We start from the raw sequence: 228421 nt of genomic DNA, 5'->3' as shown, positions 1-228421 counted from the left end.
TTCGAGGCGCAGCGTCACGCCGCGCGGGACGAAGGCGCCGAAGGACTGGCCCGCGGAGCCGGTGAAGGTGATGTCGATGGTGTCGTCGGGCAGGCCCGCGCCACCGAACTTCTTCGTCACCTCGTGGCCGAGCATGGTGCCGACCGTGCGGTTGATGTTGCGGATGGCGACCTGGGCGCGGACCGGCTGGGCGTCCGTCTGGTCGCCCGCCGCGAGGGCGTCGGCGGCGAGCTTGATCAGCTCGTTGTCGAGCGCCTTCTCCAGGCCGTGGTCCTGGTCGATGAGGCGGTGCCGGACGGCGCCCTCGGGCAGTTCCGGAACGTGGAACAGCGGCTCCAGGTCGAGGCCCTGCGCCTTCCAGTGGTTCACGGCCCGCTCGGTGTCGAGGAGTTCGGCGTGGCCGACGGCCTCCTCGATGGAGCGGAAGCCCAGCTCGGCGAGGAGTTCGCGGACCTCTTCGGCGATGAACTGGAAGAAGTTGACGATGTACTCGGCCTTGCCGGAGAACCGCTCGCGCAGCGTCGGGTTCTGCGTGGCGATGCCGACCGGGCAGGTGTCCAGGTGGCAGACGCGCATCATGACGCAGCCGGAGACGACGAGCGGCGCGGTCGCGAAACCGAACTCCTCGGCGCCGAGCAGCGCGGCGATCAGCACGTCGCGGCCGGTCTTCAGCTGGCCGTCGGTCTGGACGACGATGCGGTCACGAAGACCATTCAGCAGAAGCGTCTGCTGGGTCTCCGCGAGGCCCAACTCCCAGGGACCACCGGCGTGCTTCAGCGACGTGAGCGGCGAGGCGCCCGTGCCGCCGTCGTGGCCGGAGATCAGGACGACGTCCGCGTGCGCCTTGGAGACGCCGGCCGCGACCGTGCCGACACCGACCTCCGACACCAGCTTTACGTGGATACGCGCGGCCGGGTTGGCGTTCTTGAGGTCGTGGATCAGCTGAGCCAGGTCCTCGATGGAGTAGATGTCGTGGTGCGGCGGCGGGGAGATGAGGCCCACGCCCGGCGTCGAGTGACGCGTCTTGGCGACCCACGGGTAGACCTTGTGTCCTGGCAGCTGGCCGCCCTCGCCGGGCTTGGCGCCCTGGGCCATCTTGATCTGGATGTCGTCGGAGTTGACCAGGTATTCGCTGGTCACGCCGAAGCGGCCGGACGCGACCTGCTTGATCGACGAGCGGCGCGCCGGGTCGTACAGGCGCTCCGGGTCCTCGCCGCCCTCACCGGTGTTGGACTTGCCGCCCAGCTGGTTCATGGCGATGGCGAGGGTCTCGTGGGCCTCGCGCGAGATGGAGCCGTACGACATGGCGCCGGTCGAGAAGCGCTTGACGATCTCGGAGGCCGGCTCGACCTCGTCGATGGAGATCGGCTCGCGGCCCTCGGACTTGAAGTTGAACAGGCCGCGCAGCGTCATCAGGCGCTCGGACTGCTCGTTCACGCGGTCCGTGTACTTCTTGAAGATGTCGTAGCTGCCCGAGCGCGTGGCGTGCTGCAGGCGGAAGACCGTCTCCGGGTCGAACAGGTGCGGCTCGCCCTCGCGGCGCCACTGGTACTCGCCGCCGATGTCGAGCGCGCGGTGCGCGGGCGCGATGCCGGATGCGGGGTACGCCTTGGCGTGCCGGGCGGCGACCTCCTCGGCGATGACACCGAGGTCGGCGCCGCCGATCTTGGTGGTGGTGCCGTTGAAGTACTTCTCGACGAAGTCCTCGTCGAGGCCGACGGCCTCGAAGACCTGGGCGCCGCGGTAGGAGGCGACGGTCGAGATACCCATCTTGGACATGACCTTGAGGACGCCCTTGCCGAGCGCGTAGATCAGGTTCCGGATGGCGTCCTCGGCCTCTATGCCGTTGAGGAACGTACCGGCGCGGACCAGGTCCTCGACCGACTCCATGGCGAGGTACGGGTTGACCGCCGCGGCGCCGAAGCCGATGAGGAGGGCCACGTGGTGGACCTCGCGCACGTCACCGGCCTCGACGAGCAGGCCCACCTTGGTGCGCTGCTTCGTACGGATGAGGTGGTGGTGCACGGCCGCGGTGAGCAGCAGCGAGGGGATCGGCGCGTGCTCGGCGTCGGAGTGCCGGTCGGAGAGCACGATGAGGCGGGCGCCGGCCTCGATGGCGGCGTCGGCCTCGGCGCAGATCTCGTCGATGCGGGCGGCGAGCGCGTCGCCGCCGCCGTTCACCCGGTACAGGCCGGACAGGGTCACGGCCTTCATGCCGGGCATGTCGCCGTCGGCGTTGATGTGGATGAGCTTGGCGAGCTCGTCGTTGTCGATCACCGGGAACGGCAGGGTGACCGCGCGGCAGGTGGCGGCCGTGGGCTCCAGGAGGTTGCTGCCGGGGCCCAGCGGGGAGCGCAGCGAGGTGACGAGCTCTTCACGGATGGCGTCCAGCGGCGGGTTGGTGACCTGCGCGAACAGCTGGGTGAAGTAGTCGAAGAGCAGCCGCGGGCGGGCGGACAGGGCCGCGATCGGGGTGTCCGTGCCCATCGAGCCGATCGGCTCGGCGCCGGCCTTGGCCATCGGCGCGACGAGGATGCGCAGCTCTTCCTCGGTGTAGCCGAAGGTCTGCTGGCGGCGCGTGACGGAGGCGTGCGTGTGCACGATGTGCTCGCGCTCGGGGAGGTCGGAGAGCTCGATCTCGCCGGCCTCCAGCCACTCCTCGTAGGGGTGCTCGGCGGCGAGGGCGGACTTGATCTCGTCGTCCTCGATGATGCGGTGCTCGGCGGTGTCCACGAGGAACATCCGGCCGGGCTGCAGGCGGCCCTTCTTGACGACCTTGGCCGGGTCGATGTCGAGGACGCCGACCTCGGAGCCGAGGACGACGAGTCCTTCGTCGGTCACCCAGTAGCGGCCAGGACGCAGGCCGTTGCGGTCGAGAACGGCGCCGACCTGGGTGCCGTCGGTGAAGGTGACACAGGCCGGGCCGTCCCAGGGCTCCATGAGGTTGGAATGGTACTGGTAGAAGGCGCGCCTGGCCGGGTCCATGGAGGCGTGGTTCTCCCAGGCCTCCGGGATCATCATCAGGACGCTGTGCGGCAGCGAACGGCCGCCCAGGTGCAGGAGTTCGAGCACCTCGTCGAAGGAGGCCGAGTCGGAGGCGTCCGGCGTACACACCGGGAAGATCCGCTCCAGGTTGTCCGCGCCACCGAAGAGGTCGGAGGCGAGCTGCGACTCACGCGCGCGCATCCAGTTGCGGTTGCCCTTGACGGTGTTGATCTCACCGTTGTGCGCGACGAAGCGGTACGGGTGCGCGAGCGGCCACGACGGGAACGTGTTCGTGGAGAACCGGGAGTGCACGAGCGCGATCGCGGAGGCGAAACGGCGGTCGGACAGGTCCGGGAAGAAGGGCTCCAGCTGGCCGGTGGTCAGCATGCCCTTGTAGACGATCGTGCGGGCGGAGAGCGACGGGAAGTACACGTCGGCCTCGCGCTCGGCGCGCTTGCGCAGCACGAACGCCTTGCGGTCGAGCGCGATGTCCTTCGACGTGCCGTCCGCGACGAAGAGCTGGCGGAAGGCCGGCATCGTCGAGCGGGCGGTGGCGCCGAGCAGCTGCGGGGCGACCGGGACCTCACGCCAGCCGAGGACGTTCAGGCCCTCTTCGGCGGCGATCGTCTCAAGCTGCGAGACGTACTCCTGGGTGCCCTCTTCGGGCAGGAAGGCGATACCGACGGCGTACGAACCGGCCTCGGGGAGGTCGAAGTCGACCACCTCGCGCAGGAAGGCGTCCGGAACCTGGGACAGGATGCCGGCGCCGTCGCCCGAGTCGGGCTCGGAGCCGGTGGCACCGCGGTGTTCCAGGTTTCGCAGAACGGTCAGCGCCTGCTCGACCAGCGTGTGGCTCGCCTCGCCGGTGAGGGTGGCCACGAAACCGACGCCACAGGCGTCGTGTTCGTTACGCGGGTCGTACATGCCCTGGGCAGCAGGGCGAGCATCCATGTGCGACCAGGTCTGGCCGCTGTTGGAATGCTGGGACGGCTGGCGCGAGGTACGCATCGGCTCTCCCGTCGTCGTCGTGGCAAGGTACGTGCCGAGGGACGACGTTGGCCCTCTGCGGAGAAGTGCTGCTCAAAAGCTGCTACTCAAAAAAGGTGCTGCTCAAAAAATTTCGTGCAGGTTACATGATGGGGCGGTTCTCGGGAACCGGATACTGCGTTCCAACATGCGGACACCGCGGGTGGCGGCGGGAGAGGCCTTGCCGGGCAGATCGATGACCGAGGGCCTGGGTGAAGCCGAGTGGTGAAGCCGAGTGGTGAAGCCGAGTGGTGCCGGTGTGCGCCGCGGGCCTCATTGCCCCCAGCGCTTACGGCTCATGCCCCGTGGTCAAACAATCGAAACCGCGCGGTAACGACTACTTATGCAAGGCGCTGTATAGGCATCTTCGGGCCACGGCCGCGACCCGTCAACCAGCAAAAGTCCCGAAGACGGTCCCCAGGAGATACGTCACACCCGCCGCGGCGCCACCGAGGGCCAGCTGCCGCAGTCCGCTGAACCACCAGGAACGCGCGGTCACCTTCGCCACGATCGCCCCGCACGCGAAGAGTCCGACGAGCGCGAGCAGCACGGCGGGCCACAGGGCGCTCGCCCCGAGCAGATAGGGCAGCACCGGGATCAGCGCGCCGAGCGCGAACGCGCCGAAGGAGGAGACGGCGGCGACCATCGGCGAGGGCAGGTCGCCGGGGTCGATGCCCAGCTCCTCGCGCGCGTGTATCTCCAGGGCCTGCTCGGGGTCGTGCGAGAGCTGCTTGGCGACCTCGTGCGCGAGCTCCGGCTCGACGCCGCGCGAGACGTACAGCTCGGCGAGCTCCTTCTGCTCGTCGGCCGGGTGCTTCCTCAACTCGCGCCGCTCGACGTCGAGTTCGGCCTCGACCAGCTCGCGCTGGGAGGCGACGGAGGTGTACTCGCCGGCGGCCATGGAGAAGGCTCCGGCGGCGAGGCCCGAGAGGCCGGTGATGATGATCGTCTGCTGCGAGACGGCGCCGCCCGCGACGCCCGCCATGAGCGCGAAGTTGGAGACGAGCCCGTCCATCGCGCCGAAGACCGCGGGGCGCAGCCAGCCGCCGTTGACATCACGGTGGGTGTGGTTGTCCCGGTGGGCGTCGTGCAGGGTCGCTGCGGTCTCGATGATGGCCATGGCCCCGAAAGTACGCGCGAAAAAACGGCCCTGCCAGCAAGGAAGGCCGTACTTACCTGCGGTTTTGCGCCCTGCGCAACGTACTGACCTTGACCTTCCCGAAGGGGTCGGTGATCTGGATCACAGGAAACAGGCGTTGACGGGCGGGAAACGGGGGAGCAACATCCGTAAACGTTTTCAACGACGGGAAACGTTTACAGAAGAGGGGCGGAACGCGGTGCCACAGCCGACGATCATCTCCATCGCCGAGCGCGCCGGTGTCTCCATCGCGTCCGTGTCCCGGGTGCTCAACGGCCTCGGCGCCCGCCCCGACACCACCGAGAAGGTCGAGCGCGCCGCCGCCGAACTCGGCTACGTACCCAACGCGGTGGCCCGCTCCCTCAAGGGCGGCCGCACCCGCCAGCTCACCTTCGCGATGCCCGACATCGGCAACCCGGTGTACGTGGCGATGGTCCGCGCCATCCAGTCCGTCGCGAAGGCGGCCGGATACCGCCTGCTCCTGCACTCCACGGACGCCGTCGTCGAGGACGAACTCGCGGTCCTGCGCAGCCTCGGCGACCGCACAAGCGACGGCCTGATCCTGTGCCCCATCCGCATCACGGACGCCCACGTCGAGGCGCTGCGCGGCGCGGCGGGCCCGGTCGTCGTCATCGGTTCGCTGCCCAGCGGCGTCCCGGTCGACAGCGTGCGCGCCGACTCGGTCGCGGGCGTCGCGCTCGCCGTGCGCCATCTGTACGAGACGGGCCGCCGCCGCATCGCCTTCGTCAACGGCCCCGCCGACACGGTCCCGGGGCGCAAGCGCGGCGAGGGCTACCGCAAGGCGCTCGCCGACTGCGGCCTCGCCTACGAGCCGGACCTCGTCGCGCGTACGGACTTCGACATCGAGGCCGGAGCCGCCGCGACCGAGGCGCTCCTCGACCAGAAGCCGGACGCGGTGTTCGGCGCCAACGACCAGCTGGCGCTCGGCGCCGCCCGCGCCCTGCACGCGCGCGGCCTGCGGATACCGCAGGACGTCGCCGTGGCCGGGATGGACGACAGCGTGCTCGCGCAGGCCGGCTGGCCGCCGCTGACCAGCGTCGACCTGGGCTCCACCGAGCGCGGCAAGCGCGCCGCCGAACTGCTCCTGCGGCGCTTGGACAGCGCGCGGGCCGCCGCCGACGACACCCCCGAGACCCCCACCCCCCGCACCACCACCGCCCCTCCCCGCCTCGTCGTCCGCGCCTCCACGGGCCGGGCGGCGACCGACAGTTGAGACATCGAGGATTGCCATGAGTCTCACCGCGCCCCGGGACAGCGCCGTCCCCGGCAGCCGCGGCACACCACCACCCCGTACGCCGGGTCAGCGCAAGCGAGCGCTGGGCCTGGACCGGGGCGCGTGGTTCCTGCTGATGCCCGCGCTGATCCCGATTCTGATACTCAGCGTGGTCCCGCTCCTGTACGGCCTCTCGCTCGCGTTCACGGACGCGCAGGCCGGGCGGACGGCCCCCACCCGGTTCATCGGCCTGGACAACTTCCTCGACCTGCGCCACGACTCGCTGTTCTGGGAGTCGTTCCGCATCGGTCTGGTCTGGGCCGTGGCCGTGACGGCCCTGCAGTTCGTCCTCGCGCTCGGCCTGGCCCTGCTGCTCAACCAGAATCTGCGTTTCCGCTGGCTGGCCCGGACGCTCGCGCTGGTCCCGTGGGCGATGCCTGAAGTCGTCGTCGGCATCATGTGGCGCCTCGTCTACCACTCGGACGCGGGCATCCTGAACAAGACGCTGACCCAACTCGGCCTGATCCACGAGAACGTCGACTGGCTCGCCGACCTCTCCTACGCGCTGCCCGCCGTCATCGTGGTCGGCGTGTGGGCGGGCATGCCGCAGACGACGGTCGTCCTCCTCGCCGGGCTGCAGAACGTGCCGCTCGAACTGCGGGAGGCCGCGCAGTTGGACGGCGCGGGCCTGTGGCGCCGCTTCACTGCCGTGACCTGGCCGGCCATCAAGCCGGTGGTCGTCGCCATCACGGCGCTCAACTTCATCTGGAACTTCAACTCCTTCGGCCTGGTCTACGTGCTGACGCAAGGAGGCCCCGGCGGCAAGACCCGGCTGCCGATGCTGTTCGCGTACGAAGAGGCCTTCAAATACGGCCAGTTCGGCTACGCGGCGGCGATGGGCCTCGCGATGGTGGCGGTGATCGCGGTGCTGCTGACGCTGTTCCTGCGCAAGAAGCTCAAGGAAGACGTGGAGGCGGCGGCATGAGCGCGAGCACGACACTCTCCCGGGCACTCCCCCGGGCACTCCCCCGGTTCGCGGGCCGCACGGGCCAGTACGCGGCCCTGCTCTGCTACATGGTCTTCCTGGCCTTCCCCTTCCTCTGGCTGCTGTCCACGTCCTTCAAGTCCCCGCGGGAGCTGGGCGCGATCGACCCGAGCTGGATTCCGCAGCACCCGAGCCTGGACAACTACCGCGCCGCGTTCGACGCGCAGCCGCTGCTGCACTCGGCGCTCAACAGCCTGATCGTCGCGGTCAGCGCCTCCGTGATCTCGGTGGCGATCGCGGTCCCGGCGTCGTACGTCATGGTCCGCTACCGGACGCGGGTCAGCCAGGCGGGCACGGCGTGGATCCTGGTCAGCCAGATGTTCCCGTTCGTGCTTGTGATCATCCCGCTGTTCCTGGTCCTGAAGAACCTCCAGATGATCGACAGCCTCTTCGGCCTGATCATCGTCTACGTCGTCTGGAACCTGCCCTTCTCGCTCTGGATGCTCCAGGGCTACGTGAAGTCGGTGCCGCGCTCCCTTGAGGAGGCCGCGGCGGTGGACGGCGCGGGCCGTCTGCGCACGCTGACCAGCGTGGTTCTCCCCCTCCTCGCCCCCGGCCTCGTAGCGACGCTGATGTTCAGCTTCGTGACCGCCTGGAACGAGTTCTTCTTCGCCCTCGTCCTCCTCAAGTCCCCGGAGAACCAGACGATGTCGGTCATCCTCACCCGCTTCCTCGGCGCCGAGGGCGTCGCCGACCTGGGCCCGCTCGCCGCGGCCTCGGTCCTCGCCACCATCCCCAGCCTCGTCTTCTTCGCGCTGCTCCAGCGGCGGCTCGTGGGCGGCATGCTCAGCGGGGCGGTGAAGGGCTGATGCGCGTACGGAAGAACGTAAGGAAGGTCACCGCGGCGGCAGCGGCCGCGCTCTCGCTCTCCCTCGTGGCGGGCTGCTCGGGCGGAGACGCGGACTCCACGTCCGCGAACGGCACGGTCACCCTCGAATTCCTCAGCCTGGCCTGGCAGAAGGAGTCGATCGAGGCCAACAAGGCGCTCGTGGAGCAGTGGAACGACACCCACTCCAAGGTCAAGGTCAAGTACGTCCAGGGCGTCTGGGACAGCATCCACGACCAGATGCTCACCTCGTTCGAGGGCGGCAAGGCGCCGGACATCTTCCACGACGACGCCTCCGACCTCACCGACTTCGGCCACGGCGGCTACCTCGCCGACCTCTCCCCCTACCTGCCGAAGTCGCTGCGCGCCGACATCCCGAAGGCGTCGTGGGCGACGACGACGTACGGGAAGAAGATCTACGGCATCCCGTTCCTCCAGGAGCCGCGCGTACTCGTGGTGAACAAGAAGCTCCTGAAGGAGTCGGGAGTACGGGTGCCGACGGTCGAACACCCCTGGTCCTGGGCCGAGTTCGAACGCGCGAGCAAAAGACTCACGCGGGACGCGAACGGGGACGGCAAGCCGGAACGCTACGGCGTCGCCTGGTCGATGAAGGAGCCGGTCACCCAGTCCGTGAACCTCGCCCAGTCCACCGGCGGCAAGATCTTCTACAAGGGCGCCGACGGCAAGAACGAGATCCGCTACGACGCCGCCGACTCGGCCACCGCACGGCTGATCAACCGCCAGGTCGACAAGGAGCACACCGCGCCCAAGTCGGCGCTCGGCATGGCCGGTTCGGACACGCTGCCCGGATTCTTCGCGGGCAAGTACGCGATGCTCCCGCTGAACTTCTCGTTCCGGCAGCAGGTCCAGCAGCAGGCCCCCAAGGGCTTCGACTGGACCGTCCTGCCGATGCCCGCGGGCTCCGGCGGCCTGGCCCAGGGCGTCGCCCCGCAGACCCTGTCCGTCTCCGAGGACAGCAAGCACAAGAAGGCGGCCGCCGAGTTCATCGCCTACCTCACCCAGGCCGACCACCAGGTCCAACTGGCGCGCGGCGACTGGCTGTTGCCCACCAGCAGGCAGGCCCTGAAGGACCCGTCGCTCACCACCGAGAAGTACGGCTGGAAGACCGGCTCCGAGATGGCCGCCGCGCTGCGCCCGTCCCCGGTGCTCGGGGTGCGGGGCTACGCCGAGTGGAAGGACAAGATCGCCACTCCGGCCTTCCAGGAGTACTACAACGGCGCGTTCGGCGTAACAGAGCTGCGCAAGCGCCTCGCCGACGACGGCAACCTGATCCTGAACCGCTACCAACGCTGAGTACCACCCCGGCACCACCCCCTGCACCACCAGCACAACCCCAGAGATGAGCACGAACACATCATGAGCGTCAGCGTCGAACCGGACCCTCCTTCGCCACGCAGACTCCGTACCGTCCCGCACCCGCCCCCCGCGGCCGCGATCTCCCTGCGGGACCGCGCCCGCGGGGCGCTCCTCGGACTCGCCGTCGGTGACGCGATCGGCGCGCCCGCGGAGAACATGAAGCCGTCCCAGATCCGCGAACGCTGGGGCCGCATCGAGGGCTTCGTCTCCGCCGACCCGGCCGGTACGGACGACACCGAGTACGCGATCTTCTCCGGCCTGCTGCTCGCCGAGCACGGCGCGGGCCTGACCATCGGGCACGTCGAGAAGGCGTGGCACACGTGGATCGCGGACCGCGACGAGGGCCCTTTCAAGGGCGCCGGCTTCAGCGAACGCGGCACCCTCGAAAACCTCCGCCGCGGCCTCGCCGCCCCCATCTCCGCCCAGCACCGGCACGCCTGGAGCGACGGCCTCGCGATGCGCGCGGCGCCCTTCGGGGTGTACGCGGCGAGCCGCCCGGCGGAGGCGGCACGCCTGGTGGCGATCGACGGCACGGTGTCCCACGACGGTGAGGGCATCCACGGCGGCCGGGCGGTGGCGGCGGGTGTCGCGGCGGCGATGGTCAGCCACAGCCCCGACGCGGTCGTCCAGGCCGCGCTCTCGGTCGTCCCCGACGACTCCTGGACGGCCCGCTCCCTGCACCGCGCGGTCTCTGCGGCGCGGCGGGCCCGCCGGGACCCGGACGGCACGCAGCTGTCGATGGAGCGCGCCGTCCGCAAAGCGGTCGTCATCGGCGGCTACCCCTGGACCGACCTCGCCCCCGAGGCGGTCGGCCTCGCGTTCGGCGCGTTCGCGGTGGCCCGCGGCGACTTCCGCGAATCCGTTCTTACGGCGGTCAACATGGGCCGCGACGCGGATACGACGGCGGCGGTCGCGGGGGCGCTGGCGGGCGCGCTGTGCGGCGAGTCCTCGATCCCGCCGGACTGGGCGCGAGCGATCGGCCCGGTCCGCGGCAGTTGCCTCCCGTCGATGGCGGGCCGCCACGTCCTGGACGTGGCCGACACGTTGACGCCGCCTCCGCCGGACCGCGAGGGGGCGGTGGCATGACTTCGGATCACGCCACGGGGCTCCGCCCCGGACCCCGCTCCTCAAACGCCGGAGGGGCTGATATTGCCGAACCGTCGCCCGCATCACCGATTGATCAGGAAGCCCCGAAACAAAGCCTCCACCATCAAGCCCCTGCGGCGATTGAGGCGCGGGACCCGGAGCAGAACCCCGAAACACCAACCACGGCGCCGCACCATCAAGCCCCGCCGGCGATTGAGGCGCGGGGGCCGGGGCGGAGCCCCGAGGCCGTAACCACATCCGGTGTCACGGAGGGCGACCGGATCGAAGGCCTGCTCCTAGGGATCGCCTCCGGTGACGCCGCCGGCTGGCCGTCGGGACGCCACCGCGCCGCAAGACTCCCGGACTGGACCCGCCGCCTCACCCGCGAACTCGACACCTTCGCCGAACAGAACGCCACCACTACCCTCCCCGTCCCCATCGCCCTGAACCAACCCCCCGAACCCCTCCGCCTCGGCCCCTCCGACGACGCCGAATGGGCCGCGTTCACCGCGTACGCCATCCTCTCCGCGCACGCCGACGGCCTCGGCGACCTCGACCCCGACCACCGCGTCCGCTCCTCCCTCTCCCTCGCCTGGAACACCCTCGCCGACGAGATCGCCGCCGCCGCGGCCAACGCCGACGAGATCGAATCCGCCGACATCCCGCTCCGTGCCCGCATCTCCGTCCGCGCCGGACTCGGCAACCTGGCGGCGGGCCTGCGCCCACCCGCCACCGGCCACGACAACCCGCACTACTTCGACGACGCCGCCTGCGTCCGCGCCGCCGTCCTCGCGGTCGTCCACCCCGGCGAACCCGAACGCGCCGCGGACCTCGCCGAGTTCGACGCCCGCTACACCCAGGACGGCGACGGCGTGCACGGCGCCCGCGCGATGGCCGCCGCGGTGTCCACCGCACTCGGCGGCGCGGACACCGACGCCTGCGTGGACGCCGCCCTCGCCCAACTCCCGCCCGGCACCGAGATCCACCGCAACGCCCACCGCGCCGTGGAACTCGGCCGCGCCACGGCAGCCGCCCGCCCCGGCCAACCCGGCAACGCGTTCGCCCTGGTCCCCGTCCTGGAACACGAAATCGTCGACCACGTCTACAGCTACGGCATCGCGGCGGCCGAAACCGTACCCGTAGCCCTCGCCGTGGCGACGGCCGCCGCGGGCGCGGTCGCCGAGGCCGTACCGACCGCGGCCTGCCTGTCCCGCGTCGCGGACTCGGCCCCCGCCCTGACCGGCGCCCTCACCGGAGCGATCGGCGGCGCGGACGCGCTCCCGCACACCTGGCGGGACGCCTGCGACACCCTCGCGGGCTGCGCCCTGCCGCAACTCGCGGGCACCGAACTGTCGACGCTCGCCACCCACCTCACCCGCGTCACCGCCACCGCCACCGCCACCGCCACCAACTCCCGTACCACGGAAGGAACTTCAACATGACCAGCACGAGCGTCGCCTCACTGGAAGACCGCACCACCGGCGCCCTCGTCGGCGCGGCCGTCGGCGACGCGCTCGGCGGCCCGGTCGAGGGCTGGACCCCGGAGGCCATCGCGGAGCGCCACGGCGGCCGCGTCCGCGGCATCGTAGAACCCTTCTACAAGGACGACTGGCGAACGGCCCGCCCCATCGCGCCGTACCACAAGGGCGACGGCCACGTCACCGACGACACCTTGATGACCCACGCCCTGATCCGCGTCTACGAGAAGGTCCGCGACCACCTGGACGCGTACGCCGTCGCCGACCACCTCGTCCCCGACCTGATCACAACTCCCCGCTGGATCCCGGAACTCGAGGCCGAGGCCCTTCCCCTCCAGCGCATCTTCCTCGCCGAGAAGTGGATCGTCGCCCGCCTCCACTACGGCCACGTGGACCCGCGCGAGGCGGGCGTCGGCAACATCGTGAACTGCGGCGCGGCGATGTACATGGCCCCGGTGGGAGCAGTGAACGCGGGCAACCCCCTCAAGGCGTACGAGGAGGCCCTCGACGTCTCCGGCGCCCACCAGTCCTCGTACGGCCGGGAGGCGGCGGGCGTCTTCGCGGCGGCGGTGGCATCGGCGTACAAGCCGAACGCAACCCCCGACTCAATCATCGAGGACACCCTCACCCTCGCCAAGGACGGCACCCGCTCCGCGATCGAGGCAGTCTGCGAAGTGGCGTCCCGCTACGACGACTTCGAGGACGCGCTGGCCCCGCTCCGGGACGCGGTCACCCCCTTCGACACGGTCGGCCCCGAGTACCGCAAGCCCTCCCTCGGCGCCCGCCGCCCCTCCCGCCTGCACGCCATCGAGGAACTCCCCATCGCCCTCGGCATGCTCCTCGTCGGCCGCGGCGACTTCCGCCACACCGTGCTCGGCTCGGTCAACTACGGCCGCGACTGCGACTCGATCGCCACGATGAGCGGGGCGATCGTCGGGGCGCTGTACGGGGAGGGGGCCGTGCCCAAGGAGTGGAGCGCGGAGATCGCCCGCGCGAGCAAACTCGACCTGCACGCCCCCGCGGCGTCCCTCGCCCAGGTCACCCGCGAGGTGCACGCGCGTGACCTGGACCGGCGCCGCGCCCACGAGTCGGCGTTCGCCGCGATCGCGGGCCTGTGATGCTGCGCCTCACGTGGGTGCAGCCGGAGGACCTCATCGGCCACGAGCTGCGCCAGGCGGCGCAGGACGGCCGCGACGCGTCGGCAATCGAGTCCCGCTGGCTGGCAGCGGGCGGCCACCTGGCCCCGGACCGGGCCGGGGCGTCACCGGAACCGTCGCCCCTGCGGGGCTTGGCGGAGGAGCTGCTGACCGAACTGGCCTCCCTGCCTTCTCCGTTGGCGTCGACAGAGCCGACAGCCCTGCCCGCCATCGAGTCCCTCACCAACCAAGGTCCCCCACCCCGCCCCTTCCCGAAAGTCCTGCCGGACGGGCCTCCTCAATCGCCGGAGGGGCTGACAAGCCAGCCCCTCCGGCAAACGAGGAACGGGGCGACCTCGGAGCCCCGCTCTGGGACGAGAGGCAGCGGGGGTCTGGGGGCGGAGCCCCCGGGGGCGCAACCGAGGCGGGGTCCAGGGGCGGAGCCCCCGGTTTCGGGAAGGGGCGGGGTGGGGGAAGAGAACGCCCTGCACGCCGCCTGGCTGGGCCGAGCCGTCGGATGCCTGCTCGGCAAACCCGTCGAAAAGCTCCCACTGGACGGCATCCGCGCCATCGCCCGCTCCACCGCCAACTGGCCCCTCCACACCTGGTTCACCGAGCGCGACCTCGACCCCGCCATCGCAGCCGCCCACCCCTGGAACCGCCGCAGCGCCCCCACCTCCCTCGCCGAGAACATCGACGGCATGCCGGAGGACGACGACCTCAACTACCCCCTCCTCGCCCTCCTCCTCGTCCAACGCCACGGCCCCACCTTCACCACCACCGACGTCGCCAAACTCTGGCTCGACGAACTCCCCGCCGGCCGCACCTTCACCGCCGAACGCATCGCCTACCGCAACCTCCTCACCGGCCTCGAACCCCCGCACACCGCCACCCACCACAACCCCTTCCGCGAATGGATCGGCGCCCAGATCCGCGCCGACGTCTTCGGCTGGATCAGCCCCGGCGACCCCGTCCGCGCCGCCCGTCTCGCCCACCGGGACGCCGTTCTCACGCACACCGCGAACGGCGTGTACGGCGCGATGTTCACGGCCGCCACCATCGCCGCGGCGGCCTCGGGCACCGCGGACGTCCACACGGCACTCCACACCGGCCTCACCGTGGTCCCCCCGCACTCCCGCTACGCCCAGGCCGTCCGGCACGGCATCGGACTCGCCACGAAACACGCCGGCTCCGACTTCGAAACCGTCGTCGACGAACTGCACGCCACCTACGCCGCCACCCACCACTGGGTCCACGTCCTCCCGAACGCCGCCCTGCTCGCCGCCGCCCTCACCCACGCGGACGGCGACTTCGAGGGCTCCATCTGCCGCGCCGTGAGCGGCGGTTGGGACACCGATTCCAACGGCGCGACGGCCGGGTCGATCGCGGGCCTGCTCGCCGGCCGCCCCGACGCCCTCGGCGCCCACTGGACGGCCCCGCTCAAGAACCACCTGTCGACGACGGTCGCCGGCTTCGACGGCATCGGCTTCGACGAACTGGCCCGGCTCACCCTGGAGCTCCGCACATGACGCACCATCAAGAAGCGACGCCCCACGGCCCCCTCGCGGGCCTCCGCGTCCTCGACCTCGCCACCCTCTTCGCCGGCCCGATCTGCGCCACGATGCTCGGCGACTACGGCGCGGAGGTCATCAAGATCGAGCATCCCCGCAAGCCGGACCCCTCCCGCGGCCACGGCCCGTCCAAGGACGGCATCGGCCTCTGGTGGAAGACCCTCGGCCGCAACAAGAAGAACCTGACCCTCGACCTCTCCTCCCCCGACGGCCGCGAGATCCTCCTCAAGCTCGCCGCCGAGTCCGACGTCGTCATCGAGAACTTCCGCCCCGGCACCCTGGAGAAGTGGCACCTCGGCTGGGACGAGCTGAGCGCCGCCAACCCGCGCCTCGTCCTCGCCCGCGTCACCGGCTTCGGCCAGTTCGGCCCGTACGCCCGCCGCCCCGGATTCGGCACCCTCGCCGAGGCGATGTCCGGCTTCGCCGCGATCACCGGCCAGCCGGACGGGCCCCCGACCCTCCCCCCGTTCGGCCTCGCCGACTCCATCGCCGCGCTCGCCACCTCGTACGCGATCATGACGGCGCTCCACGCACGGGGCACGACAGGACGGGGCCAGGTCGTCGACATGGCGATCATCGAGCCGATGCTGTCGATCCTCGGCCCGCAGGCCACCTGGTACGACCAGCTCGGCTACGTCCAGCCCCGCACCGGCAACCGCTCGACGAACAACGCGCCCCGCAACACCTACCGCACCAGCGACGACAAGTGGGTCGCCGTCTCGACCTCCGCGCAGTCGATCGCGGAACGGGTGATGCACCTCGTCGGCCACCCGGGGTTCATCGAGGAGGACTGGTTCGCCACCGGCTCCGGCCGCGCCGCCCACGCCGATCAGCTCGACGCGGCGGTCGGCGGCTGGATCGCGCGGCACACCCGCGACGAAGTCGTGGCGGCCTTCGAGAAGGCCGAAGCGGCCATCGCCCCCATCTACGACGTCCGCGACGTCCTCGCCGACGAGCAGTACCAGGCCCTGGGCTCCATCACCGAACTCCCCGACCCGGACCTCGGCACGGTCAAGATGCAGAACGTCCTCTTCCGCCTCTCCGAGACCCCCGGCGCCATCCAGTGGACGGGCCGCCCGCACGGCTCGGACACCGACGAGATCCTCGACGGCCTCGGCCTCTCGGAGGCGGACATCGCGGCGCTGCGGGAGGCTGGTGCGGTATGACCCGCGAAACCCGCGAGAACACCTTCCTCACCTGGCTCTACGTCCCCGGGGACCGCCCCGACGTCGTCGCCAAGGCGCTCGGCTCGGGCGCCGACGTGGTCCTCGTCGACCTGGAGGACGCGGTCGCCCCCGACCGCAAGGCGTACGCCCTCGACGCCACCGCCGAGCTCCTCGCCGACAAGCACAAGGTGCCGGTGCACGTCCGCGTCAACGCGCTGGACGGTCCGCTCGCCGAGCACGAGGTACGCCGCCTCACCCCACTCCCCGGCCTGGACGCGCTCCGCCTGCCGAAGGTGCACGGCCCGGCCGACCTGACCCGCGTACAGGAATGGGCGGTGGAAGTCCCACCCCTCTACGCCCTGTTGGAGTCCGCCGTCGGCGTCGAGCACGCCTACGACATCGCCGCGCACCACTCCGTGCACGGCATCGCGCTCGGCGAGGCCGACCTGCGCGCCGACCTCGGCGTCACGGACGCGGCGGGCCTCGCGTGGGTGCGCGGCCGTGCGGTGGTCGCGGCGCGCGCGGCCCACCTGCCGCCGCCCCCGCAGTCCGTCTACCCGGACGTCCGCGACCTGGCGGGCCTGGCCGAGTCCTGCGCCGAAGGCCGCGCCCTCGGCTTCCTCGGCCGCACCGCGATCCACCCCCGCCAACTCCCGGTCATCGAGGCCGCCTTCCGCCCCACGGAGGCGGAGGTGGCGGCGGCGCGGGAGATCGTGTGCGCGGCGGCCACCGACGCGGGCGCCCTGGCCCTCCCGGACGGCCGCTTCGTCGACGCGGCGGTGGTGGCTGCCGCGCACAGAACGCTGCGGCTGGCCGCCACTTGAGGACAACCTCAGCAAATCAAGCCCGCCCACAATCAAGGACAACCTCAGCAAATCAAGCCCGTCCACGATCAAGGACGACCTCAGCGAATCAAGCCCGTCCGGCGATTGAGGACACCGCAACACACAACGGCGCCGAACCCAACCGGTCCGGCGCCCTCATCAACGTACAACCAAAACTCAGGTCTTCTTGGCCTCGGCCTCGACCTCGGCCTCATCCTTCGAGAGGTCGACCTCGTCCTCGGCCTCACCGTCACCGTCGCCCGCCGAACCGTCGGAGACCCCCGGTTCAACAACCTCCTCGCGGCCCGGCCGCGTCCTCGCCGACACCACCATGTAGATGACCGCGAGCAGGAAGACGCCCAGCGCCGTCCAGCAGTTGAGGCGCAGGCCGAGGATGTGGTGCGCGTCGTCGACGCGCATGTACTCGATCCAGAAGCGGCCTACGCAGTACGACGCGACGTACAGCGCGAACGCCCGCCCGTGCCCGAGCTTCCACTTCCGGTCCGCCCAGATCACCAGCAGGGCCACACCGATGCACCACAGCGACTCGTACAGGAACGTCGGGTGGTACGTGCCCGGCACCCGGCCGTCCGTGTCCTGGGTGATCTTCAGGGCCCAGGGCACGTCGGTCGCCTTGCCGTACAGCTCCTGGTTGAACCAGTTGCCCCAGCGGCCGATGGCCTGGGCGATGGCGATGCCGGGCGCGATGGCGTCGGCGTAGGCGGGCAGCGGGATGCCGCGGCGGCGGGCCCCGATCCAGGCGCCGACCGCGCCGAGCGCGATGGCGCCCCAGATGCCGAGGCCGCCCTCCCAGACCTTGAAGGCGTCCACCCAGTCACGGCCCTCGCTGAAGTACAGCTCGTAGTCCGTGATCACGTGGTAGAGGCGGCCGCCGACCAGGCCGAAGGGCACCGCCCACACGGCGATGTCGGCGACCGTGCCGGACTGCCCGCCGCGGGCGATCCAGCGCTTGTTGCCGAGCCAGACGGCCACGAAGACGCCGATGATGATGCAGAACGCGTAGCCGCGCAGCGGGATCGGGCCGAGATAGACGACGCCGCTGGACGGGCTGGGGATGAAGGCAAGTTCCATGGCAGGTCCGACGCTACCGTGCCGGGCCGCGCGCACGACGGGCAGCCCGGCAACGGCTGCGTAACAGCTCCGCCTCCTCGTTCTACTTGTTCGCGTCCTCGACCATCTTCTTGAACTTGGCCGGGGTCAGGCTCTGGTCGCTGAGGATGTCCTTGCCGTTGAGCCGGACCGTCGGGGTGCCCTGGTACTTGGCGTCCTGGAACGCCTTGTACGACTTGTTCACCCAGCTGTCGTGCCTGCCGTCGTTCACACACGACTTGAACGCGTCCGTGTCGAGTCCGTCGACCTTTCCGGCGAGCTCGATCAGCTTGTCGTTCTTCGCGTACGCGTCGTCGGTTTCCTCGGGCTGGTTCTCGTACAGCACGTCGTGGTAGTCGCGGAACTTGTCGTTCCCGACGTCCTGCGCGCAGCCCGCCGCGTTGGCCGCGCGGAGCGAGCCGCTGCCCTGCATGTTCGCGTCGATCAGCGTGACGAGGTGGTACTGGACCTTCAGCTCACCGGCGTCCGCGAGCTGGTGGATCGTCGAGCGGTAGGTGTCCTCGAAGGTCTTGCAGGCGGGGCAGCGGAAGTCCTCCCAGATCTCCAGCGTCGACTTCGCGCTGTCCTTGCCGACGGGGATCGCCAGCTTGTCCTTGCCGTCGGCGCCCTTCGGCGCGACCACCGGGCCCGCGTCGCTGGAACTGTCGTCTCCCGAATTCGCGGCAACCACCCCGATCACCGCGGCCAGGCCGAGCACGCACACGACGGCGGCGCCCACGATCAACGTCCTGCGCCGCTTCTCCGCGGCCTTCTGCTTCTCGCGCTCTGCGGCCAGGCGTTCGCGGGCCGCGCGCTTTCCCTCTCGGTTCTTCTCGCTCACACCAGCGCAAACGAACCGGGAAGGCACGAGCGTGCCTCCCCGGTCCGGTTTCCACCCGTATGGGTGACGTAACTCCGAGTTACTACTTGTTGTCCCTTAGGCCTTGTTGTCCCTTACGCCCGCGGCGAGTTCGGCGGCGAGGGCGCGGACCGCTTCGAGCCCGGCCTTCTCGTCGGGGGCGTCCAGCATCCGCTTCACGAACGCCGAGCCGACGATGACGCCGTCGGCGAATCCGGCGACCTCCTTGGCCTGGGTGGCGTTGGAGACGCCGAGGCCGACGCAGACCGGGAGTTCGGTGGTGGCCTTGGTGCGCTCGACGAGGTTCTTGGCCTGGTTGCCGACGGACTCGCGGGTGCCGGTGACGCCCATCAGGGACGCGGCGTAGACGAAGCCGGAGCCGGCCGCCGTGATGGTGGCGAGGCGCTCGTCCTTGCTGCTGGGCGCGACGACGAAGACGGTGGCGAGGCCGTGCTTGTCCGCGTGCTCGCGCCACACCGCGGACTCCTGCACCGGCAGGTCCGGCAGGATGCAGCCCGCGCCGCCCGCCTCGGCGAGTTCGGCGGTGAACCGCTCGATGCCGTAGCGGTCGATGGGGTTCCAGTACGTCATGACGAGGACGGGCTTTCCGGTGGCCTCGTGGGCCTCGCGGACCGTCCGCATGACGTCCTTGATCTTCAGGCCGCCGCGCAGCGCGATGTCGTCGGCGGTCTGGATGACCGGGCCGTCGAGGACCGGGTCGGAGTGCGGCAGGCCGACCTCGACGACGTCCGCGCCGCCGTCGAAGGCGGCCTTGACCGCCTCGATGCCGCCGTCGACGGTCGGGAAACCGGCGGGCAGGTAGGCGATGAGGGCGGAGCGGCCCTCGGCCTTCGCGGCGGCGAGGGTGTCGTTCAGCAGCTGAATGTTCCCGCTCACTTGGCGGCCTCCTCGTCACCAGAACCGTCGTACAGGCCGAAGTAGCGGGCCGCGGTGTCCATGTCCTTGTCGCCGCGCCCGGACAGGTTGACGATGATCAGCCCGTCCTTGCCCAGCTCCTTGCCGATGTCGAGGGCGCCCGCGAGGGCGTGCGCCGACTCGATGGCCGGGATGATGCCCTCGGTCTGCGACAGCAGGCGCAGCGCCTGCATGGCGCCGTCGTCGGTGACCGCGCGGTACTCGCCGCGGCCCGAGTCCTTGAGGTACGCGTGCTCGGGGCCGATGCCCGGGTAGTCGAGGCCCGCCGAGATCGAGTACGGCTCCGTGATCTGGCCCTCCTCGTCCTGGAGGACGTACGAGCGGGAGCCGTGCAGGATGCCGGGCTCGCCCGCGCTGAGCGTCGCCGCGTGCTCGCCGGACTCGATGCCGTGGCCCGCCGGCTCGCAGCCGATGAGGCGGACGTCGGCGTCCGGGATGAAGGCGTGGAACAGGCCGATGGCGTTGGAGCCGCCGCCGACGCAGGCGACCGCGGCGTCCGGGAGGCGGCCGACGCGCTCCAGGGTCTGCCGCCTGGCCTCGACGCCGATGACCCGGTGGAAGTCGCGGACCATCGCCGGGAACGGGTGCGGGCCCGCGACCGTGCCGAACAGGTAGTGCGTGTTGTCGACGTTGGCGACCCAGTCGCGGAACGCCTCGTTGATGGCGTCCTTGAGCGTGCGCGAGCCGGACTTCACGGCCTCGACCTCGGCGCCCAGCATGCGCATGCGGGCCACGTTGAGGGCCTGGCGCTCGGTGTCGATCTCGCCCATGTAGATCTTGCACTCAAGGCCGAGCAGCGCGCAGGCGGTGGCCGTCGCGACGCCGTGCTGGCCCGCGCCGGTCTCCGCGATGACGCGGGTCTTGCCCATTCGCTTGGTGAGCAGGGCCTGGCCGAGCACGTTGTTGATCTTGTGCGAGCCGGTGTGGTTCAGGTCCTCGCGCTTGAGGAAGACGCGGGCGCCTCCGGCGTGTTCGGCGAACCGGGGGACCTCGGTGAGGGCGCTCGGGCGGCCGGTGTAGTTGACGAGGAGGTCGTCGAGCTCGGCGGCGAACGCCGGGTCGTTCTTGGCCTTGGCGTACTCGACGGCGACCTCGTCCACGGCGGCGACGAGGGCCTCCGGGATGAACTTGCCGCCGAACGCGCCGAAGTAGCCCTCGGCGCTGGGGACTTGACCCTCCGGGTCAGGGATGAAGTAGTCGCTGGACATGCGGGAAACCTCACGGTTAGTTGGGTGATCACTAACTGCCGTGGGGCGTGCGGGATTACGCAGTTACGCAGGTGACGGTTGTCCGTGGTGACGTGCGCAGTTCCCCGCGCCCCTTATAGGGGCGCTTTGCCATCGCATGCCGTTGATCTGGCCCGGTTCCGCGCCGATGTGGTACCGGACCCGGCGGCCGCGCACACGCCTCGCCGGCGCGCGGCAGCCGCGGGGGCGGCAGCCGGGGGCGAGGCGGGAGGCGATGGGCATGGGGTGAGCTTACCGTCCGTGGCGCAGGGCCGGGTGGGCGCCCGCCGCGACGAGGTCGGCGACGGCGGCCTTCGGGTCGCGGCCGGTCACCAGGGACTCGCCGACGAGGACGGCGTCCGCGCCCGCGTTGGCGTACGCGATCAGGTCGTGCGGGCCGCGCACGCCGGACTCGGCGACCTTGACGATGTGGTCGGGGATGTCCGGGGCGACGCGCTCGAAGGTGCCGCGGTCGACCGAAAGGTCCTTGAGGTTGCGGGTGTTGATGCCGATGATCTTCGCTCCGGCGTCCACCGCGCGCTCCACCTCGTCCTCGTCGTGCGCCTCGACGAGCGGCGTGAGGCCGATGGACTCGGCGCGCTCGATGAGGGACTCCAGGGCGGGCTGCTCCAGGGCCGCGACGATCAGCAGCGCGAGGTCGGCGCCGTACGCGCGGGCCTCCCACAGCTGGTACGAGGTGACGATGAAGTCCTTGCGCAGGACCGGGATGTCGACCTTGGCCCGGACGGCCTCCAGGTCGGCGAGCGAGCCGCCGAAGCGGCGCTGCTCGGTGAGGACGGAGATGACGGCGGCGCCGCCCGCCTCGTAGTCCGCGGCGAGGGCGGCCGGGTCGGCGATCGCGGCGAGCGCGCCCTTGGAGGGGCTGGACCGCTTGACCTCGCAGATCACCTTGACGCCGTCGCCCTTGAGCGCGGCCACACCGTCCTTCGCCGGGCGAGCCTTCGCCGCGCGCTCCTTGAGCTCGTCGAGGCTGACGCGCGCCTGCCGCTCCGCAAGGTCGGCACGGACTCCGTCGATGATCTCGTCGAGCACACTCACGCGAGCGGACTCCTTTCCGGGCATCCCCTGGGTGTTCATCTGGTCCTTGTGAATGGTATCCGCAGAAGGACGAAGGTCCCGCATCCGGTTGACGCCGGTCCCACTACCTGGACAAACGCGGTTGATCAAGGGCTTAGGAAGCCACCGAACGGCAGGTTCCGGACAACCGTGAAGGCGAGCACGACCGCGCCCAGGGTCCACAGCTGTACGCGGCCCAGCGCGAGCCCGAACGGCCTGCCGCGCGCGGACCGGACCGCCCACACCGTCCAGAACACGGCGAACAGGGCGTAGCCGACGACGGCGAGGGCGTTGGCGCCGAGCGCGCCCGTGACGTCGCCGTGCACGATGGCGTGGGCGCTGCGCAGGCCGCCGCAGCCGGGGCAGTAGGCGCCGGTGAGCTGGAGGAAGGGGCAGGCCGGGTAGTGGCCGGGCTCGTTCGGGTCGACGGTGCCGACGTAGGCGAAGGCGAGGGCGACGCCGCCGAGGACGCCGAGCGGGACTCCGAGTCGGCGCAGGGCGCTGGAGCGGGTGGCGGCGGTGTTGTCGGTGTCGGTGTCGCTCGTCTCCACGGTCACGCGTGAATTCTGCCTCCGTGACTCATCCAGCGCATGCGAAAGGGGCGCGGCATGTCGCCGCGCCCCTTTCGCAGGTACGAGGACTCAGGCCTCGGAGCCCGCGGGCTGCGCCGCCCCGGTGGACTTCAGCTGCAGCTCGGCCCGCCTCGGCTTGCCCATGCCGGCCATGTGCATCGCGCCGCCGACGATCGCGGCGATCGCGAGCAGGGCCATGCCGGCCCAGAAACCGGCGATGCTGCCCATCACCATGAAGGCGCCCGCGACACAGAAACCGATGAAGGCGATGATGACACCGGTCCAGGCGGCCGGGGTGTGTCCGTGGCTGCTGTCCGCCATGGCTTGCTCCTCGTTGCTTATGGCCTATGCGTACGCGAGGCGTACGTCCTACATATTTATTGTCCCGTACTCGCGCGAAAGCAAAGTACGCGGGGTCGGCGGAGCCCTACGCGCCGGTCGGGTCCTCGCCGCGGTCGAGGGCCTTCCACAGCTCCTCGGGGCGGTCCGGGTCGACGGCCTTCGCGCGGCGGGACTTCGGGGCGCCGGAGCGCTCGTAGCGGCCGCCCATCGACGGCCAGGCCGCGCCGTACACGACGGCGAGGATCCCGGCGATCAGGATCAGGGCGCCACCGGCGGCGGAGACGTACGGCCAGGCGGTGTGGCTGAGCGCGTCGATGGTGGCGGAGGCGTCGCCCGCGGCCTGCGCGGCCTTCTCGTCGAGCGCGGCGCTGTCGCTCGCGCCGAGGACGGCGGCGGCGACGGCGCCCGCGCCGCTGAGCGCGAGCAGCACGGCGACCAGGACGCGGCCGACCTTGCGGACCGCGAACACGGCGACGAGCGCGGCGAGCCCCACTATGGCGAGGGCCGCGGGAACGCCCGTGACGTCGCTGCCCTTCGCGGTCAGCGGCAGCTTGCCGCCCGCGACGGCGGCGAAGCCGGAACACCACTCCTGCCGGGACGCGAGCAGGGCGATCGCGGCTCCCGCGGCCCCGCAGAGCAGGGCGACGGCGAGGCTGCGCCGGCCGTTCTTCGAGGGAGCGTCCGGGGCAGCCGACTCGGCGGCATCGGTACGGGGGTGCGGTACAGCAGTCACGTACTCCACTATCGCCTGTCTGTACGGGTTTACGTGACCCGGAGCCCGGAGGCGTGCGTCACGTCACACGGCGTGGTTCCTCACATCCGGTTCGCCGTGTGCACGGCGCGCAGTACGGCGGCCGCCTTGTTGCGGCACTCGGTGTCCTCGGCGACCGGGTCGGAGTCGGCGACGACACCCGCGCCGGCCTGCACGTACGCCGTGCCCTCGCGAAGGAGCGCGGTGCGGATGGCGATCGCGGTGTCGGAGTCGCCCGCGAAGTCGAGGTAGCCGACGCAGCCGCCGTAGACGCCGCGCCGGGACGGCTCCAGCTCGTCGATGATCTGGAGCGCGCGGGGCTTGGGGGCGCCGGAGAGGGTGCCGGCGGGGAAGCAGGAGGTGAGGACGTCGAAGGCGGTGCGGCCCTCGGCGACCTGCCCGGTCACGGTCGACACGATGTGCATGACGTGGCTGTACTTCTCGATGGACATGAAGTCGACGACCTCGACGGAGCCCGGCTCGCAGACCCGCCCCAGGTCGTTGCGCCCGAGGTCGACGAGCATCAGGTGCTCGGCCCGCTCCTTGGGGTCGCCGAGCAGCTCCTCGGCGAGGTCGTGGTCCTCCTGCGGCGTCGCGCCGCGCGGCCTGGTCCCGGCGATGGGGTGCACCATGGCGCGCCCGTCCTCGACCTTGACGAGAGCTTCCGGGGACGAGCCGACGACGTCGAACCCGTCGAAGCGGAAGAGGTACATGTACGGGGACGGGTTCGTGGCCCGCAGCACCCGGTACACGTCCAACGCGCTTGCGCTGCAAGGCGTTTCGAAGCGCTGGGACGGGACGACCTGGAAGGCTTCCCCGGCCCTGATCCGCTCCTTGATGTCCTCGACGGCCTCCTGGTACTGCTCGCCGCCCCACGGGACCGTGACTGTGCCTGTTTCAAACGGCGGGACCTCGGACGACGGGAGGGCCGTCGGGGCCGTCTCGACCGGCTTCGCGAGGTCGGCCTCCATGGCGTCGAGGCGGGCGACGGCGTCGGCGTAGGCCTCGTCGACGCCGGTTTCGAGGTCGTTGTGGTTGATGGCGTTGGCGATGAGGAGGACCGAGCCGTCCCAGTGGTCGAGCACGGCCAGGTCGCTGGTCAGCAGCATCGTGAGCTCGGGCAGCTTGAGGTCGTCGCGCTCCCCCGGGCCGACCTTCTCCAGCCTGCGCACGATGTCGTACCCGAGATAGCCGACCATGCCGCCGGTGAACGGGGGCAGGCCCTCGTAACGCGGGGTGTGCAGCGCCTGCACGGTGGCGCGCAGCGCGGCCAGCGGATCGCCGTCGACCGGGACGCCGACGGGCGGCGTGCCCAGCCAGTGGGCCTGTCCGTCGCGCTCGGTCAGCGTGCCCGCGGAGCGCACGCCGACGAACGAATAGCGGGACCAGGAGCGGCCGTTCTCCGCGGACTCCAGGAGGAACGTGCCGGTGCGCTCGGCGGCGAGCTTGCGGTACAGGCCGACGGGCGTGTCGCCGTCCGCGAGGAGCTTGCGGCTGACGGGGATCACTCGGCGGTCGGTCGCGAGCTTGCGGAAGGTGTCCAGGTCCATGGGAGGAGCGTACTTCCGTGGGAGTGACGCCCCGCGCGCCTGGCCACCACGTGGACCGCCGGGGCACTACAAGGGAGCCGTGACGCAGACCAAGAACGTACGTACCGTCTCCTCGCTCGCCCTCGCCGCCACCGCCGTGGCCCTGCTGACCGGTGCGGCCCCGGCGCCCGCCTCCGATGACTGGGCCGCGCCCACCGACGTAGAGGCGGGGGTACGGGCGGCGGGCCTGGAGATGCTCGACTCCGAGAAGCTGACGATGCACATCCACCCGCACCTCACCGTGTACGCGGACGGCGACCGGGTGACCGTCCCCGCCGACCTCGGCATCGACCGCTCCGGCGAGAAGCCGCGCTACAGCCCGCTGCACACGCACGACACCAGCGGCACCGTGCACGTGGAGTCGGCGACGTGGCAGGACTTCACGCTCGGGCAGCTCTTCGCGGAGTGGGGCGTGCGGCCGCAGTGCCTGGCGGAGGTCGACGGGCTTCCGGTGGCGGGCGACCCGGCCCGGATCGTGTTCCGGGACCGTCAGGAGATCACGCTGCGCTGCCGCTGACCGGCAGTTCGTCGCGGTCGAAGCAGGTGCGGGCGCCGGTGTGGCAGGCGGCGCCCACCTGGTCGACCTTGACGAGGACGGTGTCGGCGTCGCAGTCAAGGGCCACGGACTTCACGTGCTGGAAGTGGCCCGACGTATCGCCCTTGACCCAGTACTCCTGGCGGCTGCGCGACCAGTACGTGCAGCGTCCTGTGGTCAGGGTGCGGTGCAGCGCCTCGTCGTCCATCCAGCCGAGCATGAGCACCTCGCCGGTGTCGTACTGCTGGGCGATGGCGGGCACCAAACCGTCGGCGCTCCGCTTGAGGCGGGCGGCGACGGCCGGGTCGAGGTTGCTGCTGGGGACGGGGGCGCTGCTGGTCATGGGGACCATTGTGCCGCGCCGGGCAAGCCGTCCACTGTCCGGTGCGGCGTCCCCGGTCGTAGGCTGACTGGCATGTCGACCCATGCCAAGCGTGAACGACTTCTGCTCGCCGATCTGTTGGAGGCGTCGGGCCCTGACGCCCCCACCCTCTGCGAGGGCTGGACCACCCGGGACCTCGCGGCGCACGTGGTGGTGCGCGAGCGCCGCGCGGACGCCGCCGGCGGCATCCTCATCAAGCAGCTCGCCGGACGCCTGGAACGGGTGCAGGCCGAGTTCGCGGAGAAGCCGTACGAGGAGCTGATCCAGCTCATCCGCACCGGTCCGCCGCGCTTCTCGCCCTTCGCGCTCAAGCAGATCGACGAGGCGTCGAACGCGGTCGAGTTCTACGTCCACACCGAGGACGTGCGCCGCGCCCAGCCGGACTGGACGCCGCGCGAGCTCGACCCGGTCTTCTCCGACGTCCTGTGGTCGCGCCTGGAACGGATGGCGCGGGTGATGGGCCGCAAGGCGCCGGTCGGCGTGGTGCTGCGCCGCCCCGACGGCCAGACGGTGGTGGCCCACCGCGGCACGCCCGTGGTCACGGTCACGGGCGCGACCTCGGAGCTGCTGATGTTCGCGTTCGGCCGGCAGGAGTCGGCGGACGTGGAGATGGACGGCGAGAAGTCGGCGATCGACCGGCTCACGGAGACGAAGGCACTGGGCCTGTAGCCACTCCTGCGGGGCCATCGGGTTGTACGAGTCGGTGGGCGTGCAGTGCCAGGCCCAGTTCGACGAGGTCGGCGGGGCGGGCGAGGCTGCGGCCCGTGAGCTGTTCGCAGCGGCGCAGCCGGTTCAGGACCGTGTTGCGGTGGCAGTAGAGGCGGGCGGCGGCGCGCTGCGCGGAGCCGTCGCAGTCCAGCCAGGCCGTGAGGGTGTCGAGCAGCAGGGTGCGGTCGGCCGGGGGCAGGGCGAGCAGCGGGCCGAGGACGCGGTCGGTGAGGATCCGGCCGAGTCGGGGCGCGGCGGCGACGAGCGCGGCGGGCAGCTGCTCGTCCAGGAGTACGGTGCCGCCGTCGGCGGGGCAGATGCGCAGCGCGGTCTCGGCGAGCCGCCGGGCGCCACCGACGGCGGCGAGCCCTTCGACGGCGGGGCTGAGGCCGATGCGTGTGCCGGGTGCGGCGCGTTGGCAGAACTCCCGTAGCGCGGCGGCGAGTTGATCGGCCTCCTGGTCTGCGAGGCCGACGATGGCGCGCTCCGCCCCGGCGGCGGTGTGCCATACGGCGCGTACGCCGTGCGGGAGGGTGGGCCGGGGCGTGGCGCGGCCGCCGCCGGACGCGATCAGCACGACGTACCGGCCGCGTTCCGGCAGGTCGAGTGCGGTGGCGGCGTCGGGCAGGTCGGCGATGCGGGTGGCTCCGTCGAGGAGGGCGGCGATCATCAGGCGGCGGCGGTTCTCGCGCCGCCAGGCGAGTTCGCGTTCGGCGCGGCGGTAGGAGTCGGCGACGTGGGCGCAGTGTTCGTCGACGAAGTTCCATACGTCGACGGCGAGGTGCACCAGTAGGTGCGCGTCCTCGGGGTGGCGCAGGGTCACCTCGTCGACGAGGGCCTGCCAGACGAGGGCGCCGCCCAGCCGGAAGGCGTGCGACACGGCGTCGAGCGGGAAGCCGCGGGCCGCGCGGTCGGCGCCGATCCGGGCGGAGCAGGCGCGGGCGGCGTCGCGGCTGAGTGCCGGGTCGAGGAGGGAGGCGACGCTGTGCCGCAGCGAGCGCTGGATCTCCGCGCGTACGTGGGCGGGGTCGGCCTCGATCTCGGTGCGGTAGGCCGGTTCCCGCGCGTACAGCTCCGCGGTCAACCGGTCGGTGAGCGCGCCCAGTTGTCCCATGAGGGGGCGGGCGGCGCGGTGCAGTACGGCGACGGCGGCCGTGCCGGCGGTGGGGTGGGGCTGGGGGCGGGTACGTACGAGATGCGCGGGCATAACGATCCTCCACGGCTCGTCCCTCGAGCCCGAAGAATGGCATACCGGCCGGTCGGTCTCCACCCCCTCCCGCAAACCCGCAGGTCAGGCCTGCCGCCCGACACCGGGATCCACCCCTACGCCACGGGGCTCCGCCCCGGACCCCGCTGCTCAATCGCCGCAGGGGCTTGAATTGCCCGGCCCCCGGTGCCGCGCGACACGGGGTCAGGTCACCGGGGACTCCGTGTGGTCGACCAGGCGGGCGAGTTCTACGCGGGAGCGGATGCCCAGTTGGGCGAAGACGTTGCGGAGGTGGTGGTCGACCGTGCGGGGGCTCACGGAGAGGCGGCGGGCGACCTCGCGGTTGGTGTCGCCCTTCGCGACGCAGCGCGCGATGCGTAGTTGTTGGGGCGTCAACTCCGACAAACGGCCGGGGGGTTCGGGGTCGGCCGGGGCCGCACCCGTGGCGCGCAGCTCCGCCGCCACCTGCCCGGCCCACACCGTCGCACCACACCGTTCGAAGGCCACCAGCGCGTCCCGCAACAACGTACGGGCCCGCGCCGGGCGGCGCGTACGGCGCAGCCACTTGCCGTAGAGCGCCGCGGTGCGGGCCCGCTCGAAGTCGCCGCCCGCCCCCTCGTGCCGCGCCAGCGCCTCCTCGAAGCGGGACTCCGCCACGGCGGGGTTCCCGAACGCCAACAACGCCTGGCAGCGGGCGAGTTGGGCCGGGCCCAGTGGGTCGTGGCCCCGTTCGACCCACACCACGAACTCGCCGAGCGCGGCCTGCGCCCCACCCGGCTCCCCCGCGAGGACCGCGGCCTCCACCCAGCACGGCACCGCCAGCATCCGCACCCCGAAGTGCCCGCGCCGCGAGCCGCCCCCGACCAGCGGCCCGAGCCTGGCCGCCGCCCGCACCGCGTCACCACGCGCCAGGTCGGCACGGGCCAGCGCCCACTGGGCGAGCGTCGCGGCCTGCGCCAACCCGTGCCGGGCCGCGACCTCCTGCGCCGCGCCGGCGTGCCGGGCGACGGTGTCGACGTCCCGGTCGAGCGAGGCGACGAGGGCGAGCACGGCGTGCTGGTGGGCGAGAACGTTGCGCTGCCCGGCGCCGAGCGCGGCCCGCACCCCCTCCTCGGCGTGCGCACGGGCGCGGACGTGCCGCCCGGAGCGCAACTCACCGTAGGCGAGCAGTTCGAGGGCGCGCGGCAGTTCGGCCCCCTCGCCCCGGTCCCGCGCGGCCGCGAGCGCCCTGCTGCCAAGGCGGCACGCCGCCTCGACGTCCCCGGCGACGAGGGCGGCGGCCCCGGCCCGCGTCAGCGCCCCCGGCTCCCGCTCCCCGACGGACCGCGCGACGACCCGCCGCAGCGCGACCCGCCCCACCCCGGCCCGCTCCCCGAGCGACGCGGCCATGCCGACCCGGTAGTCGACGAGGACGGAGTCCACCGCACGCACACCGGCAGGCCCCGCCCCCACCGCCTCCCGGTACCCCTCCCTGTCGCCCAGCGCCCACGACGCCTCCGCCGCCCCGAGCCGGGCCTCCAGCGCGTCCGGCCCCGCACACAGGTGGGCCGCGAACAGCAGGGACTCGCGGGCGTCCGCCACCGGCCCGTCGCGCAGCGCGAGCAGTCCGCGTACCAGCGCGGCACGCCCTCGTACGGTCTCGGTCACCGCCAACTCGCCCACCGAATCCAGGAGTTCGCGGGCGCGGTGCGGGCGGCCCGCGAGGCGCGCGTGGTCCGCCGCCGCGACCAGGCGCTCGGCGCGGACCGCCGGGTCGTCGGCGAGGCGGGCCGCGTGGGCGAGCGCCGTGCTGCGTTCGCCGTGCGGCGTGCCCCGCGCCGCGGCGAGTTCCGTGCCGAGTCCGGCGTCGGGGTAGCTCGCGCCGAGCAGCCGGTGCAGCAGGCCCGCCGAACGCTGCCGCTCCCCCGTCGCCGCGGCGGCCAGCAACCGGTGCGCGGCCCTGCGCCGCTCCGGGTCCACGGCCTCGTAGAGCCTGCGTCTGCCCGGCAGTCGCAGCCGCCCGTCGGGGGTGCGCCGCAGCCCGGCGCGCTCGGCCGCGTCGAGGGCGTCCGCTCCGAGCCCGGCCGCCGCGGCGGCCCGCAGCACGAGTCCCGCGTCGACGCCGGGCCCTTCGGGGTCGCTCTCGTACGCGGCGGCGGCCAGCAACAGCACGGATCTTCCGCTCATCCGTCGCACGCTAGGGGCCAACCACCGCACGTGCAGCGCCGGTTGGGAGGAATCCCAACCGGCGCCGCAGGACACTGTGCTCACGCACACCTCATGTGACGTAACGTCACGACGTGTGCGGGCAGTTGCCCCGGTACTCCGCGATCGTCAGGCTCGAACTCGGCAGTGGGCAGAGGAACTGCTCGTACCGGGTGTCGTTGTCGATGAAGCGCTTGAGCCAGGAGATGCTGTACTTGGCGATCGTGGTGTTGGACGTGTTCGGGGTGAAGTGCGTGGCGCCCCGCAGTTCCAGGTACGCCTTGTCCAGTGAGCCCGGCAGGCTCTGGTAGAAGGGCTCCGAGTGCGAGGCGACCGGGGCGATGGTGTCGCCGTCGGCGCCCACGACGAGCGTCGGGGTCTGGATCTCGGGCCAGGTCTTGTCGAGGTTCCAGCCGGTCAGGGGTATCGCCGCCTGGAGCGAGGGACGGCTCTTCGCCGCCTCCAGCGTGCCGCCGCCGCCCATGGAGTGGCCCATGACGCCGAGCCGGCTCGTGTCGATGCGGCCGCGTACCGAGCTCTGCTGCGTCAAGTAGTCGAGCGCGGACAGGAGTTGGCGGCCGCGGCTGTCGGGCTGGTCGAGCGTGGTGTTCGTGTCGATGGTGAAGACCACGAAGCCCTGCGAGGCGAGGCGCGGGCCCAGCCAGGCTATGGACGACTGGTACGCGGTGTAGCCCGGCGAGATCGCGACCGCGCCGAACGTGCCGTCCGCCGTCGACGTCGGGTAGTAGATGGTGCCGCCGCCGAATCCGCTCACGCTCAGCGAGGACACGCTGGTCTGCGAGACGGCGTAGGAGCCGCGGGATGCCTCGATGCTGGAGACGGTCGGCGCTGGGCCGCGCTCGTACGGGTTCTCGGCCGCCTCGGCGGTCAGGGCCTGCTGGGTGGCGAGGCCGCCGAGCGCGAGGAGGGTGGCAAGTCCCGTACGGACGAGGCGGGTTCGGAATTTACTGCGGACCTTGCTCGCGGCTCGCCTGCCGTGCACGGGGGGCGCCGCACTGGTGTGCTGCTGCACGATGACGCGTTCCTCTCGGGGAGGGCGGCGTCCGTCCCGGGGGCGCCGCCGTGGTCACTGACTGCGACCACGGTGGCGCCGGGTCCCCGGCACGCGCATCGGCGAAATCACCAGTGTCGTACGGAAGTTGAGCCCCGGGAGGGGTGTCCTCAGCGGACGGGGTGTCCCGCCTCGCGCAGCGTGTCCTTGACCTCGCCGATGCGCAGATCGCCGAAGTGGAACACGGACGCGGCGAGCACCGCGTCGGCGCCCGCGGCGACGGCCGGCGGGAAGTCCGCGAGCTTGCCCGCGCCGCCGGAGGCGATCACCGGCACCGACACGTGCCCCCGGACGGCCTCGATCATCTCGATGTCGTAGCCGTCCTTGGTGCCGTCGGCGTCCATCGAGTTGAGCAGGATCTCGCCCGCGCCCAACTCGGCGGCCTGGTGCGCCCATTCGACGGCGTCGATCCCGGCGGACTTGCGGCCGCCGTGCGTCGTCACCTCGAAAGTGCCCTCGGGGGTGCGGCGCGCGTCCACCGACAGGACGAGCACCTGGCGGCCGAAGCGCTCGGCGATCTCGCGGATGAGGTCCGGGCGGGCGATGGCGGCCGTGTTGATCCCGACCTTGTCCGCCCCGGCGCGCAGCAGCTTGTCGACGTCCTCCGCCGTGCGCACGCCGCCGCCGACGGTGAGCGGGATGAAGACCTGCTCGGCGGTGCGGCGCACCACGTCGTACGTGGTCTCGCGGTTGCCGGAGGACGCGGTGATGTCCAGGAACGTCAGCTCGTCGGCGCCCTCGGCGTCGTACACCTTCGCCATCTCGACGGGGTCGCCCGCGTCGCGCAGGTTCTGGAAGTTGACGCCCTTGACGACGCGGCCGTTGTCCACGTCGAGGCAGGGGATCACGCGCACCGCGAGGCTCATACGGCGGCCACCGCCTCCAGCGCCTCCTCCAGCGTGAACGCCTTGGCGTACAGCGCCTTGCCGACGATGGAGCCCTCGACGCCGAGCGGGACGAGGGACGCGATCTCGCGCAGGTCGTCGAGGGAGGAGACGCCGCCGGAGGCGACGACCGGGCGGTCCGTCGCCGAGCAGACATTCCGCAGCAGCTCCAGGTTCGGGCCCTGGAGCGTGCCGTCCTTGGCGATGTCGGTGACGACGTAGCGGGCGCAGCCCTCGGAGTTGAGGCGCTCAAGGGTCTCGTACAGGTCGCCGCCGTCGCGGGTCCAGCCGCGGCCGCGCAGCGTCGTGCCGCGCACGTCGAGGCCGACCGCGATCTTGTCGCCGTGCTCGGCGATGATCTTCGCGACCCAGTCGGGGTCCTCAAGGGCGGCGGTGCCGATGTTGACGCGGGTGGCGCCGGTGGCGAGGGCGGCGGCGAGCGAGTCGTCGTCGCGGATGCCGCCGGACAGCTCGACCTTGATGTCCATGGCCTTCGCGACCTCGGAGATCAGGGTGCGGTTGTCGCCGGTGCCGAACGCGGCGTCCAGGTCGACGAGGTGCAGCCACTCGGCGCCCGAGTTCTGCCAGGCGAGGGCGGCCTCCAGCGGGGAGCCGTAGGAGGTCTCGGTGCCGGACTCGCCGTGCACGAGGCGGACGGCCTGTCCGTCGCGGACGTCGACGGCGGGGAGGAGTTCGAGCTTGTTGCTCATGGCTAAAGGCTTCCGATCCAGTTCTTCAGCAGCTGCGCTCCGGCGTCGCCGGACTTCTCGGGGTGGAACTGCGTCGCCCACAGCGCGCCGTTCTCGACGGCGGCGACGAACGGGCCGCCGTGCGTGGACCAGGTGACCTTGGGCGCACGCATCGTGGGGTTGTGGACTTCGAGCTCCCAGTTCTGCACGGCGTACGAGTGCACGAAGTAGAAGCGCTCGTCGGTGTCGACACCGGCGAACAGCTGGGAGCCCTGCGGGGCGTCCACGGTGTTCCAGCCCATGTGCGGGACGACGTCGGCCTTCAGCGGTTCGACGACGCCGGGCCACTCGTCGAGGCCCTCGGCCTCCTCGCCGTGCTCGATGCCGCGCGCGAAGAGGATCTGCATGCCGACGCAGATGCCCATCACGGGGCGGCCACCGGCCAGGCGGCGGCCGACGATCCAGTCGCCGCGCGCCTCCTTCAGGCCCCGCATGCAGGCGGCGAACGCGCCGACGCCGGGCACGAGCAGCCCGTCGGCGTTCATGGCCTTGTCGTAGTCGCGGGTGATCTCCACGTCGGCGCCCGCGCGGGCGAGGGCGCGCTCGGCGGAACGTACGTTCCCGAAGCCGTAGTCGAAGACCACGACCTTCTTGCTTGTGGCGGAGGCCATGATCAGCTCCAGTAGTCGAGCCGCAGCACGCCCGCGACGAGGCACATGCCCGCGCCGATGGAGAGCAGCGTGACGAGGCTCTTGCCCATGCCCTGCTTGACGAACGAGTAGACGCCGCCGAGCAGGAACAGGCCAACAACGATGAGGACGGTCGCGAGGCCGTTCATGGCTTAGAGGGCACCCTTCGTGGAGGGGAGGATTCCGGCGGCGGCCGCGCGCGGGTCGATCTCGCTGGCGTAGCGCAGGGCGCGGGCGAGCGCCTTGAACTGGCACTCCACGATGTGGTGCGCGTTGCGCCCGTACGGGACGTGGACGTGCAGCGCGATCTGCGCCTGTGCGACGAAGGACTCCAGGATGTGCCGGGTCATCGTCGTGTCGTACTCGCCGATCATCGGCGCCATCTTCTCGGGCTCGGTGTGCACGAGGTACGGGCGGCCCGACAGGTCGACGGTCACCTGGGCGAGGGACTCGTCGAGCGGGACGGTGCAGTTGCCGAAGCGGTAGATGCCGACCTTGTCGCCGAGCGACTGCTTGAAGGCGGCGCCGAGGGCGAGGGCGGTGTCCTCGATGGTGTGGTGCGAGTCGATGTGCAGGTCGCCCTCGGTCTTCACCGTGAGGTCGAACAGGCCGTGCTTGCCGAGCTGGTCGAGCATGTGGTCGTAGAAGCCGACCCCGGTCGACACGTCGACCTTTCCGGTGCCGTCGAGGTCGATCTCGACGAGGACCGAGGTCTCCTTGGTGCTGCGCTCCACGCGTCCTACGCGGCTCATGCTCCGAACTCCTTCTTCACTTCGCGGGCCGCGTCCAGGAACGCGTCGTTCTCTTCGGGGGTGCCTACGGTGACGCGCAGCCGTCCGGGGACTCCGTTGTCACGGATCAGGACGCCGCGGTCGAGGATGAACTGCCAGACGGCGTGCGGGTCTTCGAAGACGCCGAACTGGATGAAGTTGGCGTCGGCGACGGTGACTTCGAAGCCGTACGCCTCCAACTCGGCGACCACACGGTCCCGTTCGGCCTTGAGCTGCTCCACGTACTGGAGCAGCGTGTCGGTGTACTCCAGGGCGGCGAGCGCCGTCGCCTGGTTCACGGCCGACAAGTGGTAGGGAAGGCGCACCAGTTGGACGGCGTCGACGACGGCCGGGTCGGCGGCGAGGTAGCCGAGCCGGAGCCCGGCCGCACCGAAGGCCTTCGACATCGTCCGCGAGATGACGAGGTTCGGGCGGCCCTCGATCAGCGGCAGGAGCGATTCTCCGTGGCTGAACTCGGTGTACGCCTCGTCGACGACGACTATGGCGTCGCGGCCCGCGGCCTCGTACAGCGCGAGGACGTCCTCGGCCGCGACCGCGTTGCCCGTCGGGTTGTTGGGGCTGGTGATGAAGACGACGTGCGGCTTGTGCGTCCGGATCGCCTCGACGGCGGCCGGGACGTCGAGCGAGAAGTCGGCGCGGCGCGGGGCGCTCAGCCAGCCGGTGTTGGTGCCGCGGGCGAGCAGCGGGTGCATCGAGTACGAGGGCTCGAAGCCGAGCGCGGTGCGCCCCGGCCCGCCGAAGGCCTGGAGGAGCTGCTGGAGCACCTCGTTCGACCCGTTCGCCGCCCACACCTGCTCGTACGTGACCTGGTAACCGGTCGTACGGGAAAGGTAGTTGGCGAGTTCGGTGCGCAGCTCGACCGCGTCCCGGTCCGGGTAGCGGTTGAGGTGCCGGGCCTCTTCGGCGACGCGCTCGGCGATCCGCTGGACGAGCGGCTCGGGCAGCGGGTACGGGTTCTCGTTCGTGTTCAGGCGTACGGCGACGTCCAACTGCGGTGCGCCGTAGGGGGACTTGCCGCGCAGTTCGTCGCGTACGGGAAGGTCGTCGATGTTCGTCACTCGGTCGCTCACTTGCTCTGCGGAACCTTCCATCCGAAGCGGGCCTTGACGGCCGCGCCGTGCGCCGGCAGGTCCTCGGCGTCGGCGAGCGTCACCACGGTGGACGCGACCTCGGCGAGGGCGTCCTTCGTGTAGTCGACGATGTGGATGCCGCGCAGGAAGGACTGGACGGACAGGCCGGAGGAGTGGCAGGCACAACCGCCGGTCGGCAGCACATGGTTGGACCCGGCGGCGTAGTCGCCGAGCGAGACCGGCGCCCACGGGCCCACGAAGATTGCGCCCGCGTTGCGGACCCGGTCGGCGACGGCGGGGGCGTCCGCCGTCTGGATCTCCAGGTGCTCGGCGCCGTACGCGTCGACGACCTTGAGGCCGTCGTCGAGCGAGTCGACGAGGACGATCGCGGACTGCCGGCCCTTCAGCGCGGGCACGATCCGGTCCTCGACGTGCTTGGTCGCGGCGACCTGCGGTTCGAGTTCCCTCTCGACGGCGTCCGCGAGTTCGGCGGAGTCCGTGACGAGGACGGCCGCGGCCAGCGGGTCGTGCTCGGCCTGGCTGATCAGGTCGGACGCGACGTGCGCCGGGTCGGCGGTGGCGTCGGCGAGGACCGCGATCTCGGTCGGGCCCGCCTCGGCGTCGATGCCGATCCGGCCCGTGAAGTAGCGCTTGGCTGCGGCCACCCAGATGTTGCCTGGCCCGGTCACCATGTTCGCCGGGGCGCAGGACTCGGTGCCGTACGCGTACATGGCGACGGCCGTGGCGCCACCGGCCGCGTACACCTCGTCGACGCCGAGCAGGGCGCAGGCCGCGAGGATCGTCGGGTGCGGCAGGCCGCCGAATTCGGCCTGGGCCGGGGAAGCGAGCGAGATCGACGGGACGCCGGCCTCCTGCGCCGGCACCGCGTTCATGATCACGGAGGAGGGGTAGACGGACCGGCCGCCGGGCGCGTAGAGCCCGACCCGGTCGACCGGCACCCACTTCTCGGTGACGCGGCCGCCGGGCACGACCTGCGTGGTGTGGCTGTCGCGGCGCTGCTCGCGGTGGACGATCCGGGCCCGCCGGATGGACTCCTCAAGGGCGGCCCGCACGGCGGGTTCGAGATCGGCGAGCGCCTTGTCGAGCGCCTCGGCAGGAACCCTGACGGACTCCAGCTCCACACCGTCGAATTTCTTCCCGTACTCGATCAGCGCCGCGTCGCCACGATGATGCACGTCCTCGCAGATCGGGCGCACCTTCTCCAGGGCGGCCGCGACGTCGAAGTCGGCACGGGGCAGCAGCGAGCGCAGGGCCTGACCCTCGGGGAGGGCGGCGCCGCGCAGATCGATTCGAGAGATCACAGAACAATTCTCTCAGACGCGGGTTTACGCTCGGCGCCCTGTATCAGTGGCTGATACCGGCACCCGAAGGCGACCTGACCACGAGCGTTCAGACCGTCACGCAACGGGCATGAACGGTTGTACGAACCGGTAGGCGGTACCGGCCATAGGGGGAGGCAGAACAGTCGTGGTCGAGGGGACGACCGGCAATGGCAGCAACGGGGACGTGCCGGACGGGCTGACCGCCGCCGAGGTCGGGATGTGGCAGGCGTTCCGCAACGGAAGCGTCTACGACCTGCGTACCGGGGACCGCGATCGGGACGATCCGCACGGCGGGCAGCCGTGGGGGCCCGAGCGGAGCGTGCGGGCGCGGATCGTGGCGTGGCTGCTGCTCTCCGGGCCACCGGCGCTCGACGGCCGGGTCTCGTCGCTCAAGCTGCACGGCCTGCAGATCACCGACGTGCTCGACCTCGCGGGCGGCACGGTCGTCCCGTACGTCGAGATGAAGGGCTGCCGCTTCGAGAAGGAGGTGCTCCTGCCGGAGGCGCACTTCACGACGGTACGACTCGTGGACTGTTCGGTGCCGCGCCTGGAGGGCGCCCGCGTCCACACGGAGGGCGACCTGCACCTCCCCCGCTGCCGCTTCCACAACGGGGTCCGGCTCACGGACGCCCACATCGGCACGGACCTGCTGCTCAACCAGGCCGTCGTGTTCCGCGACCGGCGCGGAAAGTCGATCATGGCGGACGGGCTCACGGTCGGCCAGGACCTCCAGGCCGAGCTCCTCGAAACGCACGGCGAGCTGAGCCTGCGCGGCGCGACGATCGGCGTCTCCCTTTCCCTGCGCGGCAGCCTGCTCCGCAATACGCAGGGGCGGCGCGCCCTGAACGCCCCGCAGATGTCGGTCGAGCGGACCCTGTACCTCGGCCCGGCCGCGCTCGGCACGCCGCTCCTGAACGGTGGCGGCACCCCCGCGCGCGGCACCCGCGTGCAGCGCTTCGAGTGCGAGGGCGGGGTGCGGCTCGACGACGGGCGCTTCGGCGACGCGATCGACCTGGACTCGGCGCGCTTCACGATGCAGAACGAGCAGGAGGTCTCCATGCGCCGCGTGCAGACCCCGGAGCTGCGCTTCCTGTGCGAGAGTCCGCGGCGCGGGCGGATCGTGCTGTCCGGCGCGCGCACCACCAACCTGGTCGACAAGTCGACGAGCTGGCCGGGGCCCGGTCAGCTCCGGCTCGGCGGCTTCCAGTACGAGAACCTCATCCCCTCCGGCTCCTTCCCCCTCGCCCGCCGCCTCGAATGGCTCGCCGCCGCGACACCCGAGTACAACCCGGAGCCGTACGAGCGGCTCGCCATGGTGCTGCGGGGCAGCGGTGAGGACTCCGACGCGCGCGAGGTGCTGCTGGCCAAGCAGCGGCGGCGCCGCGAGACGCTGCCGCTGGCGGCGAAGGTGTGGGGGTACGTCCAGGACTGGACGGTGGCGTACGGGTACCGGCCCGGGCGGGCCGCGCTGTGGATGGCGGTGTTGTGGGCGGTCAGCGCGCTCGCCTTCTCCCACGCCCCGCACCCCCGCATCAAGCCCGGCGAGGGCCCGGTCTGGAACTCGGCCCTCTTCACCCTCGACCTCCTCCTCCCCGTCATCGACCTCGGCCAGGCCGGCGCGTGGCAGTTCCACGGCGCCTGGCAATGGGCATCCGCCATCCTGGTCCTCCTCGGCTGGACCCTGGCGACGACGGTAGCGGCCGGCGCCACCCGCCTCCTCCGCCGCAACTAGGCATTTCAAGCCCCTGCGGCGATTGAGCAGCGGGGTCCGGGGCGGAGCCCCGAAGCCACGGTGCCGGGCACGCATCAAGGGGGACGCCAACCACGCCCCGGCCAAAAACCCGCCACAGCGCAACCTTTCCCCACCCCCAACCGTCAACCCACCCGCAACCACGCCCCCGCGCAAAAGGAGCCCACCCGTGCCGTTCCTGCGCGCCCTCATCCGCACCACCCGCATGCTCCGCCACACCACCCACCTCGGCCTCGGCCTCCCTCCGGACGAGGACCTCCTCCTCGACGCCCCGGACGACCGCCTCGCCCCGGCCCTCGTGGCAGCCGGCCGCGGCGACCACGGCCCCGCCGCGAAGGCCCTCGCCCAGACCCGGGAGGCCGCCGAGTGGGAGAACCGGGACCGCGCCGTGCAGGTCCTCGCCACGTTCGCCGCCGCCCGCCCGGAGTGGTTCGACGCCTGGCAGGAGGCGTCACCCCACGACCCGGACCTCCTCCTCGTCAAGGCCGAACTCGCCGTCACCCGCGCCTTCGCCTCCCCGGCCCGCGCCGAACTCCTCCGCGAGGTCACCCCGCTGATCCTGGCGGCGGCCGACTGCGAGCCCCGCGACCCGGTCCCCTGGCGGATCGCCCTCGACCACGCCCGCGGCACCAACGCCCCGCACACCGAGTTCGAGCAGCTGTGGGCACGGGCCGTGCGCCGCTCCCCGCACCACTACGGCTGCCACGTCGCCGCGCTGCGCTACCTCTCCGCCGCCTGGTACGGCTCGCACGCCGAGTGCTTCGACTTCGCGGAGCGCGCCGCGCAGGACGCCCTGCCGGGCTCACTGCTCAAGGCGCTCCCGGTCCGCGCCGCCCTCGCGTACCTGACGTCCCCCGCGAGCAAGCAGCAGCGCATCCCGCGTGAACGCCTGGACGCCGCCGCCGACCTCGCCGTCGAGCTCTCCCGCTCGTACGATCCCGCCGATCCCTGGCCCGCCGAGGTGCGCAACCTGTTGACCTGCGTACTCGTCGAGCTGGAGCGCTGGCAGGACGCCCTCGACCAGCTGCGCCTGATCGGCCCGTACGCGACCTCGTTCCCCTGGGACCGGCTCACGGACGACCCGCTGTGGCACTTCATGGAGCTGCGCGGGCAGGTCCGTCTCGAAGTCGCGGCGACGATGCCGCTGCGCGGCGGACCGGCCAGGTCCGACGACCATTACGCTTGACCGACGTGACCACCGTCCGACTTCCGCTGTTCCCGCTCAACTCGGTGCTGTTCCCGGGACTCGTGCTCCCGCTGAACGTATTCGAGGAGCGCTATCGCGCCATGATGCGCGACCTGTTGAAGGCATCGCCCGACGACCCGTCGGGGCCCGACACCGATCCGACCGAACCCTCGACGTCCGACGAGCCCCGCCAGTTCGTCGTCGTCGCGATCCGCGACGGCCACGAGGTCGCGCCCAGCGCGTCCGGCATGCCGGACGCGATCACGACGAAGGAGGCGGGCTCGGGCCCTGCCGCGGGCTTCGGCGACGACCCGATCACGTCCTTCCACGCCGTCGGCTGCGTCGCGGACGCCGCGACGATCAGGGAGCGCGCGGACGGCTCGTACGAGGTGCTGGCCACCGGCACCCGCCGGGTGAAGCTGCACTCCGTCGACGCCTCCGGCCCGTATCTGACGGCCGAGGTGGAGGAGCTCCCGGAGGAGGACGGCGAGGAGGCGGGGGCCCTCGCCGAGGGGGTGCTGCGCGCGTTCCGCTCGTACCAGAAGCGCCTCGCCGGCGCCCGTGAGCGCTCGCTGACGACGGGCGCGGAGCTGCCGGACGAGCCGTCGGTGGTGTCGTATCTCGTCGCGGCCGCCGCGGTCCTCGACGTACCGACGAAGCAGCATCTGCTGCAGGCCGAGGACGTGGCGTCCCGGCTGCGCGAGGAGCTGACGCTGCTGCGCGCGGAGACGGCGATCATCCGCCATCTGCCCTCGCTGCCGGCGACGGACCTCACCCGACAGTCGACCAGCCTCAACTGACGCGCAATACAAGGGACTTGTACGTGGCGAAGAAGAGCAGGAAGCAGCAGCAGAGCCAGTCCGGAGGCACTCCGGCGACCGTCGCGCTGACCGCCGCGGGCACCCCCTTCACCGTCCACTCCTACGAGCACGACCCCGCGCACCCCTCGTACGGCGAGGAGGCGGCCGAGGCGATGGGCGTGTCCCCGGACCGGGTCTTCAAGACGCTCGTCGCGGACGTGGACGGCGGGCTCGTCGTGGGCGTCGTGCCGGTGGCCGGGCAGCTCGACCTGAAGGCGCTCGCGGCGGCGGTCGGCGGCAAGCGCGCCGCGATGGCCGATCCGGCGCTCGCGGAGCGCACGACCGGGTACGTGCGCGGCGGCATCTCCCCGCTCGGGCAGCGCAAGAAGCTGCGTACGGTCATCGACTCCACCGCGGAGAAGCACGACACGATCTGCGTCTCCGCGGGCCGCCGCGGGCTCGAAGTCGAGCTGGCGCCAGGGGACTTGGCGGCGCTCACGGACGCCGTGCTCGCTCCGGTCGGACGCGCCTGACCCCGCAGCACCCCTCGACGGCCCCCGCCGCTTCGGCTAGATACCCAGGACATGTCGAAGAAGACGCGCAAGCGCAAGTGGCGGATCAAGAAGGGCAAGGCCAACCACGGGAGCCGGCCCGCGTAACGGTCTAAAGGTCAGCGCGCGCTCAACCGGCCGCGGATGTCGTCGAAGTGCGAGTGCACGGCGGCCTCCGCGGCCTCCGCGTCCCCGCCCCGCACGGCGTCCACGATCCGGCCGTGCATCCGGGCCAGCTCCGCACCGTCCGAGTTCTCGGGGGCGCGCCCGATGTCCTGCGCCCGCGACTGGTGGAAGGCGCTCCAGAACGCGTCGAGCAACTCGCTGAGCAGCCGGTTCGCCAGCGGCCCGTACAGCGCGAGATGGAACTCCCGGTCGGTCGCGGCATCGATCGCCCCGCCCTCGGCGACCTCCTCGTGCATGCGTCGTACGAGGCCGTCGAGCACGGCGAGCTCCGGTTCGCCGAGCCTGCCGACGAGGCTGCTCATCAGGCCCGCCTCCAACGCCTCCCGCATCTGCAGGAGTTCGAGCAGGCTGTCCTCGCCCCTGCGGTGCCCGACGACGGTGCGGAACGCGAGCCCGTCGATCAGCGGCTCAAGCGACATCGACCCGACGTACGTCCCGAATCCGCGCCGGATCTCGACGATGTGCTTGGCCTGCAGCGACTTCAGGGCCTCGCGCAGCGAGTTCCGGCTGACGCCGAACCGCTCCATCAGCTCGGTCTCGGTCGGCAGCGCGTCGCCGGGTCCGAGGCCGCCCTCGACGATGAACTCCTTGATCTTCTGCTGCGCGTCGTCCGCGACCAGCGCTCGCATGCACGCCCCTCCTGTGCTCCACCGAACTCTTCGGACCCTTGACAGTGTGCGCCACGGTGGCGCACTGTCTGCACCCGGACATGGGACATCCTACGTCCGGTTCGCGTCCACGATCCGTTAACCCTGGAGACCACCGCCATGACTCTCCGAGCCCCGCTCCCCGCCCCCTTCCGCGGCGTCGTCCCGCCGCTGGTCACCCCGCTCACCGCCGAGGGCGAGGTGGACGTCCCGTCGGTGCGGCGGCTCGCCGAGCACCTCATCGGCGCCGGGGTGCACGGCCTGTTCATGCTGGGCTCCAGCGGCGAGACCGCCTACCTCACGGACACCCAGCGCCGCACCGCCCTGGAGGCCGCGGTGGACGCGGCGGCGGGCCGGGTCCCGGTGCTGGCCGGCGTCATCGAGACGACCACGGCGCGAGTCCTGGAGCGGGCGCACGACGCGGTGAAGGCGGGCGCCGACGCGCTCGTGGCGACCGCGCCGTTCTACACGCGCACCCACCCGGCCGAGATCGCGAACCACTTCCGGCGCATCCGCTCCGGCGCGGACCTGCCCCTGTTCGCGTACGACATCCCGGTCGCGGTGCACAGCAAGCTCGACCGCGGCACGATCCTCGAACTCGCCGCCGACGGCACCCTCACCGGCCTCAAGGACTCCAGCGGCGACGAGGGCTCCCTGCGCCGCCTGCTCGCCCCGCTGCGCGCGGCGGCCCCCACGTTCTCGGTTCTCACCGGCTCCGAACTGACCGTGGACGGGGCCCTGTTGGCGGGCGTCGACGGCGTCGTCCCGGGTCTCGGAAACGTGGACGCGCACGGCTATGTCCGGCTCTACGAAGCCGCCCGCGCGGGCGACTGGGCCACGGCCCGCGCCGAACAGGACCGCCTCGCCACGCTGTTCGCGATCACGGACGCCGGTGACCCGGCCGTCATGGGCGGCTCGTCCTCGGCGCTCGGCGCGTTCAAGGCCGCCGTCCACCTCCAGGGCATCATCGACTACCCCGCGACAGCCGCGCCCCAAATCCCGCTGGGCGAGGCCGAGTTCACGTACGTGCGCCGCCACCTGGCCGAGGCGGGGCTGCTGTGACGGCGGCGGCGACGCGGGAGCCCTGGTACCGGGAGATCGGCCCCACGCGCTGGAAGTCCTTCTTCGCCGCCTGGATCGGCTACTTCCTCGACGGCTTCGACTTCGTCCTGATCACCCTCGTACTGACCGAGATCGGCGACGACTTCGGGCTCTCGGGCGTCGAGCAGGCGAGCCTGGTCTCCGGCGCGTTCATCACGCGCTGGCTGGGCGGCGCGGTCCTCGGCGCGCTCGGCGACCGGTTCGGCCGCAAGGCGGCGATGATCGTCTCGATCGTGCTCTACTCCTTCGGCACCTTCGCCTGCGGCTTCGCCTGGGACTACACGAGCCTGTTCACCGCCCGCCTGCTGATCGGCATGGGCATGGCGGGCGAGTACAGCGCCAGCGCCACGTACGTCCTGGAGAGCTGGCCCGCGAAGCTGCGCAACCGCGCGTCCGGCTTCCTGATCTCCGGCTTCTCGCTCGGCGGCGTGCTCGCGGCCGAGGCGTACGAACTGGTGGTGCCGGGCCACGGGTGGCGCTGGCTGTTCTACATCGGGCTGTTCCCCGTGGCGGTCGCCCTGTGGGTGCGGCGGGCGCTGCCGGAGGCGGAGGAGTGGCAGGAGCGGTTCGCCGACGCGGACGCGGGTGAGCGGCCGAACCCGTTCCGCCCGCTGTTCGCCACGCGCCGCCTCGCGACGGTCAACACGGTGCTCGCCGTCGTGGCGACCGGCGCCCTGTTCGCGGTGTTCACGCCGCTCGGCGGGGGCGCGGTGCCGCTCCTGTCGGTCGTGGCGGCGGCCTGCCTGCTGGCCTTCACGGTGCAGCTGGGCGGGCGCAAGCGCTGGCTCCTGTACGTGGCGCTGACGGTGACCGTGTTCTGCGCGTTCCTCTACAGCTGGCCGGTGCAGGCGCTGCTGCCGACGTACCTCAAGACCGATCTTGGCTACTCCCCCGCCGAGGTCACCGACGCCCTCTTCTGGGCGGGCTTCGGTACGGCGGTGGGCTGCGTCGTGGCGGGCTTCATCGGCGACCGGTTCGGGACGCGGCGCGCGTACGTGGTGACGCTGATCGCCGGCCTGGCCTTCGTCTTCCCGGTGTTCGCGGTGTCCGACAGCCCGTTGGGCCTCGGCGTCCTGCTGTTCTGCATGCTCGCGTGCATGCAGGGCATCTCGGGCCTGCTCCCGAAGTACATCGCGGGCCACTTCCCGACGGAGACCCGCGCGGCATCCCTGGGTTATACGTACAACGTGGGCGCGCTGGGCGGCGCGGTGGCCCCTGTCCTGGGGGCGAAGCTGGCCTCGGGCATGTCCCTCGGCCAGTCCCTGGCGATCCTGACGTTCGCCCTGACCCTGGTGGTCGTCCTCCTGATCGGCTTCGACATCCCGAACAGGCTGGGTCGCCTGGTGAGCAGGGAGAGCCCGGCGGACTATCTGGCCGAGGGGGAAGGAGCGCCCCTCCAGGGGCGCGGGGCTGTGCCGATCAGCGGCTCCGCCGCAGGGTGCACACCACAGACGAACAGCACCCGGCAGCGATAGAGCAAGCCCTACGCTACGACCCCTCCTGCACCCCGTACGGCGTCGCGAAATACGGGTCAGGATCCCGCGGCCCGAACAACCCCGTAAGGCCCACGTGCACGACCAGCGCGGCAAGCGGCCACGCCAGAAGCGCCCCCTTGGCGTTCAACTCCAGGGGGGCGTCGAACACCACACCCTTGCCGAGCTCCTTCGCGTGCGCGGCGACGTTCTGCGTAGGACCGAGCCACACCCCGAACCGCCACGCGAGCACCCCGCCGAGCAGACTCCCGAGGGCAAGACCCACGACCAGCGGTACGCCGCCACGCCTGCGCCACAGGAAGACCGCGGCCCCGGTGACGACGCCGAACGCGAGCCCGAGCAGGGCGAACGTTCCGTCGACGCCGATGGCCTGCTCGCCCTCGGTGTCCTTGAGGTAGACCGCCGTGGCGTCGGAGACCAGTGGCACCCGGGGCGCGAGCCACAGCCACAGTGCGCCGAGCGCGAGCCCGACGAGCGCGACGCCGACCGTCACGAGGACGGCCTCACGCAGTTCGGCGCGGAGCCCGGGGCCGTCCTCGTGCTGCTGCGGGGCGGCGGGCGCGGGCGGCAGATGTCCGGTCATGGGGTCGGGTGCCTGCCAGGGGTCGCTGTGCCCGTTGTTGTGCGGGGGCTGATGGGGTGGCGGTGTCAGCGGTGCGGTCACCCTGCCATCGTGCCAGGCGCCGCTGTGCGACGCGTCACCGGACGGCGGCCCGACGGTACGCCCACGTCGCCACGGCCAGCGAGGCGACGCCGACGGCCGCGCAGACGCCCAGGTCGAGCAGGACCACGGCCCAGTCGGGGCGGTCGGCGAAGGTCCGCGCGAACGCCTCGACCCCGTACGTGGAGGGGAGCAGGTCCCGCGCCCACTGCACGAACTCCGGCATCCGGTCGGCGGGCAGCACGCCGAGCAGCAGCGCCGCCGACATCCCCAACTGGCCGAGCAGGGTGGCCAGTTCGGGCCGTGGCGCGAGCAGCCCGAGCGCCGCGCCGAGGCCGGAGAGCGCCGCCCCTGCCAGCGGGATCACGGCCACGAGCACCCACAGGTGGGCGAGCGGCAGCTGGAACATCAGGCAGCCGACGACGGCGGTGACGACGGTCCCCGGCACGGTGAACGAGGCGTACGCGCCCGCGGCGCCGAGCACCACGGACGCGGGCGGCACCGGCAGCGTCGCGTAGTGGTCGAGCCCGCCGGCGGCCCGGAGCTGCCCGAAGTACTGGGCGAGCAGGTTGAGCGCGACGAACGCGACGACGAGCACCGCGGACCCGGCGACGACGGCCTGCGCCTCCCTGCCGCCCTGGCCGACGACGCCGCGCATCAGGATCATGATGCCGACGCTCTGGAACGTCGCCACGAACAGCAGCGGGATCCGGGCCACGCGGGCCCGGCTGAGCTGCGCCCGGTAGACGGCGGCGAGCGAGGGCAAGAACCGGGCGCGGGGCGCGAGCAGTTCCTCGGCCGCCTCCGGCGCGGTCGCGCGGCGCGCGGACGCCGCCTCGACGGCCTCAACGGTCTCGGCGGGAACGACACTCATGCCTTCACCAGGCCCTTCACGCCGCTGCGGCTGCCGCCGAGCGCCAAGTACACGTCCTCCAGGCTCGGCGTCGCGAGCGTGAAGTCGTCCAGGAAGTCGAAGGCGGGTCCGCCGGTGACGGCGGCGACGGCGGCGCGGGCGGCGTCGGGTTCGAGCCGCAGCGACCAGCGCCGTCCGGCCTCCACGGCGTGCGTACACAGCCGTGCCACCTCTGCCAGCTCCATCGGCGCCTTCTCCCGCCACACCAGCTCGACGCGCACCTCACCGGCGACGCGCTCCTTGAGGCCCGCCGGGGTGTCGCAGGCGATCACGCGTCCCTGGTCGAGCACGGCGACGCGGTCGAGGACGGTCTCGGCCTCGATCACGTTGTGCGTGACGAGCAGCACGGTCGTGCCGCGCTCGGCCCGTCGCCGGTCGACGGCGGCCCATACGGCGCGGCGGGCGACGGGGTCCATGCCGGTGGTCGGCTCATCGAGCACGAGCAGCGGCCGTTCGCCGACGAGCGCGGCGGCGAAGCACGCGAGGCGCCGCTGGCCACCGGAGAGTTTCTTGATCGGCCGCGAGGCGAGCGGGGCGAGCCCCAGCTCGTCGAGCACGTCGTCCCGCGCGGCGCGCGCGTCCTTCAGCGAAAGCCCGCGCAGCCGCCCGGTGGTCTCGGCGGCCAACGCCACGGTGAGTTCGTCGAGGGCCGTCGACTCCTGCCCGAGGTAGGCGAGGATCCGCGACGCCCGCTCGGGATGCCGCACGATGTCGTGCCCAAGAATCTCTACGCTTCCGGCGTCGGGCCGCATGAGCCCGGTCAGCTGCCGTACGAGGGTGGACTTGCCGGCGCCGTTCGGCCCGAGCAGCCCGAAGATCTCGCCGCGCCGGATGTCGAGCCGTACGTCGTCCGTGGCTCGCAGCTCCGGCGTACCGGGTACGCCGCGGCGTCCGCGCGAGGCGGGATAGGTCTTCCTCAGACCCCGGACCGCGCACACGACGGAGCGCCGGTTACGCTTCGCGGCGACGTCATCGGTGCGCATACTCACGAGGAACGAGCCTACGGGGTCCGGCGTTCACGATTGCACGCGGGGCAGGACATATCCCACGCCTGCCGTACACCTCCGACGCGACCCGGCCCCGTCTTCCCATGCCCCAGCCTCACCGCGCCCACCCGCACCCACGCCCCGGGGCTCCGCCCCGGCCCCCGCCCCTCAATCGCCGGAGAGGCTCAATAAAACGCCCCCGCCACCGCCTTGGGCAATCTGCCGCCTAGTGGGGTCTCCCCTGCTCGGAGCTTGTCGGAGAGCTTGGGGAAGGCAGGGTGGGCAAGGCGGCCCCCGGTGCAGGCCGCACCGACGAACAGGCGCCGACCGCGGCACGGCCGGAAAATCCCGACCCGCCTAATCGGCGGCAGCCGCGTGTTCAGCCGTGCGGACGTCGATCTCCCGCCAGAACCCCGCCCGAATCGCATACCGGTCGTGCTCGTCGATCTGGTCGTCCTTGTGCGCCAGCAGGCCGAAGCGCGCCGCGTACCGCAACAGCTCCCCGTCGATCCGGTGCGGCACCCGCGGATACATGGTCGACAGCTTCTGGAGCTGCGCCTGGTCACCGAGCCGCTCCCGCCACCGCCTCGCGAACACCTGCCCCACCTCGTACGGATCCCCGCCGATCGCGGTGATGTCCTCCTCCCGGTCGGCCCACCGCTGCTCCGCCGTCGTGAGCTGCGCCAACGTAGGAAGGGACGCCACATCGGCCGGCTCCCCGCCCCCACCTGGCCGCTCGACCCACCCCTTGTCGGACGACCACCGCAACGTCGCGTTCGCGGGATGCTGCGCCACCGGCGCACCACCCGGCGCACCCGGCCCGCGCAGCGCGGCGAGGTCCTTGGGCGTGGGCACCCCCTTGCCGCCCCCGGCCCGCTCCGCCTCCTCCTGCGCCGCGGAGGGCGGCGCCGCCCCGTTCCCGTTCTCACCGCGCGCCGCGGCCGGCGCGTGCTGCACGGAGTCCGCCTCGCCGGTCTCCTCCACGGGCCGCCCCGCCGCGGCCAGCGCCGACTCGGGCAGCGGCGCGGAGAGGATCGCGGCGATCTCCGGCCGCGGCACCGGCGGCGGGGCGCAGATCCCGCCGAGTTCCTTGGCGCGTACGGCCTTCGTGATCCAGGTCCGGTCGAGGACCCGCCGCTCGTCGGCCTCGGCGACCAGGTCCTCTGACTGGTTGTAGTCGCCGTCGGCGGCCTGCACCGCCCACAGGTGGACGGCGACGCCGTGCTCCTTGGCGGCCATCATGCCGGGCAGAAGATCACCGTCGCCGGTCACCAGGACCACGTCCGAGCAGGCCCGGTTGCGCGCCAGCTCCGTCAGCTCCGCGTGCATCGCCGCGTCGACGCCCTTCTGCGCCCACCGCCCGTCGCTCCTGGTCAGCGCGCCGAGCCGGACCGTCACCCGCGGCATCACCCGCAGCCGCCGGTGCTCGGGCTGCGGGACCCGGTCGGGTGCCCCGTCGAACCAGTAGATGCGAAGGAGTTCCCGCCCGGTCTCCGCCTCGGCGCGCTCGCGCAGCCCCTGGATGAGGGCGGCATGGTCGACATGAATCCGGGACCGGGACGGCTCACCGGCGAGCAGACTCGCCGCGGCCCCCAGCAGATACCCGGCGTCCACCAGGACGATGCAACGGTCCACGCGATCCACCCTCTTTCCGCCGACTTGCAAGGAGTCCGGACACGCTCCACGGGGCGGCCCCCGCGGCTTCGCTTCGGGTTTCCTTCGAGTCTGCCCGACCGCGCGGGGGTTAACGGCCCGAACTGGATCTTCGGCGTGGCGGAAGCCCTGAACTCGGGGCGGACACACCGCGCCGACCACCCATTACGGGCCGTAATACTCCGAAATGCGGTCTTTCTCCGCCTGTGTGAATCTGAACCCGGCCCTGGCCCCTAGATCCCCCGCAGGAGGCAGATCACCATGGCCAAGAACCGTAAACAGAACCGCCACCAGCAGAAGGCGGCACAGGCCGCTCAGCCGGACGAGCAGGCCAAGTCCTCGGCCATGGAGGCCCAGGCCAAGTCGGCCGTGGAAGCCACGCCGGGCGACGTGGCCCGTAAGCACCGCGAGCGCCGCTTCGGCCACAACTGAGACCTCAACCGAGACCTCAACTGAGGCGCCTCGTAAGGCAGTTGGCACACAGCGAGGGGCGCGCCCGGAGTTCCCGGGTGCGCCCCTCGCGCGTGTCTCTACGTTCCCGTAGCCGCTAACCCGCCAGGCAGGACGGTCCCAGCAGCACCTTCAGGTCTCCGTACAGCGCCGGGTCCGGCTTCACCCGGTGCCGGTCGAGCCGCAGCACCGTGGTCTTGCGCGGCCCCTGGAGCTTGATCCGGACCTCGCTGTCGCCGCGGTGGTTGGTGAGGATCTCGCCGAGGCGGCTGATCATCGGCGGGGTCACCTTGAGGGCGGGGATGGTGAGGACCACGGGCGCGTTGGTGCCCGCGTTCGACAGGTCGGGGACCTGCATCTCCATGGCGACCAGGCGCGGCACGTCCTCGCGCTTGTCGAGGCGGCCCTTCACGAACACGACGGCGTCCTCGACGAGCTGCGTGGACACCAGCTGGTACGTCGCCGGGAAGAACATGCACTCGATGGAACCGGCGAGGTCCTCGACGGTCGCGATCGCCCAGGCGTTGCCCTGCTTGGTCATCTTGCGCTGGAGGCCGGAGATGATGCCGCCGACCGTGACGACCGCGCCGTCGCCGAAGTCGCCGCCGGTGAGCTGGCCGATGCCCGCGTCCGCCTTGTCGGACAGGACGTGCTCCAGGCCGAAGAGCGGGTGGTCGGAGACGTACAGGCCGAGCATCTCGCGCTCCTGGGCGAGCAGATACGTCTTGTCCCACTCGTCCTCGGAGAACTCGACGTCGAGGCCGAAGCCCGGTTCGTCGCTCTCGCCCTCGCCCATGCCGCCGAAGAGGTCGAACTGCCCCTCGGCCTCCTTGCGCTTCACCGCCACGACGTTGTCGATCATCGGCTCGTACTGGGCGGTGAGCCCCTTGCGGGTGTGTCCCATCTGGTCGAAGGCGCCGGCCTTGATCAGCGATTCCGTGGTCCGCTTATTGCAGGCCGCGGCCTCGATCTTGTCCAGGTAGTCGGGGAACGAGGCGAACTTCCCCTTCGCCTTGCGGGCCCGGGTGATCGACTCCACCACGTTCCCACCGACGTTACGGACCGCCTCCAGGCCGAAGAGGATCACGTCGTCGCCCTGGGCGGCGAAGTTGTGCACCGACTCGTTCACGTCCGGCGGCAGGACCTTGATCTTCATGCGCCGGCACTCGTTGAGGTAGACGGCCGACTTGTCCTTGTCGTCCTTCACCGAGGTGAGCAGCGCGGCCATGTACTCGGCCGGGTAGTTCGCCTTCAGGTACGCGGTCCAGTAGGTGACCAGGCCGTACGCGGAGGAGTGCGCCTTGTTGAACGCGTAGCCGGCGAACGGCACCAGGACGTCCCACAGCGCCTGGATCGCCTGGTCGGAGAAGCCCTTCTTCTTGGCGCCCTCCTGGAAGAGCACGAAGTTCTTCGCCAGTTCCTCGGGCTTCTTCTTGCCCATCACGCGGCGCAGCACGTCGGCCTCGCCGAGCGAGTAACCGGCGACGATCTGCGCGGCCTTCTGCACCTGCTCCTGGTACACGATGAGGCCGTAGGTGAGGCCGAGCGTGTCCTTCAGGGGCTCTTCGAGCTCCGGGTGGATCGGCGAGATCTCCTGGCGGCCGTTCTTGCGCTCCGCGTAGTTGATGTGCGAGTTCATGCCCATCGGGCCCGGCCGGTACAGGGCCGAGACGGCGGAAATGTCCTCGAAGTTGTCGGGCTGCATCTGGCGCAGCAGCGAGCGCATCGGGCCGCCGTCGAACTGGAAGACGCCCAGCGTGTCACCGCGGCAGAGCAGTTCGAAGGTCTTCGGGTCGTCCAGCGGGAGGTCGAGCATCTCCAGGTCGATGCCCTTGTTGGACCGCACCATCTTGACGGCGTCGTCCATGATCGTGAGGTTGCGGAGGCCCAGGAAGTCCATCTTCAGGAGGCCGAGCGACTCGCACTGCGGGTAGTCCCACTGCGTGATGGTCACGCCGTCGGTGTGCCGGGTCCACAGCGGGGCGTGGTCGACGATCGGCTCGCTGGACATGATCACGCCGGCCGCGTGCACGCCCATCTGCCGGACCAGGCCCTCGACGCCCTTGGCGGTGTCGATGACCTTCTTGACGTCCGCCTCGTTCTCGTACATCCCCCGGATCTCGCCCGCCTCCGAGTAGCGGGGGTGCTCGGGGTTGGTGATGCCGTCGAGGTCGATGCCCTTGCCGAGGACGTCGGCGGGCATCGCCTTGGTGAGGCGGTCGCCCATCGCGTACGGGTAGCCGAGCACGCGCGCGGAGTCCTTGATCGCGTTCTTGGCCTTGATCTTGCCGTACGTGCCGATCATGGCGACCTTGTCGGCGCCGTACTTCTCGGTCACGTACCTGATCACTTCGACGCGCCTGCGCTCGTCGAAGTCGATGTCGACGTCGGGCATGGAGACGCGCTCGGGGTTGAGGAAGCGCTCGAAGATCAGGCCGTGCGTGATCGGGTCGAGGTCGGTGATGCCCATCGCGTAGGCGACGATCGAACCGGCCGCGGAGCCTCGCCCTGGACCGACCGCGATGCCGTTGTTCTTCGCCCACATGATGAAGTCCGCGACGACCAGGAAGTATCCCGGGAACCCCATCTGGATGATGATGTCCATCTCGTACTCGGCCTGCTTCTGCCGGTCGTCGGGGACACCGCCCGGATAGCGGCGCTGCATGCCGACCCGGACCTCTTCCTGGAACCAGGTGACCTCGGTGAAGCCCTCCGGGATCTCGAACTTCGGCATGAGGTCGCGCTTCTCGAACATGCCGGTCGTGTCGATCTGCTCGGCCACGAGCAGCGTGTTCCGGCAGCCCTCCTGCCAGGCGTCCGAGGAGTCGACGGCGTACATCTCGTCGGTCGACTTCAGGTAGTAGCCCGTGCCGTTGAACCGGAAGCGGTCCGGGTCGGAGAGGTTCTTGCCGGTCTGGATGCACAGCAGCGCGTCGTGCGCGGTCGCCTCGTGCGCGTACGTGTAGTGCGAGTCGTTCGTCACCAGCGGCGGGATGCCGACCTTCTTGCCGACCCGCAGCAGGTCCTCGCGGACCTTGTGCTCGATGTCGATCCCGTGGTCCATCAGCTCCAGGAAGTACCGGTCCTTGCCGAAGATGTCCTGGTACTCGGCGGCCGCCTTGACCGCCTCGTCGAACTGGCCGAGGCGGAGGCGGGTCTGGACCTCGCCCGAGGGGCAGCCGGTGGAGGCGATGATGCCCTCGCTCCACTGGGAGAGCGTCTCCTTGTCCATGCGCGGCCACTTCTGCAGCCAGCCCTCGGCGTACGCGTCCGAGGTCAGCTTGAACAGGTTGTGCAGCCCCGTGCTGTTCGCCGCCCACATCGTCTTGTGGGTGTAACCACCGGAACCGGAGACGTCGTCGCGCTTCTGGTGCGGCTGGCCCCACTGGATCTTCCGCTTGGTGCGCCGGGACTCGGGGGCGACGTACGCCTCGATGCCGATGATCGGCGTGATGCCCGCCTTCTCCGCGGTGTGGAAGAAGTCGTACGCCCCGTGCAGGTTGCCGTGGTCGGACATCGCGATGTGCGTCATGCCCATGTCGCCGGCGGCCTTGAACATGTCCTTCAGCCGCGCCGCACCGTCCAGCAGCGAGTACTGGGTGTGCACGTGCAGGTGCGTGAAGGGCGGCTTTGACACGGTGGGGGCCTCCAATGGAAAACACCGGGCGGGCGGATGAGGGACAGCTTGGAAGTCTACGACCGCGCACTGACAACCCGCGGGCACTCGGGGGTACGGTCGTGCGTTGGACTGGACAGAACACTTGTCCTGCGTGTCACACAGCTCACGCATCACCCGCACCAGGAGGCACCCAGCGATGTCGGAACCGCAGCCCACCGCTGAGCAGCGCGGCGAGCAGATCCTCTCCGTCTTCGACACCGCGTTCGGCGAGCTCCTCGCCGCGGACCCGGCGGCCTTCCGCGTGAAGTTCCGCAAGATGGCCGCCTCCGCCTTCGCGTTCTACCGGGGCACGGCCTGCCTGTTCTACCGGGACGTGGAGCGCGAGCAGCACGGCGGGCCGTTCCTGGACGACCGCACCAGCCGGGTGTGGATCCACGGCGACCTGCACGCGGAGAACTTCGGCACGTACATGGACTCCACGGGCCGGCTGATCTTCAACGTGAACGACTTCGACGAGGCGTACGTGGGCCCCTTCACCTGGGACCTCAAGCGCTTCGCCGCCTCCGTGGCGCTGATCGGCTACTCCAAGGCGCTCGGCGACGAACAGATCACCGACCTGGTGCGCACGTACGCGGAGGCCTACCGCGAGCGCATCCACGCGCTCGCGACGGGCGCCAAGAGCGACGAGGTGCCGCCCTTCACGCTGGACACGGCGGAGGGCCCGCTCCTGGAGGCGCTGCGCGACGCCCGCGCGCTGACCCGTTTCGGCCTCCTGGAGACCATGACGGAGATCCGCGACTTCGAGCGCCGCTTCGCGCCCGGCGGCGGCGCCATCGAGCTGGACGCGGCGACGCGGTACAAGGTGCTCGCGGCGTTCGACGGCTACCTGGAGACGCTGCCGGAGTCCTCCCTCGCCCGCCCGGACTCGTACCGCGTGAAGGATGTGGTCGGGCGCCGCGGCATCGGCATCGGCTCCGCGGGCCTGCCCTCGTACAACATCCTTCTGGAGGGCAACAGCGACGCCCTGGAGAACGATGTCGTGATCTATCTCAAGCAGGCCCAGACCCCGGCCGTCTCACGGCACATCACCGACCAGGCGGTCCGTGGCTACTTCCAGCACGAGGGCCACCGCACGGTCATCTCGCAGCGCGCCCTCCAGGCGCACGCCGACCCGTGGCTGGGCTGGACGGAGCTGGACGGCGCCGGGCAGCTGGTCGCCGAGGTCTCGCCGTACGCGGTGGACCTGGACTGGGGCGACATCGACGACCTGGAGGAGATCGCGGCGGTCGTCGCCGACCTCGGCCGGGCCACGGCGACGATGCACGCGGCGGCCGACGACCAGTCAGGCGAGTCGCTCGTCCCGTTCTCCACGGAGCGCGCCATCGACGCGGCGATCGCCGCCGACGAGGACGGTTTCGCGCCTCTCCTGGTCGAGTTCGCGCACTCCTACGGGGCACGCGCGCGTGCGGACCACCAGATCTTCGTGGACCTGTTCCGCAACGGCCGGATCCCGGGGCTGTGAGGGGCCGCCCGTACCTGACGCACAGGAACCCTTTAGGCATCGTTTACCGCACGGCATGGGACACTCCTCCGCGATGGACGACATATCCGGGACTCCACTACGAGTGATGCGCGCGGCGCTGTTCACGGCCTTCGTCGTGACGCTGTCCGTCGCGTCGCACGTACTGCTGTCCCGGGCTCCGCTGCCGCTCACGACGGTCGCCGCGACCGCCGCGGCCGTCTTCGTGATCGCGTACGCGCTGGCGGGCCGCGAGCGCGGCTTCGGCCGCATCGCCGCCCTGCTCGTCCCGCTTGAACTGGCCGCCGACACGGTCTTCACGACCGGCCAGCACGTCTGTTACGGCGAGGCGGGCGGCCCCGTCGCGGGCCCGCTGCGCCAGTTCGGCTTCGACGTGCTGTGTGCCGGGAACGTGGGCACCCCGCTGGCCCGGATGACGGGTGGCAGCACCGACAAGGCCGCCGCCCTGTTCGCCCACACCGACCCGGCGGCCTCCTGGCTGCTGCTCGGCGCGCACATCGCCGTGGGCCTGCTCGCGGCCGCCTGGCTGCGCCGCGGCGAACAGGCCCTGGCCCAACTGCTGCGCGCGGTCGCCGCCTTCGCGTTCCGGCCGCTGCTGATCGCGGTCGCCGCGGTCACCGTCCGGCGCGAGCCGGCCGTGCGCCTGCCGCGCCGCCCCGCCCCGCGCGTACCGGCCTCCCGCACCCGGCTGTGGGTGCACTCCGTAGGACGGCGCGGACCGCCGCCGCTCGCCGCCTGACCTCACCCCAGACGGACGTTTTTCACAGACCTACGGAGTACGACCATGAGCAAGCGCAACAGCCAGCAGGCGAAGACGGCGGCCCGCGAGCGGCTGCGCATCGAACGCGAGCGCCAGGCCAAGAAGGAGAAGACGAAGCGGCAGGTGATCGTCGGCGTTTCCATCGTCGCGGTCCTGGCGATCGCCGGCGGCATCGGCTACGCGGTGATGCAGGCCAGCAAGCCCTCGGAATGGCAGACGGCGATGGACGCCAAGTCCTCCGCCGTGAAGGCGCCCGCACACACCTCCGGCAAGGACGGCACGACGGTCGTCATCGGCAAGAGCAGCGCGAAGAAGACCCTGAAGGTCTACGAGGACTCGCGCTGCCCGGTCTGCGCCTCCTTCGAGCAGACCGTCGGCCCGACGCTCCACAAGGACGTCGAGGCGGGCAAGTTCAAGCTCCAGTACATCGGTGCCACCTTCATCGACGGCGACGACCCGGGCAAGGGCGACGTGGGCACCCGGGGCGAAGGCTCGAAGAACGCGCTGAGCGCGCTCGGCGCGGCCCTCAACGTGAGCCAGGACGCCTTCGTCGACTACAAGGAGGCGCTCTACTCGGCGAAGTTCCACCCCGATGAGAGCGAGGACAAGTTCAAGGACGACGACTACCTGATCAAGGTCGCCGACAGTGTGGACTCGCTCAAGGGCAACAAGGCCTTCCAGAAGGACGTCGAGGACGGCACCTACGACGCGTGGGCGTTGAAGATGTCCAAGAAGTTCAACTCGAACAAGGACGAGGTCACCGGCACTCCCAGCCTCGTCATGGACGGCAAGAAGCTGACGGGTTCGGACGGCCAGAACGCGCCGATGACCGTGGCCGAGTACAACACCGCGATCAAGAAGGCCCTCAAGGGCTGACGATCCAACCGGTGCGCGAAGGCCGCTGCGCGAAGAGCGGGCGAACTCTTTCGGGTTCGCCCGCTTTTTGTATCTACCAGTCAGTAGTCTGACCGGCTGTGACCAGTCGATTCGATCAATCCGCCCCGGCATCCGCCCCGAGCCGCCGCACGGTCGTCAAGGCCGCGGCCGCCGGCGCCGCGCTCGCCGCACCGCTCGCGGCCACGTCCCCCGCCCACGCCGCCGAGGCCCCCGCCTTCCTGCACGGCGTCGCGTCCGGCGACCCGCTGCCCGACGGGGTCCTGCTGTGGACGCGCGTGACCCCGACCGCGGAGGCGATACCCGGCTCCGGCAAGGGACCCGACGTACGGGTGAGTTGGGAGATCGCCGAGGACAAGGGCTTCCGTACGGTCGTCGGCCGCGGAACCGTGACCGCGAGCGCCGCCTCCGACCACACGGTGAAGGCCGACGTAAGGGGCTTGCGCCCGGAGACCGCCTATTACTTCCGCTTCTCCGTGGACGCCACCCACTCCCCCGTGGGCCGCACCCGCACCACACCCGCCGCCGACGCGTCCCCCGCGGGCCTGCGCTTCGGCGTCGTCTCCTGCGCCAACTGGGAGGCCGGCTACTACTCCCCGTACCGGCACCTGGCAGCCCGCACCGACCTGGACGCGGTCCTGCACCTCGGCGACTACCTCTACGAGTACAAGACCGGCGAGTACCCGACCGCCGACTACACCGTCCGGCAGCACGCGCCCACCCACGAGATCGTCTCGCTCGCCGACTACCGCACCCGGCACGGCCAGACCAAGACGGACGCCGACGTCCAGGCGATGCAGGCCACGCACCCGCTCATCGCGATCTGGGACGACCACGAGTTCGCCAACGACGCCTGGTCGGGCGGTGCCGAGAACCACACCCCGGACACCGAGGGCGACTGGGCGGCGCGCCAACAGGCCGCCAAGCAGGCCTACTTCGAGTGGATGCCGGTACGCCCGTCCACCGCGGGCACCGTCTTCAGACGGCTCCGGTTCGGCTCGCTCGCCGACCTGCACCTCCTCGACCTGCGCTCGTTCCGCTCCGAGCAGTCGAGCGTCGGCAACGGCGCCGTCGACTCCCCGGACCGTACGATCACGGGCCGCGCCCAGCTCGACTGGCTGAAGTCGGGCCTCACCGCCTCGGACGCCCACTGGAAGCTGGTCGGCACCTCGGTGATGATCTCGCCGGTCGCCTTCGGCGCGCTGCCCGCGCATCTCACGGGCCCGCTCGCCGAGTTGCTCGGCCTCCCGAAGGAAGGCCTGGCGATCAACGTCGACCAGTGGGACGGCTATACGCACGACCGCGCCGAGCTGATCTCCCACCTGCGCGAGCACGCCGTCCGCGACACCGTCTTCCTGACCGGCGACATCCACATGGCGTGGGCCAACGACGTACCGGTCAAGGCGGCGACGTACCCGCTGTCCCCGTCCGCGGCGACGGAGTTCGTGGTCACGTCCGTGACCTCCGACAACCTGGACGACATCCTGCACGTCGCCCCGGACACGCTCTCCACGGTCGCCGAGGGCGCCATCAAGGCGGCCAACCGGCACGTGCGCTGGCTGGACATGGACCACCACGGGTACGGCGTCCTGGACGTCACCGCCGAGCGGGCGCAGATGGACTTCTACGTGGTCTCCGACCGCGCGGACGCCAACGCCACGTCCGCCTGGAAGCGCTCGTACCGCACCCTCACCGGTACGCAGAAGGTCGAGCGGGTGGACACCCCGGTCGCGTAAAGCAGCGCGCTAGAGGGCCTAGAGGGTCTAGAGGGCCTACAGGGTTTCGAGGAAGCCGAGCGCCACCCGCCAGGTGGCCTCGGCGGCCTCCTCGTCGTAGTCCGGCAGATCGGGGTCCGTGTAGAGGTGCCCGGCGCCCGCGTAGCGGTAGACCTCGACATCGGCGCCCGTGCGGCCCATCTGCAGGTACCAGGCGGTCAGCCAGTCGTCCGTCTCGAAGGGGTCGGGCTCGGCGACGTGCAGCTGCACCGGCAGCTCGTCCACGGTGACGCCCTCCGAGATGTCCGAGGTGCCGTGCAGGAGCAGCAGCCCCTTCGCCTTCTCGTCGCCGAGGGCGAGGGTCTGCGCGGTCGCGGCGCCGAGCGAGAACCCGGCGTAGACGAGCCCGCGGTCGGAGTACGGGGCGGCGGCCAGGACGGCGCGCTTGAGCAGCTCGTCCTTGCCGATCTCGTCCTTGAAGGCCATGCCCTCCTCGACGGTGTCGAAGGTGCGGCCCTCGAAGAGGTCGGGGGTCCACACCTCGTGCCCGGCGGCGCGCAGCCGGTCGGCGGCGGACTCCACGGCGGGCCGCAGTCCGAACGCCGAATGGAAAAGCATGATGTTCATGGGCTCCATGGTGCCAGGGACCCCGCAGGTTAGCCGCGCCCGATCCCGGTTACCGTCGTTGCATGGAGAACGTACTGCGCCCCCTGATCGTCATTGGCGGCTCGGTCGTGCTCACGCTGCTCGTGGGGTGGGCCGTCGACCGGTTGTTGAAGCGCACCGACCAGCGCCACCACGAGACCCCACTATGGGGGCTGCTTCGCCGCTGCCGGCTGCCGCTCCAGTTCGTCCTGTGCGCGGCGCTGCTGCGGGGCTCGTACGACCAGACGGGCCTCGCGAAGGAACACAACGGCGGCATTGGAGAAACGCTTAGCCTGGTCCTGATCGGCGCCACCGCCTGGCTCGCCGTGCGGATCTCCTCCGCCATAGTCGAGTCGTCCTACGCCCGGTACGCCACCGCGCAGCGCGATCCGGCCCGGGTCCGGCGCGTACGCACCCAGGTCACGCTGATCCAGCGCGTCGTCATCGCGGTCGTCGGCGTCGTGGCGGCGGCCGCGATGCTCCTGACGTTCCCCGCCTTCAGGGCGGCCGGGGCCTCGCTGCTGGCCTCGGCCGGCATCCTGGGCATCGTCGCCGGTGTCGCCGCGCAGTCCACGCTCGGAAACCTTTTTGCAGGGCTCCAGATCGCGTTCGGCGACATGGTGCGGATCGGCGACACCGTGGTCGTGGACGGCGAGTGGGGCACGGTCGAGGAGATCACCCTGACCTTCCTCGCCGTACGCACCTGGGACGAGCGGCGGATCACCATGCCGGTCTCGTACTTCACGTCGAAGCCGTTCGAGAACTGGTCGCGCGGCGGCGCCCAGATGACCGGCACCGTCTTCTTCCACCTCGACCACAGCGCGCCCGTGCCCGAGATGCGCGAGAAGCTGCACGACGTGCTGCGCGAGTGCGCCGCCTGGGACGGCCGCGACTGGGGCCTCGCCGTCACCGACACCACGCCCAGCACCCTCCAGGTCCGCGCCCTGGTCACGGCCAAGGACGCGGACGACATCTGGACGGTGCGGGTCCAGGTCCGCGAGCAACTGGTGCGCTGGCTGACCGACTTCCACCCGTACGCGCTGCCGCGGATCAACACGGCGACGGCGCTGGTCGCCCCGGACGAGCTGGACTCCCTCCCGGACCACGTGATCAGCCGGGACGGCCGGGCCCCGCGCACGGGGCGGGGCTGAGGAACGCGCGCTAACGCCCCAGCAGCTCCCCGCCGTTGACCTGGACGATCTGCCCGCTGACATGGCCGCCGCCGGGCGAGGCCAGCCACAGCACGGTGGACGCGATGTCCTGGGGCGTCCCCGCGCGGCCGGTCGGGATGGCGTCGACGCGGCGCCGGTACTCCGCCTCGGGCATCGTCGGGCCGAAGAAGTCGGTGTCCTCGATATAGCCGGGCGCGATGGTGTTCACGGTGATGCCGCGCGGGCCGAGCTGCCGGGCGAGGTCGAACGTGTACGGGTGCAGGGCCGCCTTGGCGGCGCCGTACGAGCCCTGGTTCGAGCCGCGCAGCCCGGCGATCGAGGAGACGAACACGATCCGGCCGCCCGGCGCGGTCAGGTGCTCGCGCAGCGCCTCGGTCAGCAGCACCGAAGTGAGCGTATTGATACGGAAGTTGGCGTTCCATTCGTGGGCCACGGCGTCCAGCGGATCGTCGCCCTCCGGGGCCGGATGGGTCCGGCCGCCGAACCCGCCCGCGCTGTGCACGAGCACGTCGACCGTCCCGGCGAACGCCTCCAGGGCGAAGCCGGCGGCGCCGCGCGCCCCCTCGACCGTACTGAGATCGGCCGGGTACCTCAGCGCGCCGGGCACATCGGCCTTCTCCAGGACCTCGATACGCCGCCCGAGCAGCAGCACCCGGTCCCCTTCCGCGGCGAAGGACTGGGCCGCGGCGAGCCCGATTCCCGTGCCGCCTCCGGTGATTATCACGTTGCGTGCCATAGGCACGAGCCTAGAACTTCGAGGATGCGCCGAGCCCGACGTGCCTCGACTCTTGCCCCAAGCATTACCCCGAAGCCCATGAAGACCACGAAGACCACGAAGACCACGACCGCCTCACCGCAGGCTGCGCACATCCAGTTTTCTGAGCACCTTGTCGACCACCTCCGGGTCGGAGCCCGGTTCGCTGCGGGCCGCGAGGACCTCGTGGCGGGCCGCGGACATCATCTCCGACTGGATGCGGCGGATCCGCTTGATCCGGGCGACCCGCTTGGCCTGCTTCTCGCGCCGCTCGTCCGCGCCCATCTCCGGGTTGATGCGCAGGCCGATGTCGTAGGCGCGGCGCAGCATCTGCTCCTGCACCTCCTCCGGCAGCTCCTCGACCTCCTCGATCTCCTTGAGCCGCCGCTTGGCCGCCTTCGCGGCGCGCAGCGCGAGCTGCTTCTCGTACTCCCGCTCCAGGGAGTTGTCGCTGCGCACGCCGAGCTTCTTCACCAGCCACGGCAGGCTCAGCCCCTGCAGCACAAGCGTCGCCATGATCACCCCGAACGCGAGGAAGACGATCTCGTCCCGGTCCGGGAAGGGTGAGCCGTCGTCCATGGTCAGCGGGATGGCGAGGGCCAGCGCCACCGAGGCGACGCCGCGCATTCCGGCCCACCACATGACGACCGTCTCGCGCCAGCTGACCGGGATGTCCTCGTCGACGTCGCGCCTCAGGTGCATCCGTCGCGTCACCCACGTCATCGGCAACAGCCACAGCAGCCGTACGAGGATGACGACCGCGACGACCGCGCCCGCCCAGCCCAGCATCTCGCCCCAGCGGCCCTGCGCGGTCCGCACGACGTTGTGCACCTCGAGGCCGATGAGGCCGAAGGCGACGCCCGTGACGAGGGTGTCCACGACGTCCCAGAAGGCGCTCCCGGTGAGCCGCGTCATCACGTCGTCGGCGTCGAAGGCGTGCTCGGCCAGGAACATCGCCGTGGTCAGGACCGCGAGCACGCCCGAGCCCTTGAGTTCCTCGGCGAGGACGTACGAGGCGTAGGGGATCAGCAGCGTGAGGCCGATCTGGAGGGTGGCGTCGCCGAGGTAGCCGATGAGCTTGTTGGCGATCCAGCCGAGCGCCCAGCCGACGAGGATGGCGACGACCGCGGACAGCACCAGGTCGAGCGCGGCGCGCGGCAGCGAGAAGGTGCCGCTGACGGCGGCGGCGATCGCGACGTGGTACAGCACGATCGCGGTCACGTCGTTGAACAGGCCCTCGCCCTCCAGGATCGACACCATGCGCCGGGGCAGGCCGAGTTGACCGGCGACGGCGGTCGCGGCGACCGGGTCGGGCGGCGCCACGAGCGCGCCGAGCGCGACGGCCGCGGCGACCGGCAGGCCCGGCACGATGGCGTCGGCGACGAAGGCGACCGCGGCCGTGGTGACGAAGACCAGCGCCACGGCGAGCAGGAAGATCGGCCGTTTATTGGCCGCGAACTGCCGCCAGGAGGTGCGGTGCACGGCCGCGTAGAGCAGAGGTGGCAGCACCAGCGGCAGGATCAGGTCCGGGTTGATGTCGACGTTCGGCACCGCCTGGATCAGCGCCAGGGCGATGCCGAGCAGCGTCATCAGGACGGGCGACGGCAGGCCGAGCCGGTCTCCGAGCGGCACGGTCAGCACGGCCCCGAGCAACAGCACGAACAGCAGGGCCAATTGATCCACGGGGGCTCCGACCAGACTCGACGATCATGCGCGTTCCGGCCTCAAGAGTGCCACGCACTCCGGATCAAATCGTCTTTTTCCGGCCCGACCGGCCTTTCCTCCGGTGGACCTCCGGTGGGCCTTCGGTGGAGTGGTGCTCAGCCGAGCGGCTTGCGCATCGCGCGGTGGTCGATCCCCGCGTCCAGGAACTCCGGCCCGTACGCGACGTATCCGAGGCGCTCGTAGAAGCCCAGCGCCCGCGTCTGCGCGTGCAGGTCCACGGCGGCGAGCCCACGCGCGCGTGCCGCGTCCTCGATGGCCCGCACCAGCGCCGCACCCACACCGAGGCCGCGCGCGGCCTTGGTCACGGCGAGCCGGCCGAGTGCCCCGACGTCCGCCGCCCCGCCGTTCTTCGCGGCGGCGGCCTCGCCCGTGAGGAGGCGCCCGGTGCCGAGCGGCTCGCCGTCCGCCCGGACGGCGAGGACGTGCACCGCCCCGGCGTCGTACGCGTCGTACTCGAGGTCCTCGGGCACCCGCTGCTCGACGACGAAGACCTCCTTGCGGACGGCGAAGCAGGCCTGCCGGTCCGGGTCGGAGTCCGCGACGCGAGTCACGTACGCGCGCGTGCCCAAGGGTTCGGCGGCGGTCACGCGCTCTCCGCCCGCACCCGGTCGAGGGCCGTCTGCAGGTCCTCGGGGTAGTCGCTCTCGAACTCGACCCACCGGCCGTCCGACGGGTGCTCGAAGCCGAGCCGCACCGCGTGCAGCCACTGGCGCGTGAGGCCGAGCCGCTTCGCGATCGTGGGGTCCGCGCCGTACGTCAGGTCGCCGACGCACGGGTGCCGGTGCGCCGACATGTGGACGCGGATCTGGTGGGTGCGCCCCGTCTCCAGCTTGATGTCGAGGAGCGAGGCGGCACGGAAGGCCTCGATGAGGTCGTAGTGCGTGACGGACGGCTTGCCCTCGGCGGTCACGGCCCACTTGTAGTCGTGGTTCGGGTGCCGGCCGATGGGGGCGTCGATGGTGCCGCTCATGGGGTCGGGGTGGCCCTGCACCAGCGCGTTGTACCGCTTGTCCGGGACGCGCTCCTTGAACTGGCGCTTCAGCGACGTGTACGCCCGCTCCGACTTGGCGACGACCATCAGGCCCGACGTGCCCACGTCGAGCCGGTGCACGATGCCCTGGCGCTCGGCGGCGCCGGAGGTGGAGATCCGGTACCCGGCGGCGGCGAGGCCGCCGATCACGGTGGTCCCGGTCCAGCCGGGACTGGGGTGCGCGGCAACCCCCACAGGCTTCATGATCACAACAATGTCGTCGTCGTCGTGCACGATCTCCATGCCCTCGACGGGCTCGGCGACGATCTGTACGGGAGCGGGCGCCTGCGGCATCTCCACTTCCATCCAGGCACCGCCGTGCACCCGCTCGGACTTGCCCACGACGGAGCCGTCGACCTGGACCTTCCCGGCGGCGGCGAGCTCGGCGGCCTTGGTGCGGGAGAAGCCGAACATGCGGGAGATGGCGGCGTCGACGCGCTCGCCCTCCAGGCCATCGGGAACGGGCAGGGTGCGGATCTCGGGAATCGTGCTCACGCATCGAGTATGCAGGAGCCCACCGACACTCCCGCACACGAGGTCGCTGACCTCAGTCTTTGTGCACGGACCCGTCGGGGTCGATGCCGCGGAAGGACAGGATCACGATCAGGATGCCGCCGCACACGATCGCCGAGTCGGCGAGGTTGAACACCGGGTAGTGCTTCGGCGCGATGAAGTCCACGACGGCGCCCTCGAAGATGCCCGGCGCCCGGAAGATCCGGTCCGTGAGGTTGCCGAGGGCCCCGCCGAGCAGCAGACCGAGCGCGATCGCCCACGGCGTGCTGTAGAGCTTCCTGGCAAGGCGCGCGATCACGACGATCACGGCGGCCGCGATCAGGGTGAAGATGATCGTGAAGGCCTCGCCGATGCCCCAGGCGGCGCCCGGGTTCCTGATCACTTCGAGCTGCAGCCAGTCACCGAGGACCTGGATCGAGTCGCGGTGCTCCAGCTTCGCCACCACGATCAGCTTGCTGCCCAGGTCCAGGAGGTACGCGAGGGCGGCCACGACGAACAGCGCGGCGATCCGCCGCTTGCCCTTCGGCCGCTCCTGGACCTGCTCCTCGGCCTGCTCCGGCTCGGCTGCCCCCGCATCCGGGGAATCCGGCGTACCGATGATGCGCTCCGCCTCTGCCACGTGAGTCCCTCAACCTAGTACCTGACTGAGGACGAGAGTACGGCACGCCCGGACGCGCCCATATGGTCCGGTGCCCGGCGCGACGCCCGGTGCCGACGCTCAGTGGCGCCGACACTCAGTGGCTCAGTAGCGGCGCTCCTGCTTCTGCTTGCACTCCACGCACAGGGTCGCCCTGGGGAACGCCTGCATGCGCGCCTTCCCGATGGGGTTCCCGCAGTTCTCGCAGAGCCCGTACGTCCCCGCGTCGAGGCGCTCCAGGGCGCGCTCGGTCTGCAGCAGCATCTCGCGCGCGTTGGCCGCGAGCGCCATCTCGTGCTCGCGGGTGATGTTCTTGGTGCCGGTGTCGGCCTCGTCGTCGCCGGCCCCGTCCCCGGAGTCGCGCATCAGGCCCGCGAGGCCCTCCTCGGCGGCGGCGATCTCGCTCCCGAGCCGCAGCACCTCGCTCTGCAGCTCGGCGCGCGCCTCCTCGGCCTCCTCCGGGGTCCAGGGATCCTCGCCCGGACGGACGGCCAGCTCGCCGGGCTCGGCGGTGCCGCGCGCCTTGGGTACCGCGCTCGGCTTCTTGGTCGCCGTGGCCGTGCCCTGCGTCTTCTTCGCAACCACTGTCGTGGCTCCCGTCGTCTTCGCGGCCTCGGCCGCGCCCTCGGCCGCGGAGGCGACCGTCTTCTTCGCGCCCTTGCGCCCGCCCGACCGGCCGGCGCCGTCCCCCTTCTCCCCCACGCCGAGGGCCCCTTCTGCGTGGGCGTCGACCTTCCCGGCCCCCGCCCCCTCAGCCTTCGCACCCCCGGCGGACGTGGCCCCGTCCGCCTTCTTGGTGACGCTCTTCTTCACCGCGGCCTTCTTGGCCGCGGCTGCCCCACCCGCTGTCTTCTTGTCCACGGCCGTCTCGTTCGCGGCCTCCTCGCCTACGGCGGTCCCGCCCGCAGCCTTCTTGGCCGCGGCTGCCCCGCCCACGGCCTTCTTGCTCGCGGATGTCTCACCCGACGCCGTCTTCTTGCTTGCGCTCTTCGCCGACGCCGCCTTCTTGGTCGCTGCCTTCTCGGGAGCCGCCTTCGTAGCGCCCTCCTCCGTGACAGCCGCCTTCGTAGCGGCCGCCTTCGTGGAGGCGGCTTTCGTAGCGCCCTCTTCCGTAACAGCCGCCTTCGTAGCGGCCGCCTTCGTGGAGGCAGCTTTCGTAGCGGCGCTCTTCGTAGACGTGGCTTTCGTGGCAGTGCTCTTCGTAGACGCGGCCTCCGTGGACCTCGCCGTCGTAGCCGTCGCCTTCGTAGCCGTCGCCTTCTCCGGCGCCGCCTTCGTAGCCGTCGCCTTCTCGGCCTTGGCCGTGCTCGCGGAACCGTTGGCCTTCTTGTGGGCGGTCGCGTGCGACGCGGCGGCCGGCTTCTTCTTGCCGGTGGGGGTCTCCTTCGGCTTCGACGTCGCCGACGTCGAAGCCTTCGCTCCGGCCGCGCCCTTCCCGGCACCGCCGGAGGCCGCCGCGTCCGTGGTTCTCCTGGACTCCGACTGATGAACGGCGGTCTTCTTCGCCACCATGGTCGCGGCCCCTTCACAATTTGTGATCTTGCTCGCGAATCGTGCTGGGACGATAAATCGACTCCAGGTCCGCGGCAACGGGGCACTCCACCGGATCCGACCCCTTGCGAAGGCCTCGCGACCGCCACGCGACGAACCTGCAAGCGTTGTGCCCAGCTCCCCGCCCGGTAATCCGCCGGTCGCCCGTCCGGCCCCGGCGCGCGGAGTGACCGGCCAGGATCGGACAGTCCGCGTATGGCCATTCGGGTCACCGGGCGCACCCGCACCCCGCCCTCCCACACCCCCGTGAAAACCGGTCGGCCGCGCCCTCCCGGGCGCCGTACACTGGGCGGTGCGAGAAGCGTGGATGGGGCCGAGTAGCGGCGTACGCAGCCAAGAGCGAACCGGGGACGGTGGAAGCCCGGTGGCGAGCGCGACGCGAAGATCACCCCGGAGCCGCCGGAAGAACGCCGCAGCGCACAGCCCGCGGCCAGTAGACCCGGCATCGCGACCCCAATGAGGGGGCTCACCGGAGCGCACCACGCCCCGGCGGGCCAAGAAGGGTGGTACCGCGGGAGCGCGCCGCACACGGCGCAGCGCAAGGCTCTCGTCCCTTCGACGGAAGAAGGCAGATCCGCCGGAGGAAGACTGATGACGCAGTACCGCCAGGTGCCCGCCCAGGTCGACCTGCCCGCCCTCGAGCACGCGGTGCTCGACTTCTGGGACGAGCAGAAGATCTTCGCCAAGACCCTGGAGCAGTCCGAGGGGCGCCCCGAGTGGGTGTTCTACGAGGGCCCGCCCACGGCCAACGGCATGCCGGGCGCCCACCACATCGAGGCCCGCGTCTTCAAGGACGTGTTCCCCCGCTTCCGCACCATGCGCGGCTACCACGTGGCCCGTAAGGCGGGCTGGGACTGTCACGGCCTCCCGGTGGAGCTGGCGGTCGAGAAGGAGCTCGGCTTCAGCGGCAAGAAGGACATCGAGGCGTACGGCATCGCCGAGTTCAACGCCAAGTGCCGCGAGTCCGTGACCCGGCACACCGACGCCTTCTCCGAGCTGACGACCCGCATGGGTTACTGGGTCGACCTCGACGACGCGTACCGGACGATGAACCCGGAGTACGTCGACTCGGTCTGGTGGTCGCTGAAGGAGATCTTCAACAAGGGCCTGCTGGTCCAGGACCACCGCGTCGCCCCCTGGTGCCCGCGCTGCGGCACCGGCCTCTCCGACCACGAGCTGGCCCAGGGCTACGAGACGGTCGTGGACCCCTCGGTCTATGTCCGTTTCCCCCTCACCTCCGGTCCGCTGGCGGGTCAGGCCGCGCTCCTGATCTGGACGACGACCCCGTGGACCCTGGTGTCCAACACGGCGGTCGCCGCGCACCCCGACGTGACGTACGTCGTCGCCACGAACGGCGAGGAGAAGCTCGTCGTCGCCGAGCCGCTCGTCGAGAAGGCGCTCGGCGAGGGCTGGGAGACGACCGGCGAGTCCTTCACCGGTGCCGAGATGGAGCGTTGGAAGTACCAACGTCCGTTCGAGCTCGTTGAGTTCCCGGCCGACGCGGGCGAGGCGCACTACGTCGTCAACGCCGAGTACGTGACGACGGAGGACGGCACCGGCCTCGTCCACCAGTCCCCCGCCTTCGGTGAGGACGACCTCAAGGTCTGCCGCTCGTACGGCATGCCGGTCGTGAACCCGGTCCGCCCGGACGGCACCTTCGAGGAGGAGCTCGACCTCGTAGGTGGCGTCTTCTTTAAGAAGGCCGACGAACGGCTGACCGAGGACCTCCAGAACCGCGGTCTGCTCTTCAAGCACATCCCGTACGAGCACAGCTATCCGCACTGCTGGCGCTGCCACACGGCGCTGCTCTACTACGCGCAGCCGTCCTGGTACATCCGCACCACGGCCATCAAGGATCGCCTCCTCCAGGAGAACGAGGAGACCAACTGGTTCCCGGAGACGGTCAAGCACGGCCGCTTCGGCGACTGGCTGAGCAACAACATCGACTGGGCGCTGTCCCGCAACCGCTACTGGGGCACCCCGCTGCCGATCTGGCGCTGCGAGGAGAACCACCTCACGTGCGTCGGCTCGCGCGAGGAGCTGGGCGGGCTGACGGGCACCGACCAGTCGTCCCTCGACCCGCACCGCCCGTACATCGACGACGTGACCTTCACGTGCACGCACGAGGGCTGCTCGCGGACAGCCGTGCGCGTGCCGGAGGTCATCGACGCCTGGTACGACTCGGGCTCGATGCCGTTCGCGCAGTACGGCTACCCGTACAAGAACAAGGAGCTCTTCGAGTCCCGCTACCCGGCGCAGTTCATCTGTGAGGCCATCGACCAGACGCGCGGCTGGTTCTACACACTGATGGCCGTCGGCACCCTCGTGTTCGACAAGTCGTCCTTCGAGAACGTGGTCTGCCTCGGCCACATCCTCGCCGAGGACGGCCGCAAGATGTCCAAGCACCTGGGCAACACCCTGGACCCGATCCCGCTGATGGACCGGCACGGCGCGGACGCGGTGCGCTGGTTCATGGCGGCCGGCGGCTCCCCGTGGGCGGCCCGCCGCGTCGGCCACGGCACCATCCAGGAAGTGGTACGTAAAACCCTCCTCACGTACTGGAACACGGTCGCCTTCCAGGCCCTGTACGCCCGTACGTCGGAGTGGGCGCCCAGCGAGGCCGACCCGGCGCCCGCCGACCGCACGGTCCTGGACCGCTGGCTGCTCAGCGAGCTGCACCTGCTGACGGCCGAGGTCACCAAGTCCCTTGAGGCGTACGACACCCAGCGCGCCGGCAAGCTGCTCTCGGCGTTCGTCGACGACCTGTCGAACTGGTACGTGCGCCGCTCGCGCCGCCGCTTCTGGCAGGGCGACAAGGCGGCCCTGCGCACCCTGCACGACGTGGTGGTGACGGTCACTCAGCTGATGGCGCCGCTCACGCCGTTCATCGCGGAGCGGGTCTGGCAGGACCTGGTCGTCCCGGTGACCCCGGACGCCGCGGAGTCGGTCCACCTGTCGTCGTGGCCGGAGGCCGACACGTCGGCGATCGACCCGACCCTGTCGACGCAGATGGCCCTGGTCCGCCGCCTCGTCGAACTCGGCCGCGCCACGCGCGCGGAGTCGGGCGTCAAGACCCGCCAGCCGCTCTCGCGCGCGCTGGTCGCGGCGACGGGCTTCGCCGCCCTCTCCCCCGAGCTTCAGGCCCAGATCACGGAGGAGCTGAACGTCTCCTCCCTGGCCTCCCTCTCGGAGGTCGGCGGCTCGCTGGTCGACACGACGGCCAAGGCCAACTTCCGCGCCCTGGGCAAGCGGTTCGGCAAGCGCGTCCAGGACGTCGCGAAGGCGGTCGCCAACGCGGACGCGGCGGCGCTGTCCCTGGCCCTGCGCGAGGGCAACGCCTCGGTCGAGGTCGACGGCGAGAAGATCGACCTCGCCCCGGACGAGGTCATCATCACGGAGACCCCGCGCGAGGGCTGGTCCGTGGCCTCGGACTCCGGCGCCACGGTGGCGCTCGACCTGGAGCTCACGGAGGAGCTGCGGCAGGCGGGCCTGGCCCGTGACGCGATCCGCCTGATCCAGGAGGCCCGCAAGAACAGCGGCCTGGACGTCGCGGACCGGATCGCCCTGCGCTGGACGTCCACGGACCCGGCGGTGATCTCGGCGCTGTCCGAGCACGCGGGCCTGATCGCCGACGAGGTCCTCGCCACGGACTTCGCCCAGGGCGAGCCGGACGACACGTACGGCTCCGCCTTCACCGACGAGGGCCTGAGCCTGACCTTCAGCCTCCGCAAGGCCTAGCCCCGCCCTGGGGGCTCCGCCCCCAGACCCCTCGCCCTCAATCGCCGGGCGGGCTTGATAAGTCAAGCCCGCCCGGCGATCGCGTGTCAGCCCTGACGACCACAATCAAGCCCCTGCGGCGATTGAGCAGCGGGGCCCGGGGCAGAGCCCCACGACCGGCGGCACGGTCGACCGCAACGATTCCCGCCCACCCCAAGCGCAACACAAAAGACCTTGGCCCGGATCGCAGAAACGATCCGGGCCAAGGTCTGAATGAATGCCGACGCCTAGCTACTACCAGGCGCTACGAGCAATACGCGCCGCTCAGTTGTCGTCCTCGTCAATGAGGAACCCACGCATCGGCGAGGGCGCCTGCCCCATCGGCTGCGGACCCTGCGGCCGCACCGGAGCCATCGGCTGCGTCATCGCGGGCGACATCTGCTGCTGGCCGCCCCCGTACGACGGGCCACCGTTCTGCTGGTTGCCGCCCATCGACTGGTTGCCACCGTAGGACGGCGCACCCGCACCGGCCGGAGCCATCGACGGCGCCGGGGACGGCGGCAGCGAGGCGGTCGCCGGCGTACGCGGCGGGGCCAGCGAGTCGTCGGCCTGGGTCTCCAGCTGGCGCAGCTGCGACTCCAGGTAGGACTTCAGACGCGTGCGGTACTCGCGCTCGAAGCCACGCAGGTCCTCGACCTTGCGCTCCAGCGTGGCGCGGGCGGACTCCAGGGAGCCCATCGCGACGCGGTGCTTCTCCTGCGCGTCCCGCTCCAGGGCGTCGGCCTTGGCACGGGCGTCACGCTCAAGACCCTCGGCACGGCTGCGCGCCTCGCCGACGATCTTGTTCGCCTCGGAGCGGGCCTCGGCGATCGCCTGGTCGGCGGTCTGCTGGGCCAGCGAGAGGACACGGGCGGCGCTGTCGCCACCGGGACCCTGACCGGGCTGCGGCAGCTGCGGGCCACCGTGGCCGCCCATGGGACCGCCCATCGGGCCGCCCATCGGACCCTGGCCCATCGGGCCGGGACCCTGCTGGCCGCCCTGCGGACCATGGCCACCCGGGCCGGCCGGCAGCTGCGGGGCACCGCTCGGCAGCTGGGGCGGACCACCCATGGGGCCGCCCATCTGCTGCTGCGGCGGGCCCGATATACCGGCGGGCACCGGGGCGCCGGGGCCTCGCATGCCCTGCGGGGGACCCTGCTGCTGGTCCTGCGGACCCTCGGGTCCACCAGGACCGCCGGGGCCGCCGGGCCCACCAGGACCGCCAGGGCCCTTGCGCATGCCGCCCTGCTGCTGGTTCTGCGCGGCGGCGCGGGTGGCTGCGGCGAGTTTCGCGCGCAGATCCTCGTTCTCACGTAGGAGACGGGTCAGTTCGGCTTCGACCTCATCGAGGAAGGCATCGACCTCGTCCTCGTCATAGCCTTCTCGGAGGCGGACGGTCGTGAACTGCTTGTTCCGCACGTCCTCGGGGGTCAACGGCATCTCTTCACCTCAACGTTGTCGTCGGCATTCGGCAAGACCGTATCGTTCACAGTCGCATCCCGACGTTCTGCACGATCGAGATCAGGACCCAGACGATGATCATCAGTACGAAGAAGGACAGGTCGAGCGCCACGCCCCCGAGACGCAGCGGCGGAATGAACCGCCGCAGAAGCTTCAGCGGTGGATCAGTGACAGTGTAAGTGGCCTCCAGAACGACCACCATCGCCTTGCCGGGTTGCCACGAGCGGGCGAACTGGAAGACGTAGTCCATGACCAACCGAAAGATCAGCACGATGAGGAAACACATCAGCGCGACGTAGAGCACCTGCATTACCACGCCCATCTCGGCGGTTCCCTCTCCCCTGTGTCTCGTGCTGCGCGACTAGCCAAGCTAGCCGTTGAACTAGTGCTGCGTCTCAGCTCTGGTTGAAGAACCCGCCCTCTGCGATACGGGCCTTGTCCTCCGCCGTGACATCGACGTTAGCAGGCGACAACAGGAACACCTTCTGTGTCACTCGCTCGATGCTTCCGTGAAGACCGAACACAAGACCGGCCGCAAAGTCGACAAGTCGCTTCGCATCGGTGTCGTCCATCTCCGTCAGATTCATGATCACCGGAGTGCCCTCACGGAAGTGTTCCCCGATGGTACGGGCCTCGTTGTAGGTCCGGGGGTGCAAAGTGGTGATGCGGTAGGGCTCCCGCTCGGACACGACCTTGGGCATGATCACCGGTGCGTTCTTCTCCAGGCTCTGACGTTCAGGTGTGATGGATGCCACGGGGGCGATTCGTGCCGGACGTCCGGATTCAGCGGCGAGCGAAGCAGGTTGGCGCACCGGTTCACGCTGCGCCGGGGGCTGCACCACTCTGACCGATTCCTCCACATCCGTCGCGGAATGGGAGCTGTGTGACTGATGCGACGGCTCGTGCCGTCGACGGTCACGCTCGGGCTCCGGGTCGAGTTCGGGCTCGAAGTCGTCATCGGGGTCGAACCCCCGGCCGTCGTACCCATCGTCCTCCACGAGGCCGAGGTAGACCGCCATCTTGCGCATCGCGCCGGCCATGCTCTGAGTCCTCCGCTCTGTGGTGGATCGACTGACGTCAACCAAAGTGCCCGCGATCCACGTGGCCTCCCCGCCCATCAGCGGGAATGACCATATTTTCTGCTGTGGTCCGACTTCTTCGCGACGTTACCCGAGCCTGGGTCGGACACCGAGGACCGCCGTACCGACGCGCACATGTGTCGCTCCGGCCGCCACGGCCTGCTCGAGATCCGAACTCATCCCTGCCGAGACCATGTTCGCAGCCGGATGGGCCACGCGCAGGTGAGTCGACAAATCCATGAGCCGCTCGAACGCCGCCTGTTGCCGCCCCGCGTACTCCCCGGTGAGCGGCGCGACGGTCATCAGACCGTCGAGTCGCAAGCCCGGCGCTTCGGCCACGCGAGCGGCCAACTCCTCCACTCCGCCGGGGCCGATGCCCCCGCGCTCTCCCCGGCCGTCCGCACCGGCGTCGAGCGCGACCTGGATCAGGCAACCCAGCTCGCGTTCGGCCCGCACGGCTTCCTTGGAGAGGGCCGTGACGAGCTTGGCGCGATCGACGGACTGCACCAGGTCGGCATAACTCGCCACGGAACGGACCTTGTTGGTCTGAAGCTGACCGACAAAGTGCCACGTAAGCGGCAGATCCGAGCATTCCGCGGCCTTGGGCGCCGCGTCCTGGTCCCGGTTCTCCGCCACGTGCCGCACCCCGAGCCCGGACAGGATCCGTACGTCGCTCGCGGGGTAGGTCTTCGTGACCACGATGAGGGTCACATCATCCCGCTTGCGCCCGGCCGCCTCGCAGGCCGCGGTGATACGTTCCTCCACCGCGGCCAGGTTCGAGGCGAGCTCCGCCGTACGGCCTTGAAGGTTCGTCATGTCGTCTCAGTCCAGCCAGACATAGCCGGCGAGTCGGCCGGTGGCCTTGTCGCGGCGGTACGAGAAGTGATCGTGCGACTCAAGTGTGCACACCGGCGACTGCTCCCGGTCACGCACCCCGAGCCGCTCCAGCTGGGCGTGGACCCCGGCGGTCACATCGACGGCCGGGGTGCCCCAGCTGGTCTCGGCGTACGCCGCCGGCTCCACCGCGGCGACCTCGGCCCGCATCACGGCCGGGACCTCGTAGCAGCGACCGCAGACCGCGGGCCCCGTGCGGGCGATGATCCGGGAAGGCTCGGCGCCCTGCTCCACCATCGCCTCCACCGCGGCGGGCACCACCCCGGCGACCATGCCGGGCCGCCCCGCGTGCGCGGCGGCGACGACTCCGGCGACCGGGTCGGCGAGGAGTACGGGGGTGCAGTCGGCGGTGAGCACGGCGGGGGCGAGCCCGCGCCGCGTGGTGACGAGCGCGTCGACGCGTGGAATGTCGGCTTCGGCGGCCCAAGGTCCGTCCACGACCGCGACGTCGGGGCCGTGCACCTGGTTCATCCACACGACCCGGGAGGGGTCGAGGCCGAGCGCCCCGGCCGCCAGTTCCCGGTTGCGCAGGACGGCTTCGGGGTCGTCGCCGACCGCGCCGCCGAGGTTCAGCTCCTCGTACGGAGCGGCGCTCACCCCGCCCCACCGGTCGGTGAAGGCGAAGTGGGCGCCACTCGTAGAAGACACAGTGTGATGTTGTCCTATCACTGTCGCGTCGTGGTTACTTGAGGAAGTCCGGCACGTCGAGCTCCTCGGCCTGGCTGTCCGGGTAGGACGGCCGGGGAACCTGCGGCGGGGCGGGCGGAGCCGCCGGGGCCTCGTTCACCGGGGCGGGCGCCTCGGCCGGCGGGGCCGGGGCCGGCGTCTGCGGCTGGGGCTCCTCGCGCTGGGTCACGCTGCCGAGGTTGCCGAAGGACGGACGCGCGGGCTCGGGGGCCGGCGTCGAGGGCCGCGGCGGCGTCGCCGGTTCCTCGCGCTTGGCGTTCTGCGAACCCACCACGTTCTCCCGCTTGTTCGGCGGCTGTCCGCCGTCGAAGCCGGCGGCGATGACGGTGACCCGCACCTCGTCGCCGAGCGCGTCGTCGATGACGGCGCCGAAGATGATGTTCGCCTCGGGGTGGGCCGCCTCGCTGACCAGTTGCGCGGCCTCGTTGATCTCGAAGAGACCGAGGTCCGAGCCGCCGGAGATGGAGAGCAGCACGCCGCGGGCGCCGTCGATGGACGCCTCCAGGAGTGGCGAGGAGATCGCCATCTCGGCCGCTGCCACCGCGCGGTCGTCGCCGCGCGCGGAGCCGATGCCCATGAGGGCCGAACCCGCCTCGGACATCACGGACTTCACGTCCGCGAAGTCGAGGTTGATGAGGCCCGGGGTGGTGATGAGGTCGGTGATGCCCTGAACACCGGAGAGCAGGACCTGGTCCGCCGACTTGAAGGCGTCGAGGACGGAGACCTGCCGGTCCGAGATGGACAGGAGCCGGTCGTTCGGAATGACGATGAGGGTGTCGACCTCTTCGCGGAGCTCGGCGATGCCGTCCTCCGCCTGGTTCGCCCGGCGCCGGCCCTCGAAGGTGAACGGCCGTGTGACCACACCGATCGTGAGGGCGCCCAGCGAGCGCGCGATGTTGGCCACGACGGGTGCGCCGCCGGTGCCGGTGCCGCCACCTTCACCGGCGGTGACGAAGACCATGTCGGCCCCCTTGAGGACCTCCTCGATCTCCTCGCGGTGGTCCTCGGCCGCCTTGCGGCCGACGCCCGGATTGGCTCCGGCGCCGAGTCCGCGGGTGAGTTCACGGCCGACGTCGAGCTTGACGTCCGCGTCGCTCATCAACAGGGCTTGCGCATCGGTGTTGATGGCGATGAACTCGACGCCCTTGAGACCGACCTCGATCATCCGGTTGATGGCATTGACACCACCGCCGCCGACACCGATGACTTTGATGACTGCGAGGTAGTTCTGCGGTGCTGCCACGTCGAAGGCCTCTCGCCTCGAGTTACGTGTCGCCGCCTCGCGTTGAACGGTGCGACGACTGATGCCGAATTGGGGCGGTCCGGACTACTAGTTGACTACTAGTCGACTGCCGACCCGAACCCTAACGCTGAAGTTTAGGGTTACCAGTGTGTCTGTTTCCTGGACTCTTCCGAACCTGACACTAAGTCGACAAGTGGCGCACGTTCAACGAACACGCCGAACCTCCCGTTTTTCTTTTCACCCTATGTGATCAGCCGTGTCGATGCCCAACCAGGGTGCTGGCCTGCGTCAATGTGCGTCAACTACCGGACACCGCAGGGGCCGTGGGAACACTCACGTCCAAGTGCCTCGCCTTCGGGGCGGCTTTCATGAGAGCGGTGAGGGTGCGCGCCTTCGCGGCGCCCTGCTCGCCACTCCCCCACTCGACGCTCCGCCCGCCGGTCAGCTCCAGCGAGATGGCGTCGTACGAACGCACCTTGACGACGCGTGCGTCCCGGGCGACCGGCTTCGGCAGCTGCCCGGCGACCCGCACCGCTTCGCGCACGAGCCGGTCCGGGTCGAAGCGCCGCAGGCTCGCCTCGGCGCCCTTCTGATCCGGCGTCAATTCGAGGCGGGGAACGCTCTTCAAGGGCTTGTCGACGGTGGCGAAACGAACGCCTTCGCGGTCGACTTCGACGAACTTGTCTGAATTTCCGCCGTCTTCGACAATCAGGACCGGCTTGCGCTCCGTCACTTTCAACCCGATTCCGTGCGGCCATGAACGGACCACATCAACCGCGTCAATTCGGGGCAATTTCCGGCGCAGCCGCTCCTCAATGGCATCCGTGTCGACGGAAATCAGTGGGGCGCCGACCGGTACGTCGGCCGCTTCGCGGACCTGAGACGGCGTCAGGACCCGGGTGCCGGAGGGCTTGACGCGCTCCACGCGCAGCCACGGCGAGCCGTACAGCAGCCAGGTGCCGCCCGCCCCGATCAGGACGAGCAGCACCGCTGCCACGACAAGGGTGCGCATGCTCGGCATGCGCACCCAGTGCGCGGCGGGGGGCGGCTCGGACTCCTCTGACGACTCTCGTTCGCGATCCGTCGTGGTGGGTCCGACCACTGGCACTCCCTTTTTCAGGCTCGGTTCGCCTCCGGGGCGCAGATGTCGGTGTCGAGAGCCCGACCGTGCTCAACCCTTCGGGCCTCCGCGCGCTCGAGCTCTCGACACCGACGCGCCCCTTCGGCTCACTCGCCGAGACGTCAGTGACGACGCGAGTTGATCGCCTCGTACACCATCCCGACGAGGAGTTCGTCGGCGTCCCTGCGACCGAACTCGGAGGCCGCGCGGGACATCTCGTACAGCTTGTGCGGGTCGGCGAGCACGGGCAGGACGTTGGCCTGGACCCACTCGGGGGTCAGTTCCGCGTCGTCGACCAGCAGGCCGCCGCCGGCCTTGACCACCGGCTGGGCGTTCAGCCGCTGTTCGCCGTTGCCGATGGGCAGCGGGACGTACGCGGCCGGGAGCCCGACGGCGGAGAGCTCGGCGACGGTCATCGCGCCCGCGCGGCAGAGCATCATGTCGGCCGCGGCGTACGCGAGGTCCATCCGGTCCACGTACGGTACCGGGATGTACGGGGGCATCCCCGGCATCTGCTGCACCTGCGGCAGTTCGTTCTTGGGGCCGACCACGTGCAGCACCTGGATGCCGGACTGCTGGAGCAGCGGTACGACGCGGGTCACGACCTCGTTCAGGTGGCGCGCGCCCTGGGAGCCGCCGGAGACGAGCAGCGTCGGCAGGTTCGGGTCGAGGCCGAACGCGGCGCGGGCCTCGGGGCGCACGGCAGCCCGGTCGAGCGTGGCGATGGTGCGGCGCAGCGGGATGCCGATGTAGCGGGAGCCGCGCAGCTTGCTGTCGGGCGTGGAGACCGCGACCTGCGCCGCGTACCGCGAGCCGATCTTGTTCGCCAGGCCGGGCCTGGCGTTGGCCTCGTGCACCACGATCGGCACCCCGAGGCGCTTGGCCGCGAGGTAGCCGGGCAGGGCGACGTACCCGCCGAAGCCGACGACCGCGTCCGCCTTCGTGCGCTCCAGGATCTGCTCGGCCGCCTTGATGGTGCCGCGAAGCCGTCCGGGGACGGTGATCAGTTCGGGCGTGGGCTTGCGCGGCAGCGGTACGGCGGGGATCAGGCCCAGTTCGTAGCCGCGCTCCGGTACGAGCCGGGTCTCAAGGCCGCGCTCCGTGCCCAGGGCCGTGATGCCCACGGTCGGGTCCTGCCTGCGCAGGGCGTCCGCGAGGGCGAGCGCCGGCTCGATGTGGCCGGCGGTCCCCCCACCGGCGAGTACGACATGCACCGAAATTCACCGCTCTCTGGACGTACGCGCCGAGGCGCGCCGTCGCATCGTGTTCCATCTCATCCCCCGGCCACCCGAACTGTGCCGCATGGCGAGCGCAGCCCGCGCCGCCGGCTCGTCCCGCGCGAACGCGATCAGCAGGCCTACGGCGAACATGGTCGGAAGCAGCGCGGACCCCCCGTACGAGAACAGCGGGAGCGGGACTCCGGCGATCGGCAGCAGGCCGAGCACCGCACCGATGTTGACCACGGCCTGGGCCGTGATCCACGTCGTCACGCCTCCCGCGGCATAGCGAACGAAGGGGTCCTCCGTGCGTCCGGCCACGCGGATACCCGCATAGCCTAGAGCCGCGAACAGGGCGAGCACCGACAGCGTCCCCGCCAAGCCCAGTTCCTCACCGGTGATGGCAAAGATGAAGTCGGTGTGCGCTTCGGGAAGTTGTCCCCATTTTTCCACACTCGCTCCGAGGCCCGAACCGAAGAGTCCTCCGGAGGCCAGGGCGTAGATCCCGTGCAGTCCCTGCCAGCACATGTCGCCGGGTCCGGCGTCGGAGCTGCCCAGGCAGGCCAGGCGCGCCATGCGGTTCGGGCTGGTCTTGATGAGGATCAGGCCGATCACGGCGGCCACGGAGAGCACGCCCACGAAGAGCCGGGTCGGCGCTCCGGCCGTCCAGAGCAGGCCGAAGAGGATCGCGGTCATCAGGATCGCGGTGCCCATGTCGCCGCCGAGCATGATCAGCCCGAGCAGCAGGAACGCCACCGGAACGAGCGGCACCAGCATGTGCTTCCACTGGGTCAACAGCCGCTTGTCGTGTTTACGCGCGAGGAGATCGGCGCCCCACAGGATCAACGCCATCTTCCCGAACTCGCTGGGCTGCAGCATGAAGGGGCCGCCGAGCGAGATCCAGTTCTGGTTGCCGTTGATCGACACTCCTATCCCGGGCACCTGCACCAGGACCATCAGGAAGACGCTGACGGCGAGTATCGGGTAGGCGAGCGCCCGGTGCAGTTTCACCGGCATCCGCATCGCGATCAGCAGCAGGATGCCGCCGAGCGCGGCCGCGACGAACTGCTTCTTGAAGAAGTACGAGCTGGACAGGCCCATCTGGAGGGCCGTGATCATCGAGGCCGAGTAGACCATGACCAGGCCGAGCACCGTGATGAGCAGCGCGGCCCCGATGATCAAGTAGTACGCGGTGAGCGGCCGGTCCCAGGCCCGCTTGGCCTGGCCGTACAGGACGCGTACGGGGTTGACGCGGGCCCGGTAGACCCTGCTGGTCTTCCGGGGCGGGGCCGCGGCGGGGCGCTGCTTGGTCGTGCGGGGCGGACTGCTACCGGCCATGACCGCCCCCCAGCGATGAGCCGTACGTCTGCGCTGCCACGTTCCCCTCCCGAAGGGTGCCCGGCGCGTCGCCGGGCGCCCTCTCGAGTCCCGTCAGACGCTGGTGCCGCCGAGTTCGCGGACCGCTGCCGCGAACGCGTCGCCACGCTTGTTGTAGTTGGTGAACATGTCCATCGACGCGCAGGCCGGGGCCATCAGCACGGTGTCCCCTTCGCGGGCGAGCCGCGCGGCCTCTTGCACCGCCGCCGACATCGCCCCAGTGTCGGTCCGGTCGAGGTCGACGACCGGGACTTCCGGGGCGTGTCGCTCCAGGGCTTCGCGGATCAGCGCGCGGTCGGCGCCGATCAGGACGACGCCCCGCAGCCGCTTGGCCGCGCCGGTGACCAGCTCGTCGAAGGTCGCGCCCTTGGCGAGTCCGCCCGCGATCCACACGATGGACTCGTACGCGGCCAACGACGCCTGTGCGGCGTGGGTGTTGGTGGCCTTGGAGTCGTCCACGTAGGAGACGCCGTTCACGTCGGCGACGTGCTCGATGCGGTGGGCGTCGGGGCGGAAGTTCCGCAGCCCTTCGCGTACGGCGCCCGGTTCCACGCCGAAGGCGCGGGCGAGGGCGGCGGCGGCGAGGGCGTTGGCGATGTTGTGCGGGGCCGGCGGGTTGACGTCCGTGACCTCGGCGAGTTCCTGGGCGTTCTTCTGCCGGTTATCGACGAAGGCGCGGTCGACCAGGATGCCGTCCACGACGCCGAGTTCGGAGGGGCCCGGGGTGCCCAGGGTGAAGCCGATGGCGCGGCAGCCCTCTTCGACGTCGGCCTCCTCGACCAGCTTCTCGGTCGCCCGGTCGGCCACGTTGTAGACGCAGGCGACCTGGTTGCCCTCGTAGATGCGGCCCTTGTCGGCGGCGTACGCCTCCATGGAGCCGTGCCAGTCGAGGTGGTCGGGGGCCAGGTTGAGCACGGCTCCCGAGTGGGCGCGCAGGGACGGGGCCCAGTGCAGTTGGTACGAGGAGAGCTCGACGGCGAACACGTCGTAGGCGTCGTCGCCTTCGAGGACGACGTCGATGATCGGCGTACCGATGTTGCCCACCGCGGCCGTGCGCAGGCCCGCCGCGTCCAGGATCGACGCGAGCATCTGCGTCGTCGTGGTCTTGCCGTTGGTGCCGGTGATGGCGAGCCAGGGCGCGGCGTTCGGGCCGCGCAGGCGCCAGGCGATCTCGACGTCGCCGACGACGTCTACGCCGGCGGCCGCGGCCTCGGCGAACAGCGGCGAGGTGGGCTTCCAGCCGGGCGAGGTGACGACCAGTTCGGTGCCCTCGGGCAGCGTGGTCGAGTCGCCGAGCTGGACGGAAATCCCCGCTTCTTTAAGAAGAGCGGCCTTTTCGCGGTGGGCCTCGCTGTCGCCGCCGTCCACGACGGTCACCGACGCGCCGAAGCCGGCCAGGGCGCGGGCGGCGCTGATGCCGCTCACGCCGAGACCGGCGACGGTGATGTTCATGCCCTGCCAGGAGCCCTGACCAGAAGTCACTTCTTGGCTGCCCATCCTGCGTAGAAGAGGCCGAGTCCGACGATCACGCACATGCCCTGGATGATCCAGAATCGGACCACCACAAGGACTTCGGACCACCCCTTGAGTTCGAAGTGGTGCTGGAGTGGCGCCATCCGGAAGACGCGCTTGCCGGTGAGGCGGAACGAGCCGACCTGGATGACGACGGACATCGTGATGAGCACGAACAGGCCGCCGAGCAGCGCCAGGAGCAGCTCGGTGCGGGAGCAGATCGCGAGGCCCGCGAGGGCGCCGCCGAGGGCCAGCGAGCCGGTGTCACCCATGAAGATCTTCGCGGGCGAGGTGTTCCACCACAGGAAGCCGAAACAGGCGCCCATCAGGGCCGATGCGACGACCGCCAGGTCGAGTGGGTCTCTGACTTCGAAACAGGCCCCTGGGTTGGTGAGCGTCTGCGCGTTGGCGCAGGACTCCTGGAACTGCCAGACGCCGATGAAGGTGTACGCGCCGAAGACCATCACGGAGGCGCCGGTGGCGAGGCCGTCGAGTCCGTCCGTCAGGTTCACGCCGTTCGACATCGCGAGAATCATGAACAGCGCCCAGACCACGAACAGGACCGGGCCGATCGACCAGCCGAAGTCCTCCACGAAGGAGAGCTTGGTGGAGGCGGGCGTGTTACCGCGCACATCCGCGAACTGCAGGGAGATCACCGCGAAGGCGATACCGACGATCAGCTGCCCGGCCATCTTGGCCTTGGCTCTCAGGCCCAGCGAACGCCGCTTGACGATCTTGATGTAGTCGTCGAGGAAGCCGACGAGCCCCATGCCCGCCATCAGGCCGAGCACGAGCAGACCCGAGAGGGTCGGCGCGGCGCCGGTGATCAGCTTGCTGAGGAAGTACGCGATGAGGGTCGCCAGGATGAAGGCGATACCACCCATGGTCGGCGTGCCGCGCTTGCTGTGGTGCTCGCGCGGGCCGTCGTCACGGATGAACTGGCCGTAGCCCTTGCGCGCGAGGAGCTTGATCAGAAGTGGCGTTCCGGCAAGCGTCAGGAAGAGACCGATGACTCCCGCGAACAGGATCTGCTTCATCATCAGGCATCAACCCCACCCTGCGCGTTCGCGAGCAGAGCCTGTGCCACGCTCTCCAGACCGACCGACCTGGATGCCTTCACGAGCACGACATCTCCCGGGCGCAGCTCGCTGCGCAGCAGGTCGATCGCCGCCTGTGCGTCGGACACGTGCACCGACTCCTCACCCCACGAACCCTCGTTATAGGCGCCCAGTTGCAGCCAGGACGCTTCCCTGCCCCCGACCGCAACGAGCTTGCTGACGTTGAGCCGGACGGCGAGCCGTCCGACGGCGTCGTGCTCGGTCAGCGACTCGTCGCCGAGCTCGGCCATCTGCCCGAGCACCGCCCACGTACGACGCCCCTTGCCCATGGCCACCAGCGCGCGCAGTGCCGCTCGCATGGACTCGGGGTTCGCGTTGTAGGCGTCGTTGACGATCGTGACGCCGTCCGGGCGCTCGGTGACCTCCATCCGCCAGCGGGACAGGTTGCCCGCCTCGGAGAGCGCGAGGGCGATCTCCTCCACGGACATGCCAAGGTCATGGGCGACGGCGGCCGCGGCGAGCGCGTTCGACACGTGGTGCTCACCGTACAGGCGCAAGGTCACTTCGCTGCACCCGGTGGGTGTGTGCAGGCTGAAGGCGGGCCGCCCGTTCTCCGTGAGCCGGACATTCTCGGCGCGTACGTCGGCGGACTCGGCCTCTCCGAAGAAGAGCACCTTCGCCTGCGTACGGGAGGCCATGGCGCGCACCAGCGGGTCGTCGGCGTTGAGGATCGCGGTGCCGTCGGCCGGCAGCGCCTCCACCAACTCGCCCTTGGCGACGGCGATCTGCTCGCGGCCGCCGAACTCGCCGATGTGCGCGGTCCCGACGTTCAGGACGACGCCGACCTTCGGGGGCGTGAGGCCCGTCAGGTACTTGATGTGGCCGATGCCGCGGGCGCCCATCTCCAGGACGAGGAAACGGGTCTCGTCGGTGGCGGTGAGCGCGGTCAGCGGCAGGCCGATCTCGTTGTTGAACGAGCCGGGCGTGAAGACCGTGTCGGCCTTGCGGCGCAGCACCTGGGCGATCAGGTCCTTGGTGCTGGTCTTGCCGGCCGATCCCGTGAGGCCCACCAGGGTGGCGCCGAGCCGGGCGACCACGTGCCGGGCCAGCGCGCCGAGCGCGGCCTGGACGTCGTCGACGACGATCGCGGGCACGCCGACCGGGCGCGACGCCAGGACGGCGGCGGCTCCCTTGTCGACGACCTCGCGCGCGTAGTCGTGTCCGTCGACCCGCTCGCCCACGAAGGCGGCGAAGAGGCTTCCGGGCTCGACCTTGCGCGAGTCGATGACGACCGGTCCTGTCACCTGGACCTGCGGATCCGGTATGTCGTACGTCTGCCCGCCGACGGCTGAGGCGATCTCGGCGAGGGAGAGGGCGATCACAACTTCATCCCTGGGTTTTCTGTTGGTCGACGGTGGCCGCGGAGGCCTCGATGGCCGCGCGCAGCACCAGGCGGTCGTCGAACGGACGGACCACACCGGCGATGTCCTGGCCCTGCTCGTGGCCCTTGCCCGCGACGAGCACCGTGTCGCCGGGCTCGGCGCGCGCGACGGCGGCGGCGATGGCCGCGGCCCGGTCCTCGAACACGGCGACGTCGCCGCGCTCGTGGGCCGGTACGTCGGCGGCGCCGGCGAGCATCGTGGCGAGGATCGCGAGGGGGTCCTCGGAGCGCGGGTTGTCGGAGGTGAGGATGGCCGTGTCGGCGTACCGCGCGGCGGCTGCGCCCATCGGCATCCGCTTGGTCTTGTCGCGGTCGCCGCCGCAGCCGAGCACGATGTGCAGCTTGTTCTCTGTGACCTTGCGCAGCGCCCGAAGCACGGACTCCACAGCGTCGGTCTTGTGCGCGTAGTCGACGACGGCGAGGTACTTCTGGCCCGCCTCCACGCGCTCCAGGCGGCCGGGCACACCGGGCACCGCGGCGACGCCGTCGGCGGCGGTCTGCGGGTCGATCCCGGCGACGGCGAGGGTGACGATCGCGGCGAGGGTGTTCGCGACGTTGAAGGGGCCCGCGAGCGGCGACTTGGCGGTGATCCGCTCGCCCTTGGGGCCGATGACGGTCAACGTCGAGTCGAAGGGCCCGACTTCGACGTCCTCGGCGCGCCAGTCGGCGTCCGGGTGGCCCTCCGCGGAGAACGTGACGACCGGGACCTCGGACTCGTCGATGAGCCGGCGCCCGTACTCGTCGTCGTAGTTCACGACGCCCTGTTTGCTGCGCGCCTTCGTGAACAGCTGGGCCTTCGCCTGGAAGTAGTCCTCCATGTCGGAGTGGAACTCCATGTGCTCCGGGCTCAGGTTGTTGAAGACGCCCACGTCGAAGACGCAGCCGTCGACCCGGCCCAGCACGAGGGCGTGGCTGGAGACCTCCATGGCGACGGCGTCGGTGCCGCGCTCGCGCATGACCGCGAACAGCGCCTGGAGATCGGTGGCTTCGGGGGTGGTGCGCTCGGACTTGATGCGCTCGTCGCCGATCCGCATCTCGACGGTGCCGATGAGGCCCGTGTTGCGTACGGCCTTCAGCCCGCCCTCGATGAGGTACGCGGTGGTGGTCTTGCCCGAGGTACCGGTGATGCCGATCTGGAGCAGGTCCTTGCCGGGATGGCCGTAGATCGTGGCGGCCAGCTCGCCCATCCGGCCGCGCGGGTTGTCCACGACGAGCGGGACCAGGCCGGCCTCGGACACCCGCTGCCAGCCCGCCGGGTCGGTGAGCGCGGCGACGGCGCCGAGGGACGCGGCCTGCGTGGCGAAGTCGGCGCCGTGCGCGCGGGCTCCGGGCAGCGCCGCGTACAGGTCGCCGGGGCGCACCGCGCGGGAGTCGTGGGTGATGCCGGTGACCGAGACGGTGGCCTGGGGCGCTTGGACACCCAGTTGACCGGCGAGGTCCGCGAGAGGTGTGGCGGAGACCTCGACCGGTCGCGGCGGCCCGGGGTATGTCACGGGTGCGCCCTTCTGGGTGGTTTGGGACTGATCAGCGTGTGGCACGGCGTGAGCGTACCGGGCGCACCCCGCCCTCGGCGAAGCGAGGGGCGTGGCGCGGGGCGGTTCCCCGGATCAGGGGTGACGACCATCACCAAGATCACCGCCTGTCACGGCTCGAACGTCACGGGCAGCCGGGCCGGCTTGTGGCCGGTGGGCGGGGTCTGAAGGGTCTTCAGGGAGAACTCCATGACCTTCTTGTAGATCGGGCCACAGATCTGGCCGCCGAAATAGCTGCCCTTCGTGGCGTTCTGGATGGCGCAGTAGACGGTGACGCGCGGCTTGTCGGCGGGCGCGAAACCGGCGAACGAGGACGTGTACCCCTTGTAGCGGCCGGTGGCCGGATCCACGCGGTTGGCCGTGCCCGTCTTGCCCGCGACGCGGTAGCCGGGGATGCGGGCCTTCGTACCGGTGCCCTCTTCGTCGTCGACCACGGACTCCAGCATCTGCGCGACCGTCTTGGCGGTCTTCTCGCTGACGACGCGGGTCTCCTTGGGCTTCGGCGCGGGCGTGAACCGCCCGTCGGGGCCCTTGGTGCCGCGTACGAGCGTCGGCTCGACCCGTACGCCGCCGTTGGCGATGGTCGAGTAGACGGAGGCGGCCTGCATCGCGTTGATGGAGAAGCCCTGCCCGAAGGGGATCGTGTACTGCTGCGACGTGGACCACTTGGCGGCGGGCGCGAGGATGCCGGAGGTCTCGCCGGGGAAGCCGAGGCCGCTCTCCTGGCCGATGCCGAACTTGTGCAGGTACGAGTAGAGCGACTGGTTGGCCGCCTGCTGCGTCTTGCCGAGCTGGCCCGTCGCCAGGATGGTGCCGATGTTGCTGGACTTGGCGAGCACGCCGTTGAGCGTGAGGTGCCAGGTCGGGTGGTCGACGTCGTCCTGGAAGAGCCGGTCGCCCCGGTGCAGCCGGTTGGGCACGGTGACGTGGGTGCCGGGGGTGGCGGCCTTCTCCTCCAGGACGGCCGCCATCGACATGATCTTGGCGGTGGAGCCCGGCTCGTACGCGTCCTGGAGGGCGGCGTTGCCGAGGGCCTCGGCCTTGGCGTCGGCCAGGTCGTTCGGGTCGAAGCCCGGCGCGTTCGCCATGGCCAGGACCTCGCCGGTCTTGGTGTCCTGCACTATCACGTAGCCGCGGTCGGCCTTCGACTTCTTGACCTGCTCGTCGATGGCGTTCTGCGCGGCCCACTGGATGTCGCGGTCGATGGTCAGCTCGACGTCGGAACCGGGGACCGCGGGCTGCTCGGTGGTGCCGGCGGTGGGCACCTGGCGGCCGCCGGACTGGGCGTAGCGGATCTTGCCGGCCTTGCCCGCGAGCTCCTTGTTGAGCTGCTGCTCGACGCCTCCGCCGCCCTTGCCGTCGGCGTTCACCCAGCCGAGGACGCCCGCGGCGAGGTCGCCGTTCGGGTAGACGCGCTTGCTGCTGGGCTCGGACAGCACGCCGGACAGCACGCTCGCCGCGCGGCCCGCCTTGTTCGCCTTCTCGTTGAGCGTCGACTGAAGGTCCTTGATCTGCTTCCAGACCTGCGGCGTCTGCCGCGCGGCGAGCCGCACCCACCGGGTGTTCTTCGTCTTCAGCTTCTTGGTCAGCTCGGCCGCGTCGACCTCCAGGATCGGCGACAGGAGCGCCGCCGCCTGCTCCGGCGCGTCGTCGACCTTGGTCGCCTTCTTCGTGAACAGCGTCGGGTCGGCGGTGATGTCGTACGCGTCCACGCTCGCGGCGAGTTCGACGCCGCCGCGGTCCGTGATGCCGCCGCGCTCGGCCGCGATGGAGTGGCTGACGTACCGATTCAGCGCGGCCTTCGCGGCGTAGGCGCTGGCGTCGACGCCCTGCACCTGGAAGAGCCGCCCGACGAAGACCAGCAGGACCATCGTGAGGCCCAGGCTCACCATGCGCAGGCGCGGCTTGGGGCTGCCGAGGCGCAGCCGGGTGGCGGCCTTCGGCTTCGGCCTCGGCCTCGGCTTCGCCTGCTGCTTCGACGGGGCGGGGCGGGGGCGGCGGGCGGCGGACGGGCTCTGGCGCTGCTTGGGCTGGGGGCGGCGCTGCCCACCCTGTTGCCCGCCGCGCTGCGGCGTACGGGCCGGGCGCGCGGGTCCTGGCACGCGGCGGCGCGGGGGCTCCCTGTCGGTCATGGCGTCACCTGCCGGAGCTCGAAGGGGAGGGCTTCACGGTGGAGTTCGGACTCGCGGAGTCGGACGGCTTGGCGGAGGAGGACGTACCGGCGGACGGAGACGGGCTCCCGGAACCGGACGGCGACGCGCTCGCTCCCGGGGTTTTACGTACAACGTCCGGCGATTCCGTCGGCTCCGCGGGCGGCGGGGCCGGTGGCGCGGCGGCCGGGCTCGGCCTGCCCTTCACGGTGCCGTTCGGGTCGAGGAACGCCGGGTCGCCGCCGGGCACCATGCCGAGGCCGCGGGCGCGGCGCAGCAGGGCGTCGGGCGCCGAGTAGGCGTCGACCTCGCGCTGGAGCTGCTGCTCGTCGTCGGTGAGCTCGGTGGTCTGCTTCTTCAACTTGGTGACCTGGAACGACCCTTCGTTGAGCGAGGAGTTCAGCATCAGCAGCGTGATCAGCCCGCCGCCGAGGAGCAGCACGACGAGCAGGACGAACGGGGTGCGCGCGGCCTGTGTGCCGCCGGACGGGCCGAGCGGAAGGAACCGCGCGAGGCGGGCCGCCCTGCCGCGTACCGCACCTTTCGAGCCACTGCTTGCGCTCACGACCACCCCTCCACGCGCGCGTACGTCACTCGGCCCTCACCCTTACTCGGTCCTCACCCTTCGACATCCTCACGGATGCGCTGCGCACCCCGCAGCCGTGCCGGGGCGGCCCGGCGGTTCTCGGCGACCTCTTCCTCCGTGGGGAGTTCGGCGCCGCGCGTCAGCAGCTTGAGGCGGGGCTGGAACTGCTCGGGGACGACCGGCAGGCCGGGCGGCGCCGTGTTGCTGGCTCCGGCCGCGAACACCTGCTTGACCAGCCGGTCTTCGAGCGAGTGGTACGAAAGGACGGCGATCCGGCCGCCGACCGCGAGCGACTTCACGGCCCCCGGGATGGCCCGCTCAAGCACGCTCAGCTCGCCGTTGACCTCGATGCGCAGGGCCTGGAAGGTGCGCTTGGCGGGGTTGCCTCCGGTGCGCTTGGCGGCCTGCGGCAGCGAGTCACGGATCAGCTCGACGAGCCGGGCGCTGTTGCTGAACGGCTCCTTCTCGCGCTCGCGCACAATGGCCGAAACAATGCGCTTGGCCTGCTTCTCCTCGCCGTACTGGCGCAGGATCCGCACCAGTTCACCGGGCGGGTACGTATTGAGGACCTCGGCGGCGCTCGCCCCGGTCGTCTGGTCCATGCGCATGTCGAGCGGCGCGTCCTGCGCGTACGCGAAGCCGCGGTCGGCCTCGTCGAGCTGCATGGAGGAGACGCCGAGGTCGAACAGGACGCCCTGCACCTTCGGGATGCCCAAGCGGTCGAGGACCTCGGGCAGTTCGTCGTAGACGGCGTGCACGAGGGTGGCCCGGTCGCCGAAGGGCGCGAGGCGCTCCCCGGACAGCCGCAGCGCCTCCTTGTCGCGGTCGAGCGCGACGAGGCGGCAGGACGGGAACGTGGCGAGCAGCGCCTCGCTGTGCCCGCCGAGGCCGAGCGTGCAGTCGACGACGACCGCGCCCGGCTGCGCCAGGGCGGGTGCCAGCATGTCCAAGCAGCGCTGGAGCATGACGGGGACGTGTCGCTGCTGGCTCAAGAGGCCCTCTCAGGTCCGGCGTGCCGACGAGACGTACGCACTGCCGGGTCCCCGCCCGCTCGTGAAGGGGAAGGTGGTCCGTCGGCGCCGGGGAAGTGACGCCGGCCGACCGGAGCGGGAGGAGGCCGAGCCGTACGTACGCGCCGCGCACGCGGGGAGCGCTCCGGCGGGCGCCTCGGTGGCGGTGCCGGAATCTCCGTGTTGCATGGATATCTGGGGTCGGCGTCACTTTAGTCCACGGTGCTCCGCGGTCAATCACGCGGCCTGCGCGTCGCGAGCCATGTGGGTTCGCTCACAACAAGGCTTGTTGATGTTCTTTGTCCGCTCTCACGACAGGCCCGGACCAGGGGTGACGGCTACCGTCATGGGTATGACGACTTCTGCTCACCTCCCCTCTGGAGCCCCCTCCGAAGGCGCCATACCGGCCGACGGCTCCGTCACCGACCGCCTCGTCGACGCGAACGAGCGGTACGCCGCCGCGTTCACCGACCCCGGCATGGACGCGCGCCCCGTGCTGCACGTCGCGGTCGTCGCCTGTATGGACGCCCGTCTCGACCTGCACGCCGCCCTCGGCCTCGAACTCGGCGACTGCCACACCATCCGCAACGCGGGCGGCGTCGTCACCGACGACGTGATCCGCTCCCTCACCATCAGCCAGCGCGCCCTCGGCACCCGCAGCGTGGTCCTCATCCACCACAGCAACTGCGGCCTGGAGGGCCTGTCCGACGATTTCCGCACCGACCTGGAGCTCGAGGTCGGCCAGCGCCCCACCTGGGCGGTGGAGGGCTTCCGCGACGTCGAGCAGGACGTGCGCCAGTCCATCCAGAAGGTGCGCACCTCCCCGTTCCTGCTGCACACCGACGACGTACGCGGCTTTGTCTTCGACGTGAAGACGGGTCTGCTGCGCGAGGTCCAGCCCAACTGAACGTGGCCAGTTGTCCACAGGCGAGTGACACGAACCGGTAACGCCAACAAGAATGCGTGTGTGACATCCGCACGAGCGGCGAACATCTCGTGCGCGATGTCCGTGTATCGGGGTGGGCCGGTTCGTGTCGTGGCGCGTCGGCCCGGAAAGTACGGGCCGAGGAGGGCCGGGTGACGACCTATGACGATCGAGCGAGCCTCACTGATCTGACCACCACCGCGGAGCGCGTGCGCGGGTCGGTGGAGGGTGTGATCGAGGGCAAGCCGGAGGTCGTACGGCTCTCGCTGACCGTGCTGCTCGCCGAGGGGCACCTGCTCATCGAGGACGTTCCGGGCGTCGGCAAGACGATGCTGGCGAAGGCGCTCGCGCGGTCCATCGACTGCTCGGTGCGCCGCATCCAGTTCACGCCCGACCTGCTGCCCTCGGACATCACCGGCGTGTCCATCTGGGACCAGCAGCGCCGTGACTTCGAGTTCAAGCCGGGCGCGATCTTCGCGCAGATCGTGATCGGGGACGAGATCAACCGCGCGTCCCCGAAGACGCAGTCCGCGCTCCTGGAGTCCCTGGAGGAGCGCCAGGTCACCATCGACGGCCAGACGTACGAACTGCCCAGCCCCTTCATGGTGGTGGCCACGCAGAACCCGGTCGAGATGGAGGGCACCTACCCGCTGCCCGAGGCCCAGCGCGACCGCTTCATGGCCCGCGTCTCCATCGGCTATCCGAGCCCGGACGCCGAGCTGCAGATGCTGGACGTGCACGGCGGCGTGAACCCGCTGGACGACCTGCAGCCGGTGGCGCACGCGCACGAGATCGTGAAGCTCATCGACGCCGTGCGCACGGTGCACGTCGCGGACGCCGTACGGCGCTACGCGGTGGACCTGGTCGCCGCCACGCGCACCCACCCCGACCTCAGACTCGGCGCGTCCCCGCGCGCGACGCTGCACCTGCTGCGCGCGGCCAAGGCGTCCGCGGCGCTCAGCGGCCGCGAGTACGCGCTGCCGGACGACGTGCAGGCCCTCGCCGTGGCCGTTCTGGCGCACCGTCTGCTGCCCACCGCCCAGGCGCAGTTGAACCGGCGCACCGCCGAGCAGGTCGTCGTCGACATCCTGCAGCGGACCCCGGTCCCGGCCGCCGAACCCCGCGCCCCGCAGAGCTACGACTCGACGACACCGCCGATGTACGGCCAGCAGCCGCCCGGTCCGCGGAGGCTGTGATGACGGCGGGGGGACAGCCTGGGGGACGTGTGGGGGCACATGTGGGGGGATACGCGGGGCCGTACGCGCCGGATCCGGGGCTTCCGGGGGGCGGCGCGGGCAAGAACACCGGCGACAGGAGCGGGCTGCGCACCGCCCTCGCCGGACTCACCACACGGGGCCGCTCGTTCCTGGCCGCCGGCATCGCGGCGGGCATCTGCGCGTACGTCCTGGGGCAGAGCGATCTGCTCCGGGTGGGCCTGCTGCTCGCGGTGCTGCCGCTGGTGTGCGCGGGCGTCCTGTACCGCACCCGCTACCGCGTCGCGGGCAGCCGAAGGCTCTCCCCCGCGCGCGTACCCGCGGGTTCCGAGGCGCGCGTGCACCTGCGCATGGACAACATCTCCCGGCTGCCGACCGGCCTGTTGATGCTCCAGGACCGGGTGCCGTACGTGCTCGGGCCGCGGCCCCGGTTCGTGCTCGACCGGGTCGAGGCGGGCGGCCGCCGCGAGGTGTCCTACCGGGTCCGCTCCGACCTGCGGGGCCGCTATCCGCTGGGCCCGCTGCAACTGCGCCTCACGGACCCCTTCGGCATGTGCGAGCTGACCCGGTCCTTCTCGACGTACGACAGCCTGACGGTGATCCCGCGCGTGACGGCGCTGCCGCCGGTGCGGCTCACGGGTGAGGCCAAGGGGTACGGGGACGGGCGGCAGCGCTCGCTCGCCCTGGCCGGCGAGGACGACGTGATACCGCGCGGCTACCGGTACGGGGACGATCTGCGCCGCGTGCACTGGCGCTCCACCGCGCGCTACGGCGAGTTGATGGTGCGCCGCGAGGAGCAGCCGCAGCGCTCCCGCTGCACCGTCCTGCTGGACACCCGCGGGCCCGCCTACCAGGGCGCGGGCCCCGACTCGGCCTTCGAATGGGCGGTGTCCGCCGTGGCCTCCGTCCTGGTGCACATGCTCGAACGGGGCTTCTCCGTCCGGCTGTTGACGGACACGGGCAACGCGGTACCCGGCGAGGGCACCGACGGCTTCGCGGGCGCCAGCCAGGAGTCGGCGGACGCGGCGGGCCTGATGATGGACACGCTCGCCGTCGTCGACCACTCCGACAGCTCCGCGCTCTCCTCCGCGTACGACGTGCTGCGCGGCGGAAACGAGGGCCTCCTGGTCGCCTTCCTCGGCGACCTGGACGAGGAGCAGGCCTCCGTCGTCGCCAAGATGCGCCGCCGCAGCGGTGGCGGGCTCGCCTTCCTGCTGGACAGCGGCTCCTGGACCCAGGGCCCCGGCGCGCCGGTCTCGGAGCGCTGCGCCGAGCGTCTGCGCATGCTCCAGGAGGCCGGGTGGACCGCGGTGGCGGTGCCGCACGGCGCGTCCCTGGAGGAGCTGTGGCGGCGGGCGGACCGGGAGCGCACGGGGCTCGCCGCGCCGGGCGGTGCCGCCCAGCCCGCGCATCCCGCGCAGGCCCCGCACACTTCAGGGGGTTGGTCATGAGCGGCGGTTCCCGGCTGTCGATCTGCGCCACGTTGGCCACGTTCCTGGCCTCCTGTGCGCTGCTGCCGCTGGTCGACCGGTCCACGTGGGTGATGCAGGCCGCGTTCCTCCTGGTGATCCAGGCGGCAGTCGGCGCGCTCGCCCGCCGGGTGCCGCTCGCCCGCCCGCTGACGGTGGCGGCGCAGGCCCTGGTGTCGCTGCTGCTGCTCACCCTCGTCTTCGCCCACGAGCAGGCGATCGCCGCGATCCTGCCGGGTCCTGACGCCTTCCGGCACTTCGGCCTGCTCCTCGAGGCGGGTGGCGAGGACGTCGGCCAGTACGCCATACCGGCGCCGCTGTCCGACGGCATCCGCCTGATGCTGGTGGGCGGCACGCTGGTGATCGGGCTGCTGGTGGACGCCCTCGCGGTGACGTTCCGCAGCGCTGCCCCCGCCGGGCTCCCGCTGCTCGCCCTGTACTCGGTCGCCGCGGGGCTCTCCGAAGGCGGCGCCGACTGGCTGTGGTTCCTGCTCGCGGCCGGCGGCTACCTTCTGCTGCTGCTCGCCGAGAGCCGCGACCGGCTCTCCCAGTGGGGCCAGGTGTTCGGTGGTCCCGGGCGGGCATCCGGTGGCGCGATGCCCGTACAAGGCGGCGGGCGCGGCGCCCTCGCCCCGGTCCGCACCGGGCGCCGCATCGGGGCGGTCGCCCTGGGGCTCGCCCTGGTGGTGCCGCTCGCCCTGCCCGCCCTGGACAGCGGGCTCTTCGGCCCGTCCGGCCGCGGCGTGGGCGGCGGCAGCGGGGGCGGCGGCACGATCTCCGCGGTCAACCCGCTGGTCTCGCTGCAGAACAGCCTGAACCAGCCGGAGGACCGGGAGGTGATGACGTACCGGACGAACGCGAGCCAGACGACCGACATGTATCTGCGGATCGTGTCGCTCGACGAGTTCGACGGCACGACCTGGCGCCCCTCGGTGCGCAGCATCGGCGATGTGCCCTCCACCCTGCCGGACCCGCCCGGCCTGGGCGCCGACGTCCGCAGGACCCAGGTGCGTACGACCATCTCGGCGGCCGACTGGTACGCGCAGGACTGGCTGCCGATGCCCTATCCGGCGACGAAGGTGGGGATCGACGGGCGCTGGCGGTTCGAGCAGGTCGGCCGGACCCTGGTGGGCGATCACGGGCAGACCACGCGCGGGCAGACGTACACCGTCGACAGCCTGGTCGTACGGCCGACACCGCAGCAGCTCGCCGCGGCGGGAACGCCGCCGAGCAACGTACAGCGCGAGTTCACGAAGGTTCCCCCTTCGCTGCCTGACGTGGTGCAGCGGACCGCGCTGAAGGTGACGGCGGGCGCGTCGAACAACTACGAGCGCGCGGTGAAGCTGCAGGACTACTTCGCGGTCAGCGGCGGCTTCACGTACAACACGGAGGTGCGGGCGGGCAGCGGTTCCTCGGCCATCGCGCGGTTCCTGAAGCAGAAGGAGGGCTTCTGCGTCCACTTCTCCTTCTCGATGGCGGCGATGGCGCGCACGCTCGGCATTCCGGCCCGCGTCGCGGTCGGCTTCACCCCGGGCGTGCCCGCGGGCAAGGGGGCGTACTCGGTGGGCCTGCGGGACGCGCACGCGTGGCCCGAGCTGTACTTCGAGGGCGTCGGCTGGACCCGCTTCGAGCCCACGCCGACCCGTGGCACGGCCCCGGACTACACGGTCGACAACAGCCCCGACGGCAGCTCAAGCAACCCGACGGCGCCCAGCGAGTCCGCCTCCGCCGCGCCCTCGGCCCCTGCGCCCTCGGCGTCGCAGAGCTGCTCGCTGGCCCAGCGCAAGGACGGCTCCTGCGGCGACGCCGCACCGGCGGTCGTGGGCGGCACACCGGACGACGGGCCGCCGTACGGCACGATCGCCCTGGTCTCCGTGATCGCCCTGCTGGTCGTCGGGGTGCCGCTGCTGCCGATGCTGTGGCGCAGGCGGCTGCGGGCGCTGCGGCTCGGCTCGGCGGGCCGCGGCAGGGACGCCGACCCCGCCGCGCACACCCTGGCCGCCTGGCGCGAGGTCACGGACACGGCGTGGGACCACGGCATCGCGCCGGACGACTCGCAGACCCCGCGGAAGGCGGCGGCCCGCATCGCGCGGATCGGCGAACTCGACCCGGACGCCGCCGACAGCGTGCACCGGGTGGCCGCGGCGGTGGAGCAGGTCCTGTACGCGCCGCGCCCCCGGCCGGCCTCGGGTCTGGGCGAGGACGTACGGCGCCTGTACGACGGTCTGCACGCCAAGTCGAGCCGGTCGACGCGGCTTCGGGCGACGTTCGCGCCCCGCTCGGCCGTCCGGGTGGCCTGGGCGGCGGGGCGCCGCCGGGAGGCGATCGCACAGGGGCTGCGGGAGCGGTTCGGCCGGCAGGCACGGCCGAACCGGCAGGAGGGCTGAGGCCGCCGGAGCCGGTTGGGCACGTTACGCACAAAGGGTGACCGCACGAGGCGGTCACCCTTTGGTCATGCCTGTTGGCGGGGTCGGCGCGGGCGGCAACTTGGTCGGACGCCTGCTGCTCAGCGGCCGCCCTGCTCGTCCCGGCGGCGCTGCCAGCGCTGCTCGATGCGGTCCATCATCGAGCGCTTCTGTTTGCCCTGCCGTTTCGCCGTCGGCGCGCCACCCGGCACGGTTCCGGCGGCCGGCTGCTCCCCCGGCTTGGGGGCCTTGCGCCAGCCGGTGACGGCGAGCACCGCACAGCCCAGCATGACGAGGAATCCCACCACGCTGATCCAGATCTGCTGCGCGACCATTCCTGCCATGAGGAGCGCGATACCCACCAGGAAGCCCACAACTGCCTGGTAGACCCGACGTCGGGTGTATGTACGCAGCCCGCTTCCCTCAAGCGCTGTCGCGAACTTGGGATCTTCGGCGTACAGCGCTCGCTCCATCTGCTCGAGCATGCGCTGCTCGTGCTCCGAGAGCGGCACGGAGTCCTCCTCATCGTGCAGTCGCCGGGGCGACCGGGGGTCCCCTTCAGGATAGGCAGGGAATCGCCCCCGTGAAACCCGCCCCTCTACGCCAACTTCGCCATTGCCGACCGGGACACGGCGCTCCGACCCACCAGGCGTCCATGCCCCAGCGGCCGACCCGTCGTGCCGAACGGTCACCTCAGATCATACGGCTCCGAAGGCCCGATCGGGGGGCCTGTGGCGTACTCCATCCACCGCTGCGCCGCTGATCAGCGGCGGCGGGCGGCAGAAGTCAGGCCTCTGGGGCCACTCGCTTCTCTCCCAGCACGTGCAGCTGTGTCGCCACGGAGTGGAACGCGGGCAGCTCCGCGGCGGCCGCCTCGAGCTTCAGCAGCTCCTGCAGAGCGCTCGGCTCGGTGTCCACGAGGACGCCGGGTACGAGGTCCGCGAAGACCCGCACTCCGTGCACCGCGCCGACGTCGACTCCGGCGCCGGTGAGCAGGTCGGTGAGCTGCTCGGCGGTGAAGCGGCGCGGCACGGGGTCGCCCTCGCCCCAGCGGCCCGCCGGGTCGTCGAGCGCCTGCCGGGCCTCCTTGAAGTGCCCCGCGAGGGCGCGCGCGATGACGGCGCCGCCGAGGCCCGCGGCGAGCAGGCTGAGCACGCCGCCGGAGCGCAGCGCGCCCACCACGTTGCGCACGCCCTCGGCCGGTTCCTCCACGTATTCGAGGACGCCGTGGCACAGGACCGCGTCGTAGCCGTCGCGCTCGACGACGTCGAAGAGGCCGGAGACGTCGCCCTGTACGCCGCGCACCCGGTCGGCGACGCCGGCCTCGGCGGCGCGGCGCTCCAGGGCGAACAGCGCGTTCGGGCTCGGGTCGACGACGGTGACGCGGTGGCCGAGCTGGGCGACCGGCACCGCGAAGTTGCCGCTGCCGCCTCCGGTGTCGAGTACGTCGAGGGCGCCGTGGACGCCGTGGGTCTCGCCGCCCGCCGTCTTGGCCCGCCGGTCGAGCGCGTCCTTGAGGACGTCCCAGACCACGGCGGTACGGAGGGAGGCGCGGGGCCGCGAGGAGTCGGAGCGCTGTGACGTCGTTCGCGGGTGGTGATCCGACACGGCAGGTGACTCCTCGGGGCGGCTCCGACCGGCGGCGGAGCATGTACTGGTTCGGGCGCCTCCACCCTAATGGGCGCGGCCCGACGCCCACGCCAACCGTGCTCGCCGCCCCGGCCGTCGACCGACCTCGTCGCCCCCCCGTACCCCCGTACCCCCGTCCCCCGGCCACCGGCCCGTGCGCTACCCCGCGTCCTGCACCTCCCTGGCGTCCCGCACCTCCCTCCCGCTCACGCGCCCGTCGTCCTCCTGCCGGGGCTGGGGCAGCACCGGCTGGAGGACGAGCAGGCGCTCGACGAGGCGCAGGAACATCGCCACGTCGCGCAGCAGGTCGTCGGCGTCGCGGACGGTGGCGGCGTCGCGGATGCCCGCCTCCGCGCGGGCGCGCTTGGTGGCGCCGGAGGCGAACAGGGCGCTCCACTCGGTCAGTTCGGGGGCTATCTCGGGGAGCACTTCCCAGGCGCTGCGTATCTTGGCGCGGCGCTTGGGCGTGGACTCGGGCCTGCCGCGGGCCGCGAGCACGGCGGCCGCGGTGCGCAGCGCGGCGAGATGGGCCGTGGCATACCGCTCGTTCGACGTCTCGAGCACGGACGCCTCGTCGAGTCCGGCGCGGGCCTGGGCGAGCAGGTCGAGTGCGGCGGGCGGGGCGCCGGCCCGGCGGAGCACCGGGTGGACGTCGCTCGCGGGGCCGGTGGGTGAGGGGGCAGGGCCGGTGGCGGCACGGCGGCGTGCGGCAGCTGCGATGGGTGCCTTGTGTCCAGCCATGACGAACCTCCTGTCGTCTGTGTGACGGCACTGTGGCCGTATGTGCCCATCGTGGGGTACGCCACTGACAATCGGCTCTGACCAGGCATTTTGCTTCGCTCGGAAGTTCGGGCTAACTTTTGCACTGACCAGTCAGTTCAAAGAGGTGCCCAGGGGGGAACCATGGACGACACGCAGAGCGGCGCCTCGCTCGCCGCCACGGAATTCGGCCTGAAGGGGCCGCGCGGCTGGGCGTTCCGCGAGGTCCACGTCGACGCGGCGGCGGGCTCGCTCGTCGCCGTCGAGGGCCCGTCCGGCAGCGGCCGCACCTGCCTGCTGCTCGCCCTGACCGGGCGGATGAAGCCGAGCGAGGGGACGGCGCGGGTCGGCGGAATGCGGCTGCCGAAGCAGATGACCGCCGTACGCAGGATGAGCGCGCTCGCCCACGTGCCCGGCGTGACGGAGCTCGACCCGGCCCTGACCGTGGCCGAGCACCTGCGGGAACAGGCGCTGCTGCAGCGGCGGTTCGACGGCACGTTCCGCGGCCTGCTGCGCACACCCGCCGAGCGGCGGGCCGAGGCGAGCCTGCGCATCGACGCCGCGCTCGCCGCCGCCGGGCTCGACACCGAGACGCTGCCCAAGGGCTCCCGCACCTCCGTGCGCGACCTGGAGCGGGTCGAGGCGCTGCGCCTGTCCCTGGCGCTCGCGCTCATCGGCCGCCCGCGCCTGATCGGCGTCGACGACGCCGACCTGAAGCTCGCGGACGCCGAACGGGCGGACATCTGGGCCCAGTTGCGGGCCGTCGCCGACGCGGGCACCACGGTCGTCGCCGTGTGCAGCGAGGCTCCCGAAGGAGCGGTCGTCGTATCGACGGCATCCGAGAACACCACGAACGACACCGTGAACGACACCGCGAAGGAGACGGCCGATGCGCTCGCCGAAGCTCGCCGCGCTTGAACTCAGGCGCTTCGGCAGGGGAAAGCTGCCGCGCGCGGCGCTCGTCGCGCTCCTGCTGCTGCCGCTGCTCTACGGGGCGCTCTACCTGTGGTCCTTCTGGGACCCGTACGGGAAGCTCGACAAGATTCCCGTGGCGCTCGTCAACGACGACCAGGGCGCGAAGGCCGCCGGCCAGAAGATCAGCGCCGGTGACGACATCACCAAGGGGCTGCACGACAGCGACACCTTCCAGTGGCACGAGGTCGGCTCCGCGCAGGCGAAGAAGGGCCTGGAGGACGGCACGTACTACCTGTCGCTGACCATGCCGGAGGACTTCAGCGAGCGCATCGCGTCCAGTTCGGGCGACTCCCCCGAGACCAGCGCCCTTCAGGTGCGTACGAACGACGCGAACAACTACATCGTCGGGCAGATCTCCAGGACGGTCTTCTCCGAGGTGCGCTCCGCGGCGTCCAGCAACGCCTCGCGCTCGTTCCTCGACAAGATCTTCGTGTCCTTCTCGGACATCCACGACGCCACGAAGAAGGCGGCCAAGGGCGCCGACGATCTCGAAGGCGGCATCGGCAAGGCGAAGCAGGGCTCCAAGGACCTGGCCGACGGTCTGAAGGACGCCAAGCAGGGCAGTGGCGACCTGGAGAGCGGCTTGACGAAGCTCACCAGTGGGGCCGGCGACCTGGAGTCCGGGTCCCGACAGGTCGCCGACGGCACGCAGTTGCTCGCCGACAAGGTCAACGGCGCCGCCGATCAGGTACGCCCCTTCCTGAAGGGCAACAAGAAGGCGATCGCCGACACCGCGCGGCTCGTCGCGGACTCCGCGCAGGGCGTCCGGCACAACCTGGACGACCTGGTGAAGATCGCCCCCACCGCGCGCACGGGCGCGCACGCGGGCTCCGACGCCCTGGACGCCATCTACGAAAGGCGCTGCGAGAAGGGTCTGGTCGACGACCCGGCCTGTCCCGACCTGAAGAAGGCCAAGACCGCGGCGAACGACGTCGCCACGATCTCCGACGACCTCAACCGGCTCATCCAGGACGAGCACGGAAACCTCGGCCAGATGGACAGCCACCTGGCGATGCTCCAGGAGCAGTCCGAGGCCCTGGCCAAGCACGCCCCGACGCTCGACCAGGACGTCGAGAACGCGGTCGCGCAGATCAACAAGCTCAACGACGGAGCGGGCCAGGTCGCCGCGGGCGCCACGAAGCTGCACACCGGGCTCGGCACGGCGCACACCGGGTCGGCCGAACTCGACAGCGGCGTCGGCGAGTTGGAGACCGGGGCGAACGACCTGAACGGCGGCATGTTCAAGCTCGCCGACGGCTCCGGCGAGCTCGCGGGCGGTCTGCACGACGGCGTACAGAAGATCCCCGACTACGACAAGAAGGACCGCGAACAGCGCACCGGAGTGATGGCCGACCCCGTCCAGCTGGCCTCCCAGTCGCTGCACAAGGCGCCCAACTACGGGACGGGCTTCGCCCCGTACTTCATTCCGCTCTCCCTGTGGGTGGGCGCGATGGTCGCCTACATGTTGATCCAGCCGATGAACCGGCGGGCCCTCGCGGTCGGTTCCTCCTCCTGGAGGGTGGCGTTCGCGGGCTGGCTGCCCGTGGCCGCGCTCGGCCTCCTTCAGGTGGGAGCCCTGATGTCCGTACTGCACTGGGCCCTCGGCCTGGAGATGCTGCACGCGGCGGGGACGGTCGGCTTCCTGTGTCTGGTCTCGGCGTGCTTCGCGGCCATCGTGCAGTGGCTGAACGCGCGCTTCGGGGCGGCGGGCCGCATCCTCGTGCTCGCGCTGCTGATGCTGCAGCTGACCTCGGCGGGCGGCACGTATCCGGTGCAGACGAGCCCGGGCTTCTTCAACGCGCTCCACCCGTTCCTGCCGATGAGTTACGTCGTGGAGGCCCTGCGGCGGCTGATCTCCGGCGGCGGCCTCGGGCCCGTGTGGCAGGCCTGTGTCGTGCTGGCTGCGTTCACGGCGGGGGCGCTCGCCCTCACCGCGTGGACGGCCCGGCGCAAGCAGGTGTGGACACTCGACCGGCTGCACCCGGAGCTGAGCCTGTGAGCGCGCCCACAAAGGCTCCTGTGAGAATCGGGGGCATGGAAAGCAGCACACGGCGCCAGGCCACCCGGCAGAAGCTCTACGAGGCCGCGGTCACGCTCATCGCGGAACAGGGCTTCTCCGCGACGACGGTCGACGAGATCGCCGAGCGGGCCGGGGTCGCGAAGGGCACGGTCTACTACAACTTCGCCAGCAAGTCGGTCCTCTTCGAGGAGCTGCTGCGGCACGGCGTCGGGCTCCTCACCGCCTCCCTCCGGGAGGCGGCACGGAAAGCGGACGAGAACGGCGGCAGCAAGGTCGACGCCCTGGACGCCATGATCCGCGCGGGGCTCGGCTTCATCGACGAGTACCCGGCCTTCACACAGCTCTACGTAGCCGAACTGTGGCGCACCAACCGTGCCTGGCAGTCCACGCTCGCCGTGGTCCGCCAGGAGGCGGTGGCCGTCGTCGAGGACGTGCTGCGGGCCGCAGTGGAGAGCGGCGAGCTGAGCGCGGAGATCGATGTGCCGCTCACGGCGGCGGCCCTCGTGGGCATGGTCCTCGTGGCCGCCCTCGACTGGCAGGCGTTCCAGCCCGAGCGCTCCCTGGACGACGTGCACGCCGCACTGTCGCTGCTGCTCCAGGGGCGGGTGGGCGGCGGGCAGCCGCTGACCGGCAAGGCCTGACCGCGGGCCGGGCCGGGCTGGACCGGGCGCCGGTACCGCGGAAATGAAGCGCCGGTCCGGCGGGGCCTGTGGTCTTTCTCAGGCCTCACCGGACCGGCGCATCCCCCGTTTCCCCCGTTGGATCCCCCGATTCCCCCGTGAGATCCCCCGTTCCTCCCCCGTTGGACCCCCGTTCGGTCTCCCCCAGGGTCCCCCGTGCTCACTCCCGCCCTCGCGGGCGAGAGGAGCGGCAAGAGGCACTCGATCCGTTCCGCCGCCCCGTGTCGGCGGTGCCGCATCCGTGCCCCCCTCCGTGGTCTCCACTCTCCCGTCCGCGCAGGTCGGGCCCCATCCGCGTACCTACTCATCTCCCTGACTAGGTACGGATACTCAGACGTGCGTGCTCAAGCCCAGGGGTACTCGGTGCCCGCACTCAGCACAACGCGTCCGGCGGTCCGCCGGGCCGCCGCGACCTGGCGGCGGCGTTGTCAGTGGTGGCGGATAAGGTCCCTGACATGGCACGAATTGCGGTGATCGGCGCGGGGTTGGGCGCCATGGCGGCCGCCGCTCGGCTGGCCGTCGCGGGCCACCGACCGGTGGTCTTCGAGCGCGCGTCGACGTACGGCGGGGCGGTGGGCCGTATCGAGCGCGACGGCTTCGTGTTCGACACAGGGCCGGGGCTGCTCCATCTGCCCGCGGTCTACCGGGACTTGTTCGTCAAGACCGGCAAGGAGCCGCTGGAGGACCTCGTCGGCCTCACCCAGGTCGAGCCCGCCGTGCGGCACGTCTTCGCGGACGGCACGACGACGGATCTGCCGAACGTACGGCGGGGTGGCGTCGCCGAGGCCCTGGACGCGACGGTCGGCGGGGGCGCGGGCGCGCGCTGGTCGGCCTTCATGAACCGGGCACGGGAGGCCTGGGACCGCTCGCGGCGCCCGCTGCTCGAAGAGCCGCTGTGGCCGAACTGGCAGGTGCTGGCCGACCGCGAGCCGTACCCCGCCCTCGTGCGCAAGCGGGTCCTGCGCAAGGACCGCGCGGCGACGACGCTCGCCGAGGTCGGCGCGCTCGAACTGGGCGGGGAGCCGCACCTGGTGGCCCTCGTCGAGCAGTACGCGCTCGCGTACGGCCTCGATCCCCGTACGGCCCCGGCGAGCGCCGCCGTGCTGCCGTACATGGAGCAGACCTTCGGCACGTGGGCGGTGACCGGCGGCATGCGCGCGCTCGCGGACGCCGTGTACGCGCGCTGCCTGAAACGCAAGGTCGAGTTCCGGTTCGGCTCGGCCGTCACCGGGATCGTGGAGAAGGACGGCCGCGCGGCGGGCGTCGAACTCGCCGACGGCACGGTGGAGGACGCCGAGTTCGTGGTGTCCGGCGTCGCCCCGGGCGTCCTGGCCGGACTGCTGCCGGGGCGGGCCGTACGCGACGGGGGGCCGGCCCAACAGGAGTCGGCGTGGCCGAGCCGGCTCACCGTGCACCTCGCGCTGCGCGGGGCCCGACCGGAGGGCACCCCGCACCGCACGGTGGTGCACGCGGCGGACCGGGACGCGGAGTTGGCGTGGCTCTTCGAAGGCGGCGCGGCGCCGCAGAGACCGACGGTGGCGGTGCTGCGCACCGGCGACCCGGCGGGGGTGCCGGACGCCGAGCACGAGGCCGTCACCCTCACGGTGACCGTGCCGGCCCACGCGCGCGTGGCGGAGGCCGACGTGGAGCGGATCCTCGCGGCGGCCGAGCCCGCGGTGCCCGGACTGCGCGAGCGGCTGCTGTGGCACGAGGCGCGTACGCCTGAGGACATCGCCGAGGCGACCGGGGCCGAGGGCGGCGCCGTCCCCGCGCCCGCGCTCGCGGCGGCCCGCGGCGAGCTGCTGCACGCGGCGAACAGCACGGCGCTGCCTGGCCTGTTGACGGTGGGCGGCTGGTCCCACCCGGGCGGCGGGCTGCCGCACGCGGGCATGTCGGGTGCGCTGGTGGCGGGTCTGATCGTGGAGGGCCCGGAGTTCCGCGGCTCGCAGTGAGCGGCCCGTAGTGAGCGGCTCGTAGTGAGCGGCTCGCAGTGAGCGGCTCGCAGTGAGCCACGCGCGCCGCGCCCGGCGCGGGCCCGGCGTGCGGCGCGCCGCTCCTCAGTACCGGTACTGCTGCTCGTTGTACCCGTTGGGGTCGTACCCGGCGTTCGGGTCGTGCTGCGGGTACGTCGGGTAGTGCTGCTCGGGCGGCAGTTCACCGCCGTAGGTCTGCTGCGGGTCCCCGTTGCGCTGCTGGGGCACCCAGACGCCGCCGGGAGGCGTCTCCCCGCCGTAGCCCGCGGCCGTCGCGTACGGGTCGGCGTAGCCCTGCCCGGTGGCGTACGGGTCGCCGTACTGGGGCTGTGCCGGGTAGGTCTGCGCGCCGATGTACGGGTCCGAGTACGGGGCGGCGTACGGCTGCTGGGCCGGGTCGTAGCCGTAGCCGTAGCCCTGCTGGTCGTAGCCGTAGGAGCCGGCGTCGTAGGCGTACTCCTGCGCCCCGTGCACGGCCTGGGCGGGCTGGGCGTACGCGGAGTCCTGGTAGACGCCGTACTGGCTGGTGTCGTCGGGCATCGGCTGGGGGGCGTACACCGCCGTCGACTCGGCCGCCGTCTCCGGGACCTGCGCGTACTCCTGCTGCGGCGGCTGCACCGGCTCGTACTCCAGGTCCGAGACCTGAAGCGTCGGATCCTGGTGCAGCTCCTCCTCGGAGCGGCGCCCGCCGCCCATGCCGGGAACCCCCGGCATGCCCTTCAGCGACCAGCCCGCGGCGAACCCGCGGCGGAAGGACAGCGTGACGTACGTCTGCCCGATCGCGAACGCGATGGCGCCGGCCCCGATGACGATCACCGAGGGCAGCAGGACGCCGACCACGACTCCGAGGAAGCCGCCGAAGGCGAGCAGCCGCCAGCGCAGCCGTGCCTTGTACTGCAGCAGGACCTCACCGAGGAGCCACAGTGCCACCAGTCCGAACGCGACATAGAGGACCGCCCAGCCCATGTACGCCCCTCTCGTACGGCCGAACCCCAGGTGGGTACGGCGGAAAATCAGCCCCGCTCTTGATGCAGGCCCAGGTTCTCGTAGATCTCCAGCGTCGCAGTGGAGTTGTTGAGGGTAATGAAGTGCAGACCCGGCACTCCCTCGTCAAGCAGCTTGGCGCAGAACTCCGTGGCGAACTCGATGCCAATGGAGCGTACAGCGGCTGGATCGTCTTTCGCTGTGAGGATTCGCTCTTTCAACGCGGCGGGGAAGTCGGCGTTGCTCAGCTGGGGCAGGCGTTCGAGCATGCGCACGCTCGTCACCGGCATGCATTCGGGAATGATCGGCGTCTCGCAGCCCGCCGCGGCGACCCTGTCGCGCAGCCGCAGATACTCCTCCGGGTGGAAGAACATCTGCGTGATCGCGTAATCGGCGCCCGCACGGCACTTGTCGACGAAATGCCGCACGTCGGAGTCCCAGTCGGGCGAGCGCGGGTGCATCGCGGGAAACGCGGCGACGCCGACGCAGAAGTCCCCGGACTCCTTGATCAATTCGACGAGTTCGGCCGCGTACGTGAGTCCTTCGGGGTGCGAGATCCACTCGCCCATGGGGTCGCCGGGCGGGTCGCCGCGCACCGCGAGCATGTTCCGGATCCCGGCGTCGGCGTACTGGCCGATGATGTTGCGCAGTTCGGCGACCGAGTGCTCGACGGCCGTGATGTGTGCCACGGGCGTCAGCGTCGTGTCGGCGACGATCTGCTGGGTCTCCTTGACGGTGCCCGCGCGCGTGGAGCCGCCCGCGCCGTACGTCACGGAGACGAAGTCGGGCGAGACGGCCTCGACCCTGCGCAGCGCGTTCCAAAGGTTGCGCTCGCCCTTCGGGGTCTTCGGCGCGGAGAACTCGAACGAGAAAGCCGTCTTGCCGGGTGCGAGCATGTCGCGTACGCGTCGGGCGCGATCAGTCCTGGTGGAAGCGGTACCTAGGGCCATACGGGCAGGTTACTGACGGATATGCGAAGCCCCTAATCCCCGTCCACCTTGCGGACAGGGACAAACCGTCGATATCCGAAGGTCACGCGGCGCGCAGGCGCTTCGCGAACTCGGCCGCCGCGGCGCCCGGATCGTCGGCCTCCGTGATGGCCCGGACGACGACGGCCCTGCGGGCTCCGGCCTCCAGGACCTCGTCCAGGTTCGTGAGGTCGATGCCGCCGATCGCGAACCACGGGCGGTCGGTGCCGAGGCTCGCCGTGTAGCGCACCAGGTCGAGGCCGGGGGCGTACCGGCCGGGCTTGGTCGGCGTCGGCCAGCAGGGGCCCGTGCAGAAGTAGTCCACGCCTTCCTGGACGGCGGCCGCGGCGGCCTCCGCGTCGGCGTGCGTGGAGCGGCCGATGAGCACGTCATCGCCGAGGATCGCGCGGGCCGCGGGGACCGGGAGGTCGCCCTGGCCCAGGTGCAGGACGTCCGAGCGGGTCGCGTGGGCGACGTCCGCGCGGTCGTTCACCGCGAACAGCTTGCCGTGTCTGCGGGCCGCGTCGGCGAACACCTCCAGGTGCTCCAGCTCCTCGCCGGCCTCCATGCCCTTGTCGCGCAGCTGCACGATGTCGACACCATTCACGGGATCGGAGAGCACCGCGTCGAGGAACTCCGGCAGATCGCCCTGCTTCTTGCGCGCGTCGGTGCACAGGTAGAGCCGCGCGTCGGCGAGCAGTGCGCGCTTGGAATCCGCCATGAAGGTCCCCCCGTGGGTGGTGCGGTGTCGGTGGCGTGCGCACCGCGACCGCTGGGGCCGCGGTGCGCACGCCGGACGGTTGTCAGGTCAGACGGCGAGCGCCTGGGCGCGGCGCTTCACCTCCGTGCCGCGATTCTCGCTCAGGGCCTGCGCGGGGGTGCCCGGCAGGCTCGGGTCGGGGGTGAAGAGCCACTCCAGCATCTCTTCGTCGCTGAAGCCGTCGTCCCTCAGGACCGTCAGGAGGCCGACGAGCCCCTTGACGATCTTGTCGCCGTCGATGAAGGCGGCGGGCACGTGCAGTGCCCTGTTCTCACCGCGCCGCACGGCGATCAGCTGGCCTTCCTTGACCTGCTGCCGCACACGCGTCACCTCGACATCGAGCATTTCCGCGATGTCGGGGAGGGTGAGCCAGGCGGGGACGAGAGCATCGATCTTTGCGTCAATCTCGGTCACGGGACAAGCGTGCCATCCCGGACTGACAGTCGGAAGCCGGGCCGGTGCGGACGGGCCACATCCGCGCCCCGTTTCGCACCTTCTGTCACGCTACGGCGGACTTCAGTGGGCGGGCAGGGTCGGCGAGGAGCTCCGGGTCGAGCGCCGCCCCCGACTGGATGAGCTTGCGCCCCTGGGCCAGGTCACGGGGCTTGCCGACGGCGAGGACCGCCACCAGGGCGCCGTCCTTCAGCCAGCACACCGACCAGGCGGCACCGGCGGGGTCGCCGCGCCACACCGTCGTATCGGCGCCCTCGTGGTGCCCCGCGTACTGCACGAACCGGCCGAACTGCTCGGACCAGAAGTACGGCACCGGGTCGTAGACGGCCGGGGTCTGGCCGACGATGTTCGCCGCGACCGTGCGCGGCCCCTGGAGCGCGTTGTCCCAGTGGTGGACCATGAGGCGCTCGCCGTAGCGCCCCGAGGGGAACGAGGAGCAGTCCCCCACCGCGTACACATCGGGCACGGAGGAGCGCAGCCGCTCGTCCGCGAGGACCTCTTGGTGGGCGCCCAGTTCGATGCCGGACCCGGCGAGCCAGCGGGTGGCGGGGCGGGCGCCGATGCCGACGACGACGGCTCCCGCGGGCAGCTGAGTGCCGTCGTCGAGGTGGACGACGCCGGGCTCGATGCGCTCCACGCGCGCGTGCGTACGCAGCTTGGCCCCGGCGTCCGCGTACCAGGTCGCCATGGGGGCTGCGATCTCGGCGGGCAGCGCCCCGGCCAGCGGCCGCTCGGCGGCCTCCACCACGGTGACCCGGCAGCCGGCCTCCCGGGCCGCGGTGGCGAACTCGGCGCCGATCCACCCGGCGCCGACGACCACCACGTCGTGCTGCTCGGCGAGGACGGGGCGCAGCCGCTCGGCGTCGTCGAGGGTGCGCAGCAGGTGCACGCCCGGCACGGACCGCGCGCCGGGCAGCTGGACCGGTTCGGCGCCGGTCGCGACCACCAGCACGTCGTACGGGACCGGGCCCTCGGCCGTGTCCAGTTCGTGGTCGGCGGGGCGAAGCCCGGTCACCTCGCGGCCCAGTTCGAGGGAGACGCCGAGCGCCTCGAAGTCCACGTCGAAGGCCGAGCCCTCGGCCTTGCCGAGCAGCACCGCCTTGGACAGCGGCGGCCGGTCGTACGGCTGGTGGGGCTCGGCGCCGAGCAGCGTGACGGCGCCGGTGAAGCCGTGCTCGCGCAGCGCCACCGCCGTCTGCACACCGGCCATGCCCGCGCCCACGATGACGACGTTCCGCTGCCCCGAAGGCACTTCGCTCCCGCTCCGCTGCTCACTCACGGGATCACCTTAGGCACCTGATCTTGCGTCAGTCAGCGGTGCGGGCCACTCCCGCGCCGTGACGTCCTGCACACGTGTCAGCGGTTTAGCGATCAAGAGAAAGGTCACCGCCGCGACGTTCACGCCTGGTCGGCGAGCTCCTCGACCACGCTGGTCCCGCTGCCCTCCTGCGACTCCCACTCCCAGGTCTCGTCGAGCCGCACCCGGCCGTCCTGGAGCTCGGACACGGTCGAGACGCAGTGCCCGGAGGACGTCGTTCCGTCGGTCTTCAGCTGTACGTAGCGGAAGTCGAGCCGGTCGCCGGAGCGCGTCCCCACGAGGTGCCCCTCCACGACATCGCCTCCTACGTAGTGGGCCGAAATACGGCCGTCCTTCTCGCGGTACGTGAAGCGGGTGCGCGTGCCCACCTGCCCGGGGGCCTGGTCGGCGACGGGGGACATCACAAGGCCGTCGAGGGATCGGGGCACGGTTCGAGGCTCCCTTACTGGAGGTGATGGTGAACGGCTAGGGTGGCCAACGTAGAGCACTCGCGGGAGCCCGTACGCAGCGGGCTGAGAGGGAGGCTGGAGCGGCCTTCGACCGTACGAACCTGATCCGGGTCATACCGGCGAAGGGAGGGGCTTGACGCCCATGTCGTCGACGCCATCCGTTCATTCGCACACCTGCCATTCGCACACCTGCGACGTCCTCGTCGTCGGTGGCGGCATCATCGGTCTGGTCACCGCGTGGAGGGCCGCGCAGCGCGGTCTGTCCGTCGCGGTCGCGGACCCCGAACCGGGCGGTGGGGCCGCCCGGGTGGCGGCCGGAATGCTGGCCGCCGTCACCGAACTCCACCACGGCGAGCAGACGTTGCTCGGCCTGAACCTCGAATCCGCGCGCCGCTATCCGGACTTCGCGGCCGAGCTGTCCGAGGCCACCGGGCAGGATCTCGGGTACCGCGCGTGCGGCACGCTCGCGGTCGCGCTCGACGCGGACGACCGGTCGCATCTGCGCGAACTGCACGCGCTGCAAACGAAGTCGGGGCTCGACTCCGAGTGGCTGTCGGGCCGCGACTGCCGCCGCCTGGAGCCGATGCTCGCGCCGGGCGTGCGCGGCGGCCTGCGCGTCGACGGGGATCACCAGATCGACCCGAGAAGACTCGCGAGCGCCCTCGTGACGGCCTGTGAGCGCGCCGGGGTGACGTTCCACCGGTCGTGGGCCGAGAGGCTCCGTGTCGTACGCGACCGGGCGCGCGGCGCGGTCCTCGGCGACGGCACCGAACTCGCCGCGGGCCAGGTCGTGCTCGCGGCCGGCAGCCGCAGCGGACAGCTCTCCGGGGTGCCCGACGAGGTGCTGCCTCCGGTGCGCCCCGTGAAGGGCCAGGTGCTGCGCCTGACGGTGCCGAAGCGGTACGCGCCGTTCCTCAGCCGCACGGTCCGCGCGGTCGTCCGCGGCGGAAACCTGTACCTGGTGCCGCGCGTGAACGGCGAACTCGTCGTGGGCGCGACCAGCGAGGAGCTCGGCTGGGACACCACGGTCACCGCGGGCGGCGTCTACGAACTCCTGCGGGACGCCCACGAACTCGTCCCCGGCATCACCGAACTCCCGCTCACCGAGACCCGCGCGGGCCTGCGCCCCGGCTCCCCCGACAACGCGCCGCTCCTGGGCCCGACCACCCTGCCCGGCCTCCTCCTGGCGACCGGCCACTACCGCAACGGCGTGCTCCTGACGCCGGTCACCGGCGACACCATGGCGCACGTCCTGACCACCGGTGAACTTCCCGAAGAGGCCCGCCCGTTCACCCCCGAGCGGTTCGCCGCCGCGCCCCTGGAGCAGCCCGCATGAACGTCTACGTAAACGGCGATCCGCGCACCGTGACCGCGGGCACCACGCTCGACCTCCTGGTCGGCACGGTCACGACGGCCCCCAAGGGCGTCGCCGCCGCCGTCAACGAAGCCGTCGTCCCCCGCACCCAATGGCCCGCCACGGCGCTCTCCGAAGGAGACCGCGTCGAGGTCCTCACGGCCGTACAAGGAGGCTGAACCGTCCATGGCCGACGACACTTTCGTCCTCGGGGGCGACACCTACGACTCCCGCCTGATCATGGGCACCGGAGGGACGCCGAGCCTCGACGTCCTGGAGCGGGCCCTGGTGGCCTCCGGAACCGAACTCACCACCGTGGCGATGCGCCGCGTCGACGCGAGCGTGCACGGATCGGTGCTCTCCGTCCTGGAGAAGCTGGGCATCCGGGTGCTGCCGAACACGGCGGGCTGCTTCACCGCGGGGGAGGCGGTCCTGACGGCCCGCCTCGCGCGCGAGGCACTCGGCACGGACCTGGTGAAGCTCGAAGTGATCGCCGACGAGCGCACCCTGCTGCCCGACCCGATCGAGCTGCTCGACGCGGCGGAGACGCTGGTCGACGAGGGCTTCACGGTCCTGCCCTACACGAACGACGACCCGGTCCTGGCCCGCAAGCTGGAGGACGTGGGCTGCGCGGCGATCATGCCGCTCGGCTCCCCCATCGGCTCCGGGCTCGGCATCCGCAACCCGCACAACTTCCAGCTGATCACCGAGCACGCGCGCGTACCCGTGATCCTGGACGCGGGCGCGGGCACGGCCTCCGATGTGACGCTCGCCATGGAACTCGGCTGCGCGGGTGTGATGCTCGCCTCGGCGGTGACGCGGGCGCAGGAGCCGGTGTTGATGGCGGAGGGGATGCGGCACGCGGTGGAGGCGGGCCGCCTCGCGTATCGGGCTGGGCGTATCCCGAAGCGGCACTTCGCGGAGGCGTCTTCTCCTACGGAGGGGCGGGCGCGGCTTGATCCGGAGCGGCCCGCGTTTTCGTAGGCCGAGCCGGGGGTGCGGTCGCGGGGCGCTGCCCCGGGCCCCGCTGCTCAATCGCCGCAGGGGCTCAAAAGATCGGGGCTCTGCCCCGGGCCCCGCGCCTCAATCGCCGGCGGGGCTTGATGTGGTCACAGGTCTGCTGCAGTACCGGGTCGGGCTCGCGGCACGGGGGCTGGCTGTCAGTCACTGCTCGTAGACTCACCTGCGTGGACACGACCCTTCAGGACCCGTTGCTCGGGCACGTGCTCGACGGCCGGTACCGCATCGACGCACGCATCGCGGTCGGCGGGATGGCCACGGTCTATCGGGCCGTGGACACCCGCCTCGACCGCGTGCTCGCGCTCAAGGTGATGCATCCGTCGCTGGCCGCCGACGCCTCGTTCGTGGACCGTTTCATCCGCGAGGCCAAGTCGGTGGCCCGCCTCTCGCACCCCAATGTCGTCGGCGTCTACGACCAGGGCGCCGAGGGCGCGTACGTCTATCTGGCGATGGAGTACGTCGCCGGCTGCACCCTGCGCGACGTGCTGCGCGACCGGGGAGCGCTGCGCCCCCGCGCGGCCCTCGACATCCTGGAGCCGGTCCTCGCCGCGCTCGGCGCCGCCCACCGCGCGGGCTTCGTGCACCGCGACATGAAGCCGGAGAACGTCCTCATAGGGGACGACGGCCGGGTCAAGGTGGCGGACTTCGGCCTCGTACGCGCGGTGGACACGGTCACGAACACCACGGGCGCCGTCCTCGGCACGGTCTCGTACCTGGCGCCCGAGCAGATCGAGAACGGCACGGCGACACCGAGCGTGGACGTCTACGCGTGCGGGGTCGTGCTCTACGAGATGCTCACGGGCGGCAAGCCGCACGCGGGCGAGTCCCCGGCCCAGGTCCTCTACAAGCACCTCCACGAGGACGTGCCGCCGCCCTCGGCGCAGGTCCCCGGCCTCCCCTTCGAGCTCGACGAACTGGTGGCCTCGGCGACGGCGCGCACCCCTGAGGTCCGCCCGCACGACGCGGTGGCGCTCCTCGGGCAGGCCAGGGACGCCCGCGCGGCGCTCACCGACGCCCAGTTGGACACGGTGCCGCCGCAGGCACACCAGACGGAGCACGTGGGGGCCGACGACCGTACGAGCGTGATCCCGCGCGCGGTCACCACACCCGTACAGCTGCCGCTGCCCACGGACGCCGCGGACCAGGCGCAGCTCAACCGGACGAGCCGCCTGGAGATGCCGCCGCCCGCGCCGCCTGTCGCCCCCGCCGGCCGGCCGGGGCGCGGGCCGCAGCGTCGTACGCTCGCGATCCTCGCGGCGGTCCTGCTGGTCCTCGGCGTCGGTACGGGCGTCTGGTACATCAACTCGGGCCAGTTCACGAAGGTCCCGTCCGTCCTCAACCAGACGCAGACGCAGGCCGAGAAGCGGCTGGACGCCGCGGGCCTGGAGACCGGCCAGGTCACCCGCGAGTACAGCGACACGTACAAGCGCGGCACCGTCATGGACAGCGACCCCGGGTCGGGCGCCCGGATCCGGAACGGCGGCTCGGTGGACATGACCGTGTCCAAGGGCGCCAAGACCGTGAAGGTGCCGGACCTGCGGGGTACGCCGCTGGGCACGGCGAAGAGCGACCTCAAGAAGCGGGACCTCGAACCGGGCATGACCACCAAGGAGTTCAGCGACTCGATCGCCAAGGGCTCGGTGATCCGCACGGATCCCGGCGCGGGCGAGACCCGCAAGGCGGGTTCCGCCGTCGCTCTCGTCGTCTCCAAGGGCTCTCCCGTCGACGTTCCCGATGTCACGGGCGAGTCCGAGCAGGACGCCATCGCCGACCTCGAGGACGCGGGGCTCAAGGCGGAGATCGCCACGCAGCGGGTCAACTCCGAGGAGGACAAGGGTTCTGTCGCCCGGCAGTCCCCCGCCGAGGGCAAGCAGCTCGCCGAGGGGGACACGGTGACGCTGACGATCTCCAAGGGGCCGGTCATGGTCGAGGTCCCTGACGTCACGGGGCTCAAGGTCGACGAGGCGAAGTCGCGGCTGAGTGCCGCCGGCTTCGACGTGAAGGAGGATCGCGGGATCCTCGGGCTGTTCGGGGACACGGTTGACGGGCAGTCGGTCGAGGGTGGGGACGAGGCGCCGAAGGGGTCGACGATCACGATCACCATTCGGTGAGGGCGGGACGGGTGTGCCCGGCGCCGGGGGTACGGCCGCGGGGCGCTGCCCCGGACTCCGCTGCTCAATCGCCGCAGGGGCTCGATTTACGCCGCAGGGGCTTGGTTCGGCGGCTTGTGTGCATGACACCCTTGGTGCGTGAACAGCAGCATCCGTAATCCGATCGGTGGGCACGTGCCCGTGGCCGGCGGGCTCGCCTCCGTCGGGCTTTCGTACGCGCGTGAGCTCGACGCCGAGACCGTCCAGGTGTTCGTGGCCAACCCGCGCGGCTGGGCCACTCCGCCCGGGAATCCCCAGCAGGACGAGGACTTCCGTGCGCGGTGCGCGGCCGAGAACATTCCGGCGTACGTCCACGCCCCGTACCTGATCAACTTCGGTTCGCACACCGAGGCGACCGTCGACAAGTCCGTGGACTCGCTGCGCCACTCGCTGCGCCGGGCCCGTGCGATCGGCGCGCTCGGCGTGGTCGTGCACACCGGGTCCGCGACCGGTGGCCGGGCGCGGGAGGTGGCGCTCGCGCAGGTCAGGGAGCGGATGCTGCCGCTGCTCGACGAGCTGACGCACGACGACGACCCGTTCCTGCTCCTGGAGTCGACCGCGGGCCAGGGCGCCTCGCTGTGCTCGCGCACCTGGGACTTCGGCCCGTACTTCGACGCCCTCGACCACCACCCCAAGCTGGGCGTCTGCCTCGACACCTGCCACATCTTCGCGGCGGGCCACGACCTCACGGGCCCGGCCGGCATGAAGCAGACCCTCGACCTGCTCGTCGACACGGTCGGCGAGGGCCGCCTCAAGCTGATCCACGCCAACGACTCGAAGGACGTCGTGGGCGCCCACAAGGACCGGCACGAGAACATCGGCTCCGGCCACATCGGCGAGGACCCGTTCCGCGAGCTGATGTCCCACCCCGCCACCGAGAACGTACCCCTGGTCATCGAGACGCCCGGCGGCAAGGAGGGGCACGCGGCGGACGTGGCGCGCCTCAAGAAGCTGCGTATTTGAGGAACGACAGGAATACCCCATGGGGGTATGCGGTTCCCCTGGAGTCAGCGCCCATCGCTACCGCTGGGGGAACCGTGCAACAGCAAGAGCAAGAGCAACACCAAGAGCAACACCACCACGCGCACGTCACCTGGTCCATGGCCGCCCAGGCCACCCTGCACTGCCTCACCGGCTGCGCCATCGGCGAGATCCTCGGCATGATGATCGGCACCGCGCTCGGCTGGGGCAACGTACCGACGATGGTGCTGGCGATCGCGCTCGCCTTCGTCTTCGGCTACTCGCTCACCCTGCGCGGCGTGCTGCGCGCCGGCGTCGACTTCAGGACGGCCTTCCGCGTCGCGCTCGCCGCGGACACCCTGTCCATCGCGGTCATGGAGCTGATCGACAACGGCGTCATCGCCCTGTGGCCGAACGCCATGGACGCCCACCTCGACGACGCCCTGTTCTGGGGCGCGCTCGCCGCCTCTCTCGCGCTCGCCTTCGTGGTGACGACCCCGGTCAACCGCTGGATGATCGGCCGCGGCAAGGGCCACGCGGTGGTGCACCAGTACCACCACCACTGACCCCGGGAATCCGGGAGGCCAGGGAGGTCCGGGAGGGTCAGAGCTCGGGGCCCTCCCCGGGCTCCTCCTGGTACGAGTACCGCTGCTCACGCCACGGGTCGCCCACGTTGTGGTACCCGCGCTCCTCCCAGAACCCGCGCCGGTCCGCCGTCATGTACTCGACGCCGCGCACCCACTTCGGCCCTTTCCAGGCGTACAGGTGCGGCACCACGAGACGCAGCGGGAAGCCGTGCTCCGCGGTGAGCAGTTCGCCGTCCTTGTGGGTGGCGAAGATGGCCCGGTCGGAGGCGAAGTCGTCAAGCCGGAGGTTGGACGAGAATCCGTACTCGGCCCACACCATCACATGGGTGACGTCGGGGGCGGGCGGGGCGAGCTCCAGGATCGTGGCGGCGCGCACGCCGCCCCATTCGGCGCCGAGCATGCTGAACTTCGTGACGCAGTGCAGGTCACCGAGGACGGTCCCGTACGGCAGCGCCGAGAACTCCTCGTGGTTCCAGCAGTGCTTGTCACCGTCGGCGGTCGCGCCGAAGACCCTGAACTCCCAGCGCTCGGGCCGGAACTTGGGCACCGGGCCGTAGTGCGTGACGGGCCAGCCGCGCTGCAGCCGCTGCCCCGGTGGAAGCTCCGGCTGCACTGCTCCCTCAGACTCGCGACCCACCGGATGACCCATGCCTCCATCCTGACAGACCTGGAGCAGTGGACGTGACCACGGCCACCCCGCGCGGGCCCGCACGGGCGCTGATTAGGGCAACTCCTACTAAGGAGGCACTTACTGGACGCGATCTCGGCCCGATGCAAGGATGCGCGAAACCTGCCCAGTAACCGCTTGGAAGGAGCCTCTGCGATGCAGGGCGACCCCGAGGTCATCGAGTTTCTCAACGAGCAGCTGACTGCCGAGCTCACGGCGATCAACCAGTACTTCCTGCACGCGAAGATGCAGGACAACTTCGGCTGGACGAAGCTCGCGAAGTACACGCGCTCCGAGTCGTTCGACGAGATGAAGCACGCGGAGGTGCTGACCGACCGGATCCTGTTCCTGGACGGACTGCCGAACTACCAGCGGCTCTTCCATGTACGGGTGGGCCAGACGGTCACCGAGATGTTCCAGGCGGACCGGCAGATCGAGGTCGAGGCGATCGACCGTCTGAAGCGGGGCATCGAGGTGATGCGCGGCAAGGGCGACATCACGTCCGCGAACATCTTCGAGTCGATCCTCGAGGACGAGGAGCACCACATCGACTATCTGGACACGCAGCTCGAGCTGGTGGAGAAGCTCGGGGAGTCGCTCTACATCGCGCAGCTCATCGAGCAGCCGGAGAGCTAGGCGACCTTCGGAAGTACCGTTTGCGGCAGCTCCGCCGACGCCGGTTCCGGCGCGAGGGCCGCGACCGTCTCACCCTGCTCGACCAGTTCCCTGCGCGGGCACGCGCCCCGGCCGAGCAGCGCCTGGATGCGGCGCACGCACGAACCGCAGTCCGTGCCGGCCTTGCAGGCCGAGGCTATCTGGCGGGGGGTGCAGGCACCGTCCTCCGCGTGCTTCTTGACCTGCGCCTCAGTGACACCGAAGCAGTTGCAGACGAACACGCGGGTCACCTCCCCGGCAAGCGTGAATCGGGATCGATAAGTGGCGCCGTCCCGATTGATCGGTGAGGCTAACCTAACCTTACCCGCCGGGTCGGTTGCACAAAAGTGCCGTGGGGCGCGGATCTCTGTGATCCGCGCCCCACGGCGCTACCTACAGTCGACCGGGCTCACTGGTCGCGGTACATCTCCGCCACCAGGAACGCCAGGTCAAGGGACTGGCTGCGGTTCAGGCGCGGGTCGCAGGCCGTCTCGTAGCGCTGGTGCAGATCGTCGACGAAGATCTCGTCGCCGCCGCCCACGCACTCGGTGACGTCGTCACCGGTGAGCTCCACGTGGATGCCGCCCGGGTGCGTGCCGAGCGCCTTGTGGACCTCGAAGAAGCCCTTGACCTCGTCCAGCACGTCGTCGAAGCGGCGCGTCTTGTGGCCGGAGGCCGCCTCGTACGTGTTGCCGTGCATCGGGTCGGTGATCCAGGCGACCTGCGCGCCGGACGCCGTGACCTTCTCCACCAGCTCGGGCAGCTTGTCGCGGACCTTGTCGGCGCCCATGCGGACGATGAAAGTCAGGCGGCCCGGCTCGCGGTCGGGGTCGAGGCGCTCGATGTACTGCAGCGCGTCCTCGGCCGTCGTCGTCGGGCCGAGCTTGATCCCGATCGGATTGTGGATCTTCGAGGCGAACTCGATGTGCGCGTGGTCGAGCTGACGCGTGCGCTCACCGATCCACACCATGTGGCCCGAGACGTCGTACAGATGGTTCGTACGCGAGTCCACCCGGGTGAGCGCCGACTCGTAGTCGAGGAGCAGCGCCTCGTGGGAGGCGTAGAACTCGACCGTCTGGAACTCGGCCGGGTCGGTGCCGCAGGCGCGCATGAAGTTCAGCGCGTTGTCGATCTCGCGGGCGAGCTTCTCGTAGCGCTGGCCGGACGGGGACGACTTCACGAAGTCCTGGTTCCAGGCGTGCACCTGGCGCAGGTCCGCGTAGCCGCCCGTGGTGAAGGCGCGCACGAGGTTCAGCGTCGAAGCGGACGCGTGGTACATCTGCTTCAGCCGCTGCGGGTCCGGGACGCGGGCCTCCTCGGTGAACTCGAAGCCGTTCACGGAGTCGCCGCGGTACGTCGGCAGGGTCACGCCGTCGCGGGTCTCGGTGCCCTTGGAGCGCGGCTTCGAGTACTGGCCGGCGATCCGGCCGACCTTCACCACCGGCACCGAGGCGGCGTACGTCAGCACGGCGCCCATCTGGAGCAGGGTCTTCAGCTTGTTCCGGATGTGATCTGCGGAGACGGCGTCGAAGGCCTCGGCGCAGTCGCCGCCCTGGAGCAGGAACGCCTCTCCCTTGGCGACGGCGGCCAAGCGGTTGCGCAGCTGATCGCACTCGCCTGCGAAGACGAGCGGCGGATACGACTCGAGGTCCGCGATCACATCGCGCAGAGCCTCGGCATCGGGGTACTCGGGCTGCTGCGCCGCGGGCAGGTTTCGCCAGGTGTTGCCAGCGCTCGCGCTGGTCTTAGCGTTCACGGTCACCTCGTAAACATTACGGGGTCGTGTCGCCGGTCCATTCCCCCGCTCATCTTTTGAGACGGACGCAATACATCCGAGCCGGACCGCGCGGGCATCGGGTACGGTGACGCCCATGTTCGCGCAACTTCTGCACCGCACCTGGTGGTGGACCGCACATCCGGCGGCCCACTGACTGCGCGTATCCGAAACCGCGAAGGCCGCCCGAGGGGCGGCCTTCAGTGTTTTCCGACACCGACACCGGCTGTTCCTCCCGAAACGACTCCCGAAGTCGACGACTCCCGAAGTCACTGGAAGGAACACTCCCCATGCTGGACACCCTGCTCGCCGACGACCGCCCCTTCGCCCTGCTGCGACGACGCACGCCCGGCCGTGCACACGACACGGTCGAGGTCCTGATCGGCGGCGTCGCCGACTACGAACGCCTCGCGGACATCCCCGAGGGGCTCGCCCTCGTCCCGTTCCGGCAGATCAGGGAACGCGGCTTCGACGTCCGCGACGACGGCACCCCGCTCACGGTCCTCGTCCCCGAGGAGTCGTACGAGATCCCGCTCGCGGACGCCCTCGACCAGCTGCCCACGCACTCCGTGGACGTCCGCGACGGCGGCTTCGACGTCGACGACGACACGTACGCGGGCATCGTCGGCCGGGTTCTGCGCGAGGAGATCGGGCAGGGCGAGGGCGCCAACTTCGTGATCCGCAGGACGTACGAGGGTGAGATCGCGGGATTCGGGCGGCGCGACGCCCTCGCGCTCTTCCGGCGGCTCCTTGACGGGGAGCGGGGCGCGTACTGGACGTTTGTCGTGCACACGGGGGCGCGGACGCTGGTGGGGGCGAGTCCCGAGGTGCATGTGCGGATGTCGGGCGGCACCGTCGTCATGAACCCGATCAGCGGCACGTACCGCTACCCGGCCGCCGGGCCGACGCCGGACGATCTGCTCGACTTCCTCGCCGACGGCAAGGAGATCGAGGAGCTGTCGATGGTCGTCGACGAGGAGCTCAAGATGATGTGCACCGTCGGCGACATGGGCGGCGTCGTCGTCGGCCCGCGCCTGAAGGAGATGGCGCACCTCGCGCACACCGAGTACGAGCTGCGCGGCAAGTCGACGCTCGACGTGCGCGACGTCCTCAAGGAGACGATGTTCGCGGCCACCGTCACCGGATCGCCCGTGCAGAACGCCTGCCGGGTCATCGAGCGGCACGAGGTCGGCGGGCGCGGCTACTACGCGGGCGCGCTCGCGCTCGTCGGCCGGGACGCGGGAGGGGCGCAGACGCTCGACTCGCCCATTCTGATCCGCACCGCCGACATCGACGCCGCCGGTCGGCTGCGCGTCCCGGTCGGCGCGACCCTCGTGCGCGGCTCGGACCCGGCGAGCGAGGTCCAGGAGACGCACGCGAAGGCGGCGGGTGTCCTTGCGGCGCTCGGCGTACGTCCCGCCCGCCCGCGCGAGGAGAACGCGCGGCCCGCGCTCGCCGACGACCCGCGGGTGCGGGCGGCGCTCGACGGGCGGCGTTCGGCGCTCGCGCCGTTCTGGCTGCGGATGCAGGAGCGCACGGGCGAGCTGTCGGGGCACGCGCTCGTCGTCGACGGCGAGGACACGTTCACCGCGATGCTGGCGCACGTGCTGCGCTCGACGGGGCTCGACGTGACGGTGCGGCGCTACGACGAGGAGGGGCTGCGGGAGGCGGTGCTCGCGCACGAGGGCCCGGTCGTCCTCGGCCCCGGCCCCGGCAACCCGTCCGACCTGACCGACCCGAAGATGCGCTTCCTGCGCTCGCTGACCGCCGACGTGATCCGCACGCACCGGCACGGCGTGCTCGGCGTCTGCCTGGGTCACGAGCTGATCGCGGCGGAGCTGGGCCTGGAGATCGTACGCAAGGAGGTGCCGTACCAGGGCGCGCAGACCGACGTCGAGGTGTTCGGGCGGACCGAGAAGGTCGGGTTCTACAACAGCTTCGTGGCGTCCTGCGACGACGCGGCGGCGGCCGAGCTGGCGGCGCACGACGTGGAGGTCAGCAGGGACCGGGCGACGGGCGAGGTGCACGCGCTGCGCGGGCCACGCCGTGCCGGAGGCGCGCAGTCAAACGCTTTCGCGGGCGTGCAGTTCCACCCGGAGTCGGTGCTGTCGCTGCGCGGGGCCGGGATCGTACGCGAGCTCCTCGCTCAGCTGGTGGCTTCGGCGGGGACCAGCACGTTCTCGGAGCGGCGGCCCGCCTGATAGTCGAGGACGTTGCGCACCGTGGTGTCGATGATCTGTCCGACGGCGTCCACGGTGTAGTACGCCTGGTGGGACGTGACCAGGACGTTCGGGAACGTGACGAGGCGGGCCAGGGTGTCGTCCTCGACGACGTCGAGCGACTTGTCGAGGAAGAACAGGCCCGCCTCGGCCTCGTACACGTCGAGGCCGACGCCGGTGAAGCGGCCCTCGCGCAGTTCGGCGACGAGGGCCTTGGTGTCGATGAGGCCGCCGCGGCTGGAGTTGATCAGGATCGCGTCGTCCTTCATCGCCTTCAGGGCCGCGGCGTCGACGATGTGCTCGGTGCTGGGCAGCAGCGGTACGTGCAGGCTGATGACGTCGGCCTCGGCGAACAGCTGCTCCTTGTCGACGTACTTCATGCCGAGGGCGACGCAGTTCGGGTTCTCGGCGACGTCCCAGCCGAGCAGGTTCATGCCGAAGCCGTGCGCGATCCGGGTGAAGGCCTCGCCGATCTTGCCGGTGCCGAGCACGCCGACGGTGCGGCCCCGCATGTCGCGGCCCATAAGACCGTCGAGCCGGAAGTCGAAGTCGCGGGTGCGGTTGCTGGCGCGGACGATGCGGCGGCCCACGGCCATCGCGAGGGTCCAGGCGAACTCGGCGACCGAGTACGGCGAGTAGTACGACACGCGGGACACGGTCAGGCCGAGCCGCTCGGCGACCTCCAGGTCGATGTTGTTGAAGCCCGTGGAGCGCTGGGCGATCAGCTGCGTGCCGCCGGCCGCGAGGGTCTGGAGCACGCGGTGGTTGAGCGTCGCGTTGACGCTGGTGGAGATGATCTCGTAGCCGGCGGCGATCGGGGCGGTGTCCTCGTTGAGGAAGACGTCCAGGCAGCGGACGTCGTGGTGCCCCTCGAAGGCCTTCTCGATAAGGGGCTTTTCATCGGATTGCACACCAAAAGCGAGAATCTCCATGAAGGTGAGCGTAGACGTCAGCCGAAGAAGACGCCCACTTCTTCGTAGAGGGCCGGGTCCACCGTCTTCAGGCGGGCCGTCGCGTCCGCGATCGGGACGCGCACGATGTCCGTGCCGCGCAGCGCCACCATCTTCCCGAAGTCCCCGTCCCGCACCGCCTCGATCGCGTGCAGCCCGAACCGCGTCGCCAGCCACCGGTCGAACGCCGACGGGGTGCCGCCCCGCTGGACGTGCCCGAGGACCGTGGTCCGCGCCTCCTTGCCCGTACGCTTCTCGATCTGTTTCGCCAGCCACTCCCCCACGCCGGACAGCCGCACGTGCCCGAAGGAGTCGAGGGACTCGTCCTTCAGCACCATGTCGCCGTCGCGCGGCATCGCGCCCTCGGCGACGACCACGATCGGGGCGTACGAGGCGCGGAAGCGGGAGGTGACCCAGGCGCAGACCTGGTCGACGTCGAAGCGCTGCTCGGGGATGAGGATGACGTTGGCCCCGCCGGCCAGGCCCGAGTGCAGCGCGATCCAGCCCGCGTGCCGGCCCATGACCTCGACGACGAGGACCCGCATATGGGACTCGGCGGTGGTGTGGAGGCGGTCGATGGCCTCGGTGGCGATGCCGACGGCGGTGTTGAAGCCGAAGGTGTAGTCCGTGCCGGAGAGGTCGTTGTCGATGGTCTTCGGTACGCCGACGGCCTTGATGCCGTACTCGTCGGCGAGCCGGGCCGCGACGCCGAGGGTGTCCTCGCCGCCGATCACGATGAGCGCGTCGACCTCCTGCTTGGCGAGGTTCTCCTTGACTCGGCGGATGCCGTTCTCCGCCTGGAGCGGGTTGGTGCGCGAGGAGCCGAGCACGGTGCCGCCGCGGGGCAGGATGCCGCGCACGGAGGGGATGTCGAGCGGGACCGTGTCGTTCTCCAGGGGCCCGCGCCAGCCGTCGCGGAACCCGACGAAGTCGTAGTCGTACTCCTGCACGCCCTTGCGCACGATGCCCCGGATGACGGCGTTCAGTCCGGGGCAGTCACCGCCTCCGGTCAGCACTCCGACCCTCATGGCGTAACTCCCTTGTCACGGCGAGTGGTTGGAGGCCACTCTCCCGCGCGGGGTCAGTCGTCGTCCAGACCTCGCTCGATCGCGTAGCGGACGAGCTCGACGCGGTTGTGGAGCTGCAATTTGCCGAGGGTGTTCTGCACGTGGTTCTGGACGGTGCGGTGCGAGATGACCAGGCGTTCGGCGATCTGCTTGTAGCTCAGGCCCTTGGCGACGAGGCGCAGCACCTCGGTCTCCCGGTCGGTGAGCTGCGGCGCCGCGCCCGACTCTCCGACGTCGCCGACGGGGGCCGGATCGGAGGCCAGGCGCCGGTACTCGCCGAGGACCAGGCCCGCGAGGCCGGGCGTGAACACGGGGTCGCCGACGGCGGTGCGCCCCACCGCGTCGATCAACTCGTCGGTGGAGGCGGACTTGAGGAGATATCCGGTGGCGCCCGACTTCACCGCTTCCAGTACGTCGGCGTGCTCGCCGCTCGCGGACAGGACGAGGACCCGCAGCCGTGGATCGGCGCCGACGAGTTCCTTGCAGACCTGGACGCCGGGCTTGGCCGGCAGGTTCAGGTCGAGGACGAGCACGTCGGGGCCCGCGGCCTGCGCGCGGCGCACCGCCTGGTCGCCGTCGCCCGCCGTGGCGACGACGTCGAATCCGGCCGCGTCGAGGTCGCGGGCGACGGCGTCGCGCCACATCGGGTGGTCGTCGACCACCATGACCTTGATCGATCCGTTCTCGTTCCCGGCGTTGTTCCCGGTCTCGTTCCCGGTCTCGTTGCCGGTCTCGTTCGGTGCGCTCATCTCTCCAGTCCTGCCCTTCCCCCGTGGCCCTCCCGGGCCCACCAACTACTTCTTCGGTACGCGCAGTTCGACCTCGGTGCCCTGGCCGGGGACCGAGAGCAGCTCGGCGGTTCCGCCGATGTCGCGCAGCCGCCCCCGGATCGACAGGGCGACGCCGAGCCGCCCCTCGCCCTCGGCCTGCGCGAGGCGGCCCTCCGGGATACCGGGTCCGTCGTCCCGCACCGTCACGATCACGGCGTCCGGCTCGTCCTCGACGAGGATCCACGCGTTCGCCTCCGCGCCCGCGTGCCGACGCACATTGTCCAGGGCGGCGCTGACGGCGGCGGCCAGTTCGCGGGCGGCGGCGGGCGCCATCGGGACCGGGGCGCCCGGCTCCGAGAAAGTGGTGTGCGCACCGGCGTGCCCGGCCAGCAGGGGGCGCAGATCGAGCGGCCCCGCGCCGTCGGCATCGGCCGCGTCGACCGCCGCGCGGGCCACGGCCACGGAGTCGGTCACGGACACGGACTCGGTCACGGTCCGCACGCGGGCGTCGCCGTCCCCGGGCTCCTCCGCGGACCGGCGCGAGGCCGGCACCAGGCCGCCCGCCACCAGCGTGCGCAGCGCCACCTCCTGCTCGCCCGCCATCCGGCCGAGCTCCGCCGCCTCGCCGCCGAGCGCGGTGCCGCGCCGCTGCACCATCGCGAGGACCTGGAGCACGCTGTCGTGGATGTCGCGGGCCAGCCGCTCCCGCTCGCGCGTCGCCGCCTCGATCTCCAGGGCGCGGGCGAGGGTGCGCTCGGAGGCGCGGGCCACCTCGACGACGTAGCCGATCGCTATGGAGGCGATGCAGACGAGCAGCACGCTGTGGATGAGGCCGCGGGTGATGTCGCCGCGCTGGACCACATTGGCGAGGCCGATGAGCAGCGACGCCCCGGCCGCCCACCGCCAGCCGCCCTTGAGCGCCCAGGCGAGGACCGCGCCCGCCGTCCAGATCGACGGCAGCGTGGAGCCCCCGGTGACGGCCCGCTCGTGCCCGGCGACCGGCGAGAGCAGGATGCCGGCGACGGCGATCGTCAGGTCGGCGGTGAGGAACCGCTTGGTGCAGCGCCTGGCGCCCGACACCTGCGGCAGCGTCGCCAGCGTCCACACGGCGAGGACCGCGAAGTAGGCGATGCCGACCCACGGGCGCTCGTACACCTCGTACGAGGAGGCGAAGAGGCCGATCGCGTAGACGGCGGTCAGCAGGCGGTAGCCGGTGAGGGCACGCCACAGCGGCTGCTCGACCGACATCCGTACGACCCGCTCGCGCCCCACCGTGTTCCCCATGTCCCCTGTCCCCCGCCCTCGGCAACTACTGGGCACTTCTGGGAACGACGCGGCTACGAGCCGCCCCGTTCCTTCTCCAAGGCCTTCTCCGCGGCCTTCTTCGCCGCTTCCTTCTCCGCCTTCTCGGCCTTCGCCGCCTTCTCCGCCTCGGCGAGCTGCCGCTTCGCGGCGGTCGCGTACATGTCGACGTACTCCTGGCCGGAAAGCTTCATGATCTCGTACATCACCTCGTCGGTGACAGCCCTCAGGACGAAACGGTCCCCCTCCATGCCGTGATAGCGGCTGAAGTCGAGGGGCTTGCCGATCCGGATGCCCGGGCGCATCAGCTTGGGCATCACCTTGCCCGGCGGCTGGATCTTCTCCGTGTCGATCATGGCGACGGGGATCACGGGGGCGCCGGTGGACAGCGCCACGCGCGCGAGGCCGCCCGGCTTGCCCCTGTAGAGGCGGCCGTCGGGAGAGCGCGTCCCCTCCGGGTAGATGCCGAACAGCTCGCCGCGCTCCAGGACCTCGATGCCGCTCTTGATGGCGGCCTCGCCCGCGCCGCGCGAACCGGAGCGGTCCACGGGCAGCTGGCCGACGCCCTTGAAGAACGCGGCCGTCAACTTGCCCTTGACCCCGGGGGTGGTGAAGTACTCGGCCTTCGCGATGAAGGTGACCTTGCGGTCGAGCATCGTGGGCAGGAAGAACGAGTCGGAGAACGAGAGGTGGTTGCTGGCGAGGATCGCGGGCCCCTCCGCGGGAATGTTCTCGAGGCCCTCCACCCACGGCCGGAAGCCGAGCTTCAGCGGCCCTCCGATGGCCACCTTCATTGCGCCGTAGATCAACCCTCTGCCTTCCCTAGTGCCCGGACCTCGTACGCCTCGTATCCGGACCAGTCCGAGGATCCGACCTTAACCCGCGGGGGCGCCCGGGGGCCCGACGACCCTGGTCGGTGTCAGTCCGGTCGCGTACCGTGATGCTCACGTCCTTAAGCCCCCCGCAAGCCCCCGCCGCTTCTGATGAACAGGAGACCGAAGGTGCCGGTCCTTCCTGGAGCCGAGCCGTACCGCCATGACGGCGGCGAGGTCGGTGTCCTCCTCTGTCACGGATTCACCGGATCGCCCCAGTCGCTGCGGCCCTGGGCCGAGTACCTGGCCGAGCACGGCCTGACCGTCTCGCTCCCCCTGCTGCCCGGCCACGGCACCCGCTGGGAGGACCTGGCCGTCACTTCCTGGCAGGACTGGTACGCGGAGGTGGACCGCGCCCTGCGCGAGCTCACGGAGCGCTGCTCCACGGTCTTCGTGTGCGGCCTGTCGATGGGCGGCGCGCTCGCCCTGCGCCTCGCGGCCAGGCACGGGGACGAGATCGCGGGCCTCGTCCTGGTGAACCCCGGCAACAAGGTGCACGACCTGGCGGCGCACACGCTCCCCGTCACCCGGCACCTCGTGCGTTCGGTGAAGGGCATCGCCAGCGACATCGCCAAGGAGGGCGTGGCGGAGCTCGGCTACGAGCGGATGCCGCTGCACGCGGTGTACCAGCTGCGCCGCTTCTTCCAGCTCGTGGACCGCGAACTGCCGCAGGTGACACAGCCGTTGGTGGTGCTGCACAGCGTGCACGACCATGTGGTGCCGCCCGTCGACTCGGCCCGCGTGCTCGGCCGCGTCTCGTCCACGGACGTCACGGAGATCCTGCTGGAACAGAGCTACCACGTGGCGACGTTGGACCATGACGCGGACCGGATCTTCGAGGAGTCGTACGCGTTCTTCGACCGGCTCGCACCCAACGTCGGCAAGATCCCCAGCGAGGGCGCGGAAGGGACGGCCAGTGACTGAGCAGGAGCGGGGCGGATCCGAGCGGCCGGAGAGCTCGGATCCGCATGCCCAGGACGAGACCGAGGAGACCACGCAGCCGCCCGAGGGGCACGCGCGCGACCCCTTCCTGCCGACCGACGAGGACGCGGCGTGGGCCGCGATCGTCGCCGGCTACGGGGACGAGCCCCCGGACCCGCCGGGCACCAAGCCGTTCAAGTCGGTGGAGGACCTGGCCCTGCTCGAACCGGAGACGAACGACGAGCCGAAGCGGCCGCAGGACCCGGACCAGGGCACTTCCCTGAAGAAGGACGACCCGAAGAAGGACGACCCAGAGAAGGACGACCCGGAGCAGGCCACCGGCCGCCCCGGCCGCCCCCTCGGCTCCTCGATCTCCTTCGCCCCCGGCGTCGCCGCCACCCCTGGCCCGCGCGACCACACCCCGGCCGAACCCTCGGACGACGACTTCGACGCCGGCGACGAGGGCCACTTCGTCCCGCCCGAGCCGCCCCCGCTGCCGGAGGGCGACGTCACCTCCAAGTTCGCCTGGCTCGCGGTCGTCGGCGGCCCGGTCCTGCTGCTCCTCGCGGTGCTGCTCGGCTGGGACATGACGTGGTGGCTGGCGACGCTCTGCATCGGCGGCTTCCTCGGCGGCTTCGGCACGCTGGTCGCCCGGATGTCCCCGGGCGACGACGACGGGGACGACGACCCGGGGCGCGGCGCGGTGGTCTGACGCCACGCGTCACACGGCGGGCACCCGCAGGGCGGCCAGGACCGGCAGGTGGTCCGTGGCCGCCCTCAGTTCGTCCCGGTCGAGGAAGTCCGGCACCCCGCACCCCAGCACCTCGACGCCCTTCGTGGCGAGGATCGCGTCGATACGTTGATGGGGATCGGTCGGGGTCGAGGTGTACTCGCCGCCCCAGGGCCGGGTCGCCCACGCGTCGTTGAGGGCGGCGGCGAGGCGCCGGAAGGTGCGACCGCCTGGGCGTTCGTTGAGGTCGCCGCCGACCACCGCGTGCTCGACGCCCATGGCCTCGACCCGGTCGAGCAGCATCCCGCCCTGCGCGTACCGCTCGTCCTTCTGCAGGCTCAGATGGCAGCTCACCACGCCGAGGCGCGCGCCCCCGAACCGTACGACGGCGGTCGCGAACCCGCGCCGGTGCAGCCCGGGAGTGAGCGGCAGCAGCACGTCCTCGGTCCGCTCGACGGTGGCTCGCAGCGAGCACAGCAGCGCGGGCCCGGCTGCCGTCCCGCCCCCGGAGAGGATCACCAGGTCGGCGGCGCGGGCGAGCCGGGCAAGCTGCTTGCGCCAGCGGAAGAACCGGGGCGCCTCCTGGATCAGTACGAGGTCCGGGGCGCAGGCCTTCATCACGCGGGCGAGGGCGACGGGGCTGTCGCGCATCGAGCGGATGTTGTAGCTGAGGACGCGGATGACGGCCGAACCGTCCGATTCCGTAAGGGAGTTGGGAAGTTCGGTGGGTTCTGCGGGGAGCGAGCCGGAGTCCATGAAGATCAAGATACGCCGGTGCCCGCCGCCCCCGAGGGGAACGACGGGCACCGGACGCGTAGCTACGTCACATGACGGACGTACGTCACATGACGGATGTACGTCACATGACGGGGTCGGGCTCGCGCGCGAGGTCGGCGGCGCCGACCATGCCCGCCTTGTTGCCCAGCTGGGCCGCGATCACGTCCGCGACCGGCCGCCAGTTGCCGCCGACCAGCCACCGCTTGTACGACTTGCGGATGGGGTCGAGGACCAGCTCGCCCTCGTCCGAGAGGCCGCCGCCGACGATGAACGCCGACGGGTCGAACAGCGAGGCCAGGTCGGCGAGGCCCGCGCCGGCCCAGCGGGCCAGCTCGCGGTACGAGTCGACGGCCACCAGGTCGCCCTCGCGGGCGGCCGTGGAGATGTGCTTGCCCTCGATGCCCTCGGGGGTGCCGTCGCCGAGCGAGAGCAGGTACTCCGCGTTCTCCGGGGTGGCGTTCGCCCGCTGCTTCGCGTAGCGGACGAGCGCGCGCCCGGAGGCGTACTGCTCCCAGCAGCCCTGCGAGCCGCAGCCGCACAGCAGGCCGTCCGGCACCATGCGGATGTGGCCGAACTCGGCGGCCACGCCGAAGTGGCCGCGGCGCAGCTTGTTGCCGATGATGACGCCGCCGCCGAGGCCGGTGCCCAGCGTGATGCAGATGACGTTGCGGTGGCCCTTGCCCGCGCCGAACTTGTACTCGCCCCAGGCGGCCGCGTTCGCGTCGTTCTCGACGACGACGGGCAGCTTGACGCGCGCCTCGACCTTCTCCTTCAGCGGTTCCTGGCGCCAGTCGATGTTCGGCGCGAAGTACACGGTGGAGCGCTGGCGGTTGACGTAACCGGCGGCACCGATGCCCACGCCGACGATCTCGTGCCCGGCCCGGGCACCTTCAACGGCAGAGGCGATCGCTTCCACGATGCCCTCGGCCGTGGAAGGCGTCGGCACCTTGAACGTGGAGAGGATGTTGCCTTCCTCGTCGACCACGCCGGCCGCGATCTTCGTGCCGCCGATATCGACGCCGATGGTGAGTCCCATGAATCCCTCAGTTCGGTCGAGCCCCGCTACGGCCCACCCTAACCGAGCAGGGCTCAGTCCAAGTCGATGTGCTCCCCGCCGGGGCCCTCGTCCTTGGGCTTGGGGGCGGGGGGCTCGGGCTCCTGGGAGCGCTGGGTCCAGCGGCGCTCCTGGCCCTCGACCGCGGAGCGGTACGCGGCGAGCAGTTCGCCGCCCGCGGCGGCCAGGTGGTCGAACACGTCCGAGTTCCGGTCGATGACCGGCTCGACGACGGAACGCACCTGCCGTACGGCCTGCTTGGCGACCTGCTCGGCGGTGCCCTGGGCGACCGAGCCGAGGAACGGGGCCTGCACGGAGGAGAGCTTGTCGGTGACGGCGTCGACGAGCTTCTTCAGCTCTTCGGCGGCGGATCCCGGCGGGGGCCCGTACGCGGCCCTGCGGCGGGCCCGCTCCGCGTCGAGATCCTCGGCGCACGCCTTCTCCCAGGCGTCTGCGTCGACCTGGTGGGCGGGCTGCTCGGTGGCGTCGCTCATGACGGCTGACTCCTGCGGAGAGCTGGACCGGTTACTCGTTCGGCTTACTCATTCGACGTTACCCGAACGGGTGCCCGCGCTTCATCGGGTCTGCGGCCACAGATCGGGGTCGGGCGCGAAGCGGACGCGGAGTTCGCCGTCGGCGAGGCCCGCGCCCGCGACGGTGCAGCGGCGGGGCGCGGAGGGCAGCGGGACGATGCGGCGGAACGTTCCCGCGCCGACGACCAGTTCGTCTCCGCGCCGCACCAGGCTCAGCTCCTCCCGTACGGCGCCGGGCAGCGGTATCCGCCACACCAGGACGCCGTCCTCACCCAGCCGGTCCTCCACCGGCCAGGGCGTACGGGGTCCGGGCACGGTCGCGGGCAGCGGGACGTCGAGGTCGCCTGCGCCCGGGTCGCGGCCGAGGTGGGGCAGGGCGTGCGCGCCCGGCCACTCGGCGAGGACCTTGCGCTGGCGGGCGGCGGCGTCGGCGAGCCACGGGTCGGTGGAGCCGTCCGGGAGCAGCCGGTTGGCGACGACCGACTCGACGTCGAGGCCGTACAGGGCGAGGCCGGTACGGGTGGCGCGCAGCTCCTCGACGGCGGCCTTCGTGGGCTCCGCGACGAGGCGTACGCGGGTGCTGTCGGCGTCGATCACGGCCTGCGCGGCGGCGAGTTCGGCGTCCCAGCGGGCGGCGGACTCGTACAGCCACTGCGCGGGCATCGGCACCCCGGCGAGCTTGCCGAGTACGGGGCGCAGGGCGCGCGCGGCCTGGCGCTCCGCGGGGAGCAGGCGGCGCAGATAGCGGCGCAGCTGCTCGGGGAGGGCGAGGGTGGCGATGGCGCGGGGCGCGGGCGGCAGGTCGACGACGACCAGCTCGTACGGGCCTTCCGCGCTGTCGCGCAGGGCGCGCAGCAGGGCGAGGTCCTCGCTGCCCGGCAGCGGGGTGAGCTCGTCCGCGTCGAGGTGGGAGGCGCCGAGGAGTTCGAGGCCGGGGGCGGCGCGCTCCTGGAGGGCGAGGAGGTCGCGCCGGAAGTCCTCGGCCGGGGCGAGCCGGGTGACGTCGACGCCCTCGGGCCCGCCCACGGGGTCCGCGGTGATCAGCCGGGTGCGCAGGCCCTGGCGGGCGGCCTTGTGGGCGGTGGCGGCGGCGACGGTGGTGCGGCCGGCGCCGCCGGGGCCGGTGACGAGGAGGGTGCGCATGAGGTGTGAGGTTACCCGTGGCCGACGTCACGGGGCTCTGCCCCGGACCCCGCTGCGGGGTCGCCGCAGGGGCTCCAATTACCTCTAGTTACCCGACTCGACGCGCTTCTTCAGGCCCGCCAGTGCCCGGTCGATGATGACCTTCTCGGCCTTGCGCTTGATCATGCCGAGCATGGGGATCTTGACGTCGACCGTGAGGGAGTACGTGACCTCGGTCCCGGAGCCCGCGGGCTTCAGGACGTACGAGCCGTCGAGGGAGCGCAGCATCTGGGACTTGACGAGGGTCCAGGAGACCTCGTTCGCACCGGCCCACGTGTACTTCAGGGTCTGGTCGTCCTTGATCGCGCCGGCGTCCATGACGAGGCGGACCTGTTCGGCCCTGCCGGACTCGTCCGAGGCGATGACCTCCGCCTCCTTCACCTCACCCGTCCAGTCCGGGTAGCGGGCGAAGTCGGCGATCACCCCCATCACATCGGCAGGGGCCGCCTCGATCGTGATGCTCGAGCTGGTGTGTTCCGCCATCGCCGTGGCTCCTCCAGATACCGGTCAGGGGCGCGCCGTGCCTGCCTACGCGTGTGTCGCGTGCAGGCTATCGCGCGCGTGCGGGCTCGCCGTCACCACTCCAGCGCCCAGGGCCTGCCCGAGCCCGCGAAGTGGCCGACGTTCACACACTCCGTGGACCCGATCCGCATCCGCCGTGCGAGCGGCTGGTGGACGTGACCGAAGAGCGAGTAGCGGGGCTTCGTGCGGCGGATCGCGTCGAGCAGGGCCCGGCTGCCGCGCTCGAAGCGGCGCGCCACGGTGTCGTAGACGAGGTCGGGGACCTCCGGCGGGATGTGTGTGCACAGCACGTCGACCTCGCCCACGGCCTCGATCTTCGCGGCGTACTCCTCGTCGTCGATCTCGTACGGCGTGCGCATCGGCGTACGCAGTCCGCCGCCGACGAAGCCGAAGACCCAGCCGCCGATCTCGACGCGCTCGCCGTCGAGCACGGTCGTGCCGGAGGCGGCGTACTCGGGCCAGAGCCTCGGCATGTCGACATTGCCGTAGGTCGCGTACGTCGGTGTGGGGAAGGCCGCGAACAGCTCCGCGTACTGTTTGCGCACCGCTTTTTCGATGGCGGGCACCCGGTCGATGCCGGCCCACAGCTCCGCTCCGAAGGCGCGGGCCTCCTCGAAGCGGCGGGCGGTGCGCAGCTCGACGATGCGGCTGGCGTTCTCGGCCCCGAACAGATCGGGGAAGATGCCGCGCGCGTGATTCGCGTAATCAAGGAACAACACCAGGTCACCAAGGCAGACGACGGCGTCGGCGCCGTCTCCGGCTCGTGCGAGGTCGGTGGAGTTTCCGTGCACATCGCTGACCACATGTACGCGCATGGAGATCACCCTAGGACGATGGGTCCTGCAATGGGTAGAGGCCGCCGGACCTGCGGTTACTTCCGAGTCAGGACGCTTCTGGACTAGGGTGCGCGAAGAGTCGCGGCGACGTGTGACGCAGCGTACATCTGGTCCGGCCCCCCTATCGAAGAAGCAGTACCGATGGGTAACGTCCGGGCAGTCCAGTCGTGTTCAGTTCAAGCAATGGGTTACTCGACGTACTACGCGGTATGCGTCGTACGCGACGCAACTCATTGAGCACTGTGCACCTGCCCGATCTTGGACCGCGCCGACGCATCACATACGAGTCGTGGCGTCGGCGCCCTACGAGGAGCAGCAGTCTTGCGCGAGTTCAGCCTTCCCGCTTTGTACGAGGTCCCCGCGGACGGCAATCTGACCGACATCGTTCGCAGAAACGCCGCGCAGCACCCGGACGTCGCCGTGATCGGCCGCAAGGTCGACGGCGTGTGGACGGACATCACGGCCGTCCAGTTCCTCGCCGAGGTGCGGGCCGCCGCCAAGGGCCTGATCGCCTCCGGCGTGCAGCCAGGCGACCGCGTCGGGCTCATGTCGCGCACGCGCTACGAGTGGACGCTGCTCGACTTCGCGATCTGGAGCGCGGGCGCGATCACCGTGCCCGTCTACGAGACCAGCTCGCCGGAGCAGATCCAGTGGATCCTCGGCGACTCGGGCGCGGTCTCCATCGTCGTCGAGTCGGACGCGCACGCCGCGGCCGTCGCCTCCGTGCGCGACCGGCTGCCGGAGCTGCGGGACGTCTGGCAGATCGAGGGCGGGGGCCTGGAGGCGCTGCGGCGCGCCGGTGCCGAGCTCTCCGACGGGATGGTCGACGACCGCAGCGCCATCGCGAAGGCCGACGACCCCGCGACCATCGTCTACACCTCGGGCACCACCGGCCGCCCCAAGGGCTGCGTCCTCACGCACCGCAGCTTCTTCGCGGAGTGCGGCAACATCGTGGCCCGCCTCGGCCCCCTGTTCCGCACCGGCGACTGCTCGGTCCTGCTGTTCCTGCCGGTGGCGCACGTCTTCGGCCGGCTGGTCGAGGTCGCGTCGCTGATGGCCCCGATCAAGCTGGGCCACGCCCCCGACATCAAGACGCTCACCGATGAACTGGCCGCCTTCAGGCCTACGTTGATCCTGGGCGTGCCGCGCGTCTTCGAGAAGGTCTACAACTCGGCGCGGGCCAAGGCGCAGGCCGACGGCAAGGGCAAGATCTTCGACAAGGCCGCGGACACGGCGATCGAGTACAGCCGCGCGCTCGACACCCCGAGCGGTCCTTCGCTGGCCCTGAGGCTCAAGTACAAGACCTTCGACAAGCTCGTCTACGGGAAGCTGCGCGCGGTCCTCGGCGGGCGCGGCGAGTTCGCGATCTCGGGCGGCGCGCCGCTGGGCGAGCGGCTCGGCCACTTCTTCCGCGGCATCGGCTTCACGGTCCTGGAGGGCTACGGCCTGACCGAGTCCTGCGCCGCCACCGCCTTCAACCCGTGGGACCGCCAGAAGATCGGCACGGTGGGCCAGCCGCTGCCGGGGTCCGTGGTCCGGATCGCCGACGACGGCGAGGTCCTTCTGCACGGCGAGCACCTCTTCACCGGCTACTGGAACAACCAGGGCGCGACCGAGGAGGCGCTGGCCGACGGCTGGTTCCACACCGGTGACATCGGCACGCTCGACGAGGACGGCTACCTCCGCATCACCGGCCGCAAGAAGGAGATCATCGTCACGGCGGGCGGCAAGAACGTCGCCCCCGCGGTGATCGAGGACCGGATCCGGGCGCATGCGCTGATCGCGGAGTGCATGGTGGTCGGCGACGGGCGGCCGTTCGTCGGCGCGCTGGTCACGGTCGACGAGGAGTTCCTCGGCAAGTGGGCCGCGGACCACGGCAAGCCGGCGGGCGCCACGGTGGCCTCGCTGCGCGACGACGCGGATCTGCTGGCCACGGTGCAGGCGGCGATCGACGACGGCAACGCCGCGGTGTCCAAGGCGGAGTCGGTCCGCAAGTTCCGCATCCTCGGGGCTCAGTTCACGGAGGAGTCGGGGCATCTGACGCCGTCGCTGAAGCTGAAGCGGAATGTGGTCGCGAAGGACTACGCGGACGAGATCGAGGCGCTTTACCGCGGGTAGCGGGGGCCGTCGCCGGGGCGTGGGGCGACACGTTGCGGCGGATGCACTCCCACGCCACGGGGCTCCGCCCCGGACCCCGCGCCTCAATCGCCGGCGGGGCTCGAATGCGCCAGGGGCGTCGGCACGACGGGGTACCGGCTCCCCCTTGGGGCATCCGCTGCCCAGCACGGCACCTCACCCCAGGCTCCACGGAGCGGGCACCGTTCACGGCGGATCACCGACCGCGGGGAGACCGACGCCCCCGGGGAGGGAGCGGGTGGGTGGGAGAGGGGCGGGGAGCGGCGCAGCCGGAGGTGGGCCGGTGCCGCGCGACAGGAACTACCGGCCCCAACCCCGGCACAGGCCCAACCCCCGGCCCCGGACCCGTCACAGACGCCACCCCCGGCCCCGGATCCGCCACAGACGCCACCCCCGGCCCCCGGTACGAACGCCTACGTCGATCCCGGCGCCCGCCCCGCGCAAACGTCGGCCCCAACCCCGGCGCCCGCTACAAAAGCCCCCGCAACCGATCCGCCAGCAAATCCCACCGCCACTTCTCCTCGACCCACTCCCGCCCCCGCTCCCCCATCCGGCGCCGCAACTCCGGGTCCTGGAGCAGCGCGACCACCCGCTCCGCCGTCTCCGACTCGGAGCCGCCGCGGACGACCCAGCCCGTCTCGCCGTCGAGGACCGCGTCCGGCGCGCCGCCGGAGTCGCCCGAGACCACCGGCAACCCCGTCGCCGACGCCTCCAGGTAGACGATGCCGAGGCCCTCTACGTCGAGCCCGCCCCGCCGCGTACGGCACGGCATCGCGAAGACGTCGCCCGCGCCGTAGTGCGCGGGCAACTCCTCCCACGGGACGGACCCGGTGAAGCGGACCGAGTCCGCGACGCCCGTCTCCACCGCCAGCTTGCGCAGGTCCTTCTCGTACGGCCCGCCCCCGACGATCAACAGCACCGCGTCCGGCACCGCCGCCAGAATCTTCGGCATGGCGAGGATGAGCGTGTCCTGCCCCTTGCGGGGCACGAGCCGCGAGACGCACACGACCACCGGCCGCTCGCTCAGCCCCAGCCGCGCCCGCACCACGTCCCCGCCCGAACCCGGGTGGAACGTCTTCTCGTCGACCCCCGGCGGGAGTTGCTCCATCCGCCCCGCCGCCGCGGGCGTCAGCGCCGCCGCGATGCGCGAGCGCGTGTACTCGCCGAGGTACGTGATCGTGTCCGTGCCCTCGCCGATCCGGCGCAACAGCTGCCGGGACGCGGGGAGTTGGGCCCAGCCCGCCTCGTGCCCGTGCGTCGTCGCGACGATGCGCCGCGCGCCCGCCCTGCGCAGCGCGGGCGCCATGAGGCCGAGCGGCGCGGCCGCCCCGAACCACACCGACGTACAGCCGTGCGCCCGCAGCAGCCCCGTCGCCCGCCGCGTGACGCGCGGCGTCGGCAGCAGCATCGTCGTGTTGTCACGGACGACCGTGAACGGCTGCTCGGCGTCGAAGGCCGCCGTCGCCTCGATGCCCTCGCGGCTGCGCTTCCACGTGGAGGCGTAGACGACGAGCCGCTCCGGGTCCAGGCGTAGCGCCATGTTGTGCAGGAACGCCTGGATTCCGCCGGGGCGCGGCGGGAAGTCGTTGGTCACGAGCAGGGTCTTCGGTGTCTGGCGCATCATCGCCGACAGTATCGAACCCGCCCGGCGGGAGCCCTCTCGCCGCGGGGCACGTGGCCAGGCCATGGACCGTACCGGCATCATGTGTCGAATGAAGACGCGAACCCCTGGGCGAACCCCCGCCGGGCTCCTGGTCGTCTGGGTACTGTCCCGGGCGCTGCTCCTGCTGTGCGTCTTCAAGGTGATCGTGGTCCCGGGCCCGGACGTCACCAGCGACGTCCACGTGATCTACCACGGCTGGTTCGACGTGCTGCGCACCGGAACGTTCCCGCTGAACGACGTGACGTGGCAGTACCCGCCGGCCGCCGCGATGGCGATCCTCTCCCCCGCGCTGCTGCCCTTCCTGGAGTACGCCGCCGCGTTCTTCCTGCTCGCGTTCCTCGCGGACGCCGTCGTTCTGCTGATGCTGCTCTACGTGTCCGAGCGGCAGGGCAAGTCGCGGCGCGGCACCTGGGTGTGGGTCGTCGGTCTGCCGCTGCTCGGGCAGACCGTCTACGCGCGCTACGACGTGATGGTGACGGCGGTCGCGATCGCGGCGCTGCTCGCGGCGGCCCGGCATCCGAAGGCGGCGGGCGTGTTCGCGGCGATCGGCGCGATGGTGAAGGTGTGGCCCGCGTTGCTGCTGCTGGGTACGCGGCGTGGCCGCGCGACCCGGGAGACGTGGGGTACGGCGCTGCTGACGGCGGGTGTGCTGCTGTTCGCCTTCACGGTGTCGATGCCGGGCGCGGCGGACTTCCTCACGTCCCAGAAGGACCGGGGCACGGAGGTCGAGTCCCTCGGCGCGCTCGTCTTCCATGTGGCGCGGCAGTTCGGCTGGAACGGTTCGGTGCAGTTCAACTACGGCTCGATGGAGTTCATCGGCCCGCACGTGGGCGTGGTCAGCACCCTCGCCCAGGTGCTGACGGTGCTCGCGTTCGGCTGGCTGCTGCTGTGGCGGTTCAAGGCGCGCGCCTGGCAGTCGGCGACGCTCGCCGACGCGGGCCTGACGGCGGTGCTGCTGTTCACGACGACGAGCCGGGTGATCAGCCCGCAGTACATGGTGTGGCTGGTGGGGGTCGCCGCCGTCTGCATGCTGTTCCGGGACAGCCGGATGGCGCTGCCGGTGTGTCTTGTGCTCGCGGCGACGTTCGTGACGTTCCTTGAGTTCCCGCTCTACTTCGGGAACGTGGTGTCCAGCGACCCGCTCGGCGTCACCCTCCTGTTCGTACGCAATGGCCTCCTGGTCGTGGCCTCGCTCAGCGCCTGCCGCCGCCTGTGGCGGGCCACGGTCACCGAGCCCCGGCTCGCCGAGCGCCGCGGCCCGGTGCCCGCGCAGCCCGCGCGCGACGACACGGTCCCGACCCCGTAGGTCCGCAGACCTGTAGACCTGTAGGCCTGTAGACCCGTAGGCCTGTAGCCCCGTGGGCCTCAGCCCAGTTCCGACCGTACGTACGCCCGCCAGCGCGCCACGAAGTCCCGCTCGTCGACGCCGAGGACCTGTTGCAGCGCCCCGTCGACGGCCCCGGCCCGCTGCCCCTTCGCGCCGACGGCCGCGTAGAAGGCGTTGAGCTTGGCCTCGCCCCACTGGTCGACGATCATCCGGCAGGCGAGCCAGCCGCCCTCGTACGCGCGGGCCAGCTCGGCGGAGTCGCCGGAGAAGCCGAAGTCCTTGTCTGCGGGGAGTTCGGCGGGGGCCGCCGACCGCAGGACCGCGCGGCGCAGTTCGGGCGCCGCCTGCTTCGGGGTGCGGTCGCTCTCGCGGTAGCCCGCCCAGTCCGCGTACCCCTCGGAGAGCCACAGCGGGGTCGCCGCCGATGTCGCGCGGCGCGTGGCGACGTGCGCCGTCTCGTGGGTGAGGACGACCTGCTTGCCGACCTCGCCGAGCACGCTGTACGCCTCGGGGTTGAGGATCACCCGGTCCGCGGGCGCCGTCTTCGGTCCGCCCGCCTCCCCTGTCGTGACGGCCGCGATGCCCTGGTAACCGGCGGCGGGCGCACCGAGCAGCCGGCCCATCTCGTCGAGGGACTCGGGCACCAGGACGACGATCCGGCGCGCCCAGCCGTCGCCCCAGGCGCGCCGCACCGAGGGCACGGCGTCGTCGGCGAGCTCGGCGTAGGAGCGCAGTTCGGAACGTTCCTTGCCGACGCCGAGCACGAGGCTGTGGGCGCCCCGCACGGCGGTCACCGGGCCCTGCTCCCACAGCTGCTCGCCCGCCTTCTTCGCGGGCCGGTCCCCGGTGACGTACCAGCCCTTGTCGCCGTGGCCCAGGCGCAGCGTCCGCTCGGCGACGACGGGCGCCTTGTCGTAGCCGTCGACGCGGTAGCGCAGTTCGGCGGTGGCGGTGGCGCGGGATCCGGTGCGGTCGAGATGGGTGAGCCGGTACTGCCAGGAGTCGAGGGGGACTTCGGCGAGGTCGTCGATGAGCTCGGGCTCGGCGCTGCCGGTGTCCCGGTAGGCGGGCCCGTCGCGGGTGACGACGGCCTGAGCCCTGCGGTCGAGGACCCGCTGCACGGCGGCCGCGTCCTGGCCGCGCGGCGCGTCGTCGGCGGCGCCGCAGCCGGAGAGCGCGGACACGCCGACGAGCAGGGCGCCCAGTGCCATCGCACTCCCCGCCCTGCCCACCGCACGCCGTCGACCAGCCATCATTGCCGATCGTACGGCGAACTCCCGCGGGCGGCGTCAGACCCGGGTCACGGATGAGACGGGCATCATGCCGACCGGGTCGTAGCGCACGGGGGCGCCCGGGTGCGGCGCGTGGATCACCTGGCCGTTGCCCGCGTAGATGCCGATGTGGTGGGCGTCGGAGCCGTACGCGACGAGGTCGCCCGGCTCGGCCTCGGACAGCGGGACCTGGCGGCCCGCGACCGCCTGCGCCTGCGAGGTGCGCGGCAGGCCGACGCCCGCCTGCCCGTACGACCACTGCATCAGGCCCGAGCAGTCGTAGCCGGAGGGCCCGGTGGCGCCCCAGACGTACGGCTTGCCGAGCGCCGACTTGGCGGCGGCGAGCGCGGCGGCGGCGCGGGCGGAGGACGCGGCGCCCGCGCCTGTCAGGTCGGGGCGGGTCTCGGCGCGCGAGGCCCGGTCGTAGGCGGCGCGGTCCGCGCTCGGCATCGAGTTGAGCAGCCGGCGCGCCTTGGCGAGCTTCTTCTCGACGCCGCGCTTGTGCCGCTCGACGGCCCGGCGGTTGGCGTCGAGTTCGGCGAGCTTGGCCCGCGCCTCGGCCCGCCGCTGGTCGAGGTCCCGCTGGGCGGCCCGCAGTTCGGCGAGTTCGCCCGCGTGCCGGGCGCTGATCCGGTCGAGGGCGCCTGCCTTGTCGAGGTAGCCGTCCGGGTCGGAGGAGAGCATCAGGGCGACCGAGGGGTCGACGCCGCCGGCCCGGTACTGGGCGCCGGCCAGCACGCCGAGCGCCTGCCGCATCGCGTTGATCCGCTGCTGGCCGCGGGCCACCTCGTCCTGGGTGTCGGCGAGTTGGCCGCGCAGCTCGTCGGCGCGCTCGTCGGCCCGGTTGTACGCCTCTGTGGCCTTCTCGGCCTGTTCGTAGAGGCGGTCCACCTCGGCCTTGGTGTCGGCCGGCCTGTCCTGCGGGGCGGCGCCCGCGGGGGCGGCGCCGAGGGCGGCAGCGGCGGATGCCGCGGCCACGGTCAGAACGGTCACGCGCGTACTCCGGTCGAGGCCGGAGCGCGCGGTACGGCGATGGGAACCCACGGGGAGCCGCTCTCCCTTCCGCTGACGGACCCCCGTGCTCGGGGGACCCCCCGTGATCGGGGGAATGCGCGCCGACAGTAGCCGGGCGACCACCCCCTGACCAACGAAGCCTCAGGGGGCACGCAGCGCGGCGCCCCGCCTCTGACGCAGGTCATGGGCGGGGCGCGGGGGTCAGCACGAGACCGTGGAATTCGCCCGAACGGGCGCGTTTCCAGGGCGCGTTGGGAGGTGGAACGCGGCGTGTCAGATGCGGCGGGCGGTCTGGTAAGGACCGACCGTGTCCATCGACTCGTAGCGCACACCGGCACCGGGGTGCGGGGCGTGCAGCACCTGGTTGTTGCCCGCGTACAGGCCCACGTGCGCGGTGTTGTTGAAGAAGACCAGGTCACCGGGCTTGAGCTGGCTCCGGGGCACCTCGGTGCCCTCGTTGATCTGCGTGTACGTCGTCCGGGTTATGGAGACACCGGCCTGGTTGTACGCCCACTGCGTGAGGCCCGAGCAGTCGTAGGAGTTGGGGCCCGAGCCGCCGGAGACGTAGGGCTTGCCTATCTGGGTGGCGGCGGCGCTCAGGGCGGCGCCGGCACGGCCCGACGCGGGCACGGCGTTGCCGAGGTCGACACGGCCCGCGGCGTCGCGGCTGGCGCGCTGCTCGGCGGCGGCCATCTTGGCGCGCTCCTGGGCGGTCAGCGTGTTGAGCAGCTTGCGCGCCTCGGCGAGCTTCTCCTGCGACTGTTCCTTCTTCTTGCCGAGTTCGGTGCGGGTCTCGGCGAGGTCCTTGAGCTTCTGGGAGGCCTCGGCGCGCTCCTGGGCGAGCGTGCGCTGCTTCTCCTGGACCTTCTTGAGCGACTCCAGCTGCTGGGCGCTGAGCGAGTCGAGCGTGGAGGCCTTGTCGAGGTAGCTGTCCGGGTCGGAGGAGAGGAACAGCTGGACCGAGGGGTCGATGCCGCCGCTGCGGTACTGCTGCCCGGCGAGCGAACCGAGGCCGGAGCGGAGCTCGTTGAGGTCCTCCTGGCCGCGGGCGACCTTGTCCTGGAGGTCGCCGATCTCCTTCTCGAGCTTCTTCTGCTTCTCCTTGGCCCCGTTGTAGTGGTCGGTCGCGACACCGGCCTCTTCGTAGAGCTTGTCGACCTTGGCCTTGACTTCGCTCTTACTGGGCTTGGGCGCGGCGTTGGCACCCTGAGAGGTGAGGGCCACGGCAGCGGCGGCGGTCGCGGTGAGCACGGTCACGCGCGTGCGGTTCGGCTGCTTGGGTCGACGGTGGGACGCCACGAAGGCGAGCTCCTTCTTCCTCCAGCCGCCTACCGATGCGCCGGTGGGCGGTGACCCTCCACCGTCACCCCTTTTAGGTGATCACCCGAGCGGAGGTTCGAGCCGACCCTAGTGACCTCTTCGTGATCAGTTCAAATCCCTCAGAGAAAAAACTCCGTCACTCGCTGCATTCTTTGCACTCAACTCACATGCAGTGATGTCCGCTTGACGCTACGTTGCGTGAAGGTTTCGCCAATTCGGGCATACGACACGGATGTTGCGGGTGTGACATAGGTAACTCGGGGCTGTTTTGTGAAGGCTCGGGCGCAGGTTCCGGTGACGGATCAGCCGCGCGACAGCCGCTTCAGGAGCACCACGGAAGCCACCGGCCGTGCCCCCGCCTTCGCGACGCCGTCCGCGACCTCCCGGTCGGTCGACACGACGATGACGGGCCGCCCCGACGGCTCCGCGCGCACCAGTTGGCGGATCAGCTCGTCCGCCGTCACCCCGGGCTTGGAGAACAGCACCCGCACCCCGCGCGGCGGCGCGAGCAGCACCGGGGCGGCGAGTTCGGCCCCGTCGAAGACGCACGTCACCTCGGCCCCGGACTGCGCCGCGAGCTGCGAGAGGGAGCCGAGCAGCCGCAGCCGCTGCTTCTCCAGGGGCATCTGCGGATACCCGGTCTTCGTGACGTTGTAGCCGTCGACGACGAGGTGCGCCTGCGGCAGCGCCAGCAACTGGTCGAGGATCGCCGGATCGTGCTCGTGCAGCGCGCGCGTCGCGATGTCCTTCGGCGTCATCTTCCCCGGCTCCACGGCGTCCACGGAGTCGGCGGGCCGCGTGGACACCGGCGGCAGCGCCAGCTCCCTGCGCAGCCCCTGAGCCGCGTCCAGGACCGTGTCGAGCAGCAGCCGCACCCGCATGTCCTCGATGCTGCGCCCCTCGCGCGCCGCTCGCCGCGAGGACTCGAGGGCCGCCTCCGCCTCGCCGAGCCGCGACTTGAGCCTGCGGGTCTCGCTCTCCGCGGCCGACACCTGCGCCTGCCCGTCGGCGCGCACCGCGTCGGTCTCGGCCTTCGCCTTGCGGACGGCGGCCTCGCCGCGCTTGACGTCGCTGAGGGCGGCCCGCAGCTTGCGCTCCGCGGCGGCGGACTCGCGCTTGGCGGCGTCCAGCTCCCCGCGCAACCGTTCCGTCTCGGTCTTCGTCTGGGCGCGGGCCTCGGCCAGTTCGGCACGGAGCCGGTCGAGTTCGGCGCGGGTCTCCTCGTCGGCGCGCTCGGCGTCGGCCCGCTGGGCGTCCTCGCCCGCCGCGGCGACGAGCTTCACCCAGCCGACCGGCCGCAGCACGTACGCGGCCGCCGCCACGTCCAGCGGATCGGCGGCGGGCGGCGGGGAGCCGGCCTCAAGGGCGCCGACCAGCTCGGGCTGCGCGTCCCGCAGGCGCTCCCCGATCCGCTGCCGGAACAGCGTGTCGCTCTCCAGGGCCGCGGCCATGGCGTTGCCGGCGAACTTCATCCGGCGGGTCGGGGTGAAGCGGGCATACTGCCGCAATTGCGGCGGCAGTTCGGCCACCGTCAGTCCGCCGAAGCCGTCCGACGCGATCTGCACGACCCGGCGTCGTACGCCTTCGGGCAGCGGACGGTCGAGCACCTCGGCGGCGGCGTCCCGGTCGGGGGACCCGGCCTCTCCGCCCGTGCTCTCCACCATCGTCACCCCAAAGTCGATGTGTGGGGCCGCTCCTCAGGAGTCGGCGCCCGGCCTGTCCACGAGTTCCACCTGATCCACCGCGTTGCACCAACGGCAGCGCACCGACTCGATGGTCTCATTGACCACCTCGCGCTCCTCGACCTTCGGCTCTCCGGCCAGGTCCAGGTGGACGTACTCGACGACCTTCGACGAGCGTGTCACGTCGAAGCGCGTCAGATTGCCGCACAAGGTGCAGCGCCAGCGGGTGGTGGCGGTCGGCAGGGGAACCGTCATCGGGTGGTGCCTTCTTCCGGATGCGTGCGGGTCGGCGTGCGCGTCGCGTGGTGCCGCGTTATTGCCCGTAACCCTACGGCCTGCCGTACGCCGTCCGCTCCCCGCCTTGCGTCATGCTCTGTCCATGATCGGCAATGGGCGCTCCGCGATCGACAGGCTGACCGCATTCCTCAGAGGACACCCGGCTCCGGTCACGTACGGCATCATCACGGTCTGCTGTGTGGTTTTCGTCCTGTCCCCCGCCTCGGGGCTGCACCCCGGCTACGGCACGGGCGACCGGCTGCTCGCCGCGCAGAGCGCCTACTTCGAACGCTGGGGCGTGGTCCCCGACGAGCTGCTGAGCGGATCGCCGCGCGCCCTGCTCACCCCGCTCACGGCGCTGTTCGTGCACGGCAGTTGGCTGCACCTGCTCGGCAACATGCTCTTCCTCTACGTCTTCGGGGCCATGGTCGAGGAACACATGGGCCGCCTTACGTACGCCCTCTTCTATGGGGTCAGCGGCTACCTCGCGCTCTTCGGGTACGCGCTCGCGCACGCCGATTCCGACCAGAGCCTGGTCGGCGCGTCGGGGGCGATCTCCGCCGTCCTCGGCGCGTTCCTCTTCTTGTTCCCCGAAGCGCGCGTCACGAGCCTCTTTCCGTTTCTCTTCTTTCTGCCGCTGCGCTTCCCCGCGTGGGTGGTGCTGCCGTTCTGGGTGGCGCTGCAGTGGGCGGCGGCGGGGCGGGACAGTCAGGGGCCGGGCGTCGCGTATCTGGCGCACCTGGTGGGGTTCTCCGTCGGGTTCCTCTACGCGTGGGCCCGATATCGGGGGCGGGCTAAGGTTGAGGCGAACCCAGCCACGGCCACCGAGGGAGACAGCCAGCCGTGATCACCGCGATCGTGCTCATCAAGACCAGCGTGGACCGGATCCCCGAGATCGCCGAGTCGATCGCGGCCCTGGACAACGTGAGCGAGGTCTTCTCCGTCACCGGCACCTACGACCTGATCGCCATGGTCCGGGTCGCCCGCCACGACGACCTGGCGGACGTCATCCCCGGGAGGATCAGCAAGATCCAGGGCGTCGAGGGCACGGACACGCACGTCGCGTTCCGTACGTACTCGCAGCACGACCTGGAGGCGGCGTTCTCGATCGGCCTGGACGCGTAACACCTGCCGCGCAGGTCCGTATGAAGGTTTCTTCATCCGCGGTTCATCCTGACGCCCTGGTACGCCCCCGAGCCTGGCTGCCATGGCCTTCTCCCACCGCATGGCGGCCCTCGCCGCGGTCGTCGCGATCCCGCTCGGCATCGCGGCGACCAGCTACGCCCTGACCGACAGCCCGGATCCCCCGAAGTCGCCGCCGAAGGTCGAGCTGGAGAGCGGCTCACCCTCGCCGCGCCCGACGCCCAGTGACGAGACGGTGTCCCCGCCACCGGTGAGTGAGAACCCCACGACCGATGACAGCGCAGACGACGACGCGGACGACGGCGGCTCATCCGACTCCTCCGACTCATCCGACTCATCCGACGACGACGGGCCGGGCGGCGACGACGGCTGAGCCCAAGCAGCACCACTGGGTCTCCGCGCGCGTCCGCATCCTGCTGTGGCTGCTCGTCGTGATGACCGTGGCCCTCACCGCGGTCGCCACCACGACCCGCTCGGTGCTGCTCCGCGATGTCGACCACCGCGTGGACCGGCTGCTCGCGCAGGAGACCGGCGAGTTCGCCAACTTCGTGCGCGAGGGCGTCGACCCGCGCACCGGCGAGCGGTTCACCGACCCTGACCCGCTGCTCAATCTGCACCTGGAACGGCAGTACGCCGACCCGGACGAGGAGTTGCTCGGCCTCGTCGACCGGGGCGCGCACCGCACCCCCGCCAAGAAGGAGCAGTCCCGCGAGGTGCGGGTCGGCCACCCGCTGGCCAAGGACCCGGCCGGCCTGCGCGCCGTCTTCGCCTCCCCCGACGCCACCGGCACCCTGGACCGCCCCGGCGGCGTGGTCCGCTGGTCGAAGGTGGAGATCGGGGGCGCGGGTACGGGCGCGGGGCGGCCGGAGGCGGCGTTCGTCGTGGCCTTCCACCCGGAGCGCGAACAGGCCAAGGCGGAGAGCGTGTTCCACATGCTGCTCGCGATCTCCGGGGTGGCGCTGCTCATGACGACGGGCATCGCCTTGCCGGTCGCGGGCCGCATCCTGCGCCCCGTACGCCTCGTGCGTACGACGGCCGCGCAGCTCACCGAGCAGGACCTCACCCAGCGCATCCCGGTGCAGGGCCGCGACGACATCGCGGCGCTCGCCGAGACGTTCAACGGGATGCTGGACCGCCTGGAGCGGGCGTTCGCGGCGCAGCGCGAGTTCGTCGACGACGCCGGCCACGAGCTGCGTACGCCCATCACCATCGTCCGCGGCCACCTTGAGCTGATGGGCGACGATCCGCGCGAGCGCGAGGAGACGGTGCGGATCGTGACGGAGGAGCTGGACCGGATGAGCCGCATCGTCGAGGACCTGCTGCTGCTGGCCAAGGCGGAGCGTCCGGACTTCGTGACGCCGGAGCCGGTGCAGCTCGCGGAGCTGACCGCCGACGTCTTCGTGAAGGCGCGGGCGCTCGGCGAGCGGGACTGGGAGCTGACCGAGGTCGCGGAGGCCGAAGCCGAGTTGGACCCGCAGCGGATCACGCAGGCGATGGTGCAGCTCGCGCAGAACGCGGTGCAGCACACGGTGCCGGGGCAGCGGATAGGGATCGGCTCGCGGGTCGTGCGGGACCGGGTCGTGCGCGAGCGGGACGGGCACGAGCGGGACGGGCGCGAGCGCGTCGAGCTGTACGTCGCCGATGCCGGGCCCGGTGTCACCGACGCGGACGCCGCGGTGATCTTCGAGCGGTTCCGGCGGGGCACGGCGCGGCGCGGCTCGCGGGGCACGGGCGCCGGGCTCGGCCTCGCGATCGTGCGGGCCATCGCTGAGAGCCACGGCGGGCGCGCCGAATTGAGCCGTACGGATGACCGTGGCGCCACCTTCACCCTCGTACTCGACCTCAACCGGACGGAGCCGAAGTGAACCGCATCCTGATCGTCGAGGACGAGGAGCGCATCGCTTCCTTCGTGGAGAAGGGGCTGCGCTCCGGCGGCTTCACGACGACCGTCGTCGGCGACGGCGACGCCGCCCACGACTACGCCCTGACCGGCGGCTTCGACCTCATCGTCCTCGACATCGGGCTGCCGGGCCGGGACGGTTTCACGGTGCTGCGGCAGCTGCGCGAGGCGCGGGTGACGACCCCGGTCATCGTGCTGACCGCGCGGGACTCCGTGCGGGACACGGTGGCGGGTCTGGAGGGCGGCGCCGACGACTGGATGACCAAGCCGTTCCGCTTCGAGGAGTTGCTGGCGCGGGTCCGGCTGCGGCTGCGTACCGCCTCCGGCACGCCTGAGGTGACGATGCTCGGCAGCGGGGATCTGACGCTCGACCTTCGGACGCGTCGGGCGCGCGCCGAGGGGCGGACCGTCGACCTGACGGCCCGTGAGTTCGTGCTCTTGGAGCTGTTCCTGCGCCACCCCGGGCAGGTCCTCTCGCGCGAGCAGATCCTGTCCCACGTGTGGGGGTACGACTTCGATCCCGGGTCCAACATCGTGGACGTGTACGTGCGGGCGCTGAGGAAGAAGTTGGGCGCGCGGCATGTGGAGACGGTGCGGGGGGTGGGGTATCGGTTGCGGGAGTGAGGCTTGCGGTCGCGGGACTCTGCCCCGGGCCCCGCCGGCTCTCGTCCAAAGGCGGGGCTTGACCGGGTGAACTTCCTTTCATTTGGGGCTCATTGGAGGCTCACGGCGGCCCACCACGCTGAACCGCGTGACCCTGAATCTCCGCACCGCCGCGACCCTCTGCGTCGCCCTCAGCATCTGCGCGCTGCTCGTGGTCCCCGGCAACTTCCCCGCCCTGACCGGCGACGCCCGTCTCACGCTCGCCGTGTTCGCCCTGGCGACCTGCGCGTGGATCGGCACGGCGATCGACGACACGTACATAGCCCTCGGCGCGGGCCTCGCCCTCACGGCGACGGGCGTGATCAGCAGCGACACCCTCTTCAGCACCCTCGGCGACGAAACGGTGTGGCTGCTGATCTGCGCGTTCGTGCTGGCGGCGGCCGTGGCGCGCACCGGGCTCGCGGGGCGGGCGGCGGCGTTCCTGGTGAGCGGGGCGCGCAGCGTACGGCAGTTGACGCATCTGACGACGGCCGCGCTCGTCGTCACCGCCTTCGCGGTACCCGCCACCTCGGGGCGCGCGGCGCTCGCGCTGCCCGTGTTCCTGGCCCTTGCGAAGGCGCTGTCCGACCGGCGCCGCCTCGTCGTGATGCTGGCGCTGCTCTTTCCCACGGTCATCCTGCTCTCCGCCGTCGCGACGCTGATCGGGGCGGGCGCGCACCTCATCACGGTGTCCGTGCTGTGGGAGTCGACCGGCGAACGGATCGGCTTCACGCAGTGGCTGCTGCTCGGCCTGCCGCTCGCCGTCGCCACCTCCCACCTCGCGGCGGAGGCCGTGCTGTTGACGACGACGCGGCGCGCGGACCGGGCAGGGCCCGTGCGGATCACGATGGACGACCTCCAGGAGCACAGCGAGAAGCCGGTGACCGGGCCGTGGGAACCCGCCGAGACCCGCTGCGCCCTGCTGCTGGCCACGGTCGTCGCCCTGTGGTGCAGTGAGCCGCTCCACCAAGTGCCGCCCGCCGTCGTCGCGTTGATCGGCGCCGTGGTCGCGGCCTCCCCGGCCCTGGGCACCGTACGGCTGAAGGACGCGCTCGGTACCGTGCCGTGGTCGCTGCTGCTGTTCATGGCGGCGACGATGGCGATGGGCGTCGCGCTCGCCGAGTCGGGGGCGGCGAAATGGCTGGTCGGCGGGGTTCCCCTCGACCTGCCGCCGTGGCTGTTCCTCGCCGTGGTGATCGCGGTGAGCACGGCCGCCCACCTGGTCCTCCAGTCCCGCTCGGCCCGCTCCTCCGTCCTCGTGCCCCTGGTCGTGGCGGCGGCCGTCGGAGCGGGCGTCAACCCGGTCGCCGCCGCCCTCGCCTCCACCGCCGCGGCGGGCTTCTGCCACACGCTGCCCGCGTCCGCGAAGCCGGTGACGTTGTTCGCCGAGATACCGGGCACCCCCACCTACACCCCGCGCGACCTGCTGCGCCTGTCCGCCGTGCTTGCCCCGCTGACGGCCGCCGCCGTCCTGCTGTGCGCGCTCACCCTGTGGCCGCTGCTCGGCGTGCCCGTCCGCTGAACCGTCGAACTCACCCTGGAGTCCATGATGTTGACCCGTTTCGCCATCGCCCCCAGCGGCTTCAAGGAGTCCCTGTCCGCGGGCGCCGCCGCCGAGGCCATCGCCGCGGGCGTACGCCGCGTGGTGCCGGCCGCGGAGACCGACCTCATCCCCCTCGTGGACGGCGGCGAGGGCACGGCCCGCGCGCTGGCGGCGCAGGCCGGGGGCCGCCTCGTCGCCCTGCCCGCGACAGGGCCGACCGGCGAACGCGTCGGCACCCACTTCGCGCTGCTGCCCGACGGCACGGCGGTCGTCGAGATGGCGGCCGTCGCCGGGCTCTCCCTCGTCCCGCGCGAGCTGCGCGACCCGGCGGCCACGACGACGTACGGCGTCGGCGAACTGATCCGCGCGGCCCTCGACGCGGGCGCCCGGCGCATCCTGGTGGGCTGCGGCGACTCCGGTACGTCGGACGGGGGCGCGGGCGCGCTCCAGGCCCTCGGCGCCCGCCTTCTCGACGCGTACGGCCTGGAACTCCCGCTGGGAGGAAGGGAGTTGATGCACCTGGACCGGATCGACCCGAGCGGCCTCGACCCCCGCCTGAAGGACACCGAGATCCGGGTGGCGTGCAATCCGTTCAACGTACTGTGCGGCGAGCGCGGCGTCGCCCGCGTCTTCGGCCCGCAGAAGGGGGCGACGCCGACGCAGGTCGAGCAGTTGGCGGCGGGCCTGGAGCACTGGGCGCACGTCCTGACGCGCGACCTGACGCGCGACCTGATGCGCGACCTGGATGTGCGTACCGACCTGTTCACCGGCCCCGGCACCGGCGCCTCCGGCGGACTCGGCGCGGGCCTCGCCGCGCTCGGCGCCCGGCTCTTGCCCCGCTTCGACGTCCTCCTCGACCACCTCGACCTGGACGCCCGCCTGGCCCGCGCCGACCTCGTCGTCACCGCCGAGGGCGCCCTCGACCACCAGACGCCGCGCGGCAAGGTCCCCGCCGAAGTGGCCCGCCGCGCCAAGCGGTTCGGCCGCCCGGTCCTCGCCCTCGCGGGCACCATCGGCGACGGCGCGCACACGGTGACGGCGACCGGGGTCGACGCCTACAGCTCGATCCTGCCCGCCCCTGTGACGCTCGCGGAGGCGCTCGGCCGGGGCGGCGAGTTCCTCACGGACGCCACGGAGCGGGCCCTACGGATGATCGTGCTCGGCAGCCGGCTCGGGCCGGGGGATCAGGCGTTGGTGGTGTCCGGCACGCAACGGCCGTCCTCGGTGCGGTAGTTCCAGCGCGCACCGTCCCGGACGAGCTCCGTCACGGCGGCCACGAACCGCTCCACGTGCTCGTCCGGCGTCCCGGCGCCGAAGCTGACCCGGATCGCGTTGAGGGACTTCTCGCCCGGCGCCGCCTCCGGCGCCCCGCACTCGCCCTGCTGCTGCGGGTCCGAGCCGAGCAGCGTGCGCACCAGCGGGTGGGCGCAGAACAGTCCGTCGCGGACCCCGATGCCGTACTCGGCGGAGAGCGCGGCGGCGAAGTGCGAGGAGTTCCACCCGTCGACGACGAACGACAGGACGCCCACGCGCGGCGCGTCGTCCCCGAACAGGGAGAGCACCTTCACCTCGGGCACCTCGGCGAGCCCCTCCTGGACCTTGCGGATCAGGTACTGCTCGCGGGCGACGAGGTTGTCGAACCCGGCCTCGGTGAGCGCCTTGCAGGCGGAGGCGATGGAGTACACGCCGATGACGTTCGGCGAACCGGCCTCGTGCCGGGCGGCCGTCTCGTGCCACTGCACGTCGACCCCGCCGTCGACGCGCCGCGCGACCTTCTTGGAGGCGCCGCCACCGGCGAGGTACGGCTCGGCCTCCGTCAGCCAGTCGGAGCGGCCCGCGAGCACTCCCGAGCCGAAGGGCGCGTACAGCTTGTGCCCGCTGAACGCGACCCAGTCGACGTCCAAGTCCTGTACGGAGACGGGGTGATGGGGCGCGAGCTGCGCGGCGTCGAGCACGATGCGGGCACCGTGCGCGTGAGCGGCCGCCGCGAGCTCGCGCACCGGCCAGAGCTCACCGGTCACGTTGGAGGCACCGGTGACGCAGACGAGGGCGGGTCCGTACGGGTCGCGCTCGGCGAGGGCGCGCTCCAGCGTGTCGACGGCCTCGCCGGGCGTACGCGGCGCGTTCAGGTACGTGACGCGGGCGTCCCGCCACGGCAGCAGCGAGGCGTGGTGCTCGGTCTCGTAGACGAACACCTGGCAGTCGGCGGGCAGCGCGGCGGCGAGCAGGTTCAGCGAGTCGGTGGTGGAGCGGGTGAAGACGACCTGGTCGCCCTCCCGGCAGCCGAGGAACTCGGCGACGGCGGCCCGCGAGTTCTCGAACAGGTCGGTGGACAGCTGCGACAGGTACCCGGCGCCGCGGTGCACGCTGCCGTAGTACGGCGCGTAGGCGGCCACGTCGTCCCACACGCGCTGCAGGGCGGGCGCGCTGGCCGCGTAGTCGAGCGCGGCGTAGGTGACCTCTCCCCCGGTGACGAGCGGCACGGTGACGTCCCGGCCGAGGACGGCGAGCGGAGCGATGGTGTCAGTACAGGCGGCGGCGTCGACGGAAACAGACATGGGTGAACTCCCTGGCGCGGTAAGCGAATTGACCATGCCGGAGCGCCGCGCGGCGCGGGCTCTACGACACGGAAAGAAAGATGAAACGGGTACGCGGAGGCGGGGCCGAAACGCCCTATCGCATTCGCTTGCTCACGAGACTGCTCCCTCGAGGACCAGGACCCCAAGGTGGCGCAGGGGTCCGCGCTTGCCACACGCCTTGCTGCGTACGGCCTGGTCTTCACCCAGGGCACCCCGCCACGGACGGAGGGTTGCCGGACAGCGGGCTGGGGCCTCGGTCGCTGTCACTCATGACCTTGAAAAGCATCCTGCCACACGTCCCGGATACGGCAAGGCGCAGTCCGGAATCTGGACTGCGCCCTACGTCACACCGTCGTGTGCTCAGCGGTTGCTGGCCGCCACCCACCGCTCCAACGCCGCCTTCGCCGCGCCGGAGTCGATCGACTCGGCGGCCCGGTCCATGCCGGCCCTGATCTGCTCGACGAGCGTGCCCTCGCCCGGCCGCACGGCGACCAGCGCCGCCGCCGAGTTCAGCAGCACCGCGTCCCGCACGGGCCCCTGTTCGCCGTCGAGGAGGCGCCGGGCGACCTCCGCGTTGAACCCGGGGTCGCCGCCGCGCAGCGCCTCGATGGGCACGATGCCGATGCCGACGTCGCGCGGGTCGAAGGACTCCTCGCGCACGGCGCCGTCCCGTACGACCCACACCCGCGAGGTGCCGGTGGTGGTCAGCTCGTCGAGCCCGTCGTCGCCGCGGAACACCAGGGAGGAGTTGCCGCGCTCGGCGAAGACCCCGGCGACGATGGGCGCCATCCGGGCGTCGGCGACACCGACGGCCTGCGCGTGCACCTTGGCCGGGTTGGTGAGCGGGCCGAGGAGGTTGAACACGGTGCGGATGCCGAGCTGTCCGCGCGCGGCGCCCGCGTAGCGCAGCGCCGGGTGGAACTTTATGGCGAAGCAGAACGTGATGCCCGCTTCCTCGGCGACCTCCGGCACCCGCTTCGGCGACAGGTCGAGGTTGACGCCCAGCTTCTCCAGTACGTCGGAGGAGCCCGAGGCCGAGGAGGCGGCGCGGTTGCCGTGCTTGACGACCTTGGCGCCCGCACCCGCGACGACGATCGCGGACATCGTGGAGATGTTGACCGTCTTGGCGCCGTCGCCGCCGGTGCCGACGATGTCGACGGTCTCGCCGGGCACCTCGATGACATTGGCGTGCTCGTACATGCCGCGTACGAGTCCGGAGATCTCCTGCACCGTCTCGCCCTTGGCGCGCAGCGCGACCGCGAACCCGGCGATCTGCGCGTCGGTGGCCTCGCCGCGCATGATCCGGTCCATCGCCCACGCGGTGTCGTCGGCGCTCTGGTCGCGGCCTTCGAGCAGGCCGTTCAGGACGGCGGGCCAGGAACGGCCCGCCGCGGTGTCGCCTCCAGCGGGGTTCAAAGCGCTCATGGCCGCTCCTGTGTGCATGTGTAAGTGAATGAGATGAGGAAGTCAGAGGTGCAGCCCCACCCTATCCAGGTATGGGAACCGCAAAGAGCCCCCGTCCAGGCACTGGACGAGGGCTCCCGCTGTGGCTTACAGCAACGGATCAGTCAGGGATCAGTGGTGGCCGTGGCCGCTGGTGATCTCCTTGTACTCCTCCGCGGTCGGCTTCGGGATCTGGTTGTTCTCCCCGTAGTAACCGCGCGAGAGCTTGGCCCGCAGCTTCTGCGAGCGCGAGACCTTCCGCTCGACACCGTTCTCGTCGACCGTCGCACCGATCTCGGCCGGCTGGTACTGCTCGTGGGCCGTGAGCGTGTGCAGGGCCTCCTGGTCCAGCGGCTCGTGCACCTCGATGAACTCACCGTGCGGCAGGCGCTTGATGATGCCGGACTCGCGTCCGTGCAGCACCTTGTCCTTGTCGCGGCGCTGGAGGCCGAGGCAGATCCGCTTGGTCACGATGAACACGAGGACCGGCAGGACGAAGAACGCGACGCGCACGAACCACGTGATGGCGTTGATCGACAGGTGGAAGTGCGTGGCCCACAGGTCGTTGCCGCCACCGATCATCAGCACGAAGTACCAGGAGATCCACGCGGCACCGAACGCGGTACGCGTCGGCACGTTGCGCGGCCGGTCCAGGATGTGGTGCTCGCGCTTGTCGCCGGTGACCCAGGACTCGATGAACGGGTAGAGCGCGATCACGACGAGGACCAGCGGGAAGACGATCACCAGTGGGATGGCCACGCCCAGGACGAGCGTATGACCCCAGAAGTCGATCTCCCAGCCCGGCATGACACGGATCAGGCCCTCGGAGAAGCCCATGTACCAGTCCGGCTGAGCACCGGTGGACACCTGGTCCGGCCGGTACGGGCCGATCGCCCAGATCGGGTTGATCGAGGCGATCGCGGCGACCACCGCGATGACACCGAAGACCAGGAAGAAGAAGCCTCCCGCCTTGGCCATGTAGACCGGCAGCAGCGGCATGCCGACGACGTTCTTGTTGGTCTTTCCGGCACCCGGGAACTGCGTGTGCTTGTGGTAGAAGACCAGGATCAGGTGCGCCGCCATCAGGCCGAGCATGATGCCCGGCAACAGCAGGATGTGGATCGAGTAGAACCGCGCGACGAAGTCGCCGCCGGGGAACTCGCCGCCGAACAGGAAGAACGACATGTACGTGCCGACGACCGGCACGGACAGGATCGCGCCCTCCATGAAGCGGACACCGGTACCGGAGAGCAGGTCGTCCGGGAGCGAGTAACCGGTGAAGCCGGTGAACATGCCCAGGACGAACAGCAGGAAGCCGAAGACCCAGTTGACCTCACGCGGCTTGCGGAACGCACCCGTGAAGAACACGCGCATCATGTGCACGAACATGCCGGCGAGGAAGATCAGCGCGGCCCAGTGGTGGATCTGCCGGATCAGCAGACCACCGCGCACATCGAAGGAGATGTGCATGGTCGAGTTGAACGCCTCGGACATCAGCTGTCCCTGCAGCGGGACGTAGCTGCCGTGGTACTCCACCTCGTTCATCGACGGGTGGAAGAACAGCGTCAGATACACACCCGTGAGGATGATGATGATGAAGCTGTACATGCAGATCTCGCCGAGCATGAAGGACCAGTGGTCCGGAAAGATCTTGCGCATGTTGGACTTGGCCAGGGAGTAGATCCCCAGACGTCCGTCGGCCCAGTCGGCGACTCGCTCACCGGCCGGTGCCTTCTCGCGCTCAGGCGCGTCGTTCGTGGTCGTAGTACTCATCCGCGCTCCCAGAAGGCAGGACCGACGGGCTCAGCGAATTCGCTCAGCGCCTCGAGGTGACCCTCTTCGTTGACGCCGATGCGCAGCTGCGGCAGCGCGTGACCGGCAGGACCGAAGATCACCCGGGCGCCGTCGGAGAGGTCGAAGGTGGACTGGTGGCAGGGGCACAGAGCGTGGTGCGTCTGCTGCTCGTACAGGGAGATCGGGCAACCGACGTGGGTGCAGATCTTCGAGTAGGCCACGATGCCCTCGTGGGACCACTCGAGTTCCTGCTTGTCCTTGATGTTGTCCGGCTGGATCCGGACGAGCATCAGGGCGTCCTTGGCGATCTTCGTCTGGAATTCCTCGTCGTGCTCCTCCAGGCCCTCGGGCTTGGCGAAGGTGAGCGAGCCGACCGCGATGTCCGAAGGACGCAGCGGCTCGTTCGTGTTCATGTTGACGAGGGTCAGACCCTTCTTCCACGAGGTCGTACGCAGCTTCTTCTCGGGCAGCGGCCCGAGGTCACGAAGCAGTACGACGCCGGAGAGCGGCACCAGGGCCAGCGCGCCGAACATCGTGTTGCGGATCAGCTTGCGGCGGCCGAACTGCGACTCGCGGGCACCGTCGGCGAAGTCCTGCATGACCTTCGCCTTGACGTCCGGCTCGGCCTCGATCGGGTGCCGCTCCTGGACGACCTCCTCGTCGGACATCAGGGTGCGGGCCCAGTGGACCGCGCCCGCGCCGATGCAGAACAGCGCCACACCCAGGGTCACGCCGAGCGCGAAGTTGAGCGCGCTGATGTGTCCGAGCGGGAAGACGTAGATGCTCTTGTCGACGTCGATGGTGACGTACGAGGCGATGAAGGCGATGGTGGCCAGCATCGAGATCGTGAACAGCAGGGCCACCGTGCGCTCGGACCGCTTGGCGGCCCGCTCGTCGATGTCCTGGATCCGGTGCTCGTGGGGCGGCAGACCCGGGTCGGCGAAGGGCTCGTCCTTCACCGCGACCGAGCCGTGCTCCGCGCCCTCGTCGGTGGCCCGCTCTTCGGGCAGGTTCTCTTCTGGAATGTCTTGGCTACTCATGACTTCTTGGCCTTTGCGGTCCGAGCGGCAACCCAGATGGCGACGGCGATCAGACCACCGAGCCCGAAGATCCAGGCGAACAGGCCCTCACTGACCGGGCCGAGCCCGCCCAGCTTGAGGCCACCGGGGCTCTGGGTGTCGTCACCGTTGACCGCGTCGAGGTACGCGATGATGTCCTTCTTGTTCTGCTTGGTCATCGTCGTGTCCGGGAACGACGGCATGTTCTGCGGGCCGGTCTGCATGGCCTCGTAGATGTGCTTCGGGGCGACGCCCTCGAGGCTCGGTGCGAACTTGCCGTGCGTCAGCGCGCCACCCTCACCGGTGAAGTTGTGGCACTGGGCGCAGTTGGTGCGGAACAGCTCGCCACCCTTGGCGACGTCCGCGCCGGAGGCGCTGTAGTCCTTCTCGGTCGGCGCGACCGGACCGGCACCCAGCGAGGCGATGTACGCCGCGAGCTGGTCGATCTCGGCCTGCGAGTAGATGACCTTCTTCTTCGGGACCTGAGCGCCCGGCTGCTGGGCCGGCATACGGCCGGTGCCGACCTGGAAGTCAACGGCGGCGGAGCCGACGCCCACCAGGCTCGGACCGTCGGAGGTGCCCTGACCGCCGGTTCCGTGGCAGCTCGCGCAGCCGACGGAATAGAGCTTCTTGCCCTCGTCAATGGCGAGGGACTGGGAGGTTGCATCGGCCTGCGCCTTGTCCGCCGGCGCGAACGCGGCGTACAGCCCCCCGGTGGCCGCCAGCGCGAGGAGTAGGACGACGACCGCCGCCAGCGGATGGCGTCGTCGTGCGGAGAGCTTTTTCACGGATTACCCCGGTGTCAGGATCTTCTGCGTCGGTGCTTCTGGAAGGTGTCGGGTACTACGCCCGATGCTGTGATCTTCGAACTACTTGATCAGGTAGATCGTGGCGAAGAGGCCGATCCAGACGACGTCGACGAAGTGCCAGTAATAGGACACGACGATGGCGGCGGTCGCCTGCTGGTGGGTGAACCTCCTGGCCGCGTACGTCCTGCCGAGGACGAACAGGAAGGCGATGAGGCCGCCTGTCACGTGCATGCCGTGGAAGCCGGTGGTCAGGTAGAACACCGAGCCGTACGGGTCGGAGGAGAGCGAGAGCCCATCCTTCTTGACCAGCTCGGTGTACTCGAAGACCTGACCGCCGATGAAGATCGCACCCATGATGAAGGTGACGATGAACCACGCCCGGAGCTTCTTCACGTCGCCACGCTCGGCGGCGAACACACCCATCTGGCAGGTAAGGGAAGAAAGCACCAGGATCGTGGTGTTCGTCGCGGAGAACGGAAGGTTCAGCGCATGCGCCATTTCCTTCCAGTGATCCGGTCCGGTCACCGATCGCAGGGTGAAGTACATCGCGAAGAGGGCCGCGAAGAACATCAGCTCGGAACTCAGCCAGATGATGGTTCCGACGCTGGTGAGGTTCGGTCGATTGACCGACGGGTGCGCGTGCCCGGTTTCTACTGTCGTTGCTGTCGCCACGACCGACATTATGTCGGTCGCTTATCTCGCCCTCACTCCGGGGGGTGCCGTTCGGAGTGTCTGGGTGGTGTGTCCAGCCCATATGGCCCATCGGAGCCGTGCGCGAACCGGTGTTGACGGGGTGTCGGGAGGAGTAGGCTCCGCGACACGGATCACCGTACGACGCCCTTAAGACGCCGATGTCTTCGGAGGAACGATGCAGTCGACCGCGACGGTTCTGGTCTACAGCGACGACGCCAACACGCGCGAGCAGGTGCGCCTCGCGACCGGCCGGCGGCCCGCGTCCGACGTCCCCGAGGTGCAATTCGTCGAATGCGCCACCCTGCCGGCCGTCCTCAAGGAGCTGGACCGGGGCGGCATCGACGTGTGCGTCCTGGACGGCGAGGCCGTTCCCGCGGGCGGCATGGGCGTGTGCCGGCAGATCAAGGACGAGATCTTCCGCTGCCCGCCGGTGCTCCTCCTGATCGGCCGCCCGCAGGACGCCTGGCTCGCGACGTGGAGCCGAGCGGAGGCCGCTGTGACGCTCCCTGTGGAGCCCGTGGAGTTCGCCGAGGCCCTCGCCTCCCTGCTGCGCTCCCGGCTCGCCGTGGGCGCCTGAGACGCCTCGTACGCATCGCAAGCCCCGTACGCACGACTCCCGTACGCCGTCCGGAGTACGGGAGTCGGGGTCGGGAGTCGGCAGGATCACACCGGTGATCCTGCCGAGCGGTCTCAGGTCTCGGGGCTGAGCCGCGCCTGGAGGGCCGGGTCGGGCTTGCTCTTGGCCTCCTTGGTGAGGGCGCTGCCCGCCTTCCACTTCTTCCAGTCGACGTTCCAGTCGCCGAACCCGTTGCCGAACGGGTCCATGTCGGCGCCGTAGCTGTTGATGACCTTCACGATGTCGCCCTGGCGCACGGTGTCGTAGAACCAGGCGGCGTTGTTCGTGCTCATGCCGGTGCAGCCGTGGCTGACGTTCGCGGAGCCCTGCGAACCGACGGACCAGGGCGCGGCGTGCACGTACTCGCCGCTCCAGGTGACGCGGGTCGCGTAGTAGACCGGCAGGTTGTACGAGTCCGACGAGCCCTCGGCGATGCCGATCGTCTCGCCGCGCATCCGTACGAAGTACTCCTTGCCGAGCACCACCTTGACGCCGTTTCGGGTCTCGTAGCCCGCCTTGCCGGTGGTGACCGGCATGGAGTTGACCGCCTCGCCGTTGCGGTAGACCGTCATGGAGTGGGCGCCGGCGTCGGTGACGGCCACGATGCGGTCGCCCGTGGTGATGGTCAGCGGCTTGGACCTGCCGCCCCACATCCGGTCGCCGACCTTCACGCCCTCCAGCTTGCTGGTGGCCGTGATCTTCGCGTGGGTGGGCCAGTAGGACTTGGGCCGGTAGTGCAGCTCCGTGCTGTCCACCCAGTACCAGGAGCCCTTCACGGCGGGCTTGGAGTCGACCTGGAGGGAACGCTCCACCAGCGCGCGGGACTTCTCGTCCCTGACGGGCTTGTTGAGTTCGGCGGTGAGCGGCTGGCCCACGCCGTACTCGCCCGCCTGCGGGCCGAAGGTGACCTTGAGCGGCTTGCTCTTTCCGGGGCTTCCGGTGTCGAAGTCGAGGACCTTGCGGCCGGGCTCGCCGTCCTCGTCCTCGGTGCTCACATGGACCGTGTAGCGGGTGTCTGCGGTCAGCGGGGCGGTCGTGTGCCACCGGGTGCCGTCGGCGGAGAGTTCGCCCGCGACAAAGCGGCCCATGGCGTCCTGGGCGGTGACGTCGGTGATGCGGGCCTCTTCGCCCTGGGCGGTGATCTCCAGCGGCTTGTCGGGGTCGGCCTTCTTGCTGCCGCCCGCGGGCCCGTTGAAGGAGATCTGGCCCGCCGCGTCGTACGGCGCGGCGGAGAGCGGGTGGCCGGAGCTGCCGCACGCCACCGTGCCCGCACCGAGTGCGGCCACCAGCAGGGTGCAGCCCAGAACCGTACGGATACGCGGTGAGTGGTCGTTCATGACCTCACCGTATGAAGGAACGTCAGGTCCAGCGCGGCGAGTGAGCCGCACGGGGCAACCCCGGTCACGCCGAAGGGCCCGGACGCTCCATCAGGAGTGTCCGGGCCCTTCGGCTACGGGAGTTCAGCGCCAGGTGCTACTGGTTCTGGTTCTCGCCGCGGTAGTACTCGAAGACCCAGCCCCACAGGCCGAACAGAATGATCGGGGCCGAGAAGTACAGCAGCCACCAGCCGATGGCCACGGCCAGGAACGCGAGCGCGCCACCGACCGCAAGGGAGAGCGGCTGCCAGGAGTGCGGGCTGAAGAAGCCCACCTCGCCGGCGTCGTCCGCGACGTCGGCCTCCTTGTTGTCCTGGGCACCGGTGTCGACACGCCGGGCCGTGAAGGCCAGGTAGTAGCCGATCATGATGCACAGGCCGAACGACAGGAAGAGTGCCGTGGTGCCGACCGGCTCCTTCGACCACACGCCGTAGACACCGGCCATGATCAGGATGAAGAGGCTCAGCCAGAGGAACATCTTGCCTTGGACCTTCACTTGCCGGCCTCCTTAGCAAGCGCCTTGTCGCCGTGTCCGGCGTTGTCCAGCTGGTCCAGCGCGGCGATCTCCGGGTGGTGGAGGTCGAAGGCCGGGGATTCCGAGCGAATGCGCGGCAGCGTGAGGAAGTTGTGCCGCGGCGGCGGGCAGGACGTCGCCCACTCGAGCGAACGGCCGTAGCCCCACGGGTCGTCGACCTCGACCTTCTTGCCGTACTTGGCGGTCTTCCAGACGTTGTAGAAGAACGGCAGGATCGACAGGCCGAGCAGGAACGAGGAGATCGTCGAGATCGTGTTCAGCGCGGTGAAGCCGTCGGCCGCGAGGTAGTCCGCGTAACGACGCGGCATGCCCTCGACGCCCAGCCAGTGCTGCACCAGGAACGTGCCGTGGAAGCCGATGAACAGCGTCCAGAAGGTGATCTTGCCGAGCCGCTCGTCGAGCATCTTGCCGGTCATCTTCGGCCACCAGAAGTGGAATCCGGCGAACATCGCGAAGACGACGGTGCCGAACACCACGTAGTGGAAGTGCGCCACCACGAAGTACGAGTCCGAGATGTGGAAGTCCAGCGGCGGCGCGGCCAGGATGACGCCGGTCAGACCACCGAAGGTGAAGGTGATCAGGAAGCCGATCGCCCAGAGCATCGGTGTCTCGAAGGACAGCGAGCCCTTCCACATCGTTCCGATCCAGTTGAAGAACTTCACGCCTGTTGGCACGGCGATCAGGAACGTCATGAAGGAGAAGAACGGGAGTAGCACGCCGCCGGTGACGTACATGTGGTGCGCCCACACGGTCACGGACAGACCGGCAATGGCGATCGTCGCGCCGATGAGGCCGGAGTAACCGAACATCGGCTTGCGCGAGAAGACCGGGATGACCTCGGAAATGATTCCGAAGAATGGCAGGGCGATGATGTACACCTCTGGGTGTCCGAAGAACCAGAAGAGGTGTTGCCATAGCAATGCGCCGCCATTACTGGCGTCGAATACATGGGCACCGAATTTGCGGTCCGCCTCCAGGGCGAACAGCGCGGCGGCCAGGACCGGGAAGGCGAGCAGGACCAGCACACCGGTCAGCAGCACGTTCCACACGAAGATCGGCATACGGAACATCGTCATGCCGGGAGCGCGCATGCAGATGATCGTGGTGATGAAGTTGACCGAGCCGAGGATCGTGCCGAAGCCGGAGAAGGCCAGACCCATGATCCACATGTCGGCGCCGATGCCCGGCGAGCGGACCGCGTCCGACAGCGGGCTGTAGGCGAACCAGCCGAAGTCGGCGGCGCCCTGCGGGGTGAGGAAGCCACCCACCGCGATCAGCGAGCCGAACAGGTACAGCCAGTAGGCGAACATGTTCAGTCGCGGGAACGCGACGTCGGGGGCACCGATCTGGAGCGGCATGATCCAGTTCGCGAAGCCGGAGAACAGCGGCGTCGCGAACATCAGGAGCATGATCGTGCCGTGCATCGTGAACGCCTGGTTGAACTGCTCGTTCGACATGATCTGCGTGCCGGGACGGGCCAGTTCGGCGCGCATGAAGAGCGCCATGACGCCGCCGATGCAGAAGAAGGCGAACGACGTGACCAGGTAGAGCGTGCCGATCGTCTTGTGGTCAGTGGTGGTCAGCCACTTGATCACCGTCGCGCCGGGGCGCTTGGGCCGGGCCGGCAGCTCGTTCTCGTACGAGTCGCTTGCTGCCGCGGCACCCTGAGGTTCGTTGAGGATGCTCACGTTGTCTTCGTCTCCCGGTTCTTCTCGTGGTCCGTCTGGGCGATGCCAGCCGGGACGTAACCGGTCTGCCCCTTCTTCGCGAGGTCCTTGAGGTGCTGCTGGTAACGCTCAGGAGAGACGACCTTCACGTTGAACAGCATCCGGGAGTGGTCGACGCCGCAGAGCTCGGCGCACTTGCCCAGGAAGGTCCCCTCCTTGTTGGGGGTCACCTCGAAGGAGTTGGTGTGGCCCGGAATGACGTCCTGCTTCATCAGGAACGGCACCACCCAGAAGGAGTGGATGACGTCACGCGAAGTCAGAACGAAGCGGACCTTCTCGCCCTTGGGGAGCCAGAGGGTCGGGCCGGGGTTGTTGGTCTGCGGGTTCCGCTCACCAGGCGTACCGACCTCGTAGACACCGCCGGCGTTCGCCGGGAAGTCGTCCTTGAAGCGCTTCGGGATAGCCGAGAGCTCCTTGGAGGTCTTGGCGTCACCGTCGACACCCGGCACGTTCTCGACGTAGTTGAAGCCCCAGCTCCACTGGTAGCCGACCACGTTGACAGTGTGCGCGGGCTTGTCGTCGAGCTTCAGAAGCTTCGACTCGTCGCGCGCGGTGAAGTAGAAGAGGACCGAGACGACGATCAGCGGAACGATCGTGTACAGCGCCTCGAGCGGCATGTTGTACCGCGTCTGAGTGGGAACCTCGATCTTGGTGCGGCTGCGCCGGTGGAAGATGACACTCCACAGGATCAGACCCCACACCAGCACGCCCGTGGCGAGCGCTGCCGCCCACGAGCCCTGCCAGAGGGAGAGGATCCGAGGGGCCTCCTCGGTCACCGGGGTGGGCATACCAAGACGAGGGAAGTCCTTGTATGTGCAACCGGTAGCGGTTACCAGGATCAGGCCCGCAGTCAGCACCTGCGGCAGCTTCCGCCGCATCGGGCGCCGCGACGAGCGGTCGGAGCCGTTGGGACTCACGTAGCGCCTTCCCGAGAGTCTCGCCCGCGCTCTTTGGTTGGCTACGGCCGCCATCTCGCTGGTCGCTCGCCGCCCTGGCACACGGGCAGGGGTTTGGATGTTTATGCGGACCAAACCCTACTGGACGCTATTTGGGGTTGCGCGGGGAGGGTGCCTAACGCGCCGCGGGTCACTCCGAAGGGTGGGATCGGGCCGTGTTTGGGGGTTTCTGACGGTGGGTCGGGGTGGGGGATGCCCTGGGCGAGCCGGGTGCGGTTGTCGGCGGGTGGCGGTTGGGCGTGGTTGGGGTGCGCGGTTCCTCGCGCCCCTGGAGCCGCCTTCTTCCTCGGCCCCCTTAGCGTTGCGGTGTGGCCTACTTCGACTCGGCGTCCTCCGCTCCCCTGCACCCCGTTGCCCGGCAGGCTTTGCAGGCCTCGCTCGATGAGGGGTGGGCCGATCCGTCGCGGTTGTATCGGGAAGGGCGGCGGGCGCGGTTGTTGTTGGACGCGGCGCGGGAGGCGGCTGCCGAGGCCGTGGGGTGCCGGGTCGACGAGCTGGTGTTCACCTCGTCCGGGACGCGGGCCGTGCACGACGGCGTGGCGGGGGCGCTTGCCGGGCGGCGGCGCGCCGGGAGTCACCTGGTCGTGTCGGCCGTCGAACATTCGGCCGTACTCCATTCGGCCGCGGCCCACGAAACGGCCGGTGGGTCGGTGACCCGGGTCCCGGTGGGGCGTGAAGGGCGGGTTCCGGTCGAGGGCTTCCGTGACGCGCTGCGCGAGGACACCGCGCTCGCGTGTCTGCAGTCCGCCAACCACGAGGTGGGGAGCGAGCAGCCGGTCGTCGAAGCCGCCGAGGCGTGTCGCGCCGCCGGGGTGCCGTTGTTCGTGGATGGCGCGCAGTCCTTGGCGTGGGGGCCGGTGGCGGGTGACTGGTCGTTGCTCGCCGGGAGCGCGCACAAATGGGGCGGGCCCGCGGGGGTCGGGCTGCTCGTCGTAAAGAAGGGGACGCGGTTCGCGCCGCAAGGGCCCTCCGACGAGCGGGAGTCGGGGCGGGCCGCCGGGTTCGAGAACATTCCGGGCATTGTGGCCGCCGCCGCGTCACTGCGGGCCGTGCGGGCCGAGGCCGCCGGGGAGGCGGCGCGGCTCAGGGAGTTGACGGAGCGGATCCGGGCGCGGGTGCCCGAGCTGCTGCCGGACGTGGAAGTCGTCGGCGATCCGGTGCGCAGGCTGCCGCACCTGGTGACGTTCTCTTGTCTGTACGTGGACGGGGAGAGCCTGTTGCACGGGCTCGACCGGGCCGGATTCTCCGTGTCGTCCGGATCGTCCTGTACGAGCAGCACGTTGACGCCGAGCCATGTGCTGCGCGCCATGGGTGTGGTGAGCGAGGGGAACGTGCGGGTCTCGCTGCCGCTTGGCACGGAGGCCTCGGAGGTCGAGCGGTTCCTTGATGTGCTGCCGGGGGTGGTGCGGGAAGTGCGGGAGAAGCTGGGTGCGCCGGTCGCCGGGGCCGAGGGGTCGGAGAAGTCGGAGGAGTCGGTGACCGTCGACGCGCTGGGCATGACGTGTCCTCAGCCGGTCATCGAACTCGGCAGGGCCATCGGCCGCGTACGGATCGGCGGCACCGTGTCCGTCCTCGCCGACGACGAGGTGGCCGCGGTCGACATCCCCGCCTGGTGCTTCACCCAGGGCCATGAATACGTAGGGGCAGAGCCGCGTGAATCGGGCGGCTGCGTCTATACGGTCCGGCGGAGTCTTTAGGGGCGCGGGGAACTGCGCGAACGCAACCACAAAGAGGACCGCGGCCGCGCCGCTCAGCATAAGGAGCGGCACCGGCCGCGGCCCCTACCGAAACATCAGCCCAGGTGGCCCTCGACCGCGGCCGCCGCCTCATCGCCGTAGGCCTTGCGGAAGCGGTCCATGAACTGCGCCCGCCGCAGCTCGTACTCCTGCGTGCCGAGCGTCTCGATGACCAGCGTCGCGAGCATGCAGCCGACCTGCGCCGCCCGCTCGTGCCCGACGCCCCACGCCAGGCCGGAGAGGAAGCCCGCGCGGAACGCGTCGCCGACGCCCGTCGGGTCGACCTTGGCCTCCTCCTCCGGGACGCCGACCTCGATCGGGTCCTCGCCGGCCTTCTCGATGCGCACGCCGCGCGCGCCGAGCGTGGTGACGCGGTGGCCGACCTTGCCGAGGATCTCGGCGTCGCTCCAGCCGGTCTTGGACTCGATGAGGCCCTTCTCGTACTCGTTCGAGAAGAGGTATGTGGCGCCGTCGAGCAGGACGCGGATCTCCTCGCCGTCCATGCGCGCGATCTGCTGCGAGAAGTCGGCGGCGAACGGGATGGAGCGCGAGCGGCACTCCTCCGTGTGCCGAAGCATCGCCTCCGGGTCGTCCGCGCCGATCAGGACCAGGTCGAGGCCGCCGACGCGGTCCGCGACGGTCTTCAGCTCGATGAGCCGGGCCTCGCTCATGGCGCCGGTGTAGAAGGAGCCGATCTGGTTGTGGTCGGCGTCCGTCGTGCACACGAAGCGGGCGGTCTGGAGGGTTTCGGAGATCCGGACCGAGTCCGTGTCGACGCCGTGGCGGTCGAGCCACGCGCGGTACTCGTCGAAGTCCGAGCCTGCGGCGCCCACCAGGATCGGGCCCGTGCCGAGCTGTCCCATTCCGAAGGCGATGTTGGGGCCGACGCCGCCGCGGCGTACGTCGAGGGCGTCGACGAGGAAGGAGAGGGAGACCGTGTGCAGCTGGTCCGCGACCAGCTGGTCGGCGAAACGGCCGGGGAAGGTCATCAGGTGGTCGGTGGCGATGGAGCCGGTGACTGCGATTCGCACGGCGTGAGATCGCTTCCTGCGAGAAATGGAGGGGCGCGCGCAGCGCCCATTACAAGGGTGGTGGTGGGAGACGGGAGGGCTTGACGCTTCACGCTACCCGGTGGAGGTGCGCGGGCTGAAGTAGGGGAAATGCCTGATAGCGGGTCTTTCTTCGGATGTCGCCTCAGGTCTACCGTGCGGACATGACCTACGAGGTGTCAGGCACGGCCGAGGACGGGCTGGCCGCGATGCGCGGTGACTGCGTCCGGATGCTTCCGCACTGGGTGACGCCGCCGGCGCCGTGGGAGGTGGAGGGTCGCGGCGTCGCGGCCAAGACCGCCGGGATCCATGGGGTGTTCGTGCCCGAGTCGTCGGCGCGGCTGATCGACTCCATGGCCGGTTTCGACGACTAGGCACTCCTGGCGCGGGACATTTCCGCCGAGGGGAACCGCGTACCCCCGCGCCCCGTCACACCGGTGTCCCCCGGTGCGAAGGAGCGATGCGGTGAGCGGCGAAGAGCGGACGCGGGACCGGAACCCGCGACGGCGGCGCACGGCGGCCGTCGTGTCGGTCGCGGCGGCGGTCCTGCTCGCGGGCGGTGGCGGCGCGTACGTGGCGATGAACGCGGGGGACACGTCGGGCGGGCCGGGCGGGTCCGGCGCGCGCCCCGGCGAAGGCTCCACCACTCCCCCGCCGCTCGCCCTCGACGGCTACTCCGAGGGTTCCGGCTCTTCTGGCTCCTCCGGTTCCTCCGGTTCCTCCGGTTCCGGTACGTCGCCGGGGATCGCGCCAGGTGAACCCGACCCGAACGGCACCCGTTACAAGGCGACCGGCGACCTCCCGGCGGGCCCGGACCAGGCGCCCGTCTACCGGGCGAGCGGCGGAGTGACGGCGGCCGATGTGTCCGCGCTCGCCGAGGCCCTCGACGTACACGGGAAGCCGCGGCCGGACGGGGACGCCTGGAAGGTGGGGCCCACGAAGGACGGCTCCGGGCCCTCGTTGCAGGTGAGCCGGGAGGCGCCGGGGACCTGGACGTACGCGCGGTACGCGCCGTCCGCCAAGTGCGGCGGCGGGACCAAGTGCGGCGCCCCCAGCGGCGGGGACGCGGTGAGCGAGGCCGCCGCGAAGAAGGCCGCCGCGCCGGTCCTGAAGGCGCTCGGCCAGGACGACGCCAAGCTGGACGCGGACCAACTCATCGGCGCCACCCGGGTCGTGAACGCCGATCCGGCGGTCGGCGGGCTGCCGACGTACGGCTGGTCGACCGGGATCCAGGTCGGCCCGGACGGTCAAGTGGTGGGCGGCAGCGGCCGGTTGAAGGCGCCGGTCAAGGGCGATACATATCCGACGGTCGGTGCGGAGCGGGCGCTTGAGCGGATGAACGGGGCGGCGGCCGGGGGTGGCCGGGTCTCGGTCGGAGGGTGCGCGAGCGCGGCGCCGCTGGAGAAGGACGCGGCCTGTACGCAGTCCCCGCCGAAGCCCTCGACGGTCGCCGTCACCAAGGCGACGTTCGGGCTCGCCGCGCACTCCGTCGGCGGGCGGCAGGCCCTGGTGCCGTCGTGGCTGTTCGAGGTGCGGCCCGGCGGGGCGGGGGCCGCGTTCACGGTGACGTACCCGGCGGTGGAGCCCAAGTTCCTTACGGGGGCGAAGGGTTCACCGGCCAGCCCGGCCCCCTCTTCCCCCTCCGGCGGGTCGAACGGCGGCGACGACACCCGTGCCGTGCGCGTCCAGGGCTACAGCGCCTCGGGCCGGACCCTGACCGTGCACTTCACCGGCGGGGTCTGCGCCAAGTACGCGGCGTCGGCGGAGGAGTCCGGGGGCCGGGTGACCGTGAAGGTCACGGAGACGAAGAAGAAGGGGACCGTCTGCATCGAGCTGGCGAAGTTCTATACGTTGCCGGTCTCGCTGGACGCGCCGCTGGGTGAGCGGAAGGTGGTGGCGGCCGACGGATCCGCCGTGCGGCACGCGCGGCAGAACGGGCCCGGCGGGGTGGAACCCGCGCCGCGCGGCTGAGCGGCGGCCCTTCGGCATGCCGAAGGGGCGGTCCCGGCAGGGACCGCCCCTTCGCGCTTTACAGCTGTACGGCCTTACGGCTGCACGGCCTTACGGCTGTGCGACTTAGCTGAACGAGTCGCCGCAGGCGCAGGAACCCGTCGCGTTCGGGTTGTCGATCGTGAAGCCCTGCTTCTCGATCGTGTCGACGAAGTCGATGGAGGCGCCGCCCAGGTACGGGGCCGACATGCGGTCGGTGACGACCTTCACGCCGCCGAAGTCCTTGACGACGTCACCGTCGAGCGAGCGCTCGTCGAAGAAGAGCTGGTAGCGCAGGCCGGAGCAGCCTCCGGGCTGAACAGCCACGCGCAGCGCCAGGTCGTCACGGCCTTCCTGGTCCAGCAGAGCCTTGACCTTGGCCGCGGCTTCGTCGCTGAGGATGATGCCGTCGCTGACGGTGCTGGTCTCGTCCGATACGGACATCTACATCTCTCCCGGGTTGTACGGAGACTGCTTGCCGACCATTGCTAACCGGCAAAGGCCCGGATCCATTCCGGGTTTCGCACTTCTTCTCTTCATGCTCGCACACCGGTCGCAGGCGGGGCACGGGACGGCCGTCGCGGATTGCGTCACATCGACGAATTCGCCATCGTCAAACTGACGTGAAGCACGTATGATAGATAGCGTCAATTCGACGAAAAGTCGAGCAGAGCGAAGAAAGGGTGCGTGACGTGACCACGGCCCAGTCCCCCCAGGCCCCCGTCGACCTGGACGTTTCCCCCACGCCGCTGGCGCTCCTGCTGCTCGGCCGCGAGGCCGACCCGGCGAGCGAGCGCGGCGTGGAGTGCCCCGGCGACCTGCCCTCTCCGTCCGACCCGGACCTGGTCGAGCGGGCGCGCGCGGCCAAGGAAAAGCTCGGAGACAAGGTGTTCGTGCTGGGGCACCACTACCAGCGCGACGAGGTCATCCAGTTCGCGGACGTCACCGGGGACTCCTTCAAGCTGGCGCGGGACGCGGCGGCGCGGCCCGAGGCCGAGTACATCGTGTTCTGCGGTGTGCACTTCATGGCCGAGTCGGCCGACATCCTGACCGGGGACGACCAGAAGGTGGTCCTGCCGGACCTCGCCGCCGGGTGCTCCATGGCGGACATGGCGACGGCCGAGCAGGTCGCCGAGTGCTGGGACGTGCTCACGGAGGCGGGCGTCGCGGACTCCGTCGTCCCCGTCTCGTACATGAACTCCTCGGCGGACATCAAGGCGTTCACGGGCAAGCACGGCGGGACCATCTGTACGTCCAGCAATGCCGAGCGGGCCCTGAACTGGGCGTTCGAGCAGGGCGATGCCGGTGCCACCAAGGTGCTCTTCCTGCCGGACCAGCACCTCGGGCGCAACACCGCCGTCCGCGATCTCGGCATGTCGCTCGACGACTGCGTCGTCTACAACCCGCACAAGCCGAACGGCGGCCTGACCGTCGAGGAGCTGCGGGCCGCGAAGATGATCCTGTGGCGCGGGCACTGCTCCGTGCACGGGCGCTTCTCGCTGGAGTCCGTGGAGGACGTGCGGGCCCGCATACCCGGGGTGAACGTCCTGGTGCACCCGGAGTGCAAGCACGAGGTCGTGGCGGCGGCGGACCACGTCGGGTCGACGGAGTACATCATCAAGGCGCTGGAGGCGGCGCCTGCGGGTTCGAAGTGGGCGATCGGGACCGAGCTGAACCTGGTCCGGCGGCTCGCGAACCGGTTCGCCGCCGAGGACAAGGAGATCGTCTTCCTCGACAAGACGGTGTGCTTCTGCTCGACCATGAACCGGATCGATCTCCCGCACCTCGTCTGGGCGTTGGAGTCCCTGGCGGACGGTCGCCTCGTCAACCGCATCGAGGTGGACCGCGAAACGGAACGGTTCGCGAAGCTGGCGCTTGAGCGGATGCTGGCGCTGCCGTAACCGGAAGCGGGGCGAGCGCCACATGAACGCTCGCCCCGCACCGGGGTGCCGCCTTGCCCACCCTGCCGCCCAAGGCGGCAGATTGCCCAAGGCGGCGGAGGCCACCGTCAGACGTTCGCCGGCTCCGGGTCGGGGCTCGGGGTCTGGGGCGGAACCCCGGACCCGCCACCGTCGCCCCGCTTCGCGGCCCGCTTCTTCGCCCGCTTCTCCTTCCGGAGCTCCAACATCGCGTAGAGCGTCGGGACGAGGAGCAGCGTCAGCAGCGTCGACGTGATCAACCCGCCGATCACCACCACGGCCAGTGGCTGCGCGATGAAGCCGCCCTCGCCCGTGACGCCGAGCGCCATCGGCAGCAGCGCGAAGATCGTCGCGAGTGCCGTCATGAGGATCGGGCGGAGGCGGTGGCGGCCGCCCTCGACGACCGCTTCCACCACACCGAGCCCCTGGGCCCGGTACTGGTTGATCAGGTCGATGAGGACGATCGCGTTCGTCACGACGATGCCGATGAGCATCAGCATGCCGATCATCGCGGGCACACCCATCGGCGTACCGGTGGCGACAAGGAGACCGATCGCACCGGTCGCCGCGAACGGGATCGAGACCAGCAGGATCAACGGCTGGGCCAGCGACCGGAACGTAGCGACAAGCAGCATGAAGACGATCGCGATCGCCGCGAGCATCGCCAGGCCCAGGTTCTTGAACGCGTCGTCCTGGTCCTCGCTCACGCCGCCGATGGTCGCCGTGGCGCCCTTCGGCAGGTCCAGCGAGTTGAGCTTGGTCTGCAGGTCGGCGCTGACCGCGCCCGTGTTGTCGCCGTCCGGCTTCGCCGTGATCGTCGCCGCGCGGGCGCCGTCGATCCGGGTCATGGACACCGGTCCGTCGACCGTCTTCACGGTGGCGATGTCGCCGAGTGTGATCCCGCCCGGGCCCATCGGCAGCTTCTTCAGCTCGGCCATCGTGGTGGCCGGCTGCGCCGACTTCACGACGATGTCGCGCTCGGTGTCGTCGATCGTCGCCTTGCCACTCGTCGTGCCGCGCACCGCCTGCGTGACTGCGGCGCCCAGCGTCGTGTCGTTGAACCCGGCGGCGGCCGCCTTGGAGTTGGCCTTCACCTCGATCCGCGGCACGGACTGCGACAGGTCGCTCGCCACGTCGGTGACGTCGTCGATCGAGGCGACCGCGTCGCGCACCTGGTCGGAGGCCTTCTCCAGTACGTCGCCGTCGGCGGCCTTCACGACCACGGACAGGTCCTGGTTGCCGAAGCCGTCACCGGCCCCGATCGTCGTCGTACCGATGCCGGAGAGCTGTCCGAGCTCGCGGTCGATGCGCTTCTGCGTGGCCTCGAAGGCGTGGCCGTCCTTCAGCTTCACCTGGTACGAGGCCTGGTTGGTGTCGGTGCCGCCGCCGAAGGCCGCCATGAAGCCGGAGGAGCCGATGGTGACCTGGTAGTCCTCGATCTCGTCGATGCCCGCGAGCACCTTCTCGACCTTCTTCGCCGACGCGTTGGTGGCCGACAGGCTGGTGCCGGGCGCCAACTCCTGCTTGATGGAGAGGACTTCCTGCTCGCCCTGGTCGAAGAAGTTCGTCTTGAGCAGCGGCGCCATGCCGAAGGTGCCGACGAGTACGACGACCGCGATCAGCAGCGACGTGAAGCGGCGGCGCGTCGCGAAGCGCAGCACGGGAACGTAGATCCGCTGCAGCCAGGAGCGCGCCTCCTTCTCCTCGGCCTTGCGCCGGGCCTCCTCCGGGTCGACGCCGCGGGCCGCCTTGGGCGGGCGCAGGAACCAGTAGGAGAGGACCGGGACGACGGTCAGCGACACCAGCAGCGAGGCGAGCAGCGCCGCCGTCACCGTGATGGAGAACGAGCCGAACAGCTCGCCCACCATGCCGCCGACCAGGCCGATCGGCAGGAAGACCGCGACGGTCGTGAGGGTCGAGGAGGTGACGGCCCCGGCCACCTCGCGTACGGCCTTGAGGATCGCTTCCCTGCGTTCCTCGCCGTAGCCGAGGTGCCGCTTGATGTTCTCCAGGACCACGATCGAGTCGTCGACGACGCGGCCGATCGCGATGGTCAGCGCGCCGAGCGTGAGCATGTTCAGCGACAGGTCGCCGGTCCACAGGACGATCAGCGCGAGGACGACGGACAGCGGGATGGAGACCGCCGTCACGAGTGTCGAGCGCAGCGACGCCAGGAAGATCAGGATGATGACGACCGCGAAGAGCAGGCCGAGCGCGCCCTCCGTGGTCAGGCCCGAGATCGACTTGGAGACGGCCGGGCCCTGGTCGCTGACGACGGTGATGTCCGCGCCGGATCCGAGGTCGTCGCGGAGCTGCGGCAGCTTGTCCTTGACGGCGTCGGAGATGGAGACGGCGGAGCCGTCGTGGTCCATGGTGACGGCGAGCGACAGGCTGGGCTTTCCGTCGGTGCGGGTGATCGAGTCGGCCGTGGACGGCTGCTGCTGCACGGCGGCGATGTCACCGAGGCGTACGGGCTTCTTGACGCCCTCACCCGTGATCATCAGGTCCTGGATCTGCTTCAGGGACGTGAAGCCGCCGCCGACCTGCACCGTGCGGTTCTTGCCCGCCTCGTCGAGCGAGCCCGCGGGCATGGTGGCGCCGCCGGCCTTCAACGACTCGGCGAGGGCCTGCGGGTTGACCCCGGCCGCGGCCATCTTGCGGTCGCTGGGCGTGACGTCGACCTGGAGGTCACGGACGCCGTCGACGGTCACCTGGGAGACGCCGTCGATGTCCTTCAGCGTCGGCACCACGGACTTGTCGAGCTGGTCGGCGAGCGCCTGCTGGTCCTTGTCGGAGGTGACGGCGAGGACGACGGTCGGGATGTCGTCGGTCGAGCCGGCGACGACCTGCGGGTCGACGTCCTCGGGCAGCTGGGCGCGGGCCCGGTTGACCGCCTGCTGGACGTCGGCGACGAGCTGCTTGCTGCCGTCCGTGCCGTAGTCGAACTGGGCCATCACCAGGGCGTTGCCCTCGCTGGCCGTCGACGTGACGCCGGTGATTCCGTCGACCGCGTCGATGGAGTTCTCCAGCGGCTCGACGACCTGCTTCTCCACCACGTCGGGGGACGCGCCCTGGTAGGGGGCGATCACCGAGACCATGGGCAGTTCGATCGAGGGCAGCAGCTGCTGCTTGAGCTGAGGGATCGCGATCGCGCCGAAGACGATCGCGATGATCGAAATCAGCCCGATGAGAGCGCGTTGGGCGAGGCTGAATCTCGACAGCCAGGACATGGATCGAATCTCCGTGGGACGTGGGACGTGGGACGTGAGCGGAAGATGAAGGCCCGTGCCATGACAAGTTCTGCGGTGACATCTGCGGTGACAGGTGGCAGGTGGCAGGTGGCAGGTGGCAGGCGTGGGGCCCACGGTCCACCCTCGGTCATGCGTGCGACCCGATTCGTCGCTCCCAGGTCCCGTTCTTATCCGTCGCCTACTGCGCCCGTAGTACGCGCCCCGTAAGGGTCACTCCACCCGTGGACGTACCAGCCCCGACTCGTACGCGATGACGACGAGTTGGGCGCGGTCGCGGGCGCCGAGCTTGGCCATGGCGCGGTTCACATGGGTCTTCACGGTGAGCGGGCTGACGGCGAGGCGCTCGGCGATCTCGTCGTTGGAGTGGCCGCCCGCGACCTGGACGAGGACCTCGCGCTCGCGCCCGGTGAGCGCGGCGAGCCGCTCGCCGCTGCCGTCCGTGGGGCGCTCCCCCTCCTCGTAACCGTCCCCCTGCGCGAGGAACTTGGCGATCAGCCCCTTCGTCGCGACGGGCGACAGCAGGGCCTCCCCCGCGGCCGCGATCCGTACGGCACCGAGCAGTTCGTCGGGCTCGGCGCCCTTGCCGAGGAAGCCGCAGGCGCCCGCCCGCAGCGACTGCACCACGTACTCGTCGACCTCGAACGTCGTCAGCATCACGACGTGTACGTGGCCGAGGTCCGGGTCCGCGCTGATCTCGCGAGTGGCGGCGAGGCCGTCGGTGCCGGGCATCCGGATGTCCATGAGGACGACGTCGGGCCGCTCGGAGCGGGTGAGCCGGACGGCCTCCGCGCCGTCCGATGCCTCCCCCACCACTTCCATGTCGGGTTCGGAGTCGACGAGCACGCGGAAGGCGCTGCGCAGCAGGGCCTGGTCGTCGGCCAGCAGGACACGGATGGCGCTGCTCGTCATGTGGTGGCGTCCTCGGAGGTGTTGGCGGGGTCGGGGCCGCTGGTACGGGCCTTCGTCGGAAGGATCGCATGGACGCGGAACCCGCCCCCGTAGCGCGGTCCCGCGGTGAGGGTGCCGCCGAGCGCGGTGACGCGTTCGCGCATGCCGAGGAGGCCGTGGCCGCCGTTCGCCTCGGGTTCGGCGGGGTCGGCCGGGTAGTCGCCGTGGGCGGCGGTGGCGCCGGGGCCGTTGTCGAGGATGGTGATCTCCGTGTTCGGTCCCACCCGTACGACGCTGACCTCGGCCTTGGCGTCGGGGCCCGCGTGTTTCTGTACGTTCGTCAGGGCTTCCTGTACGACGCGGAAGGCGGCAAGGTCGACGGCGGCGGGCAGGGCCGGGGCGTCCTTGGCGCGGGCCACCTCCACGGGCAGGCCCGCGTGCCGGAAGGTGTCGACGAGGTCGTCGAGCCGGTCGAGCCCGGGGGCGGGTTCGGTGGGGGCTTCCGGGTCGCCGGTCTGCCGCAACAGGCCGACGGTGGCGCGGAGTTCGTTGAGGGCGGACCGGCTGGCCTCGCGGACGTGACCGAGCGCCTCCTTCGCCTGGTCGGGCCGCCGGTCCATGACGTGCGATGCGACACCGGCCTGCACGTTCACCAGGGCGATGTGATGCGCGACGACGTCGTGCAGATCGCGGGCGATCCGCAGCCGCTCCTCGGCGACGCGCCGCCTGGCCTCCTCCTCGCGGGTGCGTTCGGCGCGTTCGGCGCGCTCCCTGATCGCGGTGACGAAGGCGCGCCGGGAGCGGACGGCGTCGCCCGCGGCGGCGGCCATCCCGGTCCACGCGAAGATCCCCAGGTTCTCCTGCGAGTACCAGGGCAGCGGGCCCGCGAACATCGCCACGCAGGTCAGCACCGCCATCGTGGCCAGTCCCACGCGCCACGTGGTGGGGCGGTCCGTGCTGGCGGCGACCGTGAAGAGGGCGACGACCGCGGACATCACGACGGGGGCGCGGGGATCGCCGACGACCAGCTCGACGACGGAGACGGTGGCGGTCGCGGCGAGTACGTAGAGCGGGGCGCGGCGCCGGAACACGAGGGCGGCGGCGCCGAGCAGCATCAGGACGAGGCTGAGGGCGTCCGGGGTTCTCGCCCCCCAGGCGTAGGTGCCGTCCGGACCGTGCGGGTCGACGAAGGACCCGGCGACCATGCAGAGGAGGACACCGAGCGCGAGTGCGGCGTCCAGCGCCAGCGGATGCGTCCTGGCCCACCGTACGAAGCGGTTCACCGGGGCCACGGTAGCGGGTCGTCCGCCGTGGGCCGAGCGGGCTTGACGTATGCCGTTATGGGAATACGATGCCGTCATGGCACGAGCAGCGACCACCTCCGACGTCTTCAACGCGATCGCCGAGCCGCAGCGCCGCGACATCCTGGCGCTGCTGCGCGCCGGAGAGCGGCCGGTGAACGAGTTGGCGCAGGAGTTGGGGATGAGCCAGCCCGGGGCGTCCAAGCATCTGCGGGTGCTCCGGGAGGTGGGGCTCGTGCGGGTGCGCGGGGCCGGCAAGCAGCGGCTCTACGAGCTGGACGCCGGCGGGCTGCGGCCGGTGCACGAGTGGGTCGGCGGATTCGAGCGGTTCTGGAACGAGAGCTTCGACCGGCTGGACACCTACGTACAGGACCTCAAGCGGACACGGCAGGAGGACTGACCGATGGCAGAGGCGAGGAACGGCATGCGGGCGGAGCAGGTGGCGGCGGACGACCGGGAGATCGTGGTCTCGCGGCTCGTCGACGCGCCGCCGGAGTTGGTCTTCGAGGCGTTCACCGAGGTTCGGCACCTGTCGCACTGGTGGGGCCCGGAGGGCTTCAGCACCACCACGCGGTCCTTCGAGTTCCGCGAGGGCGGGGAGTGGACCTTCGTGATGCACGGGCCGGACGGGGTCGACCATCCCGAGTGGATCCGCTGGCTGCGGATCACCCCGCCGGAGCGGATCGAGCTGCTGCACGGCGAGCGCCGGGACGACCCGGACGCCTTCGAGTCCGTCCTGACCTTCGCGTCGCACGGCGCGGCCACCCGGCTCGTGATGCGCACGGTGTTCCGTACCAAGGAACTGCGCGACGAGGCGGTCGAGAAGTACCACGCGGTCGAGGGCGGGCGGCAGACCCTCAGCAACTTGGCGGCCTACGTCGCCGAGATCGTTCGGACGCGGACAACAGAGAAGGGGGCGAAGAGCTGATGGCCGGGAAGGTGTTCTTCAGCGTCACGATGTCGCTGGACGGGTTCATGGCGCCCACGTCCACCGGGGAGCTGATGGGGCGGCAGTGGATGGAACTGCAGCGGTGGCTCTTCCCGCAGCGCGCCTTCCGGGAGAACCTCGGGCTCGGCGGGGGCGGCGAGGAGGGCCGCGACAACGACATCGTGCGGGAGACGTTCGAGCGCACCGGAGCGAGCGTCATGGGCAAGCGGATGTTCGACGCGGGCGAGGAGATGTGGCCGGAGAACGCGCCCTTCCACACGCCGGTGTACGTCGTGACGCACGAGAAGCGCGACCCCTGGGAGCGGCCGGGCGGGACCACGTTCCACTTCGTCAACGACGGCATCGAGGCCGCGCTCGAGCGGGCCCGCGAGGCCGCCGGCGAACACGGCCACGACCTGGACGTGCGCATCGCGGGCGGTGGCGCGACGATCCTGGAGTATCTGAACGCGGGCCTGGTCGACGAGTTCTCGATCGCGCTGTCACCCGTGCTGTTCGGCACCGGCATCCGCCTCTTCGAGGGCGTGGACGCGTCCAGGATCGCGCTGGAGCCGGTGCGCTCGGAGCCGTCGCCGCGGGTGACGCACCTGACCTACGCCGTGCGCCCGAGGTAACCGGGCCGAGCGGCGACGGTCACCCCGGGATCAGGCCGTCGTCGCTGAGCATGTCGCGGACCTCGGCGAGGGTCGCGTCGGCCGCCGGCAGGATCAGCTCCGAGGGCTCCAACGCGTCGTCCGGAAGCGGAGCGCCGAGGCGGCGGACCGCGTCCAGCAGAGCGGTGAGCGTGCGGCGGAAGCCCGCCTCGTCACCGCCCTCCATCTCCTCGAGGAGTTCGTCGTCGAGCTTGTTGAGTTCGGCGAAGTGGCTGTCCGCCAACTCCACCTGGCCCTCCCCCATGATGCGAACGATCATGTCGGCCTCCTCAAGGCACTACGGGCACTGCACAGGCACTACTGCTTGTCGAAGCGCGGGGTGTCCTGGGGCTGCTGCGCCGGACCGGCCTGGCCCTCGCCGCCCTCGATCGCCGTCTGCGATGCGGACGAGCCTCCGGACAGCTCCGCCTTCATGCGCTGCAGTTCCAGCTCTACATCCGTACCACCGGAGAGCCGGTCCAGCTCGGACTGGATGTCGTCCTTGGCCAGGCCCGAGGAGTCGTCGAGGGCGCCGGAGGCGAGCAGCTCGTCGATGGCGCCGGCCCGCGCCTGCAGCTGGGCCGTCTTGTCCTCGGCGCGCTGGATCGCCATGCCGACGTCGCCCATCTCCTCGGAGATGCCGGAGAACGCCTCGCCGATCCGGGTCTGTGCCTGGGCCGCGGTGTAGGTCGCCTTGATGGTCTCCTTCTTCGTACGGAAGGCGTCGACCTTCGCCTGGAGCCGCTGGGCCGCGAGAGTGAGCTTCTCCTCCTCGCCCTGGAGCGTCTGGTGCTGCGTCTCCAGGTCGGTCACCTGCTGCTGGAGGGCGGCGCGCCGGGAGAGCGCCTCGCGGGCCAGGTCCTCGCGGCCGAGCGCGAGTGCCTTGCGGCCCTGGTCCTCGAGCTTGGACGACTGGGACTGGAGCTGACCCAGCTGCAGTTCCAGGCGCTTGCGGGACGTCGCCACGTCCGCGACCCCCCGGCGTACCTTCTGCAGCAGCTCCAGTTGCTTCTGGTACGAGTAATCGAGGGTCTCGCGCGGGTCCTCGGCCCGGTCAAGGGCCTTGTTCGCCTTCGCGCGGAAGATCATCCCCATACGCTTCATGACACCGCTCATGGGCTTCGCGCGCCCCCTTCTGACAGATCCAGCCGATGGTCCAGCTCCAGCACTGCGACAGAAACCACAGTACGGGTCCTGCCTCTATTACCGCACTGTTCAGGCACGGATGCGCTCATCCCCGAGGACGACTGCTTCCGGCGCCGCTCCGGCGCAAGGAGTAGATGACCCCTGACGAGGGACGCAGGGGAAGACGCAGGGCGTTGTCGGATCGTTCCCCACGGGCCTGTGGTCGATGCATGACCACCACGTACTCTTGGCAATTGTGTTCCGTAGCCGATCCAAGGACGACAAGGCCCAGGCCGCTCAGGCCAAGGTCTCCATGTCCAAGCAGCCCCGAGACCCGCAGGCGCCCAAGGGCCGCCCCACGCCGAAGCGCAGCGAGGCACAGACGCAGCGCCGCAGCGTGGCCAACACCAAGATGACGCCGAAGGAGGCCCGCAGCCGCACGCGCGACGAGCGGCGCACCGCGATGGCGCGCCAGCGCGAGGCGCTGGCCAACGGCGACGAGCGTTACCTGCCGGCCCGTGACAAGGGCCCGGTGCGCAAGTTCGCGCGCGACTTCGTCGACTCGCGCTTCGCGATCGCCGAGTACTTCCTGCCGATGGCGGTGGTCATCCTCGTCCTGAGCATGATCCGCGTCGGTTCGCTGCAGAACATCGCGCTGCTGCTGTGGCTGTTCGTGATCGTCGCGATCGTGATCGACTCCGCGGTGACCGGTTTCCGGCTGCGGAAGATCCTCGCGGAGAAGTTCCCGAACGAGCGCCGCAAGGGCGCCGTCGCGTACGCGCTGATGCGCACGCTCCAGATGAAGCGCCTCCGCCTGCCGAAGCCGCAGGTCAAGCGCGGAGAGCGGCCCTGACCGCGAACAGCGCGGACAGCGCGGGCAGACCGGACGGCGCGGGCACCGAGGCTTTCGCCGGTGCGGCCGTGCACTCCTGGCTGGACAAGCTCGGCGGCCTGCGCAACACCGTGCGCCAGGAGCTCGTGGCCCGGCAGCTCGACGAGCAGGTAGCCGGGCGGTTCCCCGTCGGCCAGCGGCTGCGGGTGCTCGACGTGGGCATGGGCCAGGGCACGCAGGCGCTGCGGCTCGCCCGCTCCGGGCACAAGGTGACCGGTGTGGAGCAGGATCCGGAGATGGTGGGCGTCGCGGGCCGGGCGCTCGCGGCGGAGCCCGCGGGGGTGCGTGAGCGGGTCCGGCTCGTGCAGGGCAACGGCATGGACACCGGGGTCCACTTCCTGCCCGGCAGCTTCGACGTCGTGCTCTGTCACGGCGTCCTGATGTACGTCGAGGATCCCGACGCGCTGCTCGCGGGTCTGGCGCGGATGCTGGCGCCGGGCGGGCTGCTGTCCCTCGTCGTACGCAATGGGGACGCGCTCGCGATGCGGCCCGGGATGGCCGGTGACTGGATCACGGCGCTGGGTGCCTTCGAGACGACGAAGTACACGAATCGGCTCGGGCTCGATGTGCGGGCCGACCGGCTCGGCGCGCTGACGGAGACGTTGGCGGGGATCGGGGCGCCGTTGCACGCGTGGTACGGGGTGCGGGTCTTCTCCGATCAGGCGTCGGACGACGTGCCGGTGCCGGAGCACGGGGAGTTGCAGACGTTGCTCGCGGCGGAGGAGAAGGCGGGGCGTCTTGATCCGTATCGGGGGGTGGCGGCGCTCTTGCATTTGTGCGGGGTGCGGGGGTGACGGTCGAGGGGGACGGAGTCCCTCCTCGACCGTCTTCGCTTCGGCGGATGTCGTTGCGCTCGCGGGGCTCTGCCCCGGACCCCGCTGCTCAAGCGCCGCAGGGGCTTGAATGGGGCACTTTTGCCCCGGGCCCGGCTGCTGAAGCGCCGCAGGGGCTTGAGTTGCGCTATGCGTCTGCTTCCGCGTCCTCCGCGTGGAGGCTCATCGGGCCGTAGATCTTGGTGTCGTCCTCGAAGAGGGTGACCTGGTCGGCGCCGCCGTCGGCGAGTTGCTTCCAGTACTCGCCGACCCAGGACTCCGCGTCGCCCTGCGTGGGGAACTCCTCGGGTTGGACCGCCGGAGGCACCTCCGTGCCGTCGGACTTCTCGAACCGCCACGTCCACGCCGCCATGTCAGCCTCCCGGTATCGGATGTCCCCGGAAGCCTATCCGGGCGCGCGTCGGTCGAGGCGGCGCGGGAGGATCTTCCTGTGGAACTGACACTGCTCGGCACCGGTGGCCCCGAAGGGCTGCCCCGCCCCGACTGCCCCTGCGCCGCCTGCGCGACCGCGCTCGGCCGTGATGCCCGCGCCGCGACGGCGGCCCTGATCGACGGGACGCTGCTGCTCGACCTGACGCCGGGGGCCGCCTTCGCCGCGGCCCGGTCGGGGCACAGCCTCGGCGGCGTACGGCAGGTGTTGCTGTCGCATCCGCACGACGGGCCCGCGGTCGAAGTGCCGGCCGGGCTGCCGCAGCCGGGGCGGGTGCCGGACGGGCGGGAGCTGGCGCTCATGAGCGGGCACCGGGTGCGGGCGCTGGCCCTGGACGCGCCGGGGACCGGCTACGAGGTGACCGGTCCTGAGGGTGAGCGGCTGCTGTATCTGCCGCCGGGGGCCGCGCCCGCCGGGTTCGACGAGCCGCGGGCGCCGTACGAGATGGTGCTCGCCGATGTCGTCGGGCGGCCGGACGCGCTGGCGCGGCTGCGGTCGGCGGGGGCGATCGGGGCGACCACCGATGTCGTCGCCGTGCACATCGATCATGATGTACCGCCGGGCCCGGAGCTGGCGCGGCGGCTGGCGGCCGCGGGCGCGCGGGCCGTGCCGGACGGGACGACGCTGGACATCGGGGCGTACGAGGAGGTGCCCGACGTGCCGCACAGGACGCTGGTGCTCGGCGGGGCGCGGTCGGGGAAGTCGGTGGAGGCGGAGCGGAGGCTCGAGGCGTTTCCTGATGTGCTGTACGTGGCGACCGGTGGGACGCGCGGTGGGGACACCGAGTGGGCGCGGCGGGTGGCGGCGCACCGGGAGCGGCGGCCGGGGTCCTGGCGGACGGCGGAGACCTGTGATCTCGTGCCGCTCCTGGATGACCGGGAGGATTCCGCTCCGCTGCTCATTGATTGTCTGTCGTTGTGGCTGACCTATGCGATGGACGAGGTCGGGGCGTGGGACGACGCCGAGTGGGCGGGCGGTGGTGAGCGGGCGCTGCGGGAGCGGGTGGCCGGGTTGGTCGACGCCGTGCGGCGGACGCGGCGGACCGTCGTCGCCGTGTCGAACGAGGTGGGTTCGGGGATCGTGCCCGCGACCGCCTCGGGGCGCCGCTACCGGGACGAACTCGGGCGCCTGAACGCGGCGTTCGCCTCCGAGTGCGAGCACGTGCTGCTGGTCGTCGCCGGTCAGGCGCTTGCGCTGCGCGGCTGAGCCGCGCGGCTGACGGTGTGGCCCGTGCGGGCCTGTCCGCTTGCCCGGGGCGGCCGCTTCGCCTGTCGTGTCCGGTATGACCCTCACCGATCAGGCCGTACGCGAGATCCCCGAGACGAAGATCAGGCCCGAGCTCGACGGCGTACCCGAGACGCTGTTGTGGACGTTGTGGAACCGGGCGTGCGAGGCGCGCCGTCCCGACTCGGTCCTCGACGACCCCATGGCGCAGCGGCTCGTCGACGCGATCGACTACCCCTTCGAGGAGCGGCTCGGCCCGCCGCATCCGCTGTTCTCACAGGTCCAGGGGCTGCGGTCGCTGGTATTCGACCAGGCCGTGCAGAACTACGTCGCCACCCATCCGTACGCGACGGTGGTGGCGCTCGGCGAGGGCCTGGAGACGGCGTTCTGGCGCTGCGACAACGGGCGGCTGCAGTGGCTGAGCGTGGAGCTGCCCGAGGCCGCCGAGCTGCGCCGTCGGCTGCTGCCCGAGCATCCGCGGCACCACATCGTGTCCGCGTCCGTCACCGACCTCGGCTGGCTGGAGGAGGTGCGGGACCGGGACAAGGGGTGCGTGGTGACGGCGCAGGGCCTGTTCATGTATCTGCGGCCCGCCGAGGTGCGCTCGGTGCTCGACGCGTGCGCGCGTGAACTCCCGGGCGGCGCCCTGGTGTTGGACTCGCTGCCGCGCTGGGTGACCAGGGCGACGCGGCAGGGGAAGCTCACGGTGGGGCGGCTGACGATTCCGCCGATGCACTGGTCCATGGCGGCGGACGAGCGGTGGAAGCTGACGGTGGGCGGGCAGCGGTTCGCCCGGGTGCGGGGCCTGACGATGCCGCCGGGGCGGGGCCGGCTCGGGTGGCTGATCGAGCGGCAGCACAAGGTGCCGGTGTTCCGCTCGATCTCGCCTGCGGTGACGGAGATCCGTTTCCGGTAACTCCCCGACCAACAGCGGGAGTTACGCGTCCGGGTCGCGGCGTGCGATGACGCGGTAGGCGTTCGAGAAGCGGCTGCGGCGGACCAGGGGGGAGATGAGCTGGTCGACCAGCCAGCACGCCACGGCCCCGGGCAGCGAGGCCAGCATGACGGCCTTGCGTACGCCGCGCTTGAGGGCGGTGGGCGCCTTGGTGCGCCAGGGGGCGTCCTCGTCCGGCAGGAGCTGGCTGGCGAGCATCATGTAGGCCGCCGTCAGGTCGACCGGCTGGTGCGGCTCGCGGCGGTCGACGGCGACGACCGTGTAGCCGAGGGCGCGCAGCTCGGTCCGGAGGTTGCCGAGCGTGATGAAGTGCAGGTGCTGCGGCTGGAAGTAGGGCAGCCACCACTTGCCGAGGAGCGAGGAGAACCGGCTCTCGGGGTCGGGGACCTCGATCATCAGGTGGCCGCCGGGGCGCAGCACGCGGTGCGCGGCCTTCAACTCCTGGCGCGGGTCGAGCGAGTGCTCCAGGTAGTGGAACATGCTCATCGCGTCGTACCGGCCTTCGAGACCGGGCGCGAGGTCGACGAGGCGGCCGCGGTGGGCCTCCTCGATGCGCCCGGCCCTGCGGCCCTCCTCGACGCTCTCCCCCATGTCGAGCCCGTCGAACGCCGTGTACGGCAGGACCTCCTTGGCGACGGCGGGGAAGTGGCCGTGGCTGGTGCCGACGTCGAGCCAGCTCTCGGGTTCGAGGTGCGCGGCCAGGGCGCGGGCGCTCGACCGGTAGCGGCCGCCGGAGGACTTGACGTCGAAGAGGCTCTCCACGCTGCCGCCGTTGAGGCCGTCGTAGAAGTCCCGGTAGTAGAAGTCCAGGCCCTCGGGGGTGAGGCAGGGGTTCTGGAACGAGTGGCCGCAGGACCGGCACTGGTCGACGACGAAGGTGCCGGGCTTTCCCTGGAAGAGGTCGGTGGTGCGCAGCCGGGTGCGCAGGCGCGCGGCGCCGCACCAGGGGCAGTCGGTGCGACGCGGCTCGTGGAAGCGTTCGGTGCCCTGGGCGAGTTCGGTGAGGTAGGCGGGTCGGCGTTCGGCCACGGCCTGGGCGGAGGGTGCCATGCGTACGTTCAACTCCTGGCGTTATGTGGGGAGTTCGGCCTCGGCGAGGCGGGTGGGGGTGGGGGCGAGGGCTTCGAGGTGGTCGGCCGCGGCGGCGGCTCCCCCGGCGGCCCGGAAGGCGGACTGCACGCGCAGCGCGGCGGCGCGGTGTTCCGGCTGGGTGAGTACGGCGTCCAGGGCGGCGCCGATGTGCTCGCGGCCGGCCCGTCCGAAGCGCACGCGGACACCCGCGCCGCACTCCGTGACCTGCGCGGCGATGACCGGCTGGTCGTCGCGGACGGGGGCGACGACGAGCGGGACGCCGTGCCACAGGGATTCGGCGACGGTGTTGTGACCGGCGTGGCAGACGACGGCGGACGCCCGTTCCAGGAGCGGGAGTTGGGGGACGCGGGGCGCGACGAGAACGCTGTCGTCGGACCCCGGCCCGGCCTCGTCGTCCGTCAGTACGCCGCCAGGGTCGACGATCACCGTTTGCAGCCGGTTTCTCCGTGCGTGGGCGGCCGCGGCGCACTCGGTGAGGAAGCGGGCGCCGACGTTGGTGTTGACGGTGCCGAGGGAGACGAGGACGAGGGCGCGGTCCGGGTCGAGCCACTCCCAGGGGAAGTCGGGGGCGGGGCGTTCGGCGATCGCGGGGCCGACCCAGTGGATGCCGGGCCGTTCGGCCTGTCCCGCCAGCTCCGGGGTGCTGAAGGCGAGTACGCCGTGCGGGGAGAAGCGGAGGTCGTGCGGCTCGGTGGCGCCGTGGCGCGCGCGCAGCTCGGTCAGCAGCCCGGCGATCCACTCCGCGACCTTCGGCACGCTGTCCAGGGAGCCGCTGAACTCGGCGGGGGTGGTGGCCGATGTGACGTACGGGAGGTGGTGGCGCTCCGCCGCGAGGGCGCCTGCGACGGTCTGCTGGTCGGTGACGACGACGTCGGGGTGGAAGGCGGCGATGGCGCGGTCCACCCCGGGGGCCATGGAGTCGGCGAGCGGGACGAAGAACTCCTGCCAGAGGAACTGCAGGGCGGCGATGCCGCGCAGCTCGGGCGGCCGGTGCAGTCCTGACGGGGTGTCGCAGGGGTACAGGTCGGCCGCCGGGCCCACGAGTTCGTTGATGTAGTCCGGGTGGCCCGCCCAGGCGACCCGGTGCCCGCGAGCGGTCAGTTCGGCGGCGACGCCGACGAGCGGGTTGATGTGCCCCACGAGCGGCGGCACGACGAACAGATACCGGGTCATGTCGCGACCCCCCGGTTATTGAGCTCCTGCGGCGATTGAGCAGCGGGGTCCGGGGCACGATGCGGCACATCAAGCCCCTGCGGCGATTGAGCAGCGGGGTCCGGGGCGGAGCCCCGGGGCGTGGGACCGGGTGACGTTTCACGCAGCCAACCCAGGAGTCGGGGGGCGATGGCCTCGGGCGCACCAATGAGAACCGCGTGACCGTGGCCCTCGATGCGCTCCGTACGGCAGTTGGGCAGGAGGGCGGACAGCCAGGGCGCCATCTCCGCGAGGTCGGAGTTCGCACCGTAGATCGCGAAGACGGGGGTGGTCAGGGCCCGCCAGCGCGGCTCCTCGGGGATGCGGCTCGCCGCGATGTCCGCGCAGATCGACGTGTGGTGGAGGAGCCGCTGGGACCAGCGCACCAGGCGCGCCTCGTGCCGGCCGTACTTCTCCTCGATCCAGGGGAGCGTGCGCGCGTCGTGGAGCTGGTGGGCGGAGCCCGCGAGCAGCCCGCTCATCTTCCGCGCCCACGCGTCCGTCGGCGGCTCCGACTCGACCATCAGGACGCTCGCGACCCGCTCCGGATGGTGCAGCGCGAAGTCGAGGGCGACCGTGCCGCCGAAGGAGTTGCCGACGAGGTGGACGGGCCGGCCGGTCAGGCCGAGGGTGTCGAGGAGGGAGCGCAGGTCCTCGGTGAACTCCTCGACGCCGTAGCCCTGTTCGGGGCGTTCGCTGCGCCCGTGCCCCCGCTGGTCGTACATCACGACGTCGTAGCCGGCCGCCGCGAACTCGGGGGCGACGGTGAAGTAGTAGGACGTGAGGTTGTCGGTGGCGATGCCGTGGATGAGGACGACCGTCTCCACGGACTCCCCCTGGGGGCCCAGGCGTTCGACATTGAGGCGGATGTCGCCGGTGTCGAGTGCCGTCACCGCAGCTGCCCGACGACGTAGCGGACGACCTGCCCGACGGAGAGGCCGACGATCTCGGAGAGTTCGAGGGAGGCGAACCAGGCGGGGAAGTCGACGGCGTCGCCGTAGCGGCGCCGCAGCTCTCCGGTGAGGGTGACCAGGTCGATGGACTCCAGGTCGAGGTCCTCGACGAACCGGGTGTCCATGGTGATCTCGATGAACTCCAGCTCGTCGGCGTCCAGGACCGAGCCGAGCACGTCCGTCAGCTCGGCCAGGACACTCGTCTCGGTCACGGTGGCGGGGGTTGCTGTCATGGTGTGGTGGGCTCCTTGACGATGGTGCCGATGGTGTCGGTGGTCCAGGCGACTACGTACGCGCGAGGCGGCAGACCCGGCGGGTTCGCCGTCTCCGCGAGGCGCACGCGGTACGTGGGGTGGGCGGGCGCGGGTCCGCGCACGGTCAGGTCGTCGGCGCCGCCCCCGTCGAACCCGGTGACGGTGAAGTCGCGGGGGCGGCCCCGCAGCCCGGTGCCCGCCGCCTTCGCGGCCGCCTCCTTCGCGGACCAGAAGCGGGTCAGGGCGCGGGCCGGTTCGATGCCGAGGGCGGTGAGCTCCTCGAACAGGGGGCGCTCGATGGGCGCGAGCACGGCCTCGTACGTGGCTTCGGGGCGCTCGGTGACCTCCTCGATGTCGATGCCGACGGGCCCCTGGTCCGCGCTTCTGGCGAGCGCGACGCCCGCCTCCGCGCAGTGCGCCAACGACAGTGCGAGCGGCGGGAGTCGACGTCCGTGGACGCCTTCGGGGAAGGGCGCTCCGGAGGCGTCGTTGGCGATGCGGACCTCGCCGGGGTAGACCGGTCCCGCCGACTCCCGGTCCCACAGGTGCCGGCGGACCGCGTCCTTCGCGGCGATCCGGCCGAGGAACCACTGGCGCTTGCCGCGCGGCGGATGCCGCGCGTACTGGCGGCGCTCGTCGCCCGCGAGCTGGTTGCGCATCATCAGGTCGCGGGAGGCCGGGTCGGGCCAGTACTCGAAGGCGAGCTGCCAGCCGCCCGGCATGGCCTCGGACAGGGTGTTTTCGGCGGGGCGCCGCTTGACCGGGTCGATCCGGGCGGGCGAGTCGAAGCGCCGGTCCTGCCAGCCCTCGAGCTCCGCCCACACCACGCCGTCCACGCACAGCTGCACATCGGCCGTCAGCAGTGTGTCGGTGACCGTGGTGACGCGGATGTCGCAGCTCACCTCGGTGCCGGGGGCCGGGTGCGGGCCGTGGAAGCGGGCTTCCTGGATGCCGATGGGGAAGACGACGGTGCGGTCGGTGTGCGTCGCGATGAGCCAGTAGCCGAGGAGCTGCCCGACGTTGTCGAGGAGCGCGCCGGGCGCGGGCGGCGTGCTGAGCGTGCCGCGCACGTGCCGGTCCCCCACGCCGAGGATCTCGGTGACGCCCTGGAAGAGGGGGCCGTGGAACATCCAGCGCTCGTCGTACATCTGCTGGGCGGAGACGGTGGGGCGGCGCTCGTCGGCGGGGTCCGGGAGCCGCCAGGCGGGTGGTGGCAGCGGGTAGCCGGGGGCGGTGACGACGGTGGCGCGGGCGTGCCGGCCGAAGGTGACGTCGTGGCTGCCGGGCGCGGTCTCCGTCGTGTCGAGGACGACCTCGGCGGGCGGCTCGGCGACCACCCACTCCAGGAAGCGGGCGTCCTTCACGGTGACCGGGGTGCCGGGGACCTCGTCCGCCATCAGCCGCACGATCGTGGTGGCGGGGACGATCGGCCAGTTGTCGGCGAGGTCCGGCCAGTCGGCCCGCTGGTCGAAGAAACAGTGGTCCCTCAGGTACGGGTGGGTGGCGAGGCCGACGGTGAGGACGCGGCTCGACGCGTGCGCGGGGGCGGGGGCCGGGGCCGTGGCCTGGGCCTGCGCCTTCGGCTGGGGCTGGGGCTTCGGCTGGGCCTTGGGCTGGGGCGTACGCGACCGTCGCCCGCCCCTCGTCGCCCGCCGCGCCGCGAACAGCTCCCCCGCCGTCGCCCCGGTCTCGTCCAGGAGCGCCTTCAGTTCGCGCGCCGCGGGGAACTTCTCGGAGACCTCGTCGAGCCGGGAGGCGGCGCCCGCGCCGCCGTCCAGGGTCAGCCGCAGCCGCTCGCGCACGGCCCCGTCCAGAGAGACGAGCCCCGAACCGAGGTCGATGGGCACGGTCCGGGAACCGGCGCCCGGACGGCCGGTGCCCGCGGGCCCACGGGCAACGCGCAGCGCCTCGAAGTCCGGCTCCGCCCCGTACGCCCACAGGGCCGCGGCCACCCGCGTCAGCTGGGACATTCCGGAGTGCCGTGGCGAGTTGGCGGTCACGGCGAGGTGGTCGCGCTCGGCGAGGGTGTCGGAGACCAGGGCCGGGAGCTGGCCGACGCCGGGCTGCACGAAGGCCCGGAACCCGGACGCGTAGAGGGACTCGGTGAGCTGCCGGAACCGCACCGGTTCCAGCAGGTGCCGCACGAAGAGCGCGCGGACGGCCGCGATCTGTGCCGGGAAGGGGCTCGCGGTGGTGCCGGACCAGACCGGGGTGTGCGGGGCGCGCAGGCTGAGCGTCTCGGCCGCGCGGCGCATCGGGTCGACGTACGGCGCGAGCATCGGAGTGTGGAATCCGGACTCGAACGGCAGCGTCTGTCCGAGCACGCCCTCTTCGCGCAGCCGCTGCGTGAGCCGGTCGATCTGCTCGGCGGGGCCGCAGGCGATGGACTGCTGGGGCGCGTTGTCGTGGGACAGGACGCAGCGTTCCTGGCCGGGGAGTTCGGCGATGGCCCGCGCCACACGGTCGGCGGAGGCACCGAAGGCGGCGAAGGCAAGGCCGGGTACGTGGACGGTGGCCGGGTCGAAGTCCCGTAGGAACGCGTCGACTTCGGCATCGGTGTACAGCCCGCCGGCCGCCATCGCGGTCCACTCGCCGACGCTGTGCCCGGCGACGGCCTGCGGCCGGATCCCCGCACGGCGCAGGGCGTCGGTGAGGAAGCGCCCCGTCTCCACGACGGCCGCGCCGTGCCGCGCGACATCGCCGACGGAGGCGTCCCAGCCGGGCACGCGAAGGCCGAAGTGGGCGGCGACATCGTCGAGTTGAGGGTCGAAGTCGGCTTCGAGCCCCGGATAGAGATAGGCGACCTTGCCGCCCGCCACCGGACCGAGGAGGGGACTCGGCGCGTGCCATACGTCGGTGCGGCCCGGCCAGGGCTTCGCGGCGGCCGCCAGTTTGCGGGCCAGCGCGAGGCGCTTGGGGGTGGGGTCGAGGACGGCGAGCCTGGTGGGGCCCTGGCCTCGGGGGCTGTGCGCGTGCGCGCGGAGGGCGGCGTCGTCCTCGGCGCCCAGGAGGGCGGCGAGGGCGTGCGGGTCGGGGGCGGAGATCCGCAGGAGGGCGTCCGGCTCGACGACGGTGGCCGTGGCGGAGGCGGTGGCGGTGGCGGAGGAGGTGTCCGGGGCCCGCCGGCCGCCGGGCCCGGCGGTCGCCGTGGGCGGCTGCTCCAGTACGACGTGGGCGTTGATGCCGCCGAAGCCGAAAGCGTTGACGGCGGCCCTGCGGAGGCCGGAGGAGGCCCACGGGCGGGCCTCGGGCAGCGGCCGGAAGCGGGTTTCGAGCAGCGCCGGATGCGGGTCGTCGGTGTGCTGGCCCGGCGGGAGTACGCCGTGATGGATGGCGAGCGAGGCCTTGATGAGCCCGGCGACCCCGGCGGCGGGCATGGTGTGCCCGACGAGAGCCTTCACGGAGCCGATGGCGACACCCTCGCCCCCGCCCTCGCCTTGGCCGAACACATCGGTGAGCGTGGCGAGTTCGGCGGCGTCGCCGTTCGGGGTGCCGGTGCCGTGGGCCTCCAGGAGGCCGAGGGAGTCGACGGCCCGCGGGTCGAGCCCGGCGTCCTCCCAGGCGAGGCGGACGGCGCGGGCCTGCCCGCCGGGGTCCGGGTTGACGAGGGAGGCGGCGCGCCCGTCCCCGGCCACTCCCACACCTCGTACGACGGAGTAGATCCGGTCGCCGTCGCGCACGGCGTCGTCGAGCCGCTTGAGGACGACGACTCCGGTGCCCTCGCCCATCAGCACGCCGTCGGCCTCACGGTGGAAGGGCCTGCTCCGCTGGGACGGCGACAGCGCGCCGAGCCGGGCGAAGACCGACCACAGCGTGATGTCGTGGCAGTGGTGCACGCCGCCCGCGAGCATCACGTCGCAGCGGCCGCTCGCGAGTTCCGTGACGGCGTGGTCGAGGGCGACGAGGGAGGAGGCGCAGGCCGCGTCGACGGTGTAGGCGGGGCCGCGCAGGTCGAGGCGGTTGGCGATGCGGGACGCGGCGAAGTTCGGGACGAGGCCGATGACGGACTCGGGGGTGTCGGGGGTGCGCAGCGCGCCGCAGAAGGCGGTACGGATCTCGGCGAGGCGCTCCTCGGGAAGGTCGGGCAGCAACTCGGCGAGGGTGCGCGCCAGTTGGGCCGAGGTACGGACACGCTGGTCGAGCCGGACCACGCCGTCGGTGAGATAACCGCCGCGCCCCAGGACGACGCCGACGCGGGCGGGATCGGGCAGCCGGTCGGCGCCACCGGCGTCGTCCAGCGCCTCGGCGGCGGTGCGCAGGGCGATCAGCTGGTCCGGTTCGGTGGCCGGGACCGAGCCCGGCATGATGCCGTACGCGGTGGGGTCGAACGCGGCGAGTTCCGGGAGCCCGTCGATGAACCCGCCGCGCCGGCAGTAGATGCCGTCGGGGGCGTCGCCGCCGTAGGTGTCCGGGTCCCAGCGGGACGGCGGCACGTCCGTGAGGGAGGGCGTGCCGGACTCGATGTTGCGCCAGTAGGTGGTGAGGTCGGCGGCGCCGGGGAGGGTGACGGCCATGCCGACGACGGCGACGGGACACCGCGTGGGCGGCGGCGACGGGGCGGCGGCACCGCACGACGTACGACTGGTGGCGATGGACACGGGTCACCAGCCCGACGGGGTGTAGACGACCTCGTCCGTGTCCTGGTCGCCCCAGGCGAGTTCGCGCAGGAGCGCGAGGACGCCCTCCTCCGGGTCGATGAGCTCGATGCCGCGCCGCGCGTACTCGCGGCCGAGTTCCGGCGTGACCATTCCGTCGTGCGTTCCGGTCGGCGCCCACGGCCCCCAGTGCACCGTCAGCGCCCGCCGTCCGGTGGCGTCCCGCCAGCGGCGCCCGAGCGCGGCGAGGGCGTCGTTCGCGGCGGCGTAGTCGGCCTGGCCCCGGTTGCCGTGGACGGCGGCGATGGAGCCGAACAGGACGGTGAACGCGGGGCGTTCGGGCAGCCGGTGCAGGGCGGCGAGCAGGGCGCGCGCGCCGTCCACCTTCGTGCCGTAGACCCGGCCGAAGGAGTCGGCGTCCTTCGCGTCGATCAGCCGGTCCTCGATGACGCCCGCCGCGTGTACGACGCCGTCGACGCGGCCGTAGCGCTCGTACGTGTCCTTGACCGCCTGCTGGACCGCCTCGGTGTCGCGCAGGTCGACCGCGCGGTAGTGGGCCCGGCCGCCCGCCGCGTGGATCTCGTCGAGGGTGGACCGGACCTCGCGGGCGGCGAGGACGCGGGTCGCCTCGCGGTCGATCTCACGGACGTCCGTGACCCCCTTGGCGGCGAGCGCGGCACGCAGCGCCTGCTTGTCGCGGGCGCCGACGAACTCGTCTTCCCCTTCCGTGTCCGGGAGTTGAGTCCGCCCAAGCAGTTCGATACGGCACCGGGACGCCGTGGCGAGCGCGACGGCGAAGCGGGCCGTGATGCCGCGGGCGCCGCCGGCCAGGACGACGACGGAGTCAGGGCCGAGCCCGAGCACCGCCGCGTCCACCGCACCTTCGCCCCCGGGGAGGGTGAGCGGGCACTCGTACGGTTCCGGGGTGCGGCGCGTGCCGTCCGTGCGCAGGACCACCGGGGTGCGGTCGGGCGCGGCCAACTCCTCGACCAGCGCCTCCGCCTGCTCGGCCGGGGAGGCGTTCGGGTCGAGGTCGACGGCGCGGGCGACGGTGTCCGGGTACTCCTGGGCGACGGTCCGGAAGAGCCCACCGAGCCCATTGGTGTCACCCGGGTACCGGGCGCAGAGCAGATGACGGAGCCCGTGCTCCCGCAGGGCCCGCCGGAACAGGGGATAGCCATCCGGAAGAACCACCTCCCCCGCATCCGACAACGCCCCTACGTGAACGAGGCCATCCAGCTCCGCCGCGTCCGGGTCCCGGGTCGCCGTCGCCCCGAGGGCGCCGAGCCGCGCGACGAGCGCCTGCGCCACGGGAGTCCCCTCCCCGACAACCAGGAACCTCCGCCCCCGAAGATCCACCGGCCCATCGACGGCCGCCCCCACCCCAACGCTCCGCACCACCCACCGCCTCGGAACGCTCCCCCGCACCGGTTCAACCACATCAAGCCCCAGCCCCGGTTCGGGCAATTCAAGCCCCGCCGTCGGACGACAGTCCGCGGGGTCCGGGGCAGAGCCCCGCGACGTGGGAACGGCCGACCGCTCCGGAACGGGCACCCGCTCCCCCAACCACTCGGAGATCTCCGCCACCGTCCGCGCCCGCGTCAACGCCTCCAGCTCCGCGTCGGGCAGCGCCCGCAGATCCACCCCCGCCCCGAGCAGCCTGCGCCCCAACTCTCCCGCGATCTCCGTCCGCTTGATCGAGTCCACGCTCAGATCCGCCTCGAGGTCGAGGTCCGGCTCGATCATGTCGACCGGGTACCCCGTGCGTTCGGCGATGACGGCCAGCACCTCGGCCCGCACATCCACCTCGACGGGCTCCGCGACGACCTCCGGCGCCTCGGCCACCTCGGCCACCTCGGCCACCTCCACCGGCGCCACCGGCACCTCCACCGGCCCCACGGGAGCCACCGGCGCCACCGCCGGCCGCTCCCCGCCACCCGCCCCGAAGTACGTCAGGAGGACATCCCGCTGCGCCGCCACCATCTCGCGGCTGCCCCGCAGAAACGCGTGCAGGAGTTCGTCTTCGCTGTCGCTGCCGGTCACAGGGTTCGCCTCCGATGTGGACAAGGTGGGCAAGGTGGAGATACGCCGGGCGGGCCGCAGCGCGCCCGGAAGGTGGTCGCCGTCCGCGGTCCGGACGACGTGACCGTCGACGGTCCAGCCGGGCCGCTTCCCGCCCCCCGCCTCCGCGAGCACCGCGTCGCGCCCCGCGAACAGCCGGGTCACCGCGACCGGAACCCCGGCCACGGCGAGCCTCGCCAGCGCCTCAAGGTGCCCGCGCAGCCCCGCGTCGGCGCGCGGCTCGAACGGCACGGCCACGTACGGGCGGTCGCCGAGGACCTTGCCGACGAGCCCGGTGAGTACGGTCCCGGGGCCCGCCTCCACGAAGATCCGCGCCCCGGCGTCGTACATCGCCTCGATCTGCTCGGCGAACCGGACGGGCGCGCCGATCTGCTCCGTGGCGTGGCGGCGTACGTCGGCGGGGGCGTCGGGGTAGCGGGTGCCGGTGAGGTTGGCCCAGACCGGGAATTCGGGGACCCGCACCGTCTCGTGGGCGAGTTCGGCGGCGAAGCGCGGCACCGCGTCCGCGACGAGCGGGCTGTGGAACGCGCAGGCCACGGGCAGTTCGCTCGCGGCGAGCCCGGCCCGCGCGAGCGCGTCCACCGCGCGGGCCACGCCCTCCGTGCGGCCGGAGATCACCGTCTGGGCGGGCGCGTTGTGGTTGGCGGCGACGACCTCGTCGGCGAGGTGGTGCTCCGCCAGTACGCGTTCGATGTCCTCGGCCCCCGCCGACACCGCGGCCATCGCGCCGGGGTCGTCGTCGATCGCCCCGAGGATCGCCTCGGCGCGGGCGCGGCTGAGCGCGCCGAGCCGGTCCGGGTCGACGCTGCCCGCCGCGCACAGGGCGACCAGCTCTCCGTAGGAGTGGCCAGCCGCCATGTCGGCGCGTACGCCGAGCGAGGTGAGCACGTCGTACGCGGCCAACGAGACGGCGCCGAGGGCGGGTTGGGCGTTGCGGGTGTCGGTGAGCCGGGCGCGCTGCGCCGCTCGTTCGGCGCTGTCGAAGGACGCGGGCGGGAAGAGCTCGGACACGGGCGCGCCGACGAGGTGGCGCTGCGCCTCGGGGAACGCGACGAACAACTCGGCGAGCATGCCGGGCCGTTGGCTCCCCTGCCCGGGGAAGAGGAAGGCGACCTTGCCGTCGGTCGCCGCCCCCTCGCCCCGATGCCACACCCCCTCCGCGACCTCCCCTGCCGCCAACTTCCCGAGCACCACACCCAGTTCGTCGACGGACCCCACCACCGCCGCCGACTCCACCGGCCCCCTCCCCCGCTCCCGCTCCGCCCTCCGCGCGGCCGTGAGCGCGAGGTCGCGCAGGGTCCAGGGGCGACCGGCCCCATCGTTCTCGCCGCACAGGGCCCGCAGCTCCTCGACCGCCGCCGCGCTGCGGAAGACGAACAGCTCCGCGGGCCACTCCCCGGCTCCCCGGCGCGGCGGCAGCGCGCCGTCGTGGGCGCGCAGCACGACGTGGAAGTTGGTACCGCCGAAGCCGAACGCGCTGACGCCCGCGACCCGTTCGGAGACCGGCGCCGCCCACGGCAGCGCGCGGTCGTGGAAGACGAAGGGGCTGTCGTCGACGCCGGTCCACGCCGGGTTGGGTTCGGTGATGTGGAGGGTCGGCGGGCGGACGCCGGTGTGCAGGGCGAGGGAGGTCTTGATGAGGCCGGCGAGCCCGGCCGCGCACTTGGTGTGGCCGATCTGGGACTTGACCGAGCCGACGACACAGCCGCCCGGCGCGGCGCCCGCCTCCTCGAACACCTCGCTCAGTACGCCGAGTTCGGTGCGGTCGCCGACGACGGTCCCGGTGCCGTGCCCCTCGATGAGGCCGACCTGTGCGGGCGAGACCCGGGCCTGCGCGTATGCCCGCTCCAGCGCGAGCCGCTGTCCCTGCGGGCGCGGCGCCGTGAGCCCGAGGGCGCGCCCGTCGCTCGCGGCGCCCACCCCCTTGATCACGGAGTACACGCGGTCGCCGTCGCGCTCCGCGTCCGCGAGCCGCTTCAGGACCACGCACGCGACGCCCTCCCCCAGCGCGATGCCGTCGGCGTCGGCGGCGAAGGGGCGGCAGCGGCCGGTCTTCGACAGGGCGTGCACGGACGAGAAGAGCAGGAAGTCGTTGATGCCGTTGTGCAGGTCGGCGCCGCCGCACAGCGCCAGGTCCGAGGCGCCGCTGACCAGTTCCTTGCAGGCGACGTCGACGGCCGTGAGCGAGGAGGCGCACGCGGCGTCGACGGTGTAGTTGGCGCCGCCGAGGTCCAGGCGGTTGGCGATCCGGCCCGCGATGACGTTGGCGAGCAGCCCGGGGAACGAGTCCTCGGTCAACTCCGGTAGCTGCTCCGCCAGTTCGTCCGGCAACCGGCCCACGTACGAGGGGAGGACCGTGCGCAGCGTGGTCGCGCCCGACGTGTCGCTGCCCGCCTCCGCGCCGAACACGACGCTCGTACGCTCGCGCGGGAACTCCCGCTCTCCGTACGGGTCGTAGCCCGCGTCGACGAGCGCCCTGCGCGCCGCCTCCAGGGCGAGCAGCTGCACCGGTTCGATGCTCGCGAGGGACGCGGGCGGAATCCCGTAGGCCAGTGGGTCGAAGGGGATGCGGGGCAGGAAGCCGCCCCACTTGGACGCGGAGACGTCGGCGGCGTCGGCGTCCTCGCCGTAGTAGAGGTCGGGGTCCCAGCGTTCGGCGGGCACTTCGGTGACGGCGTCGACGCCGCCGAGGACGTGCGCCCAGAAGGCGGACAGGTCCTCGGCCTGCGGGAACATTCCGGCCATGCCGACGACGGCGATGTCGAGCGGCTCGGGCGCGCCCGCTTCCGCCGCCGCTTCCGGCGCGGCCAGGGCCGGGGCGCGCCGCGCGTAGAACTCGGCCGCCCCGTCCGTCACCCCCTGGTGCAGCCGCGCGATCGTCGTGATCGCGGCGCGCAGCACCGCGACCTCGCCGGCCATGAACATCCCGTCGTAGCGCTGCCGGTCCTCGCCGACGTCGACGAGCTCGTCGCCGACCCGCTCGATGCCCTTGCTGGCGAGGCGCAGCCGGCCGACGTTGAGCCGCTCCAGCTCCTCCCATGCCTGCCGGTCGGGCACGCCCTGGTCCCGCAGTTCGTCCTTGAGCTGCTGGTACGTGTCGGAGAACGGGCTCGGTACGCAGCGGGTGGCGTGGCCGGGCGCGGTGTGAAGGAGAGCGGTGCTCTCGGCGGAGAGCACCTGCTCCTGGAAGAGCGGCTTGATGGCGCCGGACTCGACCGCCTCCTTCGTAAAGAGGTACGCCGTTCCCATCAACACCCCGACGGACACGCCGCGTTCGGTGAGGTCGGCGGCGAGCGCGGCGACCATCGCGGCCGAACGCTCGTCGTGGACGCCGCCCGCGAACAGCACCTGTACGTCGGCGGGGTCGAGGTCCCGGCCCTCCGGCGATTCCAGGAAGTCGGCCAGGACGGCGAGTTGGGCCTCCCAGAGCGGGAAGCTGTTGCGCGGGCCGATGTGTCCGCCGCACTCGGCGCCCTCGAAGACGAAGCGCCGCGCGCCCGCCCCGAGGAACTGGCCGAGCAGCCCCGGCGATGGCACGTGCAGGAAGGCGCGGATGCCGTCGGCCTCCAGGTCGGCGGCCTGCGAGGGCCGGCCGCCCGCGATGATCACGTGGCTGGGGCGCAGCGCGCGGACCGCCGCGAGCTGTGCGGTGCGCACCTCTTCGGGCGCGAAGCCGAGGATGCCGACGCCCCAGGGCCGGTCGCCGAGCGCGTCCCGGGTCCGCTCCAGCATCGTGCGGGCCTGCTCGGGTCCGGCGAGGGCGAGCGCGACGAACGGCAGCCCGTCCCCTTCGGCGACCGCGGCGGCGAACCGCGCCTGGTCGCTGACGCGCGTCATCGGGCCCTGGGCGACGGGCAGCCGGGTGCCGAGGGCGCGGCACATGGTGGTGCCGGGCCGCAGTACGTCGGCGGCTGATGCCCGGCCCGCGCGCGCGATCCCGTCGCGTACGGCCTCGACGGCGCGCGCCGTCGTCCCGTACCGGTCGGCGAACCGGGCGGCGAGGAAGGCGTCCTGGCCGAGCGGGAGCGGTTCGTCGTGGAGTTCGGCGGGAACCCCGGGGCGGCGCCGGTCGAGGACCCGCCGCCCGGCCACGACGACGGTCTCGGTGCCGTCGGCGGTGCGCAGCAGCGCGGCCACGGCGGGCGGTACCTGAGCGGCCTCGTCGAGGAGGGCGAGTTGGGTGTCGAGTACGACGCCGGTGGCGCCCGCGAGGACGGCTGCCGCGGCGGTGCGCGGCCCGATGCCGCCGCAGGCCCACACGGGCACGGCGTCGCCCGCCCCTTCGACCTCGGCGAGCACCTGCTGGAGCAGCACGAACGTCGACAACTCCCCGCCGGGGCCGCCGCATTCACCCCCTCGTACGACGAGTCCGGCGGCACCCTGCGCGACCGCGTCGCGCGCCTGGTCGACGTCGGTCACCTCGGCGTACACGTAGGGGGCCTGGACGTGTCCGACGCGCCAGGGGGCGCCGGGGGCGAGGAGGACGGTGTGCGGGCCCGCGCCCTCGGGGTCCTGGATCTCGTCGGGGTGCAGATCGCAGTCGGCGGGGACGCGGACACCGAAGGCGGCCGGGCTCCAGGCGCGCGCGAGGGCGAGGGCCTCGCGGGCCCGGCGGCCACCGCGCCCCAGATCGAGAACGCCCAGTCCGCCCGCTCTGCTGACGGCGGCGGCGAGGCGGGCGTCGGGCTCCGAGAACGGGGTGACGCCGATGACCATCGGGGGCGTCGCGGTGAGCACGGTCAAGGGAGATGACTCCTGTCATGTTCTGCACTGCTGCAACATGCGCGCGAGATACGACAATCCGACGCAGACGTGAACGTAAACGATCACCCGCACCCCATTCCATGACCCTCCGCAGTTGACTCACCACATGGCGTAACCATCCGTCGGAAAGACGCACCCATCGGTGTCCGGTGACGGACGGTGCGGCCGGGGCCAGACCTCGGGCACGGCCGGTACTGTTCGGCGAATGAGCTCGCTGAACCTCGACGACTTCACCGATCTGATCGAGCGCCCCGACGGCGGGACCCGCCGCGACGCGGAGGAGCGCAGGGCCCGCTTCGCCGTGCCGCCCGGCGCGCTCGGCCGCCTCGACGAACTGGGCGAGTGGCTGAGCGCCGCCCAGGGCGCGGTTCCCGTGCGGCCCGTCGCGCGCCCGCGCGTGGTCCTCTTCGCGGGCGACCACGGCGTCGCCGGACTCGACGTGTCGAAGCGGGCGGCGGGCGGCGCCGCCGCTCTCGTGCGCGAGGTCGTCGAGGGCGCCTCCACGGGCGCGGTGCTCGCGCGCCAACTGGGCGTCGGCGTACGGGTCGTCGACGTGTCGCTCGACTGCGAGCCCGACGAGCTGCCGGAGTCCGTCGACGCGCGTCGGGTGCGGCGCGGCTCGGGGCGCATCGACACCGAGGACGCGCTCACCCTCGAAGAGGCGGAGGCCGCGTTCCGCGCGGGCATGGCGATCGCCGACGAGGAGGCCGACTCCGGTACGGATCTCGTCGTCCTCGGCGACATCAGCGTCGGCGGTACGACGGCGGCGGCCACGCTCATCGCGGCGCTGTGCGGCACGGACGCGTCCGTGGTGACGGGCCGGGGCGGCGACCCGATCGACGACCTCGCCTGGATGCGCAAGTGCGCGGCGATCCGCGACGCGCTGCGGCGGGCCCGGCCGGTCCTCGGGGACCAGTTGCAGTTGCTGGCGACGGTGGGCGGAGCCGACTTGGCCGCGGCGACGGGCTTCCTTCTCCAGTGCGCGGTGCGGCGTACGCCGGTGCTGCTCGACGGGGTCGTCTCCGCGGCGTGTGCGCTCGTCGCGCAGCGGGTCGCGTTCCGCGCGCCTGACTGGTGGCTGGCCTCCCACGCCAGCGGCGAGCCGGCCCAGGCGAAGGCGCTCGACCGGATGGCGATGGACGTCCTCCTGGACCAGGACGTCCACGTCGGCGGCGGCACGGGCGGGCTTCTCGCCCTTCCCCTCGTCCAGGCAGCCGCCGCCCTGGCGGCCGAACTCCCGGAGACGAAGGCGTAGCCCACGCCCCGGGGCTCCGCCCCGGACCCCGCGGGCTGTCGTCCGACGGCGGGGCTTGATTTGCCCACCCGGCGCAGGCGCCTGACCGGCAGGTACTCTCCCCCAGTGTCCGCAAGCGCCTCCTCCTCCGCCTCCGTACCCGACGGCATACGTTTCGCCTTCGGGACCCTGACCGTGCTCCCCGTGAGCGTCACCCGCTGGGACCGGGAGGCCGCCCGCGCAGGAATGTTGTGCGCGCCGCTCGCCGGGCTCGTCGTCGGGGTCGGGGCGGGCGTGCTCGGCGGGGTGCTGGCGTGGCTCGGGGCGGGGGCGCTGCTCGCCGCCGTGGCCGCGGTCGCGGTGCCCGCGGCGCTCACCCGGGGGCTGCACCTCGACGGGCTCGCGGACGTCGCGGACGGCCTCGGCAGCGGGAAGCCCGCCGATGACGCGCTGCGGATCATGAAGCAGTCGGACATCGGCCCCTTCGGTGTCGTCACGCTCGTCCTGGCGCTGTTCGCCCAAGTCGCCGCGCTGGCCGAGCTGTTCGGCCGGTCCTGGTGGCACGGCGCCCTCGCCGCCGCCGTCTGCGCCGTCACCGCCCGCCTCGCCCTCACCTTCGCCTCCCGCACCGGCGTCCCCGCCGCCCGCCCGGAGGGCCTCGGCGCGGCGGTCGCGGAGACCGTGTCCCGGCGGGCCGCCCTGATCGCGGGCGCGGTGGTGGTCGCGGTGACCGCCGCGTTCTCGGTGCAGGGCGCGCTCGCCGTGGTCCTGGGCTGCGGCGCGGCCGAACTGCTGTCGCGGCGCTGCGTGTCCCGCTTCGGCGGCGTAACCGGCGACGTCTTCGGCGCCATCGCCGAAACAGCGGCCACCACGGCACTGGTGATCCTGGTCTTGGGCTGAGCCACTCAGCTCTTCAAGCCCCCACGGCGCCCGTCGCCCTTCAAGCCCCCACGGCGCCCGTCGCCTTTCAAGCCCCCGCGGCGCCCGTCGCCTTTCAAGCCCCAGCGGCGACCGTCGCTCTTCAAGCCCCCGCGGCGCCCGTCGCCTTTCAAGCCCCAGCGGCGACCGTCGCTTTTCAAGCCCCTGCGGCGATTGAGCAGCGGGGTCTGGGGCAGCGCCCCAGCGGCGGGGCGCACCTGTACGGAGCGGCCCAAGAACGACGGGCGTAGGCTCGGCCCCGGGCGGGCCAACTACCCCCGGCCCCGGCAAAGAAGCCGGCCCCACCGATGAAAGAGGGACCTCACCACCGTGACTGCTCTGACTCTCAGCACCGCCGCGGCGAGCGGCCTCCGCGCCGACGCCATCGTCGTCGGCGTCGTGAAGGGCGGCTCCTCCGACAAGGGGACCGTGGTCGTCGCGCACGGCGCGGAAGCCGTGGACAAGGCGTACGACGGAAAGCTCGGTTCCGTCCTGGAGACCCTCGGCGCCAGCGGCGGCGAGGGCGAGGTGACCAAGCTCCCCGCGCCGTCCGGCTTCAAGGCGCCCCTCGTGCTGGCGGTCGGCCTCGGCGGCGAGCCCCAGAAGGACGGCGCCTACGAGGGCGAAACGCTCCGCCGCGCCGCCGGCGCCGCGGCCCGCGCCCTGGCCGGTTCGAAGAAGGCCGCGTTCGCGCTGCCCGTCGACGACGCCGAGGACGTCGGCGCCATCGCGGAGGGCGCGCTGCTCGGCGCGTACGCCTTCACGACGTACAAGGAGGTCGCCGACGAGAAGGGGACCCCGAAGAACGGCAAGGCGCCGCTCGCCGAGGTCGCGATCCTCGGCGGCAAGCCCCGCGACAAGGCGTACAAGGCGGCGATCGAGCGCGCCCTCGCGGTGGCCGAGGAGCTGAACCGCGCCCGCGACCTGATCAACACCCCGCCGAACGACCTCAACCCGGAGTCCTTCGCCGCCGTCGCCCAGGCCGCGGCCAAGGAGCACGGCATCAAGGTGCAGGTGCTCGACGAGAAGGCCCTGGAGAAGGGCGGCTACGGCGGCATCCTCGGCGTCGGCGCCGGTTCCGCCTCAGGACCGCGCCTGGTGAAGCTCTCGTACAAGGCCCCCAAGGCGAACAAGAACACGAAGCACCTCGCCTTCGTCGGCAAGGGCATCACCTACGACTCGGGCGGCATCTCGCTGAAGCCCGCCGGGCACAACGAGACGATGAAGTGCGACATGGCCGGCGCCGCCGCCGTGTTCGCCGCGGTCGTCTCCGCCGCCCGCCTCGGCCTCGAAGTGAACGTCACCGGCTGGCTGGCGCTCGCCGAGAACATGCCGTCGGGCTCGGCCACCCGCCCCGGCGACGTGCTGCGCATGTACTCGGGCAAGACGGTCGAGGTGCTGAACACCGACGCCGAGGGCCGCCTCGTCCTCGCCGACGCCATCGCCAAGGCCTCCGAGGAGAAGCCGGACGCGATCGTCGACGTCGCGACGCTGACCGGCGCGATGATGCTGGCGCTCGGCTCCCGCACCTTCGGCATCATGGCCAACGACGACGCCTTCCGCGGCTCGATCCACGAGTCCGCCGAGGAGGCCGGCGAGCCGGCCTGGCCGATGCCGCTCCCGTCGCACCTGCGCAAGGCCATGGACTCGCCCACGGCCGACATCGCGAACATGGGCGAGCGGATGGGCGGCGGTCTGGTCGCCGGTCTGTTCCTGAAGGAGTTCGTCGGCGAGGGCATCACGTGGGCCCACCTCGACATCGCGGGCCCGGCGTTCAACGAGTCCGCCCCGTTCGGCTACACGCCCAAGGGCGGCACGGGTTCCGCGGTCCGCACGCTGGTCCGCCTCGCGGAGCGCACGGCGGCGGGCGACCTCGGCTGACCCTCGGCCGACTCGCCAAAGTCACTGCTCAGCCCCCGGTGCCCGGCACCGGGGGCTGTTCGCTTTCGACGAAATCCGCAGGTTTGTCCCCGCTCGCCACAGCTGTTTCCGGTGTAACAGCCGTCTCACCCCCCAGCCCGACGTCCCGACTGTCCCCGACAAGTGCGAGGATGGGGTACGGCAGGACAGGGCCCTCACCCAGGGCCGAAGAACGAGCGGCCGAACACCCCGCCGCCCGGTCGGCGAAGACCGGCGTACGGCGCACATGCATGGAGGACGTGACGTGGCGAACGACGCCAGCACCGTTTTCGACCTAGTGATCCTCGGCGGTGGCAGTGGCGGTTACGCCGCGGCCCTGCGCGGAGCGCAGCTGGGCCTGGACGTCGCCCTGATCGAGAAGAGCAAGCTCGGCGGCACCTGCCTGCACAACGGCTGCATCCCCACGAAGGCCCTGCTGCACGCGGGCGAGGTCGCCGACCAGGCGCGCGAGAGCGAGCAGTTCGGTGTCAAGGCCTCCTTCGAGGGCATCGACATGGACGCCGTCCACAAGTACAAGGACGACGTGATCTCCGGCCTGTACAAGGGCCTGCAGGGCCTCATGGCCTCGCGCAAGGTGACCGTCTTCGAGGGCGAGGGCAAGCTGTCCTCCCCGACGTCCGTCGATGTCAACGGCCAGCGCGTCCAGGGCCGTCACATCCTCCTCGCGTCCGGCTCCGTGCCGAAGTCGCTGCCGGGCCTGGAGATCGACGGCAACCGCATCATCTCCTCGGACCACGCGCTGAAGCTGGACCGCGTCCCGCAGTCCGCGATCGTCCTGGGCGGCGGCGTCATCGGCGTCGAGTTCGCCTCGGCCTGGAAGTCCTTCGGCACCGACGTCACGGTCATCGAGGGCCTCAAGCACCTCGTCCCGGTCGAGGACGAGAACAGCTCCAAGCTTCTTGAGCGCGCGTTCCGCAAGCGCGGCATCAAGTTCAACCTCGGCACCTTCTTCGAGAAGGCCGAGTACACGCAGGACGGCGTCCGCGTGACCCTCGCCGACGGCAAGACCTTCGAGGCCGAGGTCCTCCTGGTCGCCATCGGCCGCGGCCCGGTCTCCCAGGGCCTCGGCTACGAGGAGCAGGGCGTCGCCATGGACCGCGGCTTCGTGCTCGTCGACGAGTACATGCAGACCAACGTGCCGACCATCTCGGCCGTCGGTGACCTGGCCCCCACGCTGCAGCTCGCGCACGTCGGCTTCGCGGAGGGCATCCTGGTTGCGGAGCGCCTGGCCGGCCTGAACCCGGTTCCGGTCGACTACGACGGCGTGCCGCGCGTGACCTACTGCCACCCGGAGGTCGCCTCCGTCGGTATCACCGAGGCCAAGGCCAAGGAGATCTACGGCGCGGACAAGGTCGTCGCTCTGAAGTACAACCTGGCGGGCAACGGCAAGTCCAAGATCCTGAAGACCGCGGGCGAGATCAAGCTCGTGCAGGTCAAGGACGGTGCCGTGGTCGGCGTCCACATGGTCGGCGACCGCATGGGCGAGCAGGTCGGCGAGGCCCAGCTGATCTACAACTGGGAAGCGCTGCCGGCCGAGGTCGCCCAGCTCATCCACGCCCACCCGACGCAGAACGAGGCGATGGGCGAGGCCCACCTGGCCCTCGCGGGCAAGCCGCTGCACTCGCACGACTAGCGGTCCCGCCCCGTCCGTCGCACTTGGGCGCGACGACCCACCGACCACAGACTTCCGCACTGCGTTGCCGCGCATTGCACATCGTTAAGGAGCAACAGAAACCATGGCGGTTTCCGTATCCCTTCCGGCGCTCGGCGAGAGCGTCACCGAGGGCACTGTCACCCGCTGGCTGAAGGCCGAGGGCGAGCGCGTCGAGGTCGACGAGCCGCTGCTCGAGGTCTCGACCGACAAGGTCGACACCGAGATCCCCTCCCCCGCCGCCGGCGTGCTCGCCTCCATCAAGGTCGCCGAGGACGAGACGGTCGAGGTCGGCGCCGAGCTGGCCGTCATCGACGACGGCTCCGGCGCCCCGGCCGCCGCGCCCGCCCCGGCCGCCGCCGAGGCCCCGGCCGCCGAGCCGGCCCCGGCGCAGGAGGCCCCGGCCCCCGCCGCCGAGCCTGCCCCGGCCCCCGCCGCCGCCCCGTCCGGTGGCGCCGCCTCCGGCACGGACGTCGTACTGCCCGCGCTCGGCGAGTCCGTCACCGAGGGCACCGTCACCCGCTGGCTCAAGGAGGTCGGTGAGGAGGTCGGCGAGGACGAGCCGCTGCTCGAGGTCTCCACCGACAAGGTCGACACCGAGATCCCGTCGCCGGTCGCCGGTGTTCTCCTCGAGATCACCGTGGGCGAGGACGAGACCGCCGAGGTCGGCGCCAAGCTCGCCGTCATCGGTGCCGCCGGCGCCGCCCCGGCCGCGCCCGCCGCTCCGGCTCCGGCCGCCCCGGCTCCCGAGCCCACCCCGGCCCCGGCCGCCCCCGCGGCTCCGGCTGCCCCGGCCGCGCCCGCCGCCCCGGCTGCCCCGGCCCCCGCGCCGGCCGCCCCGGCTCCGGCCGCCCCGCAGGCCCCGGCCGCTCCCGCCGCGCCGGTCACCCCGGCCGACGAGGGCGCGTACGTGACCCCGCTGGTGCGCAAGCTCGCCGCCGAGCACGGCGTCGCGCTGTCCACCGTCAAGGGCACGGGCGTCGGCGGTCGTATCCGCAAGCAGGACGTCATCGCCGCCGCCGAGGCCGCCAAGGCCCAGGCTCCGGCTGCCGCCCCGGCCGCCGCCGCGCCGAAGGCCCCGTCGATCGAGGCCTCGCCGCTGCGTGGCCAGACGGTCAAGCTGCCGCGCATCCGCAAGGCCATCGCGGACAACATGCACAAGGCGCTGCAGGAGCAGGCTCAGCTGTCCTCGGTCATCGAGGTCGACATCACCAAGCTGATGAAGCTGCGCAACAAGGCCAAGAACGGCTTCGCCGCGCGTGAGGGCGTCAAGCTCTCCCCGATGCCGTTCTTCGTCAAGGCCGCCGTCCAGGCGCTGAAGGCCCACCCGGTCATCAACGCGCGCCTGAACTACGACGAGGGCACCATCACGTACTTCGACTCCGAGAACGTCGGCATCGCCGTCGACTCGGAGAAGGGCCTGATGACCCCGGTCATCAAGGGTGCGGGTGACCTCAACATCGCGGGCATCGCGAAGAAGACCGCCGAGCTGGCCGACAAGGTCCGCACGAACAAGATCGCCCCGGACGACCTGTCCGGCGCGACCTTCACGATCTCCAACACGGGATCGCGTGGCGCGCTCTTCGACACCGTCATCGTCCCGCCGAACCAGGTCGCCATCCTGGGCATCGGCGCCACGGTCAAGCGCCCGGTCGTCGTCTCCGACCCGGAGCTCGGTGACACGATCGCCATCCGTGACATGACGTACGTGACGCTCTCCTACGACCACCGTCTGGTGGACGGCGCGGACGCCGCCCGCTACCTGACGACGGTCAAGCAGATCCTCGAGGCCGGCGAGTTCACCGCCGAGCTGGGTCTGTAAGCGGAAAGAGCAGGAACAGCGGGAACCACGCGAAGCGCCCCCGTCCGGAGAAGTCCGGGCGGGGGCGCTTTGCCGTGCCCGTGCGCGGGCACCCCCTCTGTGACCGCCCGCCGCGACCGCCCTCTGTAACCGGCATCACCCGCTCCATGCGCGACCGCACACCGTCTGGCCAGGGCGGCGGCCGTATTGTCTAAGGGTCCCCGCCGACCCACCGGGTCCACCCTGCCAAGGAGCCCCCATGACCGCGCCCGTCGTCCACTCGCTTCGCGATCAGATCCGCGAGCACATCGTCGAGGGGATCGTCAGCGGCCGCTGGAAGCCGGGCGAGCGGATCGTGGAGCGGCGGATCGCGACCGAGCTGGAGGTCTCCCAGACGCCGGTTCGGGAGGCGCTGCGGGAGCTGGAGTCGCTGCGGCTGATCGAGTCGGCGCCGAACAAGGGCGTGCGCGTACGCAATCTGAGCGCCGCGGACCTGGAGGAGTCGTACCCGGTACGAGCCGGTCTGGAGGCCATCGCCGCCGAGCTGGCGGCCGACCACCTCGCCGACGACTGCTCGGCCCTTGAGCCCCACGTAGAGGCGCTCTACCGGGCGGACCAGGAGGCGGACGGGACGGCGCAGGTGCGGCACACGGTGGCCTTCCACCGGGCGCTGGTGCGGGCCGCGGACAATTCGGTGCTGCTGCACACGTGGGAGGGGCTCGGCATCGAGGTCTTCACCGCGCTGTCCATCCGGTGGCTGGGCACCGTACAGCAGTCGTACGCGGAGGAGCACGCGGATCTCGTCGCCGCGTTCCGGCGGCGCGACCCGGAGATCGCCGCCCTGGTCAAGGCCCACGTATTGGGATGTGCGCCGCGCGCATGAGGCGTCACTGCCTGCATCCCTGGTCAGGGCACTGCGTGCCCTGACCGACGAAGAACCGCGACACCCTGTGCCGACTTTCTTGATCTGAAGAGGTTTTGCCACTGAATCCTTTGATCGATCATCGATCAGGGAGTTACAGTCGCCGACGGGTCCTCACCGGGACCTCGCCCTGTCCTGCCAAAGACAACGGGCACCCCCACCCAACCCCTTTCGACTCAGGAAGGCGTGCGGCGACTATGACCGACCCCATGCGCATCCAGCCGAGCGAGCTCGACCAGCTCCCGGACCGCGACCCCGAGGAGACCGCCGAATGGCGGGCCTCCCTGGACGCCGTTACCCAGGCGGCCGGGCCGCACCGCGCCGCGTACCTCATGCGGCGCACCCTGGAAGGCGCCGAAGCGGGCGGCCTGGCGCTGCCGAAGCTTCTTGAGACGGACTACGTCAACTCCATCCCGACCGCCGCCGAGCCGGAGTTCCCGGGCGACGAGGAGATGGAAGCCAAGATCACCGCGTACAACCGCTGGAACGCGGCGGCGATGGTGACCCGCGGCAGCAAGCACGGCGTCGGCGGCCACATCGCCACCTTCGCCTCCGCGGCCTGGCTGTACGAGACCGGCTTCAACCACTTCTTCCGCGGCAAGGAGGGCGACGGCTCGGGCGACCAGCTCTACATCCAGGGCCACGCCTCGCCGGGCATCTACGCCCGCGCCTTCCTCGACGGCCGCCTCTCCGAGCAGCAGCTCGACAACTTCCGCCGCGAGGCGGGCGGCAACGGCCTGCCGTCGTACCCGCACCCGCGTCGCCTGCCCTGGCTGTGGGAGTTCCCGACGGTGTCCATGGGCCTCGGCCCGCTGTCCGCGATCTACCAGGCGCGGTTCAACCGCTACCTGTCGGCGCGCGGCATCAAGGACACGTCGAACTCGCACGTGTGGGCGTTCCTCGGCGACGGCGAGATGGACGAGCCCGAGTCGACCTCGGCGCTCACGCTCGCCGCCCGCGAGGGTCTGGACAACCTGACCTTCGTCATCAACTGCAACCTGCAGCGCCTGGACGGCCCGGTCCGCCCGAACTTCCGCGTGGTGCAGGAGCTGGAGGCCCAGTTCCGCGGCTCCGGCTGGAACGTCATCAAGTCCATGTGGGGCAACGCCTGGGACGAGCTGTTCCAGCTCGACACCACCGGCGCCCTGCTTCGCCGTCTGCGCGAGGTCCCGGACGCCCAGTTCCAGACGTACCAGACCCGCGAGGTCGCCTACATCCGCGAGAACTTCTTCGGCGCCGACCCGGCGCTCGCCGAGATGGCCAAGGTGCTGTCCGACGACAAGATCTCCGAGCTGTTCCACGTCTCGCGCGGCGGCCACGAGCCCCGCAAGGTGTACGCGGCGTACAAGGCGGCCGTCGAGACCAAGGGCAAGCCGACCGTCATCCTGACGCAGACGGTGAAGGGCTTCACGCTCGGCAAGGGCTTCGAGTCCAAGAACGCCAACCACCAGATGAAGAAGCTGACGATCGACGAGTTCAAGGACATGCGTGACCTCCTTGAACTCCCGATCCCGGACAGCCACTTCGAGGACGGCGTCGTCCCGTACGCCCGCCCCGCCGAGGACTCCCCCGAGCTGCGCTACCTCCAGGAGCGTCGCGCCGCCCTGGGCGGCCCGGCCCCGGCCCGCCGTACGCAGCCGCTCGCGCCGCTGCCCGCGCCCGCCGACAAGGCGTTCGCGTCCTTCGACAAGGGCTCCGGCTCGCAGTCCGTCGCCTCGACGATGGCGCTCGTACGGCTCCTGAAGGACCTCGTACGGGACAAGACGTCCGGCAAGCGCTGGGTGCCGATCATCCCCGACGAGGCGCGCACCTTCGGCATGGAGTCGCTGTTCCCGTCGCTCGGTCTGTACTCGCCCAAGGGCCAGACGTACGACCCGGTCGACCGCGACCAGCTCATGTACTACAAGGAGTCCGAGTCCGGCCAGATCCTCAACGAGGGCATCAACGAGGCCGGTTCGCTCGCGGACTTCATCGCCGCCGCCACGTCGTACGCGACGCACGGCGAGCAGATGATCCCGCTGTACATCTTCTACTCGATGTTCGGCTGGCAGCGCACCGGCGACCAGTTCTGGCAGCTCGGCGACCAGATGGGCCGCGGCTTCGTCATCGGCGCCACCGCAGGTCGCACGACGCTGACCGGTGAGGGTCTGCAGCACGCGGACGGCCACTCGCCGATGATCGCGGCCACCAACCCGGCGGCCCTGACGTACGACCCGGCCTTCGCCTACGAGATCGCCACGATCATGAAGGAAGGCCTGCGCCGCATGTACGGCGAGGCCAAGCCGGGCGAGGACCAGGACGTCTTCTACTACCTGACGGTCTACAACGAGCCGATGCCGCAGCCCGCCAAGCCGGCGGTGGACGGCCTCGACGAGCAGATCATCAAGGGCCTGTACCGCTTCAACACGGCGGAGACGGCCGGGGTGGACGTGGCGGCGGCGAACGCCCCGCGCACCAACCTCATCGCCTCCGGTACGGCGATCCACTGGACGCTCAAGGCGCAGCAGCTGCTCGCCGAGGACTGGGGCGTGGCCGCCGACGTGTGGTCCGCGACGTCCTGGACGGAGCTGCGCCGCGACGCCCTGGAGGCCGACGAGGCGCTCCTGAACGGCGAGGAGCGCGTGCCGTTCGTCCGCCAGGTCCTGGCCGGTGCGGAGGGCCCGGTGCTCGCCGTGTCCGACTACATGCGCCAGGTCCCGGACCAGATCGCGCAGTGGGTCGAGCAGGACTACACCTCGCTGGGCGCCGACGGCTTCGGCCTCTCGGACACCCGCGAGGACGCCCGCCGCCACTTCGGCGTCGACGCCGAGTCGATCGTCGTCGCGGCCCTCGCCCAGCTCGCCCGCCGCGGCGAGGTCAAGGCGACGGCCGTGAAGGAGGCGCGCGAGCGCTACGGCCTGTAGTACCCCGAGTTCACGGGCTTTGCGTGCCCCGTCCCGATTGCCGGGGCGGGGCACGCGTGCGTGAATGGACGCGTCCGCTCCGGGGCCCCGTTCGCGTTGTGGGAGGCGTATCTCCATGAAGATCTCCAAGACTCCCTCGGCGCCGTGCTGGGCGGATCTGTCGACCACAGAGCCGGAGGCGGCCCGGTACTTCTACGAGGCCCTGTTCGGCTGGCGCACCCGGTCGACCGAGGACCCCACGGTGGGCGGGCACGGCAGGTTCGCACTGGACAGCCCGGACGGGCCGAAGGTGGCGGGGGTGGGACCGGTGCTGCGCCCAGGACAGCCCGCCGCCTGGCTGCCGTACTTCCAGTCCAGCGGCATCGACGCGGTCACCGCGCGCGTGAGCGGCAACAACGGCCGGGTCGTCTCGGGTCCGATCGGCGTCGAGGAAGAGGGCAGGCTGGCGGTCTGCCAGGACCCGGCGGGCGCCGTGTTCGGCCTGTGGGAGCCGCAGGAGCACGCCGGGTTCGAGGTGGTGAACGTGCCGAGCAGCTTCTGCTGGTTCGAACTCGTCACGCGGGACGGTGCGGGCGCGGTGGACTTCTACCAGTCGGTGCTCGGCTGGGGCGCGCGCCGGGACGACTCCTACACGCAGTGGTCGGTCGCGGACGAGCCCTTCGGCGGCATGGTCGACATGTCGGCCGGCGACTTCCCGCCCGAGGTGCCCTCGCACTGGAACCTGTACGTCGCCGTGGACGATCCGGACGCGGTGGCGGAGCGCTGCGCTGAGCTGTCGGGGCACGTCCTGGTGGCGCCCACGTCGATCGCTCCCGGCCGGTTCGCGATGCTGGCGGACCCGCAGGGCGCGGCGTTCTCGGTGATGCGCTTCGCGGCCTGAGGGGCGGCCGGTTCGGGTCGGTTGTCAGTGGGGCGGTTCATGATGTCGGTATGCGTGCTGCCCGCCTGATCAAGATGGTGCTGTTGCTCCAGTCCCGGCCGTCCATGACCGCGGCCGAGCTGGCGCGCGAGCTGGAGGTGTCCGAGCGGACGGTGACGCGGGACGCGCAGGCCCTGTCGGAGGCGGGGGTTCCGGTGTACGCGGACCGGGGGCGGGCCGGTGGGTACCGGCTGATCGGCGGGTACCGGACGCGGCTCACCGGGCTCGCGCGCGGCGAGGCGGAGTCGCTGTTCCTGTCGGGGGTGCCGGGGGCGCTGCGCGAGATGGGACTTGAGGACGCGGCGTCGGCGGCGCACCTGAAGGTGTCGGCGGCGCTGCTGCCGTCGCTGCGCGACGCACCACAGTCGGCGGCGCAGCGCTTCCACCTCGACGCGCCGGGCTGGTTCAAGGAGCCGCAGCCCCCGGAGCTGCTGCCCGCGATCGCGGAGGCGGTGTGGGAGGACCGGGTGCTGCGGGTCGGGTACCGGCGCACGTCGCTGGGTCAAGAGGAGGACGTGGAGCGGGAGTTGGAGCCGTACGGCCTGGTGCTCAAGGCGGGCGTCTGGTACCTGGCGGCGGCGGTGCGCGAGGCGGACGCCTTCCGGGTGTACCGGGTCGACCGGTTCACGGTGGTGACACCGGGCGAGGAACGGTTCGAGCGGGCCGAAGGGGAGGAGGCGTTCGACCTGCCCGCGTTCTGGGAGGAACGGGCGGCGCAGTTCGCGCGGGCACTGCTGCGGGCGGAGGTCGTCGTGCGGCTCACGCCCGCCGGAATACGTCAACTGCCGTACGCCACCGACGCGGCGTCCGCCCGGGAGGCGCTGGAGTCGGCGGGGGACGCGGGCGCCGACGGGCGGCTGACGGTGACGCTGCCGGTCGAGTCGGAGGACGTCGCGTACACGCAGCTCATGGCGCTCGGACCGGAGGCGGAGGTGGTGGCTCCGGTGGCGCTGCGGGAGCGGTTCGCGCAGGCCGCGCGGCGGATGCGGGGGTGGTACGGGTGAGGGGGAGGCTGCCGGGCGCGGGGTGCCGTCGGCATGTGCATGCGTAACGAAGTGGAAGACGTCGTGCGCTCGGCGTGCGGCCCATCTCTCCAGGGCCGATGCTGGTCCCGTGATGGACGAGACGGAGTTCTGGGAGATCGTGGACAGCACGCGTGAGGCCTCGGGCGGCGACCCCGAGGACCACGCCGAGTTGCTCGTCGAGCGGCTGCTGCGGTTCGATCCCGACTTCGTGCTCGACTTCGCGCGGCACTTCGAGTCCCGCTACAACCGGGCGTACCGGTGGGATCTTTGGGGGGCGGCGTGGGTGCTGCTCGGTGGGGCGAGCGACGACGCGTTCGACTACTTCCGGTGCTGGCTGATCGGCCAGGGCCGGGAGGTCTTCGAGGGGGCCCTGCACGACCCGGACTCCCTGGCGGAGCTCCTCGACGAGTTCGACGACGAGGTCGACGGCGACGGCGAGGAGATCGGCTACGCCGCGGACGAGGCGTACGAGCAGCTGACCGGGGCGGTCGCCCCCGACCTCGGCATCGCGGCGGCCCCGGCGGAACCGGTGGGCACGCCCCTGGACTTCGAGGACGACGGGGTGATGGCGCGGACGTATCCCCGCTTGACGTCCCGTTTCGGCTAGCCGTCCCCACGCCTCGGGGCTCCGCCCCGGCCCCCGCTCCTCAAACGCCGGAGGGGCTGGAAAGACCCGGGGCTCCGCCCCGGCCCCCGCTCCTCAAACGCCGGAGGGGCTTGCTTGTGCCGCGCGGATCGCCTGGTCCACCCCCGGGTGGGCGAACTCGAAGCCGGACTCCAGCAGCCGCGTAGGCACCGCACGGGTCGACCCCAGAACGTCCCCCGCCATCTCGCCGAGGGCGACCCGCAGCGCGAAGGACGGCACGGGGAACGGCGTGGGCCGCCGCAGCACCCGCCCCATCGCCGCCGTCACCTCCCGGTTCGTCGCCGGCTGCGGCGCCGTCAGGTTCACAGGACCGGCCAGCCCGTCCGTGTCGAGAAGGTGGCGCAGCGCCGCGACATGGTCGGCGAGCGCGATGTACGACCAGTACTGCCGCCCGTCCCCCAGGCGCCCGCCGAGCCCCGCCTTGAACAGCGGGAAGAGCTTGCCCCAGGCGCCTCCGCCACGGGCGACGACGAGCCCGGTGCGGGCGAAGACCGTGCGGATGCCGGCCTGGTGGGCTGGGGCCGCCGCGGCCTCCCACTCGACGCAGACGGAGGGCAGGAAGCCGTCGCCCGCGGGGGCGGACTCGTCGACGCTCCGGCTGCCCGTGTCGCCGTAGTAGCCGACCGCGCTCCCGTTGAGGAAGACCCGCGGCGGGGTGTCGAGGGCCGCCGCCGCCCGCGCGAGCGCCTGCGTACCGAGGACCCGGCTGTCCCGGATCTCCCGCTTGTACGCGGCCGTCCACCGGTGGTCGCCGACCCCGGCCCCGGCCAGGTTCACGATCGCCTCGCACCCGGCGAGCCCGGCGAGGTCGACCTGTCCGTCCTTCGGTGCCCACCGCACCTCGTCCGCCGCCCGCGGCGCGCGCCGCACCAGGCGCACCACTTCGTGCCCGTCGTCGGTCAGGGAACGCACGAGCGCCGAGCCGATGAGTCCGGAGGCGCCCGCCACCGCGAAACGTGTCATGGGCCCATCCTGCCCGTCGTACAGTCGGCCGCATGTCAGCCCCCGAGGACACCGAGGTCCACATACGTTTCGCCGTCGCCGACGACGCGGCGGCGCTCGACCGTCTCGACCGGGACACCTGGTCGTATCTGCATGCGGTGCGGCCGCTCGACCCGGAACCCGCGCCGTTCTTCAACGAGCGCTTCGGCCCGCGCGACCACCTCGTCGCCGAGTCCGACGGCCGCGCCGTGGGCTACGTACGGCTCGGATTCCCGACGCCCCTCGAATCGAACGCGCACGTCCGCCAGATCCTGGGCCTCGTCGTCGCGGACGCGGCCCGCGGGCGCGGCGTCGGCCGGGCTTTGGTGCGGGGCGCCGTCGAGCTGGCACGGCGGCAGGGCGCGCGGCGGATCACGCTGCGCGTGCTCGGGCACAACACCCCGGCGCGGAAGCTGTACGAGGCGGAGGGCTTCGTCGTCGAGGGCGTGCTGCCGGAGGAGTTCCTGTTGGACGGGTCGTACGTCGACGACGTGCTGATGGGCCGCCCCCTGTAGCCCCCGGCCGGTGGCGCCGCGGTCACGGCGTGCGACGCCCGACGACTCGTAGCAGGGTGAATTGACACCTCGCCCGTTCCGCCGCGGAAGGAGCCGTAGCCGCATGACCAGGCCCTGGCCCGTGGCGCGCCGCAAGGACGAGGCGCGGCGCGCCTGGCTGCGGGGCGCGCCGCCGCCGCGCTGGGTGCGCTGGCTTCCGGTCGTGCTGCTCGTGGGGCTTTACGCGCTGCAGGTCGTCACCCGCCACCGTTTCGAGCTGGCGTTCCTGCTCGGCGCGATCCCGCCGCTGGCCGCCCTGACATACGGTCCCGCGGTCACGGCGCTGTTCGGCGGCTGCGTCGTGCTGCTCCTGAACCTGCCGCGGATCGGCTTCGGGCGGCCCGGCAGCGGCGACGTGCTGACCGTGGCGTTCGTCGCCGTCCTCAGCGTCGTCATCGCGTGGGTGCGCAGCCGCAGGGACGAGCAGCTGGTGACGGTGCGTACGGTCGCGGAGGCCGCCCAGTTCGCGGTGCTGCCGCCGCTGCCGGAGCGGGTGGGCGCCGTGCGCTGCGCGGGCCTGTACCGGGCGGCGCACCGCGGCGCCCTGGTCGGCGGCGACCTCTTCGACGTACGGAAGGGTCCGACGGGCGTACGGGCGGTGGTCGGCGACGTACAGGGGCACGGCCTGTCGGCGGTGGGCACGGTGGCGGGGCTGCTCGGCGCGTTCCGGGAGGCGGTGCTCGACCAGCCGGACCTGGAGGGGGTGGCGGCGCGGCTCGACCGGCGGCTCGTCGTGGACACGGCGGAGGACGAGCACGCGGAGCTGTTCGCGACGGCGGTGCTGCTCGAATTCCCCGACCCCGGCCCCGGCGAGCCGCCCGTCGTGCACGTCATCAGCTGCGGTCACCCGCATCCGCTGCTGCTGCGCGAGGGGCGGGTGACGGAGCTCGACGTGCCGTCGGGGGCGCCGCTCGGGCTGGGGCTCGCGGAGCTGGCGCCGCCCGAGCGGCTGACGTTCGAGCTGCGCCGCGGGGACCGGCTGATCGCGCCGACGGACGGGGTGACGGAGGCGCGGGACCAGGCCGGCGCGTTCTATCCGCTCACCGAACGGCTTCCGCAGTTCGCGGGCGAGGATCCGGCCGGGCTCACGGACGCGGTGTGGCGGGACGTGATCCGGTTCGCCGGGTCGGTCAGGGACGATCTGACGCTGCTGGTCTTCGCCCCGGTGGTGCCCGCGTCGGGGACCGTCGATGGCGCCACGCCGACCCCGGGCGTGCCTCGTGAGGCGTGAGGTGTGAACGTAGGCGCATGAAGAACCCGGGACTCCCGCGCCGCCAGGGACACCGCCGCGCCGCGGTCACCGCCTCCGTACTGCTGCTGCCGCTCGCCGTGTCCACGCTGACCGGCTGTTCCGACGACGACGGGGCGACCAATCCGCCGCCGGCCGCCTCGCCCGCCGCGACGGCGAGCGGCGCCCGCTGTGTGACGGACCCGTCGGCCGACGACCACGGCCCGGACGCGAAGCCGCGCGCGACGTCGGCGTACACGGTCGACGACAAGACGGTGCAGGCGAAGGCGCAGAAGGAGTTCAAGACGACGACGGGCGACAGGTCGGCGCTGCTCGTGTCCGGTTCGGGGAAGCTGACGACGCGCGACGGAAAGGTGATCAAGCACGGGGGCACCTCGTCCGTCACGGCCTCCGACGGGCACGGCCTGAACGCGGCCGCGCTCGCCCGCGACGGCGGCACGCTCACCATGTCCGGCGGCCGGATGTCCACCAAGGGCAAGGGCGCGACCGGGGTGTTCGCCTCTGGCGAGGGCGCGAAGGCCACGCTCAGCGCGGGCGGCATCAAGACGAAGGGGTCGTCGGCGCGTGGCGTCACGGCCTCGCACGGCGGGGCGCTCGACCTGACGTACGTGGAGGTCGACACGGCGGGCGCGCAGGCGGCGCCGGTGGCGGTGGGGCCGGGCGGCGGGAAGGTCACGGTGTCGGGCGGCACGATGACCTCGGCGGGCTGTGGTTCGCCGGGCGTGCAGACGGCGGGCGAGGTGTCCTTGTCCCAGACGCTGTTCGACCTGGCGAACTCGGAGGCGTTCACCGTGGAGGCCGGGGGTTCGCTGTCCCTGGAGGACGTGCGGGCGGCCGCGGCGGCGGGCGGTGTGGTGCTGCGCGGCGACGGCGACACCTCGTTCACGATGACCGGCGGCGCGGTGCAGGCCTCCGACGGTGACATCTTCGCGGTCCAACAGGCCGACGCGGACATCGAGTTGGGCGGCAAGGCCGAGGTGAGCACGAAGGACGGGAAGCTGCTGCGGGTCACGGACAAGGGGACGGCGACGTTCACGGCGGACGGCGAGAAGCTGAAGGGCAGCGTGGCGGTGGCGAAGGGCTCGTCCGCCGATCTCGACCTGAAGGGCTCCAGCAAGCTGGACGGGAAGATCGTGGGCGCGGCGGCGCTGAAGCTCGGCCCGAAGACGGAGTGGTCGGTGTCCGGCGACTCGACCCTGAAGGGCCTCACGCTGGCCGACGGCGCGAAGGTCTCCGACGTGATCGTGGGCAACGGCCACACGGTGAAGTACGACAAGGCGTCCAGCCCCGACCTGCGCGGAAAGAAGTACACGCTGGAGGGCGGCGGCACGCTGAAGCCCGCGTGACGCGGCCAGGGACCGGCCCACCGAGTCCCGCCTGACGGGCCCAGGGGCCGACCACTGCAGCCGCGCCACAGGCCCGCCGAAAACCACCCACCGCCCCAGGGCGCGACCCACCGCAAACCGCGCGACAAGCCCAGAGGGCGACCCGCCGCAAACCTCCCAGCACGCCCAGAGGGCGACCCGCCGAGGAACGCCCGGCCAGGCGGGAGAGACGACCCATTGAGGAACGCCCGAGCGGTCAAGGGGTGGGGCGCAGCGCCCGCCCCCGCTCGTCCAGGAGTTGGCCCATGCGCTTGATCGCGCGCAGGCCGGTGAGCCAGCGCACCACGCGTACGTCGGGGAACCGCTCCGCGAGTGTCGCCGCGAAGGGGTGGGCGTCCGCGAGGGACGGGAGCCAGAGGGAGACGATGAGGTCGGCCTCGCCCACGCAGGTGGCGACGAGCCGGGTGTCGGTGCGGGCGGCGAGGGCGCGGGCGGTCTCCTGGAGCCGGTCGGCCGGGACGCGCAGCGCGACCACCGTGGTCACCGGCCAGCCCGCCACCTCCCACGCGAGATCGCAGCGCACCGCGACCCGCCCGTGGTCGAGGAGCCGGCGCAGGCGGCGCCGCACCGTGGGCTCGCTGACGGCGGCGGCCTCGGCGAGCGCCGCGTAGGAGGCCCGCCCGTCGGGGGCGAGGGCGGCGACGATCCGCCGGTCGGCCGGGTCGAGTGGCGTGCCGGGAGGGGGAGTTCGTACGGCGCCCCCTGCCGAGGCCCCCGCCGCTTCCCGCAGCCTGCGCGCCTGCGCCGGGCTCAGGGCGCGCAGCCGCCACTTGCTGCCCTCCTTGTAGATCCGGGTCACCCAGCAGGTGCTGGACTGCAGCAATCCGTCGACCGCGGCGAACGGGCCGAGCATGTAGTCGGCGAACGCGTGCCGGTCCGCCGCGATCACCGTGAGGTGCAGGTCCCCGTCGCCGGAGACGATCTCGACGGAGAGGATCTCGGGGTGGGTGGCGAACGCGGCTGCCATCTCGTTCAGTCGGCCGGGCGCGCACACGGCGGTGACCAGCGCGTTCACCGGGTCGCCGAGCTGTCCGGCGAAGTCGGGCCGGTAGGCGCTGACCCAGGCGAGGCCCGCGTCGGATAGCCGGCCCCAGTGCCGGGCGGCGGTGGACGGGCTGATGCCGAGGACGTCACCGAGCACGTTCCACGGCACGCGCGGGTTGATCTGGAGCGCGTGCAGCAGTTGCAGGTCGGTCTCGGAGACGGTGACGGATTCCATCGGCGGCAACGTAACAGGTGACGGATTTCGGCCAGTCCCGTGGATCTTGCCGGGGGCTGTCGCACGGTGGTCCGCAATTCGGCCGCCCCCGCGCCGCCGGACCCCGCACCGCCCCGCAGTTCCGCACCGCCCCGCAGTTCCGCACCGCCCCGTAGTTCGCCCCCGCCGCGTGTTCCAGGAGCGTTCCCTTGACCGTGCCCCCACCCCCCGCGCAGGCCGCCGCCGAGCCCTCTGCCGCCGCTCCCGCCCGGATCGGCGCCGTCGTCGGCTTCATGGCCTTCGTCGAGCTGACCAGCGGCATCTTCCAGGGCTTCGTGCCGCCGCTGCTGCCGTCGATCGCGGGCCTGCACCAGGTGTCGGCGGGCGACATCGCCCTCGTGAACAGCCTCCAACTGCTGGCCGCCGCGGTGTGCGTGCCGATCCTCACCAAGCTCGGCGACATGTACGGGCACCGGCGCATGCTGCGCATCGCGCTCGCCGTCGTGGTGCTCGGCTCGCTGCTCGTCGCGTTCGCCCCGTCGTACGAACTGCTGCTCCTGGGGCGGGTGTTGACGGGTCCGCTGTCGGCGTGGCTTCCGCTGGAGATCGCCATCACCCGCGACAAGGTGCAGGGCGACGCGGGCCGCCGGGCCATCGGGCTGCTCGTCGGCTGTCTGACCGGCGGCGTCGCGCTCGGCTCGCTGATCGCGGGCCCGGCGGAGGACCTGCTCGGCGGGGTGCGCCCGGCACTCCTCGTCCTCACGGTGCTGGCCGTACTCGCGTTCTGCTGCGCCCTGTTCCTGATACCGGAGACGTCGACGCGCGCCGCGCGGAAGATCGACGGGCTCGGCTTCCTGGGGCTCGCGGTGGCACTGCTCCTGCTCCAGTACGGGCTCTCGCAGACCTCGCGGCTCGGCTGGGGCTCGTCGACGGTGCTCGGCTGTCTGCTCGCCGGGCTGGTGGTGCTGCTCGCGTGGGGCTGGTGGGAGCTGCGGACCGCGCACCCGGCCGTCGATCTGCGGGTGATCGGGCACCGTTCGATGTGGCCTGTGCAGCTCGCGGCGATGCTGTTCGCGATCGCCCTGTTCGGCTCGCAGTCCCCCAACTCGACGTTCCTGGCGGCCCGTTCGCAGGAGGCGGGGTACGGCTTCGGCCTCGACACCACCGGCATCGCGCTGCTCCTGCTGCCCAGCCAGGTCGCCTCCGTGATCGGCGCGGCTCTGCACGCGAGGATCGCCGCCAGGATCGGCCTGCACCGCACCATCGCCACCGGCGCCGCGCTCCTCGCGCTCGGGTACGGGGCGCTGTGCGTGGCCCACGGCAGCGAGGCGGCGTTCCTCGTCACGGTCACCCTCACCGGCTGCGGCATCGGCCTGATGTCGGGCGCCTTCCCCTCGCTCGTCGCGGAGCGCTCCCCCGCCGGGCAGACCGGGATCGCGGCGGGCGTCTACAACACGCTGCGCACGCTCGCGGGCGGCGTCGCCGGCGGCCTGTTCGCCGTCGTCCTCAGCAACATCCTGCTCGCGGACTCCGCGCTGCCTTCGGCGGAGGCGTACCGGATCGTGTGGCTGGCGTGCGCGCTGTCGGGCCTGGGCGCCGCCGGTCTCGTCCTGTTCGCGCGCCGCCGCACGACGGACTGAGCCCACCCCCGTCTACGTAGAACTCCCGCACAACTTCCTTCCTACGAAAGGGACTTCACGCATGCCGAACGCACCGATCGAGCCGACGACCGAGCACGGCTTCCGGGAGCGCGCCGAGGCCATCGCCGCCGAGCTGACCGAGCTGCGCCACGCCCTGCACCGCGAGCCGGAGCTCGGCCTCGCGCTGCCGCTCACGCAGCGGAAGGTGCTCGCCGCGCTCGAAGGCCTCCCGCTGGAGATCACGACCGGCAAGGCGCTCGACTCGGTGACGGCGGTCCTCCGTGGCGGCCGTCCCGGACCCGCGGTGCTGCTGCGCGGCGACATGGACGCGCTGCCGCTGACGGAGCTGGCCGACGTCCCGTACAAGTCGCGGATCGACGGCGTGATGCACGCGTGCGGGCACGATCAGCACACGGCGATGCTGGTGGGCGCGGCGCGGCTGCTGTGCGAGCGCAAGGACGAGCTGCCGGGCACGGTCGTCTTCATGTTCCAGCCCGGCGAGGAGAGTTACGACGGCGCCCGGCACATGATCGACGAAGGGCTCCTGGAGGCGGCGGGGCAGCCGCTGGTCGGCGCGTACTCGGTGCACGTGGCGTCGAACGGCGCGGAGTGCGGCACGTTCAGCGCCCGCACCGGCACCCAGACGGCGGGCAACGCCGAGCTGAGCGTCGTCGTGCGCGGCAAGGGCGGGCACGGCTCGACCCCGCACACGGCGGCCGATCCGGTGCCGGTCGCGGCGGAGATGGTGCTCGCGCTGCAGAACCTGGTGACGCGCGCGGCCTCCGTCTTCGACCCGGTCGTACTGACCGTCGGCATGTTCCAGGCCGGTACGAAGCTCAACATCATCCCCGGCACCGCCGAGTTCGAGGCGACCGTGCGCTCCACGTCACCGGAGGCGATGGCCGACTTCCTGCCGCGCGCGGTACGCCTGGTGGAGGGCATCGCCGAGGGCTGGGGCATGACGGCGGACGTCGACGCGCACGAGGTGTACCCGGCGCTGATCGCGGCCGAGGAGGCGGTGGAGCTGGGCCGCGAGGTCGTCGACGAGCTGTACGGCGGCTCCAGCTGGCACTACGACCGCCACCCGATCATGGCGTCGGAGGACTTCTCCCGGGTCACGGCGGTCGCGCCCGGCGTCCAGCTCGGCCTCTCCGCGCGCCCCGCCGACGTCCCCGAGGAGACGGCCCCCTTCAACCACTCCCCGTACGCAATCTTCGACGACGCGGCGCTGCCGCGCGGGGCGGCGGTGCTGGCGGGGATGGCAGCGAAGCGACTCGCCCAGTCAAGCCCCTGCGGCGATTGAGCGCGACACGGCCGGGCACATCAAGCCCCTACCGCGATCGATCACGACACAGCCAGGCACATCAAGCCCCTACCGCGATCGATCACGCCGCAGCCAGGCACATCAAGCCCCTACCGCGATCGAGCACGACACAGCCGGGCACATCAAGCCCCTGCGGCGATTGAGCAGCGGGGTCCGGGGCGGAGCCCCGAGGCGTAGGAACGGTCGACGTCACACCGGGACGGTACGGTTCAGCGGCGCTTTTGCAGCGCCGCCGCCCGCTCCCTGATCTCCGGGAGCTTCCCCATCAGGGCGAGCCCGGGGCAGAACGTCTCGTAGCCGTCCCGGTGCCCGGAGATCGCGAAGAACCTGTGGGGCGTTCCGGTGCGGAACCGGGCCAGGTCGTTGCTGGACACGAGCCGCACCCGGGAGCGCGCGTCGATCCCGGACAGGCTCAGCTTCCACGCGGCGACGGCGGCGATCGCGTCGGTCATCCTCTTCGGCACCGGGGTGCCCTCGGTGAACGTGCCGATCGCGGCGATCCCCGCCGTGTCCTGGTTGAAGCCCTGCGTGTGCGCGCCGACGACGGGCTTGGCGGCGCCGCCCGCCCGCCCCTCGTAGATCTTCCCGCAGCGGTCGACGAGGAAGTTGTAGCCGATGTCGTCCCACTCCTTGCCGCCCGTCGCGCCGCCGCCCGCCTGCCCCGCGTACAGGTCGCGGATGATGCGCGGCGAGTCCGCGCAGTCGTAGTCGTTCGGCGAGTCGGTGTGGTGCAGGAAGACGGCCTTGACGCGGTCGCCGTAGCGGACCGGGTCGCGGTGGTACGTCTCGGCGCCCGCGAGCCATGTGCCGCGTGGCACGATGCGGGGGCGCGCCGCCACCCGCGCGTCGTGCCCGCTCGCCGCCGCGGCCCGTTTCACCGGCACGGCCACGGCCGGCAGCACGCCGCGGGCCGTGGCCCCGAACCGCTCGGGCCCCGGCCGGTCGACCGCCACGGCACACACCACGAGGAGCCCGAGGGCCAGGGCCCCGGGCAGCCAGCACAACACCATCCGTAGAACACGCACGTCTCCCACCCTCGGCCCGTCCGGTCATGTGCGGTCAGCCACAGTGGGCCAGGTGGCGGAACCATTGGGGGCGCGTGGGCGTTTCTTACCGATATGGACCTCCACATATTCGACGTGCTGCTGCTCGTGGTGGCCCTCGCCTACGCCGTGCACGGCTACCGGCGCGGCCTGCTCGCGGGCCTCGTCTCGCTGGCCGGATTCGTGGGCGGTGCGGTCGTCGGCGTCTGGCTGCTGCCGTACCTGATGGAGACGGTGACGCCGGGCACCACGTCGGCCACGGTCGTCGCGGTGCTCACGGTGCTGGTGCCTGCGGTCGCCGGGCACGGGCTCGCCGGGCTGCTCGCGGCGCGCATCCAGGGCGGCATGTCGCACGCTCCGGGGCCGCTGCGGGTGGCCGACGGGGTGGGCGGTGGCGCGGCGAGCGCGGTCGCCGTCCTAGTGGTGGCGTGGGTCGCGGGCAGCGTCCTCGTCGCCTCGTCCTCCACGCTCATCAACCAGGCGGTCCGGAACTCGACGGTGCTCGGCGCGGTGCAGCGCACCATGCCGTCGACGACCCCGTCCTGGTTCTCGCAGGCCACGGGCGCGCTCACGTCGGCGGGCTTTCCGCAGGTCTTCGACCCGTTCGCGAGCGAGCCGCCCGCCGAGGTGGCGAAGCCGTCCGGGGACAGCGTCACCACCCAGGCGACCAGCGCGGCGCAGCGCAGCAGCGTCAAGGTCCAGGGCGCGTCCGGCACCCAGGGCCGCGAGGGCAGCGGCTTCGTGTACTCGTCCGAGCGCGTCATGACCAACGCCCACGTGGTCGCGGGCATCGACGACCCGACGGTCCGGGTGGGCGGCACCGGCCACTCGTACGACGCGGAGGTCGTCCTCTTCGACCCCGACAAGGACGTGGCGGTCCTCTACGTTCCCGGGCTCGACGCCCCCTCCCTCCGCTTCGACGACTCGGCGAAGCGCGGTGACGCCGCCGTCGTCGCGGGCTACCCGCAGGACGGCGGCCTCGACCTCCAGGCGGCCACCGTCGACGACACGATCAAGGCGGCCGGCCAGGACATCTACGGCGACGGCAACGTCACCCGCGACATCTACTCGATCCGCTCCACGGTCCTGCCCGGCAACTCCGGCGGCCCGCTCCTCGACACGGACGGCGAGGTGTACGGCGTGGTGTTCGCCCGGTCCACGACGGACGACGGGACGGGCTACGTGCTGACGGCGGACGAGGTGTCCTCCGACGCGCAGCGGGCGGCGAACGCGACGACGCCGGTGGACACGGGGGCGCTCGTCCAGTCGTAGGACGGGTTACGCCAGGGACTCCGCGGTCGGCACGACCACTCCGTACAGGTCGCCGATCGTCGCCATCGCCCCGAGGTGCAGCTGCTCGGCGGGCACCTCGACGCCGCCGACGGAGGCGAGCGGCCGCGTCGCGCAGGCGTCGGCGACGACGGTGGGCTTGTTGCCGCGCAGGAACGCGCCCTGCGAGGTGAACTGCACGCACATGTGGGACATGAACCCGATCACGACGAGGTCCTTGTGGCCCGCGGCGTCGACGCGCTCGCCCAGGTCGGTGCCGACGAAGGAGTCCGGGGCGGGCTTGACCACCACGGCCTCGCCCTCGACCGGCGCGACGTCGGGGTGGATCCCGCCGATCTCGGCGCGGATGTCGTAGGCGGAGCCCTCGCCGCCGTCGTGCTGCACGTGGATGACCGTGGAGCCGGCCTCGCGGGCCCGCGCGAGGAGCGCGGCGGCGTTGTCGAGGGCGGCCCGCCAGCCCTCCAGCTCCATCACGCCACGGGTGTAGGTGTTCTGGTAGTCGACCAGGATCAGCGTCGCGTCGGCGAGCGAAGCGGGGGTGTCGTCGAGGCCGTTGAGGGTGCGAAGAGTCGTCTTTGTAGCCATGCCTGAAACGCTACGAGCGGTGCCGCCATGTCGGCAATGACGGCTAACATGCAGATTCGGACATGCCGCATGCCCTCAAGTGGACAGGAAGCGATCGTGAACGCCCCCGAACGACTCGTCGTCATCGTCCTCTTCGAAGGCGTCGACCTGCTCGATGTGACGGGCCCGCCCGAGGTGTTCTCGCTGGTGCGGCGCGAGAGCGGCGACACGCCCTACCGGGTCCTGCTCGCCGCCGAAACCCTGGACCCGGTCACCACGTCCGCGGGCGTACGCGTCCTGCCCGACGTCACCTTCGACGCCGCGGCCCGCCACCGCATCGACACGCTCCTGGTGCCTGGCTCGGTCGAGGCCGACCCGGAGCGCGGGGTGCGCGCCCTCGCGGAGCCCGCCGTGGTCGACCGGGTGCGCACGCTCGCGGGGCGGGCGCGGCGGGTCGCGTCGGTCTGCGTCGGGGCGCATCTGCTCGCGGCGGCCGGGCTGCTCGACGGCAGGCGGGCCACCACCCACTGGTCGACCGCGCGCCAACTCGCCGAGGAGCACCCGGAGATCGACGTCGACCCCGACCCGATCTTCATCCGCGAGGGAGACGTCTGGACCGGCGCGGGCATCAGCTCCTGCCTCGACCTCGCCCTCGCCCTGGTCGCCGAGGACCTCGGCGAGCGGACGGCGCTGCGGGTGGCCCGGCAGCTGGTGATGTACCTGAAGCGGCCGAGCGGCCAGAGCCAGTTCAGCGTGCCGCTCGCGCAGGCCTCCACGACACGCCGCGTGGACGACCTGCGCCAGCACATCACCCGGCACCTCGACGCGCCGCTCACCGTCGCGGACCTCGCCGAGCACGCCCACGTCAGCGAGCGCCAGCTCACCCGGATCTTCAAGTCCGAACTGGGCACGACACCGAGCGCGTACGTCGAGTCGGCGCGCGTCGAGCGGGCGCGACAACTCCTTGAGTCGGGCGACGACACGCTCGACCGGATCGCCGCCACCTGCGGCTTCGGCACGACGGACACGCTGGTGCGGGCGTTTCGCCGCCAGCTCGACACGACACCGACGGCGTACCGGCACCGCTTCCGCGTATCCGTATAGCGGCCCGGTTCAGTAGTGGGTGCCGCCGTCGATCCGGACCTCCGTACCGGTGATGAACCTGCCGTCGTCGGAGGCCAGCATCGCGACGACCCCGGCGACCGACTCCGGCCCGGCGAAGCCCTCACCGAGCGAGGGCGACAGCTTCGCGAACAGGCTCCAGTCGGTGTCCTCCGGCAGCCCGGGGCCCTGGCTCTGCTTGCTCTCGCCGGAGCCGTCGGTCATCCCGGACGAGATCGACCCCGGCTGCACGGCGGTGAACCGGACGCCCTGCTTGCTGTACTCGGCGGCCAGCGCGTGCGTCATGGACTGGATGCCGCCCTTGCTCGCCGCGTACGCCGCCATGTACGGGTGGGCGAACATCGCGGACGTGGAGCTGAAGTTGACGACGGCCGGGCCGTTGCCTTCGAGCAGCGCCGGTATCGCCTCGCGGATCATCAGGAAGGTGCCGGTGAGGTTGACCGCGAGCACCTGGTTGAACTCGGCGAGCGTCGTCTTCTCGGTGTGCGAGGAGCGCAGGATGCCGGCGGCGTTCACGAGCACGTCGAGCCCGCCGAGCGCCTTCACGGCCGCGGCGACGGCCTCGCGAACGGACGCCTCGTCGGCGATGTTCACGACGACCGTGAGCAGCCGCTCGGCGCCGGCGCCGGCCTTGCTCACGGTGTCGGCGAGCCCGGCCTCGCTGACGTCGGCGGCGACGACCCGGCCGCCCTCCGCCAGCATGCGCAGCACGGTGGCCTGGCCGATGCCGGACCCGCCGCCGGTGACCAGCGCGCGGCGCCCTTCGTAGCGGTTCAGGGAGTTGGGGCGGTTCTGGCTGTTCATGGCGACTCCTTACGTTCCTGTGTGCGTCCTCGCACGATGCTCACCGTACGCCTGGGTGGCACGTTTTGCCATAACGACTTTTTGTGCCAGTTGATTCCCCGTGCGGTTACGCTTCGTCGGGTGAACGAGCCCAGAACGCCCTCCGCGCAGCCTTCTCTCACCGAGCGCCGCAAAGCGGCGACGCAGCTCGACATCGCCCGCGCGGCGATGGAGCTGTTCACCGAGAAGGGCCCCGACGGCACCACGGCCGAGGAGATCGCGCGGGGCGCCGGGGTCGCGCTGCGCACCTTCTACCGCTACTTCCGCAACAAGCAGGACGCGGTGGGCCCGCTGCTCGCGTCCGGCGGCGACCGCTGGCGCGAGCTGCTGGCCGCGACGGAGCCGGGCACCCCGCTGGCGCAGGCCCTCGAATCGGCCGCGCAGGCCACGCTCTCGCCCCCGGACGAGGAGGCCGAGGAGGCGCTGCACCGCACCCGGACCCTGCTGCGCGCGGCCCAGGACGACCCGGCCCTGCGCGCCGTCTGGTACCGGGTCAACCAGGAGTCCGAGGAGAAGCTGCTCGCCGTGGTGATCCGGCTCGCGGGCCGCGACGCGGACCCCCTGGAGCTGCGCCTGACGGCGGCCGCCGCGACCGACGCGATCCGGGTGGCCCTCGAAGTGTGGTCCACGACGGACGCCGAGACCTCGGGCCCGGACTCCCCCGCGGCCCTCGCGGTGCGGGGGCTGCGGCACTTGGCGGCGGGTACGACGCCGTAAACCGGTGCGGCGGGCGGGGCGGAAAGCGGAACGCGGTCGTGCGACCGCCGTGCCCCGTGCCGACCCCCACGCGCGACTGACCGGCGTACGCGGCGCACACCTACGCTCGATCGAGATCCCCGAAGAGCGAGCCACCGGGATCCCCGAAGCGCGAACTCACGTATCCCGAGGGCTTATTGGGGGCACGAGACCCTCCGGATGTCACCCGCCAGCCGCCAGCCGCCCGCCACCCGACCCGCCGGAGGCACACCGTGCTCGACCCCGCAGACGCAAGCCCGGGAGCCATCGTCGTCGTGGGCGCCGGGGTCGCGGGCCTCTCGGCCGCCCAGCACCTGACCAGGGCGGGCCTGCGCCCGCTGGTCCTGGAGGCCGCCACGGGCATCGGCGGCCGCATGTCCACGGAGAAGGTCGACGGGTTCCGCCTCGACCGGACCGGGCAGCCGCTGTGCACCTCGTACCCGGAACTGCGCCGCACCCCCGCCCTCGCCCCGCTCGCCCTGCGCCGATTCTCCCCCGGCGTCCTCGTGCACAGCGAGGGCCTGCGCCACCGGGCGGGCGAGCCCACCGGCCCCCGGCGCACAGGGGGCGCACTCAGCGCGGCACGCGCCCTGGCGAGCGCTCCCCGGACTCCGCGCCGTACGCGCCCCACCCTCGGCACTCCCCTGGACCACGCCCGCCTGGGCGCGGCCCTGTCCCGTCTCGCGGCAACCCCGCCCCCTCGCCTCCTCACCCGCCCCGAACTCCCCATCACCCAGGCCCTGTCGACCCGCGGCCTGCCTCCCTCCACCCTCCACGGCTTCGTACGCCCGCTGCTCTCGGCACTCCTCTGCGACCCGGACCTCACGACCTCAAGCCGCTGCGCGGACCTGGCCCTGCACGCCTACGCGGCGGGCCGCCTGGCGCTCCCCGAGGGCGGCGCGGACGCGCTGCCGGAACTCCTGGCGACGACGCTCGCGCCCGACACGGTCCACACCGGCGTACGCGTCACGGCCGTCGCCACGAACGCGGTCACGACCTCCGAACTCGGCCAACTCCCCTGCCGCGCGGTCGTCCTGGCGACGGGCGCGCACGACGCGGCGCACCTTCTGCCGGGCCTGCGCGTCCCGCCGTTCCACGAGGTCACGGTCGTCCACCACGCGGTGCCCGAGCCCCCGCTCACGGACCCCGCCCTCCTCCTCGACGCCGACCGCCTCGGCCCGGTCGCCCACACCACGGTGGCCAGCCAGGTCGACCCGACACGCGCCCCCGCGGGCCGCGCCCTGATCTCCTCGACGATCCTCGGACCACCCCCCACGGACCGCGAACTCCGCTCCCAACTCGCCGCGCTCTACGGCACGTCGACCTCCGACTGGGAAACCCTCGCCGTCCACCACGACCCGCACGCCGTCCCCGCGATGCCGGCCCCGCACGACCCGCGCCGCCCGGTCCGCCTCCTCGACGGCCTGTACGTCTGCGGCGACCACCGCGACACCAGCACCCCCCAGGGCGCCCTCCACTCGGGCCGCCGCGCCGCCCACGCCCTCCTCACCGACCTGGGCCTCCACACCCCAACCACCGCCAACCCCCCTACCACCGACGCCGCCTGACCCCCATTCCGCGTCCGCCCCCGTGGCACACCTCCGGGGGCGGACGCCCCCACACACCACGGCCCCCTCCCCCGCCCGGCAACCGAGGCCCGGGACCCGCATTTCAAGCCCGCCCGGCAACCAAAAACCGGGACCCACATTTCAAGCCCGCCCAGCGACCAAAAACCGGGACCCACATTTCAAGCCCGCCCAGCGACCAAAAACCGGGACCCGGATTTCAAGCCCGCCCAGCGACCAAGAACCGGGACCCGGATTTCAAGCCCGTCCGGCGATTGAGGACCGGGGCCCGGGGCAGAGCCCCGCGACGTCAACCCACTTTCAAGCCCGCCCGGCGACCAAGAACCGGGACCCGGATTTCAAGCCCGCCCGGCGATTGAGGACCGGGGCCCGGGGCAGAGCCCCGCGACGTCAACCCCGCCCGACGCACACCATTCCCGGCACCCCCGCCCCACCTCACCCCAACGCCGCAACCCTCTCCCGATACCCCCGGACGGGCCCCGCATCGCGATACGGCTCCAACCGCCTCTCGAACTCCCGCACATACTCGTGCGCCCGCACCGACCGCATCTCCGCCGCCGCCACCGCCGCCTCCGCCCCAATCGCACAGGCCGTGTCCAACTCCCCGAGCCCCAACCTCGCCGACGCCAACACCACCCGGCAGAACAACCGGCTCCGCGCGAACCCCGGCGCCCGCAACTGCAACGACCGCTCCGCGTGCTGCGCCGCCGCCCGGTACTGCTGCAGGTCCCGGTGGCAGTGCCCGAACTCGTCCGCGAGCTGCGCCTCGTCGAAGAACCGCGCCCACGACGGCACCTCGTCCCCGGCCCGCACCGCGCCCAGCGCCCGCTCGGCCCGCACCAGCGAAGCCGTACAGGCCCGCACCTCACCGAGCACCCCGTGCCCGCGCGCCTCGGCGGCGTGCAGCAGCCCCTGCACGGCGGGCGGCGCCGCTCCCCCGACCCCCTGCTGGGCGACCCGCGCGAGCTGCACCGCCTCCCGCCCATGCCCGAGGTAGACGGCCTGCCGGCTCATCGTGACCAGCACGTACGACCCGTACATCCGGTCCCCCGCGGCCTGCGACAGCCGCAGCGCCTGCACGAAGTACCGCTGGGCGAGCCCGTGCGCCGCGATGTCGTACGAGGTCCAGCCCGCGAGCCGGGTCAGATCGGCGACCGCGCAGAACAGCCGCCGCCCGTGCTGCTCCCCGTACGCCCCGCGCAGCATCGGCTCGGCCTCGTGCTCCAGGTACCGCACGAGGGCCTGGCGCGCGTGCCCGCCCCCGTACGCGTGGTCGAGCGCGCGGAACAGTTCGCCGACGGAGCGCAGCGCCGCGATGTCCCCGGTGGTCACCCGGTGCCCGGGCCCGCGCTCGGTCTGCCCGCGCTGCCGCGGCACCGCCGCGCCCACGGCCTCCAGGACCGGCGCGGGCCGCCCCTGCACCGGCACCCGCGACAGCTGCTCACCGTGCGCGACCCGGTCGTCGGCGCGGCCGATCAGCCAGTCGCGGCTGGGCACGACGAGCCCGGCCGGGGTGAACGCGATCTTGCGGAGTTCGGCGTGCGAGCCGGAGTCCTTGCGCCACAGGCCGCTGACGATGTCGACGGCCTCCTCGGGCGATGCCGCGAACTCCAGGCCCGCGTACACGGGCGCGCACGCGTCGAGCCCGAGGTCCTGCGCGGAGAGCCGACGGCCGAGGCGGCGCGTGAACACCTCGGCGATCAGCGCGGGTGTCGTCCCCCTGGGCTGCTGTCCACGCAGCCATCTGGTCACGGATGTCTTGTCGTAGCGAAGGTCGAGACCGTGTTCCAGACCGAGTTGGTCCACGCGGCGCGCGAGGCCCGCGTTGGAGAAACCCGCCTCCGCGATGAGCGCGGAAAGCTGGCGGTTCGGGGTGCGCTGCGGAGGTCGTTCCGTCATGCTGTGCGATTGCCTTCCGGGCCCTTGGAAGCGATAAAGGGGGGCCATGGACTGCCCCCCTTTGGTCGCGGCTCCTTTATGGAACGGCGTGCGCCGTGACCGGTTTCCGCTCACGGACGGCGCTGAAATTATCACGGAGCGCACACGGCGTCCCCCAGACGGCCCAGCCAAACCACTCCTTCATCCGATCGTGTGACAAACCCCGCGAGGGGTGGACAGTTGCAGTGGACACTGGAGCGGAGCCCTCCACGGCGGCGCCGCGAACCGGAGCCGTACAGTTGCTCCGGGCGCGTTGTATGCACGGTGAAGGTTCTTAGGGAGGCACTTGCCGTGAGTGAGTTCCGGTTCGTCCGCATGGGTTTCGGTGCGGACATGGTCGATTACCAGGTGGCCTGGGACGAGCAGCGCCGGGTGCACGCCGCCCGGTTCGCCGACGAGGTGCCCGACACCTGTCTGCTCCTTGAGCACCCGCCCGTCTACACGGCAGGCCGCCGCACCGCCCCCGAGGAACGCCCGCTCGACGGCACCCCGGTCATCGACGTGGACCGCGGCGGCAAGATCACCTGGCACGGCCCTGGCCAGCTCGTCGGCTACCCGATCCAGAAGCTCCCGCGCCCGGTGGACGTGGTCGCGCACCTGCGCCGCCTGGAGGACGCGATGATCGCGGTCTGCGCCGAGTTCGGCATCGAGGCCGCGCGCGTGGAGGGCCGGGCCGGGGTATGGGTGCTCGGCGATCCCATTGAGCGACGTACGAACCTGGGCGGTCTGTCCCTGGACTTCAATCCGCGCCTCAGCAGCGAGGACGAGGAGTTCGACCACCGCCTCGTCGGCCCCGAGTACGCCCCGTCGAACGCCGGGCAGCGGCACGAGGACCGCAAGATCTGCGCGATGGGCATCCGCGTCGCCAAGGGCGTCACGATGCACGGCTTCGCGCTGAACGTGAACCCGGACACCTCGAACTTCGACAAGATCATCCCGTGCGGCATCCGCGACGCGGGTGTGACCTCCCTCTCGTACGAGCTCGGGCGCGAGGTCACCATGGACGAGGTGCTGCCGATCGCGGAGAGGCATCTCCAGGACGTGCTGGGGAACGCGGACCTCAAGCCCCGCGTCGTCGAAAAGGCCTCGGCGTAACCCCGCAGCCGTACCCGCCCCCGGGAATGCACCCCGCCGGCCACCGGTTGGCCACCCGTGAGGGCCATGAACATCACGGGCGTACCCTGATGTACGCCGAGGAATCAAAGCTTTAGGGAGCCGGTCGTGTCCGCAGTCGCACCCGACGGACGCAAGATGCTGCGCCTGGAGGTCCGTAACGCTCAGACCCCCATCGAGCGCAAGCCCGAGTGGATCAAGACCCGGGCGAAAATGGGTCCCGAATACACCAAGATGCAGAACCTCGTGAAGTCCGAGGGCCTGCACACGGTCTGCCAGGAGGCGGGCTGTCCCAACATCTACGAGTGCTGGGAGGACCGCGAGGCGACCTTCCTCATCGGCGGCGACCAGTGCACCCGGCGCTGCGACTTCTGCCAGATCGACACCGGCAAGCCGGAGCCGCTCGACCGTGACGAGCCGCGCCGCGTCGGCGAGTCCGTCGTCACCATGGACCTGAACTACGCCACGATCACCGGCGTCGCCCGCGACGACCTGGAGGACGGCGGCGCCTGGCTGTACGCGGAGACGGTCCGCCAGATCCACCGCCAGACCACCAACCGCGCCGACGGCCGCACCAAGGTCGAGCTCCTGGCCCCCGACTTCAACGCGAACCCGGAGCAGCTGGCCGAGGTCTTCTCCTCCCGCCCCGAGGTCTTCGCGCACAACGTCGAGACGGTCCCGCGGATCTTCAAGCGGATCCGCCCCGGCTTCCGTTACGAGCGTTCGCTGAAGGTCATCACCGAGGCCCGCGACTTCGGCCTCGTCACCAAGTCGAACCTGATCCTCGGCATGGGCGAGACCCGCGAGGAGATCTCCGACGCGCTTCAGCAGCTGCACGACGCCGGCTGCGAGCTGGTCACCATCACGCAGTACCTGCGCCCGTCCGTGCGGCACCACCCCGTGGAGCGCTGGGTCAAGCCGCAGGAGTTCGTGGAGCTGAAGGAGGAGGCCGAGCAGATCGGCTTCTCCGGTGTGATGTCGGGCCCGCTGGTCCGCTCCTCGTACCGGGCCGGCCGGCTGTTCCAGATGGCCAAGGAGAAGCGCGGCTCGTACGTGGCCTCGCAGGCCGTGTGAATTCAGGCACAAGAGGCTACTGATCGGTAGTGGCCGGTAAGACGCGGTCCTGACGATCCCCGCAGATAGGGGGCACCGTCAGGGCCGCTTCTGCGTTTGAGGAGCGAGCGCCGAGGCTTCATGGGTGTTTGACCGTCCGGTCACGCCCTGGTAACACCAATCAGTGACCCTGAAATCACGCCTCGTACACCCCGTACCAACGCCGTGATCAGTCCTGGATCATTCCTTGATCAGCCTCCGAGAGGGACCTCAGCCATGCAGGCCGCGCCCGTTCGCGCCACCGCCATCCCGACCGTCACCGACGCCCTGCGCGCCGTCGAGTCGCTGCTGATGAGCAGCGGCCAGCGCACCGCTCGCCGCAACGCCTGGACCTCCGTCCTGGAAGACCGTCGCCGCGCCAAGGACCGGGTCGAGGCGCAGCGCGTCCTGGAAGCCGCCGCCTCACGGGGCTGAGCGAACCCCTGAGCGAACCAGGGGCCGGTGCGGGTTCTTCCCGCCTCCCCGGCCACGTAGACTTCAAGACATGGCGAGGAAGGAAACTGCAGCGGACGCTGCTAACACCGGGCGACTCAAGCAGATCGCCCAGACCTACAAGATGACCCGCAGGGTCGACACCAAGATCGGTCTCGTACTCGCGGGCGTGGGTATCGTCACCTTCGGTGTCCTCCTCGCGATCGGTTTCTTGATCGGTCACCCCATCTACCTCGGAATTCTCGGCCTCCTGCTCGCCCTCCTCGCGATGGCGATCATCTTCGGGCGCCGGGCCGAGAAGGCGGCCTTCGGGCAGATGGAGGGACAGCCCGGCGCTGCCGCGGCCGTGCTCGACAACATCGGCCGCGGCTGGACGACGACCCCCGCGGTCGCCATGAACCGCAGCCAGGACGTGGTGCACCGCGCGGTCGGCAAGGCCGGCATCGTGCTCGTCGCGGAGGGCAACCCGAACCGGGTGAAGTCGCTCCTCGCGGCCGAGAAGAAGAAGATGGCCCGCATCGTCTCGGACGTCCCGGTCCACGACTTCGTCGTCGGCACCAGCCAGGGGCCCGAGGGAACGGTTCCGCTGAAGAAGCTCCGTACGACGATGCTGAAGCTGCCGCGCGTACTGACCGGCCCCCAGGTGACCGCGACCAACGACCGGCTGAAGGCCATGGGCGACCTGATGTCGAACATGCCGCTGCCGAAGGGTCCGATGCCGAAGGGCATGAAGATGCCGAAGGGTGGCGGCGGCCGGGCCCGCTGACACTCTCCCTCTACGCACATGTGGCGGGCCGGGAGCCTCCAAGGTTTCTGCCCGCCCCTCCCGTTTCTTGTCACCTCGTTTTCTCTTGTGCCGTCTGCGCGGCCTGTTCTCTTGTTTGCGTGCAATACCCGTACAACTCGCCCACACGTCCTGCACC

General features: G+C 71.4%; 199 protein-coding genes and 2 riboswitches (1 of these 201 cut by a window edge). Of the genes, 88 read left to right on the top strand and 111 right to left on the bottom strand.

What is annotated here, in order from left to right; all coding sequences use genetic code 11:
• Window positions 1-3993, bottom strand: partial view of a glutamate synthase large subunit gene (gene gltB / locus RBJ65_RS26675; RefSeq protein WP_306322196.1) — the 5' portion only. It extends 606 nt beyond the left edge of the window; only the first 3993 of its 4599 coding nucleotides appear in the window; the start codon lies at window positions 3991-3993; the stop codon falls past the left edge of the window.
• Between the two features lie 406 nt (window positions 3994-4399).
• Complete coding sequence (locus RBJ65_RS26670; protein ID WP_306322195.1) at window positions 4400-5131, bottom strand: VIT1/CCC1 transporter family protein; 732 nt, start codon at window positions 5129-5131, stop codon at window positions 4400-4402.
• A gap of 217 nt (window positions 5132-5348) precedes the next feature.
• On the opposite strand from RBJ65_RS26670, the gene RBJ65_RS26665 reads away from it, so the two are divergent.
• The 10 genes from RBJ65_RS26665 (at window position 5349) to RBJ65_RS26620 (ending at window position 16892) form a co-directional block, all read left to right on the top strand.
• On the top strand, window positions 5349-6383 hold the full coding sequence (locus RBJ65_RS26665; protein WP_306322194.1) for a LacI family DNA-binding transcriptional regulator: 1035 nt from the start codon (window positions 5349-5351) through the stop codon (window positions 6381-6383).
• A 16-nt stretch (window positions 6384-6399) separates the two neighbouring features.
• Window positions 6400-7368, top strand: a complete 969-nt coding sequence (locus RBJ65_RS26660; protein ID WP_306322193.1) for a carbohydrate ABC transporter permease — start codon at window positions 6400-6402, stop codon at window positions 7366-7368.
• On the top strand, window positions 7365-8237 hold the full coding sequence (locus RBJ65_RS26655) for a carbohydrate ABC transporter permease (RefSeq protein ID WP_306322192.1): 873 nt from the start codon (window positions 7365-7367) through the stop codon (window positions 8235-8237). Before RBJ65_RS26660 ends, RBJ65_RS26655 begins: the two co-directional genes overlap by 4 nt.
• A complete protein-coding gene (locus RBJ65_RS26650; protein ID WP_306322191.1) occupies window positions 8237-9568 on the top strand; it encodes a sugar ABC transporter substrate-binding protein in 1332 nt (443 codons plus the stop codon). Before RBJ65_RS26655 ends, RBJ65_RS26650 begins: the two co-directional genes overlap by 1 nt.
• A 63-nt stretch (window positions 9569-9631) precedes the next feature.
• Window positions 9632-10717, top strand: coding sequence for an ADP-ribosylglycohydrolase family protein (locus RBJ65_RS26645; protein WP_306322190.1), 1086 nt, complete (start codon window positions 9632-9634; stop codon window positions 10715-10717).
• Complete coding sequence (locus RBJ65_RS26640; protein ID WP_306322189.1) at window positions 10714-12159, top strand: ADP-ribosylglycohydrolase family protein; 1446 nt, start codon at window positions 10714-10716, stop codon at window positions 12157-12159. Before RBJ65_RS26645 ends, RBJ65_RS26640 begins: the two co-directional genes overlap by 4 nt.
• Entirely contained in the window at window positions 12156-13313 is a 1158-nt protein-coding gene (locus tag RBJ65_RS26635) for an ADP-ribosylglycohydrolase family protein (protein ID WP_306322188.1), read from the top strand. Before RBJ65_RS26640 ends, RBJ65_RS26635 begins: the two co-directional genes overlap by 4 nt.
• Window positions 13313-14860, top strand: a complete 1548-nt coding sequence (locus RBJ65_RS26630) for an ADP-ribosylglycohydrolase family protein (RefSeq protein WP_306322187.1) — start codon at window positions 13313-13315, stop codon at window positions 14858-14860. Before RBJ65_RS26635 ends, RBJ65_RS26630 begins: the two co-directional genes overlap by 1 nt.
• Window positions 14857-16068, top strand: coding sequence for a CaiB/BaiF CoA-transferase family protein (locus RBJ65_RS26625; protein WP_306322186.1), 1212 nt, complete (start codon window positions 14857-14859; stop codon window positions 16066-16068). The genes RBJ65_RS26630 and RBJ65_RS26625 overlap by 4 nt, the downstream gene beginning before the upstream one ends.
• Entirely contained in the window at window positions 16065-16892 is an 828-nt protein-coding gene (locus RBJ65_RS26620; protein WP_306322185.1) for a CoA ester lyase, read from the top strand. Before RBJ65_RS26625 ends, RBJ65_RS26620 begins: the two co-directional genes overlap by 4 nt.
• Before the next feature lie 177 nt (window positions 16893-17069).
• Here the strand turns inward: RBJ65_RS26620 and lgt are convergent, their stop codons facing one another.
• The 10 genes from lgt to RBJ65_RS26575 form a co-directional block, all read right to left on the bottom strand.
• Window positions 17070-17984, bottom strand: coding sequence for a prolipoprotein diacylglyceryl transferase (gene lgt, locus RBJ65_RS26615; RefSeq protein WP_306322184.1), 915 nt, complete (start codon window positions 17982-17984; stop codon window positions 17070-17072).
• Between the two features lie 82 nt (window positions 17985-18066).
• A complete protein-coding gene (locus RBJ65_RS26610) occupies window positions 18067-18843 on the bottom strand; it encodes a thioredoxin domain-containing protein (RefSeq protein WP_306322183.1) in 777 nt (258 codons plus the stop codon).
• Between the two features lie 96 nt (window positions 18844-18939).
• Window positions 18940-19758: a tryptophan synthase subunit alpha gene (gene trpA, locus RBJ65_RS26605; protein ID WP_306322182.1), complete on the bottom strand. Its 819-nt coding sequence runs from the start codon at window positions 19756-19758 to the stop codon at window positions 18940-18942.
• Window positions 19755-21005, bottom strand: coding sequence for a tryptophan synthase subunit beta (trpB, locus tag RBJ65_RS26600; RefSeq protein WP_306322181.1), 1251 nt, complete (start codon window positions 21003-21005; stop codon window positions 19755-19757). The genes trpA and trpB overlap by 4 nt, the downstream gene beginning before the upstream one ends.
• A gap of 63 nt (window positions 21006-21068) precedes the next feature.
• Window positions 21069-21266 carry a tryptophan biosynthesis modulator TrpM gene (gene trpM / locus RBJ65_RS42155; RefSeq protein WP_372341398.1) on the bottom strand — a complete coding sequence of 66 codons (198 nt, stop codon included), beginning with the start codon at window positions 21264-21266 and terminating at the stop codon, window positions 21069-21071.
• 9 nt (window positions 21267-21275) lie between these two features.
• The gene (trpC, locus tag RBJ65_RS26595) at window positions 21276-22082 is read right to left on the bottom strand and encodes an indole-3-glycerol phosphate synthase TrpC (RefSeq protein WP_306322180.1); all 807 of its coding nucleotides are present in this window, start codon (window positions 22080-22082) and stop codon (window positions 21276-21278) included.
• Between the two features lie 125 nt (window positions 22083-22207).
• Complete coding sequence (locus tag RBJ65_RS26590; RefSeq protein WP_306322179.1) at window positions 22208-22657, bottom strand: DUF2752 domain-containing protein; 450 nt, start codon at window positions 22655-22657, stop codon at window positions 22208-22210.
• Between the two features lie 84 nt (window positions 22658-22741).
• Window positions 22742-22993, bottom strand: coding sequence for an HGxxPAAW family protein (locus RBJ65_RS26585; protein ID WP_306322178.1), 252 nt, complete (start codon window positions 22991-22993; stop codon window positions 22742-22744).
• A 106-nt stretch (window positions 22994-23099) separates the two neighbouring features.
• Complete coding sequence (locus tag RBJ65_RS26580) at window positions 23100-23756, bottom strand: TIGR02234 family membrane protein (protein WP_306322177.1); 657 nt, start codon at window positions 23754-23756, stop codon at window positions 23100-23102.
• A gap of 71 nt (window positions 23757-23827) precedes the next feature.
• Window positions 23828-25315, bottom strand: a complete 1488-nt coding sequence (locus RBJ65_RS26575; RefSeq protein ID WP_306322176.1) for an anthranilate synthase component I — start codon at window positions 25313-25315, stop codon at window positions 23828-23830.
• A gap of 79 nt (window positions 25316-25394) precedes the next feature.
• On the opposite strand from RBJ65_RS26575, the gene RBJ65_RS26570 reads away from it, so the two are divergent.
• Window positions 25395-25871 carry a hypothetical protein gene (locus tag RBJ65_RS26570; RefSeq protein ID WP_306322175.1) on the top strand — a complete coding sequence of 159 codons (477 nt, stop codon included), beginning with the start codon at window positions 25395-25397 and terminating at the stop codon, window positions 25869-25871.
• Here the strand turns inward: RBJ65_RS26570 and hisI are convergent.
• Window positions 25852-26232: a phosphoribosyl-AMP cyclohydrolase gene (gene hisI, locus RBJ65_RS26565; RefSeq protein ID WP_306322174.1), complete on the bottom strand. Its 381-nt coding sequence runs from the start codon at window positions 26230-26232 to the stop codon at window positions 25852-25854. The genes RBJ65_RS26570 and hisI overlap by 20 nt on opposite strands.
• Before the next feature lie 72 nt (window positions 26233-26304).
• On the opposite strand from hisI, the gene RBJ65_RS26560 reads away from it, so the two are divergent.
• The gene (locus RBJ65_RS26560) at window positions 26305-26940 is read left to right on the top strand and encodes a TIGR03085 family metal-binding protein (protein ID WP_306322173.1); all 636 of its coding nucleotides are present in this window, start codon (window positions 26305-26307) and stop codon (window positions 26938-26940) included.
• On the opposite strand, the gene RBJ65_RS26555 is transcribed toward RBJ65_RS26560, so the two are convergent.
• From RBJ65_RS26555 to hisD, 10 genes are all read right to left on the bottom strand, one after another.
• Window positions 26912-28186 (bottom strand): CdaR family transcriptional regulator, encoded by a 1275-nt coding sequence (locus RBJ65_RS26555; protein ID WP_306322172.1) that lies wholly within the window; start codon window positions 28184-28186, stop codon window positions 26912-26914. The genes RBJ65_RS26560 and RBJ65_RS26555 overlap by 29 nt on opposite strands.
• 204 nt (window positions 28187-28390) lie before the next feature.
• Window positions 28391-30352: a LuxR family transcriptional regulator gene (locus RBJ65_RS26550; protein ID WP_306332174.1), complete on the bottom strand. Its 1962-nt coding sequence runs from the start codon at window positions 30350-30352 to the stop codon at window positions 28391-28393.
• 106 nt (window positions 30353-30458) lie between these two features.
• A complete protein-coding gene (locus RBJ65_RS26545) occupies window positions 30459-31403 on the bottom strand; it encodes a dienelactone hydrolase family protein (RefSeq protein ID WP_306321240.1) in 945 nt (314 codons plus the stop codon).
• Window positions 31404-31552: 149 nt separating this feature from the next.
• Window positions 31553-32308: an imidazole glycerol phosphate synthase subunit HisF gene (hisF, locus tag RBJ65_RS26540; RefSeq protein ID WP_306321241.1), complete on the bottom strand. Its 756-nt coding sequence runs from the start codon at window positions 32306-32308 to the stop codon at window positions 31553-31555.
• Entirely contained in the window at window positions 32305-33036 is a 732-nt protein-coding gene (gene priA, locus RBJ65_RS26535) for a bifunctional 1-(5-phosphoribosyl)-5-((5-phosphoribosylamino)methylideneamino)imidazole-4-carboxamide isomerase/phosphoribosylanthranilate isomerase PriA (RefSeq protein ID WP_306321242.1), read from the bottom strand. Before priA ends, hisF begins: the two co-directional genes overlap by 4 nt.
• A 2-nt stretch (window positions 33037-33038) precedes the next feature.
• Window positions 33039-33686: an imidazole glycerol phosphate synthase subunit HisH gene (hisH, locus tag RBJ65_RS26530; protein ID WP_306321243.1), complete on the bottom strand. Its 648-nt coding sequence runs from the start codon at window positions 33684-33686 to the stop codon at window positions 33039-33041.
• A 2-nt stretch (window positions 33687-33688) separates the two neighbouring features.
• Window positions 33689-33853 (bottom strand): hypothetical protein, encoded by a 165-nt coding sequence (locus RBJ65_RS26525; protein WP_306321244.1) that lies wholly within the window; start codon window positions 33851-33853, stop codon window positions 33689-33691.
• Between the two features lie 3 nt (window positions 33854-33856).
• Window positions 33857-34456, bottom strand: coding sequence for an imidazoleglycerol-phosphate dehydratase HisB (gene hisB / locus RBJ65_RS26520; protein ID WP_306321245.1), 600 nt, complete (start codon window positions 34454-34456; stop codon window positions 33857-33859).
• On the bottom strand, window positions 34453-35553 hold the full coding sequence (locus RBJ65_RS26515; RefSeq protein WP_306321371.1) for a histidinol-phosphate transaminase: 1101 nt from the start codon (window positions 35551-35553) through the stop codon (window positions 34453-34455). The genes hisB and RBJ65_RS26515 overlap by 4 nt, the downstream gene beginning before the upstream one ends.
• A gap of 8 nt (window positions 35554-35561) precedes the next feature.
• On the bottom strand, window positions 35562-36887 hold the full coding sequence (gene hisD, locus RBJ65_RS26510) for a histidinol dehydrogenase (protein WP_306321246.1): 1326 nt from the start codon (window positions 36885-36887) through the stop codon (window positions 35562-35564).
• A 238-nt stretch (window positions 36888-37125) separates the two neighbouring features.
• On the opposite strand from hisD, the gene RBJ65_RS26505 reads away from it, so the two are divergent.
• The 4 genes from RBJ65_RS26505 (at window position 37126) to ybaK (ending at window position 41177) form a co-directional block, all read left to right on the top strand.
• Window positions 37126-38640 carry an oxidoreductase gene (locus tag RBJ65_RS26505; protein ID WP_306321372.1) on the top strand — a complete coding sequence of 505 codons (1515 nt, stop codon included), beginning with the start codon at window positions 37126-37128 and terminating at the stop codon, window positions 38638-38640.
• 223 nt (window positions 38641-38863) lie between these two features.
• Complete coding sequence (locus tag RBJ65_RS26500) at window positions 38864-39844, top strand: hypothetical protein (RefSeq protein ID WP_372341370.1); 981 nt, start codon at window positions 38864-38866, stop codon at window positions 39842-39844.
• A gap of 5 nt (window positions 39845-39849) precedes the next feature.
• The gene (locus RBJ65_RS26495; RefSeq protein ID WP_306321248.1) at window positions 39850-40644 is read left to right on the top strand and encodes an LON peptidase substrate-binding domain-containing protein; all 795 of its coding nucleotides are present in this window, start codon (window positions 39850-39852) and stop codon (window positions 40642-40644) included.
• Window positions 40645-40667: 23 nt separating this feature from the next.
• Window positions 40668-41177 (top strand): Cys-tRNA(Pro) deacylase, encoded by a 510-nt coding sequence (gene ybaK, locus RBJ65_RS26490; RefSeq protein ID WP_306321249.1) that lies wholly within the window; start codon window positions 40668-40670, stop codon window positions 41175-41177.
• A 137-nt stretch (window positions 41178-41314) separates the two neighbouring features.
• Here the strand turns inward: ybaK and RBJ65_RS26485 are convergent, their stop codons facing one another.
• On the bottom strand, window positions 41315-42010 hold the full coding sequence (locus RBJ65_RS26485) for a FadR/GntR family transcriptional regulator (RefSeq protein ID WP_306321250.1): 696 nt from the start codon (window positions 42008-42010) through the stop codon (window positions 41315-41317).
• 138 nt (window positions 42011-42148) lie between these two features.
• Here RBJ65_RS26485 and RBJ65_RS26480 point away from each other — a divergent pair, with 138 nt between their 5' ends.
• Window positions 42149-43090, top strand: coding sequence for a dihydrodipicolinate synthase family protein (locus tag RBJ65_RS26480; protein ID WP_306321251.1), 942 nt, complete (start codon window positions 42149-42151; stop codon window positions 43088-43090).
• Entirely contained in the window at window positions 43087-44604 is a 1518-nt protein-coding gene (locus RBJ65_RS26475) for a sialate:H+ symport family MFS transporter (RefSeq protein ID WP_306321252.1), read from the top strand. Before RBJ65_RS26480 ends, RBJ65_RS26475 begins: the two co-directional genes overlap by 4 nt.
• 13 nt (window positions 44605-44617) lie before the next feature.
• Here the strand turns inward: RBJ65_RS26475 and RBJ65_RS26470 are convergent, their stop codons facing one another.
• From RBJ65_RS26470 to RBJ65_RS26455, 4 genes are all read right to left on the bottom strand, one after another.
• On the bottom strand, window positions 44618-45286 hold the full coding sequence (locus tag RBJ65_RS26470) for a DUF2567 domain-containing protein (RefSeq protein ID WP_306321253.1): 669 nt from the start codon (window positions 45284-45286) through the stop codon (window positions 44618-44620).
• A gap of 34 nt (window positions 45287-45320) precedes the next feature.
• The gene (locus tag RBJ65_RS26465) at window positions 45321-46157 is read right to left on the bottom strand and encodes an ABC transporter permease (RefSeq protein ID WP_306321254.1); all 837 of its coding nucleotides are present in this window, start codon (window positions 46155-46157) and stop codon (window positions 45321-45323) included.
• Window positions 46154-47134 carry an ABC transporter ATP-binding protein gene (locus RBJ65_RS26460; RefSeq protein ID WP_306321373.1) on the bottom strand — a complete coding sequence of 327 codons (981 nt, stop codon included), beginning with the start codon at window positions 47132-47134 and terminating at the stop codon, window positions 46154-46156. Before RBJ65_RS26460 ends, RBJ65_RS26465 begins: the two co-directional genes overlap by 4 nt.
• Window positions 47135-47539: 405 nt before the next feature.
• A complete protein-coding gene (locus RBJ65_RS26455) occupies window positions 47540-48817 on the bottom strand; it encodes an NYN domain-containing protein (RefSeq protein ID WP_306321255.1) in 1278 nt (425 codons plus the stop codon).
• A gap of 279 nt (window positions 48818-49096) precedes the next feature.
• Here RBJ65_RS26455 and RBJ65_RS26450 point away from each other — a divergent pair, with 279 nt between their 5' ends.
• Window positions 49097-49267, top strand: a complete 171-nt coding sequence (locus RBJ65_RS26450) for a hypothetical protein (RefSeq protein WP_306321256.1) — start codon at window positions 49097-49099, stop codon at window positions 49265-49267.
• Window positions 49268-49382: 115 nt separating this feature from the next.
• Here RBJ65_RS26450 and dnaE read toward each other — a convergent pair whose 3' ends face one another.
• Window positions 49383-52922, bottom strand: a complete 3540-nt coding sequence (gene dnaE, locus RBJ65_RS26445; protein ID WP_306321257.1) for a DNA polymerase III subunit alpha — start codon at window positions 52920-52922, stop codon at window positions 49383-49385.
• A 178-nt stretch (window positions 52923-53100) separates the two neighbouring features.
• On the opposite strand from dnaE, the gene RBJ65_RS26440 reads away from it, so the two are divergent.
• The 4 genes from RBJ65_RS26440 to RBJ65_RS26425 all read left to right on the top strand — a co-directional run bounded on the left by RBJ65_RS26440 (window position 53101) and on the right by RBJ65_RS26425 (window position 57834).
• Window positions 53101-54426 carry a DUF2252 domain-containing protein gene (locus tag RBJ65_RS26440; RefSeq protein ID WP_306321258.1) on the top strand — a complete coding sequence of 442 codons (1326 nt, stop codon included), beginning with the start codon at window positions 53101-53103 and terminating at the stop codon, window positions 54424-54426.
• A 73-nt stretch (window positions 54427-54499) separates the two neighbouring features.
• On the top strand, window positions 54500-55183 hold the full coding sequence (locus tag RBJ65_RS26435; protein WP_306321259.1) for a hypothetical protein: 684 nt from the start codon (window positions 54500-54502) through the stop codon (window positions 55181-55183).
• Window positions 55184-55228: 45 nt separating this feature from the next.
• Complete coding sequence (locus RBJ65_RS26430) at window positions 55229-56080, top strand: thioredoxin domain-containing protein (RefSeq protein ID WP_306321260.1); 852 nt, start codon at window positions 55229-55231, stop codon at window positions 56078-56080.
• A 98-nt stretch (window positions 56081-56178) separates the two neighbouring features.
• A complete protein-coding gene (locus RBJ65_RS26425; RefSeq protein ID WP_306321261.1) occupies window positions 56179-57834 on the top strand; it encodes an alkaline phosphatase in 1656 nt (551 codons plus the stop codon).
• Window positions 57835-57870: 36 nt separating this feature from the next.
• Here the strand turns inward: RBJ65_RS26425 and RBJ65_RS26420 are convergent, their stop codons facing one another.
• Window positions 57871-58440 carry a dienelactone hydrolase family protein gene (locus RBJ65_RS26420; RefSeq protein WP_306321262.1) on the bottom strand — a complete coding sequence of 190 codons (570 nt, stop codon included), beginning with the start codon at window positions 58438-58440 and terminating at the stop codon, window positions 57871-57873.
• A gap of 62 nt (window positions 58441-58502) precedes the next feature.
• Here RBJ65_RS26420 and RBJ65_RS26415 point away from each other — a divergent pair, with 62 nt between their 5' ends.
• Window positions 58503-59609, top strand: a complete 1107-nt coding sequence (locus tag RBJ65_RS26415) for a mechanosensitive ion channel family protein (RefSeq protein WP_306321263.1) — start codon at window positions 58503-58505, stop codon at window positions 59607-59609.
• Between the two features lie 10 nt (window positions 59610-59619).
• Here the strand turns inward: RBJ65_RS26415 and RBJ65_RS26410 are convergent, their stop codons facing one another.
• The 6 genes from RBJ65_RS26410 to RBJ65_RS26385 all read right to left on the bottom strand — a co-directional run bounded on the left by RBJ65_RS26410 (window position 59620) and on the right by RBJ65_RS26385 (window position 65150).
• The gene (locus RBJ65_RS26410) at window positions 59620-60366 is read right to left on the bottom strand and encodes an SDR family NAD(P)-dependent oxidoreductase (protein ID WP_306321264.1); all 747 of its coding nucleotides are present in this window, start codon (window positions 60364-60366) and stop codon (window positions 59620-59622) included.
• Window positions 60367-60480: 114 nt separating this feature from the next.
• Entirely contained in the window at window positions 60481-62067 is a 1587-nt protein-coding gene (locus RBJ65_RS26405; RefSeq protein ID WP_306321265.1) for a Na+/H+ antiporter, read from the bottom strand.
• Window positions 62068-62204: 137 nt separating this feature from the next.
• Window positions 62205-62678, bottom strand: coding sequence for a GNAT family N-acetyltransferase (locus RBJ65_RS26400; RefSeq protein ID WP_306321374.1), 474 nt, complete (start codon window positions 62676-62678; stop codon window positions 62205-62207).
• Window positions 62679-62692: 14 nt separating this feature from the next.
• Entirely contained in the window at window positions 62693-63634 is a 942-nt protein-coding gene (locus tag RBJ65_RS26395; RefSeq protein WP_306321266.1) for an RluA family pseudouridine synthase, read from the bottom strand.
• A gap of 52 nt (window positions 63635-63686) precedes the next feature.
• Window positions 63687-64271 (bottom strand): signal peptidase II, encoded by a 585-nt coding sequence (lspA, locus tag RBJ65_RS26390; protein ID WP_306321267.1) that lies wholly within the window; start codon window positions 64269-64271, stop codon window positions 63687-63689.
• Window positions 64272-64394: 123 nt separating this feature from the next.
• Entirely contained in the window at window positions 64395-65150 is a 756-nt protein-coding gene (locus RBJ65_RS26385) for a TraR/DksA family transcriptional regulator (RefSeq protein WP_306321268.1), read from the bottom strand.
• On the opposite strand from RBJ65_RS26385, the gene RBJ65_RS26380 reads away from it, so the two are divergent.
• Both RBJ65_RS26380 and ileS read left to right on the top strand, forming a co-directional pair.
• Window positions 65143-65775 (top strand): hypothetical protein, encoded by a 633-nt coding sequence (locus RBJ65_RS26380; RefSeq protein ID WP_306321269.1) that lies wholly within the window; start codon window positions 65143-65145, stop codon window positions 65773-65775. The two genes, RBJ65_RS26385 and RBJ65_RS26380, sit on opposite strands and share 8 nt — an antisense overlap.
• A 656-nt stretch (window positions 65776-66431) precedes the next feature.
• The gene (gene ileS, locus RBJ65_RS26375) at window positions 66432-69578 is read left to right on the top strand and encodes an isoleucine--tRNA ligase (protein ID WP_306321270.1); all 3147 of its coding nucleotides are present in this window, start codon (window positions 66432-66434) and stop codon (window positions 69576-69578) included.
• A 303-nt stretch (window positions 69579-69881) separates the two neighbouring features.
• Here the strand turns inward: ileS and RBJ65_RS26370 are convergent, their stop codons facing one another.
• From RBJ65_RS26370 to rsmH, 16 genes are all read right to left on the bottom strand, one after another.
• Complete coding sequence (locus tag RBJ65_RS26370; protein ID WP_306321271.1) at window positions 69882-71036, bottom strand: DivIVA domain-containing protein; 1155 nt, start codon at window positions 71034-71036, stop codon at window positions 69882-69884.
• 46 nt (window positions 71037-71082) lie between these two features.
• Entirely contained in the window at window positions 71083-71379 is a 297-nt protein-coding gene (locus tag RBJ65_RS26365) for a YggT family protein (protein WP_306321272.1), read from the bottom strand.
• A gap of 73 nt (window positions 71380-71452) precedes the next feature.
• The gene (locus tag RBJ65_RS26360) at window positions 71453-72097 is read right to left on the bottom strand and encodes a cell division protein SepF (protein ID WP_306321273.1); all 645 of its coding nucleotides are present in this window, start codon (window positions 72095-72097) and stop codon (window positions 71453-71455) included.
• 126 nt (window positions 72098-72223) lie between these two features.
• Entirely contained in the window at window positions 72224-72952 is a 729-nt protein-coding gene (locus tag RBJ65_RS26355; protein ID WP_306321274.1) for a YggS family pyridoxal phosphate-dependent enzyme, read from the bottom strand.
• Between the two features lie 6 nt (window positions 72953-72958).
• Window positions 72959-73678: a peptidoglycan editing factor PgeF gene (gene pgeF, locus RBJ65_RS26350; RefSeq protein WP_372341366.1), complete on the bottom strand. Its 720-nt coding sequence runs from the start codon at window positions 73676-73678 to the stop codon at window positions 72959-72961.
• 34 nt (window positions 73679-73712) lie between these two features.
• Window positions 73713-74960: a cell division protein FtsZ gene (ftsZ, locus tag RBJ65_RS26345; RefSeq protein WP_306321276.1), complete on the bottom strand. Its 1248-nt coding sequence runs from the start codon at window positions 74958-74960 to the stop codon at window positions 73713-73715.
• A gap of 298 nt (window positions 74961-75258) precedes the next feature.
• Entirely contained in the window at window positions 75259-76062 is an 804-nt protein-coding gene (locus tag RBJ65_RS26340; protein WP_372341367.1) for a cell division protein FtsQ/DivIB, read from the bottom strand.
• Window positions 76063-76202: 140 nt separating this feature from the next.
• Complete coding sequence (gene murG, locus RBJ65_RS26335) at window positions 76203-77294, bottom strand: undecaprenyldiphospho-muramoylpentapeptide beta-N-acetylglucosaminyltransferase (protein WP_306321277.1); 1092 nt, start codon at window positions 77292-77294, stop codon at window positions 76203-76205.
• Window positions 77295-77300: 6 nt separating this feature from the next.
• Window positions 77301-78635, bottom strand: a complete 1335-nt coding sequence (ftsW, locus tag RBJ65_RS26330; RefSeq protein WP_306321278.1) for a putative lipid II flippase FtsW — start codon at window positions 78633-78635, stop codon at window positions 77301-77303.
• A 93-nt stretch (window positions 78636-78728) separates the two neighbouring features.
• The gene (gene murD, locus RBJ65_RS26325; RefSeq protein ID WP_306321376.1) at window positions 78729-80126 is read right to left on the bottom strand and encodes a UDP-N-acetylmuramoyl-L-alanine--D-glutamate ligase; all 1398 of its coding nucleotides are present in this window, start codon (window positions 80124-80126) and stop codon (window positions 78729-78731) included.
• A 26-nt stretch (window positions 80127-80152) separates the two neighbouring features.
• Entirely contained in the window at window positions 80153-81226 is a 1074-nt protein-coding gene (mraY, locus tag RBJ65_RS26320) for a phospho-N-acetylmuramoyl-pentapeptide-transferase (protein WP_306321279.1), read from the bottom strand.
• Window positions 81226-82626, bottom strand: coding sequence for a UDP-N-acetylmuramoyl-tripeptide--D-alanyl-D-alanine ligase (gene murF, locus RBJ65_RS26315; protein WP_306321280.1), 1401 nt, complete (start codon window positions 82624-82626; stop codon window positions 81226-81228). The genes mraY and murF overlap by 1 nt, the downstream gene beginning before the upstream one ends.
• A 4-nt stretch (window positions 82627-82630) precedes the next feature.
• The gene (locus RBJ65_RS26310) at window positions 82631-84178 is read right to left on the bottom strand and encodes a UDP-N-acetylmuramoyl-L-alanyl-D-glutamate--2,6-diaminopimelate ligase (RefSeq protein ID WP_306321281.1); all 1548 of its coding nucleotides are present in this window, start codon (window positions 84176-84178) and stop codon (window positions 82631-82633) included.
• A 149-nt stretch (window positions 84179-84327) separates the two neighbouring features.
• Window positions 84328-86349, bottom strand: a complete 2022-nt coding sequence (locus RBJ65_RS26305) for a penicillin-binding protein 2 (RefSeq protein ID WP_306321282.1) — start codon at window positions 86347-86349, stop codon at window positions 84328-84330.
• A gap of 4 nt (window positions 86350-86353) precedes the next feature.
• Window positions 86354-86932, bottom strand: coding sequence for a septum formation initiator family protein (locus RBJ65_RS26300; protein WP_306321283.1), 579 nt, complete (start codon window positions 86930-86932; stop codon window positions 86354-86356).
• A gap of 53 nt (window positions 86933-86985) precedes the next feature.
• Window positions 86986-87945 (bottom strand): 16S rRNA (cytosine(1402)-N(4))-methyltransferase RsmH, encoded by a 960-nt coding sequence (rsmH, locus tag RBJ65_RS26295; RefSeq protein WP_306321284.1) that lies wholly within the window; start codon window positions 87943-87945, stop codon window positions 86986-86988.
• A 370-nt stretch (window positions 87946-88315) separates the two neighbouring features.
• On the opposite strand from rsmH, the gene RBJ65_RS26290 reads away from it, so the two are divergent.
• From RBJ65_RS26290 to RBJ65_RS26275, 4 genes are all read left to right on the top strand, one after another.
• Window positions 88316-88870, top strand: coding sequence for a carbonic anhydrase (locus RBJ65_RS26290; RefSeq protein WP_306321285.1), 555 nt, complete (start codon window positions 88316-88318; stop codon window positions 88868-88870).
• A 170-nt stretch (window positions 88871-89040) separates the two neighbouring features.
• The gene (locus tag RBJ65_RS26285) at window positions 89041-90084 is read left to right on the top strand and encodes a MoxR family ATPase (RefSeq protein WP_306321286.1); all 1044 of its coding nucleotides are present in this window, start codon (window positions 89041-89043) and stop codon (window positions 90082-90084) included.
• Between the two features lie 125 nt (window positions 90085-90209).
• Window positions 90210-91553: a DUF58 domain-containing protein gene (locus tag RBJ65_RS26280; RefSeq protein WP_306321377.1), complete on the top strand. Its 1344-nt coding sequence runs from the start codon at window positions 90210-90212 to the stop codon at window positions 91551-91553.
• On the top strand, window positions 91550-93958 hold the full coding sequence (locus tag RBJ65_RS26275; RefSeq protein ID WP_306321287.1) for a DUF3488 and transglutaminase-like domain-containing protein: 2409 nt from the start codon (window positions 91550-91552) through the stop codon (window positions 93956-93958). Before RBJ65_RS26280 ends, RBJ65_RS26275 begins: the two co-directional genes overlap by 4 nt.
• A gap of 119 nt (window positions 93959-94077) precedes the next feature.
• On the opposite strand, the gene RBJ65_RS26270 is transcribed toward RBJ65_RS26275, so the two are convergent.
• The 3 genes from RBJ65_RS26270 to RBJ65_RS26260 all read right to left on the bottom strand — a co-directional run bounded on the left by RBJ65_RS26270 (window position 94078) and on the right by RBJ65_RS26260 (window position 96346).
• Window positions 94078-94488, bottom strand: a complete 411-nt coding sequence (locus RBJ65_RS26270; protein ID WP_306321288.1) for a DUF3040 domain-containing protein — start codon at window positions 94486-94488, stop codon at window positions 94078-94080.
• Window positions 94489-94762: 274 nt separating this feature from the next.
• A complete protein-coding gene (locus tag RBJ65_RS26265) occupies window positions 94763-95584 on the bottom strand; it encodes a methyltransferase (protein ID WP_306321289.1) in 822 nt (273 codons plus the stop codon).
• Window positions 95585-95764: 180 nt separating this feature from the next.
• On the bottom strand, window positions 95765-96346 hold the full coding sequence (locus RBJ65_RS26260) for an SAV_6107 family HEPN domain-containing protein (protein WP_306321290.1): 582 nt from the start codon (window positions 96344-96346) through the stop codon (window positions 95765-95767).
• 162 nt (window positions 96347-96508) lie between these two features.
• Between RBJ65_RS26260 and RBJ65_RS26255 the strand changes: the two genes are divergently transcribed.
• The 4 genes from RBJ65_RS26255 (at window position 96509) to RBJ65_RS26240 (ending at window position 101991) form a co-directional block, all read left to right on the top strand.
• Window positions 96509-97282 (top strand): ATP-binding cassette domain-containing protein, encoded by a 774-nt coding sequence (locus tag RBJ65_RS26255; RefSeq protein WP_306321291.1) that lies wholly within the window; start codon window positions 96509-96511, stop codon window positions 97280-97282.
• Window positions 97254-99338, top strand: coding sequence for a YhgE/Pip family protein (locus tag RBJ65_RS26250; protein WP_306321292.1), 2085 nt, complete (start codon window positions 97254-97256; stop codon window positions 99336-99338). The genes RBJ65_RS26255 and RBJ65_RS26250 overlap by 29 nt, the downstream gene beginning before the upstream one ends.
• Window positions 99339-99373: 35 nt before the next feature.
• Window positions 99374-100000, top strand: a complete 627-nt coding sequence (locus tag RBJ65_RS26245; protein ID WP_306321293.1) for a TetR/AcrR family transcriptional regulator — start codon at window positions 99374-99376, stop codon at window positions 99998-100000.
• Window positions 100001-100494: 494 nt separating this feature from the next.
• The gene (locus tag RBJ65_RS26240) at window positions 100495-101991 is read left to right on the top strand and encodes an NAD(P)/FAD-dependent oxidoreductase (RefSeq protein WP_306321294.1); all 1497 of its coding nucleotides are present in this window, start codon (window positions 100495-100497) and stop codon (window positions 101989-101991) included.
• Between the two features lie 105 nt (window positions 101992-102096).
• Here RBJ65_RS26240 and RBJ65_RS26235 read toward each other — a convergent pair whose 3' ends face one another.
• The 6 genes from RBJ65_RS26235 to RBJ65_RS26210 all read right to left on the bottom strand — a co-directional run bounded on the left by RBJ65_RS26235 (window position 102097) and on the right by RBJ65_RS26210 (window position 106923).
• Window positions 102097-102978 carry a hypothetical protein gene (locus tag RBJ65_RS26235; protein WP_306321295.1) on the bottom strand — a complete coding sequence of 294 codons (882 nt, stop codon included), beginning with the start codon at window positions 102976-102978 and terminating at the stop codon, window positions 102097-102099.
• A 47-nt stretch (window positions 102979-103025) separates the two neighbouring features.
• Entirely contained in the window at window positions 103026-103946 is a 921-nt protein-coding gene (gene metF, locus RBJ65_RS26230) for a methylenetetrahydrofolate reductase [NAD(P)H] (protein ID WP_306321296.1), read from the bottom strand.
• An 82-nt stretch (window positions 103947-104028) separates the two neighbouring features.
• Window positions 104029-104685, bottom strand: a complete 657-nt coding sequence (thiE, locus tag RBJ65_RS26225) for a thiamine phosphate synthase (RefSeq protein WP_306321297.1) — start codon at window positions 104683-104685, stop codon at window positions 104029-104031.
• Window positions 104686-104772: 87 nt separating this feature from the next.
• Entirely contained in the window at window positions 104773-105138 is a 366-nt protein-coding gene (locus RBJ65_RS26220) for an Rv2175c family DNA-binding protein (RefSeq protein WP_306321298.1), read from the bottom strand.
• Between the two features lie 85 nt (window positions 105139-105223).
• The gene (locus RBJ65_RS26215) at window positions 105224-106456 is read right to left on the bottom strand and encodes an NAD(P)/FAD-dependent oxidoreductase (protein WP_372341368.1); all 1233 of its coding nucleotides are present in this window, start codon (window positions 106454-106456) and stop codon (window positions 105224-105226) included.
• Window positions 106457-106575: 119 nt separating this feature from the next.
• Window positions 106576-106923, bottom strand: coding sequence for a hypothetical protein (locus tag RBJ65_RS26210; protein ID WP_306321299.1), 348 nt, complete (start codon window positions 106921-106923; stop codon window positions 106576-106578).
• Between the two features lie 52 nt (window positions 106924-106975).
• Window positions 106976-107089: riboswitch (TPP riboswitch) on the top strand.
• On the opposite strand from RBJ65_RS26210, the gene thiO reads away from it, so the two are divergent.
• The 6 genes from thiO to RBJ65_RS26180 all read left to right on the top strand — a co-directional run bounded on the left by thiO (window position 107087) and on the right by RBJ65_RS26180 (window position 112994).
• The gene (thiO, locus tag RBJ65_RS26205; protein WP_306321300.1) at window positions 107087-108280 is read left to right on the top strand and encodes a glycine oxidase ThiO; all 1194 of its coding nucleotides are present in this window, start codon (window positions 107087-107089) and stop codon (window positions 108278-108280) included. It overlaps the preceding riboswitch by 3 nt.
• Window positions 108277-108477 carry a sulfur carrier protein ThiS gene (gene thiS / locus RBJ65_RS26200; protein ID WP_306321301.1) on the top strand — a complete coding sequence of 67 codons (201 nt, stop codon included), beginning with the start codon at window positions 108277-108279 and terminating at the stop codon, window positions 108475-108477. Before thiO ends, thiS begins: the two co-directional genes overlap by 4 nt.
• A gap of 7 nt (window positions 108478-108484) precedes the next feature.
• Window positions 108485-109282, top strand: coding sequence for a thiazole synthase (locus tag RBJ65_RS26195; RefSeq protein ID WP_306321302.1), 798 nt, complete (start codon window positions 108485-108487; stop codon window positions 109280-109282).
• Between the two features lie 203 nt (window positions 109283-109485).
• On the top strand, window positions 109486-111429 hold the full coding sequence (gene pknB / locus RBJ65_RS26190; protein WP_306321303.1) for a Stk1 family PASTA domain-containing Ser/Thr kinase: 1944 nt from the start codon (window positions 109486-109488) through the stop codon (window positions 111427-111429).
• Between the two features lie 138 nt (window positions 111430-111567).
• Window positions 111568-112431, top strand: coding sequence for a deoxyribonuclease IV (locus tag RBJ65_RS26185; protein WP_306321304.1), 864 nt, complete (start codon window positions 111568-111570; stop codon window positions 112429-112431).
• Between the two features lie 137 nt (window positions 112432-112568).
• The gene (locus RBJ65_RS26180) at window positions 112569-112994 is read left to right on the top strand and encodes a DUF4396 domain-containing protein (protein ID WP_306321379.1); all 426 of its coding nucleotides are present in this window, start codon (window positions 112569-112571) and stop codon (window positions 112992-112994) included.
• A gap of 37 nt (window positions 112995-113031) precedes the next feature.
• Here the strand turns inward: RBJ65_RS26180 and RBJ65_RS26175 are convergent, their stop codons facing one another.
• Window positions 113032-113664, bottom strand: coding sequence for a sulfite oxidase-like oxidoreductase (locus RBJ65_RS26175; RefSeq protein WP_306321305.1), 633 nt, complete (start codon window positions 113662-113664; stop codon window positions 113032-113034).
• Between the two features lie 174 nt (window positions 113665-113838).
• Between RBJ65_RS26175 and bfr the strand changes: the two genes are divergently transcribed.
• The gene (gene bfr / locus RBJ65_RS26170; RefSeq protein ID WP_306321306.1) at window positions 113839-114318 is read left to right on the top strand and encodes a bacterioferritin; all 480 of its coding nucleotides are present in this window, start codon (window positions 113839-113841) and stop codon (window positions 114316-114318) included.
• Here the strand turns inward: bfr and RBJ65_RS26165 are convergent.
• Window positions 114315-114587, bottom strand: a complete 273-nt coding sequence (locus RBJ65_RS26165; protein ID WP_306321307.1) for a bacterioferritin-associated ferredoxin — start codon at window positions 114585-114587, stop codon at window positions 114315-114317. The two genes, bfr and RBJ65_RS26165, sit on opposite strands and share 4 nt — an antisense overlap.
• Before the next feature lie 158 nt (window positions 114588-114745).
• Window positions 114746-116098 (bottom strand): class II 3-deoxy-7-phosphoheptulonate synthase, encoded by a 1353-nt coding sequence (locus tag RBJ65_RS26160; RefSeq protein ID WP_306321308.1) that lies wholly within the window; start codon window positions 116096-116098, stop codon window positions 114746-114748.
• Between the two features lie 302 nt (window positions 116099-116400).
• On the opposite strand from RBJ65_RS26160, the gene RBJ65_RS26155 reads away from it, so the two are divergent.
• Window positions 116401-118311 (top strand): anthranilate synthase family protein, encoded by a 1911-nt coding sequence (locus RBJ65_RS26155; protein ID WP_306321309.1) that lies wholly within the window; start codon window positions 116401-116403, stop codon window positions 118309-118311.
• On the opposite strand, the gene RBJ65_RS26150 is transcribed toward RBJ65_RS26155, so the two are convergent.
• The 5 genes from RBJ65_RS26150 to RBJ65_RS26130 all read right to left on the bottom strand — a co-directional run bounded on the left by RBJ65_RS26150 (window position 118257) and on the right by RBJ65_RS26130 (window position 123224).
• Window positions 118257-119261 carry a 2-hydroxyacid dehydrogenase gene (locus tag RBJ65_RS26150; RefSeq protein ID WP_306321310.1) on the bottom strand — a complete coding sequence of 335 codons (1005 nt, stop codon included), beginning with the start codon at window positions 119259-119261 and terminating at the stop codon, window positions 118257-118259. The genes RBJ65_RS26155 and RBJ65_RS26150 overlap by 55 nt on opposite strands.
• 17 nt (window positions 119262-119278) lie before the next feature.
• A complete protein-coding gene (locus tag RBJ65_RS26145; RefSeq protein WP_306321311.1) occupies window positions 119279-120307 on the bottom strand; it encodes a 6-phosphofructokinase in 1029 nt (342 codons plus the stop codon).
• Window positions 120308-120360: 53 nt separating this feature from the next.
• Window positions 120361-121011, bottom strand: coding sequence for a response regulator transcription factor (locus RBJ65_RS26140; RefSeq protein WP_306321380.1), 651 nt, complete (start codon window positions 121009-121011; stop codon window positions 120361-120363).
• A 129-nt stretch (window positions 121012-121140) separates the two neighbouring features.
• Window positions 121141-122400, bottom strand: coding sequence for a MacS family sensor histidine kinase (gene macS, locus RBJ65_RS26135; RefSeq protein WP_306321312.1), 1260 nt, complete (start codon window positions 122398-122400; stop codon window positions 121141-121143).
• A gap of 53 nt (window positions 122401-122453) precedes the next feature.
• Window positions 122454-123224, bottom strand: coding sequence for a 1-acyl-sn-glycerol-3-phosphate acyltransferase (locus tag RBJ65_RS26130; protein WP_306321381.1), 771 nt, complete (start codon window positions 123222-123224; stop codon window positions 122454-122456).
• Window positions 123225-123419: 195 nt separating this feature from the next.
• Between RBJ65_RS26130 and RBJ65_RS26125 the strand changes: the two genes are divergently transcribed.
• Window positions 123420-124214 (top strand): carboxylesterase, encoded by a 795-nt coding sequence (locus RBJ65_RS26125; RefSeq protein WP_306321313.1) that lies wholly within the window; start codon window positions 123420-123422, stop codon window positions 124212-124214.
• Window positions 124207-124923: a hypothetical protein gene (locus tag RBJ65_RS26120; RefSeq protein ID WP_372341369.1), complete on the top strand. Its 717-nt coding sequence runs from the start codon at window positions 124207-124209 to the stop codon at window positions 124921-124923. The genes RBJ65_RS26125 and RBJ65_RS26120 overlap by 8 nt, the downstream gene beginning before the upstream one ends.
• Before the next feature lie 9 nt (window positions 124924-124932).
• On the opposite strand, the gene RBJ65_RS26115 is transcribed toward RBJ65_RS26120, so the two are convergent.
• The 6 genes from RBJ65_RS26115 to RBJ65_RS26090 all read right to left on the bottom strand — a co-directional run bounded on the left by RBJ65_RS26115 (window position 124933) and on the right by RBJ65_RS26090 (window position 129824).
• On the bottom strand, window positions 124933-125697 hold the full coding sequence (locus RBJ65_RS26115; RefSeq protein WP_306321314.1) for an endonuclease/exonuclease/phosphatase family protein: 765 nt from the start codon (window positions 125695-125697) through the stop codon (window positions 124933-124935).
• A gap of 103 nt (window positions 125698-125800) precedes the next feature.
• Window positions 125801-126754: an ROK family glucokinase gene (locus RBJ65_RS26110; protein WP_306321315.1), complete on the bottom strand. Its 954-nt coding sequence runs from the start codon at window positions 126752-126754 to the stop codon at window positions 125801-125803.
• 53 nt (window positions 126755-126807) lie between these two features.
• Window positions 126808-127266, bottom strand: coding sequence for a DUF5304 domain-containing protein (locus tag RBJ65_RS26105; protein WP_306321316.1), 459 nt, complete (start codon window positions 127264-127266; stop codon window positions 126808-126810).
• Between the two features lie 81 nt (window positions 127267-127347).
• Window positions 127348-128448: an ArsA family ATPase gene (locus RBJ65_RS26100; RefSeq protein ID WP_306321317.1), complete on the bottom strand. Its 1101-nt coding sequence runs from the start codon at window positions 128446-128448 to the stop codon at window positions 127348-127350.
• An 84-nt stretch (window positions 128449-128532) separates the two neighbouring features.
• Window positions 128533-128970, bottom strand: coding sequence for an SRPBCC family protein (locus RBJ65_RS26095; RefSeq protein ID WP_306321318.1), 438 nt, complete (start codon window positions 128968-128970; stop codon window positions 128533-128535).
• Between the two features lie 92 nt (window positions 128971-129062).
• Entirely contained in the window at window positions 129063-129824 is a 762-nt protein-coding gene (locus tag RBJ65_RS26090) for a metallophosphoesterase (protein ID WP_306321319.1), read from the bottom strand.
• A 342-nt stretch (window positions 129825-130166) separates the two neighbouring features.
• Between RBJ65_RS26090 and RBJ65_RS26085 the strand changes: the two genes are divergently transcribed.
• Complete coding sequence (locus RBJ65_RS26085) at window positions 130167-131963, top strand: long-chain fatty acid--CoA ligase (protein WP_306321320.1); 1797 nt, start codon at window positions 130167-130169, stop codon at window positions 131961-131963.
• A 487-nt stretch (window positions 131964-132450) separates the two neighbouring features.
• Here RBJ65_RS26085 and RBJ65_RS26080 read toward each other — a convergent pair whose 3' ends face one another.
• Window positions 132451-133602, bottom strand: a complete 1152-nt coding sequence (locus RBJ65_RS26080) for a glycosyltransferase family 4 protein (protein WP_306321383.1) — start codon at window positions 133600-133602, stop codon at window positions 132451-132453.
• Between the two features lie 91 nt (window positions 133603-133693).
• Here RBJ65_RS26080 and RBJ65_RS26075 point away from each other — a divergent pair, with 91 nt between their 5' ends.
• On the top strand, window positions 133694-134950 hold the full coding sequence (locus tag RBJ65_RS26075) for a glycosyltransferase family 87 protein (RefSeq protein WP_306321321.1): 1257 nt from the start codon (window positions 133694-133696) through the stop codon (window positions 134948-134950).
• 59 nt (window positions 134951-135009) lie between these two features.
• Here RBJ65_RS26075 and RBJ65_RS26070 read toward each other — a convergent pair whose 3' ends face one another.
• The 5 genes from RBJ65_RS26070 to RBJ65_RS26050 all read right to left on the bottom strand — a co-directional run bounded on the left by RBJ65_RS26070 (window position 135010) and on the right by RBJ65_RS26050 (window position 140513).
• Complete coding sequence (locus tag RBJ65_RS26070) at window positions 135010-136182, bottom strand: hypothetical protein (RefSeq protein WP_306321322.1); 1173 nt, start codon at window positions 136180-136182, stop codon at window positions 135010-135012.
• 78 nt (window positions 136183-136260) lie between these two features.
• A complete protein-coding gene (locus RBJ65_RS26065; RefSeq protein ID WP_306321323.1) occupies window positions 136261-137286 on the bottom strand; it encodes an NlpC/P60 family protein in 1026 nt (341 codons plus the stop codon).
• A 243-nt stretch (window positions 137287-137529) separates the two neighbouring features.
• Entirely contained in the window at window positions 137530-138555 is a 1026-nt protein-coding gene (locus RBJ65_RS26060) for an NlpC/P60 family protein (RefSeq protein WP_306321324.1), read from the bottom strand.
• A 323-nt stretch (window positions 138556-138878) separates the two neighbouring features.
• Window positions 138879-140240, bottom strand: coding sequence for an NYN domain-containing protein (locus RBJ65_RS26055; protein WP_306321325.1), 1362 nt, complete (start codon window positions 140238-140240; stop codon window positions 138879-138881).
• A 33-nt stretch (window positions 140241-140273) separates the two neighbouring features.
• Window positions 140274-140513, bottom strand: coding sequence for a hypothetical protein (locus RBJ65_RS26050; protein ID WP_266954405.1), 240 nt, complete (start codon window positions 140511-140513; stop codon window positions 140274-140276).
• Between the two features lie 124 nt (window positions 140514-140637).
• On the opposite strand from RBJ65_RS26050, the gene RBJ65_RS26045 reads away from it, so the two are divergent.
• From RBJ65_RS26045 to RBJ65_RS26015, 7 genes are all read left to right on the top strand, one after another.
• Complete coding sequence (locus RBJ65_RS26045) at window positions 140638-141381, top strand: rhomboid family intramembrane serine protease (protein WP_306321326.1); 744 nt, start codon at window positions 140638-140640, stop codon at window positions 141379-141381.
• Window positions 141378-141659, top strand: a complete 282-nt coding sequence (locus RBJ65_RS26040; protein ID WP_306321327.1) for an Lrp/AsnC family transcriptional regulator — start codon at window positions 141378-141380, stop codon at window positions 141657-141659. The genes RBJ65_RS26045 and RBJ65_RS26040 overlap by 4 nt, the downstream gene beginning before the upstream one ends.
• A gap of 82 nt (window positions 141660-141741) precedes the next feature.
• Entirely contained in the window at window positions 141742-142050 is a 309-nt protein-coding gene (locus RBJ65_RS26035) for a small secreted hydrophilic protein (protein ID WP_306321328.1), read from the top strand.
• Window positions 141950-143542, top strand: a complete 1593-nt coding sequence (locus RBJ65_RS26030) for a cell wall metabolism sensor histidine kinase WalK (protein WP_306321329.1) — start codon at window positions 141950-141952, stop codon at window positions 143540-143542. Before RBJ65_RS26035 ends, RBJ65_RS26030 begins: the two co-directional genes overlap by 101 nt.
• Window positions 143539-144201 carry a response regulator transcription factor gene (locus RBJ65_RS26025; RefSeq protein ID WP_306321330.1) on the top strand — a complete coding sequence of 221 codons (663 nt, stop codon included), beginning with the start codon at window positions 143539-143541 and terminating at the stop codon, window positions 144199-144201. The genes RBJ65_RS26030 and RBJ65_RS26025 overlap by 4 nt, the downstream gene beginning before the upstream one ends.
• A 127-nt stretch (window positions 144202-144328) precedes the next feature.
• Window positions 144329-145741: an SLC13 family permease gene (locus tag RBJ65_RS26020; RefSeq protein WP_306321331.1), complete on the top strand. Its 1413-nt coding sequence runs from the start codon at window positions 144329-144331 to the stop codon at window positions 145739-145741.
• Window positions 145742-145768: 27 nt separating this feature from the next.
• Entirely contained in the window at window positions 145769-146995 is a 1227-nt protein-coding gene (locus tag RBJ65_RS26015; RefSeq protein ID WP_306321384.1) for a glycerate kinase, read from the top strand.
• Here RBJ65_RS26015 and RBJ65_RS26010 read toward each other — a convergent pair.
• From RBJ65_RS26010 to RBJ65_RS25985, 6 genes are all read right to left on the bottom strand, one after another.
• Window positions 146947-148320, bottom strand: coding sequence for an aminotransferase class V-fold PLP-dependent enzyme (locus tag RBJ65_RS26010; RefSeq protein WP_306321332.1), 1374 nt, complete (start codon window positions 148318-148320; stop codon window positions 146947-146949). The two genes, RBJ65_RS26015 and RBJ65_RS26010, sit on opposite strands and share 49 nt — an antisense overlap.
• Before the next feature lie 178 nt (window positions 148321-148498).
• Window positions 148499-148616: riboswitch (SAM riboswitch) on the bottom strand.
• 85 nt (window positions 148617-148701) lie between these two features.
• Window positions 148702-149766 (bottom strand): anthranilate phosphoribosyltransferase, encoded by a 1065-nt coding sequence (gene trpD / locus RBJ65_RS26005; RefSeq protein WP_306321333.1) that lies wholly within the window; start codon window positions 149764-149766, stop codon window positions 148702-148704.
• A 150-nt stretch (window positions 149767-149916) separates the two neighbouring features.
• Complete coding sequence (locus RBJ65_RS26000) at window positions 149917-151557, bottom strand: ubiquinol-cytochrome c reductase cytochrome b subunit (RefSeq protein ID WP_306321334.1); 1641 nt, start codon at window positions 151555-151557, stop codon at window positions 149917-149919.
• Complete coding sequence (locus tag RBJ65_RS25995) at window positions 151554-152618, bottom strand: ubiquinol-cytochrome c reductase iron-sulfur subunit (protein WP_306321335.1); 1065 nt, start codon at window positions 152616-152618, stop codon at window positions 151554-151556. The genes RBJ65_RS26000 and RBJ65_RS25995 overlap by 4 nt, the downstream gene beginning before the upstream one ends.
• A complete protein-coding gene (locus tag RBJ65_RS25990; protein WP_306321336.1) occupies window positions 152615-153424 on the bottom strand; it encodes a c-type cytochrome in 810 nt (269 codons plus the stop codon). Before RBJ65_RS25990 ends, RBJ65_RS25995 begins: the two co-directional genes overlap by 4 nt.
• Window positions 153425-153505: 81 nt before the next feature.
• The gene (locus RBJ65_RS25985; protein ID WP_306321337.1) at window positions 153506-154126 is read right to left on the bottom strand and encodes a heme-copper oxidase subunit III; all 621 of its coding nucleotides are present in this window, start codon (window positions 154124-154126) and stop codon (window positions 153506-153508) included.
• Window positions 154127-154313: 187 nt separating this feature from the next.
• Between RBJ65_RS25985 and RBJ65_RS25980 the strand changes: the two genes are divergently transcribed.
• Window positions 154314-154715, top strand: coding sequence for a hypothetical protein (locus tag RBJ65_RS25980; protein WP_306321338.1), 402 nt, complete (start codon window positions 154314-154316; stop codon window positions 154713-154715).
• A gap of 113 nt (window positions 154716-154828) precedes the next feature.
• On the opposite strand, the gene RBJ65_RS25975 is transcribed toward RBJ65_RS25980, so the two are convergent.
• The 4 genes from RBJ65_RS25975 to coxB form a co-directional block, all read right to left on the bottom strand.
• On the bottom strand, window positions 154829-156091 hold the full coding sequence (locus RBJ65_RS25975; RefSeq protein ID WP_306321339.1) for an Ig-like domain-containing protein: 1263 nt from the start codon (window positions 156089-156091) through the stop codon (window positions 154829-154831).
• 136 nt (window positions 156092-156227) lie between these two features.
• A complete protein-coding gene (locus RBJ65_RS25970) occupies window positions 156228-156626 on the bottom strand; it encodes a cytochrome c oxidase subunit 4 (RefSeq protein ID WP_306321340.1) in 399 nt (132 codons plus the stop codon).
• Window positions 156623-158353 (bottom strand): cytochrome c oxidase subunit I, encoded by a 1731-nt coding sequence (ctaD, locus tag RBJ65_RS25965; protein ID WP_306321341.1) that lies wholly within the window; start codon window positions 158351-158353, stop codon window positions 156623-156625. Before ctaD ends, RBJ65_RS25970 begins: the two co-directional genes overlap by 4 nt.
• Entirely contained in the window at window positions 158350-159309 is a 960-nt protein-coding gene (gene coxB / locus RBJ65_RS25960) for a cytochrome c oxidase subunit II (protein WP_306321342.1), read from the bottom strand. Before coxB ends, ctaD begins: the two co-directional genes overlap by 4 nt.
• Window positions 159310-159656: 347 nt before the next feature.
• On the opposite strand from coxB, the gene RBJ65_RS25955 reads away from it, so the two are divergent.
• Complete coding sequence (locus tag RBJ65_RS25955) at window positions 159657-161045, top strand: cysteine desulfurase/sulfurtransferase TusA family protein (RefSeq protein ID WP_306321343.1); 1389 nt, start codon at window positions 159657-159659, stop codon at window positions 161043-161045.
• A gap of 95 nt (window positions 161046-161140) precedes the next feature.
• Here the strand turns inward: RBJ65_RS25955 and RBJ65_RS25950 are convergent, their stop codons facing one another.
• Entirely contained in the window at window positions 161141-162115 is a 975-nt protein-coding gene (locus tag RBJ65_RS25950; RefSeq protein ID WP_306321344.1) for a carbohydrate kinase family protein, read from the bottom strand.
• Window positions 162116-162297: 182 nt separating this feature from the next.
• Between RBJ65_RS25950 and RBJ65_RS25945 the strand changes: the two genes are divergently transcribed.
• Together RBJ65_RS25945 and RBJ65_RS25940 are read left to right on the top strand one after the other, a co-directional pair.
• Window positions 162298-162507: a hypothetical protein gene (locus RBJ65_RS25945; RefSeq protein ID WP_306321345.1), complete on the top strand. Its 210-nt coding sequence runs from the start codon at window positions 162298-162300 to the stop codon at window positions 162505-162507.
• A 91-nt stretch (window positions 162508-162598) separates the two neighbouring features.
• Window positions 162599-164104 (top strand): hypothetical protein, encoded by a 1506-nt coding sequence (locus RBJ65_RS25940; protein WP_306321346.1) that lies wholly within the window; start codon window positions 162599-162601, stop codon window positions 164102-164104.
• 105 nt (window positions 164105-164209) lie between these two features.
• Here the strand turns inward: RBJ65_RS25940 and RBJ65_RS25935 are convergent, their stop codons facing one another.
• Window positions 164210-164566, bottom strand: coding sequence for an iron-sulfur cluster assembly accessory protein (locus tag RBJ65_RS25935; protein WP_306321347.1), 357 nt, complete (start codon window positions 164564-164566; stop codon window positions 164210-164212).
• A 239-nt stretch (window positions 164567-164805) separates the two neighbouring features.
• On the opposite strand from RBJ65_RS25935, the gene nadA reads away from it, so the two are divergent.
• Entirely contained in the window at window positions 164806-166023 is a 1218-nt protein-coding gene (nadA, locus tag RBJ65_RS25930; protein WP_306321348.1) for a quinolinate synthase NadA, read from the top strand.
• Between the two features lie 107 nt (window positions 166024-166130).
• On the opposite strand, the gene RBJ65_RS25925 is transcribed toward nadA, so the two are convergent.
• From RBJ65_RS25925 to RBJ65_RS25915, 3 genes are all read right to left on the bottom strand, one after another.
• Window positions 166131-169271 carry an efflux RND transporter permease subunit gene (locus RBJ65_RS25925; RefSeq protein ID WP_306321349.1) on the bottom strand — a complete coding sequence of 1047 codons (3141 nt, stop codon included), beginning with the start codon at window positions 169269-169271 and terminating at the stop codon, window positions 166131-166133.
• A gap of 231 nt (window positions 169272-169502) precedes the next feature.
• Complete coding sequence (locus RBJ65_RS25920) at window positions 169503-170201, bottom strand: response regulator transcription factor (RefSeq protein ID WP_306321350.1); 699 nt, start codon at window positions 170199-170201, stop codon at window positions 169503-169505.
• On the bottom strand, window positions 170198-171463 hold the full coding sequence (locus RBJ65_RS25915) for a sensor histidine kinase (RefSeq protein WP_306321351.1): 1266 nt from the start codon (window positions 171461-171463) through the stop codon (window positions 170198-170200). The genes RBJ65_RS25920 and RBJ65_RS25915 overlap by 4 nt, the downstream gene beginning before the upstream one ends.
• A gap of 76 nt (window positions 171464-171539) precedes the next feature.
• Here RBJ65_RS25915 and RBJ65_RS25910 point away from each other — a divergent pair, with 76 nt between their 5' ends.
• Genes RBJ65_RS25910 through RBJ65_RS25900 form a run of 3 tightly spaced genes read left to right on the top strand, consistent with a single transcriptional unit; the run spans window position 171540 to window position 173041 of the window.
• The gene (locus tag RBJ65_RS25910) at window positions 171540-171881 is read left to right on the top strand and encodes a helix-turn-helix transcriptional regulator (RefSeq protein ID WP_306321352.1); all 342 of its coding nucleotides are present in this window, start codon (window positions 171540-171542) and stop codon (window positions 171879-171881) included.
• 3 nt (window positions 171882-171884) lie between these two features.
• Window positions 171885-172409 carry an SRPBCC family protein gene (locus tag RBJ65_RS25905; protein ID WP_306321353.1) on the top strand — a complete coding sequence of 175 codons (525 nt, stop codon included), beginning with the start codon at window positions 171885-171887 and terminating at the stop codon, window positions 172407-172409.
• Window positions 172409-173041: a dihydrofolate reductase family protein gene (locus tag RBJ65_RS25900; RefSeq protein WP_306321354.1), complete on the top strand. Its 633-nt coding sequence runs from the start codon at window positions 172409-172411 to the stop codon at window positions 173039-173041. The genes RBJ65_RS25905 and RBJ65_RS25900 overlap by 1 nt, the downstream gene beginning before the upstream one ends.
• 19 nt (window positions 173042-173060) lie before the next feature.
• Here RBJ65_RS25900 and RBJ65_RS25895 read toward each other — a convergent pair whose 3' ends face one another.
• Together RBJ65_RS25895 and RBJ65_RS25890 are read right to left on the bottom strand one after the other, a co-directional pair.
• Window positions 173061-173339 carry a hypothetical protein gene (locus RBJ65_RS25895; RefSeq protein WP_306321355.1) on the bottom strand — a complete coding sequence of 93 codons (279 nt, stop codon included), beginning with the start codon at window positions 173337-173339 and terminating at the stop codon, window positions 173061-173063.
• Between the two features lie 38 nt (window positions 173340-173377).
• Window positions 173378-174175 carry a PspA/IM30 family protein gene (locus tag RBJ65_RS25890; protein ID WP_306321356.1) on the bottom strand — a complete coding sequence of 266 codons (798 nt, stop codon included), beginning with the start codon at window positions 174173-174175 and terminating at the stop codon, window positions 173378-173380.
• Between the two features lie 235 nt (window positions 174176-174410).
• On the opposite strand from RBJ65_RS25890, the gene RBJ65_RS25885 reads away from it, so the two are divergent.
• On the top strand, window positions 174411-175037 hold the full coding sequence (locus RBJ65_RS25885; RefSeq protein WP_306321357.1) for a DUF3043 domain-containing protein: 627 nt from the start codon (window positions 174411-174413) through the stop codon (window positions 175035-175037).
• A gap of 125 nt (window positions 175038-175162) precedes the next feature.
• Window positions 175163-175870 (top strand): bifunctional 2-polyprenyl-6-hydroxyphenol methylase/3-demethylubiquinol 3-O-methyltransferase UbiG, encoded by a 708-nt coding sequence (locus RBJ65_RS25880; protein ID WP_306321385.1) that lies wholly within the window; start codon window positions 175163-175165, stop codon window positions 175868-175870.
• 166 nt (window positions 175871-176036) lie between these two features.
• Here the strand turns inward: RBJ65_RS25880 and RBJ65_RS25875 are convergent, their stop codons facing one another.
• Entirely contained in the window at window positions 176037-176261 is a 225-nt protein-coding gene (locus RBJ65_RS25875) for a hypothetical protein (protein WP_306321358.1), read from the bottom strand.
• A gap of 78 nt (window positions 176262-176339) precedes the next feature.
• Here RBJ65_RS25875 and RBJ65_RS25870 point away from each other — a divergent pair, with 78 nt between their 5' ends.
• Complete coding sequence (locus RBJ65_RS25870; protein ID WP_306321359.1) at window positions 176340-177545, top strand: bifunctional adenosylcobinamide kinase/adenosylcobinamide-phosphate guanylyltransferase; 1206 nt, start codon at window positions 176340-176342, stop codon at window positions 177543-177545.
• Window positions 177546-177621: 76 nt separating this feature from the next.
• Window positions 177622-178479 carry a class I SAM-dependent methyltransferase gene (locus RBJ65_RS25865; protein ID WP_306321360.1) on the top strand — a complete coding sequence of 286 codons (858 nt, stop codon included), beginning with the start codon at window positions 177622-177624 and terminating at the stop codon, window positions 178477-178479.
• A gap of 21 nt (window positions 178480-178500) precedes the next feature.
• Here RBJ65_RS25865 and RBJ65_RS25860 read toward each other — a convergent pair whose 3' ends face one another.
• From RBJ65_RS25860 to RBJ65_RS25835, 6 genes are all read right to left on the bottom strand, one after another.
• The gene (locus RBJ65_RS25860) at window positions 178501-179568 is read right to left on the bottom strand and encodes a class I SAM-dependent methyltransferase (RefSeq protein ID WP_306321361.1); all 1068 of its coding nucleotides are present in this window, start codon (window positions 179566-179568) and stop codon (window positions 178501-178503) included.
• Between the two features lie 21 nt (window positions 179569-179589).
• On the bottom strand, window positions 179590-180783 hold the full coding sequence (locus RBJ65_RS25855) for a glycosyltransferase (protein WP_306321362.1): 1194 nt from the start codon (window positions 180781-180783) through the stop codon (window positions 179590-179592).
• A complete protein-coding gene (locus RBJ65_RS25850) occupies window positions 180780-181694 on the bottom strand; it encodes an alpha/beta fold hydrolase (protein ID WP_306321363.1) in 915 nt (304 codons plus the stop codon). Before RBJ65_RS25850 ends, RBJ65_RS25855 begins: the two co-directional genes overlap by 4 nt.
• A complete protein-coding gene (locus tag RBJ65_RS25845; protein ID WP_306321364.1) occupies window positions 181691-181987 on the bottom strand; it encodes an acyl carrier protein in 297 nt (98 codons plus the stop codon). The genes RBJ65_RS25850 and RBJ65_RS25845 overlap by 4 nt, the downstream gene beginning before the upstream one ends.
• The gene (locus RBJ65_RS25840) at window positions 181984-186522 is read right to left on the bottom strand and encodes a polyketide synthase (protein ID WP_306321365.1); all 4539 of its coding nucleotides are present in this window, start codon (window positions 186520-186522) and stop codon (window positions 181984-181986) included. Before RBJ65_RS25840 ends, RBJ65_RS25845 begins: the two co-directional genes overlap by 4 nt.
• A gap of 87 nt (window positions 186523-186609) precedes the next feature.
• Window positions 186610-193401, bottom strand: coding sequence for an SDR family NAD(P)-dependent oxidoreductase (locus RBJ65_RS25835; protein WP_306321386.1), 6792 nt, complete (start codon window positions 193399-193401; stop codon window positions 186610-186612).
• Between the two features lie 253 nt (window positions 193402-193654).
• Between RBJ65_RS25835 and RBJ65_RS25830 the strand changes: the two genes are divergently transcribed.
• The 10 genes from RBJ65_RS25830 (at window position 193655) to RBJ65_RS25785 (ending at window position 207349) form a co-directional block, all read left to right on the top strand.
• Window positions 193655-194704 carry a nicotinate-nucleotide--dimethylbenzimidazole phosphoribosyltransferase gene (locus RBJ65_RS25830; RefSeq protein ID WP_306321366.1) on the top strand — a complete coding sequence of 350 codons (1050 nt, stop codon included), beginning with the start codon at window positions 193655-193657 and terminating at the stop codon, window positions 194702-194704.
• Between the two features lie 105 nt (window positions 194705-194809).
• Window positions 194810-195583, top strand: coding sequence for an adenosylcobinamide-GDP ribazoletransferase (cobS, locus tag RBJ65_RS25825; RefSeq protein ID WP_306321367.1), 774 nt, complete (start codon window positions 194810-194812; stop codon window positions 195581-195583).
• Window positions 195584-195931: 348 nt separating this feature from the next.
• A complete protein-coding gene (locus RBJ65_RS25820; protein ID WP_306321368.1) occupies window positions 195932-197482 on the top strand; it encodes a leucyl aminopeptidase in 1551 nt (516 codons plus the stop codon).
• A 283-nt stretch (window positions 197483-197765) separates the two neighbouring features.
• Window positions 197766-199154, top strand: a complete 1389-nt coding sequence (gene lpdA, locus RBJ65_RS25815) for a dihydrolipoyl dehydrogenase (protein ID WP_306321369.1) — start codon at window positions 197766-197768, stop codon at window positions 199152-199154.
• Window positions 199155-199257: 103 nt separating this feature from the next.
• The gene (sucB, locus tag RBJ65_RS25810) at window positions 199258-200994 is read left to right on the top strand and encodes a 2-oxoglutarate dehydrogenase, E2 component, dihydrolipoamide succinyltransferase (protein ID WP_306332172.1); all 1737 of its coding nucleotides are present in this window, start codon (window positions 199258-199260) and stop codon (window positions 200992-200994) included.
• A 238-nt stretch (window positions 200995-201232) separates the two neighbouring features.
• Window positions 201233-201856 (top strand): GntR family transcriptional regulator, encoded by a 624-nt coding sequence (locus tag RBJ65_RS25805; protein WP_306323535.1) that lies wholly within the window; start codon window positions 201233-201235, stop codon window positions 201854-201856.
• Between the two features lie 236 nt (window positions 201857-202092).
• A complete protein-coding gene (gene aceE, locus RBJ65_RS25800; protein WP_306323534.1) occupies window positions 202093-204798 on the top strand; it encodes a pyruvate dehydrogenase (acetyl-transferring), homodimeric type in 2706 nt (901 codons plus the stop codon).
• A 115-nt stretch (window positions 204799-204913) separates the two neighbouring features.
• On the top strand, window positions 204914-205678 hold the full coding sequence (locus tag RBJ65_RS25795; RefSeq protein WP_306323533.1) for a VOC family protein: 765 nt from the start codon (window positions 204914-204916) through the stop codon (window positions 205676-205678).
• 50 nt (window positions 205679-205728) lie between these two features.
• Window positions 205729-206721 carry a YafY family protein gene (locus RBJ65_RS25790; protein WP_306323532.1) on the top strand — a complete coding sequence of 331 codons (993 nt, stop codon included), beginning with the start codon at window positions 205729-205731 and terminating at the stop codon, window positions 206719-206721.
• Window positions 206722-206833: 112 nt separating this feature from the next.
• On the top strand, window positions 206834-207349 hold the full coding sequence (locus RBJ65_RS25785) for a DUF4240 domain-containing protein (RefSeq protein ID WP_306323542.1): 516 nt from the start codon (window positions 206834-206836) through the stop codon (window positions 207347-207349).
• A gap of 93 nt (window positions 207350-207442) precedes the next feature.
• Here the strand turns inward: RBJ65_RS25785 and RBJ65_RS25780 are convergent, their stop codons facing one another.
• Window positions 207443-208351: a TIGR01777 family oxidoreductase gene (locus RBJ65_RS25780; protein ID WP_306323531.1), complete on the bottom strand. Its 909-nt coding sequence runs from the start codon at window positions 208349-208351 to the stop codon at window positions 207443-207445.
• A 32-nt stretch (window positions 208352-208383) separates the two neighbouring features.
• On the opposite strand from RBJ65_RS25780, the gene RBJ65_RS25775 reads away from it, so the two are divergent.
• The 3 genes from RBJ65_RS25775 (at window position 208384) to RBJ65_RS25765 (ending at window position 211518) form a co-directional block, all read left to right on the top strand.
• Complete coding sequence (locus RBJ65_RS25775; protein ID WP_306323530.1) at window positions 208384-208884, top strand: GNAT family N-acetyltransferase; 501 nt, start codon at window positions 208384-208386, stop codon at window positions 208882-208884.
• 103 nt (window positions 208885-208987) lie between these two features.
• Window positions 208988-210154: a PP2C family protein-serine/threonine phosphatase gene (locus RBJ65_RS25770; protein ID WP_306323529.1), complete on the top strand. Its 1167-nt coding sequence runs from the start codon at window positions 208988-208990 to the stop codon at window positions 210152-210154.
• Between the two features lie 17 nt (window positions 210155-210171).
• Window positions 210172-211518, top strand: coding sequence for a hypothetical protein (locus RBJ65_RS25765; RefSeq protein WP_306323528.1), 1347 nt, complete (start codon window positions 210172-210174; stop codon window positions 211516-211518).
• Window positions 211519-211753: 235 nt separating this feature from the next.
• Here the strand turns inward: RBJ65_RS25765 and RBJ65_RS25760 are convergent, their stop codons facing one another.
• Window positions 211754-212776: an Lrp/AsnC family transcriptional regulator gene (locus tag RBJ65_RS25760; RefSeq protein ID WP_306323527.1), complete on the bottom strand. Its 1023-nt coding sequence runs from the start codon at window positions 212774-212776 to the stop codon at window positions 211754-211756.
• Between the two features lie 194 nt (window positions 212777-212970).
• Here RBJ65_RS25760 and RBJ65_RS25755 point away from each other — a divergent pair, with 194 nt between their 5' ends.
• Both RBJ65_RS25755 and RBJ65_RS25750 read left to right on the top strand, forming a co-directional pair.
• Complete coding sequence (locus RBJ65_RS25755; RefSeq protein WP_306323526.1) at window positions 212971-214395, top strand: MFS transporter; 1425 nt, start codon at window positions 212971-212973, stop codon at window positions 214393-214395.
• Window positions 214396-214456: 61 nt separating this feature from the next.
• The gene (locus tag RBJ65_RS25750) at window positions 214457-215698 is read left to right on the top strand and encodes a M20 family metallopeptidase (RefSeq protein WP_306323525.1); all 1242 of its coding nucleotides are present in this window, start codon (window positions 214457-214459) and stop codon (window positions 215696-215698) included.
• 230 nt (window positions 215699-215928) lie between these two features.
• Here RBJ65_RS25750 and RBJ65_RS25745 read toward each other — a convergent pair whose 3' ends face one another.
• Entirely contained in the window at window positions 215929-216744 is an 816-nt protein-coding gene (locus tag RBJ65_RS25745; RefSeq protein WP_372341452.1) for a peptidoglycan recognition protein, read from the bottom strand.
• A 93-nt stretch (window positions 216745-216837) separates the two neighbouring features.
• Here RBJ65_RS25745 and RBJ65_RS25740 point away from each other — a divergent pair, with 93 nt between their 5' ends.
• Complete coding sequence (locus tag RBJ65_RS25740; protein WP_306323524.1) at window positions 216838-218034, top strand: MarP family serine protease; 1197 nt, start codon at window positions 216838-216840, stop codon at window positions 218032-218034.
• A gap of 6 nt (window positions 218035-218040) precedes the next feature.
• Here the strand turns inward: RBJ65_RS25740 and RBJ65_RS25735 are convergent, their stop codons facing one another.
• Entirely contained in the window at window positions 218041-218637 is a 597-nt protein-coding gene (locus RBJ65_RS25735; RefSeq protein ID WP_306323523.1) for an isochorismatase family protein, read from the bottom strand.
• A 69-nt stretch (window positions 218638-218706) separates the two neighbouring features.
• Between RBJ65_RS25735 and RBJ65_RS25730 the strand changes: the two genes are divergently transcribed.
• The gene (locus tag RBJ65_RS25730) at window positions 218707-219720 is read left to right on the top strand and encodes a GlxA family transcriptional regulator (protein ID WP_372341451.1); all 1014 of its coding nucleotides are present in this window, start codon (window positions 218707-218709) and stop codon (window positions 219718-219720) included.
• Window positions 219721-219729: 9 nt separating this feature from the next.
• Here RBJ65_RS25730 and RBJ65_RS25725 read toward each other — a convergent pair whose 3' ends face one another.
• Window positions 219730-220542 (bottom strand): SDR family NAD(P)-dependent oxidoreductase, encoded by an 813-nt coding sequence (locus RBJ65_RS25725; protein ID WP_306323521.1) that lies wholly within the window; start codon window positions 220540-220542, stop codon window positions 219730-219732.
• Between the two features lie 120 nt (window positions 220543-220662).
• Here RBJ65_RS25725 and RBJ65_RS25720 point away from each other — a divergent pair, with 120 nt between their 5' ends.
• Both RBJ65_RS25720 and RBJ65_RS25715 read left to right on the top strand, forming a co-directional pair.
• Window positions 220663-221298 (top strand): TetR family transcriptional regulator, encoded by a 636-nt coding sequence (locus tag RBJ65_RS25720; RefSeq protein ID WP_306323520.1) that lies wholly within the window; start codon window positions 220663-220665, stop codon window positions 221296-221298.
• A 251-nt stretch (window positions 221299-221549) separates the two neighbouring features.
• Complete coding sequence (locus tag RBJ65_RS25715; protein ID WP_306323519.1) at window positions 221550-222884, top strand: NAD(P)/FAD-dependent oxidoreductase; 1335 nt, start codon at window positions 221550-221552, stop codon at window positions 222882-222884.
• A gap of 453 nt (window positions 222885-223337) precedes the next feature.
• Here RBJ65_RS25715 and RBJ65_RS25710 read toward each other — a convergent pair whose 3' ends face one another.
• On the bottom strand, window positions 223338-224801 hold the full coding sequence (locus RBJ65_RS25710) for a regulator (RefSeq protein ID WP_306323518.1): 1464 nt from the start codon (window positions 224799-224801) through the stop codon (window positions 223338-223340).
• 330 nt (window positions 224802-225131) lie between these two features.
• Between RBJ65_RS25710 and lipB the strand changes: the two genes are divergently transcribed.
• From lipB to RBJ65_RS25690, 4 genes are all read left to right on the top strand, one after another.
• Window positions 225132-225935 carry a lipoyl(octanoyl) transferase LipB gene (gene lipB / locus RBJ65_RS25705; protein WP_306323517.1) on the top strand — a complete coding sequence of 268 codons (804 nt, stop codon included), beginning with the start codon at window positions 225132-225134 and terminating at the stop codon, window positions 225933-225935.
• Window positions 225936-226061: 126 nt separating this feature from the next.
• The gene (gene lipA / locus RBJ65_RS25700; protein WP_306323516.1) at window positions 226062-227027 is read left to right on the top strand and encodes a lipoyl synthase; all 966 of its coding nucleotides are present in this window, start codon (window positions 226062-226064) and stop codon (window positions 227025-227027) included.
• Between the two features lie 255 nt (window positions 227028-227282).
• The gene (locus RBJ65_RS25695) at window positions 227283-227480 is read left to right on the top strand and encodes a hypothetical protein (protein WP_306323515.1); all 198 of its coding nucleotides are present in this window, start codon (window positions 227283-227285) and stop codon (window positions 227478-227480) included.
• Between the two features lie 70 nt (window positions 227481-227550).
• On the top strand, window positions 227551-228264 hold the full coding sequence (locus tag RBJ65_RS25690) for a DUF4191 domain-containing protein (RefSeq protein WP_306323514.1): 714 nt from the start codon (window positions 227551-227553) through the stop codon (window positions 228262-228264).
• Window positions 228265-228421 lie beyond the last annotated feature (157 nt).

The organism is Streptomyces sp. KL109B (assembly GCF_030766935.1).
Taxonomy (GTDB): Bacteria; Actinomycetota; Actinomycetes; order Streptomycetales; family Streptomycetaceae; genus Streptomyces.
This window is presented reverse-complemented; position numbering and strand designations above follow the sequence as displayed.

What these genes read in the sequence shown, in the direction of transcription:
- RBJ65_RS26670 (WP_306322195.1), bottom strand. Translation starts at nt 5,131, where the DNA reads ATGGCCATCATCGAGACCGCAGCGACCCTGCACGACGCCCACCGGGAC.
- RBJ65_RS26660 (WP_306322193.1), top strand. Translation starts at nt 6,400, where the DNA reads ATGAGTCTCACCGCGCCCCGGGACAGCGCCGTCCCCGGCAGCCGCGGC.
- RBJ65_RS26655 (WP_306322192.1), top strand. Translation starts at nt 7,365, where the DNA reads ATGAGCGCGAGCACGACACTCTCCCGGGCACTCCCCCGGGCACTCCCC.
- RBJ65_RS26650 (WP_306322191.1), top strand. Translation starts at nt 8,237, where the DNA reads ATGCGCGTACGGAAGAACGTAAGGAAGGTCACCGCGGCGGCAGCGGCC.
- RBJ65_RS26645 (WP_306322190.1), top strand. Translation starts at nt 9,632, where the DNA reads ATGAGCGTCAGCGTCGAACCGGACCCTCCTTCGCCACGCAGACTCCGT.
- RBJ65_RS26640 (WP_306322189.1), top strand. Translation starts at nt 10,714, where the DNA reads ATGACTTCGGATCACGCCACGGGGCTCCGCCCCGGACCCCGCTCCTCA.
- RBJ65_RS26635 (WP_306322188.1), top strand. Translation starts at nt 12,156, where the DNA reads ATGACCAGCACGAGCGTCGCCTCACTGGAAGACCGCACCACCGGCGCC.
- RBJ65_RS26630 (WP_306322187.1), top strand. Translation starts at nt 13,313, where the DNA reads ATGCTGCGCCTCACGTGGGTGCAGCCGGAGGACCTCATCGGCCACGAG.
- RBJ65_RS26625 (WP_306322186.1), top strand. Translation starts at nt 14,857, where the DNA reads ATGACGCACCATCAAGAAGCGACGCCCCACGGCCCCCTCGCGGGCCTC.
- RBJ65_RS26620 (WP_306322185.1), top strand. Translation starts at nt 16,065, where the DNA reads ATGACCCGCGAAACCCGCGAGAACACCTTCCTCACCTGGCTCTACGTC.
- lgt (WP_306322184.1), bottom strand. Translation starts at nt 17,984, where the DNA reads ATGGAACTTGCCTTCATCCCCAGCCCGTCCAGCGGCGTCGTCTATCTC.
- trpB (WP_306322181.1), bottom strand. Translation starts at nt 21,005, where the DNA reads ATGTCCAGCGACTACTTCATCCCTGACCCGGAGGGTCAAGTCCCCAGC.
- trpM (WP_372341398.1), bottom strand. Translation starts at nt 21,266, where the DNA reads ATGCCCATCGCCTCCCGCCTCGCCCCCGGCTGCCGCCCCCGCGGCTGC.
- RBJ65_RS26585 (WP_306322178.1), bottom strand. Translation starts at nt 22,993, where the DNA reads ATGGCGGACAGCAGCCACGGACACACCCCGGCCGCCTGGACCGGTGTC.
- RBJ65_RS26575 (WP_306322176.1), bottom strand. Translation starts at nt 25,315, where the DNA reads ATGGACCTGGACACCTTCCGCAAGCTCGCGACCGACCGCCGAGTGATC.
- hisI (WP_306322174.1), bottom strand. Translation starts at nt 26,232, where the DNA reads ATGACCAGCAGCGCCCCCGTCCCCAGCAGCAACCTCGACCCGGCCGTC.
- RBJ65_RS26560 (WP_306322173.1), top strand. Translation starts at nt 26,305, where the DNA reads ATGTCGACCCATGCCAAGCGTGAACGACTTCTGCTCGCCGATCTGTTG.
- RBJ65_RS26555 (WP_306322172.1), bottom strand. Translation starts at nt 28,186, where the DNA reads ATGCCCGCGCATCTCGTACGTACCCGCCCCCAGCCCCACCCCACCGCC.
- RBJ65_RS26550 (WP_306332174.1), bottom strand. Translation starts at nt 30,352, where the DNA reads ATGAGCGGAAGATCCGTGCTGTTGCTGGCCGCCGCCGCGTACGAGAGC.
- hisF (WP_306321241.1), bottom strand. Translation starts at nt 32,308, where the DNA reads ATGAGCCTCGCGGTGCGCGTGATCCCCTGCCTCGACGTGGACAACGGC.
- priA (WP_306321242.1), bottom strand. Translation starts at nt 33,036, where the DNA reads ATGAGCAACAAGCTCGAACTCCTCCCCGCCGTCGACGTCCGCGACGGA.
- hisH (WP_306321243.1), bottom strand. Translation starts at nt 33,686, where the DNA reads ATGGCCTCCGCCACAAGCAAGAAGGTCGTGGTCTTCGACTACGGCTTC.
- RBJ65_RS26525 (WP_306321244.1), bottom strand. Translation starts at nt 33,853, where the DNA reads ATGAACGGCCTCGCGACCGTCCTCATCGTTGTTGGCCTGTTCCTGCTC.
- hisB (WP_306321245.1), bottom strand. Translation starts at nt 34,456, where the DNA reads ATGAGCCGCGTAGGACGCGTGGAGCGCAGCACCAAGGAGACCTCGGTC.
- RBJ65_RS26505 (WP_306321372.1), top strand. Translation starts at nt 37,126, where the DNA reads ATGTGGCAGGCGTTCCGCAACGGAAGCGTCTACGACCTGCGTACCGGG.
- RBJ65_RS26500 (WP_372341370.1), top strand. Translation starts at nt 38,864, where the DNA reads ATGCTCCGCCACACCACCCACCTCGGCCTCGGCCTCCCTCCGGACGAG.
- RBJ65_RS26485 (WP_306321250.1), bottom strand. Translation starts at nt 42,010, where the DNA reads ATGCGAGCGCTGGTCGCGGACGACGCGCAGCAGAAGATCAAGGAGTTC.
- RBJ65_RS26480 (WP_306321251.1), top strand. Translation starts at nt 42,149, where the DNA reads ATGACTCTCCGAGCCCCGCTCCCCGCCCCCTTCCGCGGCGTCGTCCCG.
- RBJ65_RS26465 (WP_306321254.1), bottom strand. Translation starts at nt 46,157, where the DNA reads ATGAGTGTCGTTCCCGCCGAGACCGTTGAGGCCGTCGAGGCGGCGTCC.
- RBJ65_RS26450 (WP_306321256.1), top strand. Translation starts at nt 49,097, where the DNA reads ATGGCCAAGAACCGTAAACAGAACCGCCACCAGCAGAAGGCGGCACAG.
- RBJ65_RS26440 (WP_306321258.1), top strand. Translation starts at nt 53,101, where the DNA reads ATGTCGGAACCGCAGCCCACCGCTGAGCAGCGCGGCGAGCAGATCCTC.
- RBJ65_RS26435 (WP_306321259.1), top strand. Translation starts at nt 54,500, where the DNA reads ATGGACGACATATCCGGGACTCCACTACGAGTGATGCGCGCGGCGCTG.
- RBJ65_RS26430 (WP_306321260.1), top strand. Translation starts at nt 55,229, where the DNA reads ATGAGCAAGCGCAACAGCCAGCAGGCGAAGACGGCGGCCCGCGAGCGG.
- RBJ65_RS26420 (WP_306321262.1), bottom strand. Translation starts at nt 58,440, where the DNA reads ATGAACATCATGCTTTTCCATTCGGCGTTCGGACTGCGGCCCGCCGTG.
- RBJ65_RS26415 (WP_306321263.1), top strand. Translation starts at nt 58,503, where the DNA reads ATGGAGAACGTACTGCGCCCCCTGATCGTCATTGGCGGCTCGGTCGTG.
- RBJ65_RS26410 (WP_306321264.1), bottom strand. Translation starts at nt 60,366, where the DNA reads ATGGCACGCAACGTGATAATCACCGGAGGCGGCACGGGAATCGGGCTC.
- ileS (WP_306321270.1), top strand. Translation starts at nt 66,432, where the DNA reads ATGACGCAGTACCGCCAGGTGCCCGCCCAGGTCGACCTGCCCGCCCTC.
- RBJ65_RS26370 (WP_306321271.1), bottom strand. Translation starts at nt 71,036, where the DNA reads ATGCCGTTGACCCCCGAGGACGTGCGGAACAAGCAGTTCACGACCGTC.
- RBJ65_RS26365 (WP_306321272.1), bottom strand. Translation starts at nt 71,379, where the DNA reads ATGGGCGTGGTAATGCAGGTGCTCTACGTCGCGCTGATGTGTTTCCTC.
- RBJ65_RS26360 (WP_306321273.1), bottom strand. Translation starts at nt 72,097, where the DNA reads ATGGCCGGCGCGATGCGCAAGATGGCGGTCTACCTCGGCCTCGTGGAG.
- RBJ65_RS26355 (WP_306321274.1), bottom strand. Translation starts at nt 72,952, where the DNA reads ATGACGAACCTTCAAGGCCGTACGGCGGAGCTCGCCTCGAACCTGGCC.
- ftsW (WP_306321278.1), bottom strand. Translation starts at nt 78,635, where the DNA reads ATGGCCGGTAGCAGTCCGCCCCGCACGACCAAGCAGCGCCCCGCCGCG.
- murD (WP_306321376.1), bottom strand. Translation starts at nt 80,126, where the DNA reads ATGAACATCACCGTCGCCGGTCTCGGCGTGAGCGGCATCAGCGCCGCC.
- mraY (WP_306321279.1), bottom strand. Translation starts at nt 81,226, where the DNA reads ATGATGAAGCAGATCCTGTTCGCGGGAGTCATCGGTCTCTTCCTGACG.
- RBJ65_RS26305 (WP_306321282.1), bottom strand. Translation starts at nt 86,349, where the DNA reads ATGACCGACAGGGAGCCCCCGCGCCGCCGCGTGCCAGGACCCGCGCGC.
- RBJ65_RS26290 (WP_306321285.1), top strand. Translation starts at nt 88,316, where the DNA reads ATGACGACTTCTGCTCACCTCCCCTCTGGAGCCCCCTCCGAAGGCGCC.
- RBJ65_RS26275 (WP_306321287.1), top strand. Translation starts at nt 91,550, where the DNA reads ATGAGCGGCGGTTCCCGGCTGTCGATCTGCGCCACGTTGGCCACGTTC.
- RBJ65_RS26260 (WP_306321290.1), bottom strand. Translation starts at nt 96,346, where the DNA reads ATGGCTGGACACAAGGCACCCATCGCAGCTGCCGCACGCCGCCGTGCC.
- RBJ65_RS26255 (WP_306321291.1), top strand. Translation starts at nt 96,509, where the DNA reads ATGGACGACACGCAGAGCGGCGCCTCGCTCGCCGCCACGGAATTCGGC.
- RBJ65_RS26250 (WP_306321292.1), top strand. Translation starts at nt 97,254, where the DNA reads ATGCGCTCGCCGAAGCTCGCCGCGCTTGAACTCAGGCGCTTCGGCAGG.
- RBJ65_RS26245 (WP_306321293.1), top strand. Translation starts at nt 99,374, where the DNA reads ATGGAAAGCAGCACACGGCGCCAGGCCACCCGGCAGAAGCTCTACGAG.
- RBJ65_RS26240 (WP_306321294.1), top strand. Translation starts at nt 100,495, where the DNA reads ATGGCACGAATTGCGGTGATCGGCGCGGGGTTGGGCGCCATGGCGGCC.
- RBJ65_RS26235 (WP_306321295.1), bottom strand. Translation starts at nt 102,978, where the DNA reads ATGGGCTGGGCGGTCCTCTATGTCGCGTTCGGACTGGTGGCACTGTGG.
- metF (WP_306321296.1), bottom strand. Translation starts at nt 103,946, where the DNA reads ATGGCCCTAGGTACCGCTTCCACCAGGACTGATCGCGCCCGACGCGTA.
- thiE (WP_306321297.1), bottom strand. Translation starts at nt 104,685, where the DNA reads ATGGCGGATTCCAAGCGCGCACTGCTCGCCGACGCGCGGCTCTACCTG.
- thiO (WP_306321300.1), top strand. Translation starts at nt 107,087, where the DNA reads ATGTCGTCGACGCCATCCGTTCATTCGCACACCTGCCATTCGCACACC.
- thiS (WP_306321301.1), top strand. Translation starts at nt 108,277, where the DNA reads ATGAACGTCTACGTAAACGGCGATCCGCGCACCGTGACCGCGGGCACC.
- RBJ65_RS26195 (WP_306321302.1), top strand. Translation starts at nt 108,485, where the DNA reads ATGGCCGACGACACTTTCGTCCTCGGGGGCGACACCTACGACTCCCGC.
- RBJ65_RS26180 (WP_306321379.1), top strand. Translation starts at nt 112,569, where the DNA reads ATGGCCGCCCAGGCCACCCTGCACTGCCTCACCGGCTGCGCCATCGGC.
- RBJ65_RS26175 (WP_306321305.1), bottom strand. Translation starts at nt 113,664, where the DNA reads ATGGGTCATCCGGTGGGTCGCGAGTCTGAGGGAGCAGTGCAGCCGGAG.
- bfr (WP_306321306.1), top strand. Translation starts at nt 113,839, where the DNA reads ATGCAGGGCGACCCCGAGGTCATCGAGTTTCTCAACGAGCAGCTGACT.
- RBJ65_RS26155 (WP_306321309.1), top strand. Translation starts at nt 116,401, where the DNA reads ATGCTGGACACCCTGCTCGCCGACGACCGCCCCTTCGCCCTGCTGCGA.
- RBJ65_RS26150 (WP_306321310.1), bottom strand. Translation starts at nt 119,261, where the DNA reads ATGGAGATTCTCGCTTTTGGTGTGCAATCCGATGAAAAGCCCCTTATC.
- RBJ65_RS26145 (WP_306321311.1), bottom strand. Translation starts at nt 120,307, where the DNA reads ATGAGGGTCGGAGTGCTGACCGGAGGCGGTGACTGCCCCGGACTGAAC.
- RBJ65_RS26140 (WP_306321380.1), bottom strand. Translation starts at nt 121,011, where the DNA reads ATGGTGGTCGACGACCACCCGATGTGGCGCGACGCCGTCGCCCGCGAC.
- macS (WP_306321312.1), bottom strand. Translation starts at nt 122,400, where the DNA reads ATGGGGAACACGGTGGGGCGCGAGCGGGTCGTACGGATGTCGGTCGAG.
- RBJ65_RS26115 (WP_306321314.1), bottom strand. Translation starts at nt 125,697, where the DNA reads ATGGACTCCGGCTCGCTCCCCGCAGAACCCACCGAACTTCCCAACTCC.
- RBJ65_RS26110 (WP_306321315.1), bottom strand. Translation starts at nt 126,754, where the DNA reads ATGGGACTCACCATCGGCGTCGATATCGGCGGCACGAAGATCGCGGCC.
- RBJ65_RS26105 (WP_306321316.1), bottom strand. Translation starts at nt 127,266, where the DNA reads ATGAGCGACGCCACCGAGCAGCCCGCCCACCAGGTCGACGCAGACGCC.
- RBJ65_RS26100 (WP_306321317.1), bottom strand. Translation starts at nt 128,448, where the DNA reads ATGCGCACCCTCCTCGTCACCGGCCCCGGCGGCGCCGGCCGCACCACC.
- RBJ65_RS26095 (WP_306321318.1), bottom strand. Translation starts at nt 128,970, where the DNA reads ATGGCGGAACACACCAGCTCGAGCATCACGATCGAGGCGGCCCCTGCC.
- RBJ65_RS26090 (WP_306321319.1), bottom strand. Translation starts at nt 129,824, where the DNA reads ATGCGCGTACATGTGGTCAGCGATGTGCACGGAAACTCCACCGACCTC.
- RBJ65_RS26080 (WP_306321383.1), bottom strand. Translation starts at nt 133,602, where the DNA reads ATGCGCCAGACACCGAAGACCCTGCTCGTGACCAACGACTTCCCGCCG.
- RBJ65_RS26075 (WP_306321321.1), top strand. Translation starts at nt 133,694, where the DNA reads ATGAAGACGCGAACCCCTGGGCGAACCCCCGCCGGGCTCCTGGTCGTC.
- RBJ65_RS26070 (WP_306321322.1), bottom strand. Translation starts at nt 136,182, where the DNA reads ATGGCACTGGGCGCCCTGCTCGTCGGCGTGTCCGCGCTCTCCGGCTGC.
- RBJ65_RS26055 (WP_306321325.1), bottom strand. Translation starts at nt 140,240, where the DNA reads ATGGTGGAGAGCACGGGCGGAGAGGCCGGGTCCCCCGACCGGGACGCC.
- RBJ65_RS26050 (WP_266954405.1), bottom strand. Translation starts at nt 140,513, where the DNA reads ATGACGGTTCCCCTGCCGACCGCCACCACCCGCTGGCGCTGCACCTTG.
- RBJ65_RS26045 (WP_306321326.1), top strand. Translation starts at nt 140,638, where the DNA reads ATGATCGGCAATGGGCGCTCCGCGATCGACAGGCTGACCGCATTCCTC.
- RBJ65_RS26035 (WP_306321328.1), top strand. Translation starts at nt 141,742, where the DNA reads ATGGCCTTCTCCCACCGCATGGCGGCCCTCGCCGCGGTCGTCGCGATC.
- RBJ65_RS26030 (WP_306321329.1), top strand. Translation starts at nt 141,950, where the DNA reads ATGACAGCGCAGACGACGACGCGGACGACGGCGGCTCATCCGACTCCT.
- RBJ65_RS26015 (WP_306321384.1), top strand. Translation starts at nt 145,769, where the DNA reads ATGTTGACCCGTTTCGCCATCGCCCCCAGCGGCTTCAAGGAGTCCCTG.
- RBJ65_RS26010 (WP_306321332.1), bottom strand. Translation starts at nt 148,320, where the DNA reads ATGTCTGTTTCCGTCGACGCCGCCGCCTGTACTGACACCATCGCTCCG.
- trpD (WP_306321333.1), bottom strand. Translation starts at nt 149,766, where the DNA reads ATGAGCGCTTTGAACCCCGCTGGAGGCGACACCGCGGCGGGCCGTTCC.
- RBJ65_RS26000 (WP_306321334.1), bottom strand. Translation starts at nt 151,557, where the DNA reads ATGAGTACTACGACCACGAACGACGCGCCTGAGCGCGAGAAGGCACCG.
- RBJ65_RS25995 (WP_306321335.1), bottom strand. Translation starts at nt 152,618, where the DNA reads ATGAGTAGCCAAGACATTCCAGAAGAGAACCTGCCCGAAGAGCGGGCC.
- RBJ65_RS25985 (WP_306321337.1), bottom strand. Translation starts at nt 154,126, where the DNA reads ATGTCGGTCGTGGCGACAGCAACGACAGTAGAAACCGGGCACGCGCAC.
- RBJ65_RS25980 (WP_306321338.1), top strand. Translation starts at nt 154,314, where the DNA reads ATGCAGTCGACCGCGACGGTTCTGGTCTACAGCGACGACGCCAACACG.
- RBJ65_RS25975 (WP_306321339.1), bottom strand. Translation starts at nt 156,091, where the DNA reads ATGAACGACCACTCACCGCGTATCCGTACGGTTCTGGGCTGCACCCTG.
- RBJ65_RS25945 (WP_306321345.1), top strand. Translation starts at nt 162,298, where the DNA reads ATGACCTACGAGGTGTCAGGCACGGCCGAGGACGGGCTGGCCGCGATG.
- RBJ65_RS25935 (WP_306321347.1), bottom strand. Translation starts at nt 164,566, where the DNA reads ATGTCCGTATCGGACGAGACCAGCACCGTCAGCGACGGCATCATCCTC.
- RBJ65_RS25925 (WP_306321349.1), bottom strand. Translation starts at nt 169,271, where the DNA reads ATGTCCTGGCTGTCGAGATTCAGCCTCGCCCAACGCGCTCTCATCGGG.
- RBJ65_RS25920 (WP_306321350.1), bottom strand. Translation starts at nt 170,201, where the DNA reads ATGACGAGCAGCGCCATCCGTGTCCTGCTGGCCGACGACCAGGCCCTG.
- RBJ65_RS25910 (WP_306321352.1), top strand. Translation starts at nt 171,540, where the DNA reads ATGGCACGAGCAGCGACCACCTCCGACGTCTTCAACGCGATCGCCGAG.
- RBJ65_RS25905 (WP_306321353.1), top strand. Translation starts at nt 171,885, where the DNA reads ATGGCAGAGGCGAGGAACGGCATGCGGGCGGAGCAGGTGGCGGCGGAC.
- RBJ65_RS25900 (WP_306321354.1), top strand. Translation starts at nt 172,409, where the DNA reads ATGGCCGGGAAGGTGTTCTTCAGCGTCACGATGTCGCTGGACGGGTTC.
- RBJ65_RS25895 (WP_306321355.1), bottom strand. Translation starts at nt 173,339, where the DNA reads ATGATCGTTCGCATCATGGGGGAGGGCCAGGTGGAGTTGGCGGACAGC.
- RBJ65_RS25890 (WP_306321356.1), bottom strand. Translation starts at nt 174,175, where the DNA reads ATGAGCGGTGTCATGAAGCGTATGGGGATGATCTTCCGCGCGAAGGCG.
- RBJ65_RS25885 (WP_306321357.1), top strand. Translation starts at nt 174,411, where the DNA reads ATGCATGACCACCACGTACTCTTGGCAATTGTGTTCCGTAGCCGATCC.
- RBJ65_RS25875 (WP_306321358.1), bottom strand. Translation starts at nt 176,261, where the DNA reads ATGGCGGCGTGGACGTGGCGGTTCGAGAAGTCCGACGGCACGGAGGTG.
- RBJ65_RS25865 (WP_306321360.1), top strand. Translation starts at nt 177,622, where the DNA reads ATGACCCTCACCGATCAGGCCGTACGCGAGATCCCCGAGACGAAGATC.
- RBJ65_RS25860 (WP_306321361.1), bottom strand. Translation starts at nt 179,568, where the DNA reads ATGGCACCCTCCGCCCAGGCCGTGGCCGAACGCCGACCCGCCTACCTC.
- RBJ65_RS25855 (WP_306321362.1), bottom strand. Translation starts at nt 180,783, where the DNA reads ATGACCCGGTATCTGTTCGTCGTGCCGCCGCTCGTGGGGCACATCAAC.
- RBJ65_RS25845 (WP_306321364.1), bottom strand. Translation starts at nt 181,987, where the DNA reads ATGACAGCAACCCCCGCCACCGTGACCGAGACGAGTGTCCTGGCCGAG.
- RBJ65_RS25840 (WP_306321365.1), bottom strand. Translation starts at nt 186,522, where the DNA reads ATGGCCGTCACCCTCCCCGGCGCCGCCGACCTCACCACCTACTGGCGC.
- RBJ65_RS25835 (WP_306321386.1), bottom strand. Translation starts at nt 193,401, where the DNA reads ATGGTCATCGGCGTCACCCCGTTCTCGGAGCCCGACGCCCGCCTCGCC.
- RBJ65_RS25830 (WP_306321366.1), top strand. Translation starts at nt 193,655, where the DNA reads ATGAGCTCGCTGAACCTCGACGACTTCACCGATCTGATCGAGCGCCCC.
- sucB (WP_306332172.1), top strand. Translation starts at nt 199,258, where the DNA reads ATGGCGGTTTCCGTATCCCTTCCGGCGCTCGGCGAGAGCGTCACCGAG.
- RBJ65_RS25805 (WP_306323535.1), top strand. Translation starts at nt 201,233, where the DNA reads ATGACCGCGCCCGTCGTCCACTCGCTTCGCGATCAGATCCGCGAGCAC.
- aceE (WP_306323534.1), top strand. Translation starts at nt 202,093, where the DNA reads ATGACCGACCCCATGCGCATCCAGCCGAGCGAGCTCGACCAGCTCCCG.
- RBJ65_RS25795 (WP_306323533.1), top strand. Translation starts at nt 204,914, where the DNA reads ATGAAGATCTCCAAGACTCCCTCGGCGCCGTGCTGGGCGGATCTGTCG.
- RBJ65_RS25790 (WP_306323532.1), top strand. Translation starts at nt 205,729, where the DNA reads ATGCGTGCTGCCCGCCTGATCAAGATGGTGCTGTTGCTCCAGTCCCGG.
- RBJ65_RS25785 (WP_306323542.1), top strand. Translation starts at nt 206,834, where the DNA reads ATGGACGAGACGGAGTTCTGGGAGATCGTGGACAGCACGCGTGAGGCC.
- RBJ65_RS25780 (WP_306323531.1), bottom strand. Translation starts at nt 208,351, where the DNA reads ATGACACGTTTCGCGGTGGCGGGCGCCTCCGGACTCATCGGCTCGGCG.
- RBJ65_RS25775 (WP_306323530.1), top strand. Translation starts at nt 208,384, where the DNA reads ATGTCAGCCCCCGAGGACACCGAGGTCCACATACGTTTCGCCGTCGCC.
- RBJ65_RS25770 (WP_306323529.1), top strand. Translation starts at nt 208,988, where the DNA reads ATGACCAGGCCCTGGCCCGTGGCGCGCCGCAAGGACGAGGCGCGGCGC.
- RBJ65_RS25765 (WP_306323528.1), top strand. Translation starts at nt 210,172, where the DNA reads ATGAAGAACCCGGGACTCCCGCGCCGCCAGGGACACCGCCGCGCCGCG.
- RBJ65_RS25760 (WP_306323527.1), bottom strand. Translation starts at nt 212,776, where the DNA reads ATGGAATCCGTCACCGTCTCCGAGACCGACCTGCAACTGCTGCACGCG.
- RBJ65_RS25750 (WP_306323525.1), top strand. Translation starts at nt 214,457, where the DNA reads ATGCCGAACGCACCGATCGAGCCGACGACCGAGCACGGCTTCCGGGAG.
- RBJ65_RS25740 (WP_306323524.1), top strand. Translation starts at nt 216,838, where the DNA reads ATGGACCTCCACATATTCGACGTGCTGCTGCTCGTGGTGGCCCTCGCC.
- RBJ65_RS25735 (WP_306323523.1), bottom strand. Translation starts at nt 218,637, where the DNA reads ATGGCTACAAAGACGACTCTTCGCACCCTCAACGGCCTCGACGACACC.
- RBJ65_RS25730 (WP_372341451.1), top strand. Translation starts at nt 218,707, where the DNA reads ATGCCCTCAAGTGGACAGGAAGCGATCGTGAACGCCCCCGAACGACTC.
- RBJ65_RS25725 (WP_306323521.1), bottom strand. Translation starts at nt 220,542, where the DNA reads ATGAACAGCCAGAACCGCCCCAACTCCCTGAACCGCTACGAAGGGCGC.
- RBJ65_RS25710 (WP_306323518.1), bottom strand. Translation starts at nt 224,801, where the DNA reads ATGACGGAACGACCTCCGCAGCGCACCCCGAACCGCCAGCTTTCCGCG.
- RBJ65_RS25695 (WP_306323515.1), top strand. Translation starts at nt 227,283, where the DNA reads ATGCAGGCCGCGCCCGTTCGCGCCACCGCCATCCCGACCGTCACCGAC.
- RBJ65_RS25690 (WP_306323514.1), top strand. Translation starts at nt 227,551, where the DNA reads ATGGCGAGGAAGGAAACTGCAGCGGACGCTGCTAACACCGGGCGACTC.